This is a genomic window from Verrucomicrobiia bacterium, from assembly GCA_036405135.1.
Taxonomy (GTDB): domain Bacteria; phylum Verrucomicrobiota; class Verrucomicrobiia; order Limisphaerales; family JAEYXS01; genus JAEYXS01.
Genome location: DASWYF010000048.1, coordinates 57,018 through 287,703, shown reverse-complemented (window position 1 = coordinate 287,703; position 230,686 = coordinate 57,018). Strand labels below are relative to the sequence as shown.

The 230,686-nt window shown below is 56.2% G+C and carries 192 protein-coding genes (2 of these 192 only partly in view); 83 read left to right on the top strand and 109 right to left on the bottom strand.

Annotation, left to right across the window (positions count from 1 at the left end):
* The 9 genes from VGH19_23040 to VGH19_23000 all read right to left on the bottom strand — a co-directional run.
* On the bottom strand, positions 1–3,313 hold the 5' portion of the coding sequence (locus VGH19_23040) for an MBG domain-containing protein (protein HEY1174261.1). Its footprint begins 902 nt before the window's first position; 3,313 of the gene's 4,215 nt are visible here — the first part of the coding sequence; it begins with the start codon at positions 3,311–3,313; the stop codon falls past the left edge of the window.
* A gap of 295 nt (positions 3,314–3,608) precedes the next feature.
* Positions 3,609–4,064, bottom strand: a complete 456-nt coding sequence (locus VGH19_23035) for a hypothetical protein (GenBank protein ID HEY1174260.1) — start codon at positions 4,062–4,064, stop codon at positions 3,609–3,611.
* Positions 4,065–4,071: 7 nt separating this feature from the next.
* On the bottom strand, positions 4,072–5,037 hold the full coding sequence (locus VGH19_23030; GenBank protein HEY1174259.1) for a type II secretion system protein: 966 nt from the start codon (positions 5,035–5,037) through the stop codon (positions 4,072–4,074).
* 760 nt (positions 5,038–5,797) lie between these two features.
* A complete protein-coding gene (locus VGH19_23025) occupies positions 5,798–7,465 on the bottom strand; it encodes a VCBS repeat-containing protein (GenBank protein HEY1174258.1) in 1,668 nt (555 codons plus the stop codon).
* A 162-nt stretch (positions 7,466–7,627) separates the two neighbouring features.
* On the bottom strand, positions 7,628–8,701 hold the full coding sequence (locus tag VGH19_23020) for a type II secretion system protein (GenBank protein ID HEY1174257.1): 1,074 nt from the start codon (positions 8,699–8,701) through the stop codon (positions 7,628–7,630).
* 23 nt (positions 8,702–8,724) lie between these two features.
* Positions 8,725–9,177, bottom strand: coding sequence for a hypothetical protein (locus tag VGH19_23015; protein ID HEY1174256.1), 453 nt, complete (start codon positions 9,175–9,177; stop codon positions 8,725–8,727).
* A gap of 200 nt (positions 9,178–9,377) precedes the next feature.
* Entirely contained in the window at positions 9,378–9,890 is a 513-nt protein-coding gene (gene secG / locus VGH19_23010) for a preprotein translocase subunit SecG (GenBank protein HEY1174255.1), read from the bottom strand.
* Between the two features lie 33 nt (positions 9,891–9,923).
* The gene (tpiA, locus tag VGH19_23005; protein ID HEY1174254.1) at positions 9,924–10,688 is read right to left on the bottom strand and encodes a triose-phosphate isomerase; all 765 of its coding nucleotides are present in this window, start codon (positions 10,686–10,688) and stop codon (positions 9,924–9,926) included.
* A gap of 25 nt (positions 10,689–10,713) precedes the next feature.
* Positions 10,714–11,970 carry a phosphoglycerate kinase gene (locus tag VGH19_23000; GenBank protein HEY1174253.1) on the bottom strand — a complete coding sequence of 419 codons (1,257 nt, stop codon included), beginning with the start codon at positions 11,968–11,970 and terminating at the stop codon, positions 10,714–10,716.
* Positions 11,971–13,062: 1,092 nt separating this feature from the next.
* Here VGH19_23000 and VGH19_22995 point away from each other — a divergent pair.
* Complete coding sequence (locus VGH19_22995; GenBank protein ID HEY1174252.1) at positions 13,063–13,938, top strand: hypothetical protein; 876 nt, start codon at positions 13,063–13,065, stop codon at positions 13,936–13,938.
* On the opposite strand, the gene VGH19_22990 is transcribed toward VGH19_22995, so the two are convergent.
* Positions 13,912–14,154 (bottom strand): hypothetical protein, encoded by a 243-nt coding sequence (locus VGH19_22990; protein ID HEY1174251.1) that lies wholly within the window; start codon positions 14,152–14,154, stop codon positions 13,912–13,914. The genes VGH19_22995 and VGH19_22990 overlap by 27 nt on opposite strands.
* Before the next feature lie 157 nt (positions 14,155–14,311).
* Positions 14,312–14,710 (bottom strand): nucleotidyl transferase AbiEii/AbiGii toxin family protein, encoded by a 399-nt coding sequence (locus VGH19_22985; protein ID HEY1174250.1) that lies wholly within the window; start codon positions 14,708–14,710, stop codon positions 14,312–14,314.
* Positions 14,711–15,212: 502 nt separating this feature from the next.
* Here VGH19_22985 and VGH19_22980 point away from each other — a divergent pair.
* The 7 genes from VGH19_22980 to cls all read left to right on the top strand — a co-directional run bounded on the left by VGH19_22980 (position 15,213) and on the right by cls (position 21,450).
* Positions 15,213–16,031 carry a hypothetical protein gene (locus tag VGH19_22980; GenBank protein ID HEY1174249.1) on the top strand — a complete coding sequence of 273 codons (819 nt, stop codon included), beginning with the start codon at positions 15,213–15,215 and terminating at the stop codon, positions 16,029–16,031.
* Between the two features lie 213 nt (positions 16,032–16,244).
* Positions 16,245–16,745, top strand: a complete 501-nt coding sequence (locus VGH19_22975) for a hypothetical protein (protein ID HEY1174248.1) — start codon at positions 16,245–16,247, stop codon at positions 16,743–16,745.
* Between the two features lie 3 nt (positions 16,746–16,748).
* Positions 16,749–17,552: a DUF6602 domain-containing protein gene (locus VGH19_22970; GenBank protein ID HEY1174247.1), complete on the top strand. Its 804-nt coding sequence runs from the start codon at positions 16,749–16,751 to the stop codon at positions 17,550–17,552.
* A 42-nt stretch (positions 17,553–17,594) separates the two neighbouring features.
* The gene (locus VGH19_22965; GenBank protein HEY1174246.1) at positions 17,595–18,113 is read left to right on the top strand and encodes a hypothetical protein; all 519 of its coding nucleotides are present in this window, start codon (positions 17,595–17,597) and stop codon (positions 18,111–18,113) included.
* Positions 18,114–18,145: 32 nt separating this feature from the next.
* A complete protein-coding gene (locus VGH19_22960) occupies positions 18,146–18,598 on the top strand; it encodes a GNAT family N-acetyltransferase (GenBank protein ID HEY1174245.1) in 453 nt (150 codons plus the stop codon).
* A gap of 296 nt (positions 18,599–18,894) precedes the next feature.
* Complete coding sequence (locus VGH19_22955; GenBank protein ID HEY1174244.1) at positions 18,895–19,869, top strand: alpha/beta hydrolase-fold protein; 975 nt, start codon at positions 18,895–18,897, stop codon at positions 19,867–19,869.
* Between the two features lie 111 nt (positions 19,870–19,980).
* Entirely contained in the window at positions 19,981–21,450 is a 1,470-nt protein-coding gene (cls, locus tag VGH19_22950) for a cardiolipin synthase (protein HEY1174243.1), read from the top strand.
* A 3-nt stretch (positions 21,451–21,453) separates the two neighbouring features.
* On the opposite strand, the gene VGH19_22945 is transcribed toward cls, so the two are convergent.
* Together VGH19_22945 and VGH19_22940 are read right to left on the bottom strand one after the other, a co-directional pair.
* Positions 21,454–22,059, bottom strand: a complete 606-nt coding sequence (locus VGH19_22945; GenBank protein ID HEY1174242.1) for a hypothetical protein — start codon at positions 22,057–22,059, stop codon at positions 21,454–21,456.
* A gap of 7 nt (positions 22,060–22,066) precedes the next feature.
* Positions 22,067–22,687: a type II secretion system protein gene (locus tag VGH19_22940; protein ID HEY1174241.1), complete on the bottom strand. Its 621-nt coding sequence runs from the start codon at positions 22,685–22,687 to the stop codon at positions 22,067–22,069.
* A gap of 396 nt (positions 22,688–23,083) precedes the next feature.
* On the opposite strand from VGH19_22940, the gene VGH19_22935 reads away from it, so the two are divergent.
* A complete protein-coding gene (locus tag VGH19_22935) occupies positions 23,084–24,172 on the top strand; it encodes an alanine--glyoxylate aminotransferase family protein (protein HEY1174240.1) in 1,089 nt (362 codons plus the stop codon).
* A 116-nt stretch (positions 24,173–24,288) separates the two neighbouring features.
* Here the strand turns inward: VGH19_22935 and VGH19_22930 are convergent, their stop codons facing one another.
* The 5 genes from VGH19_22930 to VGH19_22910 are packed head-to-tail and all read right to left on the bottom strand — an operon-like array spanning position 24,289 to position 27,650.
* Entirely contained in the window at positions 24,289–24,588 is a 300-nt protein-coding gene (locus VGH19_22930) for a hypothetical protein (GenBank protein ID HEY1174239.1), read from the bottom strand.
* 5 nt (positions 24,589–24,593) lie between these two features.
* Positions 24,594–25,469, bottom strand: a complete 876-nt coding sequence (locus VGH19_22925) for a hypothetical protein (GenBank protein HEY1174238.1) — start codon at positions 25,467–25,469, stop codon at positions 24,594–24,596.
* A gap of 53 nt (positions 25,470–25,522) precedes the next feature.
* Positions 25,523–26,206, bottom strand: coding sequence for a hypothetical protein (locus VGH19_22920; protein HEY1174237.1), 684 nt, complete (start codon positions 26,204–26,206; stop codon positions 25,523–25,525).
* Entirely contained in the window at positions 26,203–26,562 is a 360-nt protein-coding gene (locus VGH19_22915) for a hypothetical protein (GenBank protein ID HEY1174236.1), read from the bottom strand. The genes VGH19_22920 and VGH19_22915 overlap by 4 nt, the downstream gene beginning before the upstream one ends.
* A gap of 38 nt (positions 26,563–26,600) precedes the next feature.
* Positions 26,601–27,650, bottom strand: a complete 1,050-nt coding sequence (locus VGH19_22910) for a hypothetical protein (GenBank protein HEY1174235.1) — start codon at positions 27,648–27,650, stop codon at positions 26,601–26,603.
* Positions 27,651–27,765: 115 nt separating this feature from the next.
* Here VGH19_22910 and VGH19_22905 point away from each other — a divergent pair, with 115 nt between their 5' ends.
* Complete coding sequence (locus VGH19_22905; protein HEY1174234.1) at positions 27,766–29,190, top strand: right-handed parallel beta-helix repeat-containing protein; 1,425 nt, start codon at positions 27,766–27,768, stop codon at positions 29,188–29,190.
* A 2-nt stretch (positions 29,191–29,192) separates the two neighbouring features.
* Here VGH19_22905 and VGH19_22900 read toward each other — a convergent pair whose 3' ends face one another.
* A complete protein-coding gene (locus VGH19_22900; GenBank protein ID HEY1174233.1) occupies positions 29,193–30,071 on the bottom strand; it encodes a PQQ-binding-like beta-propeller repeat protein in 879 nt (292 codons plus the stop codon).
* Positions 30,072–30,493: 422 nt separating this feature from the next.
* Here VGH19_22900 and VGH19_22895 point away from each other — a divergent pair, with 422 nt between their 5' ends.
* Entirely contained in the window at positions 30,494–30,946 is a 453-nt protein-coding gene (locus tag VGH19_22895; protein HEY1174232.1) for a DUF5069 domain-containing protein, read from the top strand.
* A 119-nt stretch (positions 30,947–31,065) separates the two neighbouring features.
* Here VGH19_22895 and VGH19_22890 read toward each other — a convergent pair whose 3' ends face one another.
* A complete protein-coding gene (locus tag VGH19_22890; protein ID HEY1174231.1) occupies positions 31,066–32,163 on the bottom strand; it encodes a M24 family metallopeptidase in 1,098 nt (365 codons plus the stop codon).
* A gap of 82 nt (positions 32,164–32,245) precedes the next feature.
* Here VGH19_22890 and VGH19_22885 point away from each other — a divergent pair, with 82 nt between their 5' ends.
* The 3 genes from VGH19_22885 to VGH19_22875 all read left to right on the top strand — a co-directional run bounded on the left by VGH19_22885 (position 32,246) and on the right by VGH19_22875 (position 37,294).
* Positions 32,246–32,959, top strand: a complete 714-nt coding sequence (locus VGH19_22885) for a hypothetical protein (GenBank protein HEY1174230.1) — start codon at positions 32,246–32,248, stop codon at positions 32,957–32,959.
* Positions 32,960–33,066: 107 nt separating this feature from the next.
* The gene (rnc, locus tag VGH19_22880; protein HEY1174229.1) at positions 33,067–33,762 is read left to right on the top strand and encodes a ribonuclease III; all 696 of its coding nucleotides are present in this window, start codon (positions 33,067–33,069) and stop codon (positions 33,760–33,762) included.
* Positions 33,763–34,015: 253 nt separating this feature from the next.
* Positions 34,016–37,294, top strand: a complete 3,279-nt coding sequence (locus VGH19_22875; GenBank protein HEY1174228.1) for an immunoglobulin domain-containing protein — start codon at positions 34,016–34,018, stop codon at positions 37,292–37,294.
* Between the two features lie 15 nt (positions 37,295–37,309).
* Here VGH19_22875 and VGH19_22870 read toward each other — a convergent pair whose 3' ends face one another.
* From VGH19_22870 to VGH19_22855, 4 genes are read right to left on the bottom strand one after another with little or no spacing between them, the layout of a single operon-like run.
* A complete protein-coding gene (locus VGH19_22870) occupies positions 37,310–37,783 on the bottom strand; it encodes a macro domain-containing protein (protein HEY1174227.1) in 474 nt (157 codons plus the stop codon).
* A gap of 28 nt (positions 37,784–37,811) precedes the next feature.
* Entirely contained in the window at positions 37,812–38,891 is a 1,080-nt protein-coding gene (gene thrC, locus VGH19_22865) for a threonine synthase (GenBank protein HEY1174226.1), read from the bottom strand.
* Positions 38,888–39,853, bottom strand: coding sequence for a hypothetical protein (locus VGH19_22860; GenBank protein ID HEY1174225.1), 966 nt, complete (start codon positions 39,851–39,853; stop codon positions 38,888–38,890). The genes thrC and VGH19_22860 overlap by 4 nt, the downstream gene beginning before the upstream one ends.
* Before the next feature lie 21 nt (positions 39,854–39,874).
* Positions 39,875–41,242, bottom strand: a complete 1,368-nt coding sequence (locus VGH19_22855) for a homoserine dehydrogenase (GenBank protein HEY1174224.1) — start codon at positions 41,240–41,242, stop codon at positions 39,875–39,877.
* Positions 41,243–41,680: 438 nt separating this feature from the next.
* On the opposite strand from VGH19_22855, the gene VGH19_22850 reads away from it, so the two are divergent.
* Both VGH19_22850 and VGH19_22845 read left to right on the top strand, forming a co-directional pair.
* Positions 41,681–41,965, top strand: a complete 285-nt coding sequence (locus VGH19_22850) for a hypothetical protein (protein HEY1174223.1) — start codon at positions 41,681–41,683, stop codon at positions 41,963–41,965.
* A gap of 17 nt (positions 41,966–41,982) precedes the next feature.
* Positions 41,983–42,207, top strand: a complete 225-nt coding sequence (locus tag VGH19_22845; GenBank protein ID HEY1174222.1) for a hypothetical protein — start codon at positions 41,983–41,985, stop codon at positions 42,205–42,207.
* A 112-nt stretch (positions 42,208–42,319) separates the two neighbouring features.
* Here VGH19_22845 and VGH19_22840 read toward each other — a convergent pair whose 3' ends face one another.
* On the bottom strand, positions 42,320–43,819 hold the full coding sequence (locus tag VGH19_22840) for a sulfatase (protein HEY1174221.1): 1,500 nt from the start codon (positions 43,817–43,819) through the stop codon (positions 42,320–42,322).
* A 212-nt stretch (positions 43,820–44,031) separates the two neighbouring features.
* Here VGH19_22840 and VGH19_22835 point away from each other — a divergent pair, with 212 nt between their 5' ends.
* Together VGH19_22835 and VGH19_22830 are read left to right on the top strand one after the other, a co-directional pair.
* Positions 44,032–45,300 carry a PQQ-binding-like beta-propeller repeat protein gene (locus tag VGH19_22835; protein ID HEY1174220.1) on the top strand — a complete coding sequence of 423 codons (1,269 nt, stop codon included), beginning with the start codon at positions 44,032–44,034 and terminating at the stop codon, positions 45,298–45,300.
* 134 nt (positions 45,301–45,434) lie between these two features.
* Entirely contained in the window at positions 45,435–45,896 is a 462-nt protein-coding gene (locus VGH19_22830; protein HEY1174219.1) for a PaaI family thioesterase, read from the top strand.
* Positions 45,897–46,014: 118 nt separating this feature from the next.
* Here VGH19_22830 and VGH19_22825 read toward each other — a convergent pair whose 3' ends face one another.
* From VGH19_22825 to VGH19_22805, 5 genes are read right to left on the bottom strand one after another with little or no spacing between them, the layout of a single operon-like run.
* Positions 46,015–46,992 (bottom strand): metal ABC transporter permease, encoded by a 978-nt coding sequence (locus VGH19_22825; GenBank protein ID HEY1174218.1) that lies wholly within the window; start codon positions 46,990–46,992, stop codon positions 46,015–46,017.
* Positions 46,989–48,479: an iron chelate uptake ABC transporter family permease subunit gene (locus tag VGH19_22820; protein ID HEY1174217.1), complete on the bottom strand. Its 1,491-nt coding sequence runs from the start codon at positions 48,477–48,479 to the stop codon at positions 46,989–46,991. Before VGH19_22820 ends, VGH19_22825 begins: the two co-directional genes overlap by 4 nt.
* A gap of 9 nt (positions 48,480–48,488) precedes the next feature.
* On the bottom strand, positions 48,489–49,277 hold the full coding sequence (locus VGH19_22815; GenBank protein ID HEY1174216.1) for a metal ABC transporter ATP-binding protein: 789 nt from the start codon (positions 49,275–49,277) through the stop codon (positions 48,489–48,491).
* A gap of 2 nt (positions 49,278–49,279) precedes the next feature.
* Positions 49,280–50,146 carry a transporter gene (locus VGH19_22810; GenBank protein HEY1174215.1) on the bottom strand — a complete coding sequence of 289 codons (867 nt, stop codon included), beginning with the start codon at positions 50,144–50,146 and terminating at the stop codon, positions 49,280–49,282.
* Positions 50,147–50,179: 33 nt separating this feature from the next.
* On the bottom strand, positions 50,180–51,106 hold the full coding sequence (locus tag VGH19_22805) for a zinc ABC transporter substrate-binding protein (protein HEY1174214.1): 927 nt from the start codon (positions 51,104–51,106) through the stop codon (positions 50,180–50,182).
* A 204-nt stretch (positions 51,107–51,310) separates the two neighbouring features.
* On the opposite strand from VGH19_22805, the gene VGH19_22800 reads away from it, so the two are divergent.
* From VGH19_22800 to VGH19_22780, 5 genes are all read left to right on the top strand, one after another.
* Positions 51,311–51,730, top strand: coding sequence for a DUF2750 domain-containing protein (locus VGH19_22800; GenBank protein ID HEY1174213.1), 420 nt, complete (start codon positions 51,311–51,313; stop codon positions 51,728–51,730).
* Positions 51,731–51,787: 57 nt separating this feature from the next.
* On the top strand, positions 51,788–52,144 hold the full coding sequence (locus tag VGH19_22795) for a DUF971 domain-containing protein (protein HEY1174212.1): 357 nt from the start codon (positions 51,788–51,790) through the stop codon (positions 52,142–52,144).
* Positions 52,141–52,989 carry a heme-dependent oxidative N-demethylase subunit alpha family protein gene (locus VGH19_22790; protein ID HEY1174211.1) on the top strand — a complete coding sequence of 283 codons (849 nt, stop codon included), beginning with the start codon at positions 52,141–52,143 and terminating at the stop codon, positions 52,987–52,989. The genes VGH19_22795 and VGH19_22790 overlap by 4 nt, the downstream gene beginning before the upstream one ends.
* A gap of 109 nt (positions 52,990–53,098) precedes the next feature.
* Positions 53,099–53,647, top strand: coding sequence for a hypothetical protein (locus VGH19_22785; protein ID HEY1174210.1), 549 nt, complete (start codon positions 53,099–53,101; stop codon positions 53,645–53,647).
* 292 nt (positions 53,648–53,939) lie between these two features.
* Complete coding sequence (locus VGH19_22780; protein HEY1174209.1) at positions 53,940–60,044, top strand: alpha-2-macroglobulin family protein; 6,105 nt, start codon at positions 53,940–53,942, stop codon at positions 60,042–60,044.
* A gap of 16 nt (positions 60,045–60,060) precedes the next feature.
* On the opposite strand, the gene VGH19_22775 is transcribed toward VGH19_22780, so the two are convergent.
* The 3 genes from VGH19_22775 to VGH19_22765 all read right to left on the bottom strand — a co-directional run bounded on the left by VGH19_22775 (position 60,061) and on the right by VGH19_22765 (position 64,366).
* Positions 60,061–61,446, bottom strand: coding sequence for a hypothetical protein (locus tag VGH19_22775; GenBank protein HEY1174208.1), 1,386 nt, complete (start codon positions 61,444–61,446; stop codon positions 60,061–60,063).
* A gap of 133 nt (positions 61,447–61,579) precedes the next feature.
* Positions 61,580–63,076: a sigma-54 dependent transcriptional regulator gene (locus VGH19_22770; protein ID HEY1174207.1), complete on the bottom strand. Its 1,497-nt coding sequence runs from the start codon at positions 63,074–63,076 to the stop codon at positions 61,580–61,582.
* A gap of 78 nt (positions 63,077–63,154) precedes the next feature.
* Complete coding sequence (locus VGH19_22765) at positions 63,155–64,366, bottom strand: type II secretion system F family protein (protein HEY1174206.1); 1,212 nt, start codon at positions 64,364–64,366, stop codon at positions 63,155–63,157.
* A 334-nt stretch (positions 64,367–64,700) separates the two neighbouring features.
* Here VGH19_22765 and VGH19_22760 point away from each other — a divergent pair, with 334 nt between their 5' ends.
* Genes VGH19_22760 through VGH19_22745 form a run of 4 tightly spaced genes read left to right on the top strand, consistent with a single transcriptional unit; the run spans position 64,701 to position 66,196 of the window.
* Entirely contained in the window at positions 64,701–65,099 is a 399-nt protein-coding gene (locus VGH19_22760; protein HEY1174205.1) for a hypothetical protein, read from the top strand.
* A 12-nt stretch (positions 65,100–65,111) separates the two neighbouring features.
* Positions 65,112–65,381 (top strand): hypothetical protein, encoded by a 270-nt coding sequence (locus VGH19_22755; protein ID HEY1174204.1) that lies wholly within the window; start codon positions 65,112–65,114, stop codon positions 65,379–65,381.
* A 15-nt stretch (positions 65,382–65,396) separates the two neighbouring features.
* A complete protein-coding gene (locus tag VGH19_22750; protein ID HEY1174203.1) occupies positions 65,397–65,630 on the top strand; it encodes a hypothetical protein in 234 nt (77 codons plus the stop codon).
* 32 nt (positions 65,631–65,662) lie between these two features.
* Positions 65,663–66,196, top strand: a complete 534-nt coding sequence (locus VGH19_22745) for a hypothetical protein (protein ID HEY1174202.1) — start codon at positions 65,663–65,665, stop codon at positions 66,194–66,196.
* Positions 66,197–66,383: 187 nt separating this feature from the next.
* On the opposite strand, the gene VGH19_22740 is transcribed toward VGH19_22745, so the two are convergent.
* Entirely contained in the window at positions 66,384–67,316 is a 933-nt protein-coding gene (locus tag VGH19_22740; GenBank protein HEY1174201.1) for a DMT family transporter, read from the bottom strand.
* 302 nt (positions 67,317–67,618) lie between these two features.
* Between VGH19_22740 and VGH19_22735 the strand changes: the two genes are divergently transcribed.
* The 6 genes from VGH19_22735 (at position 67,619) to VGH19_22710 (ending at position 76,049) form a co-directional block, all read left to right on the top strand.
* The gene (locus VGH19_22735) at positions 67,619–69,481 is read left to right on the top strand and encodes an ABC transporter substrate-binding protein (GenBank protein HEY1174200.1); all 1,863 of its coding nucleotides are present in this window, start codon (positions 67,619–67,621) and stop codon (positions 69,479–69,481) included.
* Between the two features lie 16 nt (positions 69,482–69,497).
* Positions 69,498–71,327: an ABC transporter substrate-binding protein gene (locus VGH19_22730; GenBank protein HEY1174199.1), complete on the top strand. Its 1,830-nt coding sequence runs from the start codon at positions 69,498–69,500 to the stop codon at positions 71,325–71,327.
* Between the two features lie 158 nt (positions 71,328–71,485).
* Positions 71,486–72,742 (top strand): outer membrane beta-barrel protein, encoded by a 1,257-nt coding sequence (locus VGH19_22725; GenBank protein ID HEY1174198.1) that lies wholly within the window; start codon positions 71,486–71,488, stop codon positions 72,740–72,742.
* A 64-nt stretch (positions 72,743–72,806) separates the two neighbouring features.
* Positions 72,807–75,002: a polysaccharide biosynthesis tyrosine autokinase gene (locus VGH19_22720; GenBank protein HEY1174197.1), complete on the top strand. Its 2,196-nt coding sequence runs from the start codon at positions 72,807–72,809 to the stop codon at positions 75,000–75,002.
* A 35-nt stretch (positions 75,003–75,037) separates the two neighbouring features.
* Positions 75,038–75,658 carry a polysaccharide biosynthesis/export family protein gene (locus VGH19_22715; GenBank protein ID HEY1174196.1) on the top strand — a complete coding sequence of 207 codons (621 nt, stop codon included), beginning with the start codon at positions 75,038–75,040 and terminating at the stop codon, positions 75,656–75,658.
* A gap of 4 nt (positions 75,659–75,662) precedes the next feature.
* A complete protein-coding gene (locus VGH19_22710) occupies positions 75,663–76,049 on the top strand; it encodes an FHA domain-containing protein (GenBank protein HEY1174195.1) in 387 nt (128 codons plus the stop codon).
* On the opposite strand, the gene VGH19_22705 is transcribed toward VGH19_22710, so the two are convergent.
* The 5 genes from VGH19_22705 to VGH19_22685 all read right to left on the bottom strand — a co-directional run bounded on the left by VGH19_22705 (position 76,030) and on the right by VGH19_22685 (position 81,465).
* Entirely contained in the window at positions 76,030–77,151 is a 1,122-nt protein-coding gene (locus VGH19_22705) for a glycosyltransferase (GenBank protein HEY1174194.1), read from the bottom strand. The genes VGH19_22710 and VGH19_22705 overlap by 20 nt on opposite strands.
* On the bottom strand, positions 77,130–78,260 hold the full coding sequence (locus tag VGH19_22700; GenBank protein HEY1174193.1) for a glycosyltransferase family 4 protein: 1,131 nt from the start codon (positions 78,258–78,260) through the stop codon (positions 77,130–77,132). The genes VGH19_22705 and VGH19_22700 overlap by 22 nt, the downstream gene beginning before the upstream one ends.
* Positions 78,257–79,720: a hypothetical protein gene (locus VGH19_22695; GenBank protein HEY1174192.1), complete on the bottom strand. Its 1,464-nt coding sequence runs from the start codon at positions 79,718–79,720 to the stop codon at positions 78,257–78,259. Before VGH19_22695 ends, VGH19_22700 begins: the two co-directional genes overlap by 4 nt.
* A gap of 6 nt (positions 79,721–79,726) precedes the next feature.
* Positions 79,727–80,854 (bottom strand): glycosyltransferase family 4 protein, encoded by a 1,128-nt coding sequence (locus tag VGH19_22690; GenBank protein HEY1174191.1) that lies wholly within the window; start codon positions 80,852–80,854, stop codon positions 79,727–79,729.
* 134 nt (positions 80,855–80,988) lie between these two features.
* On the bottom strand, positions 80,989–81,465 hold the full coding sequence (locus tag VGH19_22685) for a carbohydrate-binding domain-containing protein (GenBank protein HEY1174190.1): 477 nt from the start codon (positions 81,463–81,465) through the stop codon (positions 80,989–80,991).
* Between the two features lie 145 nt (positions 81,466–81,610).
* Between VGH19_22685 and VGH19_22680 the strand changes: the two genes are divergently transcribed.
* On the top strand, positions 81,611–83,146 hold the full coding sequence (locus VGH19_22680) for a lysylphosphatidylglycerol synthase domain-containing protein (protein ID HEY1174189.1): 1,536 nt from the start codon (positions 81,611–81,613) through the stop codon (positions 83,144–83,146).
* Between the two features lie 56 nt (positions 83,147–83,202).
* On the opposite strand, the gene efp is transcribed toward VGH19_22680, so the two are convergent.
* Both efp and VGH19_22670 read right to left on the bottom strand, forming a co-directional pair.
* Positions 83,203–83,763: an elongation factor P gene (efp, locus tag VGH19_22675; GenBank protein HEY1174188.1), complete on the bottom strand. Its 561-nt coding sequence runs from the start codon at positions 83,761–83,763 to the stop codon at positions 83,203–83,205.
* Positions 83,764–84,177: 414 nt separating this feature from the next.
* On the bottom strand, positions 84,178–85,698 hold the full coding sequence (locus VGH19_22670) for a hypothetical protein (protein HEY1174187.1): 1,521 nt from the start codon (positions 85,696–85,698) through the stop codon (positions 84,178–84,180).
* 163 nt (positions 85,699–85,861) lie between these two features.
* Here VGH19_22670 and VGH19_22665 point away from each other — a divergent pair, with 163 nt between their 5' ends.
* Together VGH19_22665 and VGH19_22660 are read left to right on the top strand one after the other, a co-directional pair.
* A complete protein-coding gene (locus VGH19_22665) occupies positions 85,862–86,848 on the top strand; it encodes a serine/threonine-protein kinase (GenBank protein ID HEY1174186.1) in 987 nt (328 codons plus the stop codon).
* 47 nt (positions 86,849–86,895) lie between these two features.
* Entirely contained in the window at positions 86,896–87,300 is a 405-nt protein-coding gene (locus tag VGH19_22660) for a hypothetical protein (GenBank protein HEY1174185.1), read from the top strand.
* Positions 87,301–87,351: 51 nt separating this feature from the next.
* Here VGH19_22660 and VGH19_22655 read toward each other — a convergent pair whose 3' ends face one another.
* The 7 genes from VGH19_22655 to VGH19_22625 form a co-directional block, all read right to left on the bottom strand.
* On the bottom strand, positions 87,352–88,650 hold the full coding sequence (locus VGH19_22655; GenBank protein ID HEY1174184.1) for a Gfo/Idh/MocA family oxidoreductase: 1,299 nt from the start codon (positions 88,648–88,650) through the stop codon (positions 87,352–87,354).
* 38 nt (positions 88,651–88,688) lie between these two features.
* The gene (locus tag VGH19_22650) at positions 88,689–89,657 is read right to left on the bottom strand and encodes a ThuA domain-containing protein (GenBank protein ID HEY1174183.1); all 969 of its coding nucleotides are present in this window, start codon (positions 89,655–89,657) and stop codon (positions 88,689–88,691) included.
* Positions 89,658–89,999: 342 nt separating this feature from the next.
* On the bottom strand, positions 90,000–90,965 hold the full coding sequence (locus VGH19_22645; protein ID HEY1174182.1) for a ketose-bisphosphate aldolase: 966 nt from the start codon (positions 90,963–90,965) through the stop codon (positions 90,000–90,002).
* A 168-nt stretch (positions 90,966–91,133) separates the two neighbouring features.
* Positions 91,134–92,825 carry an L-lactate permease gene (locus VGH19_22640; protein HEY1174181.1) on the bottom strand — a complete coding sequence of 564 codons (1,692 nt, stop codon included), beginning with the start codon at positions 92,823–92,825 and terminating at the stop codon, positions 91,134–91,136.
* 105 nt (positions 92,826–92,930) lie between these two features.
* The gene (locus VGH19_22635; GenBank protein ID HEY1174180.1) at positions 92,931–93,968 is read right to left on the bottom strand and encodes a sodium:calcium symporter; all 1,038 of its coding nucleotides are present in this window, start codon (positions 93,966–93,968) and stop codon (positions 92,931–92,933) included.
* Positions 93,969–94,161: 193 nt separating this feature from the next.
* A complete protein-coding gene (locus tag VGH19_22630; GenBank protein HEY1174179.1) occupies positions 94,162–94,923 on the bottom strand; it encodes a putative 4-mercaptohistidine N1-methyltransferase in 762 nt (253 codons plus the stop codon).
* A 13-nt stretch (positions 94,924–94,936) separates the two neighbouring features.
* On the bottom strand, positions 94,937–96,085 hold the full coding sequence (locus VGH19_22625) for a hypothetical protein (GenBank protein ID HEY1174178.1): 1,149 nt from the start codon (positions 96,083–96,085) through the stop codon (positions 94,937–94,939).
* A gap of 139 nt (positions 96,086–96,224) precedes the next feature.
* On the opposite strand from VGH19_22625, the gene VGH19_22620 reads away from it, so the two are divergent.
* From VGH19_22620 to VGH19_22600, 5 genes are all read left to right on the top strand, one after another.
* Positions 96,225–96,626: a group III truncated hemoglobin gene (locus tag VGH19_22620; protein HEY1174177.1), complete on the top strand. Its 402-nt coding sequence runs from the start codon at positions 96,225–96,227 to the stop codon at positions 96,624–96,626.
* Between the two features lie 188 nt (positions 96,627–96,814).
* The gene (locus VGH19_22615; GenBank protein HEY1174176.1) at positions 96,815–99,964 is read left to right on the top strand and encodes a S41 family peptidase; all 3,150 of its coding nucleotides are present in this window, start codon (positions 96,815–96,817) and stop codon (positions 99,962–99,964) included.
* 282 nt (positions 99,965–100,246) lie between these two features.
* A complete protein-coding gene (locus tag VGH19_22610) occupies positions 100,247–104,557 on the top strand; it encodes a DUF6531 domain-containing protein (GenBank protein ID HEY1174175.1) in 4,311 nt (1,436 codons plus the stop codon).
* A gap of 17 nt (positions 104,558–104,574) precedes the next feature.
* A complete protein-coding gene (locus tag VGH19_22605; protein HEY1174174.1) occupies positions 104,575–105,177 on the top strand; it encodes a thrombospondin type 3 repeat-containing protein in 603 nt (200 codons plus the stop codon).
* Positions 105,178–105,449: 272 nt separating this feature from the next.
* Entirely contained in the window at positions 105,450–106,478 is a 1,029-nt protein-coding gene (locus VGH19_22600; protein ID HEY1174173.1) for a hypothetical protein, read from the top strand.
* A gap of 76 nt (positions 106,479–106,554) precedes the next feature.
* Here VGH19_22600 and VGH19_22595 read toward each other — a convergent pair whose 3' ends face one another.
* From VGH19_22595 to VGH19_22570, 6 genes are all read right to left on the bottom strand, one after another.
* Positions 106,555–107,457, bottom strand: a complete 903-nt coding sequence (locus tag VGH19_22595) for a prenyltransferase/squalene oxidase repeat-containing protein (GenBank protein HEY1174172.1) — start codon at positions 107,455–107,457, stop codon at positions 106,555–106,557.
* A gap of 120 nt (positions 107,458–107,577) precedes the next feature.
* On the bottom strand, positions 107,578–108,600 hold the full coding sequence (locus tag VGH19_22590; protein ID HEY1174171.1) for a type II secretion system protein: 1,023 nt from the start codon (positions 108,598–108,600) through the stop codon (positions 107,578–107,580).
* Positions 108,601–108,646: 46 nt separating this feature from the next.
* The gene (locus tag VGH19_22585) at positions 108,647–109,099 is read right to left on the bottom strand and encodes a hypothetical protein (protein HEY1174170.1); all 453 of its coding nucleotides are present in this window, start codon (positions 109,097–109,099) and stop codon (positions 108,647–108,649) included.
* 796 nt (positions 109,100–109,895) lie between these two features.
* Entirely contained in the window at positions 109,896–110,438 is a 543-nt protein-coding gene (locus VGH19_22580; protein HEY1174169.1) for a GNAT family N-acetyltransferase, read from the bottom strand.
* Positions 110,439–110,612: 174 nt separating this feature from the next.
* Positions 110,613–111,125 (bottom strand): hypothetical protein, encoded by a 513-nt coding sequence (locus tag VGH19_22575; protein HEY1174168.1) that lies wholly within the window; start codon positions 111,123–111,125, stop codon positions 110,613–110,615.
* 247 nt (positions 111,126–111,372) lie between these two features.
* Positions 111,373–112,437: a response regulator gene (locus tag VGH19_22570; GenBank protein ID HEY1174167.1), complete on the bottom strand. Its 1,065-nt coding sequence runs from the start codon at positions 112,435–112,437 to the stop codon at positions 111,373–111,375.
* 237 nt (positions 112,438–112,674) lie between these two features.
* Between VGH19_22570 and VGH19_22565 the strand changes: the two genes are divergently transcribed.
* The 9 genes from VGH19_22565 (at position 112,675) to VGH19_22525 (ending at position 120,668) form a co-directional block, all read left to right on the top strand.
* The gene (locus VGH19_22565) at positions 112,675–113,421 is read left to right on the top strand and encodes a FecR domain-containing protein (GenBank protein ID HEY1174166.1); all 747 of its coding nucleotides are present in this window, start codon (positions 112,675–112,677) and stop codon (positions 113,419–113,421) included.
* A 68-nt stretch (positions 113,422–113,489) separates the two neighbouring features.
* Positions 113,490–115,685, top strand: a complete 2,196-nt coding sequence (locus VGH19_22560) for an adenylate/guanylate cyclase domain-containing protein (GenBank protein HEY1174165.1) — start codon at positions 113,490–113,492, stop codon at positions 115,683–115,685.
* Positions 115,686–115,752: 67 nt separating this feature from the next.
* Positions 115,753–116,241: a pantetheine-phosphate adenylyltransferase gene (gene coaD / locus VGH19_22555; protein ID HEY1174164.1), complete on the top strand. Its 489-nt coding sequence runs from the start codon at positions 115,753–115,755 to the stop codon at positions 116,239–116,241.
* Between the two features lie 14 nt (positions 116,242–116,255).
* On the top strand, positions 116,256–116,744 hold the full coding sequence (locus VGH19_22550; GenBank protein HEY1174163.1) for a YceD family protein: 489 nt from the start codon (positions 116,256–116,258) through the stop codon (positions 116,742–116,744).
* Between the two features lie 10 nt (positions 116,745–116,754).
* Positions 116,755–116,943, top strand: coding sequence for a 50S ribosomal protein L32 (rpmF, locus tag VGH19_22545; protein HEY1174162.1), 189 nt, complete (start codon positions 116,755–116,757; stop codon positions 116,941–116,943).
* A gap of 53 nt (positions 116,944–116,996) precedes the next feature.
* On the top strand, positions 116,997–118,022 hold the full coding sequence (plsX, locus tag VGH19_22540) for a phosphate acyltransferase PlsX (protein HEY1174161.1): 1,026 nt from the start codon (positions 116,997–116,999) through the stop codon (positions 118,020–118,022).
* 18 nt (positions 118,023–118,040) lie between these two features.
* Entirely contained in the window at positions 118,041–119,078 is a 1,038-nt protein-coding gene (locus VGH19_22535) for a beta-ketoacyl-ACP synthase III (GenBank protein HEY1174160.1), read from the top strand.
* A 44-nt stretch (positions 119,079–119,122) separates the two neighbouring features.
* A complete protein-coding gene (locus tag VGH19_22530) occupies positions 119,123–119,428 on the top strand; it encodes a hypothetical protein (GenBank protein HEY1174159.1) in 306 nt (101 codons plus the stop codon).
* A gap of 124 nt (positions 119,429–119,552) precedes the next feature.
* A complete protein-coding gene (locus VGH19_22525) occupies positions 119,553–120,668 on the top strand; it encodes a PilT/PilU family type 4a pilus ATPase (GenBank protein ID HEY1174158.1) in 1,116 nt (371 codons plus the stop codon).
* A 238-nt stretch (positions 120,669–120,906) separates the two neighbouring features.
* Here the strand turns inward: VGH19_22525 and VGH19_22520 are convergent, their stop codons facing one another.
* Together VGH19_22520 and VGH19_22515 are read right to left on the bottom strand one after the other, a co-directional pair.
* Complete coding sequence (locus VGH19_22520; GenBank protein HEY1174157.1) at positions 120,907–122,463, bottom strand: sialate O-acetylesterase; 1,557 nt, start codon at positions 122,461–122,463, stop codon at positions 120,907–120,909.
* Between the two features lie 94 nt (positions 122,464–122,557).
* Positions 122,558–123,715, bottom strand: a complete 1,158-nt coding sequence (locus VGH19_22515) for a hypothetical protein (protein HEY1174156.1) — start codon at positions 123,713–123,715, stop codon at positions 122,558–122,560.
* A gap of 22 nt (positions 123,716–123,737) precedes the next feature.
* Here VGH19_22515 and VGH19_22510 point away from each other — a divergent pair, with 22 nt between their 5' ends.
* Positions 123,738–124,070: a hypothetical protein gene (locus VGH19_22510; protein ID HEY1174155.1), complete on the top strand. Its 333-nt coding sequence runs from the start codon at positions 123,738–123,740 to the stop codon at positions 124,068–124,070.
* A gap of 320 nt (positions 124,071–124,390) precedes the next feature.
* Here the strand turns inward: VGH19_22510 and VGH19_22505 are convergent, their stop codons facing one another.
* On the bottom strand, positions 124,391–125,926 hold the full coding sequence (locus VGH19_22505; GenBank protein ID HEY1174154.1) for a N,N-dimethylformamidase beta subunit family domain-containing protein: 1,536 nt from the start codon (positions 125,924–125,926) through the stop codon (positions 124,391–124,393).
* 75 nt (positions 125,927–126,001) lie between these two features.
* Positions 126,002–127,126 carry a hypothetical protein gene (locus tag VGH19_22500; GenBank protein ID HEY1174153.1) on the bottom strand — a complete coding sequence of 375 codons (1,125 nt, stop codon included), beginning with the start codon at positions 127,124–127,126 and terminating at the stop codon, positions 126,002–126,004.
* 97 nt (positions 127,127–127,223) lie between these two features.
* Between VGH19_22500 and VGH19_22495 the strand changes: the two genes are divergently transcribed.
* The 4 genes from VGH19_22495 (at position 127,224) to VGH19_22480 (ending at position 131,138) form a co-directional block, all read left to right on the top strand.
* Complete coding sequence (locus VGH19_22495; protein ID HEY1174152.1) at positions 127,224–127,748, top strand: hypothetical protein; 525 nt, start codon at positions 127,224–127,226, stop codon at positions 127,746–127,748.
* 3 nt (positions 127,749–127,751) lie between these two features.
* Entirely contained in the window at positions 127,752–128,330 is a 579-nt protein-coding gene (locus tag VGH19_22490) for a hypothetical protein (protein HEY1174151.1), read from the top strand.
* 46 nt (positions 128,331–128,376) lie between these two features.
* Positions 128,377–130,131 (top strand): excinuclease ABC subunit UvrC, encoded by a 1,755-nt coding sequence (locus VGH19_22485; GenBank protein ID HEY1174150.1) that lies wholly within the window; start codon positions 128,377–128,379, stop codon positions 130,129–130,131.
* Positions 130,132–130,391: 260 nt separating this feature from the next.
* Positions 130,392–131,138, top strand: a complete 747-nt coding sequence (locus tag VGH19_22480) for an esterase (protein ID HEY1174149.1) — start codon at positions 130,392–130,394, stop codon at positions 131,136–131,138.
* 1 nt (position 131,139) lies between these two features.
* Here the strand turns inward: VGH19_22480 and VGH19_22475 are convergent, their stop codons facing one another.
* The 7 genes from VGH19_22475 to VGH19_22445 all read right to left on the bottom strand — a co-directional run bounded on the left by VGH19_22475 (position 131,140) and on the right by VGH19_22445 (position 143,992).
* A complete protein-coding gene (locus tag VGH19_22475) occupies positions 131,140–131,970 on the bottom strand; it encodes an aldo/keto reductase (GenBank protein HEY1174148.1) in 831 nt (276 codons plus the stop codon).
* Complete coding sequence (locus VGH19_22470; GenBank protein HEY1174147.1) at positions 131,937–133,127, bottom strand: FAD-dependent oxidoreductase; 1,191 nt, start codon at positions 133,125–133,127, stop codon at positions 131,937–131,939. Before VGH19_22470 ends, VGH19_22475 begins: the two co-directional genes overlap by 34 nt.
* Before the next feature lie 116 nt (positions 133,128–133,243).
* Positions 133,244–136,015, bottom strand: a complete 2,772-nt coding sequence (locus VGH19_22465; GenBank protein ID HEY1174146.1) for a DNA translocase FtsK — start codon at positions 136,013–136,015, stop codon at positions 133,244–133,246.
* A 141-nt stretch (positions 136,016–136,156) separates the two neighbouring features.
* Positions 136,157–137,650 (bottom strand): MFS transporter, encoded by a 1,494-nt coding sequence (locus VGH19_22460; protein ID HEY1174145.1) that lies wholly within the window; start codon positions 137,648–137,650, stop codon positions 136,157–136,159.
* 111 nt (positions 137,651–137,761) lie between these two features.
* Positions 137,762–138,883: a Gfo/Idh/MocA family oxidoreductase gene (locus tag VGH19_22455; GenBank protein HEY1174144.1), complete on the bottom strand. Its 1,122-nt coding sequence runs from the start codon at positions 138,881–138,883 to the stop codon at positions 137,762–137,764.
* Between the two features lie 532 nt (positions 138,884–139,415).
* Positions 139,416–141,389, bottom strand: a complete 1,974-nt coding sequence (locus VGH19_22450) for a c-type cytochrome (GenBank protein HEY1174143.1) — start codon at positions 141,387–141,389, stop codon at positions 139,416–139,418.
* A gap of 242 nt (positions 141,390–141,631) precedes the next feature.
* Complete coding sequence (locus VGH19_22445; protein ID HEY1174142.1) at positions 141,632–143,992, bottom strand: DUF6797 domain-containing protein; 2,361 nt, start codon at positions 143,990–143,992, stop codon at positions 141,632–141,634.
* Between the two features lie 289 nt (positions 143,993–144,281).
* On the opposite strand from VGH19_22445, the gene VGH19_22440 reads away from it, so the two are divergent.
* Positions 144,282–145,082, top strand: a complete 801-nt coding sequence (locus VGH19_22440) for an undecaprenyl-diphosphate phosphatase (protein HEY1174141.1) — start codon at positions 144,282–144,284, stop codon at positions 145,080–145,082.
* On the opposite strand, the gene VGH19_22435 is transcribed toward VGH19_22440, so the two are convergent.
* From VGH19_22435 to VGH19_22410, 6 genes are all read right to left on the bottom strand, one after another.
* Complete coding sequence (locus VGH19_22435; protein HEY1174140.1) at positions 145,059–148,268, bottom strand: hypothetical protein; 3,210 nt, start codon at positions 148,266–148,268, stop codon at positions 145,059–145,061. The two genes, VGH19_22440 and VGH19_22435, sit on opposite strands and share 24 nt — an antisense overlap.
* Position 148,269: 1 nt before the next feature.
* The gene (locus VGH19_22430) at positions 148,270–150,096 is read right to left on the bottom strand and encodes a DUF4340 domain-containing protein (protein ID HEY1174139.1); all 1,827 of its coding nucleotides are present in this window, start codon (positions 150,094–150,096) and stop codon (positions 148,270–148,272) included.
* A gap of 7 nt (positions 150,097–150,103) precedes the next feature.
* Positions 150,104–151,585 carry a DUF4350 domain-containing protein gene (locus VGH19_22425; protein ID HEY1174138.1) on the bottom strand — a complete coding sequence of 494 codons (1,482 nt, stop codon included), beginning with the start codon at positions 151,583–151,585 and terminating at the stop codon, positions 150,104–150,106.
* Positions 151,582–152,334, bottom strand: a complete 753-nt coding sequence (locus VGH19_22420) for an ABC transporter permease subunit (GenBank protein ID HEY1174137.1) — start codon at positions 152,332–152,334, stop codon at positions 151,582–151,584. The genes VGH19_22425 and VGH19_22420 overlap by 4 nt, the downstream gene beginning before the upstream one ends.
* A 1-nt stretch (position 152,335) precedes the next feature.
* The gene (locus VGH19_22415; protein HEY1174136.1) at positions 152,336–153,301 is read right to left on the bottom strand and encodes an ATP-binding cassette domain-containing protein; all 966 of its coding nucleotides are present in this window, start codon (positions 153,299–153,301) and stop codon (positions 152,336–152,338) included.
* Between the two features lie 71 nt (positions 153,302–153,372).
* Positions 153,373–154,746: a trypsin-like peptidase domain-containing protein gene (locus VGH19_22410; protein HEY1174135.1), complete on the bottom strand. Its 1,374-nt coding sequence runs from the start codon at positions 154,744–154,746 to the stop codon at positions 153,373–153,375.
* A 275-nt stretch (positions 154,747–155,021) separates the two neighbouring features.
* Here VGH19_22410 and VGH19_22405 point away from each other — a divergent pair, with 275 nt between their 5' ends.
* Positions 155,022–156,365, top strand: a complete 1,344-nt coding sequence (locus tag VGH19_22405; GenBank protein ID HEY1174134.1) for a DUF2851 family protein — start codon at positions 155,022–155,024, stop codon at positions 156,363–156,365.
* A gap of 14 nt (positions 156,366–156,379) precedes the next feature.
* Here the strand turns inward: VGH19_22405 and VGH19_22400 are convergent, their stop codons facing one another.
* Positions 156,380–157,159 carry an amidohydrolase family protein gene (locus VGH19_22400; protein HEY1174133.1) on the bottom strand — a complete coding sequence of 260 codons (780 nt, stop codon included), beginning with the start codon at positions 157,157–157,159 and terminating at the stop codon, positions 156,380–156,382.
* On the bottom strand, positions 157,156–157,941 hold the full coding sequence (locus tag VGH19_22395; GenBank protein HEY1174132.1) for an amidohydrolase family protein: 786 nt from the start codon (positions 157,939–157,941) through the stop codon (positions 157,156–157,158). The genes VGH19_22400 and VGH19_22395 overlap by 4 nt, the downstream gene beginning before the upstream one ends.
* A 285-nt stretch (positions 157,942–158,226) precedes the next feature.
* On the opposite strand from VGH19_22395, the gene VGH19_22390 reads away from it, so the two are divergent.
* Complete coding sequence (locus VGH19_22390) at positions 158,227–159,495, top strand: serine hydrolase domain-containing protein (GenBank protein ID HEY1174131.1); 1,269 nt, start codon at positions 158,227–158,229, stop codon at positions 159,493–159,495.
* A gap of 126 nt (positions 159,496–159,621) precedes the next feature.
* Here the strand turns inward: VGH19_22390 and dusB are convergent, their stop codons facing one another.
* A complete protein-coding gene (dusB, locus tag VGH19_22385; GenBank protein ID HEY1174130.1) occupies positions 159,622–160,734 on the bottom strand; it encodes a tRNA dihydrouridine synthase DusB in 1,113 nt (370 codons plus the stop codon).
* 132 nt (positions 160,735–160,866) lie between these two features.
* Between dusB and VGH19_22380 the strand changes: the two genes are divergently transcribed.
* Entirely contained in the window at positions 160,867–161,664 is a 798-nt protein-coding gene (locus VGH19_22380) for a cytochrome c (GenBank protein HEY1174129.1), read from the top strand.
* A 42-nt stretch (positions 161,665–161,706) separates the two neighbouring features.
* Positions 161,707–162,051, top strand: a complete 345-nt coding sequence (locus VGH19_22375; GenBank protein ID HEY1174128.1) for a histidine triad nucleotide-binding protein — start codon at positions 161,707–161,709, stop codon at positions 162,049–162,051.
* A gap of 3 nt (positions 162,052–162,054) precedes the next feature.
* Here the strand turns inward: VGH19_22375 and VGH19_22370 are convergent, their stop codons facing one another.
* The 3 genes from VGH19_22370 to VGH19_22360 form a co-directional block, all read right to left on the bottom strand.
* On the bottom strand, positions 162,055–162,312 hold the full coding sequence (locus VGH19_22370; protein HEY1174127.1) for a hypothetical protein: 258 nt from the start codon (positions 162,310–162,312) through the stop codon (positions 162,055–162,057).
* Between the two features lie 99 nt (positions 162,313–162,411).
* Positions 162,412–166,026, bottom strand: a complete 3,615-nt coding sequence (gene addA / locus VGH19_22365) for a helicase-exonuclease AddAB subunit AddA (GenBank protein ID HEY1174126.1) — start codon at positions 166,024–166,026, stop codon at positions 162,412–162,414.
* Positions 166,023–169,397 (bottom strand): PD-(D/E)XK nuclease family protein, encoded by a 3,375-nt coding sequence (locus tag VGH19_22360; GenBank protein HEY1174125.1) that lies wholly within the window; start codon positions 169,395–169,397, stop codon positions 166,023–166,025. The genes addA and VGH19_22360 overlap by 4 nt, the downstream gene beginning before the upstream one ends.
* A gap of 117 nt (positions 169,398–169,514) precedes the next feature.
* Between VGH19_22360 and VGH19_22355 the strand changes: the two genes are divergently transcribed.
* Complete coding sequence (locus VGH19_22355) at positions 169,515–169,823, top strand: YhbY family RNA-binding protein (GenBank protein HEY1174124.1); 309 nt, start codon at positions 169,515–169,517, stop codon at positions 169,821–169,823.
* 169 nt (positions 169,824–169,992) lie between these two features.
* Here VGH19_22355 and VGH19_22350 read toward each other — a convergent pair whose 3' ends face one another.
* From VGH19_22350 to VGH19_22335, 4 genes are all read right to left on the bottom strand, one after another.
* Positions 169,993–170,322, bottom strand: coding sequence for a hypothetical protein (locus VGH19_22350; GenBank protein HEY1174123.1), 330 nt, complete (start codon positions 170,320–170,322; stop codon positions 169,993–169,995).
* A 12-nt stretch (positions 170,323–170,334) separates the two neighbouring features.
* Entirely contained in the window at positions 170,335–171,645 is a 1,311-nt protein-coding gene (locus tag VGH19_22345) for a PQQ-binding-like beta-propeller repeat protein (GenBank protein ID HEY1174122.1), read from the bottom strand.
* A gap of 239 nt (positions 171,646–171,884) precedes the next feature.
* The gene (locus VGH19_22340; GenBank protein ID HEY1174121.1) at positions 171,885–172,142 is read right to left on the bottom strand and encodes a hypothetical protein; all 258 of its coding nucleotides are present in this window, start codon (positions 172,140–172,142) and stop codon (positions 171,885–171,887) included.
* A gap of 4 nt (positions 172,143–172,146) precedes the next feature.
* Positions 172,147–173,007 carry a DUF1444 family protein gene (locus VGH19_22335; GenBank protein ID HEY1174120.1) on the bottom strand — a complete coding sequence of 287 codons (861 nt, stop codon included), beginning with the start codon at positions 173,005–173,007 and terminating at the stop codon, positions 172,147–172,149.
* Between the two features lie 236 nt (positions 173,008–173,243).
* Between VGH19_22335 and VGH19_22330 the strand changes: the two genes are divergently transcribed.
* Entirely contained in the window at positions 173,244–175,277 is a 2,034-nt protein-coding gene (locus tag VGH19_22330) for a prolyl oligopeptidase family serine peptidase (GenBank protein ID HEY1174119.1), read from the top strand.
* Between the two features lie 321 nt (positions 175,278–175,598).
* On the opposite strand, the gene VGH19_22325 is transcribed toward VGH19_22330, so the two are convergent.
* The 3 genes from VGH19_22325 to VGH19_22315 form a co-directional block, all read right to left on the bottom strand.
* Positions 175,599–176,135, bottom strand: a complete 537-nt coding sequence (locus VGH19_22325) for an STAS domain-containing protein (GenBank protein HEY1174118.1) — start codon at positions 176,133–176,135, stop codon at positions 175,599–175,601.
* A 105-nt stretch (positions 176,136–176,240) separates the two neighbouring features.
* Positions 176,241–177,410 carry a DNA polymerase III subunit delta gene (locus VGH19_22320; protein ID HEY1174117.1) on the bottom strand — a complete coding sequence of 390 codons (1,170 nt, stop codon included), beginning with the start codon at positions 177,408–177,410 and terminating at the stop codon, positions 176,241–176,243.
* Between the two features lie 18 nt (positions 177,411–177,428).
* Positions 177,429–177,893: a bifunctional nuclease domain-containing protein gene (locus VGH19_22315; protein HEY1174116.1), complete on the bottom strand. Its 465-nt coding sequence runs from the start codon at positions 177,891–177,893 to the stop codon at positions 177,429–177,431.
* A 304-nt stretch (positions 177,894–178,197) separates the two neighbouring features.
* Between VGH19_22315 and VGH19_22310 the strand changes: the two genes are divergently transcribed.
* Both VGH19_22310 and VGH19_22305 read left to right on the top strand, forming a co-directional pair.
* On the top strand, positions 178,198–179,310 hold the full coding sequence (locus VGH19_22310) for a sialidase family protein (protein HEY1174115.1): 1,113 nt from the start codon (positions 178,198–178,200) through the stop codon (positions 179,308–179,310).
* 83 nt (positions 179,311–179,393) lie between these two features.
* Positions 179,394–179,711 (top strand): hypothetical protein, encoded by a 318-nt coding sequence (locus VGH19_22305; GenBank protein HEY1174114.1) that lies wholly within the window; start codon positions 179,394–179,396, stop codon positions 179,709–179,711.
* A 72-nt stretch (positions 179,712–179,783) separates the two neighbouring features.
* Here the strand turns inward: VGH19_22305 and VGH19_22300 are convergent, their stop codons facing one another.
* The 4 genes from VGH19_22300 to VGH19_22285 all read right to left on the bottom strand — a co-directional run bounded on the left by VGH19_22300 (position 179,784) and on the right by VGH19_22285 (position 185,322).
* A complete protein-coding gene (locus tag VGH19_22300) occupies positions 179,784–180,764 on the bottom strand; it encodes a ThuA domain-containing protein (protein ID HEY1174113.1) in 981 nt (326 codons plus the stop codon).
* Positions 180,765–180,808: 44 nt separating this feature from the next.
* Complete coding sequence (locus tag VGH19_22295; protein ID HEY1174112.1) at positions 180,809–181,645, bottom strand: FxLYD domain-containing protein; 837 nt, start codon at positions 181,643–181,645, stop codon at positions 180,809–180,811.
* A 182-nt stretch (positions 181,646–181,827) separates the two neighbouring features.
* Entirely contained in the window at positions 181,828–182,784 is a 957-nt protein-coding gene (locus tag VGH19_22290; protein HEY1174111.1) for a hypothetical protein, read from the bottom strand.
* 21 nt (positions 182,785–182,805) lie between these two features.
* Positions 182,806–185,322, bottom strand: coding sequence for a DUF6600 domain-containing protein (locus VGH19_22285; protein HEY1174110.1), 2,517 nt, complete (start codon positions 185,320–185,322; stop codon positions 182,806–182,808).
* Positions 185,323–185,608: 286 nt separating this feature from the next.
* Between VGH19_22285 and VGH19_22280 the strand changes: the two genes are divergently transcribed.
* On the top strand, positions 185,609–187,633 hold the full coding sequence (locus tag VGH19_22280; protein HEY1174109.1) for a prolyl oligopeptidase family serine peptidase: 2,025 nt from the start codon (positions 185,609–185,611) through the stop codon (positions 187,631–187,633).
* A 3-nt stretch (positions 187,634–187,636) separates the two neighbouring features.
* Here VGH19_22280 and VGH19_22275 read toward each other — a convergent pair whose 3' ends face one another.
* Positions 187,637–188,353, bottom strand: a complete 717-nt coding sequence (locus tag VGH19_22275; GenBank protein ID HEY1174108.1) for a DUF4375 domain-containing protein — start codon at positions 188,351–188,353, stop codon at positions 187,637–187,639.
* Between VGH19_22275 and VGH19_22270 the strand changes: the two genes are divergently transcribed.
* The 5 genes from VGH19_22270 (at position 188,316) to VGH19_22250 (ending at position 195,177) form a co-directional block, all read left to right on the top strand.
* Positions 188,316–190,409 carry a serine/threonine-protein kinase gene (locus VGH19_22270; protein HEY1174107.1) on the top strand — a complete coding sequence of 698 codons (2,094 nt, stop codon included), beginning with the start codon at positions 188,316–188,318 and terminating at the stop codon, positions 190,407–190,409. The two genes, VGH19_22275 and VGH19_22270, sit on opposite strands and share 38 nt — an antisense overlap.
* A gap of 581 nt (positions 190,410–190,990) precedes the next feature.
* The gene (locus VGH19_22265) at positions 190,991–192,460 is read left to right on the top strand and encodes a TIGR04222 domain-containing membrane protein (GenBank protein HEY1174106.1); all 1,470 of its coding nucleotides are present in this window, start codon (positions 190,991–190,993) and stop codon (positions 192,458–192,460) included.
* A gap of 64 nt (positions 192,461–192,524) precedes the next feature.
* Entirely contained in the window at positions 192,525–192,929 is a 405-nt protein-coding gene (locus VGH19_22260; GenBank protein ID HEY1174105.1) for a hypothetical protein, read from the top strand.
* 141 nt (positions 192,930–193,070) lie between these two features.
* The gene (locus VGH19_22255; GenBank protein ID HEY1174104.1) at positions 193,071–194,021 is read left to right on the top strand and encodes a sugar phosphate isomerase/epimerase family protein; all 951 of its coding nucleotides are present in this window, start codon (positions 193,071–193,073) and stop codon (positions 194,019–194,021) included.
* Between the two features lie 268 nt (positions 194,022–194,289).
* Entirely contained in the window at positions 194,290–195,177 is an 888-nt protein-coding gene (locus VGH19_22250) for a ThuA domain-containing protein (protein HEY1174103.1), read from the top strand.
* 47 nt (positions 195,178–195,224) lie between these two features.
* On the opposite strand, the gene VGH19_22245 is transcribed toward VGH19_22250, so the two are convergent.
* A complete protein-coding gene (locus tag VGH19_22245; GenBank protein HEY1174102.1) occupies positions 195,225–196,439 on the bottom strand; it encodes a Tm-1-like ATP-binding domain-containing protein in 1,215 nt (404 codons plus the stop codon).
* An 86-nt stretch (positions 196,440–196,525) separates the two neighbouring features.
* Positions 196,526–196,846: a winged helix-turn-helix domain-containing protein gene (locus tag VGH19_22240; GenBank protein HEY1174101.1), complete on the bottom strand. Its 321-nt coding sequence runs from the start codon at positions 196,844–196,846 to the stop codon at positions 196,526–196,528.
* A gap of 139 nt (positions 196,847–196,985) precedes the next feature.
* Between VGH19_22240 and VGH19_22235 the strand changes: the two genes are divergently transcribed.
* Positions 196,986–198,101, top strand: coding sequence for a GTP-binding protein (locus VGH19_22235; GenBank protein ID HEY1174100.1), 1,116 nt, complete (start codon positions 196,986–196,988; stop codon positions 198,099–198,101).
* 226 nt (positions 198,102–198,327) lie between these two features.
* On the opposite strand, the gene VGH19_22230 is transcribed toward VGH19_22235, so the two are convergent.
* The 6 genes from VGH19_22230 to VGH19_22205 all read right to left on the bottom strand — a co-directional run bounded on the left by VGH19_22230 (position 198,328) and on the right by VGH19_22205 (position 208,216).
* Entirely contained in the window at positions 198,328–200,061 is a 1,734-nt protein-coding gene (locus tag VGH19_22230; GenBank protein ID HEY1174099.1) for a polyprenyl synthetase family protein, read from the bottom strand.
* 141 nt (positions 200,062–200,202) lie between these two features.
* Positions 200,203–201,063: a ferredoxin family protein gene (locus tag VGH19_22225; GenBank protein HEY1174098.1), complete on the bottom strand. Its 861-nt coding sequence runs from the start codon at positions 201,061–201,063 to the stop codon at positions 200,203–200,205.
* Between the two features lie 5 nt (positions 201,064–201,068).
* On the bottom strand, positions 201,069–201,470 hold the full coding sequence (locus VGH19_22220) for a hypothetical protein (protein ID HEY1174097.1): 402 nt from the start codon (positions 201,468–201,470) through the stop codon (positions 201,069–201,071).
* Positions 201,471–201,587: 117 nt separating this feature from the next.
* Complete coding sequence (locus VGH19_22215) at positions 201,588–205,901, bottom strand: PVC-type heme-binding CxxCH protein (GenBank protein ID HEY1174096.1); 4,314 nt, start codon at positions 205,899–205,901, stop codon at positions 201,588–201,590.
* 602 nt (positions 205,902–206,503) lie between these two features.
* A complete protein-coding gene (locus VGH19_22210; protein ID HEY1174095.1) occupies positions 206,504–207,631 on the bottom strand; it encodes a hypothetical protein in 1,128 nt (375 codons plus the stop codon).
* Positions 207,632–207,802: 171 nt separating this feature from the next.
* Positions 207,803–208,216 (bottom strand): VanZ family protein, encoded by a 414-nt coding sequence (locus VGH19_22205; protein ID HEY1174094.1) that lies wholly within the window; start codon positions 208,214–208,216, stop codon positions 207,803–207,805.
* Between the two features lie 787 nt (positions 208,217–209,003).
* Between VGH19_22205 and VGH19_22200 the strand changes: the two genes are divergently transcribed.
* The 3 genes from VGH19_22200 (at position 209,004) to VGH19_22190 (ending at position 212,912) form a co-directional block, all read left to right on the top strand.
* Positions 209,004–209,993 (top strand): type II secretion system protein, encoded by a 990-nt coding sequence (locus VGH19_22200; GenBank protein ID HEY1174093.1) that lies wholly within the window; start codon positions 209,004–209,006, stop codon positions 209,991–209,993.
* Positions 209,994–210,250: 257 nt separating this feature from the next.
* A complete protein-coding gene (locus VGH19_22195; protein ID HEY1174092.1) occupies positions 210,251–211,696 on the top strand; it encodes a circularly permuted type 2 ATP-grasp protein in 1,446 nt (481 codons plus the stop codon).
* A 205-nt stretch (positions 211,697–211,901) separates the two neighbouring features.
* The gene (locus VGH19_22190; protein ID HEY1174091.1) at positions 211,902–212,912 is read left to right on the top strand and encodes an alpha-E domain-containing protein; all 1,011 of its coding nucleotides are present in this window, start codon (positions 211,902–211,904) and stop codon (positions 212,910–212,912) included.
* Between the two features lie 88 nt (positions 212,913–213,000).
* On the opposite strand, the gene VGH19_22185 is transcribed toward VGH19_22190, so the two are convergent.
* Positions 213,001–213,414 carry a hypothetical protein gene (locus VGH19_22185; GenBank protein ID HEY1174090.1) on the bottom strand — a complete coding sequence of 138 codons (414 nt, stop codon included), beginning with the start codon at positions 213,412–213,414 and terminating at the stop codon, positions 213,001–213,003.
* Positions 213,411–213,671: an AbrB/MazE/SpoVT family DNA-binding domain-containing protein gene (locus VGH19_22180; protein ID HEY1174089.1), complete on the bottom strand. Its 261-nt coding sequence runs from the start codon at positions 213,669–213,671 to the stop codon at positions 213,411–213,413. Before VGH19_22180 ends, VGH19_22185 begins: the two co-directional genes overlap by 4 nt.
* A gap of 79 nt (positions 213,672–213,750) precedes the next feature.
* Here VGH19_22180 and VGH19_22175 point away from each other — a divergent pair, with 79 nt between their 5' ends.
* Positions 213,751–214,539, top strand: coding sequence for a dienelactone hydrolase family protein (locus VGH19_22175; protein ID HEY1174088.1), 789 nt, complete (start codon positions 213,751–213,753; stop codon positions 214,537–214,539).
* Between the two features lie 159 nt (positions 214,540–214,698).
* A complete protein-coding gene (gene can, locus VGH19_22170) occupies positions 214,699–215,376 on the top strand; it encodes a carbonate dehydratase (protein HEY1174087.1) in 678 nt (225 codons plus the stop codon).
* A 183-nt stretch (positions 215,377–215,559) separates the two neighbouring features.
* Here the strand turns inward: can and icd are convergent, their stop codons facing one another.
* Positions 215,560–216,915, bottom strand: a complete 1,356-nt coding sequence (gene icd, locus VGH19_22165) for an isocitrate dehydrogenase (NADP(+)) (GenBank protein ID HEY1174086.1) — start codon at positions 216,913–216,915, stop codon at positions 215,560–215,562.
* A 145-nt stretch (positions 216,916–217,060) separates the two neighbouring features.
* Here icd and VGH19_22160 point away from each other — a divergent pair, with 145 nt between their 5' ends.
* The 4 genes from VGH19_22160 to VGH19_22145 all read left to right on the top strand — a co-directional run bounded on the left by VGH19_22160 (position 217,061) and on the right by VGH19_22145 (position 220,722).
* Positions 217,061–218,119 (top strand): hypothetical protein, encoded by a 1,059-nt coding sequence (locus VGH19_22160; GenBank protein HEY1174085.1) that lies wholly within the window; start codon positions 217,061–217,063, stop codon positions 218,117–218,119.
* 83 nt (positions 218,120–218,202) lie between these two features.
* Positions 218,203–218,949: a sigma-70 family RNA polymerase sigma factor gene (locus VGH19_22155; protein HEY1174084.1), complete on the top strand. Its 747-nt coding sequence runs from the start codon at positions 218,203–218,205 to the stop codon at positions 218,947–218,949.
* Positions 218,950–218,974: 25 nt separating this feature from the next.
* Positions 218,975–219,571 (top strand): xanthan lyase, encoded by a 597-nt coding sequence (locus VGH19_22150; protein ID HEY1174083.1) that lies wholly within the window; start codon positions 218,975–218,977, stop codon positions 219,569–219,571.
* A 74-nt stretch (positions 219,572–219,645) separates the two neighbouring features.
* The gene (locus VGH19_22145; protein ID HEY1174082.1) at positions 219,646–220,722 is read left to right on the top strand and encodes a hypothetical protein; all 1,077 of its coding nucleotides are present in this window, start codon (positions 219,646–219,648) and stop codon (positions 220,720–220,722) included.
* A 58-nt stretch (positions 220,723–220,780) separates the two neighbouring features.
* Here the strand turns inward: VGH19_22145 and VGH19_22140 are convergent, their stop codons facing one another.
* The 8 genes from VGH19_22140 to VGH19_22105 form a co-directional block, all read right to left on the bottom strand.
* Complete coding sequence (locus VGH19_22140) at positions 220,781–221,239, bottom strand: thioesterase family protein (protein ID HEY1174081.1); 459 nt, start codon at positions 221,237–221,239, stop codon at positions 220,781–220,783.
* 12 nt (positions 221,240–221,251) lie between these two features.
* Positions 221,252–222,562, bottom strand: coding sequence for a glycosyltransferase family 4 protein (locus VGH19_22135; protein HEY1174080.1), 1,311 nt, complete (start codon positions 222,560–222,562; stop codon positions 221,252–221,254).
* A gap of 64 nt (positions 222,563–222,626) precedes the next feature.
* Entirely contained in the window at positions 222,627–223,004 is a 378-nt protein-coding gene (locus VGH19_22130; GenBank protein HEY1174079.1) for a cupin, read from the bottom strand.
* A 243-nt stretch (positions 223,005–223,247) separates the two neighbouring features.
* A complete protein-coding gene (locus VGH19_22125; protein HEY1174078.1) occupies positions 223,248–223,640 on the bottom strand; it encodes a hypothetical protein in 393 nt (130 codons plus the stop codon).
* Positions 223,637–223,945, bottom strand: coding sequence for a hypothetical protein (locus VGH19_22120; protein ID HEY1174077.1), 309 nt, complete (start codon positions 223,943–223,945; stop codon positions 223,637–223,639). The genes VGH19_22125 and VGH19_22120 overlap by 4 nt, the downstream gene beginning before the upstream one ends.
* 255 nt (positions 223,946–224,200) lie before the next feature.
* On the bottom strand, positions 224,201–225,175 hold the full coding sequence (locus VGH19_22115; GenBank protein HEY1174076.1) for a helix-turn-helix domain-containing protein: 975 nt from the start codon (positions 225,173–225,175) through the stop codon (positions 224,201–224,203).
* A 114-nt stretch (positions 225,176–225,289) separates the two neighbouring features.
* Positions 225,290–226,738 carry a sodium:proton antiporter gene (locus tag VGH19_22110; GenBank protein HEY1174075.1) on the bottom strand — a complete coding sequence of 483 codons (1,449 nt, stop codon included), beginning with the start codon at positions 226,736–226,738 and terminating at the stop codon, positions 225,290–225,292.
* Positions 226,739–226,865: 127 nt separating this feature from the next.
* Complete coding sequence (locus VGH19_22105; GenBank protein HEY1174074.1) at positions 226,866–227,219, bottom strand: hypothetical protein; 354 nt, start codon at positions 227,217–227,219, stop codon at positions 226,866–226,868.
* Positions 227,220–227,678: 459 nt separating this feature from the next.
* Here VGH19_22105 and VGH19_22100 point away from each other — a divergent pair, with 459 nt between their 5' ends.
* From VGH19_22100 to VGH19_22090, 3 genes are all read left to right on the top strand, one after another.
* On the top strand, positions 227,679–228,152 hold the full coding sequence (locus VGH19_22100; GenBank protein ID HEY1174073.1) for a cyclic nucleotide-binding domain-containing protein: 474 nt from the start codon (positions 227,679–227,681) through the stop codon (positions 228,150–228,152).
* A 311-nt stretch (positions 228,153–228,463) separates the two neighbouring features.
* Positions 228,464–229,450 (top strand): helix-turn-helix domain-containing protein, encoded by a 987-nt coding sequence (locus tag VGH19_22095; GenBank protein ID HEY1174072.1) that lies wholly within the window; start codon positions 228,464–228,466, stop codon positions 229,448–229,450.
* 234 nt (positions 229,451–229,684) lie between these two features.
* Positions 229,685–230,395, top strand: coding sequence for a response regulator transcription factor (locus VGH19_22090; GenBank protein ID HEY1174071.1), 711 nt, complete (start codon positions 229,685–229,687; stop codon positions 230,393–230,395).
* Between the two features lie 55 nt (positions 230,396–230,450).
* Here the strand turns inward: VGH19_22090 and VGH19_22085 are convergent, their stop codons facing one another.
* A protein-coding gene (locus VGH19_22085; protein ID HEY1174070.1) for a hypothetical protein crosses the window boundary here: on the bottom strand, positions 230,451–230,686 show its 3' portion. Its footprint extends 175 nt past the window's final position; the window shows 236 of its 411 coding nt (coding positions 176–411); its start codon lies off the right edge, out of view; its stop codon occupies positions 230,451–230,453.

Genomic DNA, 230,686 nt, shown 5'->3' with positions numbered 1-230,686 from the left:
GCCGCTTCTTCAGCACATCCAGCAAAACATAATTCGTCACCGGCTCATAATAAACCAGGTCATTCGGCGTGAACACCACCTGCAACACCTGCGCCGGACCCGCATTCAGCTTCGTGCCCAAAGGCGGATTGTAAACAAACGTCCCTGCCGCCACCGCCGTCGCATTCAGTTGGGATGCGCTTAAAAGCTCCCCATACGTCAGGTTCTCCGCCACGTTCCAGGTCAGCCCCGGATCATGCCGCAGCACCGTCAGCAACGCCTCCGCGCTATACACCGATCCCGCCGCATTCGTCACCCGCACCCGGTAACGCCCCCCCGGCCCCGCGCTCTGTTCCGGCACCACCAGCTCATACTCCGCACCCGTCGCATCCTCGATGTCTTCCTCGTCCTTCTGCCACTGATAAGTCAGTTCATAACCGCTGTACGCCTGCACGGAAAACTTCACCGTGAACCCGGGGCTTCCCCGCGTCGGCAACGGATCCTGCAGGATCAACGGCACCTGCGCGGTGAGCTGGATATACCTCACCCCGTACCTGTTCGCCACCAGCAACAGATCGCCGGAACGCGTCACCTTCGCCTGCCCTTCACGGTTGTCTCCCCCCGTCACATAAGGCACCGTCCCGCTGCTGTAACGCCCCACCTCCGTGAACGTATCCGTGTCATACACCCGCACCTCCGGCGTGTTCAACCACGGCAGATACACCCGCTTCTCAAACGGATGATACGCCGCCCCCAACGGCCCGTCCGTCGAGCCGTTCCCCACACTGTCCACCATCTGCCGGGACGCATTCAGGAACACTGCCCGCCCCTGGCTCACCGCGATCGTCTGCTCCTCCCTCTGCTCGATCCCCACATCTATCAATGTCTGCCCCTCGCTATATGTCCCCGCCAGGATGTTCGTCGCTGCCACCGAATAAACTCCGACCGTCCCGTTACCATTTTCGATCGCACCCAACGCGATGAAGGCCCCGCTCCCGCTCGCCTTCAACTGATACGCCGCCGTCGTCTCGATCTCCACCAAATGGTCGTTCGTCACATTCAAGCTCCGCAAACGCCGGCTGGAACTGATCACCGCGCGACCGTCACTTCCGAACGCCACAAACTCCGTCGGTCCCTCACCCGCCACCCGCTCAAAATTCACCTTCCGCCGCTGTCCTGTCTCCAGATTCACGATGTGTACCCAGTTGTTCTCCGCGGTCGTATCCTCATCCGCGATCACCAGCCAGCGCCCATCGGGAGACATGTCCACACCCTTCAGATTCCCACCCAGCACAAACGGATTCATATACCCCTGCTCCACCATCCCATACCGCAACACGCTCGTCCCGCTCGTGAGATACAGCACATTCCGGTACGCATCATGCGCCATGTCATAGAACTTCTCCTGCGGCACCAGATTCGCCCCCACATGGAACGTCATCGTCGTGATCCCCACCACGTTTGAAGCCGCCACCTCATACATCCCCTCTGAGGTAAAATCTATCGGATCCAAAATGAACTCGTTCCCCGTCGCCAGGAAAGCCCCGCCACCCACCTTTCGCCACCTCAACACCGGCGCCGGAAATCCCACCGCCTCCGCTGTGTTCGTCACACTGCCTCCTGTGATGCCGCCCAAAGACACCGGCTTCACCGTGAACACCGGCACATCATACAAGCTCACCTGCGCCGGATCGCTCGTCACCCCGCCGTTATTGTTGTTCACCGTCACATAATAAGTATCCACATCACCCGCGCTCAAAGAAGGGATCGTGAACACCGCATTCGTCGCGTTCGGGATCAGCGTAGTCCCCTTGTACCACTGGTAGCGCAGATTGAAGAACGTCGACACCTTTACCCGCAACGATAATGGCAATCCCGGCACTCCGAACGTGTTCGTCGGATGCATCACGATCCGCGGCGGACGCGTCGAGTAAAATATCCCGTAAAAACCATTGTTTACCCCGCCGCTTGCCCCCGTATACGTGTCCGTGCCCACCACGATTTGCGAGGCGAAATCACCCCAGAAATATCCCTCATCATCTCCCAGCAGCCTCAGATCATTGATGTTCTGCCGGTTGCCGCCCCCCAACTGCACCGCCCACTCCGTCTCACCTGTGTCATCCTTCCGGATGATGAATGCATCCAGCGCCGGCAATGAAGTGGACGTCAGATTCGTCGTCCCCAATGTCATCGTCCGGTCAAAATAACCACCCGCATAAATGTTCCCCAACGGATCCACACCCAACCCGATCGGTGTCTCCTCCCCCGCTCCCGGCACCGTGCTCGTCCACACCCAGTTGCCATCCGCATCCAGCCGCACGATGAACCCGTCATAATTTCCCGTCGCACTCACCGCCGCCGCCCCGATCACCGCCGTTCCTGTGAACATACCCTCGCACACCACGCCGCCATCCGGACTCGTGCGCACCTTCGCCAGGCTGTCTGTCGAAACCCCGCCACTCTGCCGCACCCACAACATGTTGCCATTCGCATCGTAATTCAAAATCAGCACGTCATCACGCGTAGAGACCGGATAACCCGTCGAGGCCAGTGCGATCCCTCCCGCACTGATCGCACCCGCAAACACACCACCCACATAAAAATTACCCGCGAGACCCGCCGAGATGCCCGTCGCTTGCGAGGACCCTCCAGTCACCGATCGCACCCACTGAAAATTGCCGTTCACACCATACTTCGCCACGAATAACCCCGCCCCGCTCACAAACTGCCCTCCCACCGTCGCATTGCCGCCCAACCTGCCCGTCACGGCGATGTTTCCATCCTCATCCACCGCCACACCTGCCGCATGATCCGTCAGCGAGCCCCCCAGTGTCCGCAACCACGTCATCGTCCCATCCGGTCCGTACCGCACCAGGAAAATATCCGATGCCCCTGTGCTGTTCGCCGTGATGGTGTTCGACGCATTCGTCGGAAACGCCGCACTCCCGGAAAAATCGCCCACCATCACGATGCCGCCATCCGGCATCGCCGTCGTATCCCAGATGCTGATATTGGCCGCAAACGGACGCGACCACAGCGGCGCTCCGTTCACCGGCTTCAAGATCAGCGCCGAAAAACTTCCCGCCGCGCTGCTCAAAGTGATGGAATTCTGCACAATCGAGCCGGAACCCAACGCCACTACGTAAAAATTATTGCTCGGCGCCGGTGTCACCGCACGGACGGATGCGCTCGCCAGCCCGCTGCTCACCGTGAACACATCCACATCCGGCGGCGGCGTCTGGCTCATCGCCCGTGGCGAAAACACCATGACAAACAACCACATGGCCCACACCACGCCGAACCCTTTGCTTAGAGACACACGTGCGCGCTTCATACCTTCTTTGGACATTATGATTCTGCTGGTTTTATTGCTGCCAGATCGAACAACTCCGGCATACACAACTCGCTCATCACTTAGACAACGAGCTGGCTGACTCCTCACGTTTTGAAACTTTTTATAACGTAACCTGCCCGTCACCAGATTCCTAGGATTTTCGGGCAGAATCTTCGGCTCTATTTTGCCTCCCCCCGTCTGACCTCAAAAAAATCATGCCCGCTTCGAACTCCGGACAAACAAAAAAGCCGCAGGCAACTGCCAGCGGCTTTTCTTGAAATGAACTGCGGGAACGTTACTTCTTCACCACCGTTACCTTGCCCGTCTGCGCATCGTAGTTCAACTGCTCGCCCTCCGGCAGCTTCGGCAAACGGGTGATATGACGGCTCGCCACCGCCTCCTGCAACGTCGCAGGATAGTGGCCTTTTTCCGTCTTAAACATGTCGATGCCGTAATTCAGCAGCATCTTTTCCTCTTCCGTGAGCGGACGACCGCTGCCACCCAAAAGGTCGCTGTCGTTCGTCGGTGCTGCCGCACCCGGCACCACCGCTGCTTGCGCGGCATCAGGCGGAGCCACCGGTGCCGCCACCGGAGGCGGGGCCGTGACTGCTGCCGCCGTCACATCCGAACCACCCGCTGCGGGCACTGCTGGCGGCGGAGCCACCACGTTCTCATCCTCGCTCTTGCCGCAGCCCGTTAAGACTGCCCCCAAGAGCGCTACTGCCAAAAGATTTCCCAACGTACGACGCATAACTCCCTTATTGCTTCGGGTTCAATGTCCACATGCCCGTCCGCAAACCACGGTTGCTGTTCGTCATGCCCAGCGTGGCCGTCGGCGAAATCAACTCCGCGTGACCGTCCACGAACTGGTAATTCCAGCTACCATTCGGATGATAATCCTTCTCCAGCGGATACACCCAGTCCTGCCCGCCCTGCTGTGCCGTGGCCGTACCAGTAGTCATGTGCTGGCTGGAGTTGTCGATGAACGAAACATCCGGGTGCCCCATCATGTTCGAGACATGGATGCGCTCCGTCAGCATGATCGTTTCGTCCGGGCTCTTCACGCTTGCAGACGTCAGTGCGAACTGACGGCGCGGCGTCGGGTTCGGCACGCTGCTGTTATATCCGATCACCGTACCGGTCACCGAATCGCGATCAATGGTGTTCCAAGTGTTGTAACCGTTAGCGGCAGAATTCGCCGAGGCATTGCCGAAATTCCATGCCAGACCGATGCCGGAATTGGCGGCCGGATGCGGCGGCCAACCTGCACCCGCGTCATTCTGCACATAGCGCGGCATCGCGTAAGAACGATGAATATTACGGGCGGTGGCACCCCACCAGGAAGGCCCGATGGTCTTGTCCGCCGGGCAAAGGATCACCTTCGAATAACCGGCATAATTGCCCGTGGTCGTCGCATAAGGCCCCTGCCACTGCTCGTTCTCCGTCAAACCCACGCCGATGTAATTCGCCAAAAGATCATCCCACGTCATCTCGGAACCGTATTTGAAACGGATATGCGCATACTGCAGCTTGTCCTTGTTATCCGCCTGATACATCGCCGAGGCATTGCCCACCTGCTTCAAGTTGTTCAGGCAGTTGTTCGAGATGCTGCGCTGCTTGGCTTTCGCCAAGGCCGGCAACAGCATGCCCGCCAAAATGGCGATGATCGCGATAACGACCAGCAATTCGATCAAGGTGAAACCACCGACAAGCCTGCGCTTCATCGCGGACAAAACATTTACCTGGGGACTTTTCATAACACTCGAATTATCAACAATTTTAATCAGCTTTACTTATATTTTTCCGAAATAACAAATTCAGAACTTATCACCAAAACAACAGTGCTTCCCGTCAAAGACGGTCGCTTGCCGCCCTCGGTTACACTTTTTTATCAAAAACCAAGACTTTCATTTTACTGGCTCAAACATCTAGGTCTACTAGGCAATTTGGGTGATGCGAACAGCTTTTCTATTCAATAAAATGAATAAGTCAATTTAATTTAAACCTTTAGAGCGGTTCCAGCGCATCCTGACACAGCTCCGAAATGCCAGCGGCTGAGGAAAGCAAGGTAACGCCCCATCTCCCTCTCCCCTTGGAGGGGAGAGGGCCGGGGTGAGGGGTGCCCGTCTTTTCTCCGCCCTTCTTCGGTCTTTGCGGGGGCAGTGCCCGGATGCGCCCTACTCGCACAACTCCCCCTGGGTGTGATTTTAAACGGGTGATGTGCGGGGTGGTTCGCCGTAGCTCTAACCCCCGTGCTGCCGGCTTCCAGCCGACAGTCCGAGACGTCCGTCGTAGCTCTCTACCTTTCCCTCACCCGTTTGAAATCACACTCCTCCCCCTTGCCAATCCAAGTACAGGGAACATTTTCCCGCTGAAAACTTCAAACTCTCCCCTCTGTGACTCTTCCGTGATGACCCGAACCCGAAGCCCAAAATCAGAAACAAGAAACTTCCCGCCCCCAATTCAAAACTCAAAACTTAAAACTTAAAATTTCCCACTCCCCTTCTTGATCGTGTTCCGCAATACCACCAAAGACGGCCCCACCTCATCCCACTTCAACCTCAGTGTTCCCGGCACAAACGTCGGCCCCGCATTATGCGCCCCCAGCACGATGTCCGGCGCACCATCGCCATCCACATCACCCACATCCATCGTGATCCAGCGACCCGAAAAAGCCGCCTCAAACGAGAACGCCCGGAACTGCCCCTTCACATTCTCCAGATACAGAAAACTCTCCCTCGGCGAACGCCGGTAATCGGGATAAAAGGAGATGATCGCCAAGTCTTGATCTCCATCCAGATCAAAGTCCGCCGCCATCGCCTTGTAGCAGCCATTGATGGAAAGGAAAAAAGCCTCCGTGAACTTCCCCTTGCCCAAGTTCTTGTAGATCCGGAAACCGTGATAAGGCCGCATCGGCGGCAAGTGCCCCGTGTAATCCCCATTGTCCCCGTTGCACGCCAGGATGTCCATCTGCCCATCCCCGTCCATGTCCGCCAGCTCGATCGTCGAGAGCCCCCACGCCGGATGATACTCCGCCACCGGCTGGATATCGAAACCGCCCTTCTTGTCATTCACACACACGTAGATCCCCTCGCGCGCTTGCGCCATGCTCACTGCGATGTCAGGCCATCCATCCCCATTGAAATCATGTATCCGGGCCGAACCCGCCCCTGGCCGCTCGATGATCGGATGCTCCACATAAGTCCCGTCCGCCTTCCCCTCATACCAAGCCAGCCGCCCCAAGATGTTTCCATACCCGCAATGCACCAGGTCCTGGCGTCCATCCTTGTTGATGTCCGCCAGCAACGTCGCCGCCGACCTTGGCAAACCCGTCAAAACCTCCTTCAACGCGCCTCCACCACGCTCCGGATTTCCCACTTTGATCACCTTGGCCTCCAGCAGATCGGATGGCACATAACTCCCCATCAACGTCACCAGCAGATCCTCTCCCGCAAACTGCAAGTCCACCGGCGGACTGCTAAAATTCACCGCAAACTCACGCTTCCCTTGGCCGCTCAATACCATCAACGTATTGCTGCCGCTCTCACCGTAATAGATCTTATGCGCCAGCGGATCGATCTTCACCAACGTCGCCGCCGCACCCACTCGCTCCGGCGAAGGCTGCACCTGGAAATGTTTCAACCCGATCTCGATCTGCGGCCGGTTCGTCGCCGCCGCCGTCCCCACCGGCGCATTCGCCAGATAATAAGTGCAGATCGCCCGCCACTCCTCCACGCTCATCGCGGGACTCGAGGGTAGGATGTTTGCCTCCCTCACCCGCGGATCAAGGTCCAAAGCATTCGTCCCCCCCGGATTCATTCCCAACCAATCCGCCATGCTCGGCAACACCTCCATCGCCCAAGTGATGCGGTCCAGCACCTCCGGCTCGGGCCGTAGATGACAGGCCGCACAAACCTGCTGCGAAAGTTTCTCCCCCAAGGCCAGCTCATCTGCCGTTGTCACCGGCGGACGATCAGCAGAAATGGAAACCTCCTGTTTGCCCACGATCGGCGATGGCGCCTTGCCACTCCTATCGGCGGCAGGGCTCCTCCCCAGCAAAAGTCCCAAGACCAGACAGACACCGCCCACCACCAGCAACATCGGCCAGGGCAGCGAGGGCGCAGCTTCCGCGTTCTTTTTCAATGGGCGCATGATACACGCATTATCGGCAAAGGGGTCAGTGGGCCGGATGATATGAAACTCCCCGCCTCAAGCAAAGAGTTACTGATGTCCAGCAAGGACTTTTAGGCCATCTTCCGCTAAAACAAAAAAGGCAGGCAAATGACTTGCCTGCCTTCCTGTGCAAAACAGCTTTTAGTCCTTCGCGTAAACCGTCCACGCACCGGACTGGCGGGCACCATCCGTGTTGATATTGCCCCAGGTCGTCCGGCGGTTGTTGTTCTCCGCATGACCATCCACATAGAGATACGTGAAAACATCCAGACCATGCAGCGATTTGGAATCCGGCATGTCCTTGGTCGTCTCCGTGCCCGTGTGGAACTGGTTGTTGGAGTTATGCACTTCCGCCCAACCGGCGTTACCCAGGTAATTGCGGCCCGCAATGCGCTCCGTCATGATCAATGTGCCAGAAGTATCTGTGACCATGGTCTCGGAAACGGAATACTGGTTGCGCATCTTGCTCATACGGTCGGCGATATCATCACCATACTCAGTTGGGGAGCCAGGCGGAGTGCTGGTCCTCCAAGTAAACCAGCCACCGTTGCAGTCGTCTCCGGCTTTCTTCTGCTTGGTCACGATTCCCACCGCCGTCTTCATGGCGGAGTTCGGCGGCCAGGTGTTGTCTTTCGGGATGATGTTGGCCGTCGCCGGATCAAAATTGAAAGGCGCAGCGTCACGTCCGCCATTGTGTTGCGGCATGGAGTATGAACGCCGCACACTTAACCAGACATTGTTCGGGACCGGGTTTTCGTAGACGTCCTGGCAGATCACCTTGTCTGCCGGGCACTGGAACCACTTCATTTTCATCGGCGTCCGCTGGTGCAGATTGCCTGCATTGGTGGGGTTCCAATCCATGCGCCACGTACACTGTCCATCATACAGGCTGTAAGGTGCACCGGTATAACCCATGAGATAATCATCCCAGGACCATTGGGGTCCATCAGGACCGGCTACCGTGCGTTCCAGTCGCGTAAGCGGAATCTTTTGGTTGTTGTCGCTGGAATACATGCTAAACGCAATGCCCAGTTGCTTGGCATTGGTGACGCAGTTGTTGCTCAGCGCTCGCTGTTTGGCTTTGGCCAAGGCAGGCAGCAGCATGCCGGCAAGGATCGCGATGATCGCGATCACCACCAGCAACTCGATGAGGGTAAACCCGCTGCGTACGACCTGTGCAGCGGAGGCGATGACGCCTAGGGATTGTTTCTTCATATCGGTTTTTATGTGGAGGGGGATTATTTCGGAGCCACGGACACCTGCCGCGTCTCGGCATTGAACACAAATTTGTATCCTTCCGGAGCGGGCGGCAGCTTTCTCAACACATTATATTGCACCAACTGATCCAGCGAGGTGAGCGGCGGCCAGATGTTGCCTTCCGTCATGCTGGAGCGGGTGCGCTCATAATTGGTCACTGCCAGGTTGAGATAATCGATCAGCGGGATGGTTTTGCCATCGCCATCCTCTAATTTCACCGGCGCGTCCGGCACCGCCGGAGCCGTAGGAGCCGTGGGCGGTGGTGCCGTAGGCGCAGGTGCCGCCGGAGCCGACACACTGGCACTCGCACCCATATCCACCGCAGGTTGCGCAGGCGGAGGAGGAGGAGCCACCGAAGTGTCCTCGCTCTTCCCACACCCGATCAAACCAAGCCCCAGTAATACTAATAGCCCAATAGCTTTTGAACTGTTCATGCGATACCACAGACTATATTGATTTCGATTTCAAAATTCATTAGGCACTTTGTGTGATGAGGTTTATCAACACTGATATATTATAAATACACATTATCTCATCTTATCCACCAGCGACATCGTCCATTCGTAGAACCGCTGTAAATAAAAAACGCCCCGAGAGCATCGCTCTCGGGGCGTTTTCCTATGAAAATTGCTGCTTACTGCGGAGCAGTCGGCGTAGCACCTGGGAACAGGGACTCTCCGGGCGCTGTCGGCGTAGCCCCCGGGAACAACGATTCGCCAGGCGCAGTCGGCGTGGCACCAGGGAAGGCGGAAGGCGCCTCAGTCGGCTTCGCCGGAACAGCATTCGTCTTGGGGGCTGCGGGAGCGAGCGTATTCGTCAACGTGGCCGGAGGCGGCGTCACCATTGAAGGCGTCGTAGCGGAAACCTGTTGCAGTTCCTTGTCGAACTTGTTCTTGCCCGCATTTGCCTCGTTCGTCTTCAGAATGGAGAGCAGCAGACATGCGCTCAGGAACACGCCCACCGAATAACGCGTCGCGGTCGTGAGCACGTTGCCAGAGCCCGCACCCATCACGGCGTCCGTCATGCCGCCACCGAAGGCTGCACCGGCGCCCGCTTCTTTCTTCGGCAACTGGATGAGCACCAGCAAACCAAGGAACAGGCCGGTCACAACCAGCACTGCCGTCAATAATCCGATCACTATAGCCATAATCTTTTAATCTTTCTGCTACTACGAGCTGACTTAAATCGAGTTTTTTACCAGTTCCGTGAATCCGCGCAACTCCAACGATGCGCCGCCCACGAGGGCGCCGTCCACATCGGGCTTGCCAAGGATCTCTCGGACGTTGTTCGGTTTCACACTACCACCATACTGTATCCGCACCTTCTTCGCCACGCCTTCGTCATAGAGGCCCGCGATTTCCTTGCGGATGAACGCGTGCACTTCCTGCGCCTGCTCGGCCGTGGCAGTCTTGCCGGTGCCGATCGCCCAGACGGGCTCATACGCGATGATCACTTCTTCCATCAGCGCCTTGGAGATGCCCTCCAAGCTGCCACGCAATTGGTTGCTCACCACATGTTCCGTCTGGTTCGCTTCACGTTCCGCGAGGAGTTCGCCCACGCAGATGATCGGCTTGATGGACGCCGCCAGTGCGGCCAGCGCCTTCTTGGCGATCAATTCGTTCGATTCCTTCTGGTACATCCGGCGTTCGCTATGGCCGAGGATCACGTAGCGCACGGAGAATTCCTTCAACATGCCTGCGGCGATCTCACCGGTGTAAGCGCCGCCGTTGTGCTCGCTCATGTTCTGAGCGCCCAGGCGGAGATTGCCATCCACGATGACCTTCGAGACCTCGCTCAAGGCGGTGAACGGCGGGCAGACGACGACGTCCACTTCCTTCACTCCGGCCAGGTCGCGCTTCAAGCCCTGGACCAGGTCCAGCGCCTCGGCGACCGTCTTGTTCATCTTCCAGTTGCCCGCGATGATCAGTCTGCGTTCTTTGTCCATGTGCGTGTCTCGTTAGAAATTGTGATTACTTGTTCGAAAGAGCGGCCACACCGGGCAGTTCCGTGCCTTCGAGGAATTCGAGGCTCGCGCCGCCACCGGTGCTCATGAAGGTGACCTTGTCACCGAGACCGGCCTTGTTCAGCGCCTTCACGCTGTCGCCACCGCCGATGATCGTCTTCGCACCGTTCTTCTGTGTGGTTTCCACCACGGCGAGAGCGACGGCGTTCGTGCCTTCCGCGAAACGCTTGTCCTCGAACATGCCCATCGGCCCGTTCCAGAGCACCGTTTTCGCGCCCTTCACCACTTCCGCATAACGCGCGGCGGTGGCGGGACCGATATCAAAACCTTCTTCATTCGCTGGGATGTCCGCGGCGGTGTTCACCTGCGGATTCACGAACTCGAACACGGGCTTGCCCTTCTTGTTCAATTTACCCGTATCCGTGGGCGTCGCGATGATGTTATCCGTGGGCAAGAGGAACTTCACACCGCGATCAGCGGCCTTTGCGAGCGCGCGGACGGCCACCGTCGTCGCGTCTTTTTCCACAAGGGATTTGCCCGTCTGATAACCCATCGCGAGTTTGAACGTGTAAGCCATCGCGCCACCGATCAAGATCGTGTCCGCCTTCTCGAGCAAACGATCGATGACCTTGATCTTATCGGAAACCTTCGCACCACCGAGGATCACCACGAACGGACGGGCCGGAGCTTCGAGCTCGTCACCGAGGAACTTCAGCTCGCGCTCCATGAGGAGACCCGCGGCGCATTTGCCACCGCGCTTCGCGATGACGGAGGCGATGCCCGCCGTGGACGCATGCGCGCGATGCGCGGCACCGAAGGCGTCATTCACGTAAACATCGGCATTCGCGGCCAATTTCTCGGCGAAAGCGGCGTCATTGGCTTCCTCTTCATTGTAGTAACGGACGTTTTCGAGGAGGAGGATGTCCCCTTCCTGCATGGCGCCGACGGTCTTGGCGACCTTGTCACCGATGCAATCATCCACAAACGCGACCGGACGACCAAGCATGTCCGCCAGCTTCACAGCGACAGGGCGGAGGGACATGGACGGCTCGCGCTGACCCTTAGGACGGCCCAAGTGCGCGGCCAGAATGACCTTCGCGCCACCCTTCACCAAGAGGTCGAGAGTAGGCAGCGTTTCCTTGATGCGCGTGATGTCATTGATGACCATCTGGCCATCTTTATCTTCCATGGGAACGTTGTAATCCACCCGGACAAACACACGTTTGCCGCGCACATCGAGATCATTGACCGTCAGTTTAGCCATAAAATCACTTAAATTGACCGTAACAAAATAGGTCGGGGAGCATAACGAAAGCCTTTTCGCAGTCAAAGCCCGATTTCCTCCAATCGTAGCAGCCGATGTGAGGAGGCTCAAACCACCCCACTCGATGTTCGATGTTTCCCCAGTCCCTCATTCCTACCTCATCCTTCATAATTCATACCTTAAAGGAGGGGGTAGGACATTGGCTGTCCATGTGAACTTTGTTTGGCAAATATTCCCGATGAACGTAACTATCTGAAATGGAGCGAGTTATGGTTGATTTTACCCTAAAATCCTGCAAATCCCCCCCAAAAAAATTCGCACCGACCCGAGCAGGTAGGTAGGGCGACCCGGCTCGCCCGATTCCCTGTCGGGGTCCTGAACCCCACTCCGGGGCGTTGTTGCCGCAACGCCCAAACTAAGGCCCTGAACCCCGTGCCGATAGGTCGGGGCACCGCCGCCTTCCTGATGGCAACCGGGGCTCTACCTCGCTCCCACCGCTTTTCCCTCCCATGCCCGCCTCGACACTTGTGTACATATGCCGAGGAATTCTACCGATTTCACCTCAAACCCAGATCCCCTCACCGAACCAGCCCATACCCCGCCGATAACTTTTTCGATGTGAGACTACCTCTGCCTCCCAGCCCCAGAGGGGCGTCTGAAGGTAGCCACGGGTGACCAACGGGAACCCGTGGATAACCATCCATAACTTCGTCCCGCCCCAGCGGGGCGGCTGAACTCGCTTCCCGTTTTGACAGCGGAGGAGCCTGGGTTGTCTCAACCCGCAGCAAAGCTGGGGCCGACGTGGCACTTGGCCAGCCGAGAGGGGGATTTCTTTGGAATCTGTTATGAATTTGGAGGTAGCTTTTCTAAAATGTATGTAGGTATATATACCTACATACGCCATTTAAGAAGCTATGAAGGCGGGAATTCATCATGAAATACTACTTGCGCTTGGAATGTGTATATGATAGAAGGGATATATCCCTTCTATCACCAATCAATTTCGTGGTTTTTCTGACCTGAGGGTGCTTTTCCTGGCGTAATCGGGGGTTGCTAATACACGCTGTTAGGGGTATATATACCTCTAACAGCATGGCAACCCGTATACAAATAGCCAAGTCTGATATCGTCAAGTTGCTTGATCAGCAAAAGAGGCACGTTTTCACGCGTAAAGACTTGGCTGGTTTTCTGGCTGCCGGAAGAGAGGGTTGGCGTCTTACGCAAGCCACCAATGTCCAAGCATTCATAGATTTCTTGAGTGAAAAAAGCCATCTCCGCAAAGTAATTCTGAAAGCGGAAGATTACGCGGATGAAACGAGGTATGTCTGGCGTTCAGCGACACCTTACCAAATAGCATTGTCATTAGGGAAGAATGCTTACCTAACCCATGGGACGGCGGTTTTCCTGCATGCACTTACCGAGCAAGTGCCGAAAATGATTTTTGTTAACATTGAGCAAAGCCCCAAGCCCCAACCTCAAGGGAACTTAACCGATGAATCTTTGAAACGCGCTTTCGCTGCGCCTCAGCGATTCACCCGCTTGATTTACGGGTATGAAGACATCCGGATCGCCGTTTTAAGCGGAAAGAACACGCAAAGGTTGGAAGTCGGAACCTTGGTAGGCCCCGCCGGCGAAGAGGTTGATGGAACAAAATTGGAACGGACACTCATAGACATCGCTGTGCGACCGGCTTACGCAGGGGGAGTTCACAAGGTGCTTGAAACATATCAGGCTGCCAAAAACAAAGTTTCCATCAACACCCTTCTGGCAACACTCAAAAAACTCAATTACGTCTATCCCTATCATCAGGCCATCGGGTTTTACCTGGAAAAATCCGGCTACGAAACTTCCCGGTTGGCCTTGGTGGAAAAAATCCCCCGGCTCCACAATTTTTATTTGGCCAACGCTCTGGAAGACCCCGCGTTTGATTCCAAATGGAAATTATTCTACCCCCGCAGCGGTTTTTAAGCGTCTGCCTAGTTCGACCACGTAATCAAAGTAAAAATCGAAAGATTCAGGTTGCTTGAACGTGGAGGCGATAACCGATGGCCAATCCTCACGGTGAAAAGCCTTTTGCTCGGGCAGCCGGTTGAGAAACGAAAGCGGCACTTCTTTTGCGGCGAAAATATGGCGTAGTAGCTCTATGTTATCTGGTGAAACCAAGTTCAAATCACGCTGTGTCACTAGAGCGGTTTAAAAAATCCTGTAGCCGAGTGGCTGAAGAATGAGAAGGGCGGTCTTTTTGGGTTCTGGCTTCGTTTCGGCTCAGTCACAGGGTCCTTGGAACTGCTCCTTCGCCAAAGCCTCGCCAGAACAAAAATCCTCGCTCCACCCGGCTACATCATTTTTTAAACCGTTCTAGGGCATGGATGTCGTAAAAATCCTGAGCTCGGGGCCGTGGTGTGGTTTGTAGTGAATAACCCGGCAATTGCTGGCAAAGTGCCCGCACTTTCTCCAAAGCCATCATGGGCAGCGTGTATGTGTAGATCGTATAGTCATCCAGTTGGTATTCCTGTTTGACTGAGCAAAATTCGTGTTTGCTGATGTCGATGCTGAATTTTCGTTCCTGGTTGTCACCCATAATGGTGGCGTTCCGCCGCAGCTTTTCCACAGAATCGGAGAACGCTTTCGCTTTGTCCTTCTCGATGATTTTGAACTCCACGCGGTAGCCTCCCCATTTGGGGCTCTGCCCCGCACGGAGAATGGAAGGCTTTTTGGCGAAGGTCTCGTCAAAAACCATAAAACCCTTGGAGTCAAACCTGTCCTTCAGCGCTGCAAATATCCGGTTCTCTATCTCTTTGAGATCACTGAAGTCATCTTCACGGAAAAATCTACATCGACCGAGCTCCTGTTCGTGATTCCATAAACTAGGTCCAGCGCATTTCCCCCTTTCAAAACCAGTTTACTCATCAAGACATCGTCGGAGAACATCGAGATAATGACTAACCGCCGTATTTCAGGAAACGTCATGCTAAAGCGTAGTTAAAACCGTAGTCTAATCGTAAGAGAAATCGACATAAAAGTGTCTGCTTCAGAATTTCTTCGAGCCCAGTAATCGTCATCAAAACAAATGAATTGCCACAAGGTCATGTTCTTGCAAATTGCCCCTTCCTATTTGACGCAAGCCGCCCCCTGCGATTACCCTTCAACCACAGCAAGGACAGTCGAGTTCCAACACCTATGACTGACTATTTCAAACATCGCTGGCAACCGACCGGCCGATGACGAGTGAACGTCAAGTTATGTCACGCCCCAACCCCCAAACCCTCAGCGCTGCCCTCACCGCCATGCGCCGCTTCTTTGTCGATTTCGATAACAGCAAATACACGCGTGTGCTGCCATTGGAACGCTACATCCAGACCATCAATGACGGTGGGTTGAACAAAGCTTTGATCAAGGAGTTGGAGCATGTCAAATTCGAGCTCTACACTCAGACCCGAGAACAGATCTATTATGGCCGCCGCCCCATGGGCCCTTACGAGACACAAGAAAAAGCACTGGCCGAGCTGGATCGCGTGATCATCCTGCTGCGCGACGCACTGGACCCGGAACCGCCAGAGGCAGCAGAGCCACCGCGATTGGATACATCTGCATTTATCGGAGGTGAACTGGTGAAGGAGAAGTCGGCTCCTTACGCGGGTGATCCAGCATTGGCGCGAGTCATCTTCGAGCAGAGCGTGGCGCTCGTGCGGCGCCATACAGAGGCGCTGGGACGTGGTGATTTTGCCGGAGCGTATGAAGACTTGAACGCGAAGCTGAAGGAAGCGATGAGCCTTAAACGATTCGAGGCCGTGCATGCTGAAGCTTCTGAACGGTACAGCGGCCCGCCGAGTTCCTTTGGCATTGAGCACCTGATGCTCATCTTGGCTGATGAGCAGTCACGGAAGAAAACCACGCAGGCACAAGGCTGGCCCAAGGATTCAGAAAAAGAAACGCGCCGCGTGAAAGTGATCGGTTTCTGGTATCGTAAAGAACAGCAGTATGGCTGCTACGGCACCTTTTGGATCACCGAAGAAGCGGGCAATTACCGCATCGCCAAGTTCAGTTTCTGGAGCATGTGATAAAACCTTAACCCGAAAGAACATGAGCAATCTGCTGCGACATAGCCTAAAAAAAACTTATGCCTCCGAGTGTCTCACTTTGTTGAAGATGAGAGAACTGGTGCCTTTTGAGATAAAGGCCATACACACTGATTCCACCGCAATTTGTGATTCTAATGCTCAATCTGCGGGATTCAAATAACCAAGAGCAGTCATCAAAGGTCGGAGGATAGAATGAAACTAGAACCAATAGATCACCCATTTACGCCGCCTTTAAGCTTGCAAAACCATCTCAAAAAATACCCTCTCGAATATGGTTCTAATGGTCGCGAAGACTGGCAATGGAAGGCCGACACCTTAGGGTGGAGAATTCTTGAAAACGCCCAAGCACAGGAAATAGGCTTTGTTTGGTTAACTTCCACGGCTGAAAATCCGAGGCATAAAGATCTTCTACTTGCCGTATATGACCCTTACAAAAACCATGGCTATGGAAATTCGGCCTTAAATTTTATCGAATCTCAAGTCCAAGACTTGAGCGTTGAAAAAATTAGATGCCAAGTAAATTCAAACAGAGTGGAAACAGGTTTAATCGTTCGAAAATGGCTTAACCGAAGAGGATTTAAAGTTTACAACAGAGACCCAAACCCGAGGTGGATTTCGCTTTCGGATGACGAATATCTCTGCAAATGTTACAACCCGGTGTATTTCTTTAAAGATTATTCCAAGAACAATTAACCCGTGACTCTTCCAGATTATCTTTCGGATGTTGCTAAAGACATGAGAGCAAAGTCGATGGCTATCCGACGCGACTTCGCCTCACACCGGCCTTCAGCTGGCGACAACAGGGAGGATCTAGTTGCAGAGTTTCTTGTTCACCATTTGCCGAAAAAATTTGGTGTGAGCAGTGGCATGGTTATTTCTCATGACGGAATTTTCTCTAATCAAGCAGACTTGATAGTTGTGGATGAGCAAAACAATTCTCCTTTGTACGCTACAACTCGGAATAAGCTTTGGCCCGTGGAAGCAGTATACGCTCTGATAGAAGTTAAGACCGTTCTTCATCCGGAAGAAATCATAGATGCTATTGCAAAAGGAAGAAAATTCAAAACTCTCAAACGACGATTCTGTCAAGCAGGTCAAGGGCAACGCTTATTTGACTCATTATTTATAATCTGGGCCTTTGACTCAGCTTCTCCTGAGACAGTTAAGTCTAACCTGAAAGAAGCGCTTAAAGGAATACCCAGATCTGAACAGCCTGACTTGGTTGTGGTGCCGGATAAACTTGTTGTGAGCGCAGGCAGCTATCTAGAGGTCACTAAACTGGGTCAGGTAAACAGTGCTTACAGAATGCAACTCCACACAAAACATGGAACTGACCTTGAAAAATTGATCCCTGAGCCGTTTGAAATGGGAGATTTCAAGGAAAACTCATTGTTGGCGTGGTATGTGTGGTTTGATTCGTGGCTAAGGCAAGCCGGGAGCCGGCATACCGATCCTTTGGCGTATCTGCCGCCCGATCACATTTGGGGTCGGTTTGTTTGAGTAGTTTCTACTGTTTTTGCTTAGATCATGCATCCGTGAGTAATGATGTATCACGCCTCTTTTCAAAACACCCTCGAGGGTCGTTGGCGCATGCTGCCTTCCATCCGCGCGGGACAAGTGCCGCCTGGCTTCCCGGAACCAAAGCGCTGCGTTACGGTGGAAAGAGGCGGAGTTCCCTTAGCCCGTATTGATGTTTACGAGGAATACCTCGGAGCTTTCGAAGAGCTGATTGTTTGGGGCCGTTGGATCGTCATCGGCTTAGGCTCGTCCGCGCATCTAGTTGATCCCGTCGCGCGCCAAACTCACAGTCTGGCTTGTGATAGCTATTTCGGCCATCTCTACCCGCTGGAAAAGCATCTTCTCATCGCCTCGGATTCCGCGTTGCAGTGCTTGGATGAACAGGGCGAGTTGATGTGGCGACGCGAGCATCTCGGTCTTGATGGCGTAATAGTCCATGAAGTTTTGGATGATGTAATCAAGGGTGAAGGTGAATGGGATCCGCCGGGCGGCTGGCGACCGTTCCGGTTGTCTCTCGCAAGCGGTGTATCCCTTCCCGTTTGACGCGTGCCGTTTCCAATCGCTAATTTCCTTTCGTGAACAAGGTTCCCATCATCCGCAAAATCCGCGCTGAGGAAATGCCCGCGTTGCTAGACCTTTACCGCCATCTGCATGCCGATGATCCGGCATTGCCCATCACGGCAGATACCGAAAGCCTCTGGCAACGCATCCTCGCCGATCCCTCTCAAAACTATCTCATCGCCGAAGTGGAAGGAAGAATCGTCGCCTCGTGTGTATTGGTAGTCATCGCAAATCTGACACGCGGAGCGCGACCTTACGGCTTGATCGAAAATGTGGTGACGCATCCGGATTACCGTAAGCGCGGCATCGGCACGCAGTTGTTGAAGGCAGCACTGGCGCTCGCGTGGGAGCAGCGGTGTTATAAGGTGATGCTGCTGACGGGGCGCAAGGACGAGGCGACGTTGCGCTTTTATCAGCAAGCAGGTTTCGAGGGCGGGGTGAAGACGGGGTTTGCGGCGAAGCCCTAGGAGCGCGGTCTCCAGTCCCGCCAGGGACGCCCCGAAAATAGCCCAGCGATTCATCGCTGGGAAAAATGGGTTCCTCACCCAAGTCCCGGTAGGGACGAAAGAAGCCGCCCTCAAATAATCGACCATTCCTCACATAATGACCCGGATTCTTTCGTCCCTCGCGGGACTTGATTCCTTAACTTCACGTACCCACCGATGAATCGCTGGGCTATTTTCTTTCGCCCTCCGGGCTAAGACAGCATCGCCCGCTTCGACGGTTAACTGGATTCCATAATTACACACCGGCTAATTTGAGGATGTTGAAGCGCTCCTTCCGCAACCGCTTGCCAGCCGTGGTGTTCAACAGCATCATCAAAATTATGCGAATCCTTAGTCTGCTCCTAGCCATTGCCGTGCCTGTGTTTGCTCAGAATGATGCGAAGAATGCGTCATCTCAAAAGCAGGGTGAAAAAGGGCCAAGTGAGCCGCGCAATGTGGGTCGCAAGATCACATTGAATGAGGATGACAAACCCGCCTTTCCCGTGCCGCCTGCGGGCTTTGATAAAAAGCGCGAGGGCATCCCGCACGGCAAGCTGGAGATGATCGAGTATGACTCCAAAACCGTCGGCACCAAGCGCAAGCTGAACGTGTATACGCCACCCGGTTATACGAAGGAGAAGAAGTATCCCGTGCTGTATCTGCTGCACGGCATCGGCGGGGATGAGACGGAGTGGGCGCGCTTCGCCTCGCCGGACATCCTGCTGGATAACCTCATCGCGGACGGGAAAGCGCAGCCCATGATCATCGTGATGCCGAATGGCCGCGCGCAGAAGAACGATCGCGCGGAAGGCAATGTATTCGCCGCCGCACCTGCGTTTGCTGTGTTCGAGCGGGATCTGCTGGATGACGTCATCCCCTTCATCGAATCCCGCTACAGCGTGAACCCGGACCGCGAGCAACGCGCCCTCGCCGGCCTCTCCATGGGCGGCGGCCAATCGCTGAACTTCGGCCTCGGCAACCTAGACAAGTTCGCCTGGGTCGGCGGCTTCTCCTCCGCGCCAAACACGAAGAAGCCGGCTGAACTGCTGCCTGATGCGGATGCGGCGAAGCGCCTCAAACTTCTATGGCTCTCTTGCGGCAACAAAGACGGGCTCATCTACATCAGCCAAGGATTTCACTCGTATCTAAAAGAGAAAAACGTGCCGCATGTATGGCATGTGGCGAGCCATGGGCACGATGCGCCGGAGTGGAAGCAGGCGCTTTATCACTTCGTACCACAGCTATTTAAATAAGGCTCTCTCCTCATCTGGATAAACTGAACACTTAAAAACTGGCTGCTTCTTCTCCAATTCCCCATGGCAAAACCCAGCTAAGTGCCTTAATATAAAGGGGCAAGGGCTACCATGGAAGGCGACCCCAAAGACTTGATCGATTATTTGAGACAGACGTGGCACGTGCTGCTCGCCCTCTTTACTGTACTCATCGCCGTCGTCGCCTCTGCTCACGCCATCCTCAATAAGCGCGATACCCGTGCCGCCGTCATGTGGGTGGCCCTGAGCTGGCTCGTCCCGCTCGTCGGTCCCGTGCTCTACCTCACCTTCGGCATCAATCGCCTGCGTCGTCGTGCTTCTCAACTCCGTGCCGCCTGCCCGCGTTACCAGACCACTGCTGGCACCAATACGGAACGTGAATTGCCGATGAACAAAGTCTCGCGCGAATGGCCCTCGCTCGTGCCACTGGTCAAGTTGATGAACCAGATGACGCCGCAGCCCCTGCTCGCAGGCAATTCCGTTGACCCCTTGATCAATGGTGACGCCGCTTACCCCGCGATGGTCGCTGCCATCGACTCCGCGAAACATTCCGTCACCTTCGCCACCTACATCTTCGATCAAGGCAAAGCCGGCGACATGTTCGTGAACGCACTCACCCGCGCCATGCAACGCGGTGTGGAAGTGCGCGTACTCATCGATGACACCGGTGCGCGTTACTCCTGGCCATCCATCGTACCTCAGCTCAAGAAATCGGGCATCCCCGTGGTGCGTTTTCTCCCCACGTCCGTGCCCTTCCGCACCATGGCCATCAACTTGCGAAACCACCGCAAGATTCTCATCACCGATGGCCTCATCGCCTTCACCGGCGGCATGAACATCCGCGATGGCCACATGCTCAAGCTGAACCCCAAGCGCCCCGTGCAGGACATCCACTTCCGCCTGCGCGGCCCGATCGTGGGTTATTTGCAGGAAGCTTTTGCGGATGACTGGATGTTCAGCACACGCATCGAGTTACGCGGAGAGAAATGGTTCCCGCAACTCTACGCCACCGGCTCCGTACTCACGCGCTGTGTGCCGGACGGACCGGATGACAATTTCGAGAAGATCCGCTGGACCATCCTGGGTGCGATCACCTGCGCGCAGAAACGCATCCGCATCATGAACCCCTATTTCCTGCCGGATCCGGCCCTGCTCAGCGCGATCAACGTCGCTGCCATGCGCGGTGTGCAGGTAGACATCATCTTGCCGGAAAAAAATAATCTGCCGTTCGTACACTGGGCCATGATGGCCCAGCTCTGGCAGGTGCTCATCCGCGGCTGCCGCGTGTGGCTCACGAAAGGCCCCTTTGATCATTCCAAGCTCATGATCGTGGATGGCGTCTGGTCCTTCATCGGCTCGTCCAATTTCGATCCCCGCAGCCTGCGCCTGAACTTCGAGCTGAATGTGGAATGCTACTGCCCCCATCTCGCTGGCGAACTCGAAGCCCATATCGAGGGCAAACTCGCCAGCGCCCACCAGCTCACCCTGCGCGAAGTGGATGAACGCCCCCTGCCCATCAAGCTCCGTGACGGCATCGCCCGCCTGATGACGCCGTATCTGTAAGCCTCACGGCACCGAGATGCGAAACGTATTCGTGCTCTCCAGATGTGTGTTGTTCGTGCTCGTGTTTGATACCACCGGATTTTCACCATTGGTAGGCGCTTGTGCAGGTGGTGGCGTGCCAGGAACAGGCGGATTACCACTGGTCGGCGGCGCATCCGGTGCCGGAATCACTCCCGGCCCCATCACCACCGTGGGTGGCGGAGCCGGATCGTTCGCCACACTGCCCTGACCGCCAGCACTGCCACCCGCTGAACTGCCCCCACCACGTCCTCCCAACAAACGGCGCAGATTCGCAAAATCCAGCAACGCAGGCGGAGCCGGCGGTTCAGGTTTACGTACCACAGGCCTTGGCGCTGCGACTGGTTTCAGCGGAGCCGCTGCCAGTTCAGGCGCGGCAGTCACTGGCATCTCCACCGGTTTCAATCCATTCGGCAATGCCGCTTCTTGCGGCGGCGTTTGAACCCGGATGAAACGGATCTCCGGCACTGGATCGGGCGCATTCACCAGCACCAGCACCAGTTCGATCAAGACCGCCAGCAGTGCGAACGCCAGCAGCAACTCGATCCCCCGAAACGCCATCCGGCCGCGTGTTTTCCAAGTTTCGTTCATGCGTCACCTATTTCATCGCGTGCTGCGTCACCACCCGTTGCAAGCCCTCACTATCCATCGCTTGCACGTGTCCATCGCCAAACAGGATGTTCCCCCGGAACTGATGCATCTCCTCCGTCCAAAATATCTGCATCTCCGGTCTTACCGGCACCACTCCGGGCGTTTGATATCCCGGCGTCAAAATATTCCGGTCACCCGCCAGCATCTGGTGCGCTGAACCGATCTTCGCGTCTAATCCCACGAAGTAACTCGTGTTCGCATTGCCCAGCTTGCTCCAATTCGTGATGGAACGGCTCTTATCCGCCGGGCACACCAGCAGCTTCGGGTCCACCAGCAGATTGGACATCACCTGAAAATGCCGCCACGTCTCCCCCTTGTTCGCGTACTCCATCGTGCCGCCCCGCTTCACACTCACCTGCATGGGGAGACGGTTGTCGTGATCATCGGCGAACATTCGGAAAGCCAGCCCCGACTGCCGCAGATGACTCGTGCACTCCGTCTGCTTGGCCTTCATCTTTCCTTTCGTCAAAGCCGGCAGCAGCATCCCGGCAAGGATGAGTACGATGGCGATGACCACCATCAGTTCGATGAGCGAAAAACCACGCCGCCTCTTTGGATTCCAGCGCATATCTTGACCGCTTTTTCTGCGGTGAATTTTTATTAAGCACAACCGATGCCAGCCCGTTTTTACCACCATCCAGCCCTGATTTCGCACCCCCAGCGCGGGAACCCGACGCATACCGCCCAAAACTCACGCAAGCGGGGTCGATTTTTCCCTCATCCTGCGAAACCCTGTCCAAACAAAACTTCAAATCCCAAACCCCAAGCTCCAAAGAATACTCAAACATCAAATCAGCCCGCGATGTGCTCTCCTTGGAGTTTGAGGATTGAAATTTCCCTGGTGTTTGGAGCTTTGGATTTGCGATTTTATCCATTCCTTCGTCATTAGGATTTCATCATTGGTCATTCTCTGAAATCCCCTTGCGTTCCCAGACCGCTTGTGAAAAATTTCACGAGCATTTTTATGGCACACGTCAAACTGCATATCCCGGGTCCCGTCGAAGTCAACGAGAAGACATGGCAGGCGTTCCGCTCGCCCATGATCGGTCACCGCTCCCAAGGCTTCAAAGACCTCTACGGCAAGATCCAGCCCCAGCTCCAGACCCTGCTCGGCACGAAGCAGCTCGTCTATCTTTCCACCTCTTCTGCTTGGGGTGTGATGGAAGGCTCCCTGCGTAACCTCGTCACCAAGAAGGTCCTGAACTGCATGAAGGGCGCCTTCTCTGACAAGTGGCTGGACGTCTCCAAGCGCTGCGGCAAGGACGCCGAAGGCCTGCAATCCGAATGGGGCTCGCCCATCCGCGCCGAGGCCATCGACAAGAAACTCGCCACCGGCCAGTTCGACGCGCTCACGCTGATTCATAACGAAACCTCCACCGGCACCATGAGCCCGCTGGAAGAGATCGCCGCGCTGAAGCAGAAGTATCCCGACGTCATGTTCATCGTGGACGCCGTCAGCTCCATGACCGCCGTGCCGCTGAACTTCGACAAGCTCGGCATCGACGTCTTGCTCGCCGGCACGCAGAAAGCGTTCGCCTTGCCTCCGGGCCTCACGGTGTTCACCGCCTCGCCTGCCGCCCTGGCTAAGGCTGCCACGGTGAAAGATCGCGGTTACTACTTCGACTTCGTGGAATTCGATAAGAACGCGAAGGAAAGCATGACCCCGAGCACCCCGAGCATCTCGCACATCTACGCGCTCGGCTCCAAGCTCGACGAGTTCTTCGCCGAAGGTCTGGACGCGCGCTATGCCCGTCACTTGAAGCTGAACATGGCTACACGCGCCTGGGCGGCGAAGCACGGCTTCAACTTGTTCCCGGATGCCGGATTCGAATCCGTCACGCTCACGTGCATTAACAACGGTGCGAAGCCCGGTGGCCGTACCGTGGACATCGCCAAGCTCCAGAAGCTGGTGAAGGAACAAGGTTTCCTCATCGACGGCGGCTACGGCAAGATCAAGGGCACGACGTTCCGCATCTCCAACATGGGTGATGAAACGGAAGCGACGATGAACACGCTCTACACCGCCCTCGATAACGCGATGGCGAAACTCTAAATCTGTAGCCGTGGACGTCAGTCCGCGCTAACTGATCGACTTCCAGCCGCCTTGGGAAACCAGGGCGGCTGTTTTGTTTCTAATCGTAGCCGCCGACACAAGGAGGCGGAACTGCCTTACCTCCAAGTAATCGAGCCTTCTTCAAAATCAATGATAGGAGGCGCGATCTCCTTCGTCATGCCGTCAGGTGCGACAATTTTCCACTGCTCACCCAACTCCTCGGCAAACGGCCAATCAATCAACCCATCCTCTGTGGCAGATTGCGTGGTGATATAATCGAGAACTTCACGCACTTCCCCGCTCATATCACCAGCATGAAATCTTCCCTGCGCCCAAGGAAAATCGGCCCATTCAATTTCACTGATGGTGCCGAGACACTGGTCTTTCCAGTATAGCCGAAAGAAATCTTTTCCCATCGGCATCACCCTCCCATCACCCTTCGCCTCAACTCTTCGGAAATCTCCGGGTAAGATTTCGTGCTCAACGAAGCATGCAATTCACGGGTGACGCATTCGAATGTCGTGTCATGAAAGGTGAAAATGAAATGTCGTCGAGGAGACATCGTGTGCTCAGGAAAAACCACCTTGTTCTGCTCCGCCATTTCCTTCACCCATTTGGAGTTGATGACTTCAAACACATCGTAGGCCGACAGGCCCCATTCATATAAAGGATGTCCGGGTAACGCTTCATCATTGGGGTAACCGAACTTGGTGGCCATGCAGCCTTTGAAATCGATAATACCGAATCCCGCATCCGCCCGCATACCATCAGGCATTTCTTTCACCGCACAGAATGCCAGCATGATGGCGTCTTCACTCTGAAAGATGATCGGATCAGGCACAGCGGCTTCAGGTTTGAATCCAATATCGTAAGGCACTGCGTAGGGCATCCCTTTGGCAGCCGCCAAAGCCCGTTGCGCCGAAGCCAGTGCTTCAAAGGCTGCCGTTAACTCTTTCCAACTGAAGCGTTCCAACTGTGCTTTTTCAGTATGTCTGCGGGCTTGGGCGAGCTGTTGCTCCAAGTCAGAGATTTGCTGATCCTTATCCGTTGAGCTGGATTTCTGGAACGACAAAAAAGCATTCCCTTTGCTTTTAAATATCAATCCACTTTCATGCGCGACTGGTTCACAAGAAATCATCGAGGCTGTTCCCGGCCATGGCCCCGGCTCTTTTCCATCCAACCGATTAAGGATATCCTGCGCCAACTGCCGCAAGGACGCCTCATCCCCGATAAAACGGTATTCCGTGCCTTCTTTAGAGCCGCCAATGACCAGCTCAAGATTGATAGGATTTGGCATAAATATTCACATCAACGACCAGTCCCGCTAACGCGAGCAAGCAAGGCCACTCTTCACAACTTGAGGTCGTACCCCTTGCAATGGCTCTGGTCGCATTTGGCCGTCTCAAGCAAGGAATCACCGCGATTTGAATAATCTGCAAGACCTCCATGACAGAGGACTTTGCCCTTATGCATCAGCACACTGATCCCATGTTCGTCATCCCAACCACAGTGAAAATCCACGGTAATCAACCCAACCCCATCAATACCTTGGTCATAGAGGCCAAGGCCAGTCCACACGATCTGTTTCTTAATGCCGTCCGGAGCATCAAGGGAATGTTTCTTGATGAACGATTTCAGCCCGCCTTTTCCGATTAAGAACAACATCAATTCCTGTCTCCAGCTCTTCACTGCCAATGCAGATTTAATATTCTCTGCGGCAATGTCCCCCAAATACTTTAAAAGCCTTGTTTCATAGGCACTCGCATTCTCGATGAAGTGTTCAAATGCGGTTCGGTGATGATCCACCAATTTCCCAGCAACTTCATGGTAAGCCGTCACAATCACCTTTTGAGGTCTGTCGACTTCATCATCCTCGGCTGCGTAAAAATAGCCATCCTCATCCAAGGTCAGACGGTTCTCACAATCTTTGAACGCGATACGAGCCATTTTACCCTCTGACCAAGGGTAGTCACCATCCCGCTTAAACTTGATTTCACTGAATTTCATTTTCGGTTTCCCCTCAGGCACATTCACATCGATGTCCAGTCCGCATAAACCACCCGCGAAGAATCCTTGTCAGTATAGATCAGTATCCAGCGGAATGGTGGTCCGCGATGCAAAAACATGTGCAGAACTTTATCCCCTACAAAGTTTTCCTCTTTCCGAGTGCCGCGCAGAAGCATGTATAGGCTATCGGCAATCACATCCACTGGCTTCCCCAACTGCTGCACCACATTTGTGAACGGTGTGCCGGGAGCGATTTGCGCGACCACTTGCTTGACCTCACGCAATGACCGCCATCTCTGCCACTCAATCAAACCGATTAAGCCAGCGACCAGCAGCAGCAAACCAGCCGCCGCCGTCACAAGATATTTTACGAAACGGTTCATCCGTTTTCGGTTAATTCATCCCCTCAACTATCCACTATCTACTCCCTCGGCTTCGCCGGTTTCAGCATCTTCATTTGCCATTCCACTACACCTTTGACCATCTGCACTTCGGCCTGGCTCACTCCGGCTTTCACCGGGTCCACGCTGAATGCTTTCAACCACTCATCTTTCATCGGACGATAATTCAGTTCCGTTTGCAGGCGCGTATCCATATCCGGCATATGCGCGGCACCGTAAAAGATCGCGATCGTCTTCGGCGGATGCTTCTCCGCGAGGCTGGCGCGCAGGTCATCCATCACCACGTGATTACGCTTCTCGATCAGAACTTTTAGCAGTTCCTTCAAGCCCGGTGAGGGCATCTCCATGCGCGAGAGATCACCTTCCAAGCTGCCCAGCATCTCGATGAACGAGAGCTTCACCAAGGTCTGTATCTTCGGACTGGCTCCGATGAATTTCACCATCATCTGCAACACGCCGCCCATAAAACCGGAGCCATCCATCGCGGACATCAGGTTATCGAACTGCGCCGCGCCAGAATCATCATTCGGTGCCTGCACCGGCTTGCCTGAGCCCGGCGGGCCGAAGCGCTTGCCGGGATTCAACACCTCCATGATCTGCGTGATGGTCATATCACTGTTCAGGAAGTGCGGACGTTCGTAATTGACCACATCGAGCTGGAACTCCAATCCCAGCGATTTCGCCAGATCCGCTTGCAAGGAGAACTCGTTCGTCGCCCGCACCGGCATCTTCGGCGGCGGTGGAGCAGAAGTATCGTGCGGCTTGGGTTTGGCGCGCTCTTCACTGGCGCGCACGCCTTCAAACAAAACTAACTCCGTTGCTTCCAACCGGTTCTGCACCGTCTGGTAATATTCTGCATCACCGATGTGGGACACGCCCACGAGATAGACGATAGGATCGCGCTTCTTGGGTCCGTGGAATTCGCGGATAACGATATCCAGCGAGGCTGTGCCACCCGCAGCCCGTGTCACACGCATGTAAGGTTGCGGTGGTGTGACGGGCGTCTGGACACGTGAGGACTGGCACGCCGTCAATGGCAGCAGCAGGAGGAGCCACAGTACTTTCTGCATCCTTTGGAAATGTTTTCTCATCTCGGATTCGGCGTTGCTCGTTATAGTGCCTTGGGTCTAAACTGTCCGCCAGTCTGAACTGGTTGAGCCTGCAACCGCATCTTCTGCCCGAACTATGAACCGTCTAGCTGTGTGCTTTATTTTCGGTGCCGTAAGTTTAATCCCGCTGCTCGCTGAAGCCGCTTCCGTGCGCGACTTCGGCGCAAAAGGCGATGGCAAGACCGATGACACCGCCGCCATCCAAAAGGCTGTGCATGAGGCGAACGATGGCGTGCTGGAATTTCCCAAGGGCAATTATCTTCTCACCAAAACCATCGAAGTGAAGCTCGCCGAGCGCGGTGTGACCAGCTTCACCGGCCTAGGCGGTGTTGGGCGTGTCACGATGTCTGGAGCGGGTCCGGCCTTCCGCTTTACTGGCACGCATATGGGTTCTGCTGATCCGGCTTCATTCAAACCCGGCGTCTGGGAAAAGGAACGCATGCCGCAGGTGGATGGCTTGGAGATCGTCGGCACACATGCAGAGGCTGACGGCATTGAGTTCGTGAAGGTGATGCAACCGACGGTGCGCGCCACGCTCATCCGCAATGTGCGTGATGGCATCCGTCTCTATGAACGTAATCGCAATGTGCTCATAGACAGTTGCCACATCTATAACAACACAGGTGTGGGTGTGTTCTTCGATCGCGTGAACGTTCATCAGGCCATCATCCATGGCAGCCACATCAGCTATTGTAAGAGTGGTGGCATCAAGATCGCGGCGAGTGAGATCCGTAATTTTCATTTCACGGGTAACGACATCGAATACAACTACGACCTGAAGGCAGAGGCTTCGGCGGACATTCTCATCGACGTCACGGAAGGCAGCGTGCGGGAAGGAACCATCGCCAGTAACACCATTCAGGCGAAGCCGAGTCCGGGCGGTGCGAACATCCGCTTCATCGGCAATGCGGAATCGGCGGACAAAGTGGGCGTCATCAGCATCACGGGCAACATGATCAGCAGCCAGAAGGTGAATGTGCACTTGGTGCGCGCACGCGGGATCGTGCTCAGCGGCAACACCACATTCGTCGGTCACGAGCATGCGCTGCTCCTCGAAGAATGCCGGAACATCTCCGTGGGCACGCAGGTTATTGATCACAATCCGGATTATCGCGGAGACGTGACCGGCGGCATCACCTTGAAGAAATGCAAGGCCATCACCTTGAGCGGAATACAGATGGAGGACATCCGGGCCGGTTCACTTGAAGAGGGTGGTGCTATCGAAGTGATCGACTCGGATGGTGTGAAGATCACTTCCAGCCAGATCTACGAGCCGGGGCATCGCGGCATCTTTGTGCAAGGCTCGCACAACGTCTCCATCTCCGACTGCATCATCGCTGATCGCCGCGAAGAACCCACGCTCACTCAATCCGTGATGGTGGCCGGCCGCTCCAAAGGAGTACTCGTGCGCGGGAATATTCTGATGCGCGGCAAGACTGGCGATATCAGCGCGGAAACTTTTTCAGCGAAAGCAGAAGGTAACTCGCCGTATGTGAAGTAGGCTTACCGCAATATTTCGCCCTTCACCACATTCCCCTTCACATCCAGCAACTGAATCTGATTGATAGTCTTGAACTGGACGTGGTCCTCCACCAGCCAGACCACTTTCTTGTCCCGTGTCACCTCGAGCACTTGCGGCTGTTTGCCGATGTGACCGTGACCAAGGTAATTGCAGAAGATCGTGTTTCCATTCGGCAAACGCTGGCAACCGGCCATCAAGCGTAACGGATTGCCTTCCAGATCATTCTCGTTCAGTTCCCAAACGACTTTGCCGTCTTTATCGAATTCCTGGACCTTGTGGCCATCGCCGCAAGTCACAAGCAGATGACCTTTGCCCACGGAGACGGCACCATGCGGATCACCAGGCACTTTGAGTTCACGCACGGTCTTACCTTCCTTGTCCAGTTCCACAATCTTTCCCTCGCCCTTGAAGCACACGATGTAATGACCGTTCGCCAACTTGCGTGTGCCGCGATACTGGTTGTGCATCTTCACGGCCGGGTCCGTCGTGAGCTTGATCTCTTTGGCGATCTTGCCCGCGCGATCCACCTCGATGATGCGGCTGGTGCCCGTCTCCACGATCATCACTTTGCCATCGGTCAAGGGTTGGCAGGCATGCACCTCACACTTCACATCGCTGGGTGCTTTGTATTCCCAAACGATTTTCTTTTCCGCATCGGGCGTCACCTCCACCGCACCATTAACATAGCAGAACAGGTAATTGCCATTGGGCAACAACCAGATGTCTTGCGGGTTCTTGCAATCATATTGCCACTCGATCTTGCCCTCCGCCGAGACCCGGCAAACCTTGTTCCCGCCGTAATCACACGCCAGGAAAGGATGCGCTGCCTGCACTGCTGTCGTTAAAAAAAGACAAAGCACGGCTAAAAAACGAAGCAAGGAATTCATCCCGCAAGAGTGACGAAACCCACCCGCCCCGCAAGCGCAAACGGGACGAGGGTCTGTGACCTGCAGCAGGTTCATTGAAGCCGGTGCTATTAAATTCAAGGAGCGTAAACCAGAGCAACGATCCGTTTTCCCTTCATACCTGTTAGAGCGGTTTAAAAAAATGATGTAGCCGGGTGGAGCGAGGATTTTTGGGTTCTGGCGAGGCTTTGGCGAAGGAGCAGGTCCCCAAGACCCTGTGACTGAGCCGAAACGAAGCCAGAACCCAAAAAGACCGCCCTTCTCATTCTTCAGCCACCAGGCTACAGGATTTTTTTTACCGCTCTAATCTGCGGTCAAGGGCCATCGGGAAAAAGCGATTGGCCATTCCTCCTCTTTTACCCGATGCTTCCATCATCATGAAGATCGAAGGCATCAAGGGTTGTTACGAGAAAACGCGCGGTATCTTTTACTTCGCGCGTATGTGTTCGAAGATCCGTCTGCACGCGGCGGGCAAGCTGCCAGCGGATTATTTCGATATGCTGGGCAAGGGCTTCGATGGGCGCACGTGCCGCTATTTCGGCGTGCGTTACGAGGATGTGAAGAGCCTGGTGCTCTCCGGCAAGTCAGATGCGGAAGTGCTCGAATGGTGTGAGAGCAATGGACGCCGCCTGACGGATGAACAGATCCTCATCTATAACAGCTTCATGAGCAAACGCGGCTGGCGCGACGATGAGACGGATGGCTTCATCCCGGACATGATCAAGGAATATGGATTCGCGGATGACGGCAAGGTCATCACGGACTTCGACCTCATCGAGATGGATGAGGGGCGCTGGCATCAAGACCAGTGGCGCGATGCGTGGAAATGACGAATGGTGGTTTCCTGCCCGCAGCAACACACCCAAGCAAAACGCTATCCGACAGGCACTGCCCGTTCGGAAAGTCATTGCAATTATCACATTGCTGCGAGTCAGAGACTCGCGCTCCATTACCTCACCAAAATATCCGGCCGTTTCACGATCTTACCATCCCACTCCACGCTGACCATCGGCCAGTCCTTGGATTCGGTGACCACAATCGGTCCCTTGGCGGTCGCGAGGATCGTGTCTTCGCTCTTCGTACCGGTGATGGAGGGATTCCACGCGTAAGGTTGGTTCTCCAGCACTACGCCTTGCGCCGTCGGTGAACCGAGATAATCGCGACCCTGATAGCCGCATGGTCCGCCCTGATGGTGAAGATGCCACTCATCCGGGAAACCTTGCTGCGCATACGTCGCCGTCGCACGACGGAACACTTCACGCACCGGCGTGCCGATGCGCGTGCTCTGGTGCATCGCCGTATCCACGAGACACACCGCCGCATGACGCCGCTTCAGGTCTTCGCTCAACTTGCCGAAATGCACGAGGCGCGTCATCGCCACGATCAAGCCATGCTGACGTGCGCACAGCACGAGCATCGCGTATTTCTTGAGCTTCTTCTTCGTCGGCAGCGGATGACGGAAATTCTTCACGCGCTCATCCGTGGCCACGAGCAAGACCACGGGCGTGAGATCACGCTGCCATGCGGCATCGGCCAATTGACCGGCGAGATTAAACTCCGTCTGACCCGGCTTGATAGCCTTGCACACTTCGTTCATCGCGGCTTCCGTCGCCTTGCCCAACGCGAGGTAGCGTTTCACTTCGATGGGTTGCAGGGAATAGTGCAATGGCGCGAAGAGTTCCGGACGCGCTTGCGTGCCCCATTCGCCGTTATCCGAGAGAACCTTCTTCGGGTCCACCACGCTCTTCAGCGTTTCCAGCGCACCCGGCGCATCGAACCACTCATACACGAGCGGCTTGGCACCGAGGCCCTTGAGAGCTTCATTCAAGAGGCGCGGCATCTCGATGCGCGTGGCGAAAACGTAGAGTCCTTTGGGAGTGACGAGGAGCTGGCCGAACGATTTGTCGGTGTTCAGCGGGATGTGGGCCTCGCCTCCGCAGGCGAGCCACGAGAAGTTCGGTTGCAGGCCGAAAAGCGCACCGGCAGCCTTCTGTTCTTTGATTACGGCCCGCACTTGGGCTAACTTGATCTCTAGTTCCGCGTTCATGAAAATGGGTTGAAGTCGTTTAATCTCAGGCGATAATGGCCCAGCATCCTAAGCGGAGCAGCGGGTTTAACAACCATTTTCCATGATCGATTGGAACATTCAGTCACGGGCGCATCATTGCCAGGCGTGCCAGCAGAAGTTCGCTGACAAGCAGCCGTATCGCACGGTCTTGTGCGATGAAAAACACGAGTATCAACGCATGGACGTGTGCGAGAAGTGCTGGCAGGAGCAATTCGCTGCCGGAGCCAAGGACCGCAAAGGCTTCATCTCCCAATGGCAGGGCGTCTATCACGCGCCTCCTGCGCAAGCACCCGATGCGATCCAGAAAGACACCGCCGAAACACTCCTGCGCAAACTGGTGGAGCTGAATGACCCCAAGTATGCCGCCGCGAGTTACATCCTCGCCGTGATGCTCGAGCGCAAACGCCTCCTGAAAATCCAGAGCCAGTTCAAACAGGAAGGCCAGCGCGTGTTCGTCTATGAACAGCCCAAGACGGGCGATATCTTCACCATTCCCGATCCCGATCTGCAGCTCGATCAATTGCAACAGGTGCAGCATGACGTGGCGAACTTGCTCGAACACGGCTTGCCTGGTTCCGAACCCACCGCGCAACCTCTCCCCTCTGTGACCACGGAAGCACCCGCTGATGCTGCGGCAGCTCCGGCTGATGCCACGTCCGAAGAACCGCCTTTGAAATCTTCCGGTGAAGCCCCACCTTTCGTGGAAGAAGCCACTGCGATCCCGCCTGCGCCCGTTCCGGAGGATGAAATCAAACCGGGTTCTTCCCCGTCATAACTCCGTAACTTACCGGATTACGTTTTCCATCTGGTCAACGTAAGAGTCTCGGCCATAAGCACGATGTTGTAAGCGGTTTCGGCCAGATCGTGGGCCTCTAAATCAGCGTGAGCATACATGCACAATTAGAATCCGCTCTGGGTTATAGGTTCCGCCAGCCGGAACTGTTACGCCTGGCCCTGACGCACCCTTCCATGTCCCATGAGTCGGGCGAAACGGAGCACAACCAGCGCCTCGAATTCCTCGGTGACGCCGTTCTCCAGCTCTGTCTCACCCGCGAACTCTACGACCGTTTTCCTGATGCGGATGAAGGTTCCCTCACCAAAGGTCGCGCCCGCTTGGTGAACCAGAACTCGCTCGCGGAACGCGCGATGTTCCTGAAGCTCGGCGACTACCTCATCATGAGCCGGGGCGAAGAAGCCAACGGCGGTCGCTTGCGTCCTTCCATCTTGGCAGACGCCTTTGAAGCTGTGATCGGTGCAGTCTATCTGGATAGCGGCCAGGACTGCGCTTGCGCCACGCTCATCAAACAATTTCGCTCGCAGCTCGATAACCTCGACCACCTGCCCAAGGTGGAAAATCCCAAAGGTGCGTTGCAGGAATTCCTGCAATCTACCTCAGTGGAAGCTCCGCGTTATGAGGTGGTCTCAGCCACGGGTCCCGATCACGATCGTGAGTTCGAGTGCGCCGTCTGGCACACCGGTCGCGAATTGGCACGCGGCACCGGCAAGAGCAAAAAAGCCGCCGAAGTCGCCGCCGCCGCCATCGCACTAGATTTGCTACGAGAGAAGAAAATTAGTTAATAGCAGGTTCGTTTTTTTGCTCCTTCCACTTGGCCCTAACAAAGCCTCCATTGTTTCCCTATGGACAAAAAGGGATAAATCTTTTCATTTCAAAACGCATTCTCACGTTTGACTTAGGCTCACCTTTTGCTTCTCCTCCAACCGCTTGATTGCAAGGAAGTTGACGCTTTCCAGATGCGTTTCATCCAATCCGTTTAAAGCTCTGTCGGCTTTTCATCGGTAAGCGAATTTTTTGCCAATCTTGCGGTGTATTATGAATCGTTTCACTGGGGTGTGGTTGGGGCTATTGCTGATGCTCGGGGTGGTGCAGAATTCCGCGGGGGCTGAATACTCTGCTGCAAATCTTTTGCCCAGCCAGTTGGCGGGCAAAACTCTCTGGCTGCAGATCGTAAGCAAAGGTGGCAATGCCGCCTATGAATCCACCGGCAGTTATAAAGCGGTGTTGCACGCCAATGGCACCTACTCGGTGCCTGCCGCCTCTGGCATCTCTCCTCGATCCGGCACTTGGTCCGCTTTCAAAAATTACGATGTGCTCTATCTGGACCTCACCGGCTGGTTCAATGATTCCACGGTGGATGTGTTCGTTTTCTTCTCCGTCAGCGGTGTCAGCGTCCCCGCTTACTATGAAATTCACCGTGAGCATCTCGATCCCGAGGAAGATGGCGGCAATCAAGTCGGCATCGTGCGCATCACCGATGGTGAAGCGCCCAGCCCCATGGCACCCGTCATCAGTTCGATCAGCGGTGGTGGCACGCGCATCATCAATACAGACATCGTGTTGAGCGTGACCGCCTTGAGCGATCTGCCCATGACCTATCAATGGTCCAGGAACAACACGCCAATCGATGGCGCCACGCAATCCACCTATCCCCTCAATAACATCCAACCCGCCAACTCGGGTACCTACAGTGTCGTGGTCGGTAACGGTGTGGGCAATGCTTCGACCAACACCGTGCTCACCGTCGGCGCTGGCGAATCACCGACCTTCCTCGTGCAGCCGAGCAATAACTACTGGGCACTCACCCAGACACCGGTCATTACCTGCACGGTCACCGGCACACCACCAATCGGCTGGTTCTGGCAAAAAGACGGCGTGCCTTTGGTGAACGGTCCCAAATACGCCACGCTCGCCGCTGGCACATCACCCACAGCTCCCGCCAGCCCCGCACTCTACATCACGGATTTTCAAGCCGTCGATGCCGGTGGTTACTCCGTGGTGGTGACCAATAATTTCGGCTCCATCACCAGTGTCGTCGCGCAGATTCAGGTATCGACCTTGCCCGTCATCGCGGAAAATCTGAAAGACCAATATGTCATCACGAATAGCCCCTTCAGCCTGAGCCTCGTCGCTTCCGGCACACCGGTGACTGCCGTGCTCTGGTATAAGAATGGCAGCTATCTCACCAGCACCGAGACACCGCTGCTGCAAAGAATCTCGAACCCTTCTGCTGTTGCTGATACTTACTACGCCGTGCTGCAAAACGGCGCAGGCTCAGTCACCAGCGCCGTGGTGAAGGTGCAGAGTTTTCTTACCACCGCTCCGGATGTTTTCTTCGAATACCCGAACGAGATCCGGACCATCGGCACAACCATCAGTACCACCCAAAACACACGCCTGACCATCGCAGCTTCGGCTTACGGCGTTCCCCCGCTGGCGTTCTACTGGTATCGCAATGACTCTCTCATCCCCAGCCACACGGCGGTGAATTATGATTACCCCACGAACGGCAACGGCTTCGTGAAGATCCTCGATATCCCTTCCGTGCAAGGCAGCGATGCAGGCACGTATTACGTCGTGGCGAGCAATCAATTCGGTTCGCGCACCAGCAAAGTGGTCACCGTCTCTGTTCAGCTCGCCGACGTGCCTTACATCGCCATCCAACCACTAGGCGTACGCACCTATACCACGCGCCTGACGAGTGCAGGCTCAGTCAGCATCGGCTTCACCTCGAGCGTCTCGGCCACCTTGTATTGGTACACGAACAACACGCTGCACACCGCACGCACGACGACCTACGGTGCGGGCAGCAACTATTTCTCCTACAGTCTGACGCGCACCTTCGCGAACACGAACGCGATCTACGCCGTGGTCTCCAACCAGTTCGGCATGAGCACCAGCGCCGTCGTCACGGCGGAGGTTTACCTTTCACCCGGCACGCCCGAGGCTGACTTCAGTCTGTCAGGTCGGACGTTTGGTAATAGCATCACCAAAGTCATCTCGTTGCCTGATGGCTCGGTGTTGGTCGGTGGTGCCTTCTCAATTTTTAACAGCATCACCACGGGTCCTCTGCTGCAATTCCAGCGTGATGGCAACCCCACCAACTTCCGCCTCACGAACAGTCTAAACACCGGTTACATCAGCGGCGGTGTGAGTAATTTCTACCGTTTCCCCGATGGCAAATTGCTAGTGGTAGGCAGCCTCTTGGCGAACGCTTTCCCCGCCTTGAGCTACGCGAACATCATCCGTTTCAACACGGATGGCACAATCGATACGACTTTCACAGGCGGTCGTTACACCGACGCGAGCACCTCTGCCTATGATCAATATATCAGTTGCGCGGCGACGAATGCAGATCAAGCCGTTTACATAGGTGGCCGCTTCAGCACCGTGCAAGGCAATGCGCAAAAAGGTTTCGCGCGATTGAGTTCCAGCGGTGCGTTCGATAGCGGCTTTCGCCCGACCATCGCGAACACGAACGGCACGATGGATATCTACGCCGTTCTTGTGCAAGCGGATGGCAAGGTGCTCATCGGCGGCACCTTCACGAACATCAATGGCACGGCCATCACGAACCTGGCGCGCCTGAACGATACCGGCACGCTCGATACTTCGTTCACGCCCGCCTACATCAATGGTGCTGTGCGTTCTCTGGCCTTGGTGAATGGCTACATCGTTATTGGTGGTGATTTCGGCAATGTCGGCAACAGCTCGCCGATCAAACCCATCGTCGCGCGCCTCAGCGCGAATGGCATATTGGATACCTCTTGGGGACTTACGAACATCACGGCAGGTGGCATGGTGCGCGAAGTTGTTCCGATGTCCGATGGACGCGTGATCGCAGTCGGTAACTTCACCACCACCGTGGCTTCTGGCAATCAACGCAAACAACTCCTGCGTATCAGCCTGGACGGCACAGCGGACCAGATCTTCGCTGGTGGTAAAGATTGGGATCCGAATCAGATCGTGAATTCTGCTGCGCTCACTACTGATGGCCATCTGTGGATTGGCGGTAATTTCACAGCCATCGGTAACATCACCATCAATCGCCTGGCGTTGCTCTCCCTGGATGCGCCGTTAGTTACGCTGATCGCACCGGTGCTGGGTATGCCAGTGTTGGTGAGCGGGAATGTCTCCTTCACGTTGGCCACGACGGCAGGCATCCATTACGAACTGCAATCCACGACGTCCTTGAGTTCGCCCACGTGGATCACGGGGGAATCATTCAATGGGGATGGTAATATCCACACCTTTGCCGTGAGCAATACAGGCGCGCAGAAATTCTATCGCGTGATGGCGACGCTGGTGCCGTAAGGCACAACGATTCACTCAGGCGAAGTCATACACCGTCACTGATATGCCTTGGGCGATCAGTTCGGCCTCGATGAGTGGAAGTATCTCTTCCCACTTGCCACCGGCCAAGCCGCACCCGATGCGAGGCATATGAACAGAGGCGGAATGTTTCAGCGCGTGCTCTGCTACTTTCGCCAAACCTGCTTGAACGGCATCGTAACGAATCGGGGGAACTTTGGTTCGCGTGCGAATGTTTCGTTGGCCGATCAGATTGGCGATTGTGATGTCCGGAGTAACGGAGACGAATTGCACTTCGCCTAAAGCAAAAGGGATTTTCTCCTCGCCCTGAAACCATGCGCGATAACGAGCCTCAGGTTCTTTCCAGCGTTTGCTGATGGAGGTGACAAAGCCTTTGCCCCAAGCACCGACATCATTGCAGACGTGGACGATAATTTTCTGCCCATCACCGAGCGGACGTGTTGCGTCACCTGTTTGATAGGTCAGAGGCATACACGCCGTAGCGTTAAGTGAATTGGGCTTACAATCCGATCACCTTCATCACGGCTTCCTTCGTCGGCGGCACCACTGTCGCTTCGAAGCCTGCCGTCTTGATCGCATTATCCGGATCCTTCAAGCCATGGCCCGTCATCGTGGCCGTGATGACACTGCCGACGGGAATCTTACCCGCTTTCACGCTGCGGATCAGGCCTGCCAACGGAGCCGCGCAAGCAGGCTCCACGAAAATGCCGTCTGTGCGTGCGATCAATTTATACGCTGCCAAAATCTCCTCATCCGTCACCTTGTCGATGAAGCCTTGGGACTCTTTCGCCGCATTCACCGCAGGCTGCCAGCTCGCAGGGTTGCCGATACGGATCGCCGTCGCCACCGTACTTGGCTTCTCGATCGGATATCCATCCACGATCGGTGCCGCGCCAGCCGCCTGCCAGCCGCACATCTTCGGCAGACGATCTGCTTTTTGCACCGAGTAGTATTCCTTAAAACCCTTCCAATATGCCGTGATGTTGCCTGCGTTACCCACCGGCAGGTAATGGAAATCAGGCGCGCGACCAAGCTGATCGCAGATCTCGAACGCCGCCGTCTTCTGACCTTCGATACGAACGGGGTTCACGCTGTTAACGACTTCCACCTTACCCGTCTCGCCGAGTTCACGCACAATGCGCAAGGCTTCATCAAAGTTACCTTCGATGGAGATCGTCGTGGCCCCATACATCAAGGCCTGTGCGAGTTTGCCGAGGGCGATCTTGCCGTTCGGGAGCAGCACCACGCACTTCAAACCGGCACGCGCCGCATATGCTGCTGCGCTTGCGGAGGTGTTGCCCGTGCTGGCGCAGATGACTACTTGCGCGCCTTTTTCCTTCGCCTTCGTCACGGCCATCGTCATGCCGCGGTCTTTGAAAGAGCACGTCGGGTTCAAGCCCTCGTACTTCAGATAGAGCTCGAACTCGCCACCGATTGCCTTCACGAAATTATCCACGCGCACCAGCGGCGTGTTGCCTTCGCACAAGGACACGATCGGCGTCGACTCGGTCACCGGCAGATAACGCCGATAAGCCTCGATGATCCCACCCCAACGATTTGCACTGTTAGAAATTGTCATTTTTCGGACTTCCTGACTTTAGCCGCATCCGGCCAGAAAAAGCGATACCCGTATTCTTCTACCTTCGTGGAAGGTGTTTTCCCCTCCAGCTCCACCATCATCACAGACTTCCGGCTGGCCGTGCTCGGGAGCAACGTCGCCAAGTCCGTCACCGTCTCATAAGCCACATGGCGCTCCGCCGAAATCACCGTCGGACGCGTCAGTTCAAAGCCACCCATCGCGTTGCTCAAAGCCCGGGCATACTTCGGACCTGTCGTCAGTTCATCCGAGGTCAACCGTACCTGACCGCCCGTGCCCTTCGCCTTGCCGAGATTGTTATGCATCAACTCGCCGAACACGAAGATGTCCTGACCGAGGAACATCGGCACCTGACTCGTCGTGGAAGTGTTCTCCGCGAGGGGCGCCTTCCGCCACTGTCCCACCCACGCATTCCAATGCTGCCCCAAACTCCGCCCAAACGTCTCCATGCCTGCGGGAGAATTCAGTTCCGCCGCATACTTCTTGTTCTCCGCCGTCTTCTCAGGGAACGCCTGTTCACGCTGCTTGACCAGCTTGGCGATCACTTCCGGCGACATCACCGCGCCGATATATTCCCCCGTGCTGCTGATGCGCAACGGCGGGCGGCTCGACATCATCGCCTCCAGCGGACGCACCTCATTCTTCAGCTTCTCACCCTTGATCTTCTGCCCGGCCACCTCTACGCACTTCGTCTCCACCCACGTCAGCAGATAATCATTCTCCGCACGCGTGAAGGACAACGTGTGACGGAACACCGTCTTGTTGCCGTTCACCTGCGCCGCCTCTTCCACCTGGAACTGCATCGGCGCGGGCCAGGCAAAGGTCGGTGCGGCGGTTTCTTTCAGGGGCCCCGGTGCCGCCGCAAAGGCGGACACACCGTTCCACGCGAGCAACATCGCGCTCGCGAGCAAACGGCTGACAGAGGGTACGACTTGGTTGAACATAAGGGTACGACTTATTTGTGGTTACTCGAAATTCTCCACCCGGAACATCACTGGCTTCCCCTTGATCACGTCCAGTTTGCTGATCTGCCCCAAAGCCTTGGTCATCGCCGCCAGCGACGCGTCATGAATCATCAAGATGAGCGGCACGCTCTCACCCTCGTGGCCTTCCGGCTGGATCACGGACGAGATGCCGATCTTCGCCTTGCCCAAAAGATTCGCGATCTTCGCCAGCGTCCCCGGCTTGTCCACCACGCTGAACCGCACGTAATATGGCGATACCATCTTGCCGGGCGCGATAACCGCGCCATCGCGCTCATGCGGCACGAACGGCGGGATGCGATTCTTGCTTTCGCACTTCAAGTCCAGCGCCGCATCCGCCAAGTCGCTCAGCACGGCACTCGCCGTCGCGTCCTGACCCGCACCGCGACCGTAATACAGCGTGTCACCCACCACATCACCGCGCACCAGCACGGCGTTGAAAACTTCATTCACACTCGCCAGCACATGCGAGTTCGGCACCAACGTGGGGCAGACGGACAATTCGATCGGTGAGCACTTGTCGCCGCTGTCCGCATTCTTCTTCACGATGCCCAAGAGCTTGATTGTGTAACCGAGCTGCTGCGCGAACTGGATGTCCAACTGCGTGATCTCGCGGATGCCGTTCAGATAGGCATGATCCGAGTTCACCCAGAAGCCATGTGCCAGCGAGGCCAGGATGCCCGCCTTGTGCAACGCATCATAGCCATCCACATCCAGCGAAGGCTCTGCTTCCGCGTAACCCAGTCGCTGCGCATCGCTCAAAATTTCCTCGAAGCCCTTACCCTCGCGCTTCATGCGCGTGAGGATGTAATTGCACGTCCCGTTCAGGATGCCGTAAAGGCGCGTCACGCGATTACCAATCAGCCCTTCGCGCAAGACCTTGATGATCGGGATGCCACCCGCCACGCTCGCTTCGTAGTAAAGATTCGCGCCGTGCTTCTCGGCTGCTTCGAAGAGTTCCTCACCATGCTTGGAGAGCAACGCCTTGTTCGCCGTAATGACGGGTTTACCGAGTCGAAGCGCCTCGAGCACCACCGCTTTTGCCGTCGTGGTGCCGCCCATCAATTCGATGACCACCTCCACGGCGGGATCATTCACGACCTCTTCCCAAGAAGTCGTGAGCACCTTGCGGCTCAACGCCACCGGACGCTTCTTTTTCAGATCACGCACCGCCACGCGGGCAATACGAAACTCGACGCCGAGCCGGGACGCCATGAGCGCGCCATTGCGCTCCAGCGCCTTCAGAACGCCGCCGCCGACTGTGCCACCACCGATGAGGCCCAAATTCACTTGCCGCATAGGACCGCCGAGAGTGCCGATTGCGGGCTGATGCGACAATCCTATTTTCACGCAGTTTACCATGGGTAATTCTCCTTATTTCCACCGGGCAAAATGCCCAATGCCTTTCCCGATCATAATCGTTCCTTCGTCCTCGTCGTCGTCCTCGAATTCAAGGTGGAGCTGTCCCGCCGACGGAATCACCACGGCCACCCCCTTCTCCAGCCGAGGAACGAGGCTCTAATCTTTTCCCCACTCTCGATGTTCGACGTTGGGCGTTCGGTGTTCGATGGGTAAAAATAGTTAGAAATATTTTGCCACCCTCCAATCGCGTCAGAGGCGGAACTGACCAGCCTTTCCCTCCGTGCTTTCAGTGTCTCCGTGGTAATTCTTCATCCGTGTAAATCCGTGTTCCATCTGTGGCTAGAATTCATCCTCTTCCAAAAACCAATTTTTAAGTAGGGTAACACCTCATTTAATCACCGTGCCGATTGGGTAATCCTCTCACTCATGACCACTTATTCAGGCTTGCTAGACGGACGTATTTTCTCGAGTGACAAACCAGTTGTCGTTTTCGGCTGGCCCTCCAAAAGCACCGTCACCTCTTTTACCGCCAAGCAAGCGGCGTGGAACTATCTCGAAGCAGGCAGCCGCCAGAGCCCTAAAGCCGTTTTCGCCCGCCTCTACGAATTCAATGGCACCCACTGGCACCGCATCCCCACGCAACCGACCTACCTGCAACGCCTCGAAATGAATCTTGCCCGTTCCCACGAGCCCCAACCCATGGCGGCTTGATTACTGAAGGAGCATCTATGGCGATCGCCAGACTCTTCATCGGGCCTTTGGAAGGCAAGGAATTCACCGCTGAGAAGCCCTTCATTTTCCTCGGCTGGCCAGACGAAAAGCCAGCGCACGCCTTTGACACTCTTGAGGAACTCAAAGAATTCGTGAAAGGCGCCACCCAACGAAACCCGGCCGTCCCGCTTGGCAAAGCCTACGAATTCAAAGACACCAGATGGCAGCCCGTGGACCTGTAGGAGCGAGGTTTGTCCGCCGCAGTGCCGTCCCCTTCATTCGCTTGCCCCATTCGGCTGATAAATCCCCTGCTGTCCTCTTCATAATTCATCCTTCATACCTCATAATTCCCCCTCACTCCGGAATCTCCGCCCCCTTCCTATACGTCTTCCCCTCCCACACGAAATCCCCTGTCGCCGCATCATACGTCAGCACACGACTAGCACTTCCCTTTGCCGGGGGCAGATCGATCTTCGGCAGCCACTGCTTATGCTCCGCGATGATCTTCGCGTATTTCTTGTCACCCGCCAGATTCGTCCACTCATTCGGGTCCGCTTTGATGTCGTAAAGCTCCTCCGAGCCATCCGCATACCGGATATACCGATACTGCTCCGAGCGGATGCCGTGATTCCCCTGATTGTGCGACGTGATGGCCGGACGCGCCCGCTTCGTCGCCGGATTCTTCAACTGCGGCACCAAGCTGATGCCCTCCAAGTCCGTGCGCGCAGGCAATCCGCACAACTCCACTAATGTCGGATACATATCCAAGAGCTCAGCCGGTTGCATGCAGCGCCCGTTCTTCACCACACCCGGTCCCGCAAAGATCAACGGAACGCGCGCTGACCGTTCCCACAACGTATTCTTCCCGGTGATGCCTTTCTCACCGAGATGCCACCCATGATCGCCCCACAACACTACGATCGTATTCTCCGCCTGTCCGTTCGCCTCTAACGCATCCATGATCCGCCCCACCTGCGCATCCGTGAAACTCACGGAAGCCAGATACGAGCGCGCCAGATTGCGCCATTGATTATTCTCCTGCACCCACTTCAAGCGCGGCTCCGGCAGGTCCCAGTGCAGATACCATGCGAAGCGCGGCACGTCATCACGGTCATTCGCCTTCACCGGCGGCAGCAGCGAATCATCATCTGGATACAAGTCATACCATTTCTGCGAGACATAGCACGGCACATGAGGCAGGAAGAAACCGGCGGCCAGGAAGAACGGCTGGTCTTTCGGCATCTGCTTGAGCTGCTCAATGGCCCAACTCGCCACCTGATAATCGCCCTTGTCCTCATCCTTATGCGGGAACACCCCCCAATCCATCAGCGGATTGTTCCCCATCGGCGTCGGCGGGATTAGCTTCTTTTCCGGCTTCACACCGATGCCACCCGCATTGCCCCACACATCGAACTCCTTTGCACGCATCTGCGGCCCGCCGATTCCACCGTGATAGATCTTACCCACCGTGTAAGTCTTGTAACCGTTCGCCTTAAAATGCTGCGGCAACGTCACGCGATCCTGAAACTCCGGCAACGTGCGAAACCATGGCGCGAGGCCATAAACCCCCGTCGTCGTTGGCCGCAACCCCGTCATCAAACTCGTGCGCGAAGGATTGCACAACGGCGCCTGGCAATGCGCATTGAGAAACACCGTCCCTTGCTTCGCCAGCTTGTCGATGTTCGGCGTCTTCGCCAATCGATGCCCGCCCAGCGCTCCGATCCAGTCATTCTGATCATCAATGGCGATGAAAATGACATTCGGCTTCTTCGCACTCTCCGCCGCGACAGCCTGATGTATCAGTGACAATCCCACGACCCAACAACCAAGGAGCAAAGTAAGCGCACGCTTCATAGGAATAGACCCAAGCATACCGACTCTAGACGCCCCGCCAAGCCAATGCGTTACATCTTCTCTAGTAGCAGACGACGTGAAGAGGCTCTAACCCCCTTTTCTTCATCGCGTCCTCCGTGTCTCCGTGGTTCATCATTCAAACCAAACCCGCTTGTAATTCTCCCCATTCCTGTCAAAAAGCCAGCATAGCACTCGGCACTGCCTTAGGCCTTATGAAGATCAAAGCCACGTTCTTGTTATCCGCAGCCCTTGCCTGCACCGCGCTGGTCACGTCCACCTCTGCTCAGGAATGGACCCGCTTCCGCGGTCCGAACGGAACCGGCGTGAGCAATGCCAAGACGATTCCTGTCCAATTCACCGAAAAAGATTACAACTGGAAAGTCCCGCTGCCCGGCGATGGCCATTCCTCACCCGTGATCTGGGGCGACAAGATTTTCCTCACCGGCTCTCACGAACAGCAAGGCGGCCTGATGGTCCACGCCGTGAGCGTCCATGATGGAAAAGTTCTCTGGCAGAAAGATTTTCCGTTCCCGGCATTCCAGAAGCATAAATTCAACAGCTACGCCTCCTGCACTCCGGCTGTGGATGCTGAGCGCGTCTATGTCACATGGTCCACGCCGGAGCATAACATGCTCGTCGCTTTCAGTCATAAGGGTGACGTCGTCTGGCAGCGGGATTTCGGCGCATACGCCAGCCAGCACGGCTCCGGCGTCTCTCCTATAGTCTATGAAGAGATGGTAATTCTCCCGAATGATCAGGACGCGAACAGTTCGCTCATCGCCGTTGATCGCAAGACCGGCAAGACCGTGTGGGAGACCAAGCGTAACAGCAAACCCGCCGCTTATTCCACGCCGTGCGTCTACGAACCGAAAGGTGCCCCAGCGCAACTGATCTTCAACAGCCAGGCCCACGGCATCACCGGCGTGAACCCCAAAGACGGCAAGGTCCTGTGGGAATACGCCAACGCCTTCGATAAACGCAGCGTGAGTTCTCCCGTGATCGTTTCCGGTTTCGCCATCGGCTCCTGCGGCAGCGGTGGTGGCGGCAATTACGTCGTCGCGGTAAAACCCGGCGATGATGCGAAAAACCAGCCCGCCACGCTCGCCTGGACGATGAAGAAGTCCGCCAACTACGTTCCCACGCCCGTCGTGCTGGGTGATCTCCTCTTCACGTGGAGCGATGCCGGTGTCGTCAGTTGCATCAATGGCAAAACGGGCGAAGTGAAATGGCAGGAACGTGCTGGTGGTAACTTCTTCGGCTCCCCTATTTTGATCGGTGACAAGATCTACGCTATCGCCACCAACGGCGAAGTCGTCGTGGTGAAAGCCGCTGAGACCTTCGAAGTCCTCGGCCGCAGCACCTTGGGTGAACTGACGCACACAACGCCCGCAGTCGCAGGTGGTAAACTCTACATCCGCACCCTAAAACACCTCATCAGCGTCGGCGGCTCCAAGATGGCCCCCTTGAAGGCAGAGAAGTAAACAGCTTCGACGAAGCACAAACCCCGTGCTGCCGGATTCCAGCCGGCAGTTCGAGGCATCCACTGTAGCACACGGTTGTTAGCGATTTTATCAGACTCGACGCCATCCCTGCTTCCCCTGACACTTCTCTGCGTATGAAGACGTTGCCCCATACGCGTTGCTGTTTTGTTTGCGGTTCACAAAATCCCGTCGGGATGAACTTGCGCTTCACTGTCGATGACAATGGCGTCCACACCGTATTCACCCCCTGCAAAGAACACGTCGGCTTCAGCCGCACCATTCACGGCGGCATCCTTGCCACTGTTCTCGATGAGATCATGGCCTGGGCCTGCATCGCTCAAGGCGGCCAGCTCGCCTATTGCGCCGAGATGACCACGCGTTTCCTGAATGTCGTCCGCCCCGGCGATGAAGTCTTCGCCACGGCCAAAATCGTGGAAAATAAACGCGGCAAACTCTTCCTCGCCGAATCCGAATTGAAAACCAAAGACGGCACCGTCCTCGTCATCGGCACCGGCAAATACCTCGCCATCAAAGGTGACGCACTCGAAGAGATGAAGGCTGACTTGGTGGCGGACTCGGGGGATATAAGATTGTAAGTAAACTTACACTATCAAGAACGCTGAGGGAAAACCAAAGCGCGCGAAATGTTCTCCCTCTCCTCTTAATGAGGAGAGGGCCGGGGCGAGGAGTGAGAAAGCATCATTGCTCGCGTTCTCATTTCACCCCATCCACAATCCCCTCCGGCGGCTCCAGATGTGTCCTGCGTTGTCGTATCCACCGCACTAACAAGCCCTCCAAGGGACTGAACACCCACGCCAACGCGAACAAGAAACTCGCCATCACCACCATCGCGCCCGCCATCGAGCAGTTCAGCCACGTAGCCAGATGCACTCCGAGCAATGAACTCAACGCCGCAACCAAAACCGTGAGTGCATGAATCACCGGCAACCGATGCGACAGCATAAACGCCGTCGCTCCCGGCAAAATCAACATCGCCACAACCAACACCGCGCCCACAGATTCAAACGCGCTCACCACCACGATCGAGAGCCAGCACATCAACGCGTAATGTACGAATGTCGCATTGATGCCCAACGATGTCGCCAAGCCTGCATCAAACGAACTCACCAGCAGTTGTTTGTAGAACAGCACGACAAACGCCAAAGTGATGACCGCCACAATCCCCATGCGCAAGACCGGCAACGGAACACTGAACGTCTCGCTCAACTTCACCGGATCGCCGAACGGCACAAACGCAATCTCGCCATACAGCACGCACTCCTGATCGAGATCCACTTGCGACGCGAACATGCTGATGATGATCACGCCCACCGCGAACAAGCTCGTGAACGCGATGCCGATCGCCGCATCCTGCTTCACACGACTTTTCTTATGGATGACCTCGATAAGAATCGTCGTCACCACACCCGCGACGAGCGCGCCCAAGAACATAGCTAATGTTCCCCGGCTCTTGGACAATAAGAACGCAATCGCGATACCCGGCAGCACACTATGGCTGATCGCATCCCCCACCAACGCCATGCGCCGCATCATCAAGTAATTGCCCACCAATCCGCACGCCGTCGCCACGAAGAAACCCATGAGCGCGATGAGGATGTTCGCCCCAAAGCCCTCAGTCCACGGCGCGATGACGTGCTGCTGCCAGTCAAATGGTGGAATGAATTCGCTCATGTACGTTTCCCGTATCCCGTCGCATCCGCCGTACGCTCAGGCGGATTGCTGCCGCGTTGGATATCCGCTTGGCCAGGAATGAGTTTTCCATGCGGATCATGCGTGGCGTAGTTCAGCCGCTTCTCCAATTGCCGCACTACATCCTCACCCAGCACGTGCTCGATCTTCTCCGCATCTTCATGCACGTGATCGGCGGACATCTGCGCCGCATTCGTCAGATACAATTCCCACAGGCGGTGGTTCCGCACTATAGCGCAAGCGCGTTGCCATCCTTCCGGCGTGAGGAAAACCGTATGATCATCATCCTGCAACGTAGCGAGGTCATGCCGTTTCAATTCACGCAACTGACCCAAGATATCTTCCATCGTCTCACGACGACGCTCGGCGAGCTCAGTCGCCGTGACACCTTCCGGTTTGAAATCACGCGCTTCCAGCACGTGATAGACGGACTTGAGGGTGTTCTCCCGCTGGATGCGCAAACTGCGCGAACGCCGCCGCCACCAGCGCATGATCACGCCATGCTGCGGACCAAAGAGAAACGCTGCCCCAAACACCGCACTCGCACCCAGCACCATGAACGGCCCCGTCGGCAAACTCGGTCCAAGAAAGGAAAGGAATGCTCCCGCCGCGCCAGACACCATGCCAAACACTGCCGCCAGAATAAGCATTCGATGCAACCGATCCGTGAGCAGATATGCGGCCGCCGCCGGAGTGATGAGCATGGCTGACACCAACACAACACCCACCGCCTGCAACGCAATGACGACTGCGAAAGCCAGCATCAACATGAGAACGTAATGCATCACCTGAACGGGAATTCCCGTCACTCGCGCGAACCCCGCATCAAAACTCGTCACGAGAAATTGCTTATAGAAGAGCCCGACGACCACGAGCGTCAGCACCGTGACGATTGCCATGAGCTTCACATCATTCGGACCCAGCGCCGCCGCCTGACCGAACAGAAATTTATCCACACCACTTTTATTTCCCGTCGGTAACCGCTGGATCATCGTCACCAGGCAGATACCCACTGAAAAGAACGCCGCCAGCACCAAACCAAGCGCCGCATCCTCTTTTAATTTCGTAGTGTGCTTGATGGCACCCACGATCGCCGTGCCCAGCAATCCCGCCAACGTCGCCCCCACAAAAATCGCCACCGGATCCTTAGTTGTGTTCCAAAGAAATCCCAACGCCACTCCGGGCAACACCGCATGCGATAGCGCATCACCCACCAACGCCAATTTACGCACTACAATGAAGCTCCCCATCACCCCGCAAGAAATCCCCAAGAGTATGGAACCCAGCAACGCATACCTCACCGCCGGATCTTGAAATGAGAAAAACCGGATCGCCTGTTCCGTGATGGTCGTCTCAGAAATCTCACCAATCTTCGCTGCATGTCCATCTATCGTGAACCAAAACACCACGACCGCTATCAAGAGATAGCGTAGATAGTGGATGGTAGATGATGGATGGTGTTTAAACATCGAACACCTTTAAGTCTTTTGCCGCACGGCATCGGCGACTTCGGCCAGAATCGTCAGCCGTCCGCCATAAGTCTTCTGCAGCAACTCGTAAGTGAAGACTTCTTCCGTCGGTCCGAAAGCCACCACACGCATGTTCAGCAGCAAGAGCATATCGAAGTAATTGCGCGCGGTCGGGAGATCATGATGGACCACGAGCAGGGTCTTGCCCTTGGACTTCAATTCATGCAGCAGCTCGATAATCGCCGCTTCCGTCGCGGCATCGACGCCCGCGAACGGTTCATCCATGAAATACAGGTCCGCCTCTTGCGCGAGCGCCCGGGCGAGGAAGACGCGCTGTTGTTGGCCACCACTGAGATTCGCGATCTGCCGGTTCGCATATGGCAGCATCTTCACCTTGTCGAGACATGCCTTGGCCACATCGTAGTCGTGCTTCGTTGGGCGTTGGAAGACACCGAGATGTCCGTAGCGCCCCATCAGCACCACATCCATCACGTTCACGGGAAAATCCCAATCCACCGATTCGCGCTGTGGCACATAACCCACGCGCCGGAAGTTTTCCTTGAGTGGTGTGCCGAACACCTTCACCCAGCCGCTGCTGATGGGCAGCAGGCCCATCGCCGCCTTGATAAGCGTGGATTTCCCTGCGCCATTCGGTCCCACGATGCCTACGAGATTGCCCTTCGGCACCGTGACATCCACGCCCCACAGCACGGGTTTCTTCTGGTAAGCGACCGTAAGATCGTGAACCTCCAGCGGAGCGGGTTCGCCAATAGGCGAGGTTGGATTATTCGCATTCATCTTCAGAAACGCCACGAGATGCCCATGAACGGGTTGATATCCGGCGCAGACCGGGTGACACCGAAATTCACACCGGCATCCAACTGGATATCCTCAGTGAGCCCATAGGTCAAACCGGCGTTCACCGTGGCCATCCACGGCGTGGGTGATTCCGTGCTGCTCGCGCTGAAGAATTCCACATAACCACCCAAGTCACCCACGATGCTATGGCCGAACGTGATCGTCTGGATGACATCCAGATGATGACCGCTCCCCGCGCCATCACGCAGTATGTCGAACTCCAGCATCGCCCCCATGCTCCAACCGCCGGGCAACTCCATGCCGAAGGGTAAGATTAATCCGCCTTCCACCGAGTTATTGCCCAAGCCTGTCGCCGCCGTGGGAAACTTCACGAACGGCATCACCGCGAACGCCGTCTTACCGCCGTCATTGCCCCAGAGATTGTACTTCATCCGCACCGTCAGATCGCCAAAGCCCTGATCGCGCGTGATCGTGCTCGTGGAGAAATCATGCGAGCGGATGCGATTATAGATCGGCACCACGAAGTGCAGATCCAGATTGTGCAGTAGGCCCGCCTTCGCATTCACAGCGGCAAAGCTGTGCGCTTCATCCTGCGTATCCGCATGTGAAGAATTGTGCCGGTCATAACTGTAATTCCACAGATCCGTCTCGAACTGAAAACGCCCCGCATCCACCGTGTAAGGGCTTTCCGTCAGGTCCGGCCGGTCCGTGGAGATCTCTCGCATGAACTCACGCGGCGTGGCATTGAAGAGGTGATATTGTGTCTTGTCTGCGGGAGCAGGTTCAGCGGCAGAAGCAAAGGTAGTCGCCAAGCAGACAAGTCCAAGAGACACGTAGGGTGTTTTCATCTTTATGAACGGGGAGTAGTTTCTGAATGGGCCTTACTTCAACGCCTCCACGATGGTCGTGAGGTTGTGCTTGATCATGCCCTCATACGTGCCGAGGTCATAACCATGCTCCATCTGGCCCGGCGTGCCCATCGCGTCGGAGAACAGCTCACCACCGATCTTCGCACCGGAATCCTTGCTGATACGTTGGATCGCATTCGGCGGCACACTGGATTCCACGAAGATGGCCTTCACCTGCTTCTGCTTGATGAAATCCACCAGCTTCACCATGTCCGCGAGGCCCGCCTCAGTGACCGTGGAGATGCCTTGCAGGCCCACCACTTTGAAACCATAGGCGCGTCCGAAATAATTGTAAGCATCATGGCTCGTGATGAGGATGCGTTTCTCCGCGGGCAGCTCATTCGCCTTCTTCACCGCCCATTGATGCAGCTCCTGTAATTTCTTACGCAGCTCCGCACCACGCTTCTCGTAATCGGCTTTGCCCGCCGGATCAGCTGCCACGAGGCCTTTCGTCACCGTTGCGGCGCATTGCTCCCAGAGCGGCACTTCAAACCAAACGTGTGGATCGTAATGCCCCTCGAACTCTGCCGGCTGGAGCAACTGATTCTTGGGAATGTCGGCGGATGCTGCGTAGATGTGTTTGCGCGAACGGCTCATCTTGTCGAAGAGATCCTGCATCTTCCCTTCCAGCATCAGGCCGTTGTAGAAAATGACGTCTGCCCGTTGCAGCTTGGCGACGTCCGCCGCCGTGGCCTTGTAGAGATGCGGGTCCACGCCCGGCCCCATCAACTCCTGCACCTCGATGCGACTGCCGCCGATCTGCTTCACCAGATCGGAGATCATTGTCACGGTGGTGACCACTTTCAGTTTTTTCTCGGCCGCCTGTGCAGGGCTAAGTCCCGTTAGCAAGAAAGCTGCACCAGCCAAACTCAACAACCACGTCCGCAAAGTCATTTTCATAGTCCTAGCTCAAGTTAAACCATCCAAATGTTAGGCATACCTATAAATCACTTTTGGTTAGTGTCAACTATTAAAGTTAGGAAAGGCTAACTTGATAATAGGACGGGGTTCATTTGTAACCGCTTCTAGGCATTGAACTGCCCAGCTCGTCTTTCTATCTTTCGTCCGGAACTTCACGTCGGATGTGCGGTTCCAAGCAATTTTATGACGCAAGACAACGACGACGCCCATCAGGCCAGCTACGACCGCTTCATCCAGCAAACCATTACGCGAGGTGAGGCTTGGCTTCTTTCGAGTCCAGCCGGGACCGGCGTGTGCGAGTCAGAACAATTTGAGGACACGGATGTCATCCTCTTCTTTTCCCATGTGGCCGATGCCCGGCAAGTGCAGGCCAAGATGTTCCCCGATCAGAAGCCGGAGAAAGTGGCGCTCTTCGACCTGCTCTTCCGCTGGTTGCCCGGCATGGAAAAGGACGACGTGCTCGCCGGTCCTAACTGGACCGATGAACTGATCGGCTTGGAAATGGAGCCGGGTGAATTGCGGGAAGAGCTGCTGGATAATTTGACCCCAAAGCAAGAGGCCGATTTCACCGCCCGCTTGCGCCCTCAGAAAAAGCGCCCGTAACGTTGCGTTCGTTTTTACGCTTTCGACATTCCTCGCCGTCCAGTTTACGTTTCCATTATGCGACCGTTGGATATACAGCAGATCGGTGATGAACTGGCCATCAAATGGGATGACCAGAGCGAGAGCTTTGTGAAACTGGAGAAGCTCCGCCGCCTCTGCCCTTGCGCCGGTTGCAATGGGGAAAAGGACATCTTCGGGAAGGTTTACAAAAATCCCACGAAGCCTTACTCCGCCAAGTCTTTCCAACTCGTCCGGCTCGCTTACGTGGGAGGCTATGCCCTCCAACCGCATTGGGCGGATGGTCATGGCTCTGGCCTCTATGCCTATGATTACCTGAAGCGCGTCGCTGAGGCGGATGACAAGGATGATGCCGCCGCGAACCCCGCCATCACGCCGCAACCGCCAACTGCTTGAGCGAAACCCTCCCCCAGCCTGAACGCGACTGGTCGGAACTTTTCCCCGACCAGGATTACCGTTTCTCCATGGGTTTGAAGCAGGGTGATCCGGCAAAGTTCTTTTCTCCCAGCCACGAATATCAGGCAGCCATCGCCGAGCGCCGCCAATGGCTCGCCTCAGGTGCAGAACGCTATGCGGCCCTGTTCACCGATGGTATTCCGCTCCTCGCAGAAACACGTTCTCTTGCGCAGAAGTGGCACACGCTGCCTGAATTCTTGCCTCCTCAAGATGACGATCCTGCCGCTGCTTGGGATAATCTTATGGCACTGGGGAGGAATTGGGAAACGGACTTCCTCTTGCTAAAAATTGAGGGCTACCAGGTTCCCAAGCTGGTTGGGGGTTGTGTGTGTTTCCCTTCTTCGTGGAACTTGGAAGAGAAGATGGGCCGTCGCATTGATTTCATCCACGAAGCCGTGCCGGGACTGAATGCCTCCATGGGCCGTTCCATCGGCACGTTTCTGAACAAGCTGCGGCCTGACGTCGCGTGGTTGCGGGCGAATTGGGGCTTGGCTGCCACGGGTGAACGTAATCTGCATCCCGCTCGCGGCATGGCTCGTTTGCGCGGACCATTGACGCTGGATGAAGTATGGCTGCGCATCGAGGATCAGGCGCTGGTAGCACTGCCGGGAAATGATGGCGTCCTCTTCGGTATCCGCCTGACCACGCATCCATTGCGGTCCGTAGTCCAGAATCCAATCGCCAAACAGGGACTATCCCGGGCCCTGCGGACAATGCCTCTGGAGATGATCGAGTATAAGGGATTGAGTGCAGCGCGGGAGAGTTTGATCACGATGGTAGCGTAAAAATCATGTGCCGCAGCAACGGCCTTTAGCGATTCAGATGCAGGGAGATCTCTGTTTTCCAGAACGGTTGGAGCGGGAGCATTCTTTTTCTTTTCCCGTCAAATCTACCATGAGCGCGAGATTTGATGTGAATGCCTTGAAGATCGCCTCCCCTTGTCCGGCGCGTTGGGAGGACATGGCGGGGGATGATCGCGCCCGCTTCTGCAAACAGTGCCAGAAGCATGTTTACAACTTTTCCAGCATGACGACCAAGGAGGTGGAAGTGCTGATCGAGGGAACGGGAGGCAAGGTATGTGGGCGGATGTATCGAAGGGCGGATGGGATGGTTTTGACGACGGATTGTCCGACAGGAGAGGCGGTCGTGAAACGGAAACGGTTGCAATGGGCGGCAAGCGTTTTTGCGAGTATCGCCTTGCTGGGAACCGCGTTATGGAAGCTAGGCAAGGAGCCAGAAGGGACGCAAGGACCAGTTTTCACCGCCATTCAACAGCAATGGTATTCGCTGAAAGTGAAGCTGGGGTGGGCACAACCGCCTATCATGTTGGGTGAGATCATGGCTCCGATCGGACCGTCACCGATCATGAACAATAATCCTTCCGGAAGTTTTCCAGTTATTCCGCCCTCACCGCCACCGGTCAATGGCTCTGCGGTGCCTTAAATTTCGAGAAAGGATGAATTTTGTCTCCATGGAGCTCACCGGCCGCACCGAAGGCTAACAGGTTAAGGAAAATGCCGCTAAGGTCACATCCATGAAAAATAGTGTGAGCGTAGTGGTGTACAGCGAGCGGAGTGATAGCGGTGGAATCGTTTAATGATAAAAATGTTAAAGGTAAGGCGGTTGAACGGGTGGAAAAGTCAGTTCCGCCTCTTCAACTCGGCGGCTACGAGATGGGAACTAAGGACGAATTTATATGCGAGTTAATGGAAAATCGGTTAGAATGGTTACTGTCATGAAAACGTTGCTGGCTTTGGCCATGGTGGCCTGCTTTACGGTATTCTCCCTGCATTCCCAAACGACTGCCGAGTATGCGCCGTTGAAAACGGAAGCGGAAAAGTTGTTCGCTGAGAAATCGTATGCGAAGGCGAACGAGGTTTATGCGAAAGCCAAAGCGTTGACGCTTTCGACGGCGGATACGCGATGGGTGGAGTTTCGCCTCGCGGACACGCAATGGCGTTCTGCGGCATCCACACAGCAAGCCGATACGACGAAGCAGGATCAGGCGCGACAGGCGCTCGAAGTGATGGTGCGTGACATCACGCGGGAGGAGGACAAGGACCAGACTTGGGCAGAGGTGAAGGAATCGCTCGGCGATTTCTGGTGGATGCGGAAGAACAGTGTGAACTGGCATCCGGGCTGGGCGAATTATCAACCGGCGCTCGAATGGTGGGCAGGCGCAAGGGATGTGAATCTGGCGCGTGAGCGTTACCTCGGCATCGTGCGCAAGGCAGCGAAGCCCGCGCAGGTGGATCGCTGGTACACGTACGGCTATTATGGAAATTATCTGCCGCTGAATGTCTTGGAGAATGCATTGAAGATCGCGCAGACGGATACCGACAAGGCGCAGTTCCGTTATCTCATCGCGATGACGTTGAAGAACCAGGGCGGCAGCTTTGAGCAACGTCAACGGGTGCCGGAGGAATTCGAGGCGGCGATCAAGTTCGGCAAAGGCAACGAGTGGTATGACGATGCGCTGTATCAATACGGTGAGTGGATGATGCATCAGGGCCGATTTGTTCCCACGGAGAACGGTAACTATCGACAGGAGCCGGATAACAAGAAAGCGCTGGAGATGTTCCGCAAGCTGGTGGCGGAGTTCACCAAAGGTGAGACGCGTTATTTCGAACAGGCGCAGCAACGGATCAACGAGATCACGGGTGTGCAATTGGGGCTAGGCATCTCGCATATCTTTCTGCCGGATTCCGAAGTGCAGTATTATCTGAACTGGCGGAATGTTAAGGAGATCGAGCTTTCGCTCTACCCGGTGAATCTCGCGAAGGATGTGCAGATGGCGGGGAATGAAGAGCGCCGCCAGAACTGGTTGCAATCCATCGAATTGAATGGTCGCGAAAAAGTTAAGACGTGGAAGCACGATACAAAAGACAAGGGCGACTACAATCCAGGCAACGCGCAACTCCGGTATGAAGGCAAGCTTCCGGCAGGTGCCTATGTGCTGGAAGCGAAAGCGGGTGGGAAATCCACCCGCGACATCGTGCTGGTGACAGATGCTTCCATCGTGTTGAAGACTTCAGGCAAGCAGGCGCTCGTTTATTTCTGCAATGCGCTGGATGGTTCCCCGCTGGTGAATGGCACGGTGAAAGTCTGGCAGCGTTTCCATGATGGTAATCGCTGGCAGTGGAGCCAGCACGACAAGGCGACAGATCAGGATGGTTTGGCTTTGTTCGAACTGAAGGATACAGCGAACAGTGTCGAAATCTATGTGGGTGCGGTGGCGAAGGACAGGCAGGCGTTCAGCTTGGGGAACAGTTATCGCTATGGACGCGGCGAACAACCATGGCGCGTGTATGCGTTCACTGATCGCCCGGCTTATCGTCCGAAGGAGCATGTGGAGTGGAAGATCATCGCGCGCCGTGACAATGGCTCCGTGTATTCTACCCCGGCGAATGAGACGATCTGGTATCGCATCGCGGGACCGGACAATGCGCTCTTGAAAGAAGGCGAGATCAAGCTGAACGAGTTCGGCAGTTACTCCGGCTCACTGGAGCTGACGGAATCCCTGCGCCTCGGTGAATATCGCGTGACGTTCCTAGAAAAGAACAAGAACAACTACATCGGTGAGGCCGCGTTGTTCCGCCTGGAAGAATACAAGCTGCCGGAATTCAAGGTGGCGGTGCAGACGCCGGAGGAGAATGGTCAGCGCAAGATCTTCCGTGTGGGTGAGCAGGTCGAGGCGAGCATCCAAGCGGATTATTACTTCGGCGGTGCAGTGGCGAATGCGAGCGTGGAGGTAGTGGTGTATCAGAATCCGTATTACTTCTTTAACCCGCAACCGCGTGAGTTCCCGTGGTTCTATGAGGACATGGATACGCAGCCGAACCATTGGGGCCGTGGCGGTCGCGGCCAGATCCTGAAACGCGAGACGCTCAAGACGGATGCGACGGGCAAGGCGATCGTGAAGTTCGAGACGCCCGCGAACAGCGGACAGGATTTCGAATATCAGATCGAGGCGCGCGTGATCGATGCCTCACGTCGCGAGATCGTGGGCAATGGCACCGTGCGCGTGACGCGCCAGCGTTATTACCTCACAGCGAAACCAGATCGGCAGGTCATCGCGCCGAAAGATCAGACGAAGGTGGAAATCACCGCGCTGGATGCGAACAATAATCCGGTGAAGACGGAAGGTGAAGTGAGTGTGACGCGCGAGTATTGGTGGGAGATCTGGCTGACGCCCGAGGGCAAGGAAGTGAAGGGTGATGACCTCAAGCGCATGAAAGCGCAGACTAGGATCTGGCCGCCGTTGCCCACACGTCCCGATCAGAAAGATTGGACACTGAAATTCCGCGGCTATGAACAGGAAGCGATCCTCAAGCAACCGCTCAAGACCGATGCGCAAGGCAAAGGTGAGTTCGCCTTCAAGGCGGAGAAGGAAGGGTATTATCGCATCGCCTATCTGACGAAGGATCAGGTGCCGAACCGTCTGCCGCAACCGATCAACGCGGAAACGCGCGTGTGGGTGGCGAGCAATGCGACGACGGATACGGGTTATCGCACGGGCGGCATCTCGGTGATTGTGGACAAGGACACCTTCCGCGTGGGCAATGAAGCTTCCGTGATGCTGGTGGCGAATGGTGAACGCCGCTTCGTGCTCTTCAGCATCGAAGGCGAACGGCTCGACAGCTATCGCCTCGTGCGGATGGATGGGCCGACGAAGATGCTACACATCCTCGTGGAAGAGAAGCACGTGCCGAACGTGTTCCTCAGCGCCGGCATGGTGCATGAGAAGCAATTCCACATGGATACACGCCAAGTCATCGTGCCACCCACGAAAAATTTCCTGACGGTGGATGTGAAGCCGGATCGTGAGCAGTATCAGGCACGCGAGAAAGGTTCTCTCAAGGTCACGACGAAGGATGACGCGGGTAAGCCGGTCAGTGCGGAGGTGTCCGTGGCGTTGGTGGATGAATCGGTCTATTACATCCAGGGTGATTACGCGGGTGATATGCGCCGGTTCTTCTACGGCACGAAGCGTCCGAACATCACGCAGAACCAGAGTACGTTTAATCAGAAGAGTTTTGTGAAACTGGTTGAAGGCGAGAACAAGCAACTCATCCCGGCAGAACAAGCGTTGCGCGAAGAAGCACGGCGTCAGGCCGGACGAGAGCGGGATGCCAGGAAGGATTATTATTCAGAGTCGGAAACGGTGGAGACTCAATCGGCAGGCGTAGGGGGAGGGGTGGCCCGTGGCGCCATTGCTATGGATTTTGCGGCAACACCCATGGCTGCAGCCGCACCAGCTCCAGCGATGGAGATGGCGAAATCTTCACGTAGTCTGGGCACAGCATTAAAAGCGGAAGGCAAGATGAAGCAGCAAGCCGCGAATGAACCGGTGGATGAACCTGCCGTGCAAGTGCGAAACGACTTCCGGTCCACCATTCTCTGGCAACCGACGGTAATCACAGATGCAAAGGGTGAAGCGACGGTGGAAGTAACGTATCCGGATTCCCTCACAGGTTGGAAAGCCACGGCGCGGGCGGTATCGAAGGGTAACCAGTTCGGTGGTGACGATGCGACGACGCGCACGAAGCAACCTCTCATCGTGCGTCTGCAAGCGCCGCGTTTCTTTGTGGTGGGCGATGAAGTCGTGCTCTCTGCCGTGGTGAACAATAACACCAGCGAGGAGATGAGCGTGAAGGTGTCGTTAGATTCTACGTTTACCGGTACGACTGCTGAGGCGGATAAACGTCTGCCGGTTCCGTCGCTCACCTTTCAGGTGAGTGGAAATGATTACGGCGCGGCCAAAGCGGTCACGCTAAAGATTCCCGCGAACAGCGAAGCGCGGGCCGACTGGAAAGCCCGCGTGAACAAGGACGGCCCGATCAAGGTGAAGACGACGGCTATCGGTGGGAAGTATTCTGATGCGATGGAGAAAGAGTATGTGGTGCATGAGCACGGCATCGAGAAGTTCATCACCAAGGCGGGCAAGGTGCGTGGCAGCGAGATCACGCTGAAGCTCGACATTCCGAAGGAACGCAAACGCGAGACGACGGCGCTCACGGTTCAAGTCGCGCCGAGCATGGCGGTGACAATGCTCGATGCGTTGCCTTACCTGATCGATTATCCCTACGGCTGCACTGAGCAGACGATGAGCCGCTTCCTGCCTGCCGTGGTGACGGCGAAGACCTTGAAAGATCTCGGTCTGCAACCGGAGGATGTGATGGGCAAGGTGTTCGGTGGTATCGAGCAAGCGAACGTCGCAGCCACGCAGCCTAAGGGTAAGAAGAATCTCGAACGGCTGGATGACATGGTGAAGAGCGGTCTGGCACGGCTCTATGACTTCCAGCATGGCGATGGCGGTTGGGGCTGGTGGAAACAAGGTGAGAGCGATCGCTGGATGACGGCTTACGTCGTTTGGGGGCTGACACTCGCGAAGCAATCCGGCACGGAGATCAAAGCCGATGCCCTTTCACGTGGCGCATCGTATCTCGATAAGACGTTGGTGGAAGAAGAGGTGAATCCGGACATGCAGGCGTGGATGTTGCACGCGCTCGCGGTTTACATGAGCGCGGAGAAGACGGGCAAGGTATCGGCGTTCCAGCAAAAGGCGTTCGATAATCTGTGGAAGAAACGCGATGACTTGAACGCTTACACCCGCGCATTGTTCGCACTGTCCGCGCATCACCTTGGCAAGACGCCGGAGGCGAAGACGTTGATCGCGAATCTGGAGAACGGTGTGAAGAAGGATGATCGTCCGGACACGTCGCTCCTTGTCGCGGGCGTGCCTACGAATGCTGGTGTGATGGGCACGGCGCATTGGGGTGAAGATGGTGTCTGGTGGCGTTGGAGCGATGGTGGCGTGGAAGCGACGGCTTGGGGTTTGCGCGCCCTACTCACGATTGATCCGAAGAATAAATTGGTGGAACCCGTGAGCAACTGGCTCATCAAGAATCGTCGCGGTGCGCAATGGAGCAATACGCGTGATACCGCGATGGTCGTGCTGGCGATGAATGATTACCTGCGCGTGAGCGGCGAGTTGCAGCCGGAACTGGAATACGAGATCACCGTGAACGGCAAGAAGATCGCGGAACGCAAGGTGAGCGGTGCGGATGTGTTCAATGCACCGAGCCGCTTCGCAGTGCCCGCCACGCTCGTGAAAGATGGTGCGAATGATATCCGCATCAAGCGCAAGGGTGAAGGTTCCATCTACTTCGCGGCGGAAGCAAAGTTCTTCAGCTTGGAAGAGCCGATTCCGGCGGCGGGAAATGAGATTTTCGTGAAACGCGAATACTTCAAGCTCGTCGGTCGCCCGACGCTGCTGAAGGGTTATGTGTATGACAAGATGCCGTTGAAAGATGGTGAGAGTGTGAAGAGCGGCGAACGCATCGAGACGGTCATCACGGTGGAGACGAAGAACAATTACGAGTATCTGCTGTTTGAGGATTTGAAGCCCGCTGGTTTTGAGGCGGTGGAGATCCGCAGCGGGGAGTCTTTGTATGCGCGGGAGCTGAAGTCCGCAGCAGTGGAGCGGAAGCATGCGGCCGCCGAACCAGTGGCAAGTTCAAAGCTCAAAGTTCAAAGTTCAAAGGCGGCTGCGCCGGGGATCGCCGCACGCAGACCGGTGGTCACTCGTCCCTTGCCGCCACAAAATGACGATCACACCGGGCGTTCACGCTGGGTATATCAGGAACTGCGCGATCGCAAGGTGGCGCTGTTCATCGACAAGCTGCCGGAAGGCGTGTGGGAGATCCGCTACGACTTCCGTGCCGAAGCGCCGGGACAATTCCACGCGTTGCCCGTGCTGGGCCACGCGATGTATGTGCCGGAGATCCGCTGCAACGGCGCGGAGTTGCGCGTGACGGTCGTGGAGGATCAGAAATGATCCTGCCGCTCTGCCCTTATTGCGGCGAAGTGGCGATACGGTAGTATTTGTTGCCGCCGTTCGCCGGGGTATAAGTGCCCGTGCCCTGAGTGTCCGGCACATTGGTCCAAGTCACCAGGTCGGTGCTTTCTTGCAGTAAGCGATCGGCTTGGGCGGCCCAGTAAATTTGGAACTGGGAACCGTCGTAAAAGAATATGAGTCCGGATTCTTCGGGCGTGCCATTCGGAGGCGGGCTCTTCACACCGAAGATCATCTCTTGATGGGTTGACTCATCGGAGAGGGCGAAAAAAATGTCTAACGAGGAACTCAACTGGACGGTGGCCGTCTCGAACTCCTGGAGGAAGAACAGGTCTATGCTGCCAGCAGTGCTGACCGAAGTGATGGTGCCAGTTTCCGGGCCGTCAACGAATTGGGCGGTGAACGCACCGTCCTGACCGAACGTCATTTTCTCCGCAGCGATCTCGAATTCATTTTTCCCATTCAGATCCACCACGAAGCCGCTGTTCATTATCGGCGTCATCACGCCGGGAGCGCCCAGAAAACCCAGTTTCCAATGGCCCACCATGTCGCCTTCATCGGGTGTGGCGGAGGGTTGGCGCACAAACACCAGCAGTTCGTTGGATTTATTATCCGCGTGATGTTTGATCTGCATCATGACGGTTTTGCTGGCGTTGATGGAAAAAGTTTCCGTGAAAGGCCCTTCCTCATCGGCATTGATGTTCAGGCTCAATTCACCGTTGGAATAACTCGAATAACTGCCAGTGAACGCTCCATCTAGAAAACCAGCGAAAGTTCCCGAACTGCCTACGGTCAGATTTCCAGGAAAGGCGCTAAATTTATCGAGTCCGGTGACGCTCGTGGCAGGTTGGTTCGAAGGAAGGGATTTGATCTCGGAAGGTGTCTCAAAACCGAAACCGAGCCAGCCGCCTTCGAGATCGTTTGCGTTCACAGCGGCGGGTTCTTTCAAAAAGAACATGGCATCATGGACATCGCCTAGGGAGCGGTGGGAGATCATGAAATCCAGTGAGGCGTTGATGCTGGCTGCAATGGGAGCTTCCGTATCTCCAGTGACGCTGACGGTGACCTTGCCGTGGCTGGTAAAGGCCATGGTGCCGGTCAGGTTTTCCGGTGTTTCGCCATTGGAGGAGAAAGTGCCGGTAAAATTCCCACTGGAATCAACCGTCACTCGGCCCGAGCCATATTCAAACGTAGCCCCTTGGTTGATACCGGTGACGCGTCCATTGCCGTCCTTGAACATAGTAACGCTCGAAGGCGTGCTGAACAGGATGACCCGCCACGTTCCAGCAAGAGGCGAGCCGGTGGCACGGGCAGCGGGTACAGAAACCAGCGCCAAGAATATCAGCAACAAAAGACAACCATAGAAGCGAGTGCGCGTTTTCATAGACCGTGGACGGTTTGGGTTGGATACGACAACCGTGAATCCGTTCTACGCCTGACGAAGGGCAAACACAACCGGAGAAAATGTAATGGGCCAAATGAGTTCCGAAGCCGCCTGAATGGCTCTAGGAACGCTCTTAAGCGACTTCTTCCGCTTCCGCGAGCTTGCGGTAGAGCGTGGCGAGGCTGACTCCGAGCAGTTCCGCGGCTTTCTCCTTATCGTTGCCTGTGAAGGCCAGGACACGCTGGAGATAGGCCACTTCCTGCTCGCGCAGGAAGTTTTTCAAAGGATTGAAAGAGCCGGGGATGTTCGCCGCCGCAGGAACCGGCGCAGGCGTCGACAGAGCGCCCCCTGAAGGACCGACGGAACGGCCCGGAAGCTGGTTGCCACCTTCTGGCACGTTCACTTTGGCCAGGTGCGCTTCATCTCTGACATCCTCTGGTTCGTTAGGATCACCCAGTTTGTGCAGTTGCGGCGGCAAATCATCGAGCACGATCGTATCGCCTTCGCAAAGGGCCGAGGCGCGTTCGATGGCATTTTCCAACTCGCGCACGTTGCCCGGCCATTGATGGGCTATGAGGGCGGACATCGCCTTGCGTGTGAGCCGCAGCACATTGCCCGTGCGCGGAGAAACTTTCTGACGCAGGAAATGCCCAACGAGCAGCGGGATGTCATCCTGACGCTCCCGCAAGCTCGGTAACTGGATGGAGATGACGTTCAGGCGGTAATAGAGATCTTCACGGAACGTGCCGTCCTTGATCTTTTTTTCGAGAGGCTCATTCGTCGCCGCGACCACACGCACATTCACATACACGGGCGCGTTATCGCCTACACGACGCACTTCTTTTTCTTGAAGCACCCGCAGCAGGCGGCTTTGCAATGTCGGGGACATGGAGCCGATCTCATCGAGGAAGATCGTGCCGCCATCCGCTTCCATAAAGAGGCCCACCTTGTCATTGATAGCTCCGGTGAAGGCACCCTTGCGATGACCGAACAGTTCGGACTCGAGCAAGTTCTCCGGCAACGCACTGCAATTGATCGGGATGAACGGGGCGAACTGGCGCGTGCTATTAAAATGCAATGCGCGGGCCACAAGCTCTTTGCCTGTGCCACTCTCACCCAAGATCAACACCGTGCTGTCGGTAGAGGCCACGCGTTCCACCATCTTGAACACGCCCTGCATCTTGTCCGAATTGCCGATGATCTGGTTGAACTGGTACTTCTTCTTGAGCTGCTTGCGCAGATAGACGTTCTCGGAGATCGCCTGATTGTAGGAGAGGGCGCGTTGGATGCAGAGGCGCAGTTCATCCAGCTTGAAGGGCTTCTCAAGATAATCGTAAGCCCCCAGCTTCATCGCTTCCACAGCCGTATCGATGCTGCCGAAGCCGGTGATCATGATGACGCTCGCGGGTGGGTTTAGAGAACGTGCTTTCTTCAGTATCTCCAAACCGTGAGCGCGGGTGTTATCCAGATAGAGGTCGGTGATGACGAGCTCAGGGGCCACCTCGGCAAGCGCCTCGAGGGCAGCGTTGCCATTGGTGAAGGGGTGAACGTCGTGGCCCTCGGCGCGGAGCATTTCCGTCACCATCTGGACCATCGTCATTTCGTCGTCGACCAGGAGCACTTTCGCCATGCAAGAGACAGGGTAAAAAAGGAAGAACGGGCCAGCAAGCCCGTTCCCTTGATTAAAATTGCCGTATTTTAGCCGGGTTTACTTGCCTGGAGGATTGATGATGTCGCTCATCTTGAAGATGGGCATGAACATCGCGATCACCAGACCGCCGATCAGCACCCCCAGCACCACGATGAGCAAAGGCTCGATCAGGGAGGTCAAGCCGGCCAAAATCACTTCGATCTCTTCATCCAAAAAGTCGGCCACACGCTCAAGCATCTGGTCGATCTTGCCGGTCTGCTCACCGGCCGTCATCATGCGGATGATCATCGTCGGGAAGATGGGATGCTTGCCCAAAGCAGTCGAGATGCCCTCGCCGCGCTCAATGTCTGAGGCGGCGGTGCGGATGGCTTTTTCCATCTGCACGTGACCGGCGGTGTTCGCCACAATGTTCAATACCTCCAAAATCGGCACACCGGAACGGATCAACGAGGCGAACGTACGGGTGAAACGGGCCAAAACGATCTTATGAGCGATGTGACCGAAGACCGGCAGCTTGATACGCGTACGATCCCAGAAAGCACGACCCGGCGGGGTCTTGATATACCAGAACCAGCCATAAACAATCGCACCTACCGCCAGACCGATGACGAGGAACCATTGCTGGATGAACTCGCTCAGATCGATGACAAATTGTGTCGGAGCCGGCAGTTTCGCGCCGAAGCCGCTGAAGATCTCACCGAACACCGGTACGACCTTTACCAGCAAGAACACCGTGATGCCCACGGCCACCAGACTCACGATCGTCGGGTACATCATCGCCGACTTGATCTTCTTGTTCATGCGCTGGCGATTTTCCAAGAAAGTCGCCACACGGGACAAAATTTCAGCGAGCAAACCGCCCTTTTCACCGGCGTCCACCATGGAGACGAACAGGCGGTCAAAGGCCTTGGGATGCTTCTTGAGCGCTTCGGAGAAGTTATCGCCGCCTTCCACCCGGGTGCATACATCTTTGATGATATCACGCATCACCTTGTTGGAGGTCTGCTCGGCGAGTGCCTGGAGGGATTGCACCATTGCAAGACCGGCATCAATCATCGTGGCGAGCTGGCGGGTGAACATCACCACGTCCGCAAGACCTACGGAGCCGCCGGCCGTTTTGCCTTTCCGGGTTTTCTCGGTGATGCTGATGACCAGCATGTTACGGTTCAGCAACGCGGCTATCGCCGCCTGCTCGGAAGACGCATCGAGACTGCTGCGTATCTCCCGGCCGCTGTTCGCATCACGCGCAACGTAGGTAAAGGAAGGCATAATTCTCAGGCTGGTTAGTAGCAATTCAGGGACCACTTTGCAAGCATTTGCGCAGCTTGACGTTGCCGCCAATCTTCACACGCCGTGGTTGTACTTGCTTTAGGGACCCCGTAAGCACCATTAAACGCCGCTTCCGCCGGAACTCAAGAGCCAACTTTTCCCCTGTGCGGCCTGATCCAGAATCCTCCCAAGGACGGATGAGATACCAACCCTTGGAGAGCTGTGTCTTGGCGATATTTATCGCCCGCTGGAGCAATGGAACACTGAGAACTTGAAAGTCTCTCCTCATTCTGACTTCATTCTATCAGACACCGGTTCAAAGGTCAGGAGACACATGCGTTATACCATTCGCATCCAAGGCCGAGGCGATGAACTGATATATACTGATGCCGAAGTGCGTCTCGAGATGGAGCGCACCATGGAGTTCGGCCATCGGCTCTATTGTGACAACACAGCGAACCTCCCCCTGCCCAAGCGCCAGGAGATCATCGCCAACCTCTGCGAACACTTCCGCACTAAGGAAGAACCCACCATCTTTGTCATCGATGAGAAGGACAAGGACCGCGATGCGTTAAGTCACTTCTTCACCGAGATGAATGTGGCCGGACATCAACTCACCATTGAACTGGACTCTGAAGAGAAGCGGAATGCCTTCGTAAAAAAGATCGCCAGCGGCACTCAGGAACTGAAAGAAGAACGCTACGGGCCGGACCGGCAGATGAAGATGTTTTGAGCTGTAAAAATCATGAATGAAGTATGGGTGTTTAATGGGGCTAAGAGCCGATTCCCTTCGGGAGTTTTCACACAACGGGAGCTGGCGGAAACGTGGATCAGAAAGCATAAACTGACGGGCACGTTGACGGCGTATCCATTGGATGTTGGTGTCTACGATGTGGCGGTGGAGAAAGGCTGGTTCAAACCGGAACGCGAAGAGCAGCACACCTCGGAATTTATCGGCCGCTTCAGCGCCGCACAGCAGGAGCATTATCATTACGAGGACGGAGAACTTGGTTGACCTCTGGCTGTCATAATGCGCCCTAAAATCAAACCACCCACCCCTACCGAATTCGTCGCGATCCTATTCCTCTTCGCGGGAGTGGCGATAGTATTGGGTGGTGCCGCCCTGTGGAAAGCTTCCCAGTTGCCACCGGAAAAAGCGGAACTTATCGCACAGCTAAATCATCATGGAGGATGGTCCTTGGGTTTTGGCGTAGGAGCCATCGTACTTTTCTGGCTGGTGCGGAGATTCTGGCCTTGGAATTGAACACCTGAACCAATCGCGGCCCATCATTACTAATGAACAAAGAGCGTCCTTCAATCAGTTTGCCGCCTTTTCCAGAGCTGGTTTGGACGGGCTATGTTTGGGAAGGAGAAGTGACGTTGCCTGCGTGGCGCCGCTTTATCGTGTTGGGCGGAGATTTTGTCCTGTCTGTCGATTCAAGGTCAAAGCAAGAAGCAATTCCACCCGGTGCGGAGCAACTGGCCACCTTCCAGCATCTCTTAAGAGATCAAACGCAACTTCGCGAAACGGTCTTGCAGGCTATATTCGCCGACTATCCGCGTTTGAGGGAATGCTACGGAGATTTCCCAAGACCGGAAAATATGCCTGAAATTTCCAATCACGAAGAATTGTTGCGTCTCATCAAGCTCAATACTGTGCATATCATGTCCAACCAAAAAGACGGCTTAACCCGGTTGGGTTTTCAGTTCAGTTGCAAGTGGGATGAGGAGCATGGATTGGGTGTCTCAACGCATCTTGGAAAAGTCGTCGCCATGGGTGGAGCAGACGAGGCGTTCAGTGATTATTATCCTGCATTGGATAAATACTGAACTTGCCGGACTCGCCGGGATTTTTGGACCGCGACTGTGTTTCCCCCAAAAACCAGTCACAGCGGGCCCGATCCAAAAGAAGGCGTCAAAATATTCTGCAGCGGATTCAGCCGTTTTCTAGCACTGCGGCTGGAGCTTGAGGCACCCGACACTGCATCGGGGCAAGCCGCCGCGGTCCAAGAACTCCCTACCGCACCGTCACCATCGTCAGCGCCACCGCTCCGATCACGGCGATCACGCCACCGACCAATGACCGCTTGGAAGGCCGTTCGCCCTCGATGAAATACGCGAAGGGGATCACCGCCAGAGGAGTTAAAGCCACGATGGGCATGACCACACCCGTGCCGTTATTGAGCAAAGCCCATTGATAGCAGCTCACGCCGAGCGTAGGACCGGCGAGTCCGTTGAGCACCATCCAATACCAGCCCTTGCGCCAGCGATCAGGATTCACGGCAGGAAGGTCTTCAGGATGCTTGGCTCCGGGCAGTTGCGCCATGATTTCACGGCGCTTCACTACTAATACGAAAATGCCGGAAACGAGCACGCCCCCGACGATTCGTTGAAACGCGGCGGTGATGCCATCGATATGATTGCCAGACGCCTCGATGACGGCATATGCCTTGCGGCTCAATACCGCTCCGAAGCCCTGACCATACGCGGCGATAAGGCCGAAGATCACACCCGTCACCAGCACCTTTTTGGGGATGTGCAGATGTTCCTGCGGTGCGAGCGCGATGGCCACACCCGTCAGGATGATCGCGCCACAAATCATCTGCTGCCCCGTGATGGCGTGGTCCAACCAGAGCCATTCGGTGATCGCCGCCATGGGGGCTGCGAGCGTCTGCACCAGCACCATCGTCAAGCGCGAGCCGATACGCGGATACGCTTGGAACAAAGCCAGATCTCCTAAACCGAACCCGATGCAACCGCTGATGAAGAGGATGTAAAACCCGCCGCCTTCAAAGCCTTTACCCCAGATAAAGGCAAAAACGGCGAGTAACGATGTGGCCAACGAAAGACGCCAAAAATTCGCCTCCGTGCCGCCCATGACCTTGGTGGCCCGGGCGCCGGAGACGGCAGACATCGCGAACAAAAATGTCGTTAAGAACGACGGCAACATTCGGCGCGTAGTGTGCTAAGGAAGTTCCAGTTGTCACGGGAAAAGGGGACGAAGGAGTTTCCAGTTTTCAGTGTTCAGTTTTCAGCGGGACAAGACTTAGGCTCAGAGTTCGTTCCTTTCTTCATTCTTGAAATCCGTGTTCTCAGCGCCTCCGCGGTCAGTTCCCAACCCGAAACTCAAAACCAGAAACACAAAACTTTTGGCCTCCGGTGCAACCGGCTGAAAAATTGACCACTGAAAACTTGAAACTCCTTCGTCCGGTTAGGCTTGGACTTTTCCGGCATCCGTGGAAAATTGCCCTCATGTTGCAGCCCAAAGTTCTTTTCGGTGTCATGGCAGCAGCCGCCTTGGTTTTCGGCGGTTGTGGGAAGAAATCGGAATCAGGCAATAACGCTTCCAGTGGAAGCGGCAGTGGCGGTGCTGCTACTGCCGGTGACAAACTGGCTAAGGACGACGGCTTTCCTTTACCCGAACCCGCCTTGTTATCCGATTGCGAGCCGGGCATCCGCGGCGGCCGTCTCATCGTCGCCACCGTCGGCGATCCCAAGACCTTCAATCCCATTACCGAGAACGAACAGTCCTCCACGGACATCATCCGGCTATTGTATGTCGGCGTGATGGGCTTTGACTGGCGTACGCAAAAAGCGGTGCCGGGCATGGCCGAATCTTGCACGGCGGCCGAAGACCAAAAGACATGGACCATCGTCTTGCGCAAGAACCTCAAATGGAGCGATGGCAAACCGCTGACCGCTGATGACGTGGTGTTCACCTGGAATGACATCATTTTCAATCCCAAGATCAACAACGTCACCCGCGACATGTTCATGATGCACGGCAAACCCTTTGTCGTGACCAAGGTGGACGACCTGACGGTCAAGATCGTGACGCCGGAAGTGTATCCGCCTTTCCTCGAGTTCGCCGCTGGTGGCGTCCCCATTCTACCCAAGCACAAGCTGGAAGAATTCACCAAGCCGGACAAAGACGGTAACGTGAAGTTTGAATCGGCCCTCGGCATCAACACCCCGGCCAAAGATCTGGTGTGCAGCGGCCCGTATAAGCTCAAGGATTTCAAACCCGGCCAGCTCGTCTTGCTGGAGCGGAATCCTTATTTCCCGAACACGGATTCCAAAGGCCAACGCCTGCCCTATCTGGATGAGGTCGTGTATATGAGCACGCCGGATATGAACGCCATGTCCTTGCGCATGCTGGCCGGGGAGACTCATGTGCATGAGTTCGTGCGCCCGGATGAATATAACCGCTTCAAAGAAGCGGCTGACAAAGGGAAATTCAAACTGCTGGAGCTTGGCATCGGCCCGGAAAAGTCTTTCATCTGGTTCAACCTGAACACCGGCAGCAATACGAACTCCGGCAAACCCTATGTGGCCCCGCACAAATTGAAATGGTTCCGCGATACGAAATTCCGCCAGGCCATCGCCCACGCCATCGACCGCGACAGCATCGTCAAAGGCGCCTTCTCAGGCCGCGGTGAAGTGCATTTCGGCTTCGTCTCGCCCGTCATCAAGAAATGGCACAATCCCAATACCGCCAAGTATCCTTATGACATACCCAAGGCGAAGGCCTTGCTCAAGGAGATCGGTTTCGAAGACCGCAACAACGACGGCATTTTGGAAGATCGCGATGGCAAAGTGCTGGAATTCGAGATGAACACGAATGCAGGCAACAACCTGCGCGAACGCATCTCCGTGCTGGTGCAGGAAGATCTGAAACGCTTGGGCTGCAAGGTCAACTACCGCCCCATCGATTTCAATGCGCTCGTGGACAAGATCCAGAACTCTTACGACTATGAGTGCATGTATCTGGGACTTGGCGGTGGCGCTTCGGATCCGATAGCGAATTCAAACGTGGTGAAATCCGACGGCTTCACCCACTTCTGGTTCCCGCGCCAGTCGAAGCCCTCGTTTGAGTGGGAAGCCAAGCTGGATGAGCTGATGAACACCCAAGGCACCACGCTGGATGAGGCCAAGCGCAAGGAAGCCTTTGACGAAGTGCAGGTGATCCTCGCCCGGGAAGCGCCTTTCATTTATCTGGCCAACCAGTACAATTATACTGCCGTGGATAGCAAGCTGGCCGGCCTGAAACCCACGGTGCTCAGTTCCTATCGCGTGACGTGGAACGTGGAAGAGCTCTATTTCCAGAAAAAATGAAGTGATTGATCGATTCATGAAACGATTCACCCGGAGAAAATTCATCGGGACAGCGGCACTGGCAGGCGGAGCAGCCCTGCTGGGCGGCTGTGGGGACGGAAATAAAAACGGTGCATCGACGGCGAGTCCATCCGGCTCACCCGTTGCACCTGCGGGCCAGCCTCCCATCGAAGAACCCTACATCTCCGATTGCGAGCCAGGCATCCGGGGCGGCCGCTTCATCATCGCAAATTTCTCCGACCCCAAGACCTTCAACCCCATCACGGCCAACGAGACATCCTCACGCGATGTGTATGAGATGATGTTCGTGGGCTTGATCGAGAAGAACCACGCGACGCAAGAAGTTCACCCTGCCCTGGCCGCCGAGTGGAGCGTGGCGGAGGACAAGAAGACTTGGACCATCCGCCTGCGCAAAGGCTTGAAGTGGTCCGATGGTCATCCGATCACGGCCGATGACGTCCTCTTCACATTCAATGACGTGATCTATAACAAGGCGATCGTCAATGTGGTCGTCGATCAGATGCGGATCGATGGGAGAGATTTTGCGGTCAGCAAAGTAGATGACCTCACGATCAAAGTGGTGACCCCGGATATCTTCGCGCCGTTCGCCGAGTTCTTCGGCGATGTCCGCATCCTGCCCAAACATGTGCTGGGTGAGCTGGTGAAGAAGGATCCAAAGAATTTCGAGGCTTCCTACGGTGTGAACACACCACCGGAGAAGCTCGTCTGCAGCGGTCCCTACAAGCTCAAGCAAGCCAAGGCGGCGGAATTCACCATGCTGGAGCGGAACCCATATTACTTCGTGGTGGATAAGAAAGGGCAGCAGCTCCCTTACTTCGATACGGTCGTCCACATGGTGGTGCCGGATCAGAACGCCATCTCGTTACGTTTCTTGAAGGGTGATTGTGACGTGCAGGAGTTCGTGCGGCCGGAAGAGGCGATGCGCTTCAAGGCGGAAGCTGCCTCCGGCAAGTTCAAACTCATCGAGCTCGGTGTCGCCTCCCAGTTGGACCTCATCAGCTTCAACCAGAACCCTGGCGCGAACAACTCCGGCAAGCCCTATGTAGCTCCGCACAAGCTCAAGTGGTTTCGCAATACCAAGTTCCGTCAGGCAGTCTCCCACGCCATTGACCGTCAAAGCATCGTGAAGTCGTCCTTGAACGGTCTGGGCAAGCCGCATTGGGGCTTTTGGGCGGATTCCAACACGAAATGGTACAATCCCAGCATCCCGAAACAGGAGTATGACCTGAACAAAGCCAGGCAATTGCTGGCCGAAATCGGTATCAAAGACCGGAATGGGGACGGCTTTTTGGAAGATGAGGCGGGCAATCCGGTAGAGTTTGAAATGAATACGAACGCCGGGAACAGCCGCCGGGAAAAAGGCTCGGTCATCGTCCAAGAGGATATGAAGCGGCTGGGTATCAAGGTGAATTACCGCCCGCTGGACTTCAACACCCTCGTCTCCAAGCTGGACGCCAACTTCGACTATGAGTGCATATTCCTCGGCCTGGCAAGCACCTCACCGGACCCGGTAGAGAGCCTTAACGTGTTGCGTTCCAGTGGTTTCAGTCATCAGTGGTATCCCCGGCAGAAGACGCCTTCCACGGAATGGGAGGCGCGCATTGACGAACTGATGAACCTGCAATTGAAGACCTTGGATTATGCCGAACGAAAAAAGTATACGGACGAAGTGCAGGTGATCATGGCCGAGCAGGCACCGTTGATCTACCTGACCGCCATGCAGGCATTTTCTGCCATCCGGGCGGATGTGGCGAACTTGCGCCCGACGGTTCAGCATAATAACAGGCTATTTTGGAACATCGCGGAGCTGTATTTCAAGAAATAGAGCCGTTTGGGGGCAAAGGATACCGGCTGAGTACGTAAAATGACACCGCACTGTAACCTCTAAAAAGTTGACATTTGAGGGAACAGGGTTAGAAATCAAAAGCTGCCTAGTCCACTTGAAGAGGGTGGAAGGCATACGCTACTAGGGAAGTTGCTGATATGACAAAACGAATTCTGGCTGTAACCGGCATGCTTGCCGCTGGTTTTGCGATGGCGCAAACCGCTCAAGCCCAAGAGAAACCTTGGAACGTCTCCGCCAAGTTGCGTGGTTTCTACGATGATAACTATGCTACGGCACCTTCCAATCCGGTCGGCGCGGGCGTGGCTCCGGCCCGGGACAGCTTAGGGTTCGAACTGAGCCCGTCTGCCAGCCTGAACCTGAATCCGGGCGATCAGACCTCAATCAACGCCAGCTACACCTACAGCATGCGCTATTTCGAGGACCGCGTGGAGGACAGCGCGGACCACAGCCACATTTTCCAGGGCCGTCTGACTCACAACTTCTCCGAACGGGCCCGCCTTGAGTTGAACGAAAGTTTCGCGATCGCCCAAGAACCGCAATTGCTGGACCCGGCCACGCTGACCCGCCCGCTGCGTTCCGAGGGTGATAACATCCGCAACATCGCGGGCTTCGTTTTCGGCATTGATGTCACCCGTCTGCTCGGCTTTGAGTTCGGCTACCAGAACTCTTTTTACGATTACGAACAGGAAGGCCTGGACTCCCTCTCTGCGCGCTTGGACCGCATGGAGCATCAGGTGATGTTGAACTCCCGCTGGATGATTTCCGAGCCGACCACCGGCATCTTCGGCTACACGCTGAACATCACTGATTACAATGCTGATGACCAGATCACACCTCCAGTTCCTCCCGGACCGGTGGCCGCCGATACGCGCAACAGCATCTCCCACTCGCTCTACGTGGGTGCAGATCACAGCTTCAGCCGTCAGTTTTTAGGTTCCTTCCGTGTGGGTGGCACCTATACCGAATATCCTAATGCCGTTGTCGGCGTAAGCAGCAGCGCACTCAGTCCGTATGTGGATATCAGCGGCAATTACAGCTACGGAGACGGCAGCTACGTCATGGTAGGTGCCCGCGTCAACCGCTCCTCCACGGATGTGAACAATTCCTTGGACCAGCAGGCCTACGCCTTGTATGGTAGTGTCAATCATCGCATCACTCCGAGACTGATCGCCAGCGTGATTGGCCAATACCAATATTCCCGCTTCAGCGAAGGTCCTGAAGACGGGTCGAGCGACAATTTCTTTGCCGTGGGTCTGAATCTCTCTTACGAGATCAACAACTTCCTCTCGGCCGAGACCGGTTACAATTATGACCGTTTGGACTCCAACGTCACGGCCGGCAACCGCAGTTACACACGTAACCGCGTTTACATCGGTATCCGTGCCACTTACTAAAACTTGATTTAACGTCAGGGGGAGGCTGGTGTCACGCCAGCCTCCCCCTTTTTATTCCGCAATTATGGAAGCCGTACCCAACCCGCCGACTCTCCCGACGCTGAAGGAAAGCGAAGCCCAACTCCACTTTCTGGACTACTGGCGCATTCTGCGCGTCCGCAAAGTCCTCATCATGGTGATTTTCCTGCTGGTTGTGACCACCACCACGGTCATCACCTTCTGGATGCCGAAAACCTACATGAGCACTGCCCGCATCGCAGTGGACAAGGACGTCACCGATGCTCCGGGTCTCCTTGGTCGCCAGATGCAGATGGGCTTCGACCTTTTTTACATTCAGACGCAGTTCGAGCGCATCCAGTCCACTGAAGTGTTGAACAAGGTGATCGAAGACAAAGATTTGCTGCTCAATGAGCGTTGGTCAAAACGGTTTGGCATGGAACGTCAGCTCGAAACTGCCGAGACTTATGGCGTCCTGAGCAAACGCCTGCGTGTCCGCAATGTCCGCAACACCAGCATCATCGAGATCGGCGTCATCAGCGAAGACCGCAAGGAAGCGGCCGATATCGCCAACAAAATCGTGGAGGTCTATCGCGCCATCCGCCAGGATCGTGTGCTGAACTACGCCGAAAGCGGCATCAAGAAGTATCAGGAAGAGAAAGCGGCCCTTGATAATGATGTGAAACGGCTCCAAGGCGAAGTGGAGAGCTTGCGCAAGGAGGCCGGCATCACCGATTTCATGGGTGACAGCCCCACCATCCAGACGTTGGATACGGAATCACTCCGCCAGTTTGACCGCGAACGTATCGCGGTTTCAGCCGTTTATGAAGAGCGCCGTACGCGCCTGGATGAGTTGAAGACGGTGGAGCCAGCCAAACTTCCGACCGCATTATTACAACTGCAATATAACGATGCTCTGAACGAATTGATCAAGACCGGCAACCAGCTGGACCAGGAACGGGCCAAGCTGCTCAAAGAGCTGACCGCAGAACATCCGGACGTGCTGAAGCTGGATGCGGCTCTCGCGAAGAACAAGGAGCTTGTCGACACCACGGTCTCGGCGACCATGAAGGCGTTGCAGGCTCAAGTCGCCAGTTCCAAGGCACAATTGGATACTTTGGAGCAACAGGTCAAAAATGCCGTGGCCAGTGATCAGGCCAAACAATCCAAGATCGCCCCTTATGCCGCCAAGAAGCGGGAACTGGACAATGCCATGGAAATGGTACGGGTGTGGGACGTGCGTGGCCGCCAGGAGAAATTCGAGCGCGATCTGCCCCGTCTCTCCATGGTGGAAACAGTCGATGAAGCCAAGGCAGCATTGAAACCCTATCGTCCGAACATCCCGCTGAACATCGCCTTGGGTATCGTGGTAGGCTTTGTCGTGGGTGTCGGCCTCGCGTTCTTCGTCGAGTATCTCGATACCAGCATGAAGACGATTGACGACGTGGAGCTGGCCTTGCAGGCGCCCGTCGTCGGGGTCATCCCGCAAAATGTTGGCCCTATCTTCGAAGAAGGAGAGGACAGTCCTCATGCCGAAGCATATCGCGTCCTCCGCACGAACGTCCTCTTCGGCCGTAAAGACGAGCGTTTGAACACGATCACAGTGGTCTCCGGCGGTGCCGGTGAAGGCAAATCCACCACCATCATGAACATCGCCACCATTTTCGCGCAGAACGGACATCGCATCCTGCTCGTAGATACGGATCTCCGCCGTCCCAGCCTGCATAAGGCATTCAATGTCTCCAACAGCATCGGCCTCACCAGCTTCCTGCTCGGCCAGCGCACGCTGGAGGAAGCGATCCAAAAGACCCCGATCAAGAACCTCGACTTCCTGCCCAGCGGACGGCTGCCCGCCAGCGCCATGGGCATCCTGAATTCCCCGCAGATGAAGGATTTCGTGAATGACATCAAGCAACGCTATGACTTCGTTTTCTTCGACGCGCCGCCGATCCTGGGCGTCAGCGATGCTTCCATCCTTGTCAGCATGATGGAAATGACACTGCTTGTGGTCCAATACCGCAAGTATCCCCAGCCGATGACCGTCCGCGCCAAACTGACCATCGACAAGGTGGGCGGCAACCTGCTGGGCGTGGTGTTGAACAACATCAATCTTTCATCCGATTCTTACTACTATTACCACAGCGGTTATCACTACAATCACTACGCACGCTCGGAGGATTCCATGGAAGAAAAAGAGCCATCCAAATCTCCCGCACCGAAGAAGAGTGAAGATGAAAAGGCTTCCGTGAAGCAAAAATATTGATTCTTCCTTGCAACGAACGGATATAACATCTGTCTATGAAGTATATGGTTAAGTTTTTTTCCAGTGGGAGAATCGTTTGGGCGATGTTGCTGGTCTTGGGGATGATCACCGCCGGTTGCGCCACCACGGGCAGCACCTCCAGTAACGCTGCCAATCAGGCAGAAGCAAGCAAGCCCCCGGTTGATGACAAACTGCGCATCAATGATCTGGTCACCATCACCTTCCAAGGCGCTCCCGACCTCAGCCTGCATGAGGAACGCATCAAGGACGACGGCTCCATCACCTTGAAACACATCGGCTCCATCAAGGCAGTGGGCAAAACCGTGGGCGAACTGCAAACAGACATCCAGGCTGCCTATGTGCCCAAGCTGTATCGCAATCTCGTGGTGACTGTGAAGGCTGAAGACCGTTTCTTCTGGGTGAACGGAGAAGTGAAGATCAACAACCGTTATGTCCATTCCGGCCAGCACACCGTTTTGAAGGCCATCGCCACAGCTGGCGGATTCACTGACTATGCCGCCGAAAGAAGGGTGGAGCTGACCCGCGTGGATGGCCGGAAATTTATCATCGACTGCAAGAAAGCGCAGAAAGATCCCAAGCTGGATCTGCCGGTTTACCCTGGTGACATCATCTTCGTTCCCAAGACCAATATTTGACCGGATGCTGCAGTTCCGCGCCATCGCCGGGAGTCCGCAGAATACTGTCTGGGAAGTCGCTTATTTTCCTGTCGCCATAGGCCGTGCCCCCAGTGCCGGCATCCGGCTGGAAAAAGCCGGTGTTTGGGACAAACATGCGGAAGTGGTGTTAGATCTGGAGCAAGGCTTCATCCTGACCGGCCACGAAGGGGCGATGACCCGCGTCAACGGCGAAGCCATCCAGCAAACCCGTCTGCGCAATGGCGATGTGATCGAGATCGGCTCGGTAAAACTTCAGTGCTGGCTCGCGGATGCGAAGCGCCAGAATCTGGCCTGGCGCGAGCTGTTCACCTGGGCATTACTCATCGCCGTCACCATCTTGCAACTGATCCTCATCGGCCGCTTGCTTTGACGGCCTGCTTCAGGACTTCCTTGAACTGACCCGCCAGGCGGTCGTAGGAACAGAATCGCTGCGCCAAGGCAGGTAATGTTTCCCGTTCCTGCAATTGCTCCGGATGAGCGAGCAATTCCTGGATGCGAGCCGCCAGCCTTGCAGGATAGTGCGAATCCACGGCTCCGTGATATTCCAGGGTCATCCCGCGCGGCAGCAGCACCTCGGCATCACCCACGCGGCTAGCCAGGATGTAACAGCCTGCCGCCATGTACTCCGGCAGCTTGCCGGTGGTGCGCACTTGCCCCGCGAGATTGTTCGTCTGCGTGGAGAGCGCCACATCTAATACGCGGAGATACAGCGGCACCTGCTCATACGGGATGCGTCCACAGAAACGGATGCGCGACCACACCCCCAGGCGCCTCGCCTTTTCCTCCAGCCATGTTCGGCCGTTGCCGTCACCTATGATCACACATTGCACACGGCCTTCCGGTAATTGCGCCAGTGCTTCCACCATATCCCAGCCATAACAGATTTGAAGCGAGGGACTGAACGTGAGCGATCCCATCAAACCGACGATCAACGGCGCATCCAGCCTCAATTGTTTTTTAAGCTGCAAAACGGCTTCTGGCGAAGGGCTTGCCGCCGGTGAACAGCCATCCCGAATCAGATGCACCTTGGCGTAGCCCGCTTGCGACAAATGTTCGCGATGCTTGCTGCCGCGCACGATGATCCCGGCCGCACTCGCTTGCGTCAGTTCCTCGATCACGCCCAGCGCCGGGATTTTCCACCAAGGCGTCGTGCCTGCGCTTTGAGCCATCTCATAGATGACATCCCCAGTATCGAGCAGATAGGGCACCCCCTTCAACCAGCGCAACTTCAAGGCGAGGGCACAACCGGGCATGGCCGTGTTCAAAAGGTAGAGCAAGTCCGGCTTCCAATGCGCTATGGCCTTCTCCCAGCGCGCATATGTTTCCGCGCGATTGCCCTCCCGGTAGAGGAATAACAGCCGGTCCGCCGGCAATCCTTGCGCAAGACCGCACGCACGGATGGCTTCGACGCTTGACGCGCCGCCATGCACCAACAAAGCAGTGCGGGGGATCAATGGTTCAGCGGTTTCCATGTCTGTTCATACACCCGTAACGTTGCTTCAGCACAGCGCTTCCAGGAATATCGGCTGGCTGTATCCCGGGCGTTCTCACCCAGTTGTGCACCGCGGTCTGGCAGGCGATCGATCTGCCGCAATTGCGCATTCAATGCTTCCGGCTCCGAGATGGGCCCCAGCAGCCCGTTCTCCCCATGTCGGATCCACTCAGCTGCACCTATTTTGCGGGTCGTGATCACGGGCAAGCCTGAACTCATCGCCTCCGCCACCACCATGCCGAACGCATCATACTCGGAGGGGTACACGAACACATCCGCCGACTGGTAGAACGGCGTCAGGAAAGTCTGCGGTCCCGGCCAGAGCACTTGAGGCAGCACGCCGATGCCAGCCGCTTTGCCCAGCCACTCTGCGGCCGATGAGCGGGAGATCACCAGCAGCGTGGCCTTCGGAAACTGTCGCAACGCTTGGAGTGCGGGCAGCAGCCCCTTGCTCGCCTCGCCCACGAACAGCCACAGCCAGCGATCCACCGGCAATCCAAGCCGATCGCGCAAAGCTGCTTTGGCGGTGCGGCTGCCCAAGGGATGGAACAGCTCCGTATCCACGCCATGATAGATCACTGGCACGGGGTGGACTGGCTCATGCTCCGTTAGCAATTCATTGGCCGTCTGTCCCGAGACGGCGATCCAGCGCGCGTCCCGGTTACGCCGGTAAAACTCCGTTTCCAACTGACCGGTCAGAGTATCGAACAAACGCTCCTTGGGTGAGCGCAACGCATCTTTTTCTACGCGTGCGGCATTGCACAGGTGCGCGGTGATCACATCCGCCCGCCAGCAAGTCACCCCTTGGGAATGGATGAGATCAAATTTTCTCCGGGCGAGACGCTTCTCCGCCTGAGAGAGAAAAGTAAAAATAGTGAGCAAGGCCGAACGCCGCACAGCAGGCACCTTCTGGAATGTCCAGCCCGGCTCGCATGGCACACCAAAATGATTCGCGAAGATGTGGATATCATGCAACGGCTGCAGATGCCGGGCCAGCTCCACACAATAGCGGCCATGCCCGAAACCGCGGGAAAAATCATGGACCACCAAGGCGATCTGGCGTCGATAGTGACCAGTGCGGGTGCTCATTTGCGAACAAATCGGCGGTTCCGAAATATCTTGGAACGGTCTGGCCCGGGTTCTGGATCCATAGCGACCCCTTCCAGCGTCCCTTTCTCATACTCGGCAGTTAGCTTTTGCAATGTGCCTACAAAAAACCAGACCAAAGCACCCATGGGAATGCCGAGAAAAGGTGACCCGGACGGAATGGTTATGATGGCCATGACCACACATCCTCCGCTGGCCAGGCTCACCGTGGAAACTTCCGTATCGCGCAATGTCTCCAAGCTGTTGTAAACCAGCCGCAAAGACCGGTACATCACAGTGCCGAAAGCGATGAGCCCGATGACACCCATCTCAATCATGAGACGACCCAAATCGCCATCCGCGGGCCAGTAATCCCGAAATTTCACTTTCTGTGCAAGAAACATGGGCACACTATGCCCACTGCGTCCAATCCCTCCCCCAAACCAGTTATCATCACTCATATGACGCCATCCCACCGATGTCGGGATGCTGATGCGGTAGTACACCTCCTCGAATTTCAGCAAACTTTGAAACCTCTCCGTCGCCGAACCGCCCGTATGCAATGCCACCAGCTTGAGTACCAGCACGACGGCCAGGGGCAGCACGACCAGGTTCATCAGATTTCTTCGGTACCACGCGATGACTGCAAATCCGATGGCAAAACTGATGAGTGCGCTGCGGGCTCCGCTCTTCAACATCGCGTAAGCGATCGGAGCCGTGACCAGAAAAAGCAGAATACGTTCGGTTTTTCCGGTCTTCTTGTCCGTGGCCATCGCCAAGGCAAAGATCGCCACATAAGCCATGGTGCCGGCGAACGCGCCGGAAGACACGAAGGTGGAGAATATCCGCAACTGGCGGCCCTTGCTCGTGTGATAATAAGTGAACTGGTAACGCTCGGCAAAAAGTGGGTTCTCCTCCATCTCATGGTCCACCTCCTGGGGTGTTTGCTGGAGACCGTAAACGGCTGTGACCAGCCCCAGGATGATAAGCACGTAGAAATAGCTTTTCACCTGGCGGACCGATTTTGTCAGCTTGTATCCTAGGCAAAACATCAAGGTGGCAAAACACCATCCTCGCATGGCCGCCAGGCCGATGATGGCCGGCACACCCATTGGCAAAAGCAGGTATATGAAACAAACCAGATAGAACATCTTCAATGCATTCCCCACTGGCCCTTCAGGCATGAAACTCTCATTCCGTCCTTGTTTGAAATAAGTCAACACCAGCGCCACGCACAGAAGCGCGTCAAAAAAAAATGTGGTGGCCGGTCCGGGAAACCTGATCTTCAACCAGCCGTGGAAAAAGCCTACCGTGATGGCCAATGCCACCACGCCGTTCACGACCGGGTCGGATTGCAGCAGTCCGAGCAGGCGCTCCTTCAATGAGACGCTGAGCCCCTCCACCTCCCGCTCCTTCTTGCGGAAGCGGAAACGGGAAGGCTCGGTTCGGCGCGGCTCAGGCATGCGAGTTCATTCTGGACTTGAACTGAGCCTGAGACAAGCCGCGTAAATGTTCTGCAGCTGCGCCACTGCAGAGGATGAGGAAAACCGCTCCTTTGTCCGCATGCCGGCAGCTTTCCCCCATTGCCTCATGAGCACGGGTGAAACCAGCGCATCCTGGAGGGCGTGTTCCAGCCCCTTCTGGTCACCCACCGGCACCAGCCTGCCCGTTACTTCATCCTCGATGATGGCCGCCGGTCCATGGGCGGCGAAGGCGATGACCGGCCTTCCCAAGGCTTGTGCTTCCGCCACGGAAAGCCCGAAATCTTCATCCAGCGCGGGATGCACCACCAGCTCCGCCTGGGCCAGAAACCCGTGCAATTCTGCGTCCGTCACGAAACCGGTGAAATGCACGCGCGAAGATATCTCCAGATCAGCGACGGTGTACTCGAGCTCGCGCCGGTACTCCGGCTCCATGCCGAACAGGCTGCCGCCGAGGATGATTCCATGTACATCCTCCGGCAAAGTAGCCAGTGATTTCAAAAAGTAGGCGTGGCCTTTGTAGCGTTGCAAACGCGCCGCCATCACCAGCCAGCGTGTGTTCCCCGGAATGGAGAATTTCCCGGCCAGATCGTTACGGGAGGTCTGCTGCTGGAGCTCCTCCACATCCACGCTCGGCCAGAGCAACGCCGTCGGAAAATCCCGTTCCACAAAATAATCCACCGTGCGGTGACAGTTCCCTTGCACATGCGTGGTGGGGATCTGCTGGATGGCCCAAGTACTCCAATGAGGGGCTTCAGCGGTGTGAACCAGCCAGCATTCAGGAACCTTCGCCTGAAATGCGGCCACACCGCCGTAGACATGCGCCCTGAACCCATTGCTGTGCACGAGATCGATCTCCTCCCTTTGGATCAAACGGATGAGCTCATCAATGGTCTGGACGATCTTCCAAACCTCCCGCATGCGATGCGCCTTGAACTCATGCACGCGCACATCCATCGCCTTCAATTCATCTGCCAACGGACCGGGACGCAGCAAGGCCACATGCGGCTCGAAGCGGGTACGATCCAGCCGCCGCAGAAGGTTGTTCATGTAAACCTCGGCGCCGCCTTTCTCACCCACGCAGGAGATCCACAAGATTTTGGCCGGTCCGCTCATGTCTGTGCCTGCACCGTTCTAAACGTAATCGCCCCAAGTCTCAATACAAACACCCAACACGTTCAGCAACGTGATGGATCAAAAAGAAAGGCAGACGGTTGCCCGTCTGCCAGTGAAACTGATGAAATGGCCGGTTACTTTTTGGCCTTCACGGTGACCGCATGGATGTACATGTTGCGGTCGTACTCGCCCTCTTTATAAGCATCGTTGGTGAAAAAGATCTTCACTTTGTTTTCACCTGCCTTGAGCTTCACGGTGACCGTCACCTCTTCTGCCTCGGTGTTCTTGAGGGTGGTTTCCTTCTCATCTTCCTTGCCGTTCACGGTGAGCTTGAACTTGGCATTTTCATTCTGTGCGGCATCGCAGGAAGCCTTTATCACCAGCTTGTGTTCACCTTCTTCGGCCACCTTGAACGTGAACTCCACCCCGGCGGGGGCATAGAAGAAAATGCGGCCTTCGCCTTCGTCATAGCCGGCCAGTTCCTCGCCGACGCCTTCGCCGGTCTTCACCTTGCCGTCTTTGAGTTCGAGTTTTTGGTCATCAGCCGCCTGGACCGTGGTGGCCAGACAAACGGCGACAAGAACCATGGTCGTTCGCAAGAAACGCTTCATAGATATGGATAAGGGTTGGTCAGATTGGTTTGGCAACACCAAAAGCCATACGCCAGAAACCCGTTGCAGGCAAGTTTCTGCAAATATATCCAATCTGCAACGGGGCCTTTCCCAAAGGGCAGATTGGTTCTATGCTTGCCGAGTCGTGCAGCAACAACCGCAAGCATCCTCCACTGCCGCCATCGTGGCCAAACGCCTTTTGGGTGTTTGCGTCTCCGCGCTGGTGTTCTGGCTCGTGGTCCGCCGGCTGGATGCGGGTGAGCTTTCTAAAGTGCTCAGCCACACCAAGCCGGGCTGGCTGCTGATGGCTTTTGGCTGTTTCGCGCTTGCTACGATGTTTGCCGCGCTGCGCTGGCATGCGATGCTGAAATCTACCGGTGCCGTGGTGCATCTCGGAGCCACGTTCCGTTTCGCCTTCATAGGCAACTTTTTCAACGCGCTTCTGCTCGGGCCCGCAGGGGGTGATGTCATCAAGACGGGTCTATATTCCCGCTGGTTCCATCAGCCTTTGCCCCATGTGGTAGCCGCCTCGTTTGTCGATCGCCTGCTGGGCGTGGGCGGTTCGGTTTTGCTCGCCATCGCGGGCATCGTACTGGCTCTGATAGCAGATGGTGGCGAACAGCTCCATCGCTTCACCATGAACTGGCCCGCCTGGCCTTGGGTGGCAATGACCGTTTTGATTCTCGGCTTGATCGCGTGGTGGTGGCGACGGCGTCAACGTGAGTCATTTCTCGGCCGCACTGCTACATCTCTCGAAGAAGCCGCCGTTCAATGGCGCAAGAATCCGCAAGCATTGCTGCGCGGCGTGCTCTTCGCCTTCATCTTGCAGGTCTGTTTCTGTGGTGTGATGGCATGCTCTCTGCAAGCGGTGGCCAGCGAACCGATACCATGGCTGAAATTGGCGTGGACCTTCCCGGCCATCGGTTTCGCTGCGACGATGCCCGTCACAGTCGCAGGTGCGGGCGTGCGTGAAGGCGCGGCGATGTTGCTCTTCGGATTTTACGGCGTGAAGGAAGCGGAAGCCATCGCCGCCTCCCTGCTCACCTTGACGGTCTATGTGGTTTGGGCTCTTGGGGGAGGCATCTCCTTCTTGCTCGAGCGCCGACGCATGAGACTTGTGGCGAACGAAGCACCGCCGAAGAGCCTCTCGGCCATCATCCCTTTGACCAATGAGCGTGTACTCTCCGCAGAAACATTGGCGGCTTTGAAATCCTGTCCAGCCATCACGGAGATCATCATGGTGGCCGACGGCAGCAAATCTGCCCCCGCATCTGAAATCGCCGGTGTCCGCGTGATCCGCAGTGAAGCGGTCTGGGGCAAGCAGATGCAGGCGGGAGCGGAAGCTGCTAATGGAGATGTGCTGCTCTTCCTGCATCCGGACACGCAATTGGACGCCAAAGCTTGCGAGGCGATCTTAAGCTGCCTCCATGATCCTACTGTGGTAGGCGGTGGCTGCTGGAAGCGCGGTGGCAATTCCGGCAGCTGGCGCTGCTGGACACGTCTGCAATTCCGTCGTGTGTTGGGTGAACAGGCGATCTTTGTGCGCCGCGCTGCATGGCGTGCTGTGGCAGGACTGCCGCTGAAGCCGAATGTCGGTGAATTGGAATTGTGCCGCCGTTTGCGACGGGTGGGGCGGATCGCTTTGGCGCCGACGGCGATCGGCAATGCAGCTGTGCGTTAAAACGGAAAAGCCCGCCACAAGGGCGGGCTTTCAGTGAAAGTTATTTCAGTAACCGCTTACGCGCGCTCCATGTACTTGCCGGTGCGGGTATCGATCTTGATCTTCTCGCCCGTCTTGATGAAGAGAGGAGCCGTCACGGTGATGCCCGTTTCCATCGTGATGGTCTTTTGCACGTTGTTCGCCGAATCACCGCGGATGCCTTCCGGCGCGTCCGTCACGGTGAGCACTACGGAGGAAGGCAGGTCCACGGACACAGCCTTTTCTTCCACGAAGGTCACGTCCGCCACGCCGTTCTCCACGAGATACTTGGTGGCATCGCCCACTACTTCCGGGGTCAGCGTGACCGTTTCATAGGTCTTCGGATCGGTGAACACGTAATCATCGCCATCCTTGTAGCTGAACTCCATCTTGGTGGTCATCATCGGCACGATCTCAAGACGTTCAGCGGTGCTGAAGCGGACTTCCGAGACCTTGCCGGTCCGGACGCTGCGAAGCGAGGCCTGAACGAAAGCGCGGAGGTTACCAGGGGTGCGGTGCGTGCATTCGAGGACGACGCAGACGTCGCTGTTGTAGCTGATCGCCATGCCTTTGCGCAGGTCGGTCGAGGTAGTTGCCATAAACGGTATCGCTTAAAACGGTTAAAATTTGACGCCCAATCTTCGAGCGGAGGAGGGACATTAGCCGACGAAAAGTGGATTGCAAGCCACTTTTACAAGCGAAGGCGGGACGCCAACCCCTTTTCCGATGCCTTGGGGTAGGCATACTGCATTGATCCTGTTTCGCAGCCGTGAGCATTGAAGAGTCTTTGCCAGTAAGCGGGCCACTGGCAGTTCACACGATGCTGGCCGGGGCGGACTGGACAGACAGCCAAAAAATACACAGTCGCGCATCCAGGCCGCAGCCGACATCAAGCAGTTTCGCGGCAGACACGGCACGAAGTATCACCGGCAGCGCCGCTTACGGGCCGATGAGCGTGTGCATGTTTTGTTCGTGATCGCAGTCGATGTGCATAGCCTGCGCGGCTGCGGTCTTCACCTAACTTCCGGCGGTACACTTCCATAAGCCCAAGGCGTACGATACGGCGGGGCGGGCGGAGGAACTGGAATCTTGCCCGGCTTCAGACTGTTGGCCAGTTCCACACCGGTATCGGCGAATTGCTGTCCCGCGTTGATCTCCAGATTGCTGTAAGCGGTGAGGCGCGTTTCATAACCGCCACCATTCGGACCGAAGGCTTCTTTCGTCGGCACATAACCCACGCAGCCATTCGCGAGTTCCACCGGGAACGTGAGCGGGAACTGGCTGCGTTTCTTGATGTCCAAGCCGTATTCCACGAAATACTCCGCCGGATTGCTGACACAAGCTACCGGGCCGACTTGCACGACCTGCACTTCCACTTCTACAGAAGGATGTTTCTGGATGAGGGCATCCAGCATCAGGATTTCTTTCGCGAAGGTGATCTCAGTGGCGCTGAATTTCTTGGGATCGCCTTGCACGATCTCCAGGCTTTGCTGAAGGCGCTCAGGTGAAGGCTTGCGACGCGGGATGTTCCAGACCTTGGCTTTGAAATCCACCGGCTCATTCGTTCCCGGCGTGATGCTGAGCAAGACTTTCACTGCTTCTGCGCCCACGCGACCGCCTACCTGACGTGACCATTGTTCAGCACCGGGTCGCGCGTAAGGGCTGAGATTATCCACCTGTGTCACATCACCCGAGGCGCCTTGCAGGAAAACGACGACGACATCGGGACCGAACATGCCCCGGATGGCTTGCTCAAGATATTGCACCCAATTCGCCGAGATGCCGCCGGGATTGGTCGTGGCATGGCAGGCGTAATTCACCACGCACCCGATGAGCTTGCCCTCTTTGTTCCATGAACCGATGACGCCGACCTGTGGATCAATCGGAGCAGCATAGCCGATGATGTCCGGATTTCCTGCGCCCGGATGACTGAAGCTCAGCCCGTTCTTCATGCGCAGACGGCGGTTGAAAGCTACTTTGTCCTCAAGACCGGACCCGAATCCCGTGGCCGCTTCTACTTTGCGCTTATCCGCCGTGACTACGGCAGCGACGATCTGGTCTTCCACATATTTGAGAAACTTGGGATCGGCACAGGAGGAATCCTTGTAAGCGAGTTTTTGCACCAGTTCGGAAGCGTGATCGAACTCACCCGGTTGCACCATGCCCACGGGGCCGGACGAGTGAGAATGGGAAGCACCGATCATGACCGCTTCGGGGGCGATGCCGCATTGTTCCTGGATACGTTTGCGTGCGCGCAAGACGAGATCGCGCGGAATCATCAGCGTGTCCGTGCCTACAAGCGCAGCGCGCTTCTGGCCATCATCAAAGACAGCCGCGCGGACTTTGCAGGGGTCGTGAAGCGTTTTGTGAAAGGATTTGCCATAGCCACCCGGCTGTTCCATGCCGATGTCTGGGGTGATATCCGTCTCGCAATAACCCGCCTTGAGCATGGGGGTTTTGGAGACAGGCTCAGCGGCTTGCAAACACGTCACCGCCAGCAGTGAAAAGAGGCAAAGCAGAGGCAGGGCTTTCATAAATCCTTTATAATGACGATGACCGAGCGAGACAACTTCGAGAAAAGTTGTTTCGGCGGAACCAAAATTTCAAAAACTGTTGATTGCGCAAATGCCTTGCCCGGTGAACATTGGCTTGTAGGGCGGGTCCAAGTCGTTATTCTTTTGGGCCTTCACAGAGAGCATGAGTACTGTGTCAATCAGTCCGGCTGGCGGGACATCGTCCCTGAAAATGGTGCCGTGTGGAAAATGCGGCAAAAGCATCTTCATACCCAGCACCATGGCACCGCTCTCGACCACTCCCTGTCCCAAGTGCGGTCATCCGGTCATGTTGCCGCTCAAACTGCGCCAGTTCGAACTACGCGCGGTGATCGCCTCCGGGGGCATGGGCACAGTTTATCGCTCTTACGATACTTCTTTGGAGCGCGAAGTGGCGGTGAAGCTGATGCGGCGCGAGCTGACGAATGACAAGGCGCTGGTGGAGAGTTTCGCCCGTGAGGCCAAGGCCTGTGCCGGGCTGAACCACACGAACATCATCCACATCTACGCTTTCGATGAATGGGATGGTGAGAAATACATCGTCATGGAGCTGGCGGATTGCGGCAGCCTGGATGATCGCATCGAGAAGGAAGGCGCGGTGCCGGAACTGGATGTTTTGGATGTGGGCATCAAAGTGGCCTACGCCCTGAAAGCAGCCAGCAGCCATAATCTTCTCCACCTCGATATCAAGCCCGGCAACATTCTCTACAACGGAGAAGGCGAACCCAAGCTGGTGGATTTCGGCCTCGCTCGCAAAGCGGATGAGCAACAGGCGGAAGAAGAAGGTGTCTTGGGCACGCCGTATTACATCGCGCCCGAGCGCGTGTTGCAAAACGGAGAGAGTTATCTTTCAGACATGTATAGCCTGGCGGCTACTCTTTTCCACGCATTGACCGGCAAAGTGCCGTTTGAAGCACCAGATATCCAGGAAGCGGCGATGGCTCATGCGAATGTGGCACTGACTCCGCCCAAGCACATGAATCCGGCCGTCACTCAGCCCACGAATGATGCGATCTGTGTGGCGATGAACAAAGAGCCCTCGCAACGCTACCAGACCTATGATGAATTCATCATGGCGTTGGAATCGGCCCGCAGTTATCTGCTGGTGCAGAAGTACCGGTCGGAGGATTAGAAGTCACTTTCTGTTAGGACGTAGCGATTGTTAGCTGTCGATTAGTCGTGGCGAACTGTGCGAATATGAGAAGCCTAAGGAACGCCTTTTTAATACCGTCGATTTTTGTCTTTGTATTACTTTTTAGCGGGTGCAGCAGGAATTATGACTATACACTGACAGTCGCTGTAACCACCACAAATGCGTTAGAGGAAGTGATTCTTGCAGATGCTACAGGAAGAAAAGTTTCGCTAGGTGGAGCCCCCTCAGGTGTTGGAAAGAATTTCGCTATTCTTGGAACCAAAACTTGTCCTCCAAATGAGATATTTGAGGTCGCATGCAAGGCGCCGGGAAAAGCCGCAGAAAGTTGGCGAGCCGATTTGAGCAAAGTTGTAAAACGCAACTTTAGTGGAGAAATCATTCTGTCGGTGAACGCTGATACTGGTATTTTGAAAGTCACCACCAAGAAATAAAAAAGGCCGCTTGAATCTAATCAGGCGGCCTTTTGTTTTGCAGAGATTCTCTTACACCTCGAACCACTTAGGATCGAACGTGATCTTGCTGTTTGTGGCCACGGCTTCATTGGCCTTCAATGCGACGACGGTGGCTTCGAAGCCTTCCTTCCAACCGGCTTGCGGTTGTTTCTTCTCGTTGATGCATTCGATGAAGGCTTCGAGCGAATAGTAAGCCGGTGAATCGCCATCGGCCGCAGCTTCGGCCGGCTTCAAGCCTTGAGCAATGAGTTGCGTGGCGTTTGCCACGAGGGCGATGCCTGCTTCGCCCGTCGCCGGGAACGTGTCCTTCTTCGCATACACTTCCCAGCCGAGCAGCGGAGAGTCCGCTTCCTTGAACATCCATGCACGATTCTCGCGGATCATGATGGCGGCATCGGTGCCGGAGAAGACATCGTAGTTGCCCTCGAAGGAATTTGTAAGCGTGGCGTCATAGATCATCCGCGCACCGCCGGGGTATTCCAGCACCACTTGTGCGGTGTCTGCCACTTTACGCCCATCCTTCCAATGCAGCACGGAGCCAAAGCCTGTGACCGCGACGGGATTCGCGCGCATGAACCACGAGGCGACGTCCATGGAGTGGATGCCGATCTCGCCCGCGAGACCGGGAGATGTTTCCGGGCGCAAGCGCCAGTTCAATTCCGTCTCACGCTCCGGGCTGGGTGATGTGCGGCGCCAGCTCTCTTTCTTGTGATACTGGGCGCGCGCCACGGTGAGCGCACCTGCCGCACCCGTGCGGACGAAGTCCACCACATGATGATGTTGCGGGTTGGCGCGGTATTGCAGACCGGCTTGGAATATCTGGTTCGTGGCCATCTTCGCAGCTTTGGCGATGGCGCGAGCGTCATCGATCGTATGTGCCAACGGCGCTTCGCAATAGACGTGCTTGCCCGCCTGTAACGCGGCGAGAACAATGTCTTTATGCTGATGCGAAGGTGTTGCGACGATGACCGCCTCGACATCTTTGCTCTCCAGTAATTTCTTGTAATCCTCGAACTGCGCGGCATTCGGAGCGGCACTCTTCGCACGACGCAAGGACGCGCCATAGGTCTCGGCCACACCCGTGATCGGTGCATTTGGCAAACGTGACAGGTGGCTGAGCATGTCGCGGCCCCAAGCGCCCATGCCGATCACACCAAACTTCACGGGCGGCCCGATCTTCTTGGCGGGCTTCACGCTGGTGGCGGGTTTCGTGGCGGCGTCTTGCGCGGTGATCTCCACGCCGCCCAGCATCATCATAAGAGAGGCGAGGGAGCTTCCTTTCAAGAAGCTGCGGCGATTCAGGTCGGCTTGTACTTCGTTCGGATTCATGTGCGTCAGATAAAAAATGTCAGGGCAATTGCGATGACTTAAAGTTTGATGGGTTGCGGCTGGGCATCGCCCGGAGCGAGCTTGAGCGCCCACAGGATGCCGCCGAGGATGTGCTTCTGATATTGCTGCGCGATTTCCGGCGAATTCTTGCGGTTCTTCTCTTCGGTATCCCACATGTCCTCGCGATGACCGAGCGAGGTGTAGAACACACGGCCTTGGCCGAACTGTTTGCACCAGGCCACCGGATAATCACCGGGCTTCTTCTCATTCGGATGGGAGTTCAGGCCGAGCAAGCCACGAACCTTCGTGCGCTCAAAACTTTTCATGATGTAGATCTCATCGAAGACCGTCCATGAAGCGGGCAGATGTTTGCACGCAGCGTGAGCGGAATCCTGGTTCAAGCAATCCACCTGCACTTGCGCACCGTGCGTGAGAAATTCACCGCCGATCATGTCGATGAACGGGCGGAAGTTATGAAATGTATCCGTGGCGCTATGCATGCCCATGAAGGCTTTGCCGCTGTTCACCCAATCGATGAAACCCTGCTTGTCCGGCAAGGGCAGGTCGCCCGTGGTATTGCAGAAGATCACGCCATCATAATTCTTTAGGTTCGCGGGGCTGAGTTTTTCCAGCTCTTTTTCCACGGACTTCATCCACACGGCATTGTCTTCCTTGAACTTCTTCTCATCTGCCTGAAATTTCGTCATGGCTTCCACGAACTTTGGATCTTTATCCGCATCAGGACCTGTGCCCGCTTTTGGGCGTTGCGGATTGCGTGGTTGATTTGGGGGTTGCTGCACGAAATCCACCGTGAACTGGCCGCTCTCCTGAGCGAGCTTGCTCAGTGTCTTCTCCGCCGTGGCAATCGAGCTATGCCGGAAACTGGTCGTGACGGTCACGACGAGCAGTTTCTTGGGCTTGTCCGCCGCGATGGCCGGCAGCGTGCAAAGAGCTGCGAGCGCGAAAGCAAAAGTTCGGGCAAAGGCACGACGGGTCAGATTTTTCATATCTTTTACAGGCCAGACGGCGACAGGGTCTGTCCCTGCACCTTTGACTGGTATCAATGGGTCGGAATTCATTTAACCCAACCACAGGAAGAAGCAAGGCCGGTTGCACCGACGGGCCGATAATGGAGCGTGGCCGTCCTCGGCCACAGCAAGGTGAAATGCTTCAGTTGGTTTTCGAGAAGGTTAAGAACAAAAGAGAAGAACTTCGTGCTTTTGATCCTGACACAGGAGGGAACTGCCTTTGCATATGAACGTGGCTGTGGCCGAGGACGGCCACGCACCAAAAGAAAAAGGGGACAGACTTTCGTCTGCCCCCCTTCCGGAATTAAATACTCAGATCGCTTAGTCAAAAGCGTGGCCGGCGCAGCACAGCACGTTCTTGATCTTATGGCGCACGAGTTCCTTCACCATGTCACGGGCCGGGGAGAGGTACTTGCGCGGATCGAATTCTTTCGGTTTTTCCCAGAGTACCTTGCGGATGCCTGCGGTCATTGCCATGCGGAGGTCGGTATCGATGTTCACCTTCGTGCAACCCACGCGGCGGGCCACTTCGATGTCGGATTCCGGCACACCCGCGGTGTCCAAGCCCATGTTGCCACCGTACTTGTTGATCTCTTCAGCCAGATGCTTCGGCACCGAGGAGGCTCCGTGCAGCACCAGCGGGTAGTCACCCATACCAGCGTCGCTCAAGGCCTTCTTGATGAGCTTCAAGCGCTCGAGGTCCAGGTGCTGTTCGCCCTTGAACTTGTAGGCACCATGGCTGTTACCGATGGCGATAGCCAAAGAGTCGCAACCAGATTCCTTCACGAACTTCACGGCTTCGTCGGGCACGGTGTAGTGACCGCTGGCCGAGTGAGCGCCGCCTTCTTCGCCGTCATCGAATTGCGCGCCGACGAGGTGGCCCAGCTCGGATTCCACCACGCAGTTATGCTTGTGAGCGTATTCCACGACCTTGCGGGTGATCTCGACGTTCTTCTCGAAATTCTCGTGGGAGGCGTCGATCATCACGCTGGTGAACCCTTCGTCGATGCACTCTTTGCAGAGTTCGAACGTATCACCGTGGTCCAAATGGACGGCGATGGGGATGGTGGAGACGCTGACAGCGGCTTCGATAAGCTTTTTCAGATACACCGGGTTCGCGTAATGACGCGCACCTTTGGAGATCTGCAGCATGACGGGGGCTTTTTCCTCTTCGCAGGCCTCGATGATGGCTTGGAGGAGTTCCATGTTGTTCACGTTGAAAGCACCGAGGGCATACTTGCCCTTGAGCGCTTTGGCGAACAAGTCGGTCGTGTGTGTCAGTGGCATAAGTTAAGTCCAGTTCAGAGTCACCCGGTCCGGCCGGGAAAAACAAACAGGGGTGAAGTCTAGGGATGCGCCCTGAAAAGAAAACTTAATTTTTCAACCCGCGGAAAACTAATTCAAAGCAAAGTCAAAGCAGGGTTATCGTTAACCCCCATTAACCACCACTGGCTCCTAAGGTAAAATCAGCCCAGGCATATGCACCACCATGTAGGTAAAGGGCACCACATACGCCTGCAAATAGACCAGCACACCCATCATGGAAGCCAGGATAAGGCTGTGCCAGAACACAAAGCGCAAGATATCACCCTCGTGCCCGTACCAATTCGTCGCCGTGCTCGCCACCACGATGCTTTGGGCATCCACCATCTTGCCCATCACACCACCGGAGCTGTTCGCCGCTCCCATAAGGATGGGGCTGATGCCGGTCTGCTCCGCAGTGATTCTTTGCAGGCTGCCAAAAAGCACATTGGAGGCGGTATCAGAACCCGTCAGCGCGACGCCAAGCCAACCCAGCATCGTACCGAAGAACGGGTAGAAGGAGCCAGTGTGCGCCAAGGCAAGCCCAAGCGTGGCATCCGTGCCGGAATATTTAGTGACGTTGCCCAGGGCCAGCATGGCGGCGATGGTCACCAGCGAATACCGGATGCGGAAGATGGTTTCCAGATAGGTCTGCCATAGATCTTTCAACCGGAAACCCATGGACAACCCGGCGACGATGGACGCCAGCAAAATGCCGGTGCCGGTGGCTGAAAAGATGTTTCGCTTGTATTCAGCCTTCTCCGCGGGCGCATTCTCCGGAGCCACCGGCGAGACGCGTTGCACCTTTCCGTGCAGGTAAGGCACGGGATAACCCGCGGGCGAGAGCGTGTTGAGAAATTTGCTGAACGGTTGTATGCCCCAAACCAGGATGAAGACCGTCAGAATCGCCCATGGTTTCCAGGCGGCGATGACATTCTGGCGGTTGAGCACTACCGGAGCCGTGGTCTCAGGCGTCGTGGTGGTGGAATCTTTTTTGGTTTCCGCCTCGGGCTTGGGTAGCGGCCAGATCTCTTTCGGCTGCCAATAACGCAACAAAATCACCACCGCGCCGATGGAGCACGCCCCAGAGATCGTATCCACCAGCCAAGGGCCGTGAAAATTAGATACGAGAAATTGCGGGATGGCGAAGGCAAGGCCAGCGGTCAACGCAGCGGGCCAGACTCCCTTGATGCCCCGCCAGCCGGAGAATGCGCCCACGATCCAGAAAGGGATGATGATGGAAAAGAAGGGCAACTGCCGCCCGACCATCTTGGAAACCAGCAAGGCATCCAGCCCCGCGACATCCTGCAGAGTAAGGATAGGGATGCCCACGGAACCAAAAGCAACTGGCGCCGTATTCGCGATCAAGGCCAACCCGGACGCGTGCAGCGGACGGAAACCGAGCTGGATAAGGATTGCCCCGGTGATGGCCACGGGCGCACCGAACCCCGCCACACCTTCAATAAAAGCACCAAACGAAAAGGCGATAAGGATGAGTTGTATGCGCGGATCGGGCGCGATGTGCGCGAGGCTGTCACGAAGGACGGCGAAAAGCCCTTTCTTCACCGTAAGATAATACAAGAACATGACGTTCAGGATGATCCAGCCGATGGGAAACAAGCCGAACGCCGCGCCATACACCGTCGTCGCCGTCGCCGCTGAAACCGGCATGCGGTAAACACCGATGGCGATGGCGAGCGCTGTCGCCAGCCCCAATACAGCGGCAAAGTGGATGCGCACATGCCACCATCCGATGGCTCCCAGCAGCACCACGACAGGTATCGCAGCGACGAGCGTAGAAAGCAGGGTGTTACCAAGCGGGTCGTAATTCTGCAGCCAGGTCATGGGTGATGCGCCGCAACGTAATCAATCTGCGGCTGAGGCCACAAGCATTCAATGGAGCGTGACCGAGACGGCCACGCTCCACCAGAAAGGCAATCCGCGCACACGCTACTTGAACAACCCCTTGAACAGGAAGAAAGCGTAGGCCGCGATCAGCAACACGCCGACAAATCTCGGCAGCCGCCCCAGCAACGCCATGAACAGCAGATGCACCACTGTAGCCCCCGCGATGATCCACACGCCGAGCTCCAACGTCTGCGGTACATTGATGGGCTGAAACAACGCGAAGAGACCGATGCAGAGCGGAATGCAAATATGACCGTCGCCCACCTGGGAGGCGTAGGTCACATCGGGTTTGCCGCGCCAGGAGTAGTAGAGGGCCAGCATGGCATTCGGCAGCACCATCAGGAAGCCGCTGACCCAGCCCATGCCGTTGTCCTCTTTCAAGAAGGCGAACTCCTGCGCCTTGCCCCAATTCATCAGCCAGTCGGTGCTGAGATAAATCCCGTAGCCGCCGACGGTGAGCACGGCAAAATCCAAGATCATGAGCCAGCCCAAGGCCTTGTTCTGCTGTACGTTTGCTTTCATGACGTCATAGACGTGGAAGCACTGCCAGAAGAGGAAAATGCCGACGAGCACCAGACCGTCGTTGAAATCCAGTTTGCCATCGCGCGCCAAGGCCCAGAGCGCGCCGGTGAAGAAAAGCACCGCTACCAGCGTGAGCATCATGGAAAGGCGGTTCACTTGCTTTTGCTGTTCCCCTTTTCCGCCTTTCTCTCCTTTGCCTTTTTTATCGGCTTTCGCTTTCTTCCCGCCGCCGGAGTCTTTGCCCGCGATGTTCATCCCGAAGATCAAGGTGGGCACACCGATGAGCAGGGTGAGATTGGTGGCATTGTTGACGATGCAGTTCACGATGACTTCCGCCCCATCGCCCTTATCCTGCGCCAGCAAAATGGCGAACATGAGGTTGCCGATGCCGGAGCAGTAAGGCATGACGAGCGTGCCGAGCACGGTGCCGCCGAGACCATTTCGTGTCATGGCCTCCAGCCGCCAGACCATGAGGAGAGAGGCAGCGATGAACAGGCCGAAGAAGGCCCAAGGTGCCCATGGGCCGGCGCTTTCCAAAATGGACGTCAGCGAACGCAACGCGCGGAGTTAAGCAATGGGAGGGAGGTTCGGCAAGAAGCCTGATGGAGCACGACTCTCCGAGTCGCAGCAAGGTTCCTAAGCAAGAACAGGTGTGAAAACATCAGCGCTTAATTTATGGAGGGGACGCGGAGACGTCTCCTTTTTCCTCAGGTTTTGGGGATGTTGCTGCGACTCGGAGAGTCGCGCTCCACTACTTCCGCCGCCATACGCTGGCCTGCGCCACGCTCCATTGATACTTGCGCACGTGTTCGCGGATGAGGAAAGGGAGATCCAAGGTGCGCTTGAGTTCGAAACTGTTCGCCAACTCCCCTTTCAAAGTATCCACGGTGCGGCGCGCCCGGCCATCGCGGGCCGTGCCACCCAGCCATTTCTCACGCGGTGTATATTCCTCCAGCCAGGTATAAGGCGAGGTGAGGATGAGTTGGCCGCCGGGCTTCACCAAGTCCGGTAATTGACGGACGAACGCCAGCGGTTCACGCAGGCGGTCGATGAGGTTCGCCGCAAAGACCACTTCGAACTGGCCCAAGTCTTCACGCAATTCCTGCGCATCCCCCTGCTCGAAGCGCACGCGACGGCGATCAATCGTTGTCGGCACCACGGCCACGGCGGAGCGGGTGATGTCACCTTCCTCCACGTAGACGTAGTTGATGCCGCCTTGATCGCGCAGGCGCGTAGCGACATCCACAAAGCGTTTCGAGTAATCGATGCCGATGACTTCTGTGCAATGGCGGGCGAGTTCAAAACTGGAACGGCCCACCGAGCAGCCGATATCCAGCGCGCGGGCATCGGGTGGCAACGAGCCGGTGTCCAGGCAATTCACCACGCAGCGGACGGGATAAAAGAGCGCATCCCGCGGCCCGGAAGGATACGGCAAGGTTTCTTCCGCCGTGCCGTAATGGAACAGCAGGTATTCGGAAACCGCGCGATCACTCTCGTAGTAAGGGGAACTCACAGCGCAATATAACTCACGCTTGCAACGCCTGCCGCAAATATTCGGCAGGCTGGTAATTCTCCAGCACCACCGTCGTCTTGCCATCGCGGAACATACGCACCTGCGGCACATTGATCTCCGGCGTCTTGTGCGGGGCGAAGAGGATGTCATCGTGCGTCGCGTTCTTGTGGTTCGCGAACTTGTCCGGCGTGAGACTGCCGCCCAAATGATCACTGCGACCGGTGGCCACATGCACAGTGCCGAGGACTTTTTCATCCTGAATATCGCGACCGGACACGGGCAACACCTGCGTGCCGAAACCGAGCTCGCCCAATTCGCCCGTCATAGGATCGCTCTTCAGCTTGGCATTGTGCGCGTCCACAGTGGCCTGATCGCCTTGCAAGAGCGTCGCCTTCTGGATGCGACCACCGCTTACATGCATGAGGCCGATGGTGCCATTCTCATAACGCATCGGGAACTGCCCCTCCGCGCCATGCGGAACAAAGTAAACTTCGCCCGCTGGCAGATTCGCCACATCCGGTTTCGTGCCACGGCAAAGGCCGTGGCTCTTCTGCGCTTCCTGTTGCTCGGTGATCAGCGTGAGCGTGTAAGTTTTTCCAGCAACGGCATAATCTAGCTCGAACTTGTCCGCCTTGGTCATGGCGAGGCGGAGCTTCTCAGCTTGGCGCGACACGTCGTTGTAATCCACTGCGAGACCGCTGCTGAGGATGATGTCGTTCATGCCGTGCATGGTGGCTCCACGGAAGCCGTATTGCTTGGCGAAGGCAGTGAGAGGAGCGGTCGCGGAGTAAGTGGAGATGCAGAGGATGATATCGTATTTCGGATAGATGTCCTGCTCGAACTTCACTTCGCGCCCATCCGGCGTGTAGGCGACATCCGGCAGATCCAGGTTGCTGCCGCCAGTCACTTGATAGGCAAAGAGATCGCCGCCGGTGAGCTTCATCTCCGCGAGCGCACCATGCTTGAAGCCTTGATAGAAAACATCATGCGCATGGCGCTGGATGGTGAGCTTGGGGTCTTTCAGAAAGGCAAAGTCCTTCACCAGTTTGGGATCGGCGAGATCGATGAGGATGGCCACCCGCTGGCCGCCAGAGGGGTCGAAAACGGTGGTCAACAACCGTGACAGGCTGAAGGGCGGGAAGCTCATGGTTTGAGTATTCATGCTCGGGAACGACAAAGTTAGTTAAGTTTTAAAAAAATAGGCGCATTTGGTCCGATTGCAACGAGGCATCCGCTAATTTTGCGTTACTGTGAGAGCGTGAAACCCAGGAAAATATTCCCCACGCGCCGCGTTCGCGGTTATGTTCGCTGCAGTTATGGCAGAAGCATCGCTCTATGAACGGCTCGGTGGAAGCGCGAAGTTGGAACTTTTGCTCCGAAATTTTTACGCCAGCCTGGCGGAACATCCGGAGCTGGGTCCGATCTTTGCCCAGCACGTGGATGACTGGCCCTCGCATATCTTCACGGTGAAAGAATTCTGGGCGCTGCAGACGGGCGGGCCATCCATCTATCGCGGCGGCATGGCGGCGAGACATGTGCCCTTGCGTTTGAAGCCCGAGCACTTTGATCAATGGCTGGCACAGTGGGCGATCACCTGTCGCGCACATTTTGAACCGCATGAAGCAGAGGAGATGATCGGGATCGCGCAGAAGATCGGGGAACGGTTGAGACAGATCGTGCGGACCGCCGAGATTCGGAGGTAATGGGGCCATTCCTCGGGAAGGCAACTGCCGCAAGCAATTTCGGAATAGTTTGGCACACGAAATGCCCCTCCGTAACCCGATCTGCTTACTGATATCCGCTGGCAGCAATTCACCAGCGCCCTGCGGACACGTAGCTCTCCGCATTTGACCGCACTGAGAGAACACCTTACAAAATCCATGTGCCTCCCATGAATTTTCTCAAGCGCTTCGCGCTCCTCTCCGGCTTGTCCTTCGCCATGACGGCTTCCGCCCAACTGGCTCCGCCCAAGGCACAACCCGTCGTGGGAGCCCGCCAGCCTGCCCTGAGTCCGGATGGCAAACGTCTCGCTTTCGTCTATCGCGGTGACATCTGGATCTCCCCCAGCGAAGGCGGCCGCGCCCAACCGCTCACGCAACATGTCGAGAGCGATGGTTATCCGCGCTTTTCTCCCGATGGCAAATGGATCGCCTTCGCCAGCCGTCGTGAAGGCAGTTGGGATATTTTCATCATCCCCAGTGACGGCGGTGAAGCGCAACGCCTCACGTGGCATGGCGGACCGGACATGCCCACCGGTTGGAGCCCGGATGGCAAACAAGTGCTCTTCACCGGCAAACGTGATTCCGCGAACTTCGGCATTTACGGCATCGATGTGGAAACCTTCGGCCTCACGCGTTATACGGAAGATTATGCCAAGCTCGATTCCGCGAGTTTCTCGCCCGATGGCCGTCAGATCGTTTATGGCCGTTATGGTTTTCCCTCCACGCGTCCGCGCTATGTCGGTTCAGCCGCGGAGCAGATCTGGCTCATGAACGTGGGTTCGGAATCGCGCCGTCCGGTAACGACGAACAGTTTTCAGCAGTTGTGGCCGCAGTTCCTGCCGGATGGCAAACGCATGATCGCCGTGTCCATCGCCGAGCAGACACCGAGCACCACGAAGGTCGGCGAAACCATCCCCAAGATCACGGATAATGCCGACCGCACGCCGAATCTCTGGTTCATCGAGACGGATGGCACACGGAAGCGCTGGAGCAATTTCGTAGGAGGGGGCGTGCGCTGGCCGAGTGTCGCCTCGAAGTCGGCCGATGTGGCGTTCGAGTATGGTTCGGATTTGTGGCTCATCAAACGCGGCTCCAACAAGCCGAACAAGCTCACGCTCTTTGTCTCGGTAGATTCCAAACAGACGACGCGTCGCGGTGAAACGCTTTCCAAGGATGTGACGGAAGCGGAGCCTTCACCGGATGGCAAACACTTCGCCTTCGGCCTGCGCGGGGATATCTGGACCGTGGCCATGGAAAAATCCAAAGGGCCGGATGCGCGCAACAGCGAGTTCGCCCGCCGCCTCACGGAATGGGTGGGTGATGACTCGGATTTCATCTGGTCGCCGGACAGCAAGAAGATGTATTTCACCTCAGACCGCGAGTTCAACGTGCGCATCTACGAGATGGCCATGGACACGCTCAAGGTCACACCGCTGTGGGAACGTCCGGAAGATGTCACCCGGCTCTGTCTTTCTCCGGATGGCAAACAGATGGCTTTTTGGGTGGCCGGTTCAGAGGGCGGCCTTTACGTGCTCACGCTCGCGGACAAGTCCGTGAAGAAGATCGTCGCGCAACCTGCCCCGCAGTGGAACGGCATCGGTGGTGGCGATCTTTCGTGGTCGCCGGACAACCAATGGATCTGTTATGCTGCGGAAGCCGCCGGGCGTTCGTGGAATCTCCATATCGTCCCGGCCAAAGGCGGCGAAGCGGTGAACATCACGCGCTTGAACGCCTACCATGGTGATCCCGCGTGGTCGCCAGATGGCAAGTATCTCTTCTTCCGCAGCACTCGCGATGGCAACGGCCTCTATGTGTTGCCGTTGCAAAAAGAGGAAGCCCGCCTCGACGATGCCGAACTGAAATACGAACGTCCGACGGATGATGTGAAGGTGGATATCGATTTCACAGACATCACCCGTCGCATCCGCCGCGTGGCCACGCAATATCCGGACGGCGAGATCACCGTAAGCATCAAAGGGCTGATCCTCTTCCTCTCGGAGCGCGATGTCTGGTCTCTCACCTATGATGGCAAGACCACCAAGCGCCTGACGACCGGCGGCAACAAATCTGCGCTGCGCGTCTCGCGCGATGGCAACTCCATCTACTTCGTGAATAACGGAGAACTCTTCAAGGCCCGTCTCCCCGATGCGATGAACCCCGAGAAGATCAGCTTCCTCGCCGAGTGGTCGCGTGATGTTTCGGATGAGCGGCAGGCCGCGTTCACCCAGTTCTGGCGCTCTTACAATCGTGGCTTCTATGATCCTAATTTCCATGGTCGCGACTGGGTCGCCATCCGCAAACGCTATGAGCCGTTGCTCCATTCCGTGGATACCAACGATGAATTCGCCGGCCTGCTCAACCAGATGATCGGCGAACTGGAAGCCTCCCATAGCGAAGTAAGCGCGGCGACGAATGCCGTGCGCAATGCCAGCACGCCGCAGCTCGGTTTCGAAATCGATTACTCACACAAAGGGCCTGGCCTGCGCGTGGCCAAGGTGCCGGAAGGTGCACCAGGCTCTTTCGAGAAAACACGCATCCAGCCAGGCGAATATGTCGTGGCCGTCAACGGACTGGACGTTAAACCCGGTGAAGGCCTCTACGAAGCCATCAACGACAAGGGCGACCGTCTGTTCGAGTTCCTCGTGAATTCCGAACCCAAGCGCGAAGGCGCACGCATTGTGAAATACCGCCCGCTCCGCGCGAATGACTGGGAGAACCTCCTCTACAACAACCGCATCGAACAATCACGCCGTGAGACGGAACAGAAGAGCGAGGGCAAGATCGGTTATCTCCACATCTCCGCCATGGGTCGTGATGACCAGACGCGCTTCGAGCGCGAGGCGTATGAATACATCGCAGGCAAGGAAGCCCTCATCATCGATGTGCGATTCAATCGTGGCGGCAATATCTCGGACACACTGATCGATTGGCTGGAGCGCAAGCAGCATTCGTGGTTCCGTCCGCGTGATGGCGCTCCTGAGCCTGGTCCTTCCCGCGCTTGGGACAAGCCCGTGATCGTGCTCATGAACGAGCATAGCTACTCGAATGGCGAGATGTTCCCGAACGCCATGCGGACACGTGGTTTGGCGCAGCTCGTGGGCATGCCTACGCCCGGCTACGTCATCTGGACGATGAATATGCGGCTTGTCGATGGCACTAATGCCCGCATGCCCCAGAGCGGTGTCTTCCGTCTCGATGGCACGCCGATGGAAAATTTGGGCGAAGTGCCGGATGTCCGTGTGCCCATGTCACCGGATGACTGGTTGAACGGACGCGATCCTCAGCTCGACAAGGCGATCGAGCTTTTGAAGAAGAAGTAGACCTTTCGCTCATTGCATAAAACAAGACAGTGACATGCATTCTCAACAATGTGAGAAGGGTGGATGCCCGTCTTCTCAGGTTTCTCTTTTAGGAACTCATTTAAGAAACAGTTAGCACTCAAGGAGTTGTCTGAGGGCGGCGTCAGGGGGTGCCTCATTTGCGTGTTTTGGCAGCAATCCTGCTGTTTCTGCTGAGCAGTCGTCGTAGACATACTCAGGAGTCGTCCCATGAAAACCAGCCCTACCGGGCTTTTGCCTTGCGTTTTCGGGCAGAGCTTACGCTTGAACTGTTGGCCGGCAATCGTCGTTGTATTGCTGGCATCACTTACTCCCCTCTCGGCACACATCTGTGGTCCTGCGACCATAACCGTTGAGGTCGGCAAGACCGTCACCTGGCGCATCAAGGCGGACGTGGCTGAATCCCAAGAGACGGCTTATGGCGTCGTGACGCCACCGGATTCCACCATCGTGGAGGTCGGCCCCTTGGGGCCGTTCTTCGAATACAATTACGGTGAGTGGACCATTTACGGGCGAAAGGTCGGAACCACCTCCATGACCGCCAGTTGGTTTTACTCTCCTAACAATCAGGGAAGCCAATGTTCTGTCACCATCATTGTCGTTCCGACTGAGACTCGTCCGAAACCTGCCGCTGAAGAACACAACGGCGGCGATGCCAATGACCCGGTGAACACCGCCAATGGCGAACTCTATTTCGATACCAATCCGGACATCGCCCTCGGCGGCCCGATGCCTCTGGAGTTTAAGCGCTACTATTCCTCCCTCATGATGCAGTCTGGCGTCCCGCTCAGCAATCTGGGTGTCGCGTGGCGGCATAATTTTGATCTCTTTTTAAACCGCCTGTCCACGAATGCCACCGTTACCTTCCTGCAAGGGCGCCCCATCCGCTTCGAGCAAAGTGGCGGTGTGTGGACGCTCGTCTCGCCCAAGGATGTCCGCTATGACCTGCGCGAAGTGGGGGCGAACTACGTCATGCTCGATCCCGAAACGAAGCGACGATACACCTTCGACAGCCAAGGCCGTCTCCTTTCCATCAAGGACCGGAACAACAACACTCACACCGTCACCTATTCCGATGGTGGCAATGGCGTGAACCCGGCGACGATCTCCGACGGCCTTGGCCGTACGCTTACACTCACTTATTTCGGCTTCCAGTTTCTGCAAACCGTGTCCGATGGCACGCGCACTGTTACCTTCGGCTATTCCAATGACCGCATCTCTTCAGTGCTGGATACGCGCGGGCTTACGACCGCATATAATTACGATTCTTTCAGCGGTGATCGGCGTGTCCTGTTGCTTGATGTCACCAAGCCGCTCTTCAACAAACCTATTTCGCAGACGTTCGATGCCAGCTTGCGCGTGGCCACGCAGAAGGATGGCAGCAACAATGTGCACACGTTCACTTACAACGGGCTGCAAACCACCGTGGCAGCACCGGATGGCGGTTCACTGGTCCACACGCACGATTCTGCTGGGCGGCTCATCAACTCGATACGGTCCGGCTCGGGCCTGATCAAGATCGGCTACGATGCGCTCGGTCTGCGCAGCCAGGTGACCAATGCCAGCAACGTGTCGCAACGGTTCGCCTTCAATCAAACGAGCGGCTTGGTGGAATATGTTACCAATGCGTTAGGAGGCATCACGCAGTTCGTCTATACGAATCAGACGGATGCGGATGGTTTCACATATCGCGAGCTTAGTCGCGTCAATCATCCTGACGGCACTTACGAGGCATTTTTCCACGATGCGAATGGCAACCGCTTGGTGCGTTGTGATCGCAGCGGCAATCAATGGACAAGCACATTCAACACGCGCGGCCAAATCCTCACGGAACTGAACCCGCTTGGCGGCACGATGACGTTTACCTATAACGCGGATGGTACACTCGCCACGCGCAAAGACCCTGCTAACAACACGACGGCGTATGCCTACGACGCGCTGAAACGCCTCATCAAGATCACGCATCCGGACACGACGTTCCGCCAGTGGAATTATGACAACCAAGATCGTATCCTGAAATGGACCAACGAGGTCGGGCAGGTGGTGCAGCACACTTATGACAACAACGGCAATCTCGCAACGCTGACTGATGCGGCGAACAATACTACCACTTACGGCTATGACTTGAACGACCGGCTGACCTCAATCCGTGACCGTCACAATGTGACTACGCGTTATCGCTACGACGCGATGGGGCGCATCAAGCAGGTGATGTCGCCGGACAGTGCGACGATAGGTTATGGTTACGATACGGCAGGAAACATGCGCTTCATCACCAATAAACTCGGGCAAGTCCGCACGAACTACTTCGATACCAATGGCCGCATGACCGCAGTGGTGGATACGTTGGGGGAAACGAATCATTATGAGTTCGATGACCAGGGGCGCATCTCCGGCATAGTCTCCCCAGAGAATCACACGAAGGAGTTTGCCTACGACAGCTCTCATCGTGTCACGGCGTTTCAAGGCTCCGGCGGGCGGCCCACAGAAATGAAATTCGATGGGCGCGGTTGGGTGACAAACATGGGTGTTCTGGAGCCTGGCGTTTCAACAACGTTTCAACGAAATGGTCGGGGGCAGATCACTAAGATCATCACGCCACGTGGGGATCAGTGGAATTTTGCATATGACACTTCTGGCCGAGCTACATCTGAAACCGATCCTGCGGGTAAAACCACCACGACCACTCATAACAACCGGAATCGCATCGCGACGATGACGTATCCCGATGGCATGGGAACGGTGCAACTGACGTACAATGGTGTGAACGAGATCACGCGTCGTCTGTATTCAGACGGGCTGGATGTGAACTACACATTCGATTCAGTGGGCCGGCTCACGCTCTTGAACGGAGTTAAGATCGGTTATGACAAGGAAGGACGGATCACATCGTGCAATGGCATCACCAACACCATCGATCTGAACACAGGCCGCATCACCACCATGTCCGTAGCTCCGGGCAAGGATGTGAGCTACACCTACGATCTTGCGGGAAATGTGACAGTGGTGACTGACTGGGCAGGTGCCACGACGATGCTTTACTACGATGCGCGCGGCCAACTCACGAACATCACACGGCCCAATGGCCTGATCACCACCCATACCTACAACAAAGATGGACGGCTCAACGGCATCTTCGTGAACAACAACCTGTGCGAGATCGAGCTGGAACGTGATGGCGAGGGGAATCTGATCGGAGATTCACGGCATCAACCGCTGGAGTATTCATTCACATCCAGTTTCGTGAACCAGCAGTTCACGAGTGCGGAAAGAAAGACGGGGACGACGTATGATGCCTTGGGCCGGGCGACCAGTTCCGGTGGCATCACCTATACTTGGAATCTCGCCGGGCTTATGACGGGCTATACAAGTCCCACCCGCACGGTGCAGTTCCAGCATAACGGTTTCGGCCATGTCACCCGCAGGACGGAGAGCGGTATCAACCGTGATCTCGTGTGGAATTATTCCTTTCGGTTCCCACGCATCACGAAGGAGAAGCGGAACGGGAGCGATCATCGTTACTACATCCATCTGCCTTCGGGACAATTGCTCTACAGCATGGAAGCAGCGAACAATGCGCGGACGTTCTATCACTTTGATGAGATGGGAAACACACTCTTCCTGAGTGATGGCAGCGGCGATCCGACGGCGGTTTATGCGTATCTGCCTTACGGCGAGAAGCAGGTGGATGGCAATCCGGGTGAGAATCTTTTCACATTCCAAGGCGCGTGGTCGGTGCTGACGGAGACGGAGAACAATCTCTACATCATGGGCGTGCGGCCCTACGAGGCGTACTCAGGCAGATTCCTAAGCCGAGACGAGGCGTTCCCCAATCTGAATCCACAGGCACTGAATCCCTATGCTTATGCAGCGGGCAATCCCTTGCGGTTCTTTGATCCGTTGGGCATGGCTCCTGAGGCGGGTGATGTCGCCATCGTAGCAGATGCTACGCGTTCCACTGTGGATACCGTAGGCAGCGTAGTAGGCATGGTGGGAGATGCGGCGGAAGCCAAGCTCACCGAAGCGACCAAGTTCGCCAAGGACTACTCGCAAGGTTTTCAGAACACCGACGAATTCATCAATGGCTCCACTAAGGCGATCAAGGCGGAGGAACAGGCAGCGAAGTTGAGCGGCATGGCAAACAGCAAGGGCTTGAAAGCCTTGGGTCACGCCGGCACGGCGGCTCAGGTCATCGGTTTGGCGCAGAACATGTGGAAGCTGCACGACAAGCTGGGCAAGAACGCTTCCGAGTATGAACGCGGCGCGGCAAATGCCCTGCATGCTTCCGAACTGATCGCCAGAAATGCTTTTGCCGCTTACGAACGGAAGGAGATCAATTACTACCAGCTCAAGCGGCGTCTGATCGATGCCAACTTCCTGTTGCGCATGCGGTTGCTGGAATTGGATGACACCTACTATGCAGACCTTGCCCTGGATTCCTTCCGCACGGGATTGGAATCGCTCGGCGGATTCATCCCGGATTTCGGGCTGTTCACCTCGAACTATATCGATGGCGCCACAAGTGTGGGACAGGCTATCGGCACGGATTCATGGTTTGAAGGGATACTCTACTGACTTAACCAATGAAGCTTATGAAAATATTTACCCGCTTCAAAAGGATCACCGCATTTGCCCTCTGTGGGGTGTTCACAGGGGGAGCATTCATAGCGCCAGAGGCGTGCGCCCATTCTGCGGTGAACTACTATTATGACGCAGGCGGCCGTCTTACGTTTGTGAATCTCGGCGGCGGCAAGTCCATCGAGTACATCTACGATTCTTCCAGCAATCTGCTGCGCAAGACGGTCACGGTGTTTGCCGATACCGATACCGATCAGATGAATGATGCATGGGAGCAACAATACTTCGGCAATACATCGCGAACTGGCGCCTTGGATTTCGATAACGACGGGATGAGCGACCGGGACGAGTATCTCGCGGGGACTGATCCAACGGATGCGCAATCCAAGCTGAAGACGACGCTCGTGAAAGAAGGTGGCGGGCATTATAGCGTGGAATGGCCGACGGTGCCGGGAAAGCGATACCTGTTGCAATATAAGGATGACTTGAACAGCCCGACTTGGACGAATGCTTTCGATCCATTTGTGGCGAACTCCACGCAATCGTCATTCTTTGACGAGACGAGCGATGGATCAGCGAAGAGGTTTTACCGGTTGATCATCGTGCCGGAGACGTGAAAAAGGTAAGGCCCGCTGTCCTCGGCGGGCCGTGACGGAGCCGAAGGCAAGCGTGCACCAGTGACTTGGTGACGTCAGATGATCTGATCGTTCCCACACAGGAAAGTTCTAAAGCCCTCGTCTTTGTTACGCTTATGATATTCGTAGTTCACAGACTTCGACTTCGGCCCGCTGAGGACAGACGGACCCTACGAGCGCAAAGTTCGCCGTCACCAAAGCGTCAATAACGCGCACTTGTTTTCGGGCAGGGTTGCGTCAAAGTTGGGGGCGTTATGCGCCGTATCTTGAATGCTTTTTTGTTCGTGGCCTGTGCGACCGTTGCTTCTGCCCAGCCCTCGCCGGTGCCGGAAGTTCCGCAATTGGTTCCCGGGGTGCGGAAGATCATGTACCAAGGCTGGAAAGATTCTCTGGTGCTCGAAGCACCGGATGCCGATGTGAAGGTGGTGGTGGTGCCGGAGGTGGGCGGACGCATCATGGAGTTCTCCTACGACGGCAACAATATCATGTGGATGGCAGGAGATGCGCCAGGTCGCACGCTGGAGACGCATCCGAAAGGGTTTTCTTCTGGGGGGCACCAATCAGATATCGGGCCGGAATTGCGCGTGCCGCCGATTCCTTCGCGACAATCACTTTTTATCGGGCCTTACAAAGGTTCGGCTCCGCGTGACCTTTCGATAAAAGTGGAGAGTGAAGAGCACAAGCCCACGGGCGTGCAGTTGATCCGGGACATCACTTTGGACCCGATCAATGGTGAACTGGGCGTCTTGCAGACGATCAAGAACATCTCAGCCACGAACATCTCCTACTGTGTGTGGGATCGCACCCTGTGCAAAGGCGGCGGGTTTGCGTTCTTCCCGTTGCCGAAGAAGAGCAAGTTCCCGGCGAAGTGGTCCATCCGCGGCCAGGCAGAGGGCAAATACTTCTACGATGGGATCAATCCGCAGCACGAGAACGTGAAGATCATCAAGAACACGCTCGTGGCCTATTGCAAAGGGCCGCAGGCCAAGATCGGCTCGGACAGTGATGCGGGCTGGATGGCTTATGTGAAGGGCAATCTGCTTTTCATCAAGTATTTTCCATATTCGGCGAAGGGGCATTATTCCGATGGCGGCAATTCAGTGGAGATCTATTGGAACGAGAACTTCGCGGAGATCGAGCCGCTAAGCCCGGAGGCGAACATCGCGCCGGGTGAATCGTATTCCTTTCCGGAGAAGTGGGTCTTGATCGAGCTGGACAGCGATGTGCATACGCATCAGCAGGCAGCAGAACTGGTGAAGCAGATCCCAGCGTTTAAGTTTTGAGCAGGCCTTCCCCGTCACAGGGTATGGCCGGTTGTGACGACGCGACGCGTCGCTGTGGAGGAACGGTTACGTTCCTTCACAAACTCAAATGCCCTAACGCCAGCAAACCGTAATAGGTGTATTCGCAGTCGAGGTGGTCATCGGTCCAGTTGCCGTGGAAGGAGCCTTCGGCGGTCCAAAGTGTGTCGATGAAATCGAGGCAAGGTTCGCGTACGGGATCGAGAGACACTTCCAATCCTGAAAGGGCATGCAATGCGGTGGCGGTGGAGAGCAAATCAGGTATGGGTGCGCCGGGGATGGCGAGGAAGCCGCCTTGGGGATGCGCTTGCTTCAACAGCCATTGGCCAACTTGTGCGGTGATGGGCAGGCGCAGGTGACGCAGCAGAGTGATGGCCGCCGCAGTGGAATTGGTGGCGCCGAATTTCATGCCCCGCTCATTTGTCCAGCCACCATCGGGTGTCTCCAAAAATTTCAGGCATTGCACCACGCGCAGTGGTTCGGGCAGTTCCAGCCCCATATCCTGATATGCCGCCAAAGCGAGGAAGCAGCCATAGGCTGTGCCGGACTGGCTTTTGGGCAGAGGGTGATAACCCCCATCATTGGCGCGGAACTCTTCGATGCGCGCAGACACTCGCGTCTGAAAATCCACCGGGCGTTCCTGCAGGATGTCCGGCTGCTGATTCGCCAGTGCGGCCCAGCAACGGGCGAGACAACAGAGGTGGACGAAGTCCAGCCGTTCACCGCAACCTTGGCTAGTCAGATAATCCGCCACGGCAGTCACCCGAATGTCTGCACGTAATGCGAGGAGTCCTTCCAGACCGAACACGGTATAGTAGAGATCGCTTGTGCCGATGCGATCGCGGAAACCACCATCGTCATTTTGCTGGCTGAGAAGGAAATCACGCACAAGATCGGCGGAATCCCCCAAAGTTTTGGGGGAGACGCGCGCGACCTGCAACATTTCCAGGCGGATGCTCATGTATGAGCGCAAACTAACGGGCGGCACCGGGAAGTTCAAAGCCCAAGCGGAAAAAAGGCGGCAATAAAAAAGGACAGGCGCAATGCGCCTGTCCTTTGGTGAGATAGTGCGTCTATCGGGTCACTCTTTTGCGTTCACAGTCCACATGCCGGACTGTTTGCCCAGGTCCGTGCTCTTGGTGCCCAAAGTGCCACGGCGGTTGAGCGTCTCTGCGTGACCGTCCACGAACAGGTAGTCATACATGTCCTTGCCATGGAGCGTGGTCCCGTCCGTCGGGCCGCTGAATTGCGAGGTGTTCGTGCCGGTATCGTAATGAGCGTTCTCTTGGGCGATCTCAGCCCAACCATCCGAGCCGAGATAACTGGAGGCGGAGATGCGCTCGGTGAGCAGGATGGTGCCGGAAGGGTCCTGCACCATGGAGTCCACCACTGCGTATTGATTGCGGATCTTGCTCAGGCGCGTGGCGGTGTCATCAAAGGTGCCGCTGCGCCAGCCCCAATAGCCGCCGTTCAGGCTGGTGCCTCCGCTGGCCGGCTCACCCTGCCGGATGACCAGGCCCACGGCGGTATGCATGGCGGGATTGGGCGGCCAATCACTGGCGCCCGTGGTGTTCAGATTAAAACTCGCGGTTTTACCCATGTTATTTTGTGGCATCGCGTAGGAGCGCCTCACACCGCGCCAGGAGTTGGCCCCCGGAGTCGCGTTGTGCGCATCCAGCGCGGGTACCTTGTCCGCCGGGCAGATGGCCCAGAGGTGTTTGATGGGTTCGCGTTTGGCACCGGTGACGGTGGGATTCCAGTCGATGCGCCAGGTACACTGGCCATCCATGAGACTGTAGGGAGAACCCATGTAGGACAGAAGCGTCTCGTCCCAGCTCCAGTGATTGCCCTCGCTCGGATCACCCGGGCCGAAGGCGGCCGTCTTCACAAAACGGGCAAAGGGTATCTCCTGCTTGTTATCGGCGAAATACATGTTCATGCCCAAGGCGAGTTGCTTGAGATTGTTCACGCATTTCCCGGTGCTGGCCCGTTGCTTGGCTTTGGCCAGGGCGGGCAGAAGCATGCCGGCGAGAATCGCGATGATCGCGATGACCACGAGCAGCTCGATGAGCGTGAAGCCCTGTCGGTGTTGTGAGGCTTTCATGATGTGGTTGTGGTGGTTGTTGATTTAGGGGTTTGGGGTTTAAAATTCATTTGGCGGCCAAGGACACCTTGCCGGTCTGCGGGTCGTAAACAAATTTTTGTCCCACCGGAGCAGCCGGAAGTCGGGAGACGAAGCGATAGGCGACAAGCTGGTCCAAGCTGGTGAGCGGCGGCCAAGGGGTGCCATCACTTTGGCTGGCGCGAGTGCGCTCATAACCGCTCGCCAAGGACTCCAAATATTCGATCAAGGAAATGGTTTTCCCATCGATGTCTTTGTATTCCTTGGGGTCTTCTTGAGGAACCGCAGACGCAGGGATGGCAGTAGCAGGGAGAGCGACAGGAGGAGGAGCCGTTTGATCAGGAGTTGCCGCTGGAGCCGGTGGCGTCACATCCACACTGGCAACCGCAGAGGGGGGAGGGGCGACGGAGGATTCCTCCTGCTTGGAACAAGCAACAAGAAGGACGAAGATAAAGGCGCAATATACATTCGCAAATCTCATATGGATTGCGAATATTATATTCCAGTTTTTTATTCTGTCTACAAGTTGATTTTAATAATAAGATAACAGAATTCATTTACATCAGAGAAATAAACTATTTTAAGTTTTCATCTAATCAACGGCCATCAAATAGTCGGATAGAAAATGAAGGTAACTTGTTTGTAATAAGTGATTTAATCGAGAAAACAGCGCATCGGAAGATATGACAAATCGCAGTTTTTCCCTTCTGTGACATCCAACTAACGTCGTGTATCACTCTTCAACGAAATGAAATTTATTAACTGAAAGAAACAATAGATAGTAATTCATTAATATTTTTAATAACAATACAGGTTACTTGATGAAAATAGACATGAAAAAACCGCCTCTAAGGGGCAGAGGCGGGTAGAGTTTTCGGGTAAATTGCGGCTTGAGAATGCCGCACTGAAAAGGCGGAGGAACCGGAATCAATCTTCCGAATTCTTCGAGCCGGCACCCATCTTGATCCAGACCAAGATGGCCGGGGCAAAGCAAACGACCAGCCCGATGGGCATCGCACCAACACTCCAGAACGTTTCTGAATTCATAACAGCGGGGTAGATTGCCGAGGCGGAGAAGAATGTAAAGGGGAGTTTTCGCCAACTTGGACTCTTAGAGCGGTTTAAAAAATACTGTAGCCGATTGTCTGGGGAGTGAAGCGGGCGGTCTTTTTGGATTCTGGCTTCGTTTCGGCTCAGTCAAAGGATCTTTGCTCCTTCGTCAAAGCCTCGCCCCAATCGGCCACAATGTTTTTTGAAACGCTCTAAGGGAAAAACCCTCAACCCAGCCGCTTTCCCATCTGCACGCCTGGCAGCAGCAAGCCATCGCGTAACGGAATATCAAACCGCCGAATCACTTGATAACCCGCAGCAGCGTAGAGCGGTTCCCCAGCCAAGGTGGCCACGAGATCGATTTGGCGAAAGCCGGCGTTGCGAATGGCTTGTTCACAGGTGTTAAGCAGAACGCGTCCAAGTCCTCTCCGCACCCAATCTGGATGCACGAAGAATGCGCGGATACGTGCGGGATCGTGTGCGGGATCCAATTCTGGATCGGGTGCCAGACGGCTTTGATCGCCACCGAAAAGTGATTTGCGCCGGCTCCATCCCCCGGCTGCGATGATCTGGCTGTCCTGACGAACAACGTAGTAAGTGCCGTCCTCAATCAATTGGCGGTCCACGCCGAAGACCGGGCCGAGTGCAGCTTCCATCTGCTCAGAAGTATACCATGCTGCTTGCAGTTTGCGGACCGAGAGTGGGATGAGCACCTCAAGCTCAGGGATATCTCCTGAGGCGGCCAAAGCGGGATGCCATATTGCTTTCATCCGTGGCAGATTTCTCCCGAACATCTTCCCATGGCAAGGCTGGTCGCGAAGAAATGCGAGAAAAGAGAAAATGGGGAACAGTAGAGCAAAATGAAGCCATCCAACTGCCTGAACACAGGACAGTGTCCCAAGAAATTTGGACACCCGCCATGGCCCAAATCTTAATCCTGCATATCAGCTCTGTGAAATCTCCACATCTTCTATAAAGGAAACGGAAAGTTCACTCAGGTGGCGCCGGGTATTTTCTGCCTTCAAAATGGTTTCAAACTTGGCCCTCTGCAGTTCTGGCAAGTCAGCCAAATCCACATATGATTTGAGCAGATCGATATAGGTGGACCATTCACGTCCGGTGAAACAGGCTGCACTGGCCGACAGAAGCGCCACCGCTTCTACGGTACGCCCTTGATGATGAAGGGCTTCGGTCTCACATAGGATGGGAAGCGTGCTTTTCGGACGCAGCGCACGCAATTGGTTCGCAGCGGCCTCCATCTCAGGCCAACGCTTCAGGACGCGGGAGAGCTTGAGCCACACTTTGAGACCGCGTTCTGTGGCCAAGTCCCGTGGGGCGAGTTTTTGAAACTCGAGATCTGCTTCCTCGTAATTCCCCAACTCGATCCAGCCCTCTACCATGGAGTATTTGTCCTTCATGTCGTCCGTCATTCCCAAAAATAGTCCAACTTCTGCCATTTGCTAATAGCAGCAAGCATTCCAATCTTTTATAGTTCCGCAGAAAGCAAAATAGAGTTATATGACTAGACGGTCACAAATGGCACGGGAGGAACGGGGGGAAGTTTCAAGTTTTCAGTGTTCAGTTTTCAGTTGGGAAACTGAGGAATTTTTAGCCATAGATCGACACGGATTTTCACGGATGCGAGTGGAGCTTCTTGCGAAACACGAAGCGAAACTGAAATCGAGGACGATTACGAGCAGGACCTTACGTCGCGGGAATCGCTTGCAGTCTTTGGTAATTCTCCACGGCCGCGGCGGCCAGGAGGGAGAGTGATTCCACAGATTGTTGCAGGATGGGGTCGAAGGGGATGACCTTGCCTTCGTCATCTTGAGCATTGATCAGCTGAAGCACGCCGATCACTTCATTCTGCTCGTTCAGAAGCGGCACCGTGAGGAAGGATTGCGAGCGATAGCCAGTCCGTTGATCGAACTCCCGTGTGCCGCGAAAATCGAAACCCTCAACATTGTAGGCATCCACAATGTTCACAGATTTGCCGAGCAACGCGACGTGACACGCCACCTGCTGGTGGTTCGGCTTGCCGGTGGATGGGTCGTAGAGATTAAGCGGCGGGAACTTGATGGGGTTACCTGTACTGCCACCCAAGTTGATCTTCAGGGAATCATTCCTGACCAGGGCGAAATTCAGAAACTTATCCGCAAACCTGAGATAGAGGGTGCCACCGTCTGCATGGCAGATGGATTTGGCCTCTAACAGTATCTTCTCCAGGAGACGGTCGTAGTTCGGCTCGCGCATCAGGGCCAGACCGATTGGAATCACCACGTTCACCAGACGATCCGTATGCTCCATCTCTGCTTGAAGCTGCTGAAGATACTTGGCTTCCTGCTCGCGCAGACGGCGGGTTTCCAGGCAAGCATCGATACGAGCGCGTAATAAAACGGGATCGAACGGGCTGGAGAGGATGTCCGCAGCTCCTAATTCAATACAGGTGGCGACGGATTCCGCTTCATCCAGACCGGAAATCATGATCACCGGGATGTCACGAGTAACGGCATCATCCTTCAACTCCCGCAGCACCTCTTCGCCCGGCATGCCGGGCATCATGGTATCCAGCAAAACGAGGTCAAACGCCTCTCTACGAATGAGTTCCAACGATTTAAAGCCGTCCTCAATGGTCTCGACTTCGTAGCCGTTATCGCGGAGGCGCTGGGCCAAGCGAGTGCGGTTCAACTGGTTGTCATCGACAATCAGCAGGCGTCCGCCGTAACGGGAGGCGGTCTTCCGCAATGGTTGACTGGTGGCTGGATTCATGGCTGCTCAAGCCCCGTTGAGAAACAGGATGCCACGACTTGCAGGGAAAAGTGGAGTAAAATCCGAACCGTTCGCAAAAAAAGATGTGGCTTGGAACGTGCTGCTTGAAAACAGGTCTCAATGGCCATGAAAACGTAACTTGAATAAAGGATTATGCCATTGACGATGAGGCGATAGCGGGTTAACTATGTGTCAAATAGACAGGGCGACTTGTCGAAAAATATCGGAGTCTCAAATATGAAACCATTTTCGTTCCTGAAGATTTCCGCCAGCTTGCTGGCGCTGGCCGCGATGCTGGTCACCACCTCCGCGCAGGCTGAAACGGCGACCGTGAAGGTTGAGGCGGTTTCTGGCACTGCAACCGTGAATGGCCAGCCGCTGACCAAAGATTCAGTGGTCAAAGAGGGCGATAAAATCGCCACCGTAGGTGCCACTTCCAAAGTGAAGCTGACCTTTGCGGACAGCGAGTTGAACGTGGAACCGAACTCCGAAGTGGTTCTGACCAGGCTCCAGTTCGAACAGGAAAAGGGCGGCAAGCTCAAGCACAACACCGAACTGGACCTGAAGCAAGGCGGCCTCATCGGTAACGTAAAGAAAATCTCCAAGTCGTCTGATTACAAGGTCAAGCACGCCCAAGGCGTGGCTGGCATCCGCGGCACAGCTTGGGCCGTGCTGCCGAACATCGGCGTGGTTTGTTTCGATGGCTCCGTGGTGGTCAGCATGACTGTAAACGGCGTGGCACTCCCTCCGGTCACGCTCGGGCCTGGCCAGATGGCGGCGATCGGTGCCAACGGTCAACTCGTGGTGCTCAACACCCCGCGTGAGATTGTTGCCCTCATCAGAGATGTGTTGAGCTTCGGAGAAGATGGTTCCCTGCCTCCGGCCTTGGTCCGCGATATCCAGATTACCGTGACAGCACAAGCCGGTCCCACGCGTACGTCCTCCGAGCCGGCTCATACGACTCCGCCGCCCCAATACGACTGATCTTACTTTCCCAACAAAACCCAGAGCGACCTTGAGTTGCTCTGGGTTTTTTGTTTTCCTAAAGCCACGTGAACGCCCGACTTCAGAAAAACCTGCCCCTGATCATTGCGGCGTTCGTTATCTGTACGCTCTGCCTCGCCCGCATCTTCCAGCGTGATGTCCCGGCCCTGCAAGTGGTGGAACAGGTGGAGAATCTCACCTACGACTGGCGCGTCAAGAAGGCCGCCGAATACCCCTCCACCACATCTACCAACTTGGGCGCCGTCTTCATCGACGATCTCAGCTTGAAAGATATCAACGAAGCTTTGGGCTACGAATGGCCTTGGCCACGACAGCTTTATGGAAAAGTCGTCCGCGAGTTGACCGCCCAAGGCGCCAAAGCAATCGCATTCGATGTTCTTTTTTCCGAGTTACAGGCTCCGGATGAAGAAACAAACGTAAAGCTCCCCGATGGCAAGGAGATCAGTTCCGACGCCTTCTTCGCCCAAGAATTGAAGAACTCGGACCGTGTCATCCTGGCCACCTTCGGTGAGACTTACACCAACGTCTGGCAGCCGATCTATCCGAACGACCTGTTCCGCACCAATGCCATGGCCGTCAGCCATGCTACGAGCGACAAGGATGCAGATGGTGTTTTACGTCGCGCCCGCCCGTTCAAAGATGATCCCGCCGAAGGCAAGCGGCTCTGGCACATGGGCATCCAAATCGCTGCCAAGGAGCTGGGACTCGATCTGAGCCGGAGCATCGTTCAGGATGATCGCATCATTCTCTTGGGCGATGGTGTCCAACGTATCATTCCGCTGGATTCGGAAGGGTTTTTCTACGTTAACTGGAGCCTGCCGTGGAACGATTCCGACCGCCTCACCCAAGTCTCTGTCACCCTCCTGCTGAATCTCGACCATCTGCGCCGGAACCGCTCCATGGAAGAGTATCGCGATTATCTGAAAACCTTCCGCGAGGACAAGACGCTTCACGGCGGCGACACCCCCTTCAAAGACAAGCTCGTCGTCATCGGCTCCATCGGCGCGGGCAACAACATTTCGGACATCGGTGCCACCGCACTGGAAAAAGAAACGTATCTGGTCAGCAAGCACTGGAATGTGGCGAACGCGGTGATCACCGGCGACTTCGTCCGCCGCAGCGGCATGTTCACGGAGATTTTGCTTATCGTCCTGCTCGGCATCCTGAGCACTTGGTTCACCCTGCGCCTCCCCCCGCCCTGGCCGTCCGTCATGGTTGTGGTTGTTGGCGCGTTTTACATCCTGGCGGCGATGAGCCTTTACGTAGGCAACCGCTACTGGCTCCCGATCACGCTGCCAGTGATCGGCGGCAACTTCCTCACACATGTAGCCCTTGTCACCTATCTTGTCGTGTTCGTGGAGGGTGAAAAAAAGCGCGTCAAGGCCGTGTTCTCCAAACTCGTGTCACCAAACGTCGTGAACGAGCTGCTCACCGCCGAGAAGCTGAACCTCTCCGGCAGCCGCCGCCATATCACGGTGTTCTTCTCTGACGTGCGCGGATTCACCCAGATGACGGATACAAATCAGGCGAACGCTGAAAAATTCGTCCGAGAAAGCAATCTTCAAGGCGCGGCAGCGGAAGCTTATTTCGACCATTCCGCCCAAGATACTTTGGAGACGGTGAATCTCTACCTCGCCACCATCGCCGACCAGATCAAGCTGCACAATGGCACGCTGGATAAATACATGGGCGATTGCGTGATGGCCTTTTGGGGCGCGCCCACGCCGAATGAGCAGCACGCCGTATCTTGCGTGCAAGCCGCCATCGATGCTCAGCGCGCGATGCACAAGCTGAACGTGGACCGTGCCGAGAAAAACAAGGTGCGCGAGCAGGAAAACGAGAAGCGCGCTGAGGAGGGAAAGTATCCTCTGCCTATGCTGCCGCTGCTCTCCTTGGGCACGGGCATCAATACCGGGATCTGCATCGTGGGTTTGATGGGTTCCGATAAACACATATTGAACTACACGGTGTTTGGCCGCGAAGTGAACTTGGCCAGCCGCTTGGAAGGCGTCTCCGGTCGCGGCCGTATCATCATCGGCGAAGCGACTTTCAAAGAACTTCAAAAATTCGAGCCGGAGCTTGCCGCCAAATGCGCCAGTCTTCCTCCCGTGATGGTCAAAGGCATCAAAGACCCCGTGCCCATCTATGAGGTGCCTTGGCGCGAGAGCAATGCCGAGGCCGACCAAACCGTGATGCTCGCGAAGAGTGCGCCAGCCGAGCTGAAGACTCCGCTCCAGACATGATGAAGCCAAACAGTGTGAATTTTCCCCGCTGAAAACTGAACACTGAAAACTTGAAACTCCTTTAACTATGCGCACAGCGGTTTATCCCGGCAGCTTCGATCCCTTCACGAACGGTCACCTGGATGTCGTGCAACGGGCATCGAAAATTTTCGATCGCGTCATCGTCGCCGTCGCCGAGAACGAAGGAAAATCTCCGCTCTTCACCATGCAAGAGCGCACGAACTTGGTAGCGGAAGCGACGAAGGATTTGAACAACGTGGAAGTGGATGCCTTCAGCGGATTGCTCGTGAACTACGTGGAGCAACGTCGCGCGGAAGTCATCGTCCGCGGACTGCGCGCCGTGTCGGATTTCGAATTCGAATTCCAGCTCGCGCTCATGAACCGGAATCTGAACGAACGCGTGGAAACGATCTTCATGATGCCGAAAGATACGTACACTTTCTTAAGTTCACGCATCATCAAAGAAATCGCCCGCCTCGGTGGCGATGTCACCCCGTTTGTCCCAGCCGGGGTCAAAAAAGCCCTGCTGGAGAAGCTTGCAAATCCCACACATTGACGGACATTGACGCCATGGCGTTACTCGTAAATCTGCGTCACTTGGAGGAAGGCTCCCGTCAAGAGACTGGCGAATTGACCGGTGAAGAACTGGGTTTGACTGGTATTGATGAGCTTATCCAAACTCCATTACCGTTAAAGTATGATTTGGAAATCTCTCTCTTGGAAGACTCGGTTTTGGCCCAAGGCAGCCTGGAGATGACCCTGAAGTGCGAATGCTCGCGCTGCCTGAAACCGTTCGATTTCGAGATCAGCGAAGAGGCTTGGGCCTGCCACCTGCCCTTGAGCGGAGAGGATAAGACAACCGTGGACAACGATTGCGTGGACTTGACTCCCCACATCCGGGAACATATGCTGCTCGAATTGCCGACACGTCCGGTGTGCGGAGACGACTGCAAAGGCTGGGTAAAACTGGCGCAGAAGAAGTCTCCACGCAAGCAGGCGGAAGCAACGGAAGAAGCTCCGTCGCCGTGGTCGGCATTGGATAAACTGAAACTGGATTAAGGATAATTTTATGGGCGTACCTAAACGTAAGCCATCGAAGAGCCGTCAGCGCATGCGCCGGGCTTACAACAGTGTTTTGACTTTGCCGCAGCTTTCCAAGTGCCCGCAGTGCGATGCACCGTATGTTCCGCACCGGGTTTGCCCGAGCTGCGGCACCTACAAAGGCCGTCAGGTCATCACGGTTGAAGCCTTAGGCTAAGCTTTCCGAAGCTGGGCGCGGTTGGTGTTTCACCTCCCGCGCTCTTTCCATCTATGCGCATAGCGGTGGATGTGATGGGGGCAGACCACGGCAGCCAGACTATTCTGGCTGGCGTTAAAATGGCCCTTGCGGCCTACCCCCACATTCACGAACTCATTGTCGTAGGCAACGAGGCCGAGATAAAGACCGGCATCGAACGCCTCGCTTTGCGTGATGCACGCTTGCGCATTCATCACGCTAGCGAAGTCCTCACCATGGAGGACAAACCCCTTGAGGCCATCCGCAAGAAAAAGGATTCCTCCATCTTGCGCACCATGGAGCTGGTCAAGGAAGGCAAGGCAGACGCCGCCATCTCCCCTGGTAATACCGGCGGCCTTATGACGGCCGCCACCATCCGGCTTCGCCCGCTTGAAAGCGTCGAACGCGCTGCTCTCGCTACCGTAATGCCCAGCCTCACGGGTGCTTTTGTGATGCTGGATGGCGGAGCCAACCCCGAATGCAAACCCATCCACCTCGCGCAGTTCGCAGTGATGGGTAATGTGTATGCCCGCGAAATCCTTGGTCTCAAAAAACCTCGCGTCGGCATTTTGAGTAATGGCACGGAAGAGTCTAAGGGCACCGAACTGACCCGTGAATCCCTGAAACTCTGCCGCCAGCTTGATCTGAATTGTATCGGTTACGTCGAAGGTCACGACCTATTTGAAGGCCACGTTGATGTCGTCGTTGCTGATGGTTTCGTCGGCAACATTGTACTGAAATCCTGCGAGAGCTTGGGCAAGGCTGTCGGCATCATGCTCAAGCGTGAGTTGACCGCCAATCCCATGCGCAAAGCAGGTGCGCTCCTCGCCAAAGGCGCGTTGAATGCCATCAAGTCCACGCTCAATCCCGATGCCTACGGTGGCGCACCTTTGCTCGGTCTGAACGGCAACGTCATCAAGGCGCACGGTTCTGCGAAAGAGTTCGCCATCCAGAACGCCATCCGCGTGGCGGCTGAATCCGTGCAGCATCGCATCCATCAATCCATTCAAACGGAAGTCGCCGCTGCAAACGCTGTGCTTGCCGCCACGCCCACAGCCTGAGATAGATATTTCCCAACCATGAGTTCCCACTCCACTCGCAAGCTCAAGAATCCGCGCGCCGCGCATGGTTTCCAAGGCCGCACCTGTTCTGTCAGCGGCGTCGGTTCCTACGTCCCCGAGAAGATCGTGACCAATGCCGACCTCGAAAAGATGGTCGAGACCTCGGATGAATGGATCACCACCCGCACCGGCATCAAACAACGCCGCATGGCTGCGGATGACGAATACACTTCGGACATCGCCACCAAAGCCGCGTTGAAAGCCATGGAACGCGCCGGCGTCACTGCGGACCAGATTGAACTCATTATCGTCGCCACCATCACTCCGGACATGCCGTTCCCGGCCACTGCCTGTCTCGTGCAAAGCAAATTGGGTGCGAAAAAAGCCGCTGCTTTCGATCTCGAAGCTGCCTGCTCTGGCTTCATCTACGCCTTGGAAGTCGGCCAGCAGTTCATCATGTCCCGCACCTATGACACTGTTCTCGTCATCGGCGCGGAAAAACTTTCTTCCATCATCGACTGGACGGACCGCAACACCTGCGTGCTCTTCGGCGATGGTGCCGGGGCCGTGATCCTGCAAAACCGTCCGAACACGCACGGTCTGTTGACCGCGTGCATGGGCGCAGATGGCAACAAGGCGATGCTCCTCTCCATGCCTGGTGGCGGCAGCCGTCATCCGGCCACGCAAAAATCGCTCGATGCCCGTCTGCATTACCTCCGCATGGACGGCAAGGAAACCTTCAAGAACGCGGTGAACGCCATGTACACCGCTTCACAGGAAGCCTTGAAGCGCTGCGAACTCGATATCACCCAGATCAAGTGCATCATTCCGCATCAGGCGAACCAGCGCATCATCGATGCCGTGGGTGATCGCCTTGGTGCGAAGCCAGAACAGCTCTTCGTGAACTTGCACAAATACGGCAACACCTCCGCCGCCTCCGTGGCCATCGCCTTGGATGAGGCTGTGGGTGAAGGCCGTATCCAGCGCGGTGACCTTGTTTTGCTTCTCGCCTTCGGTGCCGGCCTCACTTGGGGTGCCGCTGTAATTGAGTGGTAACCCGGAATTGACGCCTGAGTCGGATGTGGTAAATTTAGAATGCGATGAGCACGAGCAAACTTGATACTTCCGGTGTATTTGACAGCCAATCGGCTGAAGTGCGCCTTACCCTTTCCTCCCAGGCGATCAAATTTCGCAGCAACGGTATTGAGTTCCTCAGCAGCAAGCCTGTTCCGGTCTGGTCCGAGATGACCATCGACATCCAATCCCCTGACTCCAAGAAAGTCCGTGGCTCCGGTGTCGTGGTGGCCTGCGAAGGCAGCCGCCAAAGCGGATACGTCGTCTCTTTCATGTTCATGAACCTTTCCAAACAAGCGCAGGAACGTTTGGGCGCACTGTCCGCGGCCTAAGTGGCCGTCCTTCCTCTTCTCCGGTCGAAGTTTCCTGACCGGCAGTTCTTTCGTCGTCAGAATTTTACTTCTGGCTGCTTCTCTGTACTAGACGGCATCTGCTCTTCTGCGTATTCGTTGAGGCATGCATCACCCGATCACTGACGAACGCCTCATCCTTTTCCATAAGATCCTGAAAGCCGCCGTGGACGCCGGCGCCTCTGACTTGCACATGAAGGCCGGTCACCCCGTGGTCTTCCGCCTCCACCGCAAGCTCGTCACGATCGAAGCCCCCGTACCCGATCAGGAATACTTCGAGTTCCTCGAAGAAGCCATGATCCCCAAGCACGCCAAGCACCAGTTCGAAACGGAAAAAGGCGCGGATTTCTCCTATTACACCCCGGAAGCCGGTCGTTTCCGTACGAACTTCTTCATGCAACGCGGCACCTACGCCCTCGTCATGCGTCATGTGAAGAGTGAAGTGCCCTCCTTCGAAAGCTTGGGCCTCGACCCACTCACACTGAAGATCGCCGAAGCTCCCCGTGGCATCATCCTGATGGCGGGCGGCACCGGCTCCGGCAAGTCCACCACGCTCGCGGCAATGATCAGCTACCTGAACGACAATTACCGCAAGCACATCGTCACACTCGAAGACCCGATCGAATACAGCTACGAGGACAACCAATGCGTCATCGAGCAGCGCGAAATCGGTCTGGACTGCGAATCCTTCCAGAAAGGCATGAAACACGCCTTGCGTCAGGATCCGGACATCATCCTGGTCGGTGAAATGCGTGATGCCATCTCCTTCCGCACCGCCATGGGCGCGGCGGATACAGGTCACTTGGTGATGTCCACCCTGCACACCACCAACGCCGCGCTTGGCGTCACCCGTATTCTCGACTTCTTCCAGGAAAACGAGCGCGAACAGGTTCGTCGCCAGCTCGCCAGCACGCTGCAAGCCATCGTCGCGCAACGCATGATCCCCAAGATCGGCGGCGGCATGGTACCCGCTCAGGAGATCCTCGTGAACTCGCCCATCGTACGTAAGCTCATTGAGGAAAACCGCCTCAAGGAATTGCCGCTGGCCATCGAGACTGGTGGCGAAGATGGCATGAAGAGCTTCAACAAAGCCGTGCTGGACCTTTTCAACGCTGGCATCATCACTAAGGATGAAGCGCTCGCCAAAGCTTCCAATCCGCAACAGCTTGAGATGGAGCTCAAAGGCATCAAGCTCACCAGCGGCAGCCGCATCATGGGCTAACCCACGTAGCTGCCGAAGTTACGAGGCAGGACTAACTAGTTTTTGGAATGGGGTTGAACCAATTGATGGTTCAACCCCTTTTGATTATCAAAATGCCAGTTCGATGGAAATGTTGCCACCTTCTCCTTGGGGAGAAGGCCGGGATGAGGGGAAAGGAACCGCGCCCGAGCATAGACAAACTCTAACAAAAAAAGCCCGGCTGATTCCTCAGCCGGGCTTCGTGCTTTGAAAAACCTAATTACTTCTTTGTCTCTTCCTTCGGCTGCGTCAGCCCTTGGAACTCATCCGTGCGGAACGGAGACGCCGGCAAACCCTCTTTGTTGACAAGGTTCACTACCGGGAAATCCGCCCAGCCATAACGCACTGCGATCGGCTTGGCCACGGCAGCGCTGCTCACAGTGACCACCTTACCATCCGTCTCAGCATCAGCCCACACCCACTTCTTGTCCTCGCCGCAGATGGCGAAGCCCGTGAGCTTGCCGCCTTTGGCCTCCAGACCGCCGCCGATGTGGTCAAAGCTCAACGTCACCACGTTGCCCTTCACCTTCATGCTCTTATAAGTCGGGCCGGAGTAAACGATCTTCTCGTTGTAAACCAAAGCCCGTGCGGCCAAGGCCAGACGCTCGCCCACCGGCTGCTTTTTCGTGGGATGGATGTCATCCTTGTCACCCACGTCCGTGATCACCACCATACCCGTCTTCGGCAACTTCAGCGTCATGGACTGTGCCTCGCGCAACTCAGCCCAATCGCTCTCCACCGGCTCCTTCGTGATTTCTTCAATGGAACGCTTCTTGTTCTTGTCCCACGGAGCAAGTTGCACGAAAAGGAACGGGAAATCACCCTGGCCCCAGTCCTTGCGCCAGTTCTTGATCATATCCGCGAACAGGCTGCGATACTGCCAGGCGCGGCTCGCATTCGATTCACCCTGATACCAGATCGCGCCTTTGATGCCGTAACCCAGGATCGGGTGGATCATGCCGTTATAGAGTTCCGTTGGTTTCCATGGAGCGCGCGGAGCCGCCGCCTTGGATTTCTCGGCCTTGTGCTTCGCTGCCGCGTCTTCATACGCTTTGCGGGCAGCCGGATACTTCTCCAAGATATTGGCCTTATAATCCGCGCTCGCTTCCAAGGCAGACTGGCTCATCCAGACTTCCGCCGGAGAACCACCCCAATCACTCTGGATCAAACCGATAGGCACACCACGCTCCTTCTCCAACATGCGGCCAAAGTAATATGCCACCGCTGAAAACTCCGGTGTAGATTGGGAATTCGCTTCCTGCCAGGCGAACTTGCCCACGTTCCACGGCTGCTTGAGATCATCCAGCGGCTCATCGGATTTCACATTCTCCACCTTGAACAGGCGGATGTTCGGATTCGCCGAGTTCTTGATATCTGCTTGCGGCTCGAAGGAACGGATCAACTGCCACTCCATGTTGGACTGGCCGCTGCACAGCCAAACCTCGCCCACCAGCACGTTCTTAAGCTGGATGCGGTTGCGCCCGTAAACCACGAGTTCATCGGGACCGCCCGCCTTTACTGCCTTGAGTTTCACCGACCACTTGCCGTTCACCGCCTTGGTCGCCACGCGTTGGTCGCGGAACTGCACCGTAACGGCCTCTCCCTCCTCTGCCCAGCCCCAGATCGGCACCTGGATGCCCTGCTGGAGCACCATGTTATCCGTGAATATGGCTGGAAGTTTGACATCGGCTTGAACCTTGGCTGCGAACAGAACAGCAACGGCGAGCACCGTTTTCTGCAGCCAACCCCTCTGGTTTTGTGTCTTGCTAGCGATCATAATGACTGGCACTGGTTGGAACGTTTTCTGGCCTGAGGCAAAGCATGAACCCAAGCCCAGCCACACGTCAAACCAGAACGGGCGGCAAAAAGCCCTATTTTACTGGCTCTTTCTTGCTGTCACTGGGCGGTTCCGCCGAGAATTCCAAATCTGCACGCTCCAGCATCCAAGGTTCCTGATACCATCGCATCGCTTGCCGCAACCATCTCCTCGCCTCGTTCCATTCTCTCTTTTTCTTGGCTAGTAAAGCCAGATAGAATGCGCTGATGCCCCGGTCATGCGCCGCTTTGCTGTTTTGAAACACCTCATGCAACACTGTTTCCGCCGCTACCAGTTCACCAGACTCATAGAGCAGGGCTCCATAGGTACCCCGTAAAGTGATCGCGTCCGGGGCCAGCCTTATCGCTGTTTGAATCCACTCCTTGGCTTCGGTGAGATATTCCATTTTCTTGAGCTGGAAGGGCCATCCGCTCAGCATATCTAACAACCAGACCTTTTCATCAATGCTATAGTTCTCTGTCAGTATCTCTGCCATCCTAGTTTTCACCTGTTCTTTTTTATCCTGATGCTCCCAAAGCAGGAGACGGTTCATGGTCACATACACCCGTGAGCCAGATTCAAGGCCAGGCCAGTCAACTACCCGCTGAATCAAAACATCCGCTTCCTCAAACCTCTTCTGAGCCGCCAAGGTGTCTGACTTGCAGAGCAACAACCAAAAATTATCCGGCTCTTGCCTCAGCACCTCATCGATTTCCTTCTCTCCTTGCTCAAACTGCCCGCTGTTAAACAGCAAAGTGATATTATGGAGCAGTATCGGTGGTGATATTTTTTTAGGCCACTTGTTCTTATTCCAATCCGCTTCCGAGATCATGGCTTGAAACTGTTCCTCTGCCTTCTTCACCGGCTCGAGAACAGGAAGCGGAGACGGCCTCATCATCCGAAATGTCAGACAAAAGATAGCTGCGGCAAATCCAACCAGCGCGGCTGAACCCAGCAAATGCTTCAATACTTCATTTCCCCGTCCTAAACCAGATAGCAGATGAGCGATGCTCAGCAGGATCAAAGTGGTCGCCAATATCACAAAAAGCATCGCGAAAAATATTTTCAGGAAACTGAGAAACGGCGATTCAACCATGGTCAGGACGTGTGATTGCCGAACCGGCGCATATGGCCATTTTCCCTCGAAGATCAACTGCACCAAACCCATACCATCGTTAACCATGGGACCATGCGGCCAGCGCGTGATCACCATAGGTATCAAGCTCACCAATGTCATGATGACATTCGCTATGATGAAAAGTATCCAATACGAAACCTCGGCACCCAGATCAAACTTGGCGGTTGTTTTGTCAGGCATCCAAGTAAAGGCGAGCAATCCCAAGATTATGTTCGCGAGCGGTCCGGCCGCCCAGATGACCACGCCTTTCCAGCGCCAGCCTTTGAGTTCCAACCTGCCTGGATACATCGCCCCACCGAATGGCTGGCTGCAAAAGTCGAACTGTAATCCACCGAACCGGAAATTCGCCACCATTCGGCCATTCCCGATCACGATTTTTTCCACCCTTCCACCCACCAGTCTGGCCGCTAAGGCATGTCCGATCTCATGAGGAATGGTGCTAACATATTGAAACATCTGGATGACCAGCAGATTCCAGATGAAGCAAAGCCAGAACGAATCAGGAGAAGAACGCCTCCATCCATAAAAGCCGACCAAAGTAACCGCAACTATCCCCAGCCCGATTAAAAACCGGTGATTGAACTTCAATCGTTGGCAAACGTCACAGAGCTGCGGGTTATCTCCCGAGAGAGCCTCCACCACCTTTAATTCCTTGAGCGATGTTTCCTTTCCGCAGTTTTCACATTGGAATGCCATATCCTTGTCTAAGGAATAAGCGACCGCCTTCCTCGCGCAAACACAAATCTCTCATCAATTTCTCAAAGCCCGCTTCAATACATTCTCCGTGATCTTCTGCACCCGCGCATCCGGTCCATGCGGGCGGCTCCAGTGCGACCACGGCAAAATATGCCCCGGTGGACTGGACAATCCCTGAGTCCAAAAGATCGTGGCCGCATTGAAAACGATGTTCCTCTTCGGCCCCGGATGCACCGTCGCCGTCCAATGTGCAGGCGTCACTCCGCCGCGCCAGCAAGTCCCTTCCGCCACTACCTCCAGCCCTGGTAACTTCGCCGGAGCCCCATGATGCTCCCAGCCGATCAAACCCGGGATTGCATCTCCCTTCTTCATCCCGGTGCCTTCAAAGATCCAATGCTCTGGTTTCGTGCAAATCCAGTCCCCGCCACCATTGAATGGAACAATGCTGCGCGCGCCCATGATCAGGCTCTCATCCGGCCCCGCCCGCTTCCAATCCTTCGTGAACACCCGGATCTCTTCTTGCACCTCTGCATCCGTTAACCCGCCGTAAATACCTTTGCGCGTCAAAATACGATTCGCCTGGCCACTCGTTGAAGGCGAGAACGGCGTCACTCCAAACACCGAATTGCCACAAAGCCACAACGCATTCACACCTGACTCGATGCTGTTCTTCACCGCATCATACTGCCGCACATCCCAATACTCATCATGCCCCACGCTCAGAAACGTTTTGCAGCGCGTGATGTTTGCTGCATCCAAGCAATCGCTGTTCGAACAATACGTCACATCATACCCATGCTGCTCCAGCCAATAGAGCAAGGTAAACTCCCACAGCAGAAATTCGCCTGAACCGATGGACAGCGGATGCTCAAATATCTGCGCATACTTCCCATACGGCCGGTCAAAGCTCACTTGCACACCCACCGCATGCGCCCCACGCGGATCCGTATAGAGCGAGTAATTATCCGGCCACTTGTTGTACGCCTGCCAAGTATTGTCACTGCATTGGAAAAGCACATCCGCCGGCCGCTCGTCCCGCACGATGAAGATGATGTAACTCTGCCAATACGGTTCCACTGCCGACTCCGGCACTGTCGTCAACCGCCCCAGATACACGCCGCTCGGCCAATCTGCCGGAATCTTCAACGTCGCACTCGGCTCCCAGCGGCATTCCACCAAACGATTCTCACCCACGGGCGGCACCAGCTGCGTCTTGCTCACCAAAGGTCCCAACTTCTGCATCAACCGCGCCCCACGCCCGCCATAGTAACCCATGCGAAAGAACTCGATCATGAACTTCCGCGCCGGAATCGTGCTCACCATGATGCGCAATTCCTCCCCCGTCTTGATGCTCTGATGCGAGCAATACCCCTCGATCCCTGGCGAACGAAACCCCGTCGTCTTATCCAATCGCACCCGCGTCAATTGCCAGTCCAGCGCCCCCTCTTTCGCATTCTCCTTCCGGATGAGATCGGATTGGCGTTTCGGCTTCTGTTGTCCTTTCACTTCACCAGCAATGCCCATCGCCGCAGCAGTGACTGCTGCGGCTTTCAAAAAATCTCGCCGTGATGAAGAGGACTCAGATTGCATAGGCTGCACGATGATGTCGGCCAATAAACGCCACTAAAAACCTGACGATATTCAATCGTCTGCAATTCACCGTATTCACCCTCCCGTCATCTCCTTCAGTAGCTTGAAGAACCCGCGCTTGCGCCCGCTGCTGATGCCCCAGTTCACCGGCACACTCTGATAACCTTCATCAAACCCCTCATCCCTCATACGGTAATCAAAGAATCCCCAGGACGCATAAGCCTCTGTAGCCGCGAGGAAGTTGTTCATCGGCTGGTCGAAATCGAAATGATCGTCCTCGTTGAATACGATGGGCACCGGACGATACCCCTTCACCTTGCGCGTTTGCACAACCATCTCACTGATGCGTTTCGGGTCTTTCACGCCATTACCATGCAGGAGCAGAAAATCAGAGGCGCGCACCACATTCTCACGCGGAATCGCCCCGCCGCCATACGAGGTGCTCACCAGCAGGCGCCGGCCATTCATCTGGCGCGATTTTACTCGCTCGATCAGTTCATGCACACGGTCGGGCTTGAGGATGGCATGGTCGTATTTGTTGACGTTGCATTCATTGTTTACCTCGATGACCACATTGCGCCAACCCTTCTGCAGCACCCAATCCGTGGCGTTGTCCACCGCGCGAACAATGGCGCTTTCATTCTGCTGGCGCTGATCTTGCCCGAAGTAGAAGTAGCCCAGGATCACAACCATGCCAAGTTCATCAGCCCGATTGATGATCCGTTCCATACGCTTCAGGAACGGCGCGCGAAGGGAGCCATCGGGCGCGAAAGCGGAGTTCTCCCACGGTTGAGCGTTGGAATAGCCGTAGGGCGAGCCGCCTTGGAAATTCAATGTGACCGCCAGTAAACCGTGTCTGCGCCAAACCGGCATGGCCGCGAGAAATTCCTCCACATTCCGGTTTGCGTCCCACTTCTTCGTATCCGGGTAGGCCCATTGCGCCGCCGTCTCAGGATTCAGATCATCGAAGGTGCCTTGCACCATCCGCGAGTTTGGTAACAGTCCTTGGATCTTATACCCCTTCCACGTGCGCCCTTTGAAGGTCGGCTGGCCGTTGATATAGAATTCTTCACCCGCGATGGTGACTTCGGTTTTAGGCGCACCGGTCTTGGGTGAAGTGGTTTTGCAACCGAAGGCCAACCAAGCTGTGCCGGCAAAGCAAGCAGCCAGAAAATGACGCCGAGACCAAAGAGAATTCATAGGTGATCATCCCTATCTAACTTGGGCAGGAATGCAGTGTCATCTGAAATCTCTCACGGGCTTTTCAAATGCTGCCCGGTTTGCTAGAAGTCTGGCGATGCCAAGCCCCAAATCCCGCCGTTATCTTGCGATCGCATTGACTACGCTGGGGCTCATCGCAATCGGAGGTTGGGTTTTTCTTCACCAGAGTAACGAACCTGCCATAACTTTGGACGACGGTTCTACTCTGACAGTGGTGGATTTCACGACAAGCCCGAACGAAAAGCTGTTCATAGGTGCGCCATGGAAAAAGGCGCTCATGCCGCTGGTGAAAGACACCGAGCTCCAAAAACATCTTAACGCCGGATTCATGGATGCGACGAATAATTCCACGATTTCATGGTATCGGACTGGCCCGGCCAATTCACCTTTGGTCAACATGCTTTTGAACAACCAAATTGTGGCCATTGATTCTCAAGGGAAAGAACATCCGGCCCAACATCTGTTTTCGGGCCAAATGAAAGGATTCACGGGCGGAACAGGAGAGTTCATGGTATGCGTTATTCAGGTTCCCTTGGGACCTGAACCAACGTTGCGCTTTTATCTGATGAACCGCACGAACGAGCTGCGGTTGAAAAAGTAATCCATGCCCAACACCAAAAGACATCTTATCATTGGTGGCTCACTTTTACTGTTGGGCATCCTCGTGTTGTTCGCCTTTTCATATCAACCATTACCGACATTCCCCCTGACTGGCGGCGGCCATTTTGAGGTGATCGAATCGGTCCGCGGCAGCAATCTGGTTTTCCACATGGGGGACCGTCAACAAATGGCATTCTACCAGATTTTTAAAAACCATGTCCCTGCACGCTTCAAAACTTATCAGTATATACACGTTGCGCTCAGCACGAACTCGCTGGGTGTTCTGCTGAACAAACCGATCACGGAGGATGATCTCCAACAGCGGCGTTACTTGAACGGGAGTTTTTCGCTGAGTCTGATCACCGCTTCCGGACAGGAGCACTTCGGTCTACAACGGGTGGTGAATTTTCATTCCATCAATGTCGGCACATCCGGCGCCAACCGGTTGACGGATGAACAGATCATCTTCGAGTTCACCGATCCGCCCGCCGCTTATACCCGCTTGCGCATGTATCAGACCAATGTCTTTCCGGGCAAGGTAACGGTGGCTACCAATGATATCCCGTTCGCTTCTGATCGTTGAGCATTCCGCCATTTGCACATCCGCGCCCATCCAGTAAACTATCCCTGTGCCCGTTACGGATCACATACGGAACAAACTGAGCCAGGTCACCCATAAACCGGGTGTGTACCTGATGAAGGACCGTTTCGGCACGGTGATCTATGTGGGCAAAGCGCGCGATCTCCGCAAACGCGTGAGCCAGTATTTCCATCCCTCACGCCGCATGGGCTGGGATTTAAAATTCAATGCGCTCGTCGATGCCATCCACGATTTCGATACGCACATCGTGAAGAGCGAGCCCGAGGCGCTGCTGCTCGAGAGCAAGCTGATCAAGGAATTTCATCCGCGCTACAACATCAGCTTCCGCGATGACAAACAGTTCATCATGCTGAAGGTGAACCTGAACGATCCCATCCCGCGCTTCACGCTCACGCGCCAGAAACATGATGATGGCGCGCGCTACTTCGGCCCCTTCCCGAACTCAGGAGCCATGCGGCGCACGCTCAATCTCGTCCGTCATAAATTCAATCTGCGCGGCTGCCGTCCGCTCACGCCGAATGAATCTGATTACAAGCATTGCCTCTTCGGCCACCTGAAAGTTTGCACTGCACCGTGCATTGGCAACGTCACGCGCGAACAATATCTCCTCCAAGTCACTGCGGGTTGTGACTTCCTTGACGGCCAATGTCACGAGATGTTGGGCGAGCTGGAAAAGGAGATGAAGCATGCAGCCGTTAAATTGGATTTCGAGAAGGCCGCGCAGTTGCGCGATCTCATCGCCGATCTCAAACGCACCACTCAGAAGACCGAGAAGTTCGAGCGCATCCCTTACAAGCTGCCCGTAGCCATCAATCCCGAAGCGGACATGCGCGAGCTGGGCCGCCTCCTCGGCCTTGCCAAGGCACCGGAGCGCATCGAGGGCTACGACATCTCGAACATCAGCGGCACATTCATGGTATCTTCCATGGTGAGCTTCTGGCACGGACGCCCCGATCGCTCGAACTACCGTCGCTTCAAGATGAAGACGGTGACGGAACAAAACGACTTCGCCTGCATGGCCGAAACGATCCAGCGCCGATACTCGCGTCTGCTGAAAGAGATCAAAGGCGAACCGCTCCCTGCCGAAGAAAAAACACCCGACACCGGCGGAGGCGCGAGCAAAGACGAGATCCAACGCGCCGTAGACGACGTTAGCGATGCCTGGCAGGGCAAACGCGCGAAGAAAAACCAAGATGCCGCGGCTGTGCGTTCCACTGGCGAACCACCAATCCTGTCGCCGGAAACTCCTGCTGAAAATGGATCTGCCGAAGCGGATGTTCAACCTCTCGAGCCATCGGAAGAACTCAACGCCCCGTGGGTGCCCAAGCCACCTAGCAAAGCGAAACTTCCCGACCTTATCCTAATCGACGGCGGCAAAGGCCAGCTCAACGCCGCCTGTGAAGAACTCGCCAAACTCGGCCTGCAAGGCATCCCCATCATCGGTCTCGCGAAGGAATACGAAGAGATTTATCGCCCCGGCATTTCCGAACCGTTGCGCTTGAGCCACGACACAGGGGCGTTGAAATTACTGCAACGCGTGCGCGATGAATCCCACCGCTTCGCGAACACTTACAACGCCCAGCTTCGTATCAAGAAGATCTCCGAGAGTATTCTGGATGAATTCCCCGGTATCGGTCAGGCCCGTAAGTCCGCTCTATTAAAGAAATTCGGTTCCGTGCAACGTCTTCGTATGGCGACCTTGGAACAGATCGCCGAAGTCCCCGGCTTCGGCGGCAAAGCTGCGCAAGAGCTGAAAACCTTCCTTGAAGCCCGCACGAAATGATCGTGGAGGTCGCCGATTGCCTCCCGAGATGTGTTGCACTCCGCTAATGCTTAAAAGCTGTTCCGCCCGAAGCGGCGGGATTCCATATTGCCCAAGCCGTTTAAAAGTGCTTCCATCCTAAAACTACCCGTCGGGTGTCTTGGTCTTCCGCCGGGCAGGGCTATATGATATTCACCCGGTTTTTGCCTTTTACATTCAGGATTTTATTCCTGACTGCGTGTTTCTTCACTCATGCAGCGTGGTCGGCAGAGAAGGGAGGGATGCGCCAGTTCTTTCATCGCGAGATTTTCACCATCGAAGGTGTGGCCCGTGAAGCAGTCATCTTTATCCCTGCCGGAGCTTCGAAAGCTCCAGCTCCCGTGGTGTTCGTGTTCCACGGGCATGGCGGTTCATCTCAGCGGGCGTTGGAGCAGTTCACCATGCCGAAGAACTGGCCGGAGGCGATCTCTGTACATATGCAAGGATTGGCGACGGCTTCTGCCGGAGACCCCGAGGGCAAGAAGCCCGGCTGGCAGAACAAGCCGGGCGATTACGGCGATCGTGATCTCAAATTCTTTGACGCTGTGCTGAACCGGTTGGTCAAATCCGGCAAAGCGGATGAAAAGCATATCTATGTGACCGGTTTTTCCAACGGTGGCGGATTCACTTATGTGTTGTGGGCGGCACGCGGAGACAAGCTCGCGGCGGTCGCTCCGGCGGCGGCGCCTAACGCAAACCGGATGATTCCCCAGCTCAAGCCCAAACCCGTGTTGAGCATCTCCGGACTCAAGGATGCTTTGGTGAAATACGATAATCAGATGGAAGCTGTAGAGGGCTTGCGCAAGTTGAACGGATGCGAGGGGCCAGGCCGCCAATGGGGCCGCCAAGGAAAACTCTATCGTTCCAAGACGGGCACACCGGTGCTCGCACTGGTGCATCCGGGAGGACACGAAGTCCCTGACAATGTGCCTCTAGCCGTCGTAAAATTCTTTCAGGCGGATATGCGTCTCGAAGAACCGACAGAGTAATTCAAACCTTACCAGGCCAACTAATCGCCGCCTCTGCATTTTCCCGCAGATGCGCCACATTGATCGTCCCCGCGATGAGCGATGAAACCTCCGGCAAATTCAGCGCCTCATGCACACACGTCTCCACCAGATTTTTCCCCGTGCTCGCCTGATGCAGATTTCCTGAAAGCAAGGCTCGTTTCAGCAACGCCGCTTTGCCTTGCTTGCCTGCCTGACGGATGACTTCTTCCTGCGCACGATACTCGAAATTCCATGCCACCATCACCGCATCGCTCAGTTCCAACGCTTTCAAGCCGCCCTCTAACGTCATGGAAGAAACACCGTAGTAACGCAGCAACCCCTTCGTCTTGAGTTTAGCCAACGTCTCCAACGCCGGTGAACCCGTGATGGCGCTCATGTCATCCGGCTGGCAATGCAACATCACCAAGTCCAGCCGATCCGTATGCAAGCGTTTCAAGCTCCGCGTGATGCTTCGTTCCACACTTTCAACTGTGAATTCGTAATGCGATTCACCATTCGTGAATTCCTCACCCACCTTGCTCATCAGCAGATATCGCTCCCGTCGCCCTTGCAGCAACTTGCCTACGCGCTCTTCGGAAATGCCGTAGGCGGGCGCGGTATCGATGACATTTATGCCGAGCGCTTCCGCCGCATCCAGCAATTGCATCAAGGCTTCATCGGCGGGCAACTCAAACGGCGCGTACTTCACCTTCTGGTTACGCCCCCATTTCACCGTGCCAAGACCGATGACACTGCCATGCAAATCCAATTTCCCGAACTGACGTTGCGGCACCTTGCTCACACGCGCCTCCATGAAAGATTCTGCTGCCACGGCAGCTTGCCGATCTCCGCCGCAGGCAAATCCAGTGATGCTGTCGTGGCAGTTTTTTCAATGCCCTGACTTTCCATCGCTGCGATCACTTTATCCGCCAGCAACGGTGCGTAAACCAGCTTCGTCGGCCACGCGATGATACTGCTACCCTTCGTCAGCAATCGCGGCTCCGGCGGCAGTTGCCCCTTCGGATCACGCGGCTCTGCGCGATCGATCGCAAAGCACGCCCACTCGACTTCATCCCAATTCACCGAAGGGAAAATGCTCTCCATCTCTGACTTAGCGCGCTTGAGCGTGTCTTCGTCATTCATCTGCGCGCCCTTCTCGGCGATTTCGCCACCGAGATACCACACCCATTTTCCTTCATGCGGATGCGAGGTGATGGTGGCACGCGGCTTCGGACTCGTGGTGACACAATGCCCATACACTGGCTGTGCCAAGCCCTTCGCCAACACCATTCGCAAAGGCCTTCGCTGCGTGAACTCCAATCCAAAACCGAGCGCTTGCGCCGCTTGCTCATTCCCTTCACCCGCCGTGAACACAAACGCGCTTGCTTCCAGCTTCACCGTCTTTCCACCCGAAACATTCACTTCCAGAGCAGTGACGCCATTTTCACCCGCATGAAACTTCTGGATCTGCCCTGTGATGGTCCGCCCCTTCAACGGTTGCATCAAACCTTGCACCACCGTTTGGATATCGAGGATCGCTTCCTTCACCGCATAGAGAGAACCGCTCGGAGGATTCGCCTTCAACATCTCCGGCCAGCGTTCCTTAGGCACATCTTCCACTTCACCCTGCATCGCTTTGCCCGCCATTGAGGAAGTAAATCCACCCACCAAGCGATCGCGTGACCAAAGGTATTGGTTCGGAGAAAGCACCTTCACACTGCTCAAATCCAGTTCTCCTTTACCCGCCAAGCAATCCATCCAGCGCGGCGGCAAGGTTTTCAACTGCTGGGCGATCTCGCGATTGCTGCCATCGATGCCGTACTTCACGCCGCTGTGCATGATGCCTTGCGAAGCCAGCGTCTGTGCCGCACCGAGAGCGGACGTTTCCAGCAACCAAACATTCCAGCCCCCTTGCAGCAGCCGGTTCGCCGTCCAAAGGCCAGCAATGCCGCCACCCACGATCAAAATGTCACAACGATACGTATCCACAAAAACTTGTTACTGTTCGTAGTCGCCGACATTAGTCGGCGCTTACTTTTCGGGAAGCATGCGCAGACTAATGTCTGCGGCTACGGTTTTGAAAATTGTACGGCAGATGTTTTTTCTTACACCGAATGCTGCCCCGCACCATCCGCGCCACCACCGTCCAGATCGATCAAGATATCCCGCGGCTCTGCACCCTTGCTCGGCCCTACGATACCACGATCCTCGAGCTCATCCATGATGCGCGCGGCACGCGTGTAACCGAGGCGCAAGCGCCGTTGCAACAATGACACGCTGGCCTTCTGTTCACTGCGGATGACCTCGATGCATTGCTCGATGATATCTTCATCCTCATCACTACCGCCACCACCACCGCCTCCGCCACCACCGCCATCGAGACTGCTGACCGGTTTCTGAAGCTGTTGATGGATCTCCATCTCGTAACTCGGCTTCGCCTGCGCAGCGATGAAGTCCACCGCGCACTGGAGCTCCTGATCTGTGATGAGTACGCCTTGCGCACGGATAAGTTTCGCGGAACCCGGCGGGAGGTAAAGCATGTCACCTTTGCCCAGCAGATTGTGCGCGCCCATCGCATCCAGAATCGTGCGTGAGTCCACGCGAGAGGCCACTTGGAAGGCGATACGCGCCGGGATGTTCGCCTTGATCACGCCCGTGATGACGTCCACGGAAGGACGTTGTGTCGCGACGATGCAATGGATACCAGCCGCACGCGCCATCTGCGTGATGCGGGCGATGGCCATTTCCACATCTGCCGGAGCCACGAGCATGAGGTCCGCCAATTCATCGATGATCACCACGATGTAGCTGAGCTTCTCCGGGATGATGATGTCATCCTCACGCGGCACCACGATCTCTTCATCCAGCTCCACCGCGAACCCTTCCGCACCCGCTTCCACCCGTTCCTTGGTGGCCGTCAGCGGCAATTCCATTTCATTGGACGTGGGCTTCGGCTTGTCCTTCGGGCGATCGTTAAACGATTTGATGTTGCGCACGCCGACCTTCGCAAAGATCTGGTAGCGCTTCTCCATCTCGTTCACCACCCAGCGCAGGGCCAAGATCACCTTCTTAGGATCGGTGACGACAGGCACGACCAAGTGCGGCAACACATTGTATTGCTGCAACTCGACGACCTTCGGGTCGATCATCACGAAGCGCAACTGGTCCGGACCAAACTTGTAGAGCAACGAGGCGACGATGGAATTGATGCAAACGGATTTGCCGGAGCCCGTGCTACCAGCGATGAGCAAGTGCGGCATCTCCGCGAGGTCCGCGATGATCGGATTGCCATACACGTCCTTGCCCAGCGCGAGCGGGATGCGCGCCTTGCTGTTCTTCCATTCGGAAGATTCCAGCAGGTCACGCATGATGACCTTCGTCTTTACCGCGTTCGGCACTTCCACACCCACGGAACTCTTGCCCGGCACAGGCGCCAAAATATTGATACGCTCCGCCTTCAACGCAGCCGCGATGTTGTTGTTCAGGTTTGCGATCTTTTCCAGCTTCACGCCCGGTGCGGGATGCAACTCGTAACGCGTGATCGTGGGGCCCTTCGTGATGTCGCCGAGCTGCACGTCGATGCCGAATTGCGACAACGTGCCCTGCATGAGGCGGGCGTTGGCCATCAGCTCTTCCTTCGACTCCGTAGGCTTCAACGTCGTGTCCGGATACTGGAAGAAATCCATCGGCGGCAACTGGTAGTTGCCAATCATCGGCACGGAAGCCACGGTGATAGGCTTGGGCTTCTTCGGTCCCGGCTTGGGCTTGGGCAGGACGGGCAAAGGCTCATCTACTTCTGGCAATGGCTTGAGCGATGCGGCGCTGTCCTCCGCCACTTCCATGGCGCGAACTTCTGCCACGACGGGCTCAGATTGATTTGCAGAAGGTGACCACTCTTCGGTTTTCGATTTGTTCTTCGTGCCCAGAATATCGGAAAGCGTAGCGGCGGGAATCTCGCCCGCTTTGATAACATCCCCGACCTCCATCATCGCCGGCTCAGGTGTGGAAGCCGCGGCTTTACCTTTGCCACGCTTGGCTGGAGCCGCTGGTTCTTCCGGCTGACGCGCCACAGGCACGCTCAAATCGCGAACCGTCGGTTCAGGTACCGGCTGAAGATCCGCGCCCAAAAGAGGCTTCTTCTCTGTTTCTTCCTCATCATCGATTTCAGCTTTCCGCCCCTTCTCCTCACGCGCCATCTCCTCCTTCAACTTCTTGGCTTGCTTCTCCAGTTCACGCGCTTTCTTCTCCAATTCCTTCTCCGCCAGGTCAGGCTTGCCTGTAGCCAGTCCACCATCGGCACCCGTACCGGCAAAGCTGGGCTTCATCTCCCGCGCCATCACGAGCAGTTCCTTGAAGCTATGATTCGTCAGGTAAAGCAGGCCGATGAGGTAGAGGATGAGCAGGATAATGGTAGCCCCCGCTGTGCCGAAATAGGAAAAGGCATACTTGTCTAGGGTCATGCCCATCAAGCCCCCTGCGCTAGGAGCATTCAACGTCTTGCGCAACGTTTCCAACGTGCTGCCATACAGATGAAACGCCTCCATCGTGATGATGATCATCACGATCGCCCAACCCCAACGGCGATTCAGATGTTCGAACGAACTGATGAATTGCGCCAACCCGTAAAGCAGCAAAAAACAGGGGACCAAATATCCGGCCGCACCGAAGATAAAAAATACAGCATTAGCCAGATGAGCGCCGATGGTACCGATCCAGTTATGGATCACCTCGGGAGCGGGCTCTTTATTCAGGTCCGCCGGATGATGGGAGAAAAGAGAAAGGAACAGCAGCGCGGCCACGCCGATGAGCACGATGCCGATGACATCGTTTAAACCGTGGCCTTTGTTGCTATTTTCTTCCGAATCCTTACGCGGCATGGACTAAGACTAGGAAAAGCAGCCGCCTCACGCAACAGCGCAAGGGCAAGATATTACGAAAGTATTTCGGGCGTTAACGAAAAAGAAAAAGGCGGCTCCGAAGAGCCGCCTTTGAGATTTGGTTCAGGATTCTAGGTCTGCTTACTTCTCTTCTTCGAGCTTCAGCGCCTTGTAGCCGCCGATAGACTTGAAGTAGAGCAAGATGAGCAGGTAAATGACCGCCATAGCCGCCGGAATAGCAGAGTCAGCCTTCAGCGTCTTGCGGTCGCCCTTTTGGTCAGCCGTCACGATGGCTGTCTGCTCCGGAGTGCGCTCCTTGGCTTCCTTGGCCGCAGCGAGCTTGGTGCCGTCGATGGCGTTCACTTCCGCGAAGAACAGGAACTTGGACGGCTTCTCAGCCTTGACCGTCTCATAGACCGCCGGATTCGTGGTCTTCAGCTCTTCAGCAGCGAAGCGGTCTTTGGAGTAGCCCAAGCCAGGACCACCGATCAAACCGGCGGACAACATGCCGATGCCGCCCATGATGGACATGGCCACAGCGCCAGAGCGCGGGAAGCGGTCACCAACCACGGCCAACATAGTCGGCCAGAAGAAGGTCTTGCCCACGGCGTAAACGCCCAAAGCGATGAGTGCCATGACGAAGGTGTCCATGATGCTGGCGAGTTGCAGGCCCACCACGCCGAGGATAGCGCAAACCAGCAAAAGACCCACCGGAGACAGCTTCAACGTCTTCTCAATCCAGTGTGCGCAGAAGCGCAGGCCGAACATGATGGCCGAGGTCCAGATGAAGAGATACTTGCCCTGCTCAGAGGTGAACAGGTTGCCCGTGATGTTCTGGATCCAGCCGTCCGTGCCCAACTCAACGGCACCGACCATGGCGTGCGTGATGAACAGCACGAACAGAAGGATAGAGCCCATGGAGAACTTGGTGATCACACCGACCGCGACCAACAGCACACCAGCGATACCATAAGCAGCCGCTGCTGGCAGACCAAGGTTGCCCGCGAAGAAGAGGGAGAGCAGGTAGCAAACCACCAACGCGCCCAAGATACCCACAGACTTGAACATCTCGCCCAAGCTGGCGCCCTTCTCAGACGCTTCCGATTTCGGGAAAGATTGACCGAAGAACATAACGCCGTAGGCGATAGTCGGGATAAGGTAGAGCGCCAACTGCATCTTCCAGCCCACTTGCATCTTGTCGTCCAAGATCCAGCCGGCCACGGCACCGATCACCATACCTGCAGGCCAGGAAGCGTGCAGGATGTTCAGATAATGTGTGCGGTTATTGGGGAAAATCGTCGCCACTAGCGGATTCGCCACGGCTTCCAGCGTGCCGTTCGCAAAGGCGAAGATGAACATACCCCACGTCAGCATTCGTTCAGCATTCTCTGGTCCCGTCGCGCCAAACGTCACAAAAGCCGACAGCACGTGGCAGACGAAAGCCGCTACGACCAGTTTGCCGTAACCGATCTTGTCCACGATCACGCCGCCGATGATGATGCCGAAGCAGAAGCCCGTGAAACCGGCACCGCCGATCGCACCAAGTTGGGTGGCCGTGAAGCCGAATTCTTTGCCCCAGTTATCGAAGATGCCACCACGGATGGCGAAGCCGACACCGGCTGCCAAAATGGCCATAAAGCCTGCCCAAAGCAGACGACTTGCATTAGGTACTGTACCTTCAGTTTTTGCTGACATAGTGTGTTCTTGGGTTCGAGGCGGCAGTTTATGCCCTACCTCGGGCTAAACTCAAAGCGTAAACTTAGGCAGATTCACGATTTTGCCGCCTTTCAGGGCGGATTCATGGGCGCACAGGCCTACGCAGGTCCAGTTGGCGGACTGTTTCGCGTTCGGGAACGGTTCGCGGTCTTCGGCCAAAGCATTCGCGAATTCGTTCGCCAAGTGCGGATGGCTGCCGCCATGTCCGCTGCCTTGGGTGAAGCTCAAATGCGTCTTCTTGGAAGAATCGTAAACACCTTGGGTCGTGTATTTCGCGATGCTCTTGGGCAGGCGCTTGGCGAAGTCCGGGCATTTCACCGGCTTCGGAATCTTCGGTTCCGGCTTCTTGGCGGTATGGACGATGAGCGGTTCATGCTCCACCAGAGGCCATTCCACAGACTTCTTGTCGCCATACACATCGATGCTTTCGCGATATTGGCGGGCGGTATCGAAGAGGCTGCGGATGATGCGGGCGTTCACATCCGTGTCCTTAAACTTGATGTGCGCGGTCTCCACGGCGAAGGGTGAGCCGTATTGTTTGATCAGGTCCTTGCGGATGGTGCCGGAGCCGAAGCAGCTCACGTATTCCGCCGGTTTGCCGATCAAGCCCGCCACCGGGCCGACGCAATGGGTCGCATACCACATCGGCGGGAGGCCCGGCCAGTAATTCGGCCAGCCGTCCATGTCCTGCTGATGGCTCGCTTGCACGAACTGCAGCTTGCCGAGTTCACCATTATCCAGCAGTTCCTTCATGAAGAGGTATTCGCGGGCATAGACCACCGTCTCCATCATCATGTATTTCAGGCCGGTCTGCTTCACGAGGTCCACGATCTTTTTGCAGTCCGCGATGCTGGTGGCCATCGGCACGGTGCAGGCGACGTGCTTGCCGGCCTTCAATGCCGCGATGGACATCCACGCGTGATCGGGAATGGGCGAATTGATATGCACGGCGTCGATGTTCGGGTCCTTCAACATCTCGGCGTAATCGGTGTAGCGCGTCTCCACGCCGAAGTAATCGCCGATGGTATCCAGCTTCTTCGGGTCACGCTGGCAGATGGCGTAGCAGGTGGTGTGCGGATGTTTCTGCCAGAGGGGGATGAATTCCGCCCCGAAGCCCAGACCGACGATCGCTACATTCAGTTTTTTGCTCATGGTGACCCTTTAAAAATTGATGAAAGCTCCGCGCGCAGGCGCAAAATGCCCCTTCGCCAAGGCTCTCGGTAACGCGTTTATTGACAACCTTGGAGCCCCTGACTGTCAACGGCAAAGTCCCCCATTCATCGCGTAAAACCCACACAAACCCTCAGAAAAACCACCTGGTTTTTGGGTCGTTTCAGATGAATTTTCGAGCCTTTTTTCCGTGCCGTTAAGCGCGAAAAGTTCTGTACCCTCCTATGAATTCTGGGTATGAACATTGGCCCAAAGGGCCAACAGATTTCAGCCCAGGGCAACGTTCGCCTCATGCGGACGTTGCCTTGGGTTGTCGAATAAAAATAGATGTGTCCTGAAGGGACACTAGAATGTCTGGCGGCCATTCAGGCCGCGTCCTCATAACTTCATTTAACCCAAGGCAGACATTAAGATGTCTGCCTTGGGCTGGATTCTTTTGGCCCTTTGGGCCAATCCCAAACGCAAAAAGGCGGCCGAGAGAAATCCCCTCGGCCGCCTCTGAAATCATTCACCCTTACTGTTGTGCATCCTTCGGCATCGGCATGTCCTTGCCCTGACGGATGTATTGCCACAGCGCCTCGATCTGCTTGTCCGCTTTGCCTTCGAGCACGTCCGTCAGCGGGCTGTTCCCCTGATCGAAATAGACCGGCATCTTCGTCTGCGGATCGATACGCAACGGGTTCTGCAACCAGCGATGGAAGAAGTTCGGCAGCAAACGCTCACCAGTGTAGGCGAGATTGATACCGGCGCTCTCGAACACCTGAGTGGCGCCGAGCTTGCCGATGGCATGGCAGGCGATGCAGGAGAAGCCGCCATCCGTGCCGATCAACTGACGGCCCGTCTCGGCAAGCGCCTTGTCGATGGCCGGTTCCGTCGGCGACTTAGCAGGCAAGCCATGTTGTGCGGCCAGACCGTGTGCCACACCTTCCGCATATTTCGGGAAGCCCGGCATGCGGCCTTCGATCCACGGGCGCGGCTTGTAATCCACTTCACCGGCGATGAAGCGCGTGGCCCACTCCGGACGCAGCTTGCCACCGAGGACATTGAACACCGGGAAGCCCTCGAACTTACCATGGCACTCGGTGCAGTTCAGATTGCGCGCATGACGTTCGGCGAACTCCATGGGCACATGACGCTTGAGCGAGGTGCGATCCGTTTTCGCAAATGCCTGCAACGCTTCACGCTCTTCCTTCTTGAAGGCGAAGAACGGAGCTTTGCCATTATCTGTTTCCGAGAGGCAACCGCCTGTCCACTTGTCCGCCGCCAGTTCGCCAAAGCGTTTGCCAGCGAATTTATTGTCATCCGTGCCGCTGTGGCAGCTCAAGCAACCGACCGTGGTGACGAGCTGTTTGCCGCGCGCGATGGCATCAGCAGCTGGAGCAGGGCGATTGTTCGCCGCATCTGCCTTGGAATTCAGGAACGCAGCAAGTTCATTCGCTTCTTCCGGCTTCAAGTGGAAGTTCGGCATGCGGATCCACTCATAATGTTCCGTGGGTTTTTGCAGGAACTTCGCGAGATCACCCGGCGTAAACTTCTGCTTCACCTGTTTCAGCGCGATCTTCTTCGGATCATCTTTGCCATCCGTTGGAGAAACGTGGCACGCCACGCAATGCAGGCTCTCGAACAACTTGCCACCCTTCACCGCCAGATCGACCGCAGGCTCAGCACCCGCCGGAGCAGCGTCTTTCAGGGAAGAAAGATAGGCAGCCATAGCATCGGCGTCTGCTTTTGCAGTCGCGCCGTGAACCATCTTCGGCATCTGCGCGAGCGCACGGCTGGCTTTCGGATTCTCGATCCAGTGCGCGAGCCAGTCGAAGTTACGTCGCGAACCGATGCCCTTGAAATCTGGCGCATCGAGCGCGAGGTCCGGCAACGTGGCGGCTGAAGGCCCCACATGGCACTTCACGCAACGGTTTTCGATGAACAGTTCACGGCCCAAGCGAAGCTGCGTGCCTTTCACTAAGGCTTCTCCACCCGGCGTGTGGCTCAGCACACTGACGGGCAACGGCTCAAACGCGAAGTCCGCTGTGGACCATTCCAAGCGCAGATACGCATCACCGGCATCTGGCGCGGTGTAAATGACCTTGATAGGATTGAGGCCTTTGTTCAAACGTGCGCGTTTGCTGGGCTCGCTGACGCTGCTAGCCGCCGTCGCTTCGAGGACCACATTCGTGTTCACCTCGATCTTCACGGTGCCGTTCAGCTCGGCCTTGAACGTATAGTTGTCTCGCAGATCCACGGAAATGAAACCATCCCAAGTGGCGGTGAACTTGCCAGGATTCAGAAACGGCGTCACTGGCTTGCCGCTCTCGGAGAAGAGCCAGACGTTCTGGAATGTGGTGGCATCGGTGACGCCATCTGCGGTAAAGGTCACCATCAGTCCGGGCTCGGTCTTCGGCGTTTCTTGCGCGACGGCGCGGCCCTGACTGAGCGTTAACAGGGCCAAGGCGAGCCCCAAGGTTTGCTTCAATGTCATCACGAACTGCATGCGTTGCTTACCGCGAGGCCGCGTGCATGAAGGCGGCCCCGTTGTGTTTTCCTGTCCATTCGACGATGAAGCACCGGTTGCACTTCATCACCGTTCAAAAATCAATCCGCCAAACCTGCCCGATTCATCCAAGCATACAAATGCACGAGCGGCTCATCACCCTCTCCTCCGCTGTCGGAGGAGAGGGCCGGGGAGAGGAGGCACTCCCCGGCCTTCCGTAATCTTAAGCTTCGAACTCAGACTTACTTCACTTCATTGATCGTCTGCAGCACATCCTGCTTGATGATCTGCCCATCTTTCGTGCCGAGGTTGAACTTGATCAACATCTGGTTCACGGGCTTCAAGCTGGCGAATTCCAACGTCACGGTCTTACCATCGGCGGAGAGCTTCGCGCTCTTCACTTCCACAGCTTCGCGACCGGGCTTGAACTCGTCATCGCGGGAAACTTCATGGCCACCATAGTTCGGGCTCTTCGCCTCGCCACGGGTCAGTTTGCCGTTCACGACCTTGTCGGTATCAAACTTCATCAGGTAATTCCATTGCTGGATGGAGAAGTTCTGCGGATCCGTCGCGTCCTTCGGGTCCAGTGGCTGCGAGAAAGTCAGATGCACGCCCGCCTTGTCCACCTTCGTACCCGTCACAGAATAAACCGGCTTGCCTGTGTAACGCACGCGGTCCAGACCGGCGTCCTTCGCCGCGCTCGTCTGCCAACCACGCAAACCAGCCACATAAAGCTGACCGTCCAACGGGCTGAAACGCGCCCGCATCGCGGACGATGTAAAGCGCAACGGGAACTGCACCACCGCACCTTGCGGCGTCTTGCCCGCCATGTCGCGCATCACGAGATTCAACGAACTCTTACCGTAGGACATGTGCAGGAGCTCGCCCGAGTAAGGACCCCATTTATCGCTCGTCACCCACACTTGACCGCCACCAGAGTTATCGAATTCACGATGCGAAAGCCAGCAGAGCGGTGCATCCCGTTCCGGCAAAGGCGATTTGTGCGCCGTGTCTTCCACGCCGTAATAACCACCCGGCTTTACCCAATTGATGGGACAGGCTGCCACAAACGTACCTTCGTTATCACCCGTCGTCAGTTCACCATTAGGACCGACGCCGATACCGTTCGGCGCGCGGAATCCCGTTGCCACCACTTCATATTTCTTGCCGTCCTTGGACACCTTCATGAGAGTGCCCGCGCTGGCGCTGATCTGACCATTGCCGCCACCGCCACCGAAGCCACGACCTCCACCTTTCACGGGAGCCGCCTTAGCGAAGTAGAAGTTACCCTGCTTGTCAGTCTGCAGATCGAAGGTGAACTCATGAAAGCCCGGTGATGACGTGATGTCGTTATTAAACGTCTCGTAGAAATCGGCTTCACCGTCCTTATTCACATCCACGTAACGCGTGATCTCGTCGCGGCCCACCGTGTAAATGGTGCCGTTCACGATCTTCAAGCCCAGCGTCTCGAAACCGCCGGAGGCGAACCGGCGCCATTGCAGGTTCTCCAGCTTGTCATCGATGCCGCTCACCACCCACACATCACCATCCCAAGTGCTGAGAGCTGCGCTTTTGCCATCCGCGAAGAAATCAAAGCCACCGAAACGCACGCGACGCTTCCAAGGATTCTCGAAGGGCGGCGCCAGGCTATCCGTGGTGTAAGCACCATCCGGGGTCGTGCTGGTGCCCAAGGCACCTTTCGTCACCACGGGTTGCGGCCAGCGGGACGCACCACCCTTGGCGTAATCTACTATCTGTGGCTTACCTTCCGTCAAAGCTGCGAACTTCGCACCATCCACCGCATTTCCGCGCCAGAGCACCAGCTTGAACAAACCAGAGGTGCCTTTCGCGAGTTTCAGAATCACGCGATTGTTATCCGCGATCTCCAGCGTCGCACCTTTCGGCGCACTGCCCAATGCGATGCGGGTCACCACACCATTCGCACCCTCTACGATCGCTTCACCCTTATCGATGCGCCCTTTACCTTCCGGCACTTCCGCCACGAGATGCGTCAGTGCGCTCTTCGTCTTATCTAGCTTCAGCGTGCGGACAAAACCCGTCGCGCCATCCTTCTCGATGCTGGTGATCTGCTCCACCACATCGGAACCGAAAACATCATAGGTCAGCACCACATCCATGCCCACGACATACAGGCCCTTGAAGCGGCCCATCTCCTTGGGCAGGGGACCATACGGTTCCTTGCGGGGGTCGGTGAAAGCGCCGTCCTTGGACCAACCGGGCAAAGCAGGCGTGCCGAATTGCTGCTCACCATCGATCACGGGGTGGCCGCCGTGAGAACCATCGAACGTGACGCCCTTGGGCTTGATATACCCCCCCGTCCAACATGCCGAGACGCGCAGCAAATCCATGTCAAAACACGCGAAAGCCTCATTGCCAAGAATAAGTGCGATACCCTTGTCCGCGTCATTGTTCGCGGGGAACTTCGCGCCGATGCACGCCTTGGTGTAAGGGAAGTCGTCCTGCAACACCGCTGCCTTCGTCTCTTTCCAAGACTTGGCTTTAGGCTTCGGCTGCTCCTGCGCGTTCAAGGTCAGCACGGAAAACGCGCACAAGGCGGCACAGACATGGGACAACACTTTCATATTATTATACATGGCACCTGACACAAAGTTCCATTGACGCAACGGGTCACGGAAAACGGCAAAGAGCGGTTGTTCTACCCAACCCGCAATAACGCGTCGAGAGGCAAAATTAGGTTAATTCACCCACCCGCGCAAATCAGCGGCTGATTTGGACGGGGAAAGCCCCGGTAAATTCAAACTCCTTTTCAACCTGCATGGTTCTCTCGCTTGAAAATCTCGATTTTTGGAGAATGCCTATGGGGGAAGATACGCCTTGTGCCCATGGCGTTTTTACCGTCTAAAAGTCCGCATGCAAGACTGGCTGGCAGCGATCATTTTGGGTGTGGTGGAAGGGATAACGGAATTTCTGCCGGTATCTTCGACCGGCCATCTGCTTATCGTGGAAAAGTTTCTGCATGCCGATTCACCCTTTCTCCAATCTGAATTGTTCAATGTCGGAATTCAAAGCGGAGCCGTGCTGGCGGTCATCCTGAATTTCAAACAGCGTCTGCAGGAATTGGCCACCAACTGGAAACAGCCTGAAACTTTCGATTACGTCTCCAAGCTGATCGTCGCTTTTATGGTCACAGGGATCGGAGGCATCATTTTGAAGAAGCTGGGCATGCGACTGCCGGAATCGGTAGGCCCAGTGGCATGGGCCACCCTGATCGGCGGTGTCCTGTTCATCGCGGTTGAGCATTGGTTGAAAGGTAAACAAGGTTCGGAACGAATCACATGGGCTATCGCGCTGGCCATCGGTGTCTCGCAATTGATTGCGGCCGCCTTTCCGGGAGCTTCCCGTTCAGGGACTACTATTCTCGTCGCCCTCATCCTTGGTCTGAGCCGTCCGCGGGCTATTGAGTTTTCTTTTTTGCTCGGCGTCCCCACGTTGATCGCTGCTGGTGGGTTGAGCTTCGCCAAACAGGTGGCTAAAGAAGGATTGGGGTCGGTGGACTGGGTGCTGTTTGCACTGGGATTCATCACCGCGACCATCACCGCCTTCATCACCGTGAAGTGGCTTTTGAAGTTCGTCCAGACACACACCTTCGTGGCTTTCGGCTGGTACCGGATCATCTTGGGGGCAGCGTTACTGCTTTTTCTCCGGGGTTGAGGGAGCCGGAGGAGCAGATTCCGGGGTGACGGCGGGTTTAGGCTCGTCATTCTTCTTCCGGTCACCGCCACTGAATATCTTGAAGATACGCAGCGGGAAGAGCAGCCCTTTGACGACCTTGGGGACGAAATGCACTGTGTCCAGCTTCGGCTCGCTCAAAGTGCCGGTCACCTTGTATTCATAAAGCTTGGTGAACGGGGTGGTCAGATAGCCAAAGACCTTGATCACCAGTGGTGAATCACGGAAGAGCGCCCCTTCCACCTTGGCATCCACGTTGGCATCAAAATCTATCGATCCCTTGTAGGCCATCCGGATGGTCGGCGTCTTCAGCTCGAGGTCCTGGGTATAGATCACACTATTAGTGATGAAATAGCTCGCCGAGCCTTCCCGCACACGGCTCTTGCCCAAACCTTCGTTCACCCCTTCAAGCAGTGGCGTCATGGCGCCGAACAGCGGTATGTCCCACAGGAAACCATCGCGCATGCTGGCCGTGCCGAAACCGTTCCACGTCTTCATGTCCTTGGCCTGCGCAGACGTGATAGTCAGGTCGCAATCGATGACACCCTCGTGCGTATTCGAGCGTTGGAGCATGTCCGTGAGGAACGGTTTGAGGTTTGAATTGGTGATGATGGCGTGAAAGCGGTAGTCCGTGCCATTAGTGCCGCCAAAGTCAAAAAAGGCATCTCCCCGGACGGCACCGCCGTAAAATTGCCCCGCGAGGTTGGTGATGACGAGGGTGTTCGTCACCCAGTGCAGATCTGCCCGCACTTCCGGCAGGTTGAAGCGCCAGTAGTTGAACGGACCGCCCTTGAACAATTTGAAATGAAGGTCACTGCTCTCCGCATCGCGCAGAGGGATCATTCCCTCCACATGCACCAGTGGCGGCGTGGCGAACTGATACGGATCGACGGCCTCCTTCGTTTTGGGACCGATGATGCCGGTGGCATCTCCCACGTCCCAATAGACCAAACCGTTTGTGATATGGACCAGCCCTTTGATCAAATCGAGTCCTACGCCATCCGCGATCGCGTTCTCCTCCGCATTACGCCGCAGATCGATCTTGGAGAAGGAGAGGAACTGGTTGGTGAAGCCGATGTGCGTGCTGAGGTTGCTGATGCCATGGCCTTGATAGCTGAAATTGGTGAAGTTCAACTGCCCCCCCGCCTGAAGTGTCTCCCAATCCGTCCATACCGCCGATACCTGCGCACGCAAATGAGGCGGGGTGGTCAGTATGAAATCATTGAAGACCTTCTGCGTCTTCGGCTTCTTGACCAAAGGCTTCACGATCAAGGGATTGATGCTGCTTGCCACATCCGCCTTGAACTCTTGCTTGGTGAAATCCGCCTGTCCTGTGACCCGCAATTCGCCTTCGGGCCGGATCAGGTGCAGATTCGTGACCGCCAAAAAGCCGTTCGTGAAACCAAAATCTGCTTCCAGTGATTTCACCGAAAGCTCCTGATACGCCACCGGCCCGACGCTCAACCCGCCGGAGACCCACGTACGATTCAGGAGGATCTCATTCCAGTTCGTGGCCTTGCCAGTCCATGGTGGCAGCTCCATGCGTCCTTCCAGATTCAGTTCAGGCGCTTTGTCCCATTTGATGTCTCCCAGCCATTGCTGCGCATTCGTGGACATCAGGTGGGCGAGGCGTTGAATATCCACATCGGTTCGGAGCTTGGTCCAAACCCGGCGATCAGTGACGTCCAGTTGCGCTGCGATGTCCGCCTCACCACCCGCCAAGGCGCTTTCCAGCGAAGTCACTTCGAGCTTGGGTGCCGTCCACCGGCCGGCCGTTGCCAGGGTCGGGAATCGCAATTGCCAGACGCGCAGATTCTCGCTCTGGATCTTCCATTGAATCGCGTATGGCGCGAGCTTGGCCCAGAAGCCCCAAGATTCGTTGGTCCTCACGGGCGCATTGGTCAGGGAAAACTCTCCTGAGAGTTTCAGTTTGCGCGCCTGTGCCCACTCGGAACGCGGCTGATCCAAGGTCAGTTCCAAAGAACGGATATTGGGAATCGGGTTCGTCAGGGAGGAGATCACATGCGCATCCAACTGTGCTCCGGCTGCCTGCGCCCACTCACTTTTCACTGCCTGGGAGCGCAATTTGAACTTCGTCTCCAGTTCAGATGGCGCATTCGTTTCCCGGCGCGTGACACCGCTCAAGTTCAACTGCTGCGCCACCAATTGTCCGTAAGGGAGTTGCAGCCCATTCAGCGAAACATCCCAGTCGGCCCGGAACGGCGCAGGGTTCGTGATGCTGTGTTCCAGCCGCACATTCACCTTGGCCTGCTTGACGACGCCCCATGGGGTATGTCCTTGATCGAAGCGCAGGGTCATCTCCGCCTGGAAAAGGCCGTTGCTCATCTCCTTTGCATTCAAAGGAGCACTCAGCTTGAGATTCTCCCAACTGCCCCACGGGGTCATCGCTGACTTGGCTTCCAGGTTCGCTTCCGCAAAGAAAGAAGCGGCATCACTCGCATCACCCCGCACCACGAGATACAGCTCCGGCGTATGCTCGAATTGCATGCGCTCCATGGTATCCGTCACCACGCGCAACTGACGTTTCCAAGCATCCTTCTCTTTCGGCTTTTTCGCATCCTCATCACCGCCTCCCGGCTTCTTCTCCTTACGCGTCAACTCACGCAGCTTGGAGGCGTTCGTGATGCTGCCGCTCAGGTTCAGGTTCACACCCAGCGTGTTCGCCTTGAAGTGCATCAGTTCCCATTGATCATTGGGCAGCAGATGGATCTCGGTGGAGACTTTGTCTACGCTGAGAAGACGGGCGGGCTGATTTGTCTCATTCAAGGCCAGGTCCATCTTGCCTTCGTTCAGCACGAGCACGCGGGGGATGAATTTGAAACTTTTCAGCTTCTCATCATCCAGCTGCACCACCAGTTCTCGCGCCTTGAATTGCAATCCTCCGGTCTGGTTCGTTTCCCCGATGGTAACCCCCTCGGCCACGATGCCGCGGAACCAGGTCCAGCGCATGCGTTGGAACTGGAGGTCGATGCCGCGCTGGCGCAACTCGGAGAGCAGGGGGCGTTTGACGGACTCGGGCACGCCGATCCGCGTGACATAGATCAGCAGGCAGACGACGAAAAGGACCAGCAGCAAGAGCGCGACACGGCACCAGCGGAAGCACACCCGACAGTTCCGCCAGAAGCGTTTCTGTTCGCGTTCGGCCATATCATTTTGAAGCCGGCAACGTCGGGGCGTTCAAATACTTGGAGATATACTCGTGCAGGCTTTGCGGCATTTCAAATACCACTGTGGTGCCGTTCAGGATGACCGCCGCATAGGCATTGCGCGTAGGCGTCAGGCTGCCGAGGCGCAACATCAATTTCTCCTCCGGTCCGCCGCCGCGTTGCAACGTCAGCGTGATGCCATGGGAATCCGGGGTGATGCCGTAACGTTGCGCCACTGTCGGCCCGCGATCCACCCACCGGACGGCTTGCATCTCGCTCAGACGGAAAACCGTTTCCTCCACCGCGAAGGGGTTGACCATGCCCGGCAAACCTTCACCCAAAGCCCAGAGGCTCTTAGGGTTGCGCACCAGTTCATTCTTGCGGCCTTCCTGTTCGATGCTGATGCGCCTCACGTCATTGGTGTTGAAGCTCCACACCCGGCGGTCACGCAGATGAAAGACGCTACGCGGCAGTTTCCGCGCCACGCCATCCAGCAAAGTGTAAGCGGAGGACTCATCCGGGCGGCGGGCAAAAACCCTCACACGATCCGGGGAAACGCCCAGTTCCAGTTGCGCCACCAAGGTGTTCGTGCCGCCGATGACCGCATTGGTGCTGAGGACGGACATGGTGTAGCGATGCGCCGGCTGAACCAATCCGTAGGGCGTCCAGTCCGTGACGTTGTCCTTCTCGAAATCCACCACATCCAGAGTGTTCAAGTTCATCAGCATCTCGTTCACGAGGACGGTATCCACGGTGAAATTCGTGTCATTCTCCACCAGCCATGTTCCATTGGTCTGGCGGAGCAGGGTGAACTTCTCATCGCTCTGCACTTCGATGATGTCCGGCAGGTTGACCGGGAAGGAGAGCAGGCGGCGATCACGGAAGTCATTGGGCGCGCTGCGCATGGCTTCCACAAATGATTGGGGTGTGAGGACAAGGTTCGTATGAGTGGAACGTAATGCGTAGATATACTCGGGCTTGTCCGGAAAAGGACCGCCGAACTGGACCATAAACGCGGTGTTCGTTCCTTGCCCCAGCAACAGTTCCAATTCCGGCGGCTTAAAGCCCGTGCGCTCAAGCTCGGTATTGGGCGGATTGTCGCTGATGAAAGAATTCACCGGCCACATGCGCCATTGCTGCACCATGTCCCGGATGCGCAGATTGTCCGCCCGCGCCACCAAGGGCTTGGTCATGCGCCAGACCTGGTTCGTCTCATCCCGCTGAAATTCCATCACCCGGCTGCCGGCATGAATCTCGATGCGGTTAAAGGCCAGATTGGCGGGCAACATCCCGACATCCCGCCATGCAGTAGCAGAACTGGGCACTAAAGAAGCGATCTTGGCATCCACGAGATACGCCAGAATGTCCTGCCCGATCTGCACATAGCGCTGGCCGCCGACTGGCGTTTCGTTGCCGATGTTCAACTCGAGGCGTTCATTGTTCTGCACGAGGACGATCTGCGCGCGCGGAGGTTGCAGACCGTAATCGGCCAGACCCCGGGGTGACTTGGCCAGTTCCGTCGCCGGGATGGTGCTCGTATAAGCCAGCTCTGCCACACCGGCGAGGAAGTTGCGCACCTGCTGCTGCCGGGCCGGATAGTTGACGGGCGAGATGACCCGCCAGTTGGTGTTCGCCCGCTCAAGCGTGACCGTGTTCGTGCCGACGATGTTGATCTCGATACGGGAAACCAGCGACACCTGGAGTTTGTTCATCAAACGGTGCTCGACCACTTTGGCGGTGTCTTTGCCGTCATCACGTTCAAAGAAATAGATGAACGCAAAGAGCGCGGCCGCCACCGCCACCAGACTCCATGTATTCTTGGTGTTCATCAGTTTATCAACGCTGCCTCCTCAGCCAGACCAGGAGACCAAATATAAAAACGCCGCCGGGCATCGCACCGAGCAGTATCCAGCGCAAGATCGTCATCTGCGAATTCGTGATGGTGAGCTGGTATTCGGTGAAAGCGCGCGGGCCGATGGAATTGAGCAGAAACGTGCGGTCCAACAGCCAGTTGATGGATTGCCGCGCAAACTCTTCGTTGCCAGGGGCGATCATGTAGAGGTTGGCGAGCATGGCGGAATCACCCACCACGATCAGCCGGGTGGAGCCACGTTGCAGCGCCATGTTCTTGAGACCGCCCTTCTCCACCGCCACGCCCAGGGGTATCTCGCCTTTTCGATCATTGGGATGGGCCGCCGGCAGCAATACACCTTTCTGGAAATCCGTATGTGCCACGCCTGACGGGCCAGTGGTGAAGAGTTCGGTGACCTGTGCCGAATCCGCCTGCACCGCTCCGGGGACTTTGCCGACGGAACGGGGATTGAGCATATATATGCGCTCTTTGGATTGTGTCACCGCATGGGAACCCATGTTGTCGACCATCAATGTGCCCATGTCCTGCATGTTCGGGGGGTCAAAGACCACATCATTTCCCATGGCCACGCCCCATTTGACCATCAACCTCTCCCAGCCGGGTGCCGAACGGATGTTCATGAGCAGGAGCAAACGTCCGCCGGTGCCGAGATACTTGTCGATCCGTTCCAGTTCCACGGCGGCAGGTTCATAGCGCGGGCCCGCGATGACGAGGAAGTCACAATCCGCCGGCACATCGTTCGTGCGTTGCAGATCCAGCGCCTTCACGAAGACGTTGTTGTTCACCATCAACTCGGCGAACTTTTGATAGCCCATTTCCGAATCCTGCCGGGGATCGTGCTCCCCATGGCCACTGAGGTAATAAGCGGTGTATTGTTTCGCACTGCTGACGGCCAGCAGCTTGGAGGTGAAATACAGCTCGCCCTTGAACGCTTTCCGTTTCACCTCGTTGCTCTTGCCCTGGATCAGGGCGGTCATGTCCAAGTCTGAAAGTTGTCCCTGGCTCACCGATTCCGACCGGTTGTTGGCGGCGAAAATCACCACATCCTTGGTCCCTTGATTCAAGCCGAACTCAGTGATCACCTTGGTCGCCTCGCCCGGTTGTGTGGCGTAGTTCACCGATTCCAGTTTGATATGCGGACTCCGCGCGGCGTATTCCTTCAGCATCGCACTGACGTACGGATAGAGCGGTTCCTCGGGATTGTAGTAGATGATGACACGGACATCATTTGTCAGCGATTTGATGACCTGCAATGTCGCGGGTGTGAGCTGCCCGGCGCCCTTGTCGTTTATGCTGTGCCGGATGAAATGGCGCAGGGAGAGGTAATTCCCCATGCCCAGGATCGCCGTCACCGCGATGACGGCCAGCAGCACATGAAAGCCGATGAACCAGCGGCGGCCGGCGGAGAAGCTGGGCGCAGTATTGTTGTGCTCTTCAGTGCTCATTTCCACCGCCTGCTTTCTACTACCTTGAGCGTGAGATAGAGGAACAATGCCGTCAGGCTCAGGTAAAACGTGATGTGTCTCGTATCGATCACGCCCTGCACAAAGTCCCGCATGTGCTCGAACATGGAGAGATGTGCCGCGATCTTGGACAACCAGCCGTCACCCAAGGGCACCATGTTCGAAACGAAGCTGAGAAAGAACAGGCACAGGCCCATGGCAAAGGCATTCATCGCCGCCAAAATCTGATTGCGCGTGATGGATGAGGCAAAGATGCCCATGGACATATACAGGCAGCCCAACAGGAAGATGCCGAGGAACGTGGTGGACAAAGGCCCGGTCGCCACCGCATCCGGTTCCGCTGTGTATCGCCGCAATATGAAAGGATACGCCAGGAACGGCAGCCAGATGATGAGGAAGAAGATGAGATTGCCAGTGAACTTCGCAAGCACCACTTCCAGATCGCTCACTGGTGTGGTCATCAATGTCTCATATGTGCCGCTGGCCCGTTCCAGCGCAAAACTCCGCATCGTGATGACCGGTGCAGCCAGCAGCAGGATCAGCCAGAAAAATGCCGTCTCGTAAAACAGCTCGATGACCGGCACCGCCACGGGGGTGGCATCCAGCGAGTTGAGCATGAGGGTCATGCTCAAACCCAGCAGGAAGAGCACACCCGCCATCACGGCATAGCCCGTCAAGGAGACGAAGAAGGCACCCAGTTCACGGCGCACGAGGGTCACAAACGTTTGCACGCTAAAAGCCCTCCTCTTCCTTGTCCGTCCGCGTGATGCGCACGAAGATGTCTTCCAGCGAATGGCGGTTACGTGTCAGTTCACGGAGTTTCCAGCCCTTGCCGTGAACCGTATCGGAGACGATCTGCCGCAAGTCCACGCCTGCGCGCCCGGTCAGCGAGCAGCGCAGGAATTCGCCCTCTGAAGGAGAGATGTCGAAATATTCCACCTCGGCGATCTGTTCCCAGCATTGCTTCAGTTCTGTTTCCGGTGCCGCGATCTCCGCTATCACTTGCGTGTCCTGCCCGACGAGCTTCCGCAGATTCTCCGGTGTGTCCGATGCGACAATTCTACCGCCGCGGATGATGACCACCCGGTTGCAGATCATCTCCACTTCCGGCAGGATATGAGTCGAGATCAAGATCGTGTGCTTGCCCGCCAAACTCTTGATGAGCTGGCGCACGGAGCGGATCTGATGCGGGTCCAAACCGATGGTCGGCTCGTCCAAAATGATCAGGTCCGGTTCATGCACCAGGGAGTCCGCCAGACCGACACGCTGCCGGTAGCCCTTGGATAAAGTTCCGATGACCTTGGAAGCGACGTCTTGCAGGGAGCACTGTTCTGTCACCACATCCACGCGTTCCCGGCTTTTGGCACGGGACAGCCCTTTTAAGCGTGCCCGGAATTTCAGGTACTCGCGGACCCGCATGTCGGTGTGCAACGGATTGTTCTCTGGCATGTAGCCGATCCGGCGGCGGACCTCATCCGCCTGGGTGAAAATATCGTGCCCGGCCACCTTGGCGGAACCGGACGTGGCCGCCATGAAACAGGAGAGGATACGCATGGTGGTGCTCTTGCCCGCACCATTCGGTCCCAAGAAGCCTGCGATTTCTCCTTTGCGGACATTGAAGCTGAGCCCATCGATCGCGGTATGCCCGGCATACCGCTTCGTCAGGTTGTTCACTTCAATCATCCACTCGTCGCTCATGTAAAACTAAACCACTGTATCGGATTGCCCATTCTTGCGATTTTATCGGCCCTGCACCAAACGAAAAATCACTACTTCAAGGTTATTTCTAACGTGCCCCGGCCAGACTCGCCCGTGCGTACTATAAAGCCGCAGTTCAGACCCACTTTTTCACCCGGTGCTTTTTCGTTCAATAAACGGGCCAGTTTGACCGTATTGTTGAACGCCACACCGTTGACCCCTTGAACGATGGTGATTTTGTTGTGCAGCATTTTGGCCAGATCCCCGCCCTTTTCCACATCAGCCACCACAAACCCACCGAAGGGCAGGTTAAACCCTTTGGCTTCATCAGGCGTCAGTTCCCGCAATGTCAGGCCCGTGCGTTGCCGGATGAGTTCCGTATTGAAGTAGGTGTTTTCAGGCACCAGGTTTACGGTCACATCCCTCGTCTCCTCTCCCTGCCGGACTTGCAGATGGGCCGGTTTTGCCGCCGTGGAAAACAGCAATTCCCGCGTGAACTCGATCAAGCTGCGGACCGTCTTGCCGTTGATGCGGAGAATCACATCCCCCTCACGCAGACCGGCCTTGTGGGCCGGACTTTGCGGCTGCACTGTTCCTACCACGAGAGGAATGGTGCCGGACTTCACGCGCGCCCCAAACCATAAGGAGCGTAATATTTCCGGAGTCATCTGTTCCGCCATGGCTTCGCCCACCCGTTTGATGGGAATGGCAAAACCGATGCCCTGGCCTTGACCATAAACGGCGACATTCAGGCCGATCAGCTCGCCTTTCATGTTGATCAGCGGGCCGCCGCTATTGCCCGGATTGATGGCCGCATCGGTCTGAAGCCAGTCCAGCACATCCAATTTTTGGCCCTCCATAGGAGGACGACGGCTCTTTGAGCTGAGGATTCCCCGGCTGACGGAGCCGCCCAACCCAAATGGATTGCCGAGAGCGACCACGGTTTCGCCCAGTAAAAGGTCGTCGTCTGGCGCGAACTCGATCGCCTTGAATTTTTCCGTGCCCTTTGGCTGGATGCGCAATACCGCTACGTCACTCCGGCTGGCACTGGAAATCCGGATGGCCTCATACTCACCCCCGCCTGCTTCTTCCGACAGCTTTACCCAAATGCGGTTCGCTCGCTGGATCACATGCTCATTGGTAAGAATATAGCCGCCATCATCAATGATGATGCCTGAACCGACGCTGTAGCGACGCTCGGTGGTACGCTTACGATACCCGTAGAAGAGTTCGAAGGCCGCATCTTCCAGCGTGCGGGTCTCTTCCAAGGTCTCGGTAGCGATGTTTACCACGCTAGGCATTGCTTTCTGCACGGCTTTGACGGTGGCATCCATCCGGACATCATCAGCGGCCAACTCCACTTTGAGGGACGCTCCACCAGCCCAGTTTGCCGTTCCCAGTCCAAAAGCCAAAAAAAGGCTATAAAATGTTTTCGACCGTTTCATACGGGCTATCCGACCAGCGACATTTTCTGTAAGTTCAATATACGGTTTAACATATAACTTTATCCGCCCACAAATTCTCCCCGCCGGATGGGCCTATTCCTCCGCAAGCGCTTGCTTGCAAACACTTCCGTAGGCTTGACAATGCCCCATTCGAACCCGAAAAGCAATGGCCAGTGAGGAGGACATCCCAGAATTACTATGTACATTGGCGGCTGGGCACGAGCAACCGTGCCCTATTGCACGATGCTGCTCCAAAGCCACCTGCCGAACGGCTCATGCAGGCCATTTGGGAACAACAACGGCTCAAACGCGGTGAACTGAAGACTATAGACGGTCAGCCCGTGCGAATCCTTCACCCCGGCTGGCTCAACCGCGCTGCCGGCCCAGACTTTCAGGAAGCCGTCATACAGTTCTCCGGTCAAGAACCGCAAATGGGCGATATCGAGGTGGATGTCGAATCCAACGGCTGGCACGCCCACAAGCACGATACCAATCCGAACTACCAGAACGTGATTCTGCACGTGGTTTGGGAGAAGAGCCAAACCAGTTCGCCCCTGCCGACCTTGGCGCTTAGCGAATTCTTGGATTCACCCATGGCCGATCTGCAGCATTGGCTGGCGAATGATTCTCGCGAAACCTTGCCTCAATCCCTCCAAGGCCAGTGTTCTGCACCGTTAAAGTTGCTCGATGAAGCCGTCTGGCGCGATCTTTTAGGCCAAGCTTCCCTGATTCGTCTGCAGGCCAAAGCCGCTCATATCGAGGCCCGCGCGCGGCAAGTCGGCTGGGAGCAATCGCTCATTGAGATGCTTTTCCGCGCTCTCGGCTACAAGCAAAACGTCTGGCCCATGCAACGCATCGGTGAGATGACGCCGCACATCATGGAAGCCATGAATGGCGAGCGTTGCGCTTCCTCACTGCAAGCCATCTTGCTCGGCGTCTCCAGTCTCTTGCCGGAGGAAGTGCGTGACCCGCGTCATTCCGTGGACGCCTATGTCCGCCACCTCTGGGAGATCTGGTGGCATCGCCGCCATTCATTGCACGAACACATCTTGCCGCGACAGGTCTGGCGCTTTAACGGCATCCGCCCCGCCAACCATCCCCAACGTCGTCTCGCCTTGGCCGCTCATTGGCTGGCGAAGAAAGACTTGGCCATCCGTCTGGAAGAATGGCTTAGCCAAAAAGTCCGCAAGACCCATCTCGTTCCCTCCCTGCTCGAGATCATGCAGGAGGATAAAGACGAGTTCTGGTCCCGACGCTGGACGCTCAAAGCCGCTCGCATGACCCAGGAGCAACCGCTACTCGGCGAAACGCGGCTGACTGACATCGCCATCAACGTAGTACTGCCCTGGCTCTGGCTCCGCGCGGCGAAAGGCGAGAACAGCCAGTTGCTCGAAGAAGTGGAGACTCGCTATCTCACTTGGCCGCGCGCGGAAGATAACTCCGTGCTGCGTCAGGCACGTCGCCGACTTCTCGGTCACTCTACTCCGAGCATTCTGACCACGGCTGCTGAGCAACAAGGCTTGATTCAGATCGTGCGCGACTTCTGCGACCATGCGGACTCCACCTGTGCGAACTGTCCTTTCCCGGCACTGATCAACGGTGTGACTGCGGCCAAATAAAAGAGATATCCCGCTCAACGCTTTAGGAACTGAACTGCATTGCCTCGGCAGATCGCCGTGGCTTGCGCCTCGCTCAACTTCGATTCCTTCAGCTTCAACGCCGCCGCTTCGAAATAAAACAACGGAGCTAGTGAGCCAAACATCAGCCGCTCCACCGGCACCTGCTTTAACAATTCCTCAATCCCGGCGACACCTTCCAGCGTGGCGATCTCCACCGAGACATGCGCTGCACTTACCAGCTTGAGCAGCAAATCCGGGCGCAATGATCGAAACGCATTGAGCAACTGCAAGCGCACTCCGGGAGTCGCTTTCAGCACGTCCACGAGCGGCGCGAGATCCACATGCGGTACTTGCACCAACGGATGCTGCGTGCGCTCATCCTCCATGCTGACGGCCAGTTGCACGAACATGCCACGCTCCGTCGCCAGCTTCAAAAACTTCACAAAGCTCGGCGCATTCACCGCATACTGATGATAGTTCGGGAACACTCGAATACCTAACATGCGATACTTCTCCTGACACCGCCGCAAGTCCTCCTCCCAATCCGGCAACGCCGGATTCACCGTGCCGATGGGCAGAAACAATTTCTCATCCGTGCGCTGACACAAGGCGGCTAATCGCCCATTCACCCCATCCACATCATGATGTAGCAAGGCATCGAAGCTTCCCGCCCAAGCCTGCTCCACTCCACGCTCACGCAATGCCTTCGCCAGCAATGGAGCTTCGTCCAAAGGCAAACGGCGAAATGGCCAGCGGCCGAGAAACACATTCGTATCAATGATCGGCCCGCTCACGGTGTTATGCCTTTCGCCTTGAGAATCGGCGTGATAATACGTCGCAAATTCCCCATGCCGATCAACTCCTTTGCTACCTCCGGTATCTGCGCGCCCATCAGCTTGCCGACTTGCGATGAGAAACTTCTTCCCGCCGCATCACTTCCATAGATGATGCGCTCCGCCCCCACCTCACGTACCGCCATCTCCACGAAACCCGCCGTGGGATTCGATCCCGCGATCTCCACATAAACATTTTTATGCGGTCGTAATGCGCGTATGCCCGCCTCCCAATTTCCTCCCGCGTGATAACAGACCAGCGGCACCTCCGGCAGTCGCGTGGCCAGTTCCGCCACATCCAAAGGTGTCGATTCACCCGGCGGATTCCCACTCGTTTTCTGCCACGCATGTTGAACGATCAGTCCCTTCAACTCATGCGTCCGCTTCACCAACACTTCGACCTCGGGAGTATTGCACCGCTTAGCCACCCACAGCTTGATGCCGATCAGCGGCCCTTTCTCGACGCAGCGTTCGATCTCCTTGAGGCTCTCCTCCACATGCTCCCCGCTCACGTAGCACAACCCGAACGCCCGATGATTCCAATGCAAGAGCGCCTCCATCGTCTCATCGTTCTTTTTACGAAGCTGCTCGGGCGTAGGATTCGTGATCAGAGGCGGTAACCCCATGGAAAGCACCACTCGCTCCACGCCCACACGATCCGCGATCTCCATCAGCCGCGCCATCCGCTCATCAACTGTGCGTCCTGGCGTGGAAAGATGACAATGTGCGTCCCAAATCTTCATCACAGCAACTGCATCCATTAACCCCTCCGCGTCCCCAAGTGTCAACGCACACGCACACAAAAGGAGCGCGGGTCTCCGACCCGCAGCAACATCCAATAACCCAATGGCACAAATATGGACGCAAGACTTTCAAGCAGAACGACGCAGCCCTACGCCCGTGCTGCCGGATTCCAGCCGGCAGTCTGCGACATCCGCCGCAGCATAACTCTCTTACATCAATCTCACGCATTCAACCCAGCGAACTTTTCACTCCGTTTTCCCAAAAACCTCGCTACCATCCCTTCCGTGAAAACCCCGTCCCGTCGCCAGTTCATCCAAGGCGTCGCCCTGACCGGCGTAGCTCTCGGCACTCAATCCGTCTTCACCACCCACGCTGCCGAAGCCAAATCACACCCACTGAAATCATTCGATGACGAGGTCGAATCCTTCATGAAAGACCGCGGCATTCCCGGCGGCTCACTCGCCATCGTGAAAGACCGCAAGCTCATCTACGCGCGTGGCTACGGCGTGGCCGATCGCGAGAAGAACACCCCCGTAACAGCCGATTCCCTTTTCCGCATCGCCAGCATCTCCAAGCCCATCACCGCCGTCGGCATTTTGAAACTCGTCGAGCAAGGCAAACTGAAACTCGATGACAAGGTGTTGGACATATTGCGCCTCCCCGAAAAACCGCTCGATGCGCGTTGGGAGCAGATCACCATTCGTCAACTCCTCCATCACACGGGCGGCTGGGATCGCGATGTGGCCTTCGATCCCATGTTCCGCTCCGGCACCATTGCCACCACACTAAGCGTCGAAGCCCCTGCGAAACCCGAGCACATCATCCGCTACATGATGACGCGCAAGCTCGATTTCGATCCCGGCCAGCGCTACGCCTATTCAAACTTCGGCTACTGCCTCCTTGGCCGCGTCATCGAGAAGCTCACCAAACAAGGCTACGAAGATTACACGAAACAGACCGTGCTAAAACCGCTCGGCATCACCCACATGCAGATCGGCGGCACCTTGCCCGATCTCCGCGCCAAGAGTGAGGTGAAATATTACATGCCCGATAACGGCACCGCCGATTCCGTCTTCCCCGCCATCAAACTCCGCGTGCCCTGGCCCTACGGCGGCTTCTATCTCGAAGCCATGGATGCCCACGGCGCATGGATCGCTTCCGCCGTGGACCTCGTCCGCTTCGCCTCCGCTTTCGATGCCTTGGAGAAATGCCCCGTGCTCGAAGCCAAGTCCATTCGTGAAATGTTCTCCACACCCGCCGCTCCTGTTTCCCGCACTGAGGAAGGTAAACTGAAAGACACTTACTACGCGCTTGGCTGGCAAGTTCGCCCCGTCGGTCGCGAAGGCAAGATGAACACCTGGCACAGCGGCAGCCTCCCCGGCACCAGCACCTTGCTCGTGCGCCGCTGGGATGGACTCGACTGGGCCGTCCTCTTCAACCAACGCTCCCGTGATCCCAAGCTCTCCGATGGCGCGATCGACGGCGCCCTCCACAAAGCCGCCAGCAAAGTCACCGACTGGCCCAAGGAAGACCTGTTCCCGAAGTTCAGTTGAAGCATCAAAACGCCCAACGTGGTAGGGCTCGCTGTCCTCAGCGGGCCGCTGACGAAGCCTGAATGCTCCATCCACCCATGACGTGATGACGTCAATAACGCTTAATCAAGATCTCCACCAAACACCTCACCACACCTCCACTGGCCCCTTAGGCACCGGGATCGCCTGTCGCTGCGCCACACCCGGTTCGCTCTCCTGCATGAAAGACGCCACCATCGGCGGCGGCTGATACTGCGCCTTCAATTCCCCGTTATCCTCCAGGAACTGCATCCGCCAGTTACGATACTCCTCGATGATCTCGTAATACTGCGCCCGTGAAGACAGCAACACCACGCGCTTGTTGAAGACATGCACCGGCCCGAACCGCTTGCTATACCACGGCGCGACTTTGCGGAACATCCGACAGCCATGCTCTTCACCGAACACCTCGATCATGCGATCCAAATGCCGTGACATCACCGTCACCCGCTCCTCGAAAGTCGGCTCCGGCAACAACACACCTGTATCCACGTAATGCCGCGTGTGCGCAAAGATCCACGGATTATAGAACGCCCCACGCCCCACACTCACCCCCGCGCAACCCGTCTCATCAAACATCATCTTCGCTGCCTGCGGAGTCGTCACATCACCATTACCGATCACCGGGATGCGCTTCGCCGCCTGCACCACCTTGCGAATGCCCGCGAGATTCACCGTGCCACTGAAACCCTGCTCTCGTGTGCGACCATGAATGAAGATTCCCGCCACACCCACATCTTCCAACGCCCTCACCAGATCCGGCGCCGTGATATTCTCATCATCCCACCCGAGACGCATCTTCGCCGTGATCGGGATCTTCACCGCATCCACCATGCCCTTCACCAGCGCGGATGTCTTATCCAGCTCCGTCATCATCGCCGAGCCACCGCCCACGCGACACACCTTCTTCACCGGACAACCCATGTTGATATCCACCGACGCCACGCCGATAGATTCCAGATACACCGCCGCATCCCGCATCTCTTCCGGCACACTGCCGAAGAGCTGCACCGCCAGCGGCTTGTCTTCAGGACAAGTCTCGATCAGCTTGAATGCCTTGGGATTCTTCTCCAGCAACGACCGCGCGTTCACGAGATCCGTCGTGGCCATATCAATGCCACCGACCTCCCTCACCGTCAGCCGGAACGGCAGGTTCGTATAACCCGCCAACGGCGACAGAAAGAGATTCGACTTCAACGACAATGTGCCGAGCGCAAACATGGCCACCCCACTATGCCATGAAATCTTCGCCTTGGGTAAAGCGGAAAATCAGTTCGCTCAGCCAATCATTTGCCGGCTTCCAGCAATTTTTGTTCAGTAATCTGCACCGCTTGCAGTAAAGTGGAGAGGTAATTGACGCATCTAAGATACATTTTAATCGCCCTAAGCCTGCTCTGCGGCATCATCTCTGCCTCCGCAGCTGAAGAACAGGCAAAGCCCAAGAGCAAGCCTTCCTTCGAAGTCCCCGATTTCAGCCTCTTCTCCCAAGGAAAATACGTTTACGAGAAACACTGCGTCGTCTGCCATGGCGAGAAAGGCGATGGCAAAGGCACCATGGGCATCACCCTCGACATCCGTCCGCGCGATTTCCGTTCCGGCCTCTTCAAATACAAATCCACGGCCAACGATCTACTCCCCACTACCGATGACCTCTATCGCACCGTGAGCAGCGGCATCACCGGCACCGCCATGCCTATCTTCTCGCACCTGCCGGAGAGAGATCGTCGCGCTGTGGTGGAATACGTGAAATTCTTCTCCCCGCGTTGGAACAATCCCAAGAACCACGGCACACCTTTGCCCAGAGCCATCACCCCCGATTGGATGGATGACGGCGACAAACTAAAAGCTCACCGCACCAAAGGCGCCGAACTCTTCACCCTCACCTGCGCCCCTTGTCACGGACCGAAAGGTGAAGGCAACGGACCCAACGCCGCGCAGTTGAAAGACCACTGGGATTTCCCCATCAAACCCGGCAACCTCCGCGCCGAACAACTTCGCCAAGGCCAGGAAATGCCCGACTGGTATCGCGTCGTGACCCAAGGCATCACCGGCACACCCATGCCCACCTTCGCCGAAACCCTCACCGAAGAACAACGCTGGCAGATCGTGGCTTACTTGCAGCAACTGCGTTCAGAGCCAGTTTCCAAATGAACCGGCTGGCGTCTCGTTGCTCGATGCGTTTATATTACCGTCATGAGCAAGACGCTTTTCGAGAAGATTGCCGCGCGCGAGATTCCGGCGAACATTGTTTACGAGGACGACAAAGTGGTGGCCTTCCGTGATATCAGCCCCCAAGCCCCCACGCACATCCTCATCGTCCCCCGCAAACCCATCCAGCGTATCGGCCAGGCGCAGGCGGAAGATCAGCAACTGCTCGGCCACTTGCTCCTGAAAGCCGCTGAAGTCGCGAAGCAAGCCGGGCTCTCAGAGAACGGCTACCGCCTCGTCATCAACAACGGCCGGGACGGCGGCGAAAGCGTCCCGCACCTCCACTGCCACATTTTGGGCGGACGGCAATTGGCTTGGCCACCGGGTTGACGGTCAATCCCACTCCTCGGTAGTAGCAAGTTTACCAGGTTCACTATCGTCTCTTTTCAAGAACGTGACCGTATGGATAACCACGTTGGTCTTGGGGTCTATCCAAAATCCGCCTGAGCCGCCTGTATCAGTTTTTATCCCTAACCGTTTGATACCATTGTGCTCCATCATCGCATGCTGTGGCGATATGCCGGGTATGTACACTACACGACCGAACTCTTTGAAAAATAAGAAAATTCTTGTTCTGACACGGTCACCCATCTTCACCAGCGTGCCGTCACTGTATCGTATCGGCTCCATTGCTTGACGCAACCTTGCTCGAAGATCCCGTCAACGGTTTTGGCCGGATCGCCCATAACATCACACCTCCACCGTCTTCCCCAGATGCAACCAATGCAGCCACCGGTGCTTCACCGGCCGCTGATAAATCCGTTCCAACGCCAGCGCGTATAACTTCAACTGCGGCTCATACATCGTTAGCTTCACCGGCATCTCTTCCAGCTTCACGCGATCGGATTTAAAATCCAGCAACCAGATCTCCTTCGGCGAAATTACCGCCAGATCGATCGTCCCCTGCACGATCACAAACTCCTCCGCAGGCAGACTCGGGCTCACACCCGCCACGCCGCACTGGATCAAATCCGCCGTCGAGAATCGTGCCGTGAACGGCATCTCCCGCTGCACTTCCTGAGCGCGTGCACTGATGCTCTGCCCGATCTTAGAAGCCCAGAAGTCCGCCAGCGATTTCACATTCAGCGCCGCCGCCTCATCCTCCTTCAAGACCCCCATCTCCACCAATCGCCGCACCTCTTCCGTCGCGCCTTCGAGCGAACCCGCCTGCGTCAGATCCACAAACTGCAGAAACGTATGATGCGCCTTGCCGACCTCTGAACCGCTCAAGCGCGACCCCGCCTCCTGCTTCGGTGCCGGGAACTGGAACGCAAACTGCGTCTGCAATAACGGCTTCGCCTCCTCATCTGCCTCATCCTTCCGCCTCCGCAACACCGTCACCGATGTCTTGGCCGTCTCTGCTGTGGCTGCTGGATTCGGATAAGCCCATTGCAAATTCTCCGCCAATTCCGGCGCGAAAGCAGAATCATTTTCATCTACTTCAACAGTTTCATCCACCGTCGCTGAAGTTGCATTGAACACACCACCCGTGTGCAATTGCCATCGGATTAACGGCGTACTGCCATGGCAATCATCCAGCCAATCACTATCCGTCGTACCCTCACGCAGCCAAATCTTCAACCAGTCCAGGAAAGAGCGGCCGCGTTTGATCTCAGCCGTGATTTGCGCAGCCGATTCCGCTGGCGCACCCCACCGATCCTGCAACAGCTTCTTGGTGCCACAACCGGTCAGGATCAGTGTATCCCGCGCACGCGTCAGCGCTACATAAAGCAGGCGCATCTCCTCGCCCTTCATCTCGTGTAACTCGCGCCGCTTGATGAGCCAGTGCGGCAGGCTCGGGTAGCGTTGATCCGTATCTTCCAGCACGATGCGCGGAGCCAGCCCCAACCCTTCACTCCAAAGCAGGTCCGTACTTACCGAGCGCACGTTCTCAATGCGATTGATATTCGCCAGCACCACCACCGGAAATTCCAGGCCCTTGCTCTTGTGCACCGTCATCAGTTGCACCGCATCCGGGTGCCGCGGCGGAGCCGGTTCCAAGTCATGCTCCACTTCCTCCTGCGCCTCGATGAATTGTAGGAAACGGAACAACCCTTGCCGCTGATACGGATCATATCTCCGTGCCAGATCGAGCAGCCGTTTCACATTGGCCACACGTTCCTCGCCATGCTCCATCGCCAGCAGCAACGCTTCGTAATGCGTCTCGCCCAACACACGATCCAGACAGCATGAAAGCGATGTCTGCCGGATCAACGCCCGCCAGGCGGCATGACGCCGGAAAAACTCATCCACCAACTGCCACGTAGCCAAAGTGCCGTCATGGCCCATGTGCTCGCGATGCCACTGATGCAACGCCAGCCAGTAGCAATCCTTCGTCCGCTTGGTGCGGATCGCCACCAACTCATCCAGCGAAAGACCCACCAGCGGCGAACGCAGCACTGCGAGCAGCGGGATATCCTGCAACGGGTTATCCAACACCTTCAGCAGGTTCACGATGTCCAACACCTCGATGGCCCCGAAGAAACCTTTCTGCTCCGCCAGCAACGGAACTCCCGCCTCACGAGAGGCGCGGGCATAAACATCCGTGCGATTCGCCGCCGTGCGCAGCAGCACCGCCATGTCCGACCACTTCACCGCGCGAAACTCTTTGGCACTCTTATCCCAGATCTGATGCTTGCCGTCATACAGCTCGCGCAACCGCTGCGCGATCACGCGGGCTTCACGCTCCAATGCCATCAGGTCCGCCCAGCCATCGTCTTCAGCTTCCGTCTCTCCACCAAAATCTTTCTCCTCCTCCGCATCCACGACGAGATGCAGCTCCGCACGCAAATCCGGTTCAGCCCATACACCCGTCTGCGGTGTGCTCTCATCACCCGCTCGGGAAAAAGCCGCACGCGCCTCCGCAGCACCAAACCGCAAAGCCGCATCCTCATCATAAGCCAGCCCGCTCGTAGTGGGCCGCATGAGGAAATGGAAGATGGAATTCACCACCGCCAGAACACCTTCGCGACTACGGAAATTCTCCGTCAAAGGCAGCACCTGATGATTTGCACCCGCCTTTTTCCATTCGCGCTCGTAACTTTGGAAGATGTGCGGATTAGCGAGCCGGAAGCGGTAGATGCTCTGCTTCACATCACCCACCATGAAACGGTTCGCCGCCGCTCCTTCACGGCTCACCGCACGGATGAGCGCATCTTGCGCTGCATTGATGTCCTGGCACTCATCCACGAAGATATGATCAAACCGCTGCTGCCAGAGTTTTGCCACGGCAGTTGGCTGCCCTTCTTCATCCAGCAACAAGCGCAAGGAAAGTTGCTCCAGATCAGCAAAGTCAACGCCGCCCAAATCCCGCTTGGCCTCCTGATACCGCTGCGTGAACGTTTCCGTGAGATTCAAGAAAGCGAGCATGGGACCTCGCGCTGCTTCCCAATCTACCATGATCGGGTCCTGCCCCTCTGCAGCGAGATACGGCAACAATGATTCCACCTCTGCGAAACATTTCTTCAGCGGCTTCTTGTAATCGAACGTCTTGTTGGGTCGCCGTGTTGTGCTGGCCGTATTCAGCAGATACAACAGTGACGTGAGCCGCTGCAGATCCGGTGCTTTCAGGAAATCATCCAAGGCGGCTGCAGATGTCGCCAGCAAAGGTGCTTGGGCACTGCATTCCTTGATCAGCTCATGCCAGTCCTGCGCCCACTCGATCCCGCTCACCAGCAACAACTCACGCCAATGCTCGTAGCCGTTCTCGCTGGCATAAACTTCCTTCGCTTGCGCCAACCATGTCTGCGGATTGGCCAGCGTTTGCAGAAATGTATGCAGTTGTTTGACGCGCAGGCGCAAATCCGCATCTCCACCGCGACCATAGCGCTCGATCAAATGCCGCGCCTGCTTTCCGTGCTCAGATTCATCCGCGTACGCCTCTTGGAAAATCTCTTCAAGCACCTCGGCGATGAGCGGCTTGGTCTGCTGTTCATCCAACACGGTGAGTTGCGGATCGATGGCCAGCTCGTGGAAATGCTCCCTCAACAAACGCAGACAGAAGGCGTGCAGCGTGGAGATCATGGCTGTATCCAGCAATGCCATTTGCTCCGCCAGACGCACATTTTCCGGCTCGGCTTCCAGACGTTCATGCAATGCGTGGCGGATGCGATGCCGCATCTCCGCCGCCGCCGCTTCCGTGAAAGTCACCATCAAGAGACGATCAATGCCGACGCCTTCCTCCAGCACGAGCTTCTGGCAACGCTCCACCAGCGTGCTTGTCTTGCCGGTGCCAGCACCCGCCACGAGCAGGATATTGCCGCGCGCGTCGATCGCCGCTTGTTGTTGTGGAGTGGCCTGGCTCATGCCTTATCCTCCTTAGCTTTCTTGGCCGCATGCAGCACGCGATACTCCGAATGCGTCTCCTCGAAACGGCAGATGCCCTGATACACGCAGCGCTCGCAGGCGCATTCCTTTTTGTAGCGATAGGGCGAGACACTGACATCACCCGCGAAAATATTCACTCCGATCTGTCGCAACTGTTGCTCAATGCTTTGCAGCAACGTCTCAAATTCCGCACCATCCTGACCATCCGCACTGCGCGAAGTGCTCTTGAACTGATCCGCTTCTTTCCGTCCTGTGCCACGCGTGTCCAGCTCGTCCACATAACGCACATCAAAGCGGCCCGTGTGCCGGTGGACCTTGCGATTCTTCTCTTCCGCCGTCTCTTTGGCCTCTTCACGGCTCGCGCTGGAACTGCTGTCGCTCCGCAGATTGATGAAGAAGGCACCCGCCGGAATAAGCTGTTTCGCTCCGAGCAAGGCTCGGGCCTCCGGCGATTGCTTGAGAAAGGCGAGATAGGCCAGCAACTGCAATTGCAGACCGTGCTGTAGCTTCACATCGTCGAGCGATTTGGAGCTGGATTTGTAATCGAACACCGCCACCAGCGCCTCGTCCTTGCCTTCCCGGATGCAAAGATCGATGCGATCAATTCTTCCGCGCAGAACCAACGCCCGGCCATCGGGTAGTTCCAAGCGCCAGCCTTTCGGCCCGTCGCCCTTCATGCCGAAGGCGAATTCCACCGCCTTGGGATCAAAGTTGTAATGCTCCATCCAGCCGATCAGCACGGACATCATGCGCTCCAAAAGACGGATGAGCATCCGCCCGTGAAATTCGCGCTGACGGTCATGAACGAAGAGCCCTTCGGCAAATTTCGGCAAAACTTCCTCACCGATCTGGCGGATAAGATTGCCTGCTTCAGTTGGTGTCAGATCGCGCCAGCGTCGATCTTGTTCCTGCACAGTTTTGTGAAAACGATCCAGGATGTCATGGCGCAAACTGCCTTCCTGCCGCACATCCACCTCAAACGCCTTGCGCTCCTCCGCACTCAAACCGTGCCCCACAAAGAACCGGAACGGGCAGGCCGCATAATTCTCCAAGCTGCTCACCGAGCCGGGCAACTCATCGCCATACAGTTTCGTCACCGCAGCCGCCGAAAGCTGCTGTTGCTTCAACGCTCCTTCGATACGCTCCAACTGTTTCACCAATGTGCTGACAGGATTCCAAAACACTTGGCCCTCATGCGCTGCTTCAACTTTGTGCGCACTCTTCGCCCAGTTCGGCAACGAAAGCAGTTCGGGCAAAGTCTGCACATCTTCCGGCTTCAGCGTGCCATTGAAGTCGATACGTCCATCATTTGGAAAGAGCTGTTCCAGTTGCGTGATGAAGGGCGAGGGATTCAGTGCGGTTCCCTTCTGGTTCTGGCGCGACCAGCAGACGATGAGCTTCTGCCGCGCACGCGTGAAGGCGATGTAACCGAAGAAGCGTTCATGCGCGAGGCGTTGCTGGGACGTCATGCCGATCTGCTGTGGATCGTCCTTCAATTCCGCGAGCACCTTGCGATCCACTTCGGTGAGGATGACCGGTGCCTCAGGCGGAGCAGGGAAGACACCTTCATTCACACCCAGCACGATGGCCACTTGCAGATCAGGATTACGCGAGCGGTCGATGGCACCGATAGTCACCTGGTCCAGCGCAGGAGGGATGACGCCGATGGTCAGGCCCGCGAGACCGGAATCCACCACAGCCAGCCAGTCGCGCGTGCTGAGGATATCCGTCTCAAACGCGAGTTGGAGGCTTTCATCCCACTCGTTCAATTGCTCCCAAACAGTCTGGTGAATCGCTGCGAACTCCGGATGTTGCGGATCAGGATGACGGCTCCACTCCTCCAGCACTTTCGTAACCTCCAGATCAACCCAGAGATTGCGGATGAGACGCGAAAGAGTTTGGCCATTGATACCCTCGGCGTGATTCATCTCATCCACGAAACGGATGAATGGCGGTGCAATCTTTTGCCGGAAGAATTCCAGGCGATTTGTCAGACCCGGTTCTCGCTCAATGACCAAAGGTTCACGCCAGCGATTGCCTTCCCAACCACGCGCGAGCGCCTGGTTCTCCAGTTCATCCACGAGACTGTCGTCCTCCGTGACCAGGCCGCACTTCAACGCCGCAAACCAATCTTCATTGCGCCAGCCAAAGGCGGCCATTCGCAAAGCGCTCCGCGTCAATTCCGCCAGCGGATGATGCGCGACGGATTCGCGGCGATCGAGAAAGTAGGGGATGCCGTGACGATTGAAGACGCGCTGGATGATATCCTGATAACCTTCGATGCGGCGCATGAGCACCGCCACGTCACGATAGCGCCCGCCCGCGCGCACATGCTGATGAATAGTCCGCACGGCATAGAGCACCTCGGCCTCCGCATCAAAACATTCCACGAGCCTCACCCAATCCCCCGCGAACTGCCATTCCTCCGATTCCTGCGGCGCGGTCCAATTCGTCTCCAGATGGAACAACGACGGCGATTCCTGGAAACGACTGCGCTCACGGACACGCGGCAGGCACTCCACTTTGACCTCGATCTCCTCGTCACCCTGCAGGCGATTTCGGCAACGCTTGTAGGTCTGTGCGATTACGGACCATTGATTCAGCCACGTCTGGGGAGATTCCTTCGGCTCGCCATCCAGACAGAAGGCGAGCGTGGCGTGTTCGCACAGGGGCAGAAACGTGGCGAGCAGATGCAGCTCCTGTGGCGTCATCTCGGCGAAGCCATCCATCCACAAACCACCGAGCTGGAAGGTGCCACCGGCTTCACGCGCAGCTTGCTTGAGCGCATCGGACGCCAGATCGAGCAAGGCGCTGACGTCATTCAGCTTGTGCTGCTTCAGCCAATCGCTGTAGGCGCGCAGGATGATACCGATGTCATGCAGCTTGTCACCCAAACGCCCTTCCGCCGGTACCTTCGCAGCCAGTTCCGCCAGCTTGGCCGGAGAGAGGCGATGCTGCTGCACTTCACGCAAGAGCAAGCTCAGTTGCTGGGCGAAGCCCGGCAGACGCGCCGTGGAGCGAAAGATGCGCAGCTCCTTATGATGACGCGCAAGGATGGCCCGCAGCACCATGATGCGGCCTTCTTCGGAAAGGATGCGCGGTGGTGTTTCACCGAGTTCGCCCAAAATGAATTCTGCCAGCCGATCGAACGCCACAATCTGCAAGCGCGTGTAACCGGCGAGCGAAGAATCCGCCAGCAACTGGCGCTCCAACTGGAACGTCGCCTGTTTCGGAGCAAGCAGCAGCAAAGGCGGACCTTCGGGCCAGGCCGAAAGCTCCGCCCGGATCTCCGCCAGACAGCGATACGTCTTGCCGCTGCCGGCCGGGCCGAGAAGGAAAGTCGCTTGCAACGCCCCCTAGTTAAGCGGGAGAACGCGCACGGGAAAAGAAGTTATGGATTGATTGCCGCAATGAACCGTTTCCCCCTCATTGACACCCATCCCATACAAGGGCAGTCTGACCGTCCCATGGCATTGGATAAACTGCCCAATACACTTTTGCGCGACCTTAAAGCCCGCGCCCAGAAGCTCGAACCGATGGTCAAGGTCGGCAAGTCCGGCTTGTCCGATGGCTTTTACCGCACGCTGGACGAAGTCTTCGCCAATCACGAACTCGTGAAGGTGAAGTTCGCCGACTTGAAAGACCAGAAGAAGGAACTGACCCCGCAGATCGTGGAGAAAAGCCAGAGCCACCTCATCATGCAGGTAGGCAATGTCATCGTCCTCTATCGCAAGAAGCCCGCAAAAGCTGAAGCCGTAGACGAGACAGCAGATTGATGGAGCGCGGCTCTCCGAGCCGCAGCAACTCACGCATGTCCGACAGGATGAAATAGGGTAGCGGTGTCGCTCATTTAAAGAGTTGGCTTGCCCCTTGGATAATTTGAGCACCCCCTTTGCTCATGTCACTTGCTGCAGATTGAGGACAATCCGCGCTCCTCAAACTGCCTTACTTATCCACGTGCCTTCGGATGATCCCATCCACCACCTCCGGCCAAGGTTCATCGGGCGTCACTGCATAAGCAAACGGCGCATGCGTTGAACCCGGTGTGTCATCGATGATGATATCCGGCTTGGCCGAGAAGCCTTCAAAAAGGTGTTCCAATTTGTACGCCTTGGCGATTCGAAGTGCATACTCCGCCCCACCTGTGCTCCAAAGATGCAGATGACAACCGGACGCCTTCAACTTCTCCAGTGATTCCTTGGCACCCGGCAACAGCATCTGGTTCATATCCACCAACGTCAGATCCACATCCACAAACACGTTGGCGTTTTTCATAAGATGATGCGCTTACTTCGCCGCCAGCCCCGCATTCTCAATGCGATACACATGCGTCCGTGAGCGCAGATAGAATGCCCTGTCCGAGATGGCCGGAGACGCCATGAAACCACTGAGCGGTTCACCGACCTGACCGAGCTGGTTCTCGGAAATCACCTTAAAGGTGCGCCCCGCCTCGATGAGTGTGCACTTACCCTGCTCGCTCGTGAAGAGAATCATACCATCGACGTAAACTGGCGATGCTGAGAAGTTCCCGCCGATGCGCTCATTCCAGATGGATTCGCCCGTCTTCGCATCCAGACAGCTCGCGATGCCGCTATCATCGATCGCGAAGAGCAGGTCATCGATGAGCAGCAGCGAAGGCTTGTTCGGCACACTGCGTTTGGTGGACCACACCATGTTCGTGGCGGTCAATACACCACTCGCATCCGCCTTCATGGCGAAGAGCTGGCCCTTCGCGAAACCGGTCGGATAATAGATCATGTCCTTGCCCACGACTGGACGCGTGCTGGCCGAGTGCTGGCCACGCTCTTCCACGCGCCAGAGCTCCTTGCCGGTCAGCGGATCATAGCCATAGAACGCCTTGGCGCCAATGCTCAGCAGCACCGGCTTGCCCTTGATCATGGCGATGTGCGGCGTGGCGTAAGCCTTGCGCCAATCGCCGTCTGCCTCCGGTTTGCCATCCTTCAAGTCCATGAAATCGATGGAGCGCTTCACATTCCACACCGTCTTGCCCGTCTTCTTATCGAGGGCGAGGACGAATTGATGATCGCTGCCATCATAGTTCATGATGAGCAGGTCCTTGTAGATGATCGGCGAAGAGCCTGCGCCACGATAGTGGTTGCACTCAATGTCCGTGCGTTGCCACAGCACCTTGAAAGTCTTCGTATCGATGCACGCCGTGCCGGGTGAACCGAAAGTGATATAGATACGTCCATCCTCGATCACCGGCGTGGGCGAAGCGTAGCTGTTGAACTTATGCGCGAACTGCGGCGCGGCCACATCGAACAGCTTCTGCTTGAAAAGCTCCTTGCCCGAATCCTTGTCCAGGCAAACTGCGGAGAGTTGCTTGCCGTCTTCCGTAGCCGTAGGCACCCAGACCTGCTTGCCCCAGATGACGGGTGAACCCCAGCCGCGCCCTTCCACCGCCGTTTTCCATTTGATGTTCTCCGTCTCACTCCATTTGCGCGGCAGACCTTTGGCAGCCGAGTGGCCATCGCCGTCCGGTCCGCGGAATTGCGGCCAGTTAGCCGTCTCAGCAGTCCAACCGGTCAAAGCGCTGAGCGAGAGAACGCAAGTCAAAGCAAGGCAACGGAGATTCATGGTGAGGCTAGTCTAGTATTCTCCTAAATCAGAAGCAACGCCGGGATGGGGTATTCAAAAAAGGTGACTTTCAATGGGCGCAGCCGCGCACTGCCCCCGAAATACCAATGCTTCAGGAAAGCAAAACAAAGTTCCACCTCCCTCGCCCCTCGGAGGGGAGAGGGCCGGGGTGAGGGGTGCCGGGCTGCCCCCGTTTCCTTACTCCCAGTTTACGAGGCCGTATCAAGGTGCTCCTGCGTTCAATCCGTTCCACCGCTATCGCTGCTTCCTGAATCATGCGAATAATCAGTGTTCACCACCATGGAATCCGGCGCGTCCTGCACATTGGTACCGGATGCACCGCCCATGTGTTTCTCCCGCGAACGGTCATAAAATCTCCAAGAGGCAACTATACCGACTGCCGCGAGCGCCAATGCACCCTCCAGACGATAGCCGCCGTAAAGCACACCCACGCAACCAAGGATGGCGACGATGATGATCCAATCCAGGAGTTTCATAGTATCAATTCAGTGCCGCATCTGGCCCGAACCACTCGAACTTCCCATTACGATAAACGAACAGCTTCGGCGTCAGCCGATAGCTGCCATTCTGATGAGCATCTTCAGCAATCGTTCGCAGCTTCTTGATCCCCTCGGCGTTCTCACTGCCCGTCACCAGCAACAAATCGCGTGTTGGCACTGCCACCACGATGTCGCCCTTCACCTCGAATTGTCCGCTCGCCCAGATCTTGTCCACCGCCAAAAGGCTCGCCTCATAATCTCCACCTGCCGTGATCATGTACAGACCCTCAGCGCCCTTGCACTCGATAGAAGGGATGATCTGCCGCAAGTTCTCACACGCTAGGGCACGCAACTCCTTCAGGTCCAAGTTCAACTCTTTGAGATTGCCGGGCGTCAGATAACGGATGTTCCGGGGCAGATCTTCCGCATAGACGATCACCAGATCCGGACTGAAATCTTCGAACACTTGCTCGAAAGGCTTTTCCGAGCCCCGGTCCCGCATCGCTTTCTGCGTCTCTTCCAGCCAGGCCCGGTCTTTGATGATGGGCACGATGCGCTGGCGATCCACCTCATTGTCCATGCCACCAAAGGTATCCATGCTGGAAACTATGTAGCGCGAGATGATCTCTTCGAGTTCCTTGGGCGCCCGCTGATAGATCTCGTAGGCATTATAGAGCAACGCCGTGGAATCTTTTCCATTCGGCATGGTGATCTTGAGTTCCAAGTCTTTCAGTATCTCAACTTTCAGTTCTGAGGCCGCTTCACGCAGCGTCTCCACATACTTGTCGGTGAACTCCTCCGGCGTGAGCAATGGCTTCGCCCCGCCGAACATACCCCTGAAATTTTTCCAAAATCCTTTCATGTGCTCCTCCGTCTGGTTGCTACGGCGAACTCTGAATCCCTTGCCTTGAGTGAAGCGTGGTTGGCACCTTAACGCAACCCGGCTTTTTGTAGCTGCCTGCCGCCAAGGGATTTCTCCCTTTCCGTGTGTTCTGCGTATTCTGTGGTTTATCAAATCCATGTCTTCTCATTGGCCCGCGGTGCAACCGGTCTGAAATTCTCCTTTCGCCAATTCCTCCGATTGTTTTCAATCCCCTCATGTTTCCCGCCCGCATTAAAAGTCGTGCGATTCTGAGCGCCCTGCTCATCGCCAGTGTATCCACCAGCTTCGCCGCCGAAGCCAAGAAAGCCGCGCCACAACCCGCGGCCGCCAAGGCAAAAGCCAAGCAGGCTTTGCCGCCCAATCCCAAAAAACTTTCACCACCACCGGGTTTCACGGTTCCAGCCGAAGCGAAAGCAGAGATCATGAAAGGAGTGGCAGCACTGGATCAGGAAATCTTGGGACTGAAATCGTCGTTGAAGAGCCAGCCGAAATTGCTGGAGCTGTTGCCGGATGTGCAGATCTATCGGAATGCAGCAGCGTATGCTGTGGAGGATGATATTTTCTACTCCACGAACCAGACAAAGTCCGCGCTGGCAATGGTGAAGCAAGGGATGGATCGCGCCGCACAGTTGAAGGCCGGGCAAGCCCCATGGACCACTGCCACCGGTCTGGTGGTGCGCGGCTTTGTGTCGAAGCTGGATGGCTCCGTGCAGCCATACGGATTGGTGGTGCCGCCATCCTTCAAGCCGGGCAATCCGCCGATGCGCTTGGATTTCTGGCTGCATGGTCGTGGTGACACCCTGAACGAAATCTCTTTCATCGAAGGCCGTCAAAAATCCGTGGGCGAGTTCGCCCCAGAGAATACCTTCGTGCTGCATCCTTACGGGCGCTTCATGAACGCCTTCAAGTTCGCCGGTGAGGTGGATGTGTTCGAAGGCTTGGCCCATGCGATGAAGCATTACCCGATTGATGCGAAACGCGTCTCAATGCGCGGCTTCTCCATGGGCGGCGCAGGCACATGGCATCTTGGCGTGCATCATGCGGACCAATGGGCAGCCATCAACCCTGGCGCGGGTTTCGTGGATGTGAAGAATTACCAGAAGCTTGAGGGCGAAAAATTGAACGCAGTTCCTTGGTATGAGCAAAAGCTCTGGGCCATGTATGATCCCTTGGCCGCCCCGATCAATCTGAACAACAGCACACTGGTAGCTTACAGCGGCGAGGAAGATGGACAGAAAGCAGCGGCAGATCTGATGGAAGCTGCGCTGGCCAAAGAAGGCACGAAGATGACGCATCTCATCGGGCCCAAGACTGGCCATAAATACGAACCCGAAACGAAGAAGAAAGTGGCGGCACTGGTCGATGAAGCCGCAGCAAAAGGTGTGACCGTACCGAAGAAGGTCTTGCTCGTGACGCATACTTTGAAATGGAACAAGATGCATTGGGTAACATTGAATGCGTTGGAGAAACATTGGGAAGAGGCGCGGATTGAAGCCGATGCGAGCGGCAGTGGCGTCACCGTAAAAACAAAGAACATCACCGCCTTTTCACTCAATCCGGCCAACGCCAAAGGCAATGTGACGATCGATGGCCAAAGTGTTGGCGCGATTGGTGTGGGTGATTTTCATAAATCGGATGGCAAATGGAAATCAGGCAAAACTTCTTCTGCTCCTCTCGCCAAACAACCCAACCTCCAAGGCCCCATCGACGACGCCTTCATGAGCTCCTTCATCATGGTAAAGCCAACCGGCCAGCCTCTGAACGCTCAAGCAGGCAAATGGGCTCAAGCGGAAATGAAGGAGGCGCTCTTCCAATGGCGCCGCCAATTCCGTGGCGCAGCGCAAGTGAAGGATGACGCCGCGATTTCTGATGACGACATCAAGAACAACAACCTCATTCTCTGGGGCGATTCGGCCAGCAACAAAGTCCTCGCGAAGATCGCGGACAAGCTGCCCATCAAGTGGACGGCCACAGGCGTGAAGGTCGGCGACAAAACCTACGATGCCACAAAGAATGCTCCAGTGCTCATCTATCCGAATCCGTTGAACCCATCCAAGTATGTGGTGATCAACTGCGGCTTCACTTTTCCGCAATACAGCTCTGGCACAAACTCCCAGCAGACACCCAAGCTGCCCGACTGGGCCGTGGTGGATATGAGCGTGCCCTCCGGCGATCGCATCGCCGGCAAAGGCATCGTAGATGCCGCGTTCTTCGGCGAGCAATGGGAACTGACCTCCGCGCGGAAATAGTCTGCCAGACAATCAAACTCGCATCAGGCGGCAAACAGCCTTTGCCGCCTGAATGCTGTACAGGAATGGAATTTGTTTCGTGCCGTTAGGCACGCAAGATTCTTAGCGGCGGCTTTAAAGCCGCCGTCTTGATTTCCCTGATCCAGCGTCGCATTAGCGACGCAAGATGTTATCTCTTTCTTCGGTCACTACGTGACCGTGTTTACATCAGGTACACAGCGACTTGAAAGTCGCTGCTAGGAATCTTCTGGCCCTATGGGCCAACCAAGAATGTCCTATTATGAACAGGACAGGTTAGGGATGACTGAGAGAAGAACCTTTTTACTTCTGTGAAGACTCGGACGACTCCTCTTTCTTCAGATCTTCCGCGAGGAACTTCGTCACATCCTTGAACTTCGGCACATTGTTCGGATTGATGAGCATCAACGTCTCATGCGCCAGCAGGCAGGTGCGCGTGACATCCGACTTCGCCTGATCCGGATTCTGCTTCACTTCCTCGAAGTTCGGATTGAAAGGATTCGCGCCCGTGCGGAATTTGAACAACTGCTCGACGCCCAGATTTTCGATGAGCGCCTTCACGCGATCATTCGTGTTGAGCATCTGCACACACGGCGTCTTGGAGTTCTTGGATTCTTCCGAAAGTTTCGAGGAGAAGCCGGAGAGGATGCCAAGGAACGTGCTGTCCATGATCACGCACTCCGAGAGATCCAGCAGGAACAGACGGAAGCCACGGTCATGCAGCTCGTAGAGCAGAGTCTTGAAATCCACGCTCACGGAAAAATTCGCCCGGCCAGTGACTTTGATGCAGGCCACCGGGTCTACCACCGAGACAAGAATATTGGTGGGTGTTGCGCCCATACGACTTAATTGGCTATCAGCAGCCTCCTCCCAATATGAATTTCGTTTGCCGCAGGGTCAAGGTCTGCGGCTGGTTTAACTGAAAATACATCCGCATACGTAATATCACCAGGAACGGGCCGGAGCGGGCCTTTTCGCCTTAGGTTGCGGCTGCCCAACGATTTCCACCAGCGTTTGCTGCAGCACCAGCGCCTTATCCGTCTGGCTGGAAACGAGCTGCAAATTACAGGTAAGCAGCAATTCCATCGCTTTTACCAGTTCATCAATGGAGTAATTCCCGCACTGCGACACGGAGCGGAACAGCACAAACGGATGCATCGTGAGTGGATTCAACTTCTTGTCATCCGGCAAGGCATCCGCCGGTATGCCCTCCAACTGGCTTTTAAAACGGTTGTAGTCACTCACCTGTTTCAGCCACCCCACGCGAATGGCTTCCTTCAAGAACAGCAACACGCGCACTTTACTGATCAATCCGTAAAGCAAACCGATCTCGGACTTGTCCTTGTCGAATTTAGTCATCCACAAGTCTTCGTCCAACGTGCGTAAAACCTTCACCAGATCGCGATCACCCAAAGCATCAGCGAGGGCAAACGCACGCGACTGTTTATTTTTAGTCACGATCGCATCCACGTCATCCTGCGTGATGGTCTCTCGATCACCGACGTACAGGGAAAGCTTCTCCGCTTCACTGCCCAGCTGGCGTGGGTAAGGCCCGATGCACGCGACGAATTCCGCCAGCGCGTTATCCGCTATGCGTTTGCCCGCCGCCTTGAAATGCCCTTCCGCCATGGACTCCGCCTTCGCCGCCCACTCTTTATCATCGGTTGAAAGCCCGGCGAAGTTCTCCACCTGCCCGATCTTATCAAGCGTTTTAAAGAACGTCTTGCGCTTGTCCACCTTGCCCGCGCTGATGATGAGCCGGACATTGTCCCAGCGAAAATCTTTCAACTGCTGCGCGAGGTCATTCAGTGTATTGGTAACGACGGAGGACGAAGCCGTGCGTTCGTCTCCGAGGAAATTGCAATCCTTCAACCACACCACCTTGCCACCGCCGAAGAAAGGCAGCGTCTGCAATGCCTCGCGCAATTTGCCGATGGCCTTTTCTGCTTCACCGGCATTGCCCACGGTCGCATCGACGAGTTCGTGATCCATGCCGCCGACCTCAGCGCACCAAGCATCATAGAGCTGTTTCGCGCGTTGTTTGACGGCGTACTCATCCTCACCGCAGATGAGGGCGACGGGGTTCGGGGTCGTGGAAGTAGCAGCGCGCGCCATGATGATGCTCCGATCCGCTCAGGTTCCCGGTTCCTCTTCGCCTTCACCTTCGCTCTGGATGCGCTGCAAGTGCTCCGTCATGTCTTCGACTTGCGCGAAGAGCGGGGCGGAAACGTAAATCTCTTTCTTCAACGCCGCTGCCAGTGCCAGACAATCGCTGGGGCGGGCATCAATCTCCACGATCTTTTTACCTAGCTCATTTTCCTGCAAGAGCGTGAGCCGCGCGAAATAGGTGGAGTTCTTGATCTCCGTGATGATGATGCGCTCCACCGTGAGGTTGAAACCCTTGAAGACGTTCAGCATGAGATCATGCGTCAACGGCCGTTCCTTCGGCGCGTTCTGCACGAACTTCATGATCACTTCGGCCATGCTGTTATCCACCTGGATCACGAAGACCTTGTCATCGTTCCCCAGGAAGATGGCGCACCCGGTGTTGGTGGGCAAAATCCCACGGATGGACACGGGCACCACGTCTTTCTTCATAAGAGCACTCTAGGCTGTGCCCGCCAAATAGTAAAGGTTCTGCGGAACCCGGTAAGAACACGGCTTTCTTCAGGCGACACGGGAATACCACAAAGCAATGTGCTGCCGGATTCCAGCCGGCAGTTCCTTCCTCAGCCGCCACCGCGGCTCTAACCAGCCCCCCCTTAAAGCTCTCGCACACCTTGAGCAGGAACATGGAAACACTAGCACCTCGTAAATCGTAATTCCAAAATCGTAAATCCCTTCTATTTGTTCGCCCGAATCGTAAATCTCCATCATCCTGCTAAAAATCTTTTCACACACGATGAAACGAAACCTGCTGTTGTTCTGCTGCTTACTGGGCCTGACGTTCTCCCTTTCATCCGCCACCATCGGCGAAACCGTGTTGAACATCGAACCCACCAAAGAAAACCCGCGCAGTTCGGAAGGCGCCTTTGTCACCCTCTCCTCAGGTCGCATCGTATTCTACTACACGCAGTTCTACGGCGGTGCCGCCGATAACAGCCCGGCCCACATCGTTTCCATCCACTCCGATGACGAAGGCAAAACGTGGTCCAAACAGCCGGAAGTCATCGTGAAGAACATCGGCGGTGAGAACGTGATGAGCGTTTCGCTCCTGCGATTGAAGAGCGGTCGCATCGCCTTGTTCTATCTGTTGAAGAATCACTGGCTCGATTGCCGCCCCTACGTGCGTTTCTCCGATGACGAAACGAAGACATGGTCCGAACCCATCCTGATGCTGGCCGCCCCGGGTTACTTCGTGATGAACAACGACCGCGTCATTCAGCTAACCACTGGTCGCCTCGTCGCACCGCTAGCTTTTCACCGCGCGAAAGCCAACGATCCCAAGACGAGCAAGTCCTTCGATGGCCGCGCCATCACGATGTGGATCCTCTCCGATGACGAAGGCAAAACTTGGCGTGAAGCCGATTCTTGGTGGGCCATGCCACAGAACACGCGCAGCGGCTTGCAAGAGCCCGGCGTGGTCGAATTAACCGATGGCTCGCTGCTGAGCTGGTCACGCACTGACGGCGGCAGCCAATTCATCTTCCGCTCGCTAGATCAGGGCAAAACATGGACGCCACCTGCTCCTAGCGAACTAGCGTCACCTGTCTCTCCCGCGAGCATCAAACGCTTACCCAATTCAGATAAACTGCTAGCCATCTACAACGATCACTCCGGTAAATTCCCCTTCACCAAAGGCAAACGCACCCCGCTAACCTCCGCTCTCTCATCCGATGGCGGCAAGACTTGGGTAAATCACCAAGCCTTGGAAGAAGACCCAGACGGCTGGTATTGCTACACCGCCATGCACTACACAAAGGATGCTGTGCTGTTGGCGTATTGCGCGGGTGATCCAAAAGTGGGCGGCTTGAACCGGCTGCGGATCAAGCGTGTGCTGTTGAAAGATTTGTAGTAGCAGTGTTCACATCAATCGGTTCAGGTTCCGTATAATGTTCTTATGATTCCTTTGTTGAACATGATGCCCAAAGGGAAAATATGAGGATCAAATACAAACGCATGGTGTTTCTTAGGGAACCCGAAGAGTATGATGTGGAGTTATCGGCGTTTCTTTTGCAAGAGGATTGGTTTCTGGCGTATGAAGCTGGCAAGCGCTTCCCAAATCTCATTTCTCTCAACAAATTTTTGAGCCTAGGCAGAGGCAATGATGGATTGATTCCTTCGAGGTGGGAACCGTTTCAATTGACTGAGATAGAATACCAAGAACTTTATCGGGAGTTTAACGAGCGGGATAGATTGGAGAGGGAGAAAGATAAAGGGCTTGGCAGAAATTCAGGAGACATAAGTTCACCCTAAGTCCGGTAAAACGAAAGCCCCACCGGCCTTAGACCGATGGGGGGGGGGTGAAATTTTGCTTCTGAAGGCGGTCTATTTCTTCTCTTCCTTCTTCTCCGCTTTCTTATCGCTCTTCGGAGCCGGTGGCGGAGTCTTCGGCGGGATGTCCGCGTGTTTCGGCGTCACTTCTGTCAGGTTCGGCGTGACGTCCGCATCCTCATTCTTTACCGCCCAGGAAACGCCACCCATCAAAATGTCTTGGAAGAGCGGATTCGTCCAAACGTCCTCGCGATGGCCCATGCTCGTGTAGAACACGCGGCCCTTGCCATACATGCGCGCCCATGTGGCTGGATAGGGAGAGCGCTTGTATTCGTTGTCCTGCATGCCTTCGGTTTCTTGCACGAGCAAGACGTGAAGATTCGGCTGAAACTCTTTCAGCGAGTACCATTCCTCGTTCATATCGAACGAGCTGCCCGCTTTTTCGAAGCCCGGAAACTTGTTCTCCACCACGCGCATCTTCGCCTTCTGCTGGCGGCCATGCTTGATGAACTCGCCACCGAGCATGAGGATGTATGGATCGGATTTATCGCCATTCGTCTGATAACGATCCGATTTGTCCTGGGCATCCGGCAACGTATGGAACGTATCCGCACCGCTGTGCGAACCGATGAAACCCTTGCCGTTCTTCACCGCATCAATGAACGCCTGCTTGCCCGCTTTCGTCATCGGCGGATTCTTGTCCGTGCCCTCAGTGGTCAGGTCGCCCGTGGTGTAGAAGAAAAAGGCGTCGAACTGCGCCAGATACTCCGGCGTGAACAGGCTGCCGTCCTTGCTGAAGGTGAACTCGAAATTATACTTCGGCCCGATCTCCGCGAGCGTTTGCTCGGCAAAGCTGGGCTTGCCGTTATTGCGCTTGATGGCGGAGTGCTCGAAGCCGGAGGACTTGGTGAAGAACAGGATCTTGCGCTTCGGTCCTTTGGTAGGCTCGGCCCAGGAGTTTAATCCAGCGAACGACAGCCCCAAGGCGGCGAGGCTGGAACGCTTGAGCATTTCACGACGGTTCAATGGCAGCATAGGAATTCCGTTCTAAAGATTTAACTGACACCCGGAAACCGGCTTTATTTCGAGGATGTGATCTTGTCCACTTCGACTTTTGTAACCTCGGGCTCGACGACGAGCGCTTTGAACTCCCATTCGCTCTTGGGTTCCAGGATCATGATGTAATCACCGGCGATGCCGATTTGTTTTCCGGCAGAATCGAACAGCTTGAAATCCACGCGCACGGAAGTGTGCTGGGCCTCCGTGTTATTCTTGAGCTTGCCGGTCACATACACCAGGCTCGTCCCCTGGTTTTTCTGCAATTCGTAGTTCACCACCTGCAGGTCTTCCTTGGCCCCCAACAGGCTGAGACCGCCGCCGCCACTGCCTTTCTTTTTCAGAACCACCATGGCACCGCCCGCCAGTATGGCAACCGCGAGCACGATGCCCACGATCATCATCACCTTCTTGCCGCCGCCGCTCTTCTTTGCAGGCGCTTCGGCCAGCTCTTCCTCCGTAGGCACCGGCGGTGTGGCAACTTTTGGCCGTGCCGCAACAGGTGCAGCCGGGGCAGGCGCATGCGGTGCCGCCGCCGTGGCTGCGATGGGCGCTGCCGCTGCACTGACGCCGGGAGCGATCAAAGGCGTTTCCTTGCCGCAATGCGGACAGGGGATGGCTGAACCCGCAGCATTGGCAGGGAAAGAGATGCGGCCATTGCAATGACGACAGGCACATTTCAGATTCGGCTGGCTGGCGACCGGAACCGGCGCAGCAGCAACTGGCGCCACCGTGGCAGGAAGGGCCACCGGCTTGGCGCAATGCGGACATTGAATCGTGGAACCACCCGCCGTGGCGGGATAGGCGATACGACCGTTACAGTGCGGACACGCGCACTTGAGTTCCTGGGCGACGCTCATGCTTCTTCGTCTCCTTCCCGGTAATGCTCCGCCCCACCGGATGCGCTTTTGCCGAGTTTAGGGACACACAGGTTTTCGCAAGAAACCCCGTGCCCAGCAATCTTTTCCTTTCAAATCGCCCAATCCAGCGCGTTTTCGAGCAAAATACGGATGGATTTACGCCTCCTTGATCACCAAAACCATCAGTCGGTACGGGCACGATAAAAGCGACGCGCCTGTCCGGCGGCACCTTTATCCAGATATTCAAAGATACCGTCCGGCGGCGTGTTCGTCTTCACCGGCGTCCACGTCTGCAGATTCGTGGAAACCTCGATCACATATTGCCGGTTGGCTTCCCCGGTCAGCCGCAGCAAGTTCGAACCATCCGGCTGGCGGGCCACGTTTTCCAATGTCGGGGGAATGGCATTCGAATAGGCGACCAGCGAGTAATCGTCGAAAGCCATGTAGTTGTCTCCGGGATAAAGCTCATCCCGGATCGACCACACGGCATCCACATCACCCAAAGCCAGCGATGATCCTTGGGTGGTCATCGGTTGTTCAACCACCAGGGCGACATCATCCAGCCACGCGCTCCACCGGTTCCGCGCAGCATCCATCACGATGGTCAGCTCGTAGATCCGGTTGGGCTCAAACGTCTTGCCCGTGGAGATGTAACCGGCGTTGTTGTCCAAGGCGTAGTTTATCTCCAATGCATGATTGTCGAAATCCAGCGTGAACAACCTCTCCACGTCCTGGTTGTAAACCGTCCAGCGGAAGTCATCATAATGTTCTGTCGTCGAGTCCATGATCGCCATCAACGTCGTGAACTTCACCAATGGCTGGTTCGCCGGCACCGTCGGCAAGTTCCCCTTCCAAACACTCAGCACCACGGCTTCCACTTCCGGTGGCGCGTCATAGCCGATATAAGCCTGCTGACCATATCCGGCGAACAGCCCGTCAATCAACCCGTTCCACGCCTGCGCATCACTGCCAAAGCCTTCCCATCCGTTCTGTCCCGCCAGGTCGGCATTGAGGTTGAACCCTTCGCTGCTTTCAAAACCCGTGCTGTAAATCACGGTGGGAGCGGCTGCCCGAGCATTCAAAACGAGCACACACGCGCAGATTACGGGCACGATCCACCTATGGATGAATGTTTTCATCTTCTTATTCTCCTTGGATGATTAACGGCCCGGGCGGCCGTTGTTGTTATCCCGGCCCGGTGAAGGGCGTGATCCGCCGCCACCAGACGAAGGCGCCGGACTCGAAGGCACCGAAGATCTCGGCAACGTCACTTGTTGCGGAGCTGATTGACGCGGTGCCGGCGAAGCGGCGGGCGGCGTGTAACTCGGGCGCGGAGCAGCAGGCGCACTATAGCTCGGGCGCGGCGCTTCATAGCTCCGGCCCGGCGAAGGCGTGTTGTTTCTTTCCGGACGTTGCGATTGCGACGGCGGTGTGTAAGACGGCGTACTGGGAGCCGTATAGCCCGGAGTGCTCGGCTGCGAGTAACTCGGCGCAGCATAGCTGCCTGACGGCGGGCTGTAACTGCGCGGCAGCTCTGTCCGCGGCAGCTCACGATTTCTCGGTGTCTCCGTGCGCGGCAGCGTGCTGACGCTACTGTTGTTATTGTTGTTGCCGTACGTCGGCTGCACCGAAGGCCGTTGCGTGTACCCACCTGGCTTTTGGATCACGGAGGTGGACGGACGTGTCGGCTCAAACCGTTGCGCGGCCGTCGGCGGTGCTTGGTAAGAAGACACCGGCGTTTGTGGCGTCGTGCGCACCTGTTCAGGCGTGGCCGGAGTCACCGGACGCCCCGCCGAGGGAATCGCGGGCGAACCTGACACTGGTTTCGGCTGCGATAGTGTGACAGCAGGGCCGTTCACCGGCTGTGGTGCGGAAGGCGTGACCGTCGGCCCGCGCACCGGCTCAGGTGTCGAGATCGGGCGCGAAGGCTCAACCGTGCGAAAGCCAGGGGAGGTATACCCCATGCCGCGTGTCGCCGTAGGCCGTGCCGGTTCCACCGGACGTTGCGGTGAAGGCGCACGATCAATGCCCGTGCCCGCCGGATGTGTCGGCGTGCCCAGACTGCGTGAAGGCTCGGTGCCTTGCGTGCCCACCGTTTGCGTTTGCGGGCGGGTCAGCTTCGGCAACGCTGTAGGCTTGGGCGCTTCATACCGTTGCAAAGCCGTGTTCGGCGCTGTCGCCCGGCTGTTACCGGAAGATACCGTGCCCAACTGCGGCTGCAGATTCGCCGGAGCCTGATTTACTGGCACGCGGCTGCCGCTCGGACGTCCGGAAATTCCGCTCGCATCCGATTTGCTCACCTCAGTCCGCGTGCGCGGAGCTTCCGAAGGGCCGCTCGGGCGATACACCGCGAGGCTGCCGCCATCACGCACTACACGATCCGGTTGCACACTCGCGCGTTGGGCCGCAGGCGTTTCCCTCACGCTGACTTTTTGGATCTCCGTGCGCGTGGCCTTGCTGATCTGCGTCACCGGCGCACCGCCCTGGTTGATCACCACGTTATTATTGTTGCCTTGCACGATCACGTTGTTCACCACCGTCTGATTGTAAACCCGCGTCACTTGTGTGGCCGGCACACAATGGCGATACGGATTGTGAGAATAGAAGTGGTTGTGGCCCACGAACACATAATCGCTCGCGCCCAAACCGAATTCAAAGCTCACACCCACATGACTGTTCCGGTAAGTGAAGCCGATGCCACTGTGATAACGCGCTGCCGGAGGCAACGGCGCCCAGCCGCAATAGCTCGATGAATTTCTCCAGCTCACCCACGCAGGTCCCCAGACGCGGTCAGGCGTCCAGCACCACCCACGGCGCGGGTGATTGAACCAGCGGCCATAATGAAACGGAGCCCAGCCCCAGGAATAATCGGACTGCCAGTACCACCCGCTATCCGTGTAGAGCCAACGGCCACCATGCTGATAAGGACGCCAGCCCACATACGTCACCGCCACAGTCGGTTGCCAGCACCAGCCATAACCATCCACATCCACCCAGGAACCGTAAGGTGAAAGGGAAGAATAAAAATACTGCACATCCGCCGGAGCCTGTTGGATCACTACGGGCTGCTGCACGATCACCGGTTGTTGGACCACCACCGGCTGCTGTTGCACCACCACTTCAGTTGCCGGAGCTGGATTGGTTGAAACCAAAGGCGTAAGCGCTGGCGCCGTCGGCGCTTTCACTTCCGGTATGTTCAACGGCTCTTTGGTCACGGCCGCTTTCGCTTCTGCCATCTTCTCCGGGTTCGGCGACCGCTTCACCAACTCGGCGATCACCTTGTCCGACACACCCAAGTCATGGAGATAGATGATTTCTTCGGTGGAAGGATTATACGCGTGCGTGGAACGCTCCACGTAAGCGAGCAAAACATCCTCGCCTACTTTGGCTTGCGCCAGCCGGACGATTTCGGCCAAACCCGGGGAAAGTTCTGGGATGGTGGCCGGTAATTGCTGCTTCACTTCACCCGGCGCGCCATCCATGGCGGGTGCCTCAGGCGCGGTCGGAGCAGCAGGAGCATTCTCCACCGCTTTCAGCTTGGCCTTTTGCTCAGCCGTCTCATCTTCAGCGGCGTTCACCACTCTCACCGAATCAGCCGCCCCCGGGATGGCGGCAAATCCTGCCAAGGCAAGACCTAACACCCCTGTCCGGGTAAACTGTAAAAGACTCTGTTTCATATTTATCGGTCAGTGGGGAAGTGTTGCGATTCCCCTCTTCAACCATACCATATCTGACTTACTCCGTTTACGTATTATTCAACGGAACATCAGTCGTGCTATTCGCATTAAGTAGCTTTACTTAATAAATTTGCGGCACTGCATCAGCTATAAAGCTGAGGTCATGACAGGCCAAAGAAAAGCTGCCACTTAACTTCCTGATTTGCTGAGCCTTGACGATGAAACCGGGCGAACCGCGATTTTCCATTGCTATCCGCTCCACAGTAGAGTTGCCTTTTACCGACTCATGAAAAACTTGCTGTTGCCGTTCTCTTTTTCTTTCTGTTTGGCCGCTCTGCTGACAGCTCAGGCAGATGGTCCGGCGGATAATATCGAGACAAATGTCCGCCGCGTACCGCCCATCGGCATTCAAGTCCCGGATAAGGACAGGCAGGAAATCCAGCAAGGCCTCGATACCCTCGCCAAGGAGATTGATGGCACCAAGCAGGCGTTGGCGAAGAAGCCCGAACTTCTCGCCTTGCTGCCGGATGTGCAAATCTACCACAAAGCCGTCCGTTACGCCCTCACCTATCAAGAGGTCCACAAGACGAACGAGATCGCCCTCGCCAAACAACTCCTCCAGCAAGGCACCAATCGCGCCAAGCAATTGCGCGAAGGTAAGCCGACATGGACGAATGCCACGGGATTGGTGGTACGCTCGTTTGAATCCCGCATCGATGGTTCCGTACAACCATACGGTCTCGTTGTCCCCGAAGCGGCCAAGACCGGTCTGCCTCTGCGTCTCGACATCTGGTTCCATGGACGCGGTGAAGTCCTCAACGAGATGAATTTCATCAATGACCGCCAGCGCAATGCCGGCCAGTTCACCCCCCCGAACACCATCGTGCTGCACGTTTACAACCGCTACTGCAATCCCGCCCGTTTCGCCGGTGAGACAGATGTCTTTGAAGCACTTGCACATGTTAAGAAGTTTTACGCAATCGACGAGAACCGCATCCTCGTGCGCGGCTTCTCCATGGGTGGCGCTTCGTGCTGGAATTTCGCCGTGCATCATCCTGATCTCTGGGCAGGTGCACAACCGGGCGCTGGCTTTTCCGAAGCTGCTGAGTTCCTGCGCTTCTTCCAAAGTGAAACGCTGAAACCCTATCCTTGGGAAAGCAAACTCTGGCGCTGGCACGATGCTACGGAACACGCCATCAATCTCTTCAACGTTCCTACCGTCGCCTACAGCGGGGAAAAGGATAAGCAGAAGCAGGCAGCGGATCTCATGGAGCAATTCGCCGCGAAAGAAGGCATCCGCCTCACGCACATCATCGGGCCGAACACAGAGCACAAGTTCGAGCCCAACGCGAAACTCGAAGTCGAGAAACGCATGGACGCCATCGCCGCGCGCGGTCGCAATCCAGTGCCACGTCAGGTGAAGTATGCGACGTTCACTTTGCGCTACAACAAAGCCTTCTGGATCACCATCGATGGCTTGGAACAGCATTGGGAGCGAGGCTTCGTAGATGCAGAATTCGAAACCGGCGAAAGCTGGATCAAGGTGGATACCAAAAATCTGACCGCACTGACCGTCTCTTTCGATGCTGGCGAATATCCGCTGAACATCACGCGCCCCGCGAGAGTGATATTGGACGGCCAGACGATCGAAACGCCAAAAGCATTCTCCGATCGCAGCTTCTCCGCCAGCTTCCGCAAGGATGGCAAACGCTGGAAACTCATCACAGAAGCTGCCAGTGGCCTAGTGAAGAAACATGGGCTGCAAGGCCCCATCGATGACGCCTTCATGGATTCCTTCATGTTCGTGCAGCCAAGCGGAACGGCGATGAATGCGAAAGTAGATCAGTGGGTGAAGAGTGAACTCGATCACGCCGTGACGCACTGGCGTCAACAGTTCCGCGGCGATGCGCGTCTGAAGAAAGACACGGAGATCACGGATGCCGACATCGCCCAGCACAATCTCGTCCTCTGGGGCGATCCGCAAAGCAACGCCCTCCTCGCCAAGATCGCCGACAAACTCCCCATCAAATGGACGAAGCAAGGCTTGTGGGCAGGTGCGCTCAATCATTCAGCGGAGACACACGTGCCCGTGCTGATTTATCCGAATCCCTTAAATCCCAAAAAGTATGTGGTCATCAATAGCAGCTTCACCTATCGCGAATACGATTATCTGAATAACGCGCGCCAGACACCCAAGCTGCCAGACTGGGCCGTGGTGGATATCAGCAAGCCTGCCACATCACGGTGGCCCGGTGGTATCGTGGAAGCAGGCTTCTTCGGCGAGCGCTGGGAGTTGCCGCCGAGGAAGTAAGGATTAAGCTACGAAAATGCCTTGGTGTTTTCTGATGTAAGCATTGCATTTATGCATGATGCCATCATTCACCATCTCGTAGATATCTACATCGACTGATTGCAACGTCGGATAGCGGGGGTTTTTAGGGAATTGCTCGAACCAGTTCACTTCCGGTCCGGCACTAAACTCCGCACACCCAGTTTCCAAGGCATGAGGTATTCCGGCTTCAAGCCGTTCAATCACCTCGTCAGCGCCGATCTCTTGGAGTGCTTTATGAACAGAGGGTGTCTGGTTGCCCCTGCTGTTGAGCAAAAACACTTCGATTCCACCACCACCGGCTTCACAGTAGAAATTCCATAGGAAATAAATCGTGGCGACTTCAACGGGAATCCGGACTACGCGCGTCAAGTCCGTGACATAGGGCTGAGATTCCGCTTGTGGCGCTATGTGTGCCGCCAGCTCTTGAAACAGCCAGTCCGGCGGCAACTTCTGGAACTTTTCCAGCGGATAGGGTTGGTACATGGAATCAGTGGCGGGTTGTTGTATCCTATGGCTTAAAAACTGGCAATGATTCCTGGGGGATTCAATCTCGAAGTATGATTCCGACAGGTTCTTTGCATGTGAAATTTTTCTCTGTAACCTTATTCCTAGAAATCTTCTGTAACGGGTGAAGTTGGGTTGTATGCCCGGCGACACTAATATGAATATTGTTCCATATCCGACGTTGGCGTTCGCCATAGGGGTGATCGAGATCATCGTCATTCTGGTAGTTTTGGGGGTGATGACTGCTATCGTCATCGTGATCATTGCGGCGGTGGTCGCCAGTAATCGTAAGAAGTCGCTCGATGTAACGCCGATTCCACCCCGCCCGCCCGCCGTGCCGCTTTCCGTCACCGTCCAACTTTGCCCCAAATGCGGCCGGACGCTGGAGACCAACGCTCCGCAAGGGCTCTGCCCGAGCTGTCTGATGAAAGGTGCCTTCACCACCGCGCCCGGAACCGATTCCGGTTTCGCTGATAAGAACCCGCCTTTGCCTGAAGATCTCGCCACGCATTTTCCGCAACTGGAGATCCTCGAACTGCTCGGCCAAGGCGGCATGGGCATGGTTTACAAGGCGCGCCAGACGCAACTTGATCGCTTCGTCGCGCTGAAACTCCTTCCCGTTCGTGCTTCAGGTGATCCTGCGTTCGCGGAACGCTTCGCCCGTGAAGCCCGCGCTCTTGCCAAGCTGAATCATCCGAACATCGTGGGCGTACATGACTTCGGCCAGACCACGAACTACTGCTGGTTCATCATGGAGTTTGTGGATGGCGTGAATCTCCGCCAGATGGAGCAGACCCAACGCTTCACTCCTGAACAGGCCATCAACATCATCCCGAAAATCTGCGATGCCCTCCAGTACGCGCACGATGAAGGCGTGGTGCATCGGGATATCAAGCCCGGCAACATCCTCATCGATAAAAAAGGCCGCGTGAAGATCGCGGACTTCGGGCTCGCCAAGCTGCTGGGCAAGAAAGAGGGCGAGGCGCATCTCACACAATCGAACATCGTGATGGGGACGCCGCATTACATGGCTCCGGAGCAGATGAACAATCCGCTGACCGTCGATCACCGCGCGGACATCTATTCCCTCGGCGTAGTCTTCTACGAGATGCTCACCGGTGAATTGCCCATCGGCCGCTTCTCACCTCCTTCACAGAAAGTGCAGGTAGATGTTCGCTTGGATGAAGTGGTGTTGCGCACTTTGGAAAGCGAGCCTGCCCGCCGTTATCAACAGGTGAGCGACGTGCGCAGTGATGTGGAATCCATCTCCGGCCTGGTGGAAAAACTGCCACCCTCCATGCGCTACGCCATGGGCGGTGAATACCGCTCCGAGATGACGATCGGCGATCTGCCCTTGGTTCACATCGCGTGGGGAACAGATGCGGCCACCGGGAAAAAGCGCATCGCGCGCGGCATTATCGCCATTGGAGATATCGCCAAAGGTATATTCGCTTTCGGTGGTGTGGCGACAGGTGTGTTCGCCTTTGGCGGCGTGGCCTTGGGGCTGCTGGCCGTTGGCGGTGTGGGCATCGGACTCATATCCTTCGCTGGCATCGCCCTCGGTTTGCTCTTCGCATACGGCGGCGCTGCGATCGGTGGTATCGCCATGGGCGGCATGGCGGCCGGATACTATGCAGGCGGTGGCGTGGCCTTTGGTGCTCATGCCATGGGCGGCAATGAATCCGATGCTGCTGCCGTCAACTTGTTCCGCCGCCTGAGCAGTCCCTGGATGCACTGGATCACCATGGCCCTGATGATTCCTTCCATCATTCTGCCAGTTTTCGCGAACAGTTTCGCCCGTCTCAATATCGCCCGGAAACTGGAAGGCAAACGCAAGCCAGAGGAAGAACAGGCCTTGGCGAAGCTAAAAGGTCCATCGATGGCCCTGCTGGTCTCCGTGGTCCTGCAATGGGTGCTGCTCGTCTTCGGCGGAGTGGCCATGCTATACTTCGCCATGTTCCGCGAAAATCAAATCGGCTTCCGCGACCCTTCGCCAGCGGAAGCGTTTTATCACCGATTCCAATTTCCCCTGATCATGGCGGCTTCCTTCGCGGGTTTAATACTGATGGGTGCGTCAGCGCTCATCACTTGGGGAGCCATCCGGATGCGCTACGCCAAGTCCTATAACTTCGCCCTCGCCACCGCCATCCTCACCATCCTGATATCACCCGCCAACGTGTTCGGCCTGTTCGCTGGCATCTGGGCCTTGGCGGTTTTGTTACAACCCGACGTGAAGGCCACCTTCCGCTAAAAGCCGACCCAGCACTTAGATGAGGAATTGGACTTTAAAAGATGCGGATGAACATCACCCTCTCCCCTCGGGGGACTGGTCATTACCTACAACTCACAGCGCAAACAAAACAGCGTTAGAGCGGTTTAAAAAAGGATGTAGCCGGGTGCAGCGAGGATATTTGGGTTCTGGCGAGACTTTGGCGAAGGAGCAGGTTCCCAAGACCCTGTGACTGAGCCGAAACGAAGCCAGAACCCAAAAAGACCGCCCTTCTCATTCTTCAGCCACCAGGCTACAGGATTTTTTAGACCGCTCTAAACTGGTAAACTGAGCGGCAAATGTTCCTCCTTCTCCTCGGGGAGAAGGCCGGGATGAGGGGTAAGGAACCTCGCCTAAGCAAAGTTCACCTTCCATACGTTCTTGCCCTCTCCGTTCAAAACTTATGGGTAATGCATAGCTCCAAGGGGGAGGGGTGCCGGACTTCCCCATTCTCTTTTTCTTCCCCCTCTACGGAAACAGTGCCCAAGACACGCCCAGTTCCAAATTCAAGCAGCCGTTGTAGTTGACCAAAACCACAAAAAAGGCCACCATATGTTAACGCTATGGGAGGAGTGCTACACGGCCAGATGACGCCGAACCAGAGGGAACTCTGGGAAAAAGTAAGTCATTATTCCTTCGATGACCCCAAGGCGGCGTATCCTTTCACTGAACGGTTGGCCAAAGAAAATGGCTGGAACCTGGGCTATGCTTTGCGCGTGGTGGAAGAGTATCGGCGCTTCGCCTTTCTCGCCGTCACGGCAGGTCATCCGGTTTCCCCATCGGATGCCGTCGATCAAGCCTGGCATCTCCACCAACTTTACTCTGATTCCTATTGGGACGATTTCAACGCCGAGGTGCTGGGTAAAACATTGTCCCATCAACCCACCAAAGGCGGTGAGGAGGAAACAGAGAAATTCGCCCGCTGGTATGATCGCACTTTGGAAAGTTACGTCCGCCTGTTCGGACAGCAGCCACCGATAGACATCTGGCCTTTACCCAAAACGGTCGAAGTGTCCAAACCCCATTACACACGGGTGAACCACGCGGAAAATTGGGTGGTGGAAAAGAGTTCGGTGAAGGCCGTTGCTTTTTTGATCTGCCTGTGGATATGCACTTTCGGCGGGCTGATGGCGATCGGCGCCTTGGTCACTGGCGATTCATTGCTGAACCTGAAAAGCCGTGACTTTCTGGGCTTTTATATCTCCACGGCTTTTGTGTTGTTCGTGTTCGTCTTGGCCCTCGTCTCGAAGCTGCGAGGTGTGGAAGCTCCGGTGCATACACCTGATCCATCCATCCTAGATCCTTATGTGCTGGCCTGCTTGAACGGCGGGCCGAAGCTGGCCGTGTTCGCCGCCATCGCCAAGCTCTTCAATGAAGGCAAACTTCGCCGCGATTCTGGGAGCGATACCTTATCAGCGGACCGGGCCTATGTCGTGAATGGCCATCCTCTGGAGATGCGCCTGCACGAACATGCTTTAACCATGGGCAGAGGCTGCTCTCCCGCTGCACTGTGCAAGGCAGCGGAACTTCAAACCGCCATGCTCGTCAATGAACTGGAAGACCGGCATCTGTGGCTGACAGATGGACAGTATCAACGCATGCGTGGAATCGTGGCCGGAATTCTGAGCGCACTGGTGACGATGGGGTTCATAAAAATCTTGGTGGGCGCTTCGCGGGGAAAACCGGTGTTTTTCCTGGTCTTGCTCACTTTGATCACAGGCCTGCTGTCCTTCTATTATGTTCTTAAGTTGAGCCGCCGGACCTCTTTGGGAAATGAAGTGTTAAGCGTGACCAAATCCCGCTCTGAAGAGGCCGTAGGCAAGGGTTTGATCCACGATCCCGCGATGGTGACTTTGATCATTGCAGGCATGGGCATCGCTGCTTTACCGAGTTTAGGCATGGCGGATCTGCGTAAGACATTGGCACCACCTAACCAAGGGGGCGAGGGCGGTTCTAGCTGTGGCACAAGCGGCTGTGGAGGAGGTAGCAGCGGGTGCGGTGGTGGTGGTTGCGGCGGCTGTGGAGGAAGTTAATGAAGTGACAATCGTGCCCATTTATCGCTGGAATGGCTGAAGGCAAAGAGGAAAGGAACAGTTTATGAGCGAGGGGATGAATCCAACAGCGCAAGAATTTTTCGAAGAGTTTCTGGCCGAGAAAGCGGCTTTGGAAGCGGCCTATCACCAGACGTCGCTGCCTATGCAGGCCAAGTTCTTTTCGGCTGGATATATCGAGCGCACCGAAGCGTGGCGGGCGGCGAAGGATATCGAAAAATTTGAAAGGTCCGAGGTTCATGGGCCCGTCGCCAAGATGTACACTGTCCATCGGGTGGGAACGATTCAAATGCGTCAACGTTACCAACTCCGCCTAGTAGGAGAAAAATGGGAAATCCATGCCCAAGCATGCATATGCATTCCTTGTCAGGGAACTGGTCAGCATGACGAAAAAGAATGTAATTTCTGTCATGGCGAAGGCTGGAACCAACTTTTCAAAGACCGTTCATAAGCGTGAACAGGTTCGGTCACCTAAAGAAGATATTTACACCTACACACGCCACTTCCTGCCCTCCCTCATGTAATATATTATTCCCCGCAGATTTTTGATTGTGTGCCTTCGCTGGTTCGTCCTAACTCAGGGACATCAGCTATGAATACTCTCAGCCGCCGCTCTTTCCTTCGTCTCTCCGCTGGCTCGGCCTTGCTGGCCGCCGGTGCTGGTTCTGTCGGGCTCACGCCTTCTGCCTTGGCCATCGAGCCCATCAATCGCGCAGGCAAGCCGCGTTTCATGCTCAGCCTCGCCGCTTACGGCTTCCGCGATTACTTCCCGTGGATGCGTGGCAAGCAAAAGACCATCGCTGATGCCAGCAAGCAGATGGACATGTTCAAGTTCGTGGATTACTGCGCTGACCACAATTGCGAAGGCGCTGAACTGACGAGCTATTTCTTCGACCCCAAGACCACCACTGATGACCTCCTGAAGCTGCGCCGCCACGCCTTCCTGCGCGGCGTCATCATCAGCGGCAGCGCCGTGGGCAATAACTTCGCCCGCGTGAAAGGTCCGGAACTGGACGCCGAGATCGCCGATGTGAAGAAGTGGATCGACCAGGCCTCTGTGCTGGGCGCACCGCACATCCGTGTCTTCGCCGGTCAACAGGCTAAAGGCGTAGAAGAAGCCGTCGCCCTGAAGAACTGCATCGAAGCGCTCGAAGAGTGCTGCGATTACGCCGGTAAGAAAGGCATCATCCTCGGCATGGAAAACCACGGCGGCATCGTGACCCTGCCCGACCAGTTGCTGAACATGGTGAAAGCCGTGAAGAGCCCATGGCTCGGCATCAATCTCGATACCGGAAACTTCCGTACGGAAGACCCGTATGGTGATCTCGCCAAGTGCGCGCCCTACGCTGTGAACGTGCAGGTGAAGGTGGAGATCCAGTTCGGCCCGAAAGCCGAGAAGGTGCATTCAGACCTCAAGAAGCTGATGAAGATCATGAAGGACGCGAACTATCAGGGCTTCGTCGCCCTCGAATACGAAGCCAAGCCGGACCCGTATGACGCGATTCCGAAGCATCTCGAAGAATTGCGCGCCGCGTTTGCCTGATCTGCAAAATTTTTCCAAAAAGCCGGACAGATTCAGGTCTGTCCGGCTTTCTTTTTAGGTGAAGAAGCCCAAAGCCCGTGCTGCCGGATTCCAGCCGGCAGTTCAACGCGATCGATGTAACATAATCCACTCCTGCCGGAGAACGCTCCGTTTGCTTCCATTCATTTATCTCGAGGCTTGTTAATGCACTTCAACTGCCGGCTGGAATCCGGCAGCACTTTGCCCGCTCGACTTTTGCAAGTGCTTCCCTAAACTTTCCTCATTCACCATGAAAAAACTGCTGCTCACGCTTTCATTGCTCGTCGTCATGCTGGCTTCGGCCACGGCGGCTCCGATCAAGGTTCTTATCGTCGATGGCCAAAACAATCACGATTGGAAAGGCACCACGCCCTGGCTCAAGAAATTGCTCGAAGAAACCGGCAAGTTCACCGTGGAAACCGCCACCACACCTCCGGGTAAAGGTGACATGTCGCAATTCAAACCCGACTTCTCCAAATACGATGTCGTCGTCTCCAACTACAATGGCGAGCCGTGGACTGATGCCACGAAAGCGGCTTTCGAGGATTTCGTGAAGAAAGGCGGTGGTTTCGTGGCTGTGCACGCAGCGGATAATTCTTTTCCTGAATGGAAAGCTTACAACGAGATGATCGGCATCGGCGGTTGGGGTAATCGCTCGGAGAAGAGCGGTCCATACGTAAACTACTGGGAAGGCAAGATCATCAAGGACCTGACACCAGGTCGCGGTGGCAGCCACGGAGCACAGCATGAGTTCGTGGTGGAAACTCGCGAATCGAGCCACCCGATCATGAAGGACATTCCGTCAAAATGGTTGCACGCAAAAGATGAACTCTACGACCGTCTGCGCGGACCTGCGGAAAATCTCACCGTGCTTGCCACCGCCTTTGCTGATCCGCAAAAAGGCGGCTCCGGCAAGCACGAACCCATGCTGATGGTGCTGAACTGGAACAAGGGCCGCGTCTTCCACACGACGCTCGGTCATGCGCGTCCGGAAGGCAAAGTCGCCATGGAATGCGTAGGCTTCATCGCAACTTTCCAGCGCGGTACCGAATGGGCTGCTACCGGCAAAGTGACGATTCCTGTTCCGAAAGATTTCCCGACTGCGGAAAAGGTAAGCATACGCCCGGAAGCTAAGTAGTCGGACTGTATTTTTACGAAAGGCGCGTGATGACCTCACGCGCCTTTTTATTTCTTCGCGGCTTCGATCTGCTGCAACAACGTCCGCGCGCAACGATCCGCAAATGCCAGATCATTCACCACACAATCCATCTCGATCACCGGGATGTCCTTGCGCAGACCTTTCTTCAATTCACCACAAAACGCTTCATCCGCCGCCGCGTCATGGAATGAACCGCCCGGAGCCGCGATCACACTGAACCCTTTCAGAGGCAATAACACCGTGACCGGCCCAGTCGAAAGGTTCAACCGTTCTGCAATCATCCGTCCCATCGTGCGGTTCTCTTCCGCATTGGTACGCATGAGCGTCACCTGCGGATTGTGCTGATAAAATTTACGCCCTTGGTATTTTGCCGGAACAGTGTCAGGCCCGTGGAAATTCACCATGTCCAAGCAACCCGGCGCGACGATCGCAGGCACACCTTTGCGGGCCGCCGCTTCGAGGCGTGTCGGCCCTGCCGTAAGAAACCCACCCGCCACTTCATCCGCCCACTCCGTCGTGGTGATATCCAGCACGCCGCTCACCATGCCGGATTCGATGAGCGATTCCATCGTGCGCCCGCCTGTGCCTGTGGAATGAAATACCAGCACTTCATATCCTGCTTGTTCCAAAATCCCCTTCGCATGATTCACCGCTATCGTCGTATTGCCGAACATGCTCGCCACGATGATGGGTTTGTCCTCCGCCTTGGGTGCGCGTGTGCTCACCATGCCACAAATCGCACCCGCTGCATGAGTCAGGATTTGCCGTGAGATGCGGTTCAACCCCGCCACATCCACAATGCTCGGGAACATCACGATATCTTTCGAGCCAACGTATTGCGCCGTGTTACCGCTCGCCAAGGTTGACACCATCAGCTTGGGAAACCCGATGGGTAAAGCCCGCATGGCCGCCGTGCCTATGGCCGTACCGCCACCGCCTCCCAAAGAGATCACACCATCGATCTTTCCATCCGCCACCAGCTTTTGCATCATCATCGCTGCCGCCTTGGCCATCGCAGCTACTGTTTCACCGCGATCTTTACGGGCTTTCAAAGCTACAAGATCGACTCCGCCGACCGCCGCCACTTGTTCACAAGTGATATCCGCCGGAATCTGTGATGCCTCCAAAGCGCCGACATTGATGAGCAGAGGCGTGTGCCCTTGATGACGGATTTGCTCTGCTACATAGGCATGCTCAATACCTTTGGTGTCAAACGTTCCCAAGACGGCGATGGTGGACATGTTGCTAGGAAACTAAATCCACTGAAGAAAGGCAAACCTCTATGCCTTGGTAAAGCGGGCAAGCAGCTTGGTGAAATGCACCAAAACTAATCTTTCTTTTGCTCGAACTGGAAGGAGCAGCAACCCAGGTCTAGGCACGTCTTCTCGGATGACATGCGGCGGCGAAAATCAGGCGTGACCGTGTATTCATGCACCCGCCCTTGGATCTTTTGCTCGATCAGGCCGGCTTCGCGCAGGATGCGAAGGTGTTTGGAGGCGTTGTAATGCGTCAGGCCGAGCGCCTTCGCCACTTCGCCCACACTGAGGGGACGGTTGATCAGCTGCTGCATGATCGCGAATCGCGTCTCATCAGCCAGCGCTTTGAGCCAAGGCACACACTCTGTCGGGCTGGTTTTTTCCTTACCCACAGGGAAAGTTTATATGAGTTTGCACAGCGAGGCAAATATCTTGGCGAATAACGTCAGAGCGGTTGAATCTCGGATAAGGCTGAATTACTCTGTTCGCCAGACCGTCTCAACACACAATCGCTAAGGCTGATTTGCTTTTATGGAAACGACCCCGGCCCGTTACATCATGATCGGCGGCTTTCTCGGCGCTGGCAAGACGACCTCGGTGCTCAAGCTGGCGCATTGGCTGGATGACACACACGGTCTGCGCGTGGGGTTGATCGATAATGACCAAGGCAGTCAGCTCGTGGATACCGCCTTGCTGGCCTCTCACGATTACGAAGTGGAAGAGATTTCCGGCGGGTGCTTTTGCTGCCGCTTCAATTCCTTGGTGGAAGCGGCGGACCGCTTGAACAAACGCACCTTGCCTGAAGTGTTCATCGCGGAACCGGTGGGGAGTTGCACGGATTTGGTAGCAACGGTGACATATCCGCTGCGCCGCATGTATGGGGAGTCCTACACGATTGCGCCGCTCAGTGTTTTGGTGGACCCGATCCGAGCGGCACGTGTTCTGGGATTGGAACAGGGCAGCCGTTTCTCCGAGAAGGTGGAGTATATCTACCGCAAGCAGCTCGAAGAGGCGGACATCATCGTGATCAACAAGCGAGATATGCTCTCGCCGGAGAAACTGACCGAACTGCAAGCGGCCTTGGCGAAGAGTTTCCCGCTCGCCAAGATCATGACGGTTTCCGCACGCACAGGTGAAGGGTTGGAGGAGTGGTTCAAGGAATTGACCGAGACGACCCAGAAGCCACGTGCGGTGATGGAGGTGGATTATGAAGTGTATGCGGATGGCGAGGCACTGCTGGGCTGGTTAAATGCCGCTTACACCCTGCAGACCGAGAAGCAAACGGACGCAAATGAGTTTCTGCGCCAACTGGCGGAATCGGTGCGACGCAAGCTCACCGCTCACGGCAGTGAGGTTGCTCACTTCAAGATGACGTTGGAACCGGAGGATAGCTTGGGCGATCTGGCCGTGCTGAATCTAGTGCGAAATGATTATGTGCCGGAGCTTTCGATGGAGTTGGAAGAGCCGTTCACAGATGCACATCTGACGGTGAACATGCGGGCCGAAGCGGCTCCGGAAGATTTGCAGAAATTATTGGCGGATGCGGTTTCGGAAACGCTGGTGGCATTCCCGGGATTGACGGCGAAACAGGAGCATCTGGAGGCGTTCAAGCCGGGCAAGCCGCAGCCGACGCATCGGGATGTGTAGATAACGGGTTTAATTGAGGGGACCGGCACCCCTCACCCCGGCCCTCTCCCCTCCGAGGGGCGAGGGAGTTGGTATCCCTCGTCGTTATAGAGTCGCTGGCGTGCGAAAAGTTTCGGCTTCGGCGGCCTGGTTTGATTTTAAAGGTATAGGGGGCGTGTGTTGCGGCGGAAGTCGCGGACTGCCGGCCCCGACACCTGTGTCGGGGCACGGGCAGCGGGCTTCGTCTTTACGCCTTCGGGGTGATGATTGGGAGCGACAGGTTTAGGCGGGCGAGATTCTTCTCCTCAAACTCGCTGCACCAGCCTTGCACTTCGGCTTCGTTGAAAATCTTGCCGATGACGCGGCGGAGCAGGCCCTTCAGGTTCGCATTCTCCACGTCACGCAGGGCGCGGATGGCTTCTTCCTGATACGTCTCAAGGAGCGTGTTCGCGCGGTCATCTGCCTTGAGTTCGCGATACAGCGCTTCGATGCGCTGGGCAGTAACACCTGCTAACGGCTGGCGTTTCCACCAAGATTCCAGTTGAGCAGCGGCTTCGCCTTTCGCGCGTTCGCTGGCGACGGCGAGGAGCAAGCTGGGACGTATGCCTTCGATGTCGTTCGTTTCGCCAGTGGCACCGAGATCGCTCAAGTCATCGCGGATCTGATAGGCGATGCCGAGGGCTTCGCTGTATTTGCCGATGGCATCGCGGAAAGGTTCGTGATTGTTCGCGTAAACGGCACCAAGTCGCAGGGCGACTTCAAACGCAGGTGCGGTCTTGCGACGGAATATATCGAGGACTTCGGTGGATTTCAGCGGGCCGGGATTGCGCGTCCAGCAGAGTTCGGCACCTTGACCTTGGCAGAGCTGGCGCTGACCTTCGGAGGCCACTATGAGCATCTCAACCTTTTGCGCGGCACTGGCACTGCACGCACCGATAAGGCGATAGCCTTCGCCGATGAGGAGATCGCCGACGTTCAGAGCGATGGCGGTGCCGTGTTCCTCGTGCAAAGTCTTCTCGCCATAACGAATCGCGTCGTTGTCCTCGATGTCATCGTGGATGAGCGAGGCTTTGTGGAAGCATTCTACGGCGACAGCGATTTTCTTGAGATCTTCCGGCAAGGGCGCAGTCGTCTCTTCGCGCAAAGCTTGATAAGCAGAAACGGCGAGGAACGGGCGCCAGCGTTTACCTGCGCGGCCAAGCCATTCGCGGGCGATGCGTTCGGTCTCGCCTTCCGCCGGTCCCATGATGGACATGAGCGAATCGGTCGAGAACCACGTATCGACATCATTGCGCAACGCAGTGAGATCAAGGCGGCGAGTCTTGTCATCGCTCGTGAGATGGATGACGTCCCAGACCCAGTCGATATCCACCGTGGTATCGATGCAATCATCCTGCAAAAGCGGAATCGCGATGCCGGGAACGGCGGCGGCTTCCATGTAAGGGAAGGCGCGTTCCAGCACGCTCAGGCAACTGACACCCACGATGGCGTCAATCTTGCCCGTCTGGATGAGCGACATGACGATGGCGGAACCTTCCGCCACCAGTACCGCGTAACCGAGGCGTTCCGCTTCAGATTGCAGATCTTGAATCGTGCACAGACCGCACTGCTTGCAGAGCAGGCCAAATTCATCGAAGGGCGCGGGGCACTTGCTCTCCACGCGCAGGCACTTGGGCAGGAGTAGGAGGCGGCGCTCGTAAGGGATGGTCGCTAGGGTTTCGCGCCAGACCTCGTTATTCAACAAGACACCGATGTAATCGCGGTAAATGGGATCGAGCTTGAGCCGAGCGATCAGCGTATCCGCATGGACTTTGAGATCCTCCATGGGCACTGGCGGGACGAATTGGGTCTCGGCCACATATTGCCGGACGGCCTTCTGGACATGGTCGCGCTGGATCTTCGTCTGCGGGATGTTCTTCTTCGGCGGACGAATCCGCTGAAGCGGCACCGGACGCGGTATGGTAAGTGGCGCGGTTTGCATGACCGTCAATTCAGACGCCCAGACCCGTTCTTCGGTTCAACCATTTTTCCGAAATGGAGCAGGTTTTAGGCTTTTGGTTAATATCAGAGGAGAGATGCGACGGGTCGAGCCTTTAATGTGTGCCAAAGGGGGCATACAAGGCTAAGCTTTCGGCTCCTGCGCCGCCAATGCCGCATTCGCCTTGGCCTTAGCTTCCTCCGCCCGGCGGGCGATCTCTTCAGGTGATGGCAGGGACATGAGGACTTCGGCGGGAATGTCACCGGATTGAGCCAGCTTCACGAGGCACTTTTGGCGTTCGCTCAAGGCCTTGTCGGCATCGCGTTCCTTGCTGAAGCGGGATTGAGCCTTCTCACTGCGTTCTCGGAGCATGTGATAGACATCGCCGCCGAGCAGGGCAGAGATATCGATCTTCATCTTCTCGCGGTTCAGGTCTTTATCACTGACGATATCGCCATTGATCGGACCCGCCTTGTACTTCGGGAACATGATGGCAGCTTCTGGACAGACGCGCGAGCAGGCGGGGCAGTTCGTCTTGCAGTTATCATTGTTCTGCACCTGGATGCGCTGGCCGTTATCCACGCCATACACACCGAAGAGGCAGAAGCTCAGGCACTGCATGCAATTCGTGCAGCGGTCGTAATCAATGACCGGGAACCACGGCTTCCAATCCCCTTGCTTCACCGCGCCAGTTGAGGTGCGGATACCATCGACCTTCGCGATGACTTGTTCCGGCGCGGTATCCTCAAGGTTCTCAAAGCGCACGGCAACTTGGCCGCTGGAATCGGTCGTCGTCTCCGGCTTTTCAGCACCAAAGCGGCCGAGGACCAAAACGGAGCTTTTATCCGCTGGCGACACAGCGCGTTCACTGCCTGCACGGGTGACAGCATAGCCCTGTCCCAGCAACGTGCTCAGGACGGAGTAGCGTTCTTCCGCTGCCAGCGTGGTCGCACCATTTCCCTCATAGAGGACGATGCGCAGAGTGGATTGATCAGCTAAGGCCATGTAAGTTAAGCGTTGGCGGTTTCAGCAGAGGGTGCATCCGAAGCGGTTACTTTCCCGGTGGGCACATTGGGCTTCAGCTCCAGACTCAACAAGCTGGCAGCGGCATTCTCAGCGGTCTCGACACGCAGATTCACCACTTCCGTTTTATCGAGTGGCAGAGGCGCATTCGCCGCCGCAAAGAGCCATTTCACCGCACGCGGATAGCAGGCCGCGACTTTGATGGCATTGCCTTGCGTGAGACGTTGCAGAGCAGGGTCACGGCGGGCTGACATCTCGCACAGATCCGCCACCGCTTCGAAGGGTACGCCGGATTCGCACAGCTTGCGCAGCACGGCGTCCTTCACTTCTTTCGGGACAATCTGCGCGTACTGGCAATGGCAATACAAGATTTGTGGCGACTGGGACATGTCGGGAGCAAACTACCCTGCCGGAAGCAAATTGCCAATCGGAGGTTTTACGGTTTTTCGGCCAAACAAAAAGCGCCGGTCCGAAGACCGGCGCTTTCATGACTATTTTAGTTCAGCTCAATTCGCCACGAACGAAACATCCGTCGAATTGAGCTGGATCACATTCGGCAGCTCGCTCTCGCTCACTTGCAGCACGAGCGTATTCACGCCCGGTTGCAGCGTGAGGCGCAGTTCCTTGCCGATTTTGATTTGCTTGCCGTTCAGCCAGCCATCGGTGATCGGACCGCCGTTCAGAGTGAACGTCGCGGCACCGCCCTTGGCGGAGGAGAATTGCGTGGCCGCGAACACACCGCGCGTGTTGCGCTTCCACGTCATCGCCGCATCGATGTCTTCCTTCGGCAAAGCACCGCTCACGCGGGCAAAGACCGGCACCCAATCCGCGAGCGTGAAGTCACCCTTCACCACCGGCTCCACGCCAATATGCTGGTTCGGGCTGGTGACCGTGTAGATGCGCCAGAGACGCGGGGAGCTGCCCTTGGAAGCATCGTATTCGCCCGGCTTGCCCAGCATGGAGAGGAACTTGATCAAGTCCAACCGCTCCTCAGGCAACAGGCCATCCACCAAGCCGCTCGGCATGAGGGAGGCACCATTGCGGCGTTGCGCGATGTTGTTCTTGGCCACGGAGACTTCCTGGTTCGCCGCGTTGCGCACGATGACTTCGCGATCTGTCTCGCGCACGAGAATGCCGCTAAACTCCTGTTCATCCTTCGTGGTGATGAGGATGGAGTGGTAGCCTTCCTTGATCTTGCGATTCGGGTAAAGCAGGGACTCGACGAGATAATCCGCCGGCGCACTCGCACCGATGCTCGTCATGTCTGGACCGACCTTGCCACCCGCACCACCGATGGCGTGGCAGGCCGCGCAGGCCAGTTCCGCTCGGCGATAGATGCGCTCACCGCGTGCGGCATCACCCTTTTGCAAGGCTTCGGCAGCGATGGCTTGCAACTCTGCCGTGGTCAGTTCCTTGTCGGAGAGCGTCAACCCGGCCTTCTGCAAGAGCACCGGAACGAGGGCCTGATTTTGAGCGCCTTCACGCGCCACGCGCAGACCGACGAGCGCGGTGTTCTTCGGCAAGTCCACATTGCCCAACGCCGCCGCGAGCTTGTTGCCCGCATCGCGGATACCCAGCAATGAACGCCAGAGCGATTGCGCCTCCGCATCATTCGTCGTCGCCTTGAGCGCTTCGATGATGGCTGGCTGTGCATTATTAAAGCTCAATCCGGCGAACACCACGACGGCCTGACGGCGGATCTCCGCCGGTTGCGAAGCCGCAGTGAGTTCTTTCAAACCGTTCACCACTGGCCCTTGCGCGCCCATGTCGCGCAGTGCATCAAAGGCGGCATTGCGCACGTCCACCGGAGCTTTCGCATCACCAGCGGCTTGCAGCAACTGCGGCACGAAGGCACCGATCTTCCAGGTGCCTGCGAGCTTGAGCGCGGCGGCACGTACTTTGTTATCCGTGGCTTTCAGCATCGGCGCGAAACCCGCGAGGTCACCACTCGGGCGCACATTGCGCAGACGGGCGGCTTCACCGAGCGATTGGAACACGCGCAACGCAGCGGGTTCCACGAATTCACCCTTCAACAACTGGTCGAACATGCGGCGCAGTTCCGCCGGACCACCGGCCTGGCCGATGAGCTCAATCCATGGACCGCTGCCATTGTGCGGGAGCGGCTTGTTCGCGAACAGACCGGCCAGCACGTCGGTGGCGAGTGCGGGCTCGACAGCTTTGAGACCGTATTCGAGCTGCGCTTCGCGACCTTCCACCTTCCAGTTGCCAGACTTCACTTCCGCGAGCCAAGGCTTCGCGAGATCATTGATCGTGAGCCAGAGCGCGTACTCGAGGAACGGGTCCATCGGCTTCGTCAACACGCTGAGCGCGAGATCGGCGGAACGCGCGCCGGGGAACTGGCTGAGCGCGCGGACTGCTTCCATACGCACGCGCGGATATTCATCCGTCACCAGCTTCTCGATCAACGCGAGGTCTTTCGCCGTATCACCACCGGATTGCTTCAACTCCACCCACTCGACCAAAACGCGTGTGGCGGCCGCGCGGATGCGGCCATCCTTCGCTGCGAGCATCTTCTCCAGCAGGTCGCGATTGGTGAGATTGAACGTCTGATGCAGCCAGAGCGCTTGCAGCAAAGCCTTCTCGTCCTTTTGCTTCTTCGTCCACGCGGTCAGATCTTTCGTGACCTTGTCGGCGCCACGTTCGGCGAGCACGCGACGGGCTTGTTCTTGGTTGAAATTGTTCGGTGAGAGCGTTTGTTCGAACAGCTCCGTGTTGCTCGCCTTCGCGAGGTTCGGGAGCTTGAGCGGCTTGCTGCCCTTGTAGCTCACGCGCCAGATGCGGCCATGGGAGCGGTCGCGGCGAGGATCGCGGAAATCCACTTCACCGTGCTGGATGATCGGGTTCGACCAGTCGGCGATGTAGATCGCGCCATCCGGGCCCATCTTCACATCGATGGGGCGGAAGGAATCGGCCGTCGTGCGCATCACGTCCGGCATCTCTTTCGTCACGTAACCGGCACCTTGATCGCTGATGCTGAAACGCACGATGCGATGCGCGCGGAAATCGCACGTGATCATGTTACCCTGCCAATCCGCCGGGAAATGCTCGCTGTGCACCACTTCCAGACCGGCGAACTTCGGATAATTGCCGGGGCTTACACTGCCGAGGATGCGGCGGGCGCGGGCGTAGGTGAAATACATCGCGTCCGGCACACCGTAGTTGATGCCCTGACCGCCGGCACCATCCGTGAGGAAGGACTGGCCGTAAGCATCGAATTGATGACCCCACGTATTCACCCAACCACGGAAGAGGACATCCATGTGCAAGTTGCGCGTATCCAGTTGGAACACGCCACCGCTCTTCAGGCGCACGACCCCGTGCGGCGTCTCCACATCAGAACGCGTGTAGATGGACTGGCTCATGTAGAGGCGACCATCGTGACCCCAGTGCAACGTGTGCAGATTGTGATGCGTATCTTCCGTGCCGAAGCTGGAGAGCACGATGCGCTTCTGGTCCGATTTGCCATCGCCATCCGTATCCTTGAAGTGCAACAGTTCCGTGCTTTGCGCGACATAGACGCCGCCATCACCGGGCTCGAGGCCAGTCGGGATGAGCAGACCATCAGCGAACACCGTGGATTTGTCGGCCTTGCCGTCCTTGTTCGTATCTTCCAACACGATGACCTTGTCCGTCGCGGCCTGACCGGGTTCGATCTGCGGATACACTTCCGAGCTAACGACCCAGAGGCGGCCTTGCGAATCGAAATTCATCTGGATGGGCTTGTGCATCTGCGGATTCTCCGCCCAAAGCGTCACCTCGACATTGTCCGCGAGGGTGAATTGCGGATGCGGTTGCGGCGTGAACTTCGCAGCCGCCGCACCTTCACGCGGCTTGGCCGCCTGGAGGTCGGCTGGCGGATTCGGGATCGTCAGCTTGCGCAGCGCGGCGATCTTCTTTTCTTCCGTTTCGATCAAGGGATCGAACTGCGGAATCTCCACGGCATTGCGGCCCTGTTCCTTCTTACGGAAACCGAAGATGTAAGCCATGTTTGCCGGGCGTGAGCGGTGGAAATACCACTCGTTCTTGCGCAGGATGACTTGGCGCAGGGGCTCAGCGGCTTTGTTGGAAGTCCACGTACCATTGCTGCCGAGCAACGATTTCTCGATCGCCTGAGCCGCGCTCAGATAGCCGTCCTTAGTAAGGATGATGCCGTCCTCCGTCAGACGCTCGGAAGCCTTGGCTGCCTTGAGCGAATCCAGCGCGACGAACGGTGCCTGCTTCGTTTTTGCGATTTCCGCGATGGCAGCCGAGTAAGCCTTGATCTGAGCATTGTGCGCTGCTGCATTTGGCCACGGAGCGGACAATTGCTCATGGCTGATCGGGCCCAGGAAAACAAACCTCGCACCGGGCGAAAGCTTTTGAATCGTGTCGAGCAATTGGTTGTAATCCGTCTTGAACTTCGCCAAGCCCGCCTCGCCATCGAAGGAATTGGCCATGCCGTAACCCAGGAACACCACTGTAGGCTTCGTCTCCTCGATCTGCTTTTGCAGCAGGCGCCAGCCTTCATCGGCGGGTTCCAGACCGGCTTGCAGCAAACTCAGGCCGAAACGGGAATCACCCACCGGCGTATCGGCGGACCAGCCGATGTTGCGGAAGGTCACATTACGATCCGGGAAACGGGTGGTGAGCATCAGCTCGATCCAGCCATAGTGCTGTTCCCGCTCGATGAACGTGTCACCGAGGAAGACCACACGGTCTCCATCTTTCAATTCAAAGGATTGCGCGCTTACGGCGCTGGCGCCGATAAGCAAGGCCGCTCCCACAGCCAGCAATGCGGCGAATGTTTTCGTCAGTTTCATGCGATAGATAAAATGTTCCCAAAGAGACAAAATGGATATCCGTCCTTCTTCTGTGTCGGTCATTTTCAGACGACACCGGCGGACGGCCATTCAAACTTTGGGCAAAATGCGTCTGTTGATTAAGCCTGAGTGAAGGAAAGCGGGCAAGGGACAAAGAAGGGCGAGGGCACCATTTGGACGTGATGATGCCGGAGCAAACCGGTCTGCCCAACTCTGGATGTTGTGAAGGTTACGAAACTTAGAGCGGTTAAAAAAAGGATGTAGCCGGGTGGAGCGAGGATTTTTGGGTTCTGGCGAGGCTTTGGCGAAGGTTCCATGGACCCTGTGACTGAGCCGAAACGAAGCCAGAACCCAAAAAGACCGCCCTTCTCATTCTTCAGCCACCAGGCTACAGGATTTGTTAAACCGCTCTAACCGTCTCGAGAGCCAGTTATGGGCTTTAGAGGATAGAAGTTCGGGGATATAGCACCCACGAATACACTCGCGACTATGTCAGAAATCGGGGAAAGACAAGTAGCCGTCCCGGCGCTGTCATCACGTGCCATCAATCAGCAATTTCTACAGCCTTCCTTCAGATTTGTTCATGACAGGCTCCTGGTGATTTACCCCCTCGGCAGCTTCCCATCCCGGTCATGCTTTGGCACCTCGCGCACGGGAATCGTATCTTTCGGCCATTCCTGCGCCCATTTGCTGCGTTCCTCTTCGCTTGCATAATATCGAAGCCACATCTGCACATCTTCCTCGCTCCCGCTGCCCACCACATCCAGATGCCACGCGCCACCTGGGATGATCTCCTCGCGCAATCCATCTTCCCAGAGATACGTGTAGAGCTCGCGATCGCTCAGGTGATTCGTGTTATGCAGAAAGAACCCGCGCTTGCCGAGCGCTTGGATCAACTCGCTTAACTTCGCCGTGAGCGTCGCGTCATCCATCGTCTCCGCCTCCGGCAGTTTAAATCCCTTGGCCACCAACTTATCGAACGGCTTGATCCAACCCTCAGACTCCACGCGTTTAACGTTTTCCAGAAACGCCTCTTCCAAATCCGGCGGACAGTTCGGTGATTTCAGGCTCGTGAATTTCTGTCCCGTGATGTCCTCGATCTCCTGTTCCAGCCGATGGATGCGTATCTCCTGCTCCACGTCGTTCAGGCCCAGCGGATCTTCCTCTTCATCCGCGCCACCGAGCAGCACGATCTTTTCTTCCGAGAAATCGAAGTCCGCCTTCACGCGGCCCGAGTGCGGATTCGGCGGGCACGGCTGCGGCAGATACCGGTCCCGGGCATACGGCAGATCCGCATGCTCCGGCATGTCCTGCACATCCGTTCCGCGCTGCCACAATGCCTTGTCCGCCTGGTCTGCGTAATATTTAAGGTACAGATAATTCTGCTTCTCACCTGCGAACTCCAGCAGATCGAAATGACAGTTCGTGCCGTAATGATGCGAGAGATCGCTCGTCACCTCCGGCAGCACCTTCTCCAGCAAAACTGCATAAAATTCCCGATCGCTCAGATGATCGCTGCTGTGGAAAAAGATGCGGTTCGCCGCCAGCGCATAGATGATCTCCCACAGTTTTGCCGTCAGGGAATTCTCCGTCAGCTCATCCGGATGCGCTACCGATACATTCCGCCGCTGGAGCAATTCCATGACCGTCGCACGGGGCGCATTCTCCACCGTGTCCAGTTCATAGAAAGGATCCTCCGGCTCGCCGGAAAACGGATTGAGGGAACTCATGCCAGAGACGATGACACAAAACCGTAACAAAGGAAACGCCCAATTTATCACCCTTTTTTGCCAGCTTTTTCGCGAGTCCGTCCTTCACGCGTTTTTCGTCTCCAATCGATTCATAAATCCCTGCCAAAATCGGCGGGGAGTGTTTCTGGCGGCTCAACTGGAAACCCACAGCTAGGAACTCTTCTGCTTGCGCAGGCAGATCGCCCGCACCAGCATCATTCCCAGCCATGCGCCAAAGGAATCCAGCAACACATCCCACGCGGAACCTTGGCGCGAAGGGATGAAGGATTGGTGGACTTCATCCGTGATGGCATAGAGGCTGGCGATCAGCCACGCGATGAATGCGGTGCGCGTGTGCCAGTGTTCCCGTATCCAGCGGACTGGCTGCGGTCCCAATGCCCGCCAACAGAGGATGGCCAGGATGGCGTAGCCCACGGCGTGCCCAGTCTTGCGGATATAAAATTGTATGCCCCACACCGTCTCATCACTTATGTTGCCGAAAAACCAGCGCAACAGCGGGCCGATGATACGGGAAGTGTTCTTCGCAGACCCAGCACCCGTGGAGACGAGGAAAATCAGGGTCATCCAAAGTGCAGGAGGAATCCAGCGCAGTAACATCATCGGCCAGAATTTTAAGAGGAGATTGAAGGCGAGGCAACCATGGGGAGATGAGATTGGGCCGGTCGTATTGCGGAATAAAAAGTCCCGTTTTTTCTTAAAACTGCCCCAGGTAGAGAAACTAATAGGGGAAGCCGGTGTTTCAGTGGCGGCCAAATCTCCAATGAATATGTATTATGCTACCGTGGTTCATGGCTAAAAATACACCTAACCCTTAGCAAAAACCACCCAAAGTGCCTATGGTCATTTAAGCAAAGTTAATCCAATGATTGAAGCGTCGCCCAAAGAACTTTTTCTATCCTATGATGAGGCCGTTTTTTCTATTACTTTCAATGGCGAGTTTCTTGTTTTTGATGGGCTGCGGAGGCGGGGGGGAGGAAGCCATGCCCCCAGCAGCTCCCTCTCCAGCTCCGGGGCCGGCAATAGAAGCTACGGCACCTCTGACTCCGACACCGACAGTCTCCGCGCCTCCTGTGGCGACAGCACCTCCGACAACAGCACCAGATCCTTTTGAGTCCATAAAGGTTGACGCGGCCACCGGGACAACGAAAACGGACTTGGAGGCGTTGCAAGCGGTGGTTGATGCCTACGCCGTAGGGGTCGACGGGTTGGGTGCGCCGGCTATTCCCAGCCTTGATGTCTTGGTGACCAAAGGATTTTTACGGAGAATCCCCACTCCGCCTGCCGGGAAAAAATGGGCATACGATTCCGCCAAATGGAAAGTCTCCCTCGTAGATCAATAACCATCCAACCTATGAAAAGATCATATCCTTTACCTGTGTTGACCGAGCCTCGCTTTAAAGCGGCTTTCACATTGATTGAACTGTTGGTGGTCATTGCCATTATCGCCATTCTGGCCGGCATGCTTTTGCCTGCCTTGGCCAAGGCCAAGCAACGCGCGATTGCCAACAATTGTCTGACCAACCTGAAACAACAGGGCGTGGGCATGATGATGTACTCGGGTGACAACAAGCAAAAGCTTCCCTACGGCACGCTGCAATCGGTAGCTGCGGCTGCCGCTCAACACTACTCATGGGATGATCTGATCATGGGGTATTTGGGTGCTCCCTATACCATTGGCGATGGACAAACCAATTGGCGAATAGCTTGGGATAAACAGGCCTCACCGCCGGTTTCAAAACCTATTCTCAAACAGTTTGTATGTCCGGCCGATAAAATCGACTGGCCCGGTAATTTGCAAGATCCGACCACCCAGCGCTATGGCGGAAATAAACGAAGCTATTCTATGCCATCTCATAGCATGGACCACAATCATGGTGGTCGTGGAAATCACTGGCCGCCAAATCCCTACAGCAACTCTGGCATTGGTCTTTGGTGGACTTCCGGCGAACAGCACGCCAGTGCTTGGAACACGGCGGACGGCGACCGGGCCTCAACAACTGGCGATCCGAGACTCTATGCCCGCCGTCAAGCCGCCATCTATGACCAATTAATCCAGGACAAGACCGCAACGATGATGCTCACGGAAAAATTGACCATCGATAACCTGTTGGGAAACACCGGTCACTCTATCATCGATTGGCCACGTCAACCCACAGCCGATGGTGGTCATCTCCAATACTCTCAGGGCTACGCAGATGGTACTCATCATGGCAACGGAATGTTCAACTACCTGTACCTGGATGGTCACGCTGAGATCAAAGACAAGACAGCCACATTGGGGAACACAAATATCAATACAGCATTGAGCACGGGAGAATGGACAATCAATCCGAAGGATTGATTTCGCAGACTATTCGCTTGGGCAGGAATCTCAAAGCGGCGAGCTTACCGGCTCGCCGCTTTTTTCTTTGAGCTTGGCACGTACAGAATTTTAGATGGCCCGATGTTCATCCATGGACGCATTTCAATGAATATCATTCATGCCTTAAATGGCTGAAACTGCCTTTGACGTTCCGTGGCAAACCGTTAGGGTAGCGACGTGTTCGGCAGCATATCGCCAATACAGTCTGTTGTGCAGCCGCTTGAGACGCCACGCGCATGAAGCTTTCCTTTGGCCAATACCAGCTCGACGGGTTCTTCGATGAAATGTTCTCCGCGCCGCATCGCGTGCGCCCGCATTACCGCCGGTTGCAGGAGCGGTTCCAGAAGCTCACCAACGAGGATATGGAGCAGCGCCGCCAGATGGCCGATCTCTCCTTCCTGAACCAAGGCATCACCTTCACCGTTTACAGTGACAATCAGGGCACGGAGCGCATCTTCCCCTTCGATCTCGTGCCGCGCATCATCCCGGGCAAGGAATGGGAACGCATCGAGCTGGGCCTCGTGCAACGCATCACCGCGCTGAACCTGTTCCTGCATGATATCTATCACGGCCAGATGATCCTGAAGGATGGCGTGATCCCGCGGCATTTCGTGGAGAACGCGAAGCACTTCCGCCCAGAGCTGATGGGCTTCGATGTGCCGCGCAATATCTACATCCACATCTGCGGTACGGACTTGGTGCGTGATGATTCCGGCCAATACCTGGTGCTGGAAGATAACGGCCGTTGCCCGAGCGGTGTCTCCTACGTCTTGGAGAATCGCCAGACGCTCAAGCGCGTGTTCCCGAATCTTTTCGAGACGTACAGCGTGCGACCCGTGGAGCAATACACGGAAGAGTTGCTCAAGCTGCTGCAATACATCGCGCCGCACGGGAAGCCGAATCCCACGGTGGCCGTGCTCACACCAGGTATCTACAACAGCGCGTATTTCGAGCACTCATTCCTCGCGCGGCAGATGGGCGTGGAAATCGTGGAAGGCCGCGACCTCGTCGTTCGCGATAATCACGTCTTCATGCGCACGACGAAAGGTCTGCAAGCGGTGGATGTGATCTATCGCCGTATTGATGATGATTTCCTCGATCCACAAGTGTTCCGTCGCGATTCCATGCTGGGTGTGCCGGGCATCGTGGGAGCTTATCGTGCGGGCAATGTTTCGTTGGCGAATGCCATCGGCACGGGCGTGGCGGATGACAAGGTGATGTATTACTTCGTGCCGCGCATGATCAAGTATTACCTCGACCAAGATCCGATCCTGCCGAACGTGCCGACGTATCTCGCGAGCGAACCGGAGGACATGAAGTACATCATGGATAATCTCCCGAAGCTCGTGGTGAAGGCCGCGAATGAAGCGGGCGGTTACGGCATGATGGTGGGTCCGCATTCTGATACGAAGACGATCGAGAAATTCCGCAAGCTGGTGAAGGCCGATCCGCGCAATTACATCGCGCAGCCGACACTCGGCCTCTCGCGCAGCCCATGCTGGGTGGATGGAAACTTCGAGGGCCGTCACATCGATCTGCGTCCGTATGTGCTCTACGGTGAGAAGGTGAGCATCATCCCGGGCGGATTGACGCGCGTGGCGTTGAAGAAGGGTTCGCTGGTGGTGAACTCTTCACAGGGCGGCGGTAGCAAAGACACGTGGGTGCTGGATGGAGACGAGTAGAACGTGCCATGAGCATCGAACGGCATAACGTGTGGGAAAGGTTCAGAGCCCAAACCACCCTCGCCCCTCGGAGGGGAGAGGGCCGGGGTGAGGGGTGCCGGGTTCGGATTGTTAATACCGTTTTTGAGAGAGGGCACCCCTCATCCTCAATCCTTCTCCCCTCCGAGGGGCGAAGGAAGAAAGCAGAAAAGCCTAATTTTCGCGTATGTTAAGCCGAGTTGCCGATGGTCTTTACTGGATGGGTCGCTACGTGGAACGCGCCGAAAACGTCGCGCGCCTCGTGGACATCAACCTGCAACTGATGCTGGATGCGCCCGCGCAACAGGCCGCGCTGATGTCGAAGAACTGGCTGCCCATCGTCGCGTGCTTTGGTGATGAAGCGGAGTTCCGCAAGAAACACGCGAATGCCGAAGTGCAGGATGTGATCGATTTCATCGTGTTCGATCGCAGCCACACGAACTCCGTCGTGGGCAGTCTCTGCGAAGCACGCGAGAACGCGCGCACCATCCGCGAACAGATCACCACGGAGATGTGGGAGGAACTGAACCGCACGTATCTCTGGCTCACGAGCAAGAGCGCACGCCAGGCCTTCGAGCGCAATCAGTACGATTTCTTCCAACGCATCATCCAGACGATGCAACTCTTCGGCGGCATCACGAACACGACGATGCTGCACGGTGAAGCGTGGGATTTCATTCAGATGGGCAAGCACCTGGAACGCGCGGACAAGACCACGCGTATACTCGACGCCGAATTCCATCTGATGAAACAATGCGGCAAGAATACCGGTGACAGCCTGTTGCAATGGCTCTCGGTTTTGCGTATGTGCAGCGCTCGACAAACGTATCAGCGCATCTATGGCGCAGGCGTGCAACCGGTGAAGGTCGCCGAACTGCTCCTGTTGAATGCGGATCTGCCGCGCTCGGTGCTTTTCTGCATGCGACATGCGGATGATTCGCTGCGCCGTATCTCGGGCGTGGCCCCGGGACGTTTCTCGAATCGCGCGGAGCAATTGAGCGGACGTTTCCTTTCCGAGCTCACCTTCAGCCGCATCGACGAGATATACAGCAAGGGCCTGCACAAGGCGATGGATGATCTGCAGATCCGCTTCAACCAGATCAGCGCGGAGTTTTACTCCACCTACATCTATCATCCGGAGCCGGAGATCATCATCTCGCCTGAGCCGGTGCAGCAGCAACAAGTGCAGGTGCAATAGTTCAAAGGCGAGGTGAGCGGGGCGAAGGACGGTGGAGCGCCGATCTCTGAATCGGCGTGGCTTTGGAGCGTTACTTTCTACAGACGAGTTAGGTCAAAATGCGGACGGTTACCTTCCCAAGGCCGCTTAAATCGTTCTCATCGGCAGTCCATAGCTCATCAGCTCTTGCCATCTCCGCAGCTTTTACATGGAGGTAATCATGGATGCGTCCGCCTTGTACGCCTTGAGTGTGGGTAAGAGAAAATGATTTTATAGTTTCCGCTGCGGAGATGTCCACAAACTCGAGTCGTTGATACATCTGTTCCACTACCGCAGTTGCAATTTCAGGAGAATATTTCCGTGGGCGCTGGGTGCCGTCATCCATCTGTAGCATGATACCGCGACCAGTGAGTGCGGAGAAAACTTCTGCCAAGGTGTGCGTGCGTGTGACGCCTTTGATTTCAACCAGCCGCTTACGGGAGTAAAACCAGATCAATGCTGAGGAATCCCAATATATCTTCATGATTTACCATTCCGGTCAGCACGAATAGCGGCCACTATACTCTCACGGGTGATGGTTCCTGCCTTGGGAAGCAGCGTGACCGGATCAATGTCTGTCATGCCCAAAGTTTCGGGCTGTTCCATCACGATTTTACGGACGCGAATCTCTCCGCCTTCAAAGCGCCAGTCCACTTGGTCACCAGGATGGATGCCAGCCGCTTCGGCGACATCAGCCGGAATCGTCGTCTCCCTTTTTTCCCGCACAGCGGTTGCACTCATGAAATAAAACTCTCACGCACTGGGATTTGCGTCAATGCCTTCCATTGACCCATACCGGTCTTGGAGTATTGTGGTTCCCATGAAGATCAACACACTTCTCGTAGCATTTTCGTCTCTCTTGGCCGTTAGCTGGAGCGCATCCGCCGCCATTCAGGCGAAGGCCGTGGAATATAAGGAAGGCAGCACCACCCTCGAAGGCTGGCACGTTTATGACGATGCCGTGAAGGGCAAGCGCCCCGGTGTGCTGGTGGTGCATCAGTGGAAGGGCCTGGGCGATTATGAGAAGAAACGCGCGGAGATGCTGGCGCAGCTCGGCTACAATGTTTTCTGCGTGGATATCTATGGCAAGGGCATCCGCCCGAGCGATCCGAAAGATGCGGGTGCCATGGCGGGCAAATACAAGAGTGATCGCGCACTGCTGCGCAAGCGCGTGGATGCCGGCCTCTCCGTGCTGAACAAGAGCGAGTTCACCGATGCGAACAAGGTAGCAGCGATCGGCTATTGCTTCGGCGGTACGACGGTGCTGGAGCTTGCTCGTAACGGCGCCACGGTGAATGGTGTGGTGAGCTTCCACGGCGGCCTGAGCACGCCCACGCCGGATGATGCGCGCAAGATCCGCGGCAAAGTCCTCGCCCTCCATGGCGCCGATGACCCGCATGTTCCTCCCGCCGAGGTCGCCGGTTTCGAGAAAGAGATGCGCGATGCGAAGATTGACTGGCAACTCGTCTCTTACGGCAACGCCGTACACAGCTTCACGCACTGGGATGCGGGCAGTGACAACTCCAAGGGAGCGGCTTACAACGAGAAGGCTGACAAGCGTTCCTGGGAGGCGATGAAGGCGTTCTTTGCGGAGATTTTTGGGAAGTAACGGAAAAGAACACTGATATTTTCCCGTGTCCTGATGACACGAGGCATTCGTAACGGCGGCTTTTCAAGCCGCCGTTAGCTTTTTTCGGCACGATCAGTTCCAGGCGGGTTTGATTTTCGGGGTTTGCAAATCGTGAGGTTTCGCTAGAATCGGGAGAACATGCGCCGACTAGACGAATTACTCGCCAGTAACCGCAACTGGGCGGAAGGGGTACGGGACAAAGACCCAGATTTCTTCACCCGTCTCGCGACCCAGCAATCCCCACAATATCTTTGGATCGGTTGCTCGGACAGCCGCGTGCCGGCCAATCAGATCGTGGGCCTGCTGCCGGGCGAGGTATTCGTCCATCGCAACGTCGCCAACCTCGTCATCACCACGGACCTTAACTGCGTTTCAGTGATGCAATACGCCATCGATGTGCTGAAGGTTAAGCACATCATCGTGTGCGGTCATCACGGCTGTGGCGGTGTTTGGGCGGCCATGACCAACATGCGTTTCGGCCTCATCGATAACTGGCTGCGTCATTTGCAAGACGTGCGGGATCGTCATCAGGCATTGCTCGATACGGTGGCCGATCCGCAAGCTCGCGCGGAACGTCTGTGTGAGTTGAACGCCATCGAGCAAGCCTGCCATGTCTGTCGCACGACCATCGTTCAAGACGCTTGGGCGCGCGGACAGGAACTGACCGTACACGGCTGGATCTACAGTTTGAAGGACGGCTTGGTGCGCGATCTGGAGATGAGCATCAGCAGTCTGGATGAGTTGGAGCCGGGCTACAAGGCGGCGGTGGAACATGTGCGGCGCGAAGCGCAGGCCGGAACCAAACCAAATGCGTAGAAGCGGTTTCTGGCGGCCCAAACTCCTGGCTTGGAGAAGTCCTGCACAGCAAAACGTCTCGTGTTGTGTAATGATCTCAATGGTGTAACCATTCTGCTTCAAAGCGGAGAAATCACAGCATAAACAAGCGGCTCAGATTTCTCTGAGCCGCTTGTCACTAGCTTAAACTTCGATCACCCGTGCTTACATGTGCTTGATGATGTTATCACCGAACTCGGAGCACTTGATCTGCGTGCCGCCTTCCATGAGGCGCGCGAAGTCATACGTCACGCGCTTGCTGGCGATGGCGCCGTTCAGGCCCTTGAGGATGAGATCGGCCGCTTCGGTCCAACCCATATAGCGGAGCATCATTTCGCCGGAGAGGACGACGGAGCCAGGGTTCACCATGTCTTTGCCCGCATACTTCGGCGCGGTGCCGTGCGTGGCTTCGAAGATGGCGTGGCCGCTGACGTAGTTGATGTTACCACCAGGAGCGATGCCGATGCCACCGACTTGCGCAGCAAGAGCGTCGGAGAGGTAGTCACCGTTCAAGTTCAATGTGGCGATGACGTCGAAGTCTTCCGGGCGCGTGAGCACCTGTTGCAGGGCGATGTCCGCAATGGCGTCCTTGATGAGGATGGCCCCACCGGCGAGCGCGGCCTTCTGTTCGGCGTTCGCGGCTTCTTCGCCCTTTTCCTTCTTCGTGGCTTCCCACTGGGCCCACGTATAGACCTTGTCTCCGAAGATGCGCTTGGAGGCACCATAAGCCCAATCGCGGAAGGCACCTTCCGTGAACTTCATGATGTTGCCCTTATGGACGATCGTGACGCTCTTGCGCTTGTTCTTGATCGCGTATTCCACAGCGGACTTCATGAGGCGGATCGTGCCGACGGCGGACACCGGCTTGATGCCAAGACCGACTTCGACCGGCGGAGCGCCGTGACCGCCGGAGGCTTGCGCCATGTATTCAGCGATCTTCTCCTGCGTGCCGAAACGGATCTTGGCGAAATCTTTCGGGAATTCCTTGGCGAGGAAATCGAGCACCTTCGCCGCTTCCGGCGTGCCACCTTTGAATTCGATACCGGCGTAGATGTCTTCGGTATTCTCGCGGAAGATGACCATGTCCACCTTTTCCGGAGCCTTCACCGGGCTGGGAACGCCGGTGAAATATTGCACGGGGCGCAGGCAGACGTAGAGGTCCAGCATCTGGCGCAGCGCGACGTTCAAAGAACGGATACCACCACCGACAGGCGTAGTGAGCGGTCCCTTGATGCCGACGAGGAATTCCTTGAAGGCTTCCACGGTGTCATCCGGCAACCAGTTGTTGTATTGCTTGAACGAGGCTTCCCCGGCGGATACTTCCATCCAGGAGATCTTCTTCTGGCCGCCGTAGGCTTTTTCCACCGCGGCATCAAAGACGCGGACGCTGGAGGCCCAAATATCCGGCCCCGTGCCGTCACCGCGGATGAACGGGATGATGGGGTTGTTGGGGACTTGGAGGACACCCTTGCTGATGGAGATCTTCTCGCCAGCGGGGACAGTGCAGGTCGTGTAGGCCATGTGCTTGATTCGTTAGCGTTAAAAAATGCGTAGGACGGTTTAACGGCTCCGGGCGATTGCCGCAAGCGGATTGCGAACAGTCTTTACGCTTAGAGGGCAGATTTCTTGTTTATTCTCAAGGCCAGAGGGTTTAAATATCCCCTGCATGACCACCACTCTGACACGTTTTCTGCTGGCCGGATTTCTGACGGTCTTTTCTTTGGCCGTCCAAGCTGAGCGGCTCATCCTTGTCGCTGGCGGCACAAATGACGCCGTGAACATCCCGGCGCTGGAAGCAAAGCTCAAAGAGCCTTTCGGCACGGAGTTCGATAGCAAGGGTAATATGTACATCGTGGAGATGGCCTCGGGAAACCGCCTGCTCCGCGTGGATGGCAAAGGTGTGCTCTCTCACGTGGCCGGGCAATTGAAGGCAGGTGATTCCGGTGATGGTGGCCCGGCACTTCATGCCCAGTTCAATGGCCCGCATAATCTGATGGTTCTGCCGGATGACAACGTGCTCATCGGTGATACGTGGAACGGCCGCATCCGCAAAGTGGACATTAAGACCAGCAAGGTTTCCAGCCTCGACGGCTTCAACGTGCCGAACCAGAAGGCCAAGAGCCTCGGGCCTTACTGCATCAGTCTGGACTTCAGCGGCACGAAACTCTACATCGCGGACTTGCGCCAGGTACATGCGCTCGATCTCAAGACGGGCAAAAGCAAAGTCGTGGCGGGTAATGGGCAGAAGGGCGTGCCAGCGGATGGCGCGGTGGCCACGGAAGCCCCGTTGGTCGATCCCCGTGCAGCAGCGGCCGATCGCCTCGGTAATGTCTATATCCTCGAACGCGGCGGCAATGCCCTGCGCGTGGTGGATAAGGACGGAAAGATCAAAACCGTGGTGAACGCCAGCGGCAAGAAAGGCGGCACAGGCGATGGCGGTCCCGCTCTCGAAGCCACCATGAACGGCCCGAAATATATCTGCATCGACCGCGACAATAGCGTGATCATCGCGGATGCGGAGAGTCATCTGGTGCGGCGATATCAGCCAAAGGATGGGAAGATCACGCGCATCGCGGGAACCGGTGTGAAAGGTGCCGCAGGTCTCGGTGGTGATCCCACGAAAGCGCAACTGGCACGACCACACGGAGTCACGATTCATCCGAAGACAGGGGAGCTTTATATCACAGATAGTTACAATGACCGGATTTTGAAGATTGCACCCTAAATTCGTAGCAGCCGAGGTGACGAGGCTCTTGTTTCAATCTGATACAGTTAGAGGCACCTCACGTCGGCATCACTAACGGACCCATGACCAGCACGCATGACAAAGCCGAGACGGTACTCGGAGCCGCCCGTGAGTTCGCCACTACGCGCTGGAGCGTCGTCATGGCCGCAGGTTCGGCATCGCCGCGTTCAGGCGAGGCACTCGCGCAATTGTGTCAGGCCTATTGGTATCCGCTCTACGCGTACGTGCGGCGGCAAGGCCACAACGCCCATGATGCCCAAGACCTCACCCAAGAGTTCTTCGCCCGTTTGCTGGAGAAAAATTATCTCTCGGCGGTGAACCGGGACAAAGGCCGCTTTCGCTCCTTCCTGCTCGCCTCACTGAAACACTTTCTCGCGAACGAATGGGATAAGGCTCGCGCCCAAAAGCGTGGTGGCGGCAAAGAGATCATCCATCTGGATGCGCATGATGCCGAGACCCGCTACAGCCTCGAACCCCGCGATGTCATCTCCGCAGACAAGATCTATGAACGCCGGTGGGCGATGCTCTTGCTTGATCGTGTCCTGCTTCGCTTGCAGGAAGAGCAGATCGCTGCCGGAAAAGGAAAGCAGTTCGAGTCCTTGAAAGTCTGCCTGCTCGGCGATCGCGCTTCCGTGCCTTACACCGAGCTTGCCACGCAAATGGGCATGACCGAAAGCAACGTGAAGGTGACCGTCCATCGCCTGCGCCAGCGCTATCGCGAATTGCTGCGCGCGGAGATCGCTGAAACCGTCGATTCCCCCGCGGAAGTGGAAGAAGAATTACGACATCTGTTCACGGCACTAAGTTGACGCCATTTTCATTTACGCAAAACCCATGCGCTACAAACTATCCACGCGCTTCATCCTCATCACCGCATTGATCCCCGTGGTGGTCTTGGCTGCCCCCGCTGTCAACAAGCTCAAACCGCATCCGGCCGCCCTTCCAAACACACATGCCGCAGGTGAAGTCGATAACCCCGTGCTAGTTCCTTTCATCGTCGCCGATCCAGCCACCTTGCCCGGTATCGTCGTGGATGACACTAGTGCTACCCTTGTCGGCAAATGGCAATACTCCACCCACACGCCGCCCTACGTAGGTCTCGGTTATCTGCATGACCAAAACACCGGCAAAGGCGAGAAGTCCGTGACCTTCACGCCAAACTTGGCCAAGGATGGCCTCTACGAAGTGCGCCTCGCGCATTGCTACAACATCCGTCGCGCCACAAATGCTCCCGTGACCATCCATCACGCAGATGGCGAAAAGCTCATCCGCGTGAATGAGCAAACACCTTCCGAACATGACAAGCTCTTCACTACGCTGGGCACATTCCGTTTCAAGGCCGGGACCAACGGCTGGGTGCGCATCTCCAATGAAGGCACGGAAGGAAAGTATGTGATCGCAGATGCGATCCAGTGGTTGCCGAAAGAATAATGAAGCCCTGTCCGTTTAGATTAGTCCAATTTTCAAGTGTTCATCGGTAAAGCATGTAGTAACAATTCTCCCATATGAAATTCGCCCGTCTCTCTGCGTTTTGTTTCGCTCTCGCTGGCGCTGTCGTCAGCCACGTTTCCGCTGCGGATGCTCCGCTTGCTTTCAAAGATCCCACGCCGAAGCGTTATGACTTCACCGCCCGCGCGAGCCAGATCGATCCTCGTGCCAAGGCTCATCCCGAGATCAGCTTTCTTTTCGAGAAAGATGGCAAGCCGGCTGATACCGAGAAGGCCTCGGTGGATACGCGCGTGAAGCCGCAGGGCAAGCTCGTCATCTGGCTCATGGGCCATAACGGCCAGCTCTTCGACCGCCTGAACAGCTACGGCCTGCATGCCATTCAGGTGCATTACGCGAATGGCTGGTTCGGCAAATTCGGCAACATGTCTCCGGGCAATGACGGCCAGTTGCTAGGCCATATCCGTCTCGAAGCCTTGACCGGTGAGAACGTCAGCCCGCTCGTGGACATCCCGAAACCGGACGGCATGATGGAGCGGTCGTTCCAATTTGTGACCTGGCTCACGAAACAGAATCCGCAAGGCGGCTGGGAATATTTCCTCACCGATGACAAGAAAGGTTTGCGCTGGGATCGCGTCATCATTTCCGGTGCGTCTCATGGAGCGACGTCTGCCGCCCGTTTCGCCAAACAGGTGAAAGTGGATCGTGTGGTGATGCTCTGCGGACCGCGTGACCAATTGGAGACGTGGCAAGGATTGCCCTCCGCCACGCCGGAAAACCGTTACTTCGGTTTCAGCCACGTGCTGGATGGGGGCTGGACGGGTGATCACTACTGCCGTTCGTGGGAACTCATCGGCCTGCAAAAGTTCGGCCCGATTGTGGATGTCGATAAAGTCGCTGCACCTTATGGTAATTCACGCCGCCTCATCACCGCTGCGGACGTGAAAGGCAATGCGGACAAGGCTCACGGCTCCGTGACACCCGGCGGTTCGGCGGTGAAAGATGCTGCTGGCAAATACATCCACGAACCTGTGTGGCGTTATCTGTACACGCACCCGGTGGATAAAGTGGGTGAAGCTGTTCCGCATGACCAGAGCTGCCAGATGACTCCGGCCGCTCCGAAGGCGAAGAAGTAATCGCGGCTAGAAATTAGTTTTAGAAGCGTGAGTGTGTTCCATGAACACCTCACGCTTTTTAGTTTAGCACGGGCTTGTTCAACAGCTCCGACGGTGCCACTTCGATCTTGCTCGCGATCTCTTCAGGGATGTTGGTCGCACCCATCTTGCCATGTTCATCGCGCGTGACACACACCACGGTCAGTTTGCCGCGGGCGACTTCGCCGGGATGCCCGCCATTCAATTTCACGAACCTAAATAAATAGCTGATCGCCTTGCTCCGTTTCTCGCACACGAGCAGATGGATCTCCACCTCATCCTCAAAACGTAACGGTTGCTTGTAATCACACGAGGCATGCACGCGCGGCCAGCCGACGTGCGGGGTCACCTGGTTGGTGACAATGGAGTAGCCCAGCGAGCGGAAGAAGGCGTGCTCCGCCGTCTCCATGTAGCGGAAGAAATTCGAGTAGTGGACGATCCCCGCCATGTCCGTCTCGGAGAACTCCACCCGGCGGACGACTTTGAATTCGTATGGCATGGTGAGATAAACTTAGCGCGAAACGGTTGGTTGCTTCAACTCCGCAAACGCCTTGGCCATATGCTCCGCCATGGACTCGATACTAAAGCGCGAATGCACCATCCTATGCCCCGTCTCGGCCATCGTGCGCAGATGCCGTGTATCGATGAGCGTCGCTTCCAGTGCATTGGCCAGCGCACCGGGACTGCCCGGCTCATACAGCGCACCGCCGCCAGTCGTCTCGACCAGTTCTGGAAAAGACGCCACGCGAGGCTGCACCACAGGAACACCAGAAGCCAATGACTCGATCACATACAGACCGAATGCCTCACCATAAAGTGCAGGCACGGTGAAAACGCTGAGCCCTTGGAAAAATTCCAGTTTCTCCTCACGGCTCAGATTTGGGTGGAACGAGACATCACCAATGAAACCCGCCCGCTGTAACCGCATTTTCAATTGTTCAACGAACGGTTCATCAGAAGGTCCACAACCACCGCCGATTTTGAGTTTCAATCCCGGAACACGATTGCGCTGCTTGAGCGAAAGAAACGCCTCCACCACGGAATCCAGCCCCTTGTCCTTGCACATGCGGGCGAAAAAACCGATGACGGGTGCCGTATTTGTGCTGATCGGCGGCACAGTCGTCGGATAGCCTGCGAGGTTGATGCCATTGTAAACGACCTTCAATTTATTCGCCGGGATCTGCATCTTCGCCATCATTCGCTCGCCGAAATAACGGCTCGGCGCGATGAACAAGTCCACTTCCTTGGCGCGCTCCGCCAGCAATCGCCACATGGCGTTGCTGCCTTCTTCCGGCATGGAATCAATGAACGCATCCTCGCCCTGCAACATGCAGACCACCGAAGATTTAAGCTCTTGCTTCATACGGCGCGCGAGGCCGATGAGCATAGCATTGGAAAGGCTGATGGCATCCGGGTGGTTCTGTGGCTTTAGGTAGGCGATAAGTTCTTCCAGTTCGCGCGCCTGATTGCCTTCTTCTCCCTTGAGCATGGAGATGGCGATGTCCACCACATCCGTCGCTTGCGTCTTGGCCGCCCGGCCGGAAGCCAGCTTCAAAAGAATGGGCGAAGCGAGGATTTTGTGTAGCCACTTCGGGGCACTGCGATACCAGGCGGATTGCTGCTCCAGATAGACGTTCACGCCGTTGAAGAAGGTCGGCACACCTTTGCTCTGATCCTCCTCATCCAGCGTCATCGGCAGATAGAGCGGGATCATCAGGGTGTTATGCCCCTGCTTCCGCCAGGCAGCCACCATGGCGTTATCGCGGAAACAATTTCCGCAATACATGCCACCGGCACCCGGTGTGATCTGCACGATGTTCACGCGCCCAATTTATCCGCTGAGAGGCGTGTGTCCAGTGGCAGAATGCACTTTGCAGGAAGACTGCCTATGCGGTCGTTTCCGGCGGATCGCGGTGGACGCTATTCGGCGTAAAGCCTGGCAGACATACAGCGATATACTCCGCACCCTCTGCTCCCGGCGTGCTGTATTGCACCCATTCACCCGCTTTGGTGATAACCGCCTGTCCGGCGGTGACATCGATGTATCCATCCTTGTGCAGCACGCGCAGCATGCCTTTCAGCACGATGGTGAATTCATCGAACTCCGGTGTCTGGCCGGGCTCAGTCCAGCCGGAGAGACTCATCATGCGGGCGATGCTGAGACGGGATTCCTGCGAATTCACATTACCGATAAATTCCTCGATGATCTTGGGGCGATTTCCCGCTGCTTTGATGCGGGCCGGGTGGGCGATCAATGTCGGCATGCGCAGGAAGATGCGGGAGGAACAGGCGGAGCGCAAACGGTTTATGCCGAGAATGATGAATTGTGTTCACCCTTCTAAAAAGTGTTTTTCACTACAGCATTTGGCCATGGGCATCGGGGTTCTCTCGATTGTGGCAACAGACATCTGCGACAGTAAAGTTCCGCTTCAATTCGTTGCCCTGAAAGCCCGAGTGGAACTCTCATGCGACGGTGGCTAGCACCGCAGCCGACCTATGCCGCCATATCACGCGGCGGCGAGCACTGGCTCCGGATGCGCAGTGAACGTCGCGGGCAAGGCGGCTTGCGTCTGCTGTCTGGCGGGGATGAAGAAGAGAAGGTCGGTAGTGTCCAGTGCGCGCACTTCGTAACTGCCTGAAGGCAGCACCTGGTATTGTTCGCCTTCCAGCAGTTTGTACGTGCGGTTGCCGGTGCGGACAGCCACTCGCCCATACGTCACGACCATGAGCAAAGGCGCGCCGGGGGAGAACTCTTTCAACTCCTGACCCGCGCGCAAGCCTACTAGCACAAGTTGGACGCAATCGTTGCGAAAGATGAGGCGCTTGGGTGTTTCGCCCAGAGCAGTCATGATGGTCTGCGGCAATGTTTCAGCGAGGAAAAGGGAGTCATCATTTTTCATGCGAGAACGGGGTTGAGGGTTTTACGTTTCACCGAGGCGATGAGAGCAAGGCTACAACGCGTGCCACTGCGGGTGCGAAGGCGGCTGGCGTCGCGATCCCAGTCGAGACGGCCATCGACTTCGAAGGCGTAGAAGAGCCAGCCGGCGGGCAGATGCGTTTCTGTCTCCCAGACGCCATCGCGCAGTTCCATGCCTACGCGCAGGGAGGGTTGATGCTCCGGCATGACGACGAGTTCCACATGTCCGGCCTTGGGCCGGACGGTGCGGAAGGTCGTCTCACCGGTATTCAGATTGACGCAATACATGAGACATAAGAAAGCGCATCAGGGGAAAACGCGCTGCCCCGGCGTTGACAAAAATCGTCGGGAGGTTGCGGGGTGGAGAGTGCCCGTCCCGGGCACAGCAAGGTGAAATGGTTTAGTCGGCTTTCAGAATTGTTGAGGCAGACGCAAAGAGGTTTCGCGCGGAGATTCAGGCGATAAGTGAGCCGCCTTTGCTAATGAAAGTTGCTGTGCCCGAGGACCCCGACCTACTGGTACGGGGCAGGCGGGCACGCTCCGCTACTTGCGGCGGGCGCCGAGGGGATAAAGACCCGGGCAGCAGCCGTAGGTTTCGTGGAAGGCCTGGCTGAAATGGCTGGGGCTGTTGTAGCCCACTTCCATCGCTGCCTCGGTCACGTTGTATTCACCGGATTGCAGGAGTTCTGCGGCCTTCTCCATGCGCAGACGGCGGAGATATTGCGGGATGGTCTGGCTGGTGACCTGGGAGAAAGTGCGGCTGAGATAGAATGGGCTGCAGCCGATTTTCTTGCCGAGTTCTTCGAGCGAAGGCGGCTCGCACAAATCTTGGCGTAACAGGAAGATGACTTGCTCCACGCGTTCTTGCGCAGTACGGCTTTGACGCGAGGCAGGCTGCTCTTTTTCCTCCACCACTTGCATGAAGAATGTGAGCGCCATCTCCAGCACCTTGCACTGATACCAGAGCGGTTGCGCGGCAGCGAAGACGGGCGGCTGGCGCAAGACTTCCACGAGTTGTTGCTGCGCCGCTGTGAGCCGCTGCGGAAAGGCAGGACCGACAGGTGAAGGTTTGCCATCCACGAACGCCCGCACGAGCGGATGCAATTTTTTCCCCAAAGCATCCAAGTGCGTTTGCAGGAACGTGCGGGAAAATTCAATTGTAAGGAACTGATGTTGCTGTCCGGCCAGACGACGACCGATCAATCTCTCCTCACCTTGCCGGTAAAACGCCACGCTCAGGGGTGCGATGTCAGAGCGCGTACCCCCGCCTTCGACGAAACCTTCGCCGCTCAAGTTCAAGCAAAGCTCTATGCAATCCGGATGAAAACTAGCAGACCAGTCCAGTTCCTCTTTGTTAGTGAAATCATGCCATTCTACACTGAAACCAAGGCCTTGGAAGCTGCCGAAGAGCGGTTGCCAACCTGAACCTACAGGCCGCCATGCGGTGGCTTCGGCAAACACGACAGGGCCTCCCTTGGCGGGATTTCCTTCACTGGCGCTGGTACCGTTCTTAGCCATCAACGATTTCGTTAATGAGACTCAGTATCATTAACTGAGGAGTTTGCAAGCGGGATGATAGAGCACTTTGCACTTAGTGTGCAATCTGACAACTCATCCAGGGGGTAAATGCGGTCATTTCCGAAAAAAGAAAAACCAGACGATCAGCAGCATCGGGAACATGATGGGCAGGCTGTATTTGAAGACGTAGCCGAGGAAACTCGGGGTGTGGACCTTTTGCTGATCCGCGATGGCTTTGACCATGAAATTTGGACCGTTGCCGATGTAGGTGTTCGCTCCGAAGAAGACGGCACCGATGCTGATGGAGACGATGTATTTGTTCAGCTCCGCGTTACCGAGGAGGTAGGCGATCTCGATTTGTTCCACGCTCACGGTTTTGGCAGCGAGCAACTCGGGCTTGTATTGTTGCAATGCAGCGATGGTGTTCCGGATATGATCGGCGTGAGGCCCTGTGAGGGTGGCGAGATCGCCGCCGTTTTGGATGAAAGCCTGGATCTGCTCAATGGTGTGAGGATCAATGAACGCACCGAAGACGGCGCTGAGGAACGCGAGATACGTAGGCGCATTATCCAGCACGCTGGAGAGTATGCCGGAGCCAAAGTAGAAGAAAGCAGGGTTGAGTGCGAGACCGAGCTTGCCGACTTCTTCGGCATTCGTGTTCGCGGCGAGCCAGTCGAGGGCAGGCATCATGGTGGCGAAGATGCCGATGAAGAGGATGGCGACCTCCTGCACGGGATGGAAATTGAAGTCATTGGCCGCATGGACATGCTTTTTGGTCGTGTAATAGGAACCAGCAGCCGCGCCGATCATCAGAGCTTCACGGAGAAACAGCGGATGGTTGATGAACACAGCGCACAGGATCACGGTGAGGAAAACAAGATTTGAAGTGCCCTCAAACTTCCATGCGTCCGGCGGCTCGGCCAGCTTCTCGCGCACCGGTTTGGGGGCTTTCCGATAGTTCAAAGTGTCGGCCACGAAGAACATGGCAAGCAATACACCGATACCAGTGAGCCACATGGGCCAGCAATGTTCGGTGACCCACCAGAAAGGGACGCCTTTCAGATACCCCAGGAAGAGCGGGGGATCGCCGATGGGCGTGAGGCAGCCGCCGACGTTCGACACGATGAAGATGAAGAAGACGATGTGATGCGCGGTGATGCGATATTTGTTCATCCGTATCCACGGGCGGATAAGCAGCATGGAGGCGCCCGTAGTACCCAGAAGATTCGCGATGACGGCACCGACGAGGAGGAAGACGACATTGGCGAAGGGAGTCGCCTCACCTTTCACCGAGATATGGATGCCGCCGGAGACGACGTAGAGAGAACCGATCAAGGCAATGAAGCTGACATACTCCTGCGCCACATGCAGCACGCGGGTGCCGGCATGGAGACCGAAGAAATAGTATAGCAGCGTGATGGCCCCGAGGGCATAGGCGACTTTCGGATAGTGTTTGCCCCACCAGTTGGCAAAGAAGAGCGGTCCAAGGGCAATGGTGCCGAGCAATGCTGCGAAGGGCAGCATCATCAGCGGGTTCGGTTGGATTACGGCATGCGCGTCCATGAGCGAGAAGTGCTACGGGGCACCGCGCATACCGTCAAATGGGAAAAGTGTTTGAAACGCATTCGTGATACGAATGTCACCGGACGTACGCATTGGGCAAATTGCGACATACGCGTTCTTTCCTCAGTCAGGCGGCCCGGCGGAGAAGGCCTTCGCTTCTCCGGCGAATGCCTTCCTGCCGCTCGGCCCGTTGAGTGGCTTCATTGGCTTTTTCCTCGGCCAAGGCCGGGAACACCAGCAACGGGTGAGCCGTGGCCCAGGCGAGTGCCTCGGCTTCTCCGATGGCATTCTCGATGTAGTCCCGCCGGTAGGTGCTATCCGGTGTCTGAGCCAGCAAAGCGGTCAGCAACCGTTCGCGCAACCGCGTGAACTCCGCATTTTCCTTTTCCCGTTCCTCGGGAGTGGTCCGGGGCTCCAGCGCGAACCTGATGTCAGGTCCGAACCTCGGCTCCAGCCGTTTGATGTTACTTCTATTTTTCATACTACTACTTTTTTCTTTCTGTTACTGCATCCCGCCGGGCTGAGCCCAAGACGGAAAAATGAAAAACCCACGGTGCCTTTGTTCTGGCAACCGTGGGTTTTTGAAAATTCTTAGTTTGTCTTAGTTTCTTAGAACTTCACTCCCGGGTTGCCGAGAACGGCCCAATGACGGGCCTGCTGGGACATCGTCCCGCAGGTCAGGCACTGGCTCTGTTGTTTTACGGCTACCCGGTTCATATCAACTGCATCCACTTAGGCAGGAAAAGGGCGAAAGTGTCAAATGAAAGTGGCGTTAGCGAATGAGCACGGGTGATTTCGCACAAGAGCTAATATGCTGGTTCCAAACATTTTACGGGAAATTCTGCCAAGCCGAATATTTCTTGCTGCTGGATAGCAAAATCGAGCCGTTATTTCGCAATGAACGAGATGCAAGAGCAGTTAATCCGGTAGAAATTGCCCCATGAAAACAGCTCTTGTGGACACCGGATCTACGGATTTGATGAATCGTTTACGGGCGCATCCTTTTCTGAAAGGGATGAACGAGTCACATCTGCTCGCATTAGTAGATTGCGCCATGCCCTGCTCATTTGTCGCGGGACAAAAGATCTTTGCAGAAGGCGATGTCGCGAACCGGTTTTACCTGCTGGAATCAGGAGAAGTGACATTGTTTTCGGAAGGATCGCCGCATGAACATGTCCCCGTCCAAACTCTCGCTGCTGGCGATGTTCTCGGCTGGTCATGGTTGTTCCCGCCATATTACTGGCATTTCTCAGCTGAAGCCAAAACACAGGTGGATGCCATCTTCTTTTACGGCACTCGCCTAAGGGAGCGTTGCGAGCAAGATCCTGCCCTAGGGTATGAAATCATGAAGCGTGTGACAGAAATTGTCATCGCGCGGTTGCAGAAAACGCGGCAGCAGTTTTTGAAAACTTAACATCCCTTGCTTGCAGCAACTGAGCTGGAAAAGTGCTTTCAACAAAATACGCATACACAGGAATTGCCGGATTTTGAAATTGCGCTTTAGTCAGATGCCGGGGTGGATTTCACTAAAACAGGCTGAAAACTCAGATTTATTGAATTAAGCGGCGTTTTTTGATAGATGTATTTCTGGATCATGATTTTTAGTTGTGACCGTTAATTGTCATATAAGGGATTCCCTTAGTGGGGTAAGGGAGATGCCATAGGACAATTCAGGATGTGGCCCAATTGCGGCTTTTTGGCGGATTCCCTAAATTTGGTTTCGTGATGGCAACAACAGAACATACCAATCAGCGCGAAATCGCAACCAATCTTGCCCTGCCTGGCGGTCGTTTGGGCGCACCCGCCAACGTGGCTGGAGTTCCGTTGAGCGAATCTCAGCACAAACTTCTGATTGAGGCCCTCCAGCAATCCCAGATCTACCAGGATTATGAGCGCGCCTTTTCTGACGCGACGGGACTGGCCATGACGCTCCAACCGCTGAATTCATGGCAACTGCCCCTCTATCGCCATCGTCATGAGAACGGTTTCTGTTCCCTGATGGCCGGTCACAGCCGTTCCTGCGCCGCCTGTATGCAAACGCAGCAGGAGCTGACGGAGAAGGCCGCTGATGGCCCCGCCACGGTGAATTGCGCCCTCGGCCTGAGTGACAGTGCCGTACCAGTGAAGCTGGGCGATCAAATCATCGGTTTCCTCCAGACCGGCCAGATCATGAAGCGCAAGCCCACGGAAGCGCAGTTCGACAAGGCTTCCGACCAGATCAAAACTTGGAATGTCTCCGTGGACCAGGGTGAATTGCGCGAAGCCTATTTCAGCACGAAAGTCGTTCCGCCCAAGCAATATGAAGCGGTTCTCGGCCTCTTGCGCATCTTCGCCGAGCATCTGAGCATGGTCTGCAACCAGATCGCCCTGCAGCAGGCGAATGCCGAGCCACCAGTGATTCGCAAGGCCAAGGAATTCATCCACGAGCATCAGGCTGAGGATATCACGCTCGGCCAGGTGGCGAAGTCGGTGAACACGAGCACTTTCTATTTCTGCAAGATCTTTAAGAAATACACGGGGTTGAATTTCACGGATTATGTCTCCCGGGTGCGCATCGAGAAGGCGAAGAACCTCTTGCTTAATCCGAACCTCCGGGTGAGTGAAATCGCTTACGAAGTCGGCTTCCAGTCGTTGACGCACTTCAACCGCGTATTCAAGCGCATCGTCGGCCAGTCGCCCACCCAATACCGCGAGCATCTGCCGACGGTTTGATGAATTTAGTGTGACGGGAGACAGAGAATCCTGTCACTACGCCAAAAGGGTCCACTCCTTCCTCCGCTAAAATGGCAGGGAGGGGGTGGAGCACTTATTTGTACCCATCTACCGCTGCACTTGCCATCGCGGATGAAATCCTCTAATACTCGTTCCGTTGCCATCACTATGTTAAAATGGTGAGGCACCTTCGTGCAAAAAATGCCGATATGCAAACCGGCCTCAAGCAGTTACATGAAGCACGAACAGGAATCCGCGATGAAGAAAAGCAAGAAGGCCGCCGCTGAAAAGGCGAAGAAAAAAATCCTGATTGTGGATGATCATCCGATCATGCGTCAGGGCCTTGCCTTGCTTGTGCGCACAGATGAGACGCTCGAGGTATGTGGTGAAGCAGAGAGTGCTTCAAAGGCTGTCGAAGCGGCCATGCGTCTCAAGCCGGATCTCGTCATCGCAGACATTTCCCTCCCCGGCCGTAATGGTCTGGAACTCATCAAAGACTTGCACGCCCTCCAGCCCGGCCTGCCGGTGCTCGTCGTCTCCATGCATGATGAATCCATCTATGCCGAACGCGTCTTGCGCGCCGGCGGCCGTGGTTACGTGATGAAGGGTGAAGGCAGCCAAAAACTCATGACCGCGATCCAGCAGGTGCTGAGCGGCGGCATCTTCGTGAGCCAAAATATTTCCGCGCAGATCTTGGAACTGTTCTCCGGCCGGCGCAGCAGCGCATCACCCGTGGAGAAGTTAAGCGATCGCGAATTCGAGGTGTTCCAGCTCATCGGGCAGGGCCGCAGCACGCGTGAGATCGCGGCGGAACTGCACATCAGCATCAAGACCGTGGAGGTCCACCGCGTGAACATCAAGGAGAAGCTCGACCTCAAGACCGCCTCCGAGCTGATCCACTATGCCGTCCGCTGGGTGGATGGCCAAGGGGCCGCAGGCGCCTGACCTTTAGCTTGGCGGGCGAATGAATTGGGCGAGAAGCGAGCGGTCATCCCGCGCCTCACTTTCCCTTTTTCCATCCGGACAACCCCGACGCGAGCAGGACAAACCCGCCAAACGCCGTCCCCATGATGCTGGTGGGGATACCGGCCAGGATCGCGCAAAACAATGCCTTGGTGAAGCTCACCCCCAATGTGTTCTTCGCCAAAAATTTTTGGATGAACGTGACCACCACCAGCGTGATCGAAAAACTCAAGACGACGACCACCGGAATGGCGACCCCGAGCGAGATCGCTT

Excerpts from the sequence above, each read along its gene's own strand:
- VGH19_22715 (HEY1174196.1), top strand. The coding sequence starts at position 75,038 with ATGAAGTATATGGTTAAGTTTTTTTCCAGTGGGAGAATCGTTTGGGCG.
- VGH19_22995 (HEY1174252.1), top strand. The coding sequence starts at position 13,063 with ATGGCAACCCGTATACAAATAGCCAAGTCTGATATCGTCAAGTTGCTT.
- VGH19_22460 (HEY1174145.1), bottom strand. The coding sequence starts at position 137,650 with ATGGCCATTTTGGCAGCCGGTGTCGGCTTCGCCATCCGTGGTGGCATC.
- VGH19_22700 (HEY1174193.1), bottom strand. The coding sequence starts at position 78,260 with ATGAGCACCCGCACTGGTCACTATCGACGCCAGATCGCCTTGGTGGTC.
- VGH19_22830 (HEY1174219.1), top strand. The coding sequence starts at position 45,435 with ATGAAGACGTTGCCCCATACGCGTTGCTGTTTTGTTTGCGGTTCACAA.
- VGH19_22910 (HEY1174235.1), bottom strand. The coding sequence starts at position 27,650 with ATGCAGAAAGTACTGTGGCTCCTCCTGCTGCTGCCATTGACGGCGTGC.
- VGH19_22280 (HEY1174109.1), top strand. The coding sequence starts at position 185,609 with ATGAAAAACTTGCTGTTGCCGTTCTCTTTTTCTTTCTGTTTGGCCGCT.
- rpmF (HEY1174162.1), top strand. The coding sequence starts at position 116,755 with ATGGGCGTACCTAAACGTAAGCCATCGAAGAGCCGTCAGCGCATGCGC.
- VGH19_22230 (HEY1174099.1), bottom strand. The coding sequence starts at position 200,061 with ATGCAAACCGCGCCACTTACCATACCGCGTCCGGTGCCGCTTCAGCGG.
- VGH19_22585 (HEY1174170.1), bottom strand. The coding sequence starts at position 109,099 with ATGAGATTTGCGAATGTATATTGCGCCTTTATCTTCGTCCTTCTTGTT.
- VGH19_22205 (HEY1174094.1), bottom strand. The coding sequence starts at position 208,216 with ATGACCCTGATTTTCCTCGTCTCCACGGGTGCTGGGTCTGCGAAGAAC.
- VGH19_22505 (HEY1174154.1), bottom strand. The coding sequence starts at position 125,926 with ATGCAATCTGAGTCCTCTTCATCACGGCGAGATTTTTTGAAAGCCGCA.
- VGH19_22685 (HEY1174190.1), bottom strand. The coding sequence starts at position 81,465 with ATGAAGCGTTTCTTGCGAACGACCATGGTTCTTGTCGCCGTTTGTCTG.
- VGH19_22410 (HEY1174135.1), bottom strand. The coding sequence starts at position 154,746 with ATGAAACGGTCGAAAACATTTTATAGCCTTTTTTTGGCTTTTGGACTG.
- VGH19_22510 (HEY1174155.1), top strand. The coding sequence starts at position 123,738 with ATGATGACATTCGCTATGATGAAAAGTATCCAATACGAAACCTCGGCA.
- VGH19_22480 (HEY1174149.1), top strand. The coding sequence starts at position 130,392 with ATGCGCCAGTTCTTTCATCGCGAGATTTTCACCATCGAAGGTGTGGCC.
- VGH19_22225 (HEY1174098.1), bottom strand. The coding sequence starts at position 201,063 with ATGGCCTTAGCTGATCAATCCACTCTGCGCATCGTCCTCTATGAGGGA.
- VGH19_22620 (HEY1174177.1), top strand. The coding sequence starts at position 96,225 with ATGTTCGCTGCAGTTATGGCAGAAGCATCGCTCTATGAACGGCTCGGT.
- VGH19_22310 (HEY1174115.1), top strand. The coding sequence starts at position 178,198 with ATGAAACGAAACCTGCTGTTGTTCTGCTGCTTACTGGGCCTGACGTTC.
- VGH19_22445 (HEY1174142.1), bottom strand. The coding sequence starts at position 143,992 with ATGAAAGTGTTGTCCCATGTCTGTGCCGCCTTGTGCGCGTTTTCCGTG.
- VGH19_22955 (HEY1174244.1), top strand. The coding sequence starts at position 18,895 with ATGTTGAAGCGCTCCTTCCGCAACCGCTTGCCAGCCGTGGTGTTCAAC.
- VGH19_22245 (HEY1174102.1), bottom strand. The coding sequence starts at position 196,439 with ATGTCCACCATCGCCGTCTTGGGAACGTTTGACACCAAAGGTATTGAG.
- VGH19_22645 (HEY1174182.1), bottom strand. The coding sequence starts at position 90,965 with ATGCCACTGACACACACGACCGACTTGTTCGCCAAAGCGCTCAAGGGC.
- VGH19_22105 (HEY1174074.1), bottom strand. The coding sequence starts at position 227,219 with ATGAAAAATAGAAGTAACATCAAACGGCTGGAGCCGAGGTTCGGACCT.
- VGH19_22850 (HEY1174223.1), top strand. The coding sequence starts at position 41,681 with ATGACCACTTATTCAGGCTTGCTAGACGGACGTATTTTCTCGAGTGAC.
- VGH19_22130 (HEY1174079.1), bottom strand. The coding sequence starts at position 223,004 with ATGCCGACATTGATCGCCCACCCGGCCCGCATCAAAGCAGCGGGAAAT.
- can (HEY1174087.1), top strand. The coding sequence starts at position 214,699 with ATGCGCCGACTAGACGAATTACTCGCCAGTAACCGCAACTGGGCGGAA.
- VGH19_22695 (HEY1174192.1), bottom strand. The coding sequence starts at position 79,720 with ATGCCTGAGCCGCGCCGAACCGAGCCTTCCCGTTTCCGCTTCCGCAAG.
- VGH19_22525 (HEY1174158.1), top strand. The coding sequence starts at position 119,553 with ATGCATCACCCGATCACTGACGAACGCCTCATCCTTTTCCATAAGATC.
- VGH19_22195 (HEY1174092.1), top strand. The coding sequence starts at position 210,251 with ATGAAGCTTTCCTTTGGCCAATACCAGCTCGACGGGTTCTTCGATGAA.
- VGH19_22975 (HEY1174248.1), top strand. The coding sequence starts at position 16,245 with ATGAAACTAGAACCAATAGATCACCCATTTACGCCGCCTTTAAGCTTG.
- VGH19_22355 (HEY1174124.1), top strand. The coding sequence starts at position 169,515 with ATGGCATTGGATAAACTGCCCAATACACTTTTGCGCGACCTTAAAGCC.
- thrC (HEY1174226.1), bottom strand. The coding sequence starts at position 38,891 with ATGACAATTTCTAACAGTGCAAATCGTTGGGGTGGGATCATCGAGGCT.
- VGH19_22825 (HEY1174218.1), bottom strand. The coding sequence starts at position 46,992 with ATGAGCGAATTCATTCCACCATTTGACTGGCAGCAGCACGTCATCGCG.
- VGH19_22305 (HEY1174114.1), top strand. The coding sequence starts at position 179,394 with ATGAGGATCAAATACAAACGCATGGTGTTTCTTAGGGAACCCGAAGAG.
- VGH19_22285 (HEY1174110.1), bottom strand. The coding sequence starts at position 185,322 with ATGAAACAGAGTCTTTTACAGTTTACCCGGACAGGGGTGTTAGGTCTT.
- VGH19_22335 (HEY1174120.1), bottom strand. The coding sequence starts at position 173,007 with ATGAAAGGATTTTGGAAAAATTTCAGGGGTATGTTCGGCGGGGCGAAG.
- VGH19_22550 (HEY1174163.1), top strand. The coding sequence starts at position 116,256 with ATGGCGTTACTCGTAAATCTGCGTCACTTGGAGGAAGGCTCCCGTCAA.
- VGH19_22515 (HEY1174156.1), bottom strand. The coding sequence starts at position 123,715 with ATGGTGATCACGCGCTGGCCGCATGGTCCCATGGTTAACGATGGTATG.
- VGH19_22495 (HEY1174152.1), top strand. The coding sequence starts at position 127,224 with ATGCCAAGCCCCAAATCCCGCCGTTATCTTGCGATCGCATTGACTACG.
- VGH19_22455 (HEY1174144.1), bottom strand. The coding sequence starts at position 138,883 with ATGAGCAAAAAACTGAATGTAGCGATCGTCGGTCTGGGCTTCGGGGCG.
- VGH19_22210 (HEY1174095.1), bottom strand. The coding sequence starts at position 207,631 with ATGAGTTCCCTCAATCCGTTTTCCGGCGAGCCGGAGGATCCTTTCTAT.
- VGH19_22320 (HEY1174117.1), bottom strand. The coding sequence starts at position 177,410 with ATGGCGCGCGCTGCTACTTCCACGACCCCGAACCCCGTCGCCCTCATC.
- VGH19_23035 (HEY1174260.1), bottom strand. The coding sequence starts at position 4,064 with ATGCGTCGTACGTTGGGAAATCTTTTGGCAGTAGCGCTCTTGGGGGCA.
- VGH19_22090 (HEY1174071.1), top strand. The coding sequence starts at position 229,685 with ATGAAGCACGAACAGGAATCCGCGATGAAGAAAAGCAAGAAGGCCGCC.
- VGH19_22965 (HEY1174246.1), top strand. The coding sequence starts at position 17,595 with ATGATGTATCACGCCTCTTTTCAAAACACCCTCGAGGGTCGTTGGCGC.
- VGH19_22330 (HEY1174119.1), top strand. The coding sequence starts at position 173,244 with ATGTTTCCCGCCCGCATTAAAAGTCGTGCGATTCTGAGCGCCCTGCTC.
- VGH19_22720 (HEY1174197.1), top strand. The coding sequence starts at position 72,807 with ATGGAAGCCGTACCCAACCCGCCGACTCTCCCGACGCTGAAGGAAAGC.
- VGH19_23000 (HEY1174253.1), bottom strand. The coding sequence starts at position 11,970 with ATGGCTAAACTGACGGTCAATGATCTCGATGTGCGCGGCAAACGTGTG.
- VGH19_22820 (HEY1174217.1), bottom strand. The coding sequence starts at position 48,479 with ATGTTTAAACACCATCCATCATCTACCATCCACTATCTACGCTATCTC.
- VGH19_22490 (HEY1174151.1), top strand. The coding sequence starts at position 127,752 with ATGCCCAACACCAAAAGACATCTTATCATTGGTGGCTCACTTTTACTG.
- VGH19_22615 (HEY1174176.1), top strand. The coding sequence starts at position 96,815 with ATGAATTTTCTCAAGCGCTTCGCGCTCCTCTCCGGCTTGTCCTTCGCC.
- VGH19_23025 (HEY1174258.1), bottom strand. The coding sequence starts at position 7,465 with ATGCGCCCATTGAAAAAGAACGCGGAAGCTGCGCCCTCGCTGCCCTGG.
- VGH19_22465 (HEY1174146.1), bottom strand. The coding sequence starts at position 136,015 with ATGCCGCGTAAGGATTCGGAAGAAAATAGCAACAAAGGCCACGGTTTA.
- efp (HEY1174188.1), bottom strand. The coding sequence starts at position 83,763 with ATGGCAACTACCTCGACCGACCTGCGCAAAGGCATGGCGATCAGCTAC.
- VGH19_22265 (HEY1174106.1), top strand. The coding sequence starts at position 190,991 with ATGGGAGGAGTGCTACACGGCCAGATGACGCCGAACCAGAGGGAACTC.
- VGH19_22905 (HEY1174234.1), top strand. The coding sequence starts at position 27,766 with ATGAACCGTCTAGCTGTGTGCTTTATTTTCGGTGCCGTAAGTTTAATC.
- VGH19_22930 (HEY1174239.1), bottom strand. The coding sequence starts at position 24,588 with ATGGGAAAAGATTTCTTTCGGCTATACTGGAAAGACCAGTGTCTCGGC.
- VGH19_22520 (HEY1174157.1), bottom strand. The coding sequence starts at position 122,463 with ATGATCGCTAGCAAGACACAAAACCAGAGGGGTTGGCTGCAGAAAACG.
- VGH19_22200 (HEY1174093.1), top strand. The coding sequence starts at position 209,004 with ATGAAAAGATCATATCCTTTACCTGTGTTGACCGAGCCTCGCTTTAAA.
- VGH19_22670 (HEY1174187.1), bottom strand. The coding sequence starts at position 85,698 with ATGAAAGCCCTGCCTCTGCTTTGCCTCTTTTCACTGCTGGCGGTGACG.
- VGH19_22705 (HEY1174194.1), bottom strand. The coding sequence starts at position 77,151 with ATGGAAACCGCTGAACCATTGATCCCCCGCACTGCTTTGTTGGTGCAT.
- icd (HEY1174086.1), bottom strand. The coding sequence starts at position 216,915 with ATGGCCTACACGACCTGCACTGTCCCCGCTGGCGAGAAGATCTCCATC.
- VGH19_22425 (HEY1174138.1), bottom strand. The coding sequence starts at position 151,585 with ATGAGCACTGAAGAGCACAACAATACTGCGCCCAGCTTCTCCGCCGGC.
- VGH19_22415 (HEY1174136.1), bottom strand. The coding sequence starts at position 153,301 with ATGAGCGACGAGTGGATGATTGAAGTGAACAACCTGACGAAGCGGTAT.
- plsX (HEY1174161.1), top strand. The coding sequence starts at position 116,997 with ATGCGCATAGCGGTGGATGTGATGGGGGCAGACCACGGCAGCCAGACT.
- VGH19_22185 (HEY1174090.1), bottom strand. The coding sequence starts at position 213,414 with ATGAAGATATATTGGGATTCCTCAGCATTGATCTGGTTTTACTCCCGT.
- VGH19_22350 (HEY1174123.1), bottom strand. The coding sequence starts at position 170,322 with ATGAAAAACGCCAACGTGTTTGTGGATGTGGATCTGACGTTGGTGGAT.
- VGH19_22570 (HEY1174167.1), bottom strand. The coding sequence starts at position 112,437 with ATGAATCCAGCCACCAGTCAACCATTGCGGAAGACCGCCTCCCGTTAC.
- secG (HEY1174255.1), bottom strand. The coding sequence starts at position 9,890 with ATGGCTATAGTGATCGGATTATTGACGGCAGTGCTGGTTGTGACCGGC.
- VGH19_22370 (HEY1174127.1), bottom strand. The coding sequence starts at position 162,312 with ATGGGTGACCGTGTCAGAACAAGAATTTTCTTATTTTTCAAAGAGTTC.
- VGH19_23020 (HEY1174257.1), bottom strand. The coding sequence starts at position 8,701 with ATGAAGAAACAATCCCTAGGCGTCATCGCCTCCGCTGCACAGGTCGTA.
- VGH19_22150 (HEY1174083.1), top strand. The coding sequence starts at position 218,975 with ATGCGCTACAAACTATCCACGCGCTTCATCCTCATCACCGCATTGATC.
- VGH19_22800 (HEY1174213.1), top strand. The coding sequence starts at position 51,311 with ATGACGCAAGACAACGACGACGCCCATCAGGCCAGCTACGACCGCTTC.
- VGH19_22735 (HEY1174200.1), top strand. The coding sequence starts at position 67,619 with ATGTTGCAGCCCAAAGTTCTTTTCGGTGTCATGGCAGCAGCCGCCTTG.
- VGH19_22795 (HEY1174212.1), top strand. The coding sequence starts at position 51,788 with ATGCGACCGTTGGATATACAGCAGATCGGTGATGAACTGGCCATCAAA.
- VGH19_22270 (HEY1174107.1), top strand. The coding sequence starts at position 188,316 with ATGAATATTGTTCCATATCCGACGTTGGCGTTCGCCATAGGGGTGATC.
- VGH19_22985 (HEY1174250.1), bottom strand. The coding sequence starts at position 14,710 with ATGGTTTTTGACGAGACCTTCGCCAAAAAGCCTTCCATTCTCCGTGCG.
- VGH19_22590 (HEY1174171.1), bottom strand. The coding sequence starts at position 108,600 with ATGAAAGCCTCACAACACCGACAGGGCTTCACGCTCATCGAGCTGCTC.
- VGH19_22430 (HEY1174139.1), bottom strand. The coding sequence starts at position 150,096 with ATGAACACCAAGAATACATGGAGTCTGGTGGCGGTGGCGGCCGCGCTC.
- VGH19_22895 (HEY1174232.1), top strand. The coding sequence starts at position 30,494 with ATGAAGATCGAAGGCATCAAGGGTTGTTACGAGAAAACGCGCGGTATC.
- VGH19_22440 (HEY1174141.1), top strand. The coding sequence starts at position 144,282 with ATGCAAGACTGGCTGGCAGCGATCATTTTGGGTGTGGTGGAAGGGATA.
- VGH19_22180 (HEY1174089.1), bottom strand. The coding sequence starts at position 213,671 with ATGAGTGCAACCGCTGTGCGGGAAAAAAGGGAGACGACGATTCCGGCT.
- VGH19_22710 (HEY1174195.1), top strand. The coding sequence starts at position 75,663 with ATGCTGCAGTTCCGCGCCATCGCCGGGAGTCCGCAGAATACTGTCTGG.
- VGH19_22770 (HEY1174207.1), bottom strand. The coding sequence starts at position 63,076 with ATGGCGAAAGTGCTCCTGGTCGACGACGAAATGACGATGGTCCAGATG.
- VGH19_22290 (HEY1174111.1), bottom strand. The coding sequence starts at position 182,784 with ATGAAAACATTCATCCATAGGTGGATCGTGCCCGTAATCTGCGCGTGT.
- VGH19_22260 (HEY1174105.1), top strand. The coding sequence starts at position 192,525 with ATGAGCGAGGGGATGAATCCAACAGCGCAAGAATTTTTCGAAGAGTTT.
- VGH19_22190 (HEY1174091.1), top strand. The coding sequence starts at position 211,902 with ATGTTAAGCCGAGTTGCCGATGGTCTTTACTGGATGGGTCGCTACGTG.
- VGH19_22625 (HEY1174178.1), bottom strand. The coding sequence starts at position 96,085 with ATGAATACTCAAACCATGAGCTTCCCGCCCTTCAGCCTGTCACGGTTG.
- VGH19_22760 (HEY1174205.1), top strand. The coding sequence starts at position 64,701 with ATGCGTTATACCATTCGCATCCAAGGCCGAGGCGATGAACTGATATAT.
- VGH19_22395 (HEY1174132.1), bottom strand. The coding sequence starts at position 157,941 with ATGAAGATTTGGGACGCACATTGTCATCTTTCCACGCCAGGACGCACA.
- VGH19_22580 (HEY1174169.1), bottom strand. The coding sequence starts at position 110,438 with ATGAAAGCAATATGGCATCCCGCTTTGGCCGCCTCAGGAGATATCCCT.
- VGH19_22725 (HEY1174198.1), top strand. The coding sequence starts at position 71,486 with ATGACAAAACGAATTCTGGCTGTAACCGGCATGCTTGCCGCTGGTTTT.
- VGH19_22755 (HEY1174204.1), top strand. The coding sequence starts at position 65,112 with ATGAATGAAGTATGGGTGTTTAATGGGGCTAAGAGCCGATTCCCTTCG.
- VGH19_22295 (HEY1174112.1), bottom strand. The coding sequence starts at position 181,645 with ATGAGCGTCGCCCAGGAACTCAAGTGCGCGTGTCCGCACTGTAACGGT.
- VGH19_22980 (HEY1174249.1), top strand. The coding sequence starts at position 15,213 with ATGTCACGCCCCAACCCCCAAACCCTCAGCGCTGCCCTCACCGCCATG.
- VGH19_22530 (HEY1174159.1), top strand. The coding sequence starts at position 119,123 with ATGAGCACGAGCAAACTTGATACTTCCGGTGTATTTGACAGCCAATCG.
- VGH19_22145 (HEY1174082.1), top strand. The coding sequence starts at position 219,646 with ATGAAATTCGCCCGTCTCTCTGCGTTTTGTTTCGCTCTCGCTGGCGCT.
- tpiA (HEY1174254.1), bottom strand. The coding sequence starts at position 10,688 with ATGGACAAAGAACGCAGACTGATCATCGCGGGCAACTGGAAGATGAAC.
- VGH19_22125 (HEY1174078.1), bottom strand. The coding sequence starts at position 223,640 with ATGAAAAATGATGACTCCCTTTTCCTCGCTGAAACATTGCCGCAGACC.
- VGH19_22575 (HEY1174168.1), bottom strand. The coding sequence starts at position 111,125 with ATGGCAGAAGTTGGACTATTTTTGGGAATGACGGACGACATGAAGGAC.
- dusB (HEY1174130.1), bottom strand. The coding sequence starts at position 160,734 with ATGTTTGCGCTCGGCACATTGTCGTTGAAGTCGAATCTCTTTCTGTCG.
- VGH19_22835 (HEY1174220.1), top strand. The coding sequence starts at position 44,032 with ATGAAGATCAAAGCCACGTTCTTGTTATCCGCAGCCCTTGCCTGCACC.
- VGH19_22845 (HEY1174222.1), top strand. The coding sequence starts at position 41,983 with ATGGCGATCGCCAGACTCTTCATCGGGCCTTTGGAAGGCAAGGAATTC.
- VGH19_22750 (HEY1174203.1), top strand. The coding sequence starts at position 65,397 with ATGCGCCCTAAAATCAAACCACCCACCCCTACCGAATTCGTCGCGATC.
- VGH19_22235 (HEY1174100.1), top strand. The coding sequence starts at position 196,986 with ATGGAAACGACCCCGGCCCGTTACATCATGATCGGCGGCTTTCTCGGC.
- coaD (HEY1174164.1), top strand. The coding sequence starts at position 115,753 with ATGCGCACAGCGGTTTATCCCGGCAGCTTCGATCCCTTCACGAACGGT.
- VGH19_22665 (HEY1174186.1), top strand. The coding sequence starts at position 85,862 with ATGAGTACTGTGTCAATCAGTCCGGCTGGCGGGACATCGTCCCTGAAA.
- VGH19_22405 (HEY1174134.1), top strand. The coding sequence starts at position 155,022 with ATGCAGGCCATTTGGGAACAACAACGGCTCAAACGCGGTGAACTGAAG.
- VGH19_22860 (HEY1174225.1), bottom strand. The coding sequence starts at position 39,853 with ATGTTCAACCAAGTCGTACCCTCTGTCAGCCGTTTGCTCGCGAGCGCG.
- VGH19_22160 (HEY1174085.1), top strand. The coding sequence starts at position 217,061 with ATGACCACCACTCTGACACGTTTTCTGCTGGCCGGATTTCTGACGGTC.
- VGH19_22810 (HEY1174215.1), bottom strand. The coding sequence starts at position 50,146 with ATGAAAACACCCTACGTGTCTCTTGGACTTGTCTGCTTGGCGACTACC.
- VGH19_22870 (HEY1174227.1), bottom strand. The coding sequence starts at position 37,783 with ATGCCTCTGACCTATCAAACAGGTGACGCAACACGTCCGCTCGGTGAT.
- VGH19_22885 (HEY1174230.1), top strand. The coding sequence starts at position 32,246 with ATGATCGATTGGAACATTCAGTCACGGGCGCATCATTGCCAGGCGTGC.
- VGH19_22535 (HEY1174160.1), top strand. The coding sequence starts at position 118,041 with ATGAGTTCCCACTCCACTCGCAAGCTCAAGAATCCGCGCGCCGCGCAT.
- VGH19_23015 (HEY1174256.1), bottom strand. The coding sequence starts at position 9,177 with ATGAACAGTTCAAAAGCTATTGGGCTATTAGTATTACTGGGGCTTGGT.
- VGH19_22805 (HEY1174214.1), bottom strand. The coding sequence starts at position 51,106 with ATGAAAATGACTTTGCGGACGTGGTTGTTGAGTTTGGCTGGTGCAGCT.
- VGH19_22765 (HEY1174206.1), bottom strand. The coding sequence starts at position 64,366 with ATGCCTTCCTTTACCTACGTTGCGCGTGATGCGAACAGCGGCCGGGAG.
- VGH19_22745 (HEY1174202.1), top strand. The coding sequence starts at position 65,663 with ATGAACAAAGAGCGTCCTTCAATCAGTTTGCCGCCTTTTCCAGAGCTG.
- VGH19_22220 (HEY1174097.1), bottom strand. The coding sequence starts at position 201,470 with ATGTCCCAGTCGCCACAAATCTTGTATTGCCATTGCCAGTACGCGCAG.
- VGH19_22815 (HEY1174216.1), bottom strand. The coding sequence starts at position 49,277 with ATGAATGCGAATAATCCAACCTCGCCTATTGGCGAACCCGCTCCGCTG.
- VGH19_22175 (HEY1174088.1), top strand. The coding sequence starts at position 213,751 with ATGAAGATCAACACACTTCTCGTAGCATTTTCGTCTCTCTTGGCCGTT.
- cls (HEY1174243.1), top strand. The coding sequence starts at position 19,981 with ATGGAAGGCGACCCCAAAGACTTGATCGATTATTTGAGACAGACGTGG.
- VGH19_23030 (HEY1174259.1), bottom strand. The coding sequence starts at position 5,037 with ATGAAGCGCAGGCTTGTCGGTGGTTTCACCTTGATCGAATTGCTGGTC.
- VGH19_22655 (HEY1174184.1), bottom strand. The coding sequence starts at position 88,650 with ATGAATCCGAACGAAGTACAAGCCGACCTGAATCGCCGCAGCTTCTTG.
- VGH19_22450 (HEY1174143.1), bottom strand. The coding sequence starts at position 141,389 with ATGCAGTTCGTGATGACATTGAAGCAAACCTTGGGGCTCGCCTTGGCC.
- VGH19_22915 (HEY1174236.1), bottom strand. The coding sequence starts at position 26,562 with ATGAACCGTTTCGTAAAATATCTTGTGACGGCGGCGGCTGGTTTGCTG.
- VGH19_22275 (HEY1174108.1), bottom strand. The coding sequence starts at position 188,353 with ATGGCGAACGCCAACGTCGGATATGGAACAATATTCATATTAGTGTCG.
- VGH19_22300 (HEY1174113.1), bottom strand. The coding sequence starts at position 180,764 with ATGCTGCCATTGAACCGTCGTGAAATGCTCAAGCGTTCCAGCCTCGCC.
- VGH19_22690 (HEY1174191.1), bottom strand. The coding sequence starts at position 80,854 with ATGAGCGGACCGGCCAAAATCTTGTGGATCTCCTGCGTGGGTGAGAAA.
- VGH19_22875 (HEY1174228.1), top strand. The coding sequence starts at position 34,016 with ATGAATCGTTTCACTGGGGTGTGGTTGGGGCTATTGCTGATGCTCGGG.
- VGH19_22375 (HEY1174128.1), top strand. The coding sequence starts at position 161,707 with ATGAGCAAGACGCTTTTCGAGAAGATTGCCGCGCGCGAGATTCCGGCG.
- VGH19_22315 (HEY1174116.1), bottom strand. The coding sequence starts at position 177,893 with ATGAAGAAAGACGTGGTGCCCGTGTCCATCCGTGGGATTTTGCCCACC.
- addA (HEY1174126.1), bottom strand. The coding sequence starts at position 166,026 with ATGAGCCAGGCCACTCCACAACAACAAGCGGCGATCGACGCGCGCGGC.
- VGH19_22340 (HEY1174121.1), bottom strand. The coding sequence starts at position 172,142 with ATGAAACTCCTGGATTGGATCATCATCGTCGCCATCCTTGGTTGCGTG.
- VGH19_22780 (HEY1174209.1), top strand. The coding sequence starts at position 53,940 with ATGAAAACGTTGCTGGCTTTGGCCATGGTGGCCTGCTTTACGGTATTC.
- VGH19_22935 (HEY1174240.1), top strand. The coding sequence starts at position 23,084 with ATGGCACACGTCAAACTGCATATCCCGGGTCCCGTCGAAGTCAACGAG.
- VGH19_22740 (HEY1174201.1), bottom strand. The coding sequence starts at position 67,316 with ATGTTGCCGTCGTTCTTAACGACATTTTTGTTCGCGATGTCTGCCGTC.
- VGH19_22435 (HEY1174140.1), bottom strand. The coding sequence starts at position 148,268 with ATGGCCGAACGCGAACAGAAACGCTTCTGGCGGAACTGTCGGGTGTGC.
- VGH19_22140 (HEY1174081.1), bottom strand. The coding sequence starts at position 221,239 with ATGCCATACGAATTCAAAGTCGTCCGCCGGGTGGAGTTCTCCGAGACG.
- VGH19_22890 (HEY1174231.1), bottom strand. The coding sequence starts at position 32,163 with ATGAACGCGGAACTAGAGATCAAGTTAGCCCAAGTGCGGGCCGTAATC.
- VGH19_22110 (HEY1174075.1), bottom strand. The coding sequence starts at position 226,738 with ATGGACGCGCATGCCGTAATCCAACCGAACCCGCTGATGATGCTGCCC.
- VGH19_22595 (HEY1174172.1), bottom strand. The coding sequence starts at position 107,457 with ATGAGCATCCGCCTGGAAATGTTGCAGGTCGCGCGCGTCTCCCCCAAA.
- VGH19_22120 (HEY1174077.1), bottom strand. The coding sequence starts at position 223,945 with ATGTATTGCGTCAATCTGAATACCGGTGAGACGACCTTCCGCACCGTC.
- VGH19_22250 (HEY1174103.1), top strand. The coding sequence starts at position 194,290 with ATGAAAAAACTGCTGCTCACGCTTTCATTGCTCGTCGTCATGCTGGCT.
- VGH19_22255 (HEY1174104.1), top strand. The coding sequence starts at position 193,071 with ATGAATACTCTCAGCCGCCGCTCTTTCCTTCGTCTCTCCGCTGGCTCG.
- VGH19_22730 (HEY1174199.1), top strand. The coding sequence starts at position 69,498 with ATGAAACGATTCACCCGGAGAAAATTCATCGGGACAGCGGCACTGGCA.
- VGH19_22785 (HEY1174210.1), top strand. The coding sequence starts at position 53,099 with ATGAGCGCGAGATTTGATGTGAATGCCTTGAAGATCGCCTCCCCTTGT.
- VGH19_22115 (HEY1174076.1), bottom strand. The coding sequence starts at position 225,175 with ATGGCTAAGAACGGTACCAGCGCCAGTGAAGGAAATCCCGCCAAGGGA.
- VGH19_22775 (HEY1174208.1), bottom strand. The coding sequence starts at position 61,446 with ATGAAAACGCGCACTCGCTTCTATGGTTGTCTTTTGTTGCTGATATTC.
- VGH19_22945 (HEY1174242.1), bottom strand. The coding sequence starts at position 22,059 with ATGAACGAAACTTGGAAAACACGCGGCCGGATGGCGTTTCGGGGGATC.
- VGH19_22940 (HEY1174241.1), bottom strand. The coding sequence starts at position 22,687 with ATGCGCTGGAATCCAAAGAGGCGGCGTGGTTTTTCGCTCATCGAACTG.
- VGH19_22325 (HEY1174118.1), bottom strand. The coding sequence starts at position 176,135 with ATGGGCGCAACACCCACCAATATTCTTGTCTCGGTGGTAGACCCGGTG.
- VGH19_22100 (HEY1174073.1), top strand. The coding sequence starts at position 227,679 with ATGAAAACAGCTCTTGTGGACACCGGATCTACGGATTTGATGAATCGT.
- VGH19_22345 (HEY1174122.1), bottom strand. The coding sequence starts at position 171,645 with ATGAATCTCCGTTGCCTTGCTTTGACTTGCGTTCTCTCGCTCAGCGCT.
- VGH19_22155 (HEY1174084.1), top strand. The coding sequence starts at position 218,203 with ATGACCAGCACGCATGACAAAGCCGAGACGGTACTCGGAGCCGCCCGT.
- VGH19_22650 (HEY1174183.1), bottom strand. The coding sequence starts at position 89,657 with ATGAAAAATCTGACCCGTCGTGCCTTTGCCCGAACTTTTGCTTTCGCG.
- VGH19_22605 (HEY1174174.1), top strand. The coding sequence starts at position 104,575 with ATGAAAATATTTACCCGCTTCAAAAGGATCACCGCATTTGCCCTCTGT.
- VGH19_22840 (HEY1174221.1), bottom strand. The coding sequence starts at position 43,819 with ATGAAGCGTGCGCTTACTTTGCTCCTTGGTTGTTGGGTCGTGGGATTG.
- VGH19_22640 (HEY1174181.1), bottom strand. The coding sequence starts at position 92,825 with ATGACCTGGCTGCAGAATTACGACCCGCTTGGTAACACCCTGCTTTCT.
- VGH19_22600 (HEY1174173.1), top strand. The coding sequence starts at position 105,450 with ATGCGCCGTATCTTGAATGCTTTTTTGTTCGTGGCCTGTGCGACCGTT.
- VGH19_22925 (HEY1174238.1), bottom strand. The coding sequence starts at position 25,469 with ATGCCAAATCCTATCAATCTTGAGCTGGTCATTGGCGGCTCTAAAGAA.
- VGH19_22500 (HEY1174153.1), bottom strand. The coding sequence starts at position 127,126 with ATGAATTCTCTTTGGTCTCGGCGTCATTTTCTGGCTGCTTGCTTTGCC.
- VGH19_22095 (HEY1174072.1), top strand. The coding sequence starts at position 228,464 with ATGGCAACAACAGAACATACCAATCAGCGCGAAATCGCAACCAATCTT.
- VGH19_22215 (HEY1174096.1), bottom strand. The coding sequence starts at position 205,901 with ATGAAACTGACGAAAACATTCGCCGCATTGCTGGCTGTGGGAGCGGCC.
- VGH19_22565 (HEY1174166.1), top strand. The coding sequence starts at position 112,675 with ATGAAACCATTTTCGTTCCTGAAGATTTCCGCCAGCTTGCTGGCGCTG.